Genomic DNA, 227,333 nt, shown 5'->3' on the forward strand with positions numbered 1-227,333 from the left:
GTCACCCCTGTTCCCCGGTCGATCGCGCGGCCGCTCGCCGAGTCGCTGCGGTACGAGGTCGTGTGCCAGGAACACGACATCGTGCGGTACGTGCCCGACGGGCCGGAACAGCCCTTCACGTTCGAGCGGGCCCTGCGCCTCGCCCTCCAGCGGGTGCGCGAGGCCCGGGTCACCACCCGGTGGTCCTCGGCGTCGGTGCCGGGAGTGCCGAGTGATCCACTTCCCACCGACCCCGACTGGGCCGGCGGCAGTCTGTACACGGATGTGCGGGAACTCGACGTCGACGCGTCGCCGGAGGCCCTGTGGAGGGTCATCGAGGGAATCGGCGGCGATCACGGCTGGTACTCGTTCCCGCTGGCCTGGGCCGTGCGCGGCTGGCTCGACCGGCTGGTGGGAGGGGTGGGTCTGCGCCGCGGGCGGCGGGACACCGACCGGCTCAGGGTGGGTGACTCCCTGGACTTCTGGCGGGTCGAGGAGATCGAGCCCGGTCGTCTGCTGAGGCTGCGCGCGGAGATGCGGCTGCCCGGTCCGGCGTGGCTGGAGATGTACGCGGAACGGGACGAGCGGGGCCGGGCGCACTACCGGCAGCGGGCCCTGTTCCATCCGCGCGGGCTGCTCGGCCACGCGTACTGGTGGAGCGTGTCGCCGTTCCACGCGATCGTGTTCGGCGGGATGGCCCGCAATATCGCACGGGCAGCGGCGCAGGTGCGGTCCGCACCGGGAGCGGAGGAACGCGGCGCGCTGTCCCGGTGAGCGCTGCATCCGCCGAGGGCCTCCGGACGGAACAGAGGTACGTCCACGCCCCCGACCGGGAGTTGCGCCATGACCGTAGCGGTCGTCCTCTTCACCGCCGATCTCCGTCTGCACGACCATCCGCCGTTGCGGGCCGCGCTCGCGTCCTCGGACGAGATCGTGCCCCTGTTCGTCCGCGACACGGGGATCGACGCGGCGGGGTTCGGCGCCCCCAACCGCCGCGCCTTCCTCGCCGACTGTCTGCGGGATCTCGACGCGGGGCTGCGTGAGCGGGGCGGCCGGCTGGTGATCCGCTCGGGCGATGTGGTCGCCGAGGTGTGCCGGGTCGTCGCCGAGACGGGTGCGGGCGACGTCCATCTGGCCGCGGGGGTCAGCGCCTACGCCCGTCGCCGCGAGGAACGGCTGCGGGCGGCGCTGGAGTCCGGCGGGGGACGGCTGCACGTCCACGACGGCGTGGTCACCGCGGTCGCGCCCGGCGCTGTGACCCCCGCCGGCTCGGACCACTTCGCCGTGTTCACCCCGTACTTCAGGCGCTGGTCCGGGGAGCGGGTGCGTGATCCCTTCGGTGCGCCGCGTGCGGTGCGGGTGCCGGACGCTCCGGGGTCCGAGGACGTGCCGGTCCGCGCCGCCGTGCGCGGCGTCTCGCCGGGGCTCGCCGACGGCGGTGAGCAGGAGGCCCGCAAGCGGTTCACGGCCTGGCGGCGCCACGGGCTCGGGGCGTACGAGGACCGCCACGACGATCTGCCAGGAGACGCCACGTCCCGGCTCTCGCCGCATCTGCACTTCGGCACCCTGTCCCCCGTGGAACTGATCCACCGGGCCCGCGCGGCGGGTGGTGCCGGCGCCGACGCGTTCGTCCGGCAGCTGTGCTGGCGCGAGTTCCATCACCAGGTCCTCGCGGCCAGGCCCGCGGCGGCCCGGCTGGACTACCGCACCCGGCACGATCACTGGCGGTCCGGGGCCGGGGCCGCCGAGGAGACCGAGGCGTGGCGGCAGGGGCGCACCGGATACCCCGTGGTCGACGCCGCCATGCGCCAGCTGCGCCACGAAGGCTGGATGCACAACCGCGGACGGCTGCTCACGGCGGGCTTCCTGACCAAGACCCTGTACGTGGACTGGCGTGTCGGCGCCCGGCACTTCCTGGATCTGCTGGTGGACGGCGACATCGCCAACAATCAGCTCAACTGGCAGTGGATGGCCGGGACGGGGACGGACAGCCGCCCCAACCGGGTGCTCAGTCCCGTGCTCCAGGCCAAGCGCTACGACCCGGACGGCGACTACGTACGACGGTGGGTCCCGGAGCTGGCGGCACTGGCCGGACCCGCCGTGCACGAGCCGTGGAAGCTGCCCGGTGCGGAGCGCGCCCGGTTGGGGTATCCGGCTCCGGTGGTGGAACTGGCCGACGGACTGGCGCGGTTCAGGCGGGCGCGCGGTCTGGAGTGAGTTCCGCGGACGCGGTCCCGCGCCGGACGGCGGGCGCGGCACGCCGCACCGGGGACAACACGCCCCGCCGGGCCGGACGCCAGCGAAGATGCGGCCATGCCGCCTTCCACCGCATCCACCGACCCGTCCGGCCGTGACACCGTGGACGAGCCGCGCGGCCATACGGCCCTGCTGCTCCTGTCGGCGGCGTCCGGGGCGGCGGACGCGTTCGTGTTCATCTGCGTCGGCCAGGTCTTCGCCGGGGTGATGACGGGGAACCTGGTCCTGCTGGGAGCCTCGGCCGCCGGGGCGGGTGAGCAGGGAGTGGCGCTGCGCGTGGTCACGGCGCTCGCCTCGTACGGCTGCGGGGTGGCCTGGGGCGCGGTGACGGGCGAGCGGATCTGGCGGCGGCTGCCGCTGATGCTGACGGTCGAGGTGGTGCTGCTCGCCGCGGGTGCGGTGCTGTGGGGCCTGGGTCTGATCACGTCGGACGCGGACCGGCTGGGCCTGTTGGCTCTCATGGGGCTCGCGATGGGAATCCAGGGCCGTATCCGCGCCACGCCGACGAACTACTTCACCGGAACGCTGACGTCACTCGTCGGCAGGCTGGCCGTGGGCTCGTGGCGGCGGGGTGACGGCTGGGTGGTCGGCCGGCTGGCCGCCGTGGTGGCGGGCGCTGCGGTGACCGCACTGGCCGTGCGCGGCCGGCCTGACACCGGGGCCGTGGCGGCGGCCGCGCTCGCGGCGGCGGCGCTGCTGGTGGAGGCCGCGCCACGGCGGCGGTGAGCCCGCGCGCGTGAGCCGGAACGGGGTGCGGGAACGGAGTGCGGGAACCGCGGGGGTCCCGCGTCCGGGCATAAGGAAGCCCCGGCCGGATCGGGGGAATCCAGCCGGGGCGGTTCTTGGTGTGGACGCCGAGCACGCCATCACATATAGGTGAACGATAAACCATCACCGTGTGTTCCCGGGAGTCAGGGCCCCGGACTGTGATCCGGGGCACGGACGCGCGGATCGGGCGATGCGCGTCACTTCTCGCCGGCGAACGCCTCGGTGCCGTAGCGACGGTCGAACCGCTCGATCCGGCCGCGAAGCCCCCTCCCCCTCGTACCGCGATCCCTCTCGAACCGCGAAACCGTGAACCGCTCGGCGGTCAGCGCTCCTCGCGGAAGAGGACGTGCTGCCCGGCAGCGGGGTCGTACTTGCGCAGGACCAGCCGGTCGGGGCTGTTGCGACGGCTCTTGCGCGTCACATAGCTCTGCCCCGTTCCCGCGGTCGAACGGAGCGTGACGACGGGACGGGCTTCACTTCGGGCCATGGGAACCTCCGTACTCGTGAACCGAATCCGCTCCTTGATGGGAACGGGATTCGTTTTCGTTCTGCTCGTGCAACGCCGGGTCGTCCGGCCGCATTCCCGTCAGGTCCGGGCCTGCGCACCGGGGCGGGCCGGCGCATCGCCGGTACTCTTCGGCGGCGCCGTCACGTGTGGCCGTCACGATCGTTGACCGCAGTGCCCGGCACAGCGAACGACTTCCTGAGGAACGTGACCCATGGCCCGACACCCCCCGGGCCGGATCCCTCGCCACCCGCAGGATCCCCGGCCCGCATATGCCCCGGCGCGTTCCGTTCACCCCGCGCGGCACCGGCGCGAACGGGCGCACCGAAGGCTTCCGCGCGCCGGATCACTTGCTTCAACGCCCGCCAAAAGCAAGGCTGTTCGAAAGATCACGGCGACACTCAGCCGCTGACATATGCCAGGTGCAAGAACGCATCGAGTGTTGCCAAACCGCTTACGGGCCCCAGCCGGCTGTGCAACAGTCGTATTCGGTCCATCCTCAGACCTGGTTGTACCGCGCCTGTATCGGAGTACGTCATGCCGTCCCATCTGTCCGCGGACCGCCCCGCCCCCCAGCCGCCCGAGCGCGATGCCGTCGACGCTTTGATCAACCGGACGCGCCGGCTGCGCGGTGATGTGGACGCGGTGCGGCGCGACGCCGTACTGGTCGACGAGGACGATCCGCAGATGCGCTGGCAGCGCGCGCTCTGTGATCTGGCGGTCCATCATCTGGATGATCTCGGCGCACACCTGGGACAGCTCAAGGAGGGTCTGCCGCCGGAGGCTGTTGAACAGCTCGCGGCCGAACTGTCGCTGGGAACGGTTCAGGGGGCCGCCGGCGAGGAGCGGGCGGATTCACTGATCGGCCGGGTGGGCAGCGCCGAGTGGAATCTGCTGACGGACGCGGTCAGCTGGTCCGACGAGTTACTCCAGATCTTCGGCCGGACCGCGGAGGCCGGACCGCTCTCGCTGGATGACCTTCCTTCCGTGCTGTTCCCCGAGGACCAGCCCGTACTCACCGCTCTGGTGACGGACTGCCTGGTCGACGGAAAGCCGATAGACGGCGAGTTCCGGATCCAGCGCGCCGACGGGGGGACACGGACGCTGCACATGATGGGCGAGCCCGTCCTCGACGCGGACGGCTGCACCGCTTCCATGTGGGCGGTCCTGCGCGACGTCAGCGAGCTGCGGCGCAACCAGCGGGTGGTGCGCCGCACCCATGACTCCCTCCGTCGCCAGCAGCACATCGACCGGACGGAACGCCGCATCGCGGTCGAGCTCCAGGAGGCCGTGCTCCCGCCGTGGCGGGGTTCACTGCGCCTCCCGGACCAGGGGCCCGGAGCGCTGGACATCGCGGCCCACTACCTGCCCTCCGAGTCCAGCGACCTGATCGGCGGCGGCTGGTACGACGCCATGGAGCTGCCGGACGGCAGGATGCTGCTCACGGTCGGCGATCTGACCGGTCACGGCATCCGGGCCACATCGGCCATGGCGATGATCCTCGGTGCGCTGCGCGGCATGGCGGTGGCCGGCATCGACCCCGGGGCCCTGATGGGGCATCTGAACCAGTTACTGGAGACATCGATCCAGCCCGCTCTGGGCAGCGCGGTGTGCTGCCGGTTCGACCCCGGGACCCGCACCCTGGACTGGGCGCAGGCCGGGCACCCCGCTCCGCTGCTCTTCCGCGACGGAACCGGGCGCCCGCTCCCGCAGCCCGACGGCGTCCTGCTCGGAGCGGCCTCCGGGGTCGCCTACGAGCAGGATGAGGCGCACCTGCTGCCCGGTGATGTGCTGGTGCTCCACACCGACGGACTGGCCCGGACCGGCGACGGACCGGGCGGCCTCCGTCCGGGCACCGAGGCGCTGCTCGCACTCGCGCCGCGCTTCGCCGAGGCCCGTACGGCGCAGGACTGTGTACGGACCGTCGCCGAGGAGTTCGGCGGCACCCGGCGACTGGACGACGCGTGTGTGCTGATCGCCCGCATCGGGACGTAGGGCACACCCACCGCGCGCAGAGGCAAGGGCACACGGAGAACACCCGGCTGCCCATGGTGCGGTGTCCGGGAGGTGTTGAGGAACGGCGCCTCTTCCTTGTGGCGCCCTGGGGTCAGACCTCGGAACTCCTCGTCCGCTGCTTGATGAGGGAGCTCTGCGGCAGCGAGCGCTCGATCTCCTCGCGCAGGTCCTCGATCTTCGCGTAGCCCGCGAACTGGTCCGTCAGCCGGTACATCTCGTGCAGCCGGTCCCAGGTTCGGTGCGAGGAGGTCTCCCCCATCGTCACCAGGGCGAGCCGGGCGTAGCGGTCGGCCTGCTCGGGGTCGTCGGCGATGAAGCACGCCGAGGCGAGCGAGATGTAGTCGAAGATCTTTGACCGCTGACGGCCGCTGACCCGCAGTTCGAGAGCCCGCTTCGCGTGGCGCTGGGCCATGACGGCCGCCGAGGGCTCGTGCTCGGCCAGGGTGCGGAACGCCAGTGCCTGCATCCCGTGCAGATCCGCCTCGTCGAACATCTGCATCCAACTGGGCGGTTCGACATTGCCCTTGTCCGAGACGAACAGCTCCTCGGCCCTGCCGAGGCTGCGTCGCATGGCCTGGCCCCGTCCCATCGAGGCCTGTGCCCAGGCCTCGATGGTGTGCAGCATCGCCTGGGTGCGCGGCAGGACCATGTCGCCCGAGCCGGACGTGGCGAGCTTCATGAGGTCGAGCGCGTCGTCGGGACGGCCCAGGTGGACCATCTGGCGGGCCGCCCTGGACAGGGCCTCCCCCGCGCGCGGCCGGTCGCCGCCCTCGCGCGCCGCGTGGGCCGCGATGACGAAGTACTTCTGGGCCGTTGGTTCGAGGCCGATGTCGTGGGACATCCAGCCCGCGAGTACGGCGAGGTTGGCAGCCACGCCCCAGAGGCGGCGCTGCAGATGGTCGGGGTGGCGGTAGGAGAGCATGCCTCCCACCTCGTTGAGCTGGCCCACCACCGCCTTGCGCTGGAGGCCGCCGCCCCGGGAGGCGTCCCAGGCGCGGAACACCTCCACGGAGTGCTCCAGCGCCTCGATCTCCTCCGAACCGATGGGCGCGGCCTCGTACCGGTCGAAACCGGCCGGGTCCGCGTGCACGGGGTCGTCGGTGCGTGGGGCGTCGGCCGCCAGTACGGGGTCGGTGTGCAGCCAGTCGTGCATGGGGCCGGCGATGGTGGAGCCGGCGGCGAGCGCGGCGCCCGCGCTCACCAAGCCGCGTCGGTTGAGCATGAGGTCCATTCCCGTGAATTCGGTGAGGACCGCTGCCGTCCGCTCGGGCGCCCAGGGGAGCTGGTCGGGATTGTTCTCCGTCCCGGTCTCTCGCCGTTTCCCCACACGCCCGCGCCGGCCGAACCCGAGGTCCTCGATGGTCACGACACGGCCGAGCCGCTCGGTGAACAGGGCTGCCAGCACTGTGGGCACGGGATCACGGGGGGACTCCCCCATGTCGATCCAGCGCCTCACCCGCGAGGTGTCGGTGGCGAGCTGGGGGTGGCCCATGGCCGCCGCCTGCCTGTTCACCATTCTCGCGAGTTCGCCCTTGGACCAGCCGGCAAGGCCGAACAGGTCCGACAGGCGGGTGTTGGGTTCTCCGGTCACGTCAAGCCCCCAGGTTCTCGGCTGTGTTGACAGTAACCCCCTGTCAGATGCCCTGCGACTATTCGCCAGGGTTCGCCAGGGTCCGCCACATGGTCTGCCACCCGCGATCCGGTGTCAGGTAGGAAAGCGCCACCCCGCCCGGCAGCCCTAGGTACTCCCCAGGGTGCCGAACGGCCGCCGGCCGGGGCGGCGCACGCAACTTGTCGGCGCACGAAGGGATCTGTCTCGCCCATGTACACAGCATCGTCCTCCGTGTCCGCCCCGCCCCGGCCGCTCCGTCCCCTCGGGGCGGGCGGCGGACCGTATCTCGCCCCCCGCGCCGCTGGACCCGCGCCCGGCATGGGTCGGGCCCGGCGCATGGCGGGGCCGGGCACTCAATCGCTCAGCGGGAGACTGGACCTGTCCGGTCCCCAGGGCGCGCAGCTGAGGATGGCCATCGCCTCGGTGCACCGGATCTGCCCGGAGTTCAACCCGGTCCAGGTGCTGCGGCGCAGTGGCCGTTCGGTACTGCTCGTCGGTTCCACCGGGCGTACGACCGCGGTCGCCAAGTGCTTACTTGACCACTCCCCGGCGTGGTCGGAGCGGTTCCGCCACGAAATAGCGGCATACCGGGCGTTCGTCCGGCACCGCCCGCCGGTACGGGTCCCCCGGCTCATCGCGGCGGACCCGGAGAACTGCACCCTGGTCATCGAACGGATGCCCGGCCGGGTGGCGGCGCTGACCAGGCATCCGTCGGAGGCGCCGCCGCGCGCGGATCTGCGGGCGGTGCTCGGTGCGGTCAGCCGGGTCAACGCCTGGCGGCCGCCGTCCGGTCTCTTCGACGCCCCGCTGGACTACGCGGCGCGCATCTCGCGCTACCACGAGCTGGGGCTGTTCACCGACCGCGATCTGGGTGATCTGCAGAAGCTCCTCCACGGTCTGGCCCACGCGGGCGGCCGCCAGGGAGCGGGGCAGTTCTGTCACGGTGACGCGCTGCTCTCCAACATCCTGCTGTCGCCCACCGGTCCGGTCCTGGTCGACTGGGAGCATGCCGGCTGGTACCTGCCGGGATACGACCTGGCGACACTGTGGGCGGTGCTGGGTGACGCGCCGGTGGCCCGGCGTCAGATCAGCCAGCTCGCCCAGGTCGCGGGTCCGGCGGCGAGGGACGCCTTCCTGGTCAATCTGATGCTCGTACTGACACGGGAGATCCGCACCTACGAGACGGCCGTGCAGCGGGCCATGCGGGACACCTCGGGCCCCAGGGCCGGTCACGACCGGCCGGGCGCGCTGTCGTCGGGCGAGGAGCAGCGTCTGCTGCTGCGCCGGCTGCACGACGACTGCGCGATGGCCAGGCGGGCCGTACGAGCCGCGGTCGGCACTCGCTGACCTTCCCCGCGGGGATGCGCGCTGCGGGTCCGGTGCCGACACACCGGGCCCGCAGCGCGCTTTGGTGTGCCCGCCGCCGGACGGGCGCACTCTCAGTGCGCGCGGACGATGTCCACGTCAGCGGCCTTCACGAAGGCGATGCGGTGGCCGATCTGGACGGTCACGTACTTCTCCTTGCCCCGGAAGAACGAGTGGTCCAGGGGGTAGGAGGCATCGATCGTCGGCGCGTAGAAGAAGCCGGTGGGGGCCTCGCCGCCGCCGGGGTAGGACTGCCCCGCCTTGATCGTGTACTGGAGCGGTGTGCCCACCCGCTGGTCCGCGAAGCCGGCGGGGTACTCGGACTTCTCCGGGTAGGCCACGCCGTACACCGGCACCTCGGCCCTGCCCGCCTTCGGCCTCACGACATAGCCCGTGGTGGGGGTGGTGGTGCGGGTGCGGGCCGGGGTCTCGAACCAGGCCTTCCGGCCGGACCACCAGATCGCCGTCCAGCCGGGCGCGTGGCCGGCGACGACGGCCTGCTGGGTGGCGCTGATCTTGCTGCCCCAGTCGGCGGCGCAGTTGGTGCCGGGCGAACCGTCCGTGTGCAGTCCGGGGTCGGAGAAGAGCGGTGCGTCGGCGGCCGGCTCCGTGTGGAGCGGGACGGCGCTGGAGCCCTGCACGGGCAGATCGACGCCCTTCTCGCAGTCGCGGAACGCCTGCTTGTTGTCCTTGAACCGCGGGCTGACGGTGATCAGTTCGCTGCTCTTGCGGGCCGTCGGCACGGTGGGCCTGCCGAGGAGCGCCATGAAACGGTTCCAGTCCCAGTAGGTGCCCGGGTCCCAGTGCATGCTCGCGGCGCCGGCGGCGCTGGTGGGCGGTACCCCGTCGTGGCCGATGATGTGCTGGCGGTCGAGCGGGATGTCGTACTTGGCGGCGAGGTAGCGCACCAGTGCGGCGGTCGAGCGGTACATCTCGGGGGTGTACCACTTGGCGCCGTCGACGGCGACGCCCTCCTGCTCGATGCCGATGGAGTTGGAGTTGAGGTACCAGTTCCCGGCCTGCCAGGCGACGTCCTTGTTCTTCACCATCTGGGTGACGTGGCCGTCGCCGGAGCGCACCACGTAGTGGGCCGAGGTCTGCTTCAGCGGGTTCCGGAAGATGTCCAGGGTGGTGTCGAAATCCTCCTCGGTGTCGTGGAGGACGATGAATTTGATCTTGTTGGTGTGCGGCCGGTCCGCGGTGTCGTAGTTGCCGTACGTCTCCTTGTCGGCCGGGTCGCCGGTCTGCTGGTAGGCCGCCGGGACCCAGTCGCACTCCAGGCCGCGCGGGCACTCCGGCCGCACCCCGTCCGCACCGGCCTGCGCCGCGGGACTGAGCAGCGCGAGACTCAGCGCGCCGACGGTGGTGAACGCGACCGCGAGTCCGGTCCTCTGCTTGGACGTCATGACAACCCTTCTTGGAGCTGTGCGTCTTCCGAGCTGTTCGTATCGAGAGGTGTTCGTGTTCCGATCTCTCTGTTCCGTTGTGCGCGCACACTCTGTGACCTGAGGTGAGAGCACGTCAAGAGCGCGGCGGGGGCCGCGGGTCGAGCCAGTGGACCAGACCAGTGGCAGGGCCGCTGACCTGCGAAGGGCAAATGGGCAACGCCTTTCTGACAGTGCCGCGTTACCTGAGTTCTACGGAGCGGCCGGCCTGCCCGCGAAACGGTGGATCGCCCCTCGAACGAGCGCACTTCTTGTGTGACTAATCGCCGTTGCGTGTGCCCCGAACGGCCGAAGGGTAGTGCTCGCGCGGACACGACCGAACCGCGTGACGCTCACGCGGAGGCTCTCCGAAAGGCCGGACGCACATGGCTCAGCCCTTCACCCTGCCGGACTTCTATGTTCCGTATCCGGCGCGGCTCAATCCTCATCTCGAGGAGGCCCGACAACACACCAAAGTGTGGGCGCGGGCCATAGGGATGCTGGAGGGATCGGGTATCTGGGACGAGAAGGACCTTGACTCCCACGACTACGCACTGCTGTGCGCGTACACCCACCCCGATTGCTCGGCCGAGGCGTTGTCGCTGGTGACCGACTGGTATGTGTGGGTCTTCTTCTTCGACGACCACTTCCTGGAGCTGTTCAAGCGCACCCCGGACCGGGAGGGCGGCAAGCGGTATCTGGACCGGCTGCCCGCCTTCATGCCGATGGAGCGCGGTGCTCCGACGCCCGAGCCGGCGAACCCGGTGGAAGCGGGGCTGGCCGACCTGTGGGCGCGGACCGTGCCCGGCATGTCCGACGCCTGGCGGGTGCGGTTCGCCGAGGCGACGAAGAACCTGCTCAACGAGTCGCTGTGGGAGCTCTCGAACATCAACGAGGGCCGTATCGCGAACCCCGTCGAGTACATCGAGATGCGCCGCAAAGTGGGCGGTGCCCCGTGGTCGGCGGGGCTGGTGGAGTACGCGGCCGGCGCCGAGGTGCCGGCCGCGGTGGCCGGTGAACGGGCGCTGCGCGTGCTGCGGGACGCCTTCTCCGACGGTGTCCATCTGCGCAACGACCTCTTCTCGTACCAGCGTGAGGTCGAGGACGAGGGCGAGAACAGCAACGGCGTGCTGGTCCTTGAGCACTTCCTGGGCTGCTCGACGCAGGAAGCCGCCGATGCGGTGAACGATCTGCTGACGTCGCGGCTTCAGCAGTTCGAGAACACCGCGCTCACCGAACTCGGTCCGCTCTGCGCCGAGAAGGGCCTTGACCCCGCGCAGACCGCTGCGGTCCTGGCCTATGTCAAGGGCCTCCAGGACTGGCAGTCCGGCGGCCACGAGTGGCACATGCGCTCCAGCCGCTACATGAACGGCGGAGGGGCCGAGCGGGCGACGCCGGGCTTCGGGATGGCGGCCGCGTCGATCCGGTTCACTCCCCGTTCGGAGGCGGCCAGGCTGCGGAGTCTCACCTATCTGCCCTACCAGCACGTCGGCCCGTCCCTGCTGCCCGACTTCGACCTGCCGTTCGGCACGACGCTCAGTCCGCATCTGGACGGGGCCCGGCTGCGGCTCGTCGACTGGTCGTCCCGGATGGGCATCCTGGAGGCGCAGCCGGGGGTGCCGGGCTCGCACATCTGGGACGAGGCACGGCTGCTGGCGATCGACCTTCCGCTGTGCGCGGCCGGGATCCACCCCGACGCCACCCCGGACGAGCTCGATCTGTCCTCGCAGTGGCTGGCCTGGGGGACCTACGGCGACGACTGGTTCCCGGTGGTGCACGGGCGGGCCCGTGACCTCACGGGGGCCAAGGTGGCCAACGCGCGTCTTTCGCAGTTCATGCCGCTGGACGGCACGGCGGCGCCCGAGCCGGTCAACGCGCTGGAACGCGGGCTGGCCGATCTGTGGGAGCGCACGGCGGCGCCCCTGGACGACAGCGGCCGGCGTGCCTTCCGTACCTGCATCGAGGACATGACGGCGAGCTGGGTGTGGGAGCTGGCGAACCAGGCGCAGAACCGGATCCCCGATCCGGTGGACTATGTCGAGATGCGGCGCATGACCTTCGGTTCGGATCTGACGATGAGTCTGTGCCGCCTCGGGCACGGCAGGAAGGTGCCTGCGGAGATCTACGACAGCGGCCCGCTGCGCTCCCTGGAGAACGCCGCGGCGGACTACGCCGCGCTGCTCAACGACCTGTTCTCGTACCAGAAGGAGATCGAGTACGAGGGTGAGGTGCACAACGGCGTTCTGGTGGTGCAGAACTTCTTCGGGGTGGACTACCCGACCGGGATGCGGCTCGTGTACGACCTGATGAAGTCGCGGCTGCGGCAGTTCCTGCATGTCGCCGAGCACGAACTCCCGGTGCTGTACGACGACTTCGACCTGGACGACGAGGCGCGGGAGATCCTCGCCGGCTATGTGCAGGAGCTGAAGCACTGGATCGCGGGCATCCTGATCTGGCACCGGGGCTGCCGGCGCTACCGCGAGGAGGATCTGCGGCGGGGCACGGCGGCCCCGTGGCACCTGAGTGGTCCCACGGGGCCCGGTACCTCTGCGGCTCGGGTGACCTCGTTCTTCGCTCAGCCCTCGGGGGTCAGTGTGTAGCTCTGTCCGGCACTCGCCCTGAAGGTCCTATCGCCGCTCGCGAACAGGGTGCTGCTGATGGTCACCTCGCGGGTGCGGCTCGCCGTGATCACCACACGGCGGGCCGTCCCCGCGGCCCATTCGATGTCGACGGTGAATCCGCCCCGGGCGCGCAGGCCGCGTACCGATCCGTCCGGCCAGCCGGCCGGGAGGGCGGGGAGGATCTCGACGGTGTCGTGCTGGCTCTGCAGCAGCATCTCCGCGACGCCTGACGCCGCACCGAAGTTCCCGTCGATCTGGAACGGCGGGTGGGTGTCCCAGAGGTTGGGCAGGGTGGAGTTCTTGAGCTGCTCCGCGAGCATCTTGTGGGCGTGGTCGCCGTCGCGCAGCCGCGCCCAGAAGTTGATCTTCCAGGCCTTGGACCAGCCGGTTCCGCCGTCACCGCGGGCGCCGAGGGAGACCTTGGCCGCTTCGGCCCAGCCGCTCCCGGCCTCGATCTGCCGGCCGGGGTGGAGACCGAAGAGGTGGGAGACGTGACGGTGGTCGTCGGCCGGGTCGTCCCGGTCGGCCTTCCACTCCTGGAGCTGGCCCCAGGAACCGGTCCGCAGACCGGGGTCGAGCTGGTCCAGGGCCGTCTCCAGCCTGCCGCGGAAGGCTGCCGCGTCACCGAGGGTGCGGGCGGCCTCCAGGGTGTTGGTGAGGAGGTCGTGGACGATCTGCTGGGACATCGCGGCGCCGGCGGTGAAGTCCCCGTGCTCGGGCGAGTAGCTCGGGGTGACGACGAGGAGCCCGTCACGCGGGTCGGTGCGCAGATTGGCCAGCCAGAACTCGGCGGCCTCCTTCATCGCCGGGTAGGCGGTGGAGCGCAGATAGGCGGTGGAGCCGCTGAACCGGTAGTGCTCGTACATCTGCTGGGTGAGCCAGGCGGCGGCCTCGGGGAACCAGAACGAGGTGGAGTAGTCGTGGACACCGGTGAAGCCGTACGGGTTGGTCTCGTTGTGCACGACCCAGCCGGCGGTCCCGAACATCTCCGTCGCCGTTCTGCGGCCCGGCTCGCGCATGGCCTCGATGTAGCGGTCGTAGGGAGCGGTGGTCTCGGCGAGGTTGGTGACCTCGGCGAGCCAGTAGTTCATCTGGAGGTTGATGTTGGTGTGGTAGTCGGCGGACCAGGGCGGGGTGGTGGAGTTGTTCCAGACGCCCTGGAGGTTGGCGGGCAGCGAGCCCTCGCGCGAGGAGGCGATCAGCAGGTAGCGCCCGTACTGGAAGAAGAGCGCCTCCAGGGCCCGGTCCGCGGGGCTGTCCCCTCCGGTGTACCCGCTGAGCAGCTGGTCGGTGGGCCGGTCGGGCAGTTGCTGGCCGATGTCGAGCGCCACCCGGTCGAAGAGGGTGCGGTGGTCGGCCACATGGGTGTCGCGGACGCTTTCGTACGAGGCTCCGGCCGCGGCGTCGACGGCGGCGGTGACCGCGTCGTGCGGATCGTCGCCCCGGTAGGCCGGATAGGTGTCCGCGTAGTCGGTGCCCGCGGCGAGGAAGAACCAGGCGCTGTCGGCGCCGGTGACGGTGAGGCTGCCGTCGGCGCCGGCAGTGACGGTGCCGCCCTCGGTGCGGACCCGGATCTGGGCCTCGAAGCGGAGCCCGTTGTCCTGGAGCGCTCCGCGTACGGTGAGCCGGTCGCCGGTGGCGGAGGCGGTGAAGTCGCCGCGCGGCGAGGTGTAGCGCAGGGTGAGGGTCACCTGCCCCGGCCGGTCCGCCGTGAACCGTCCGCCGATGACCCCGCCCGGGTGCGAGACGAAGTACTCCCTGCTGTGGGCGGTCCCCTCCCGGGTGTAGCCGACGGTCGCGAGGGCGGTGCGCAGGTCCAGGCCGCGGCGGTAGGAGGCGTCGGGGGTGGCCGGAGCGCCCGGCACGTCGATCAGCAGGTCCCCGAAGACCTGGTAGGCGCCGTAGCCCCGGCGCCCCTGGCCGAGTTCGGCGGTCACGGCGTCGGGGCCGAGGGCGCCCTCGGTGTCGAGACGCCGGCGGACGTCGGCGAGGGCGTCGGGCCTGGGGGCGGTCCAGTTCCCGAAGTCGTACCCCTCGGCCGAGCCGGGTCCGCCGGACCACAGGGTTTTCTCGTTGAAGGTGAGACGTTCGGTGGCGAGCGTGCCGTGGACGCTCGCGCCGAGGGCCCCGCCCCCGATGGGCAGGGATTCGCTCTCCCAGTCGGAGGCGGGTGCGAGGTAGTGGAGGACCGGGTTCGGCAGCTCCTCCGTGCCTCTCACCTTCGCGGATTCATCGGAGGTACCGACTGCCGCTGCCGTACCGGCGAGAGCCGGAACTCCGAGCGTCAGAGCTCCTGTTGCGCCGATCACTGTCTTCACTGTGGTGCGTCGCGTCATCCCGGATGTCATGCCGAACGACGCTAGAGGTCCGACGACTACCGGGACAAGACGCATGACAGAACAGCCTCTTGGACGGAGGCCGTGTGTACCTGGACGGAAGTGCCGTCAACGGACCGGACGGCGGGCCACGCGACGGGCCCGCGAGTGCCGGCTCAGCCCTGCTGGAAGAGTTCCGCGGGCAGCGGCTTCAGGAGGGTGTACAGATCGTCGGTGATCGGACGGTCCCAGCTGGCGATGGTGACGAGCACGCCGTCGCTGCGGTCGAACTGGACACAGGCGATCCGGCTCTCGGAGAGCCTGACGCGGCGGACGATCAGCAGGTTGTCTCCCTGCATCACGGGCATGTCCTCGGTCCCGGTGACCTCGACCGGCTCGTCGTTCTCCAGCGCGAGCAGCAGCTGGGCCACCTCGAAGGGGACCTGGCCCTCCTCGGTCTCGCGGGCGGGCGAGCCCTCCGGGAGATTACCGATGATCATCGCGGGGCCGCGGCCGCCGAACAGGTCGTAACGGAGGAAGACGCCCTGACAGCTCCCGTCGGGGGCGGGCAGCAGACCGGCGCCGAGGTTTCCGGGCCAGTCCCCCGGGTCCATGGCCAGGACGTCGAAGTCGGGGCCCGCGGGTGTGGCGGCGCTACGGCGGCGGAGGAAGGACATGCGGACATGTTACGTGGCCGGGCTCACGTCGCGGAGCCGGGCCCGGACGGCACCGGAGGCGCCCGCCCGCCCGGATGTCCCGCTGCCCAGGCAGGGTACGCGGGCGCTCCCGGGGACGCCGGCCCTGCGCATCCTGTCACCCCGCGTCCGACTCCGCGGCCAGTGCCCCCAGTACGGCGACGGCCTCGGCGGCCCGGCCGTGCGGGACGAAGAGGTGGTCGTGGTGGAATCCGGCCACCACATTGCAGCTGATCCCCGCGTCGGTGAGGGCGAGGGACACCGCGGCGGTCAGCCCCACGGCGTCCAGCGAGGAGTGCACACGGAGGGTGATCCAGCCCGCCGGGTAGGAGTGGTCAAGTCCGGCCGCCACGGCCTGCGCCTCGGGGAGCACCAGCGTGAGCCCCTCGGCCTCACCGACCGTGACGACGGGAACCGCTCCGGCGGGCACTACGCCGTCGGGCACGGTCGCGAAGACGTAGCGGCCGGGGTGCAGCTCCGGGCGCAGGTCGCTCAGCAGGGTTCGAAGATCACTCTCGGCGGTCACACCCACCACGCTACCTACGGCGTGCGGTGTCGCTCGTGATGGCGGGCGACACGGGCGCGGTTGTGCGGCGGCGCGCAGGGACCGTACGGCGGCGAGGTCCGCACCCGTCGGCCGTCCAGCCGGCGGGTGCCGGGACCTGGCCGAGCAGGGCTGGCCGGTCACGGACCCAGCGGGTCGGGCCGGCCGGGCTGGACGCCGCACACCGTGCGGCCGCGGAGCGTGGAGTTCAGGCAGGGAGATCCGCAGCGCGAGCACACCCGGCTCAGCTGCCGCTCCCGCGTGAGCTGCTGTGGCCGTGAACGGGTCGGCCGGCCGGGCCGACCCAGTCGTCGCCGGCGTCCCCTACCGGACAGGCCGCGGGACGCGGTGGCACGGCCTGTCCGGGAAGGGGCGGTCAGCGCGTGGGCGGTTCGGCCCCGACCAGCCACATCGAGAAGAACTGCGCCCCGCCGCCGTAGGCGTGGCCGAGCGCCCGGCGCGCGCCGTCCACCTGGTGCTCCCCCGCCTGTCCCCGTACCTGGAGTGCCGCCTCCGCGAAGCGGATCATTCCGGAGGCGCCGATGGGATTGGTGGAGAGCACCCCGCCCGAGGGGTTCACCGGCAGGTCGCCGTCGAGTTCGGTGACTCCGGCCTCGGTGAGCTTCCAGCCCTCGCCCTCGTCCGCGAAGCCGAGGTTCTCCAGCCACATCGGCTCGTACCAGGAGAACGGGACGTACATCTCGACGGCGTCGATCTCCCGGCGCGGGTCGCTGATCCCGGCCTGCCGGTAGACATCGGCCGCGCAGTCCTTGCCGGCCTGCGGCGACACGAAGTCCTTGCCGGCGAAGAGGGTCGGTTCGCTGCGCATCGCGCCCCCGTGCACCCAGGCGGGCGGGTGCGGTGAACGGTCCGCGCCGGTGCGGTCGGTGAGGATCATCGCGCAGGCCCCGTCGGAGGACGGGCAGGTCTCCGAGTAGCGGATGGGGTCCCAGAGCATCGGTGCGGACTGGACCTTCTCCAGGGTGATGTCCGGGTCGTGGATGTGCGCGTACGGGTTCTTCAGCGCGTTGCGCCGGTCCTTGTAGGCGACGAGGGAGCCGACGGTGTCGGGCGCCCCGGTACGCCGCATGTAGGCGCGCACGTGCGGGGCGAAGAATCCGCCCGCACCGGCCAGCAGGGGCTGCTGGAACGGGATGGGCAGCGAGAGGCCCCACATCGCGTTGGACTCCGACTGCTTCTCGAAGGCGAGGGTGAGGACGGTGCGGTGCACGCGTGCGGCCACGAGGTTCGCGGCGACGAGCGCCGTCGAGCCGCCGACCGATCCCGCGGTGTGGACCCGCAGCATCGGTTTGCCGACCGCGCCGAGGGCATCGGCGAGGTAGAGCTCCGGCATCATCACGCCCTCGAAGAAGTCGGGGGCCTTCCCGATGACCACGGCGTCGATGTCCGCCCAGGTCAGGCCGGCGTCCTGGAGGGCGGCCACGGCGGCCTCGCGGACGAGTCCGGCGAGGGAGACGTCGTGGCGGGCGGCGACGTGCTTGGTCTGGCCGATGCCGACGACGGCCACGGGCTCCTTAGGCATGGGTGCTCTCCCCTTCGAGGACGGCGACCAGGTTCTGCTGGAGGCAGGGGCCGGACGTGGCGTGGGCGAGCGCCCGGTCGGACTCGCCGCGGTGGATGCGGGCGGCGGCCTCGCCGAGGCGGATCAGCCCGGCGGCCATCAGCGGGTTGGCGGCGAGCGCGCCGCCCGACGGGTTCACCCGGACCCGGTCGTCGAGCCCGAGCGCCTTGCGCAGCACCACTTCCTGGGAGCTGAACGGAGCGTGCAGCTCCGCGGTGTCGACGGGCCGTTCGAAGACCCCGGCCCGTTCGGCGGCGAGCCGGGTCGACGGTGACTCGGTCAGCTCGCGCACCCCGAGACCGTGGGCCTCGATGCGGTGGTCGATGCCGCGGATCCAGGCGGGCCGCTCGCACAGCGCCCGCGCGGTGTCCCCGGCGGCCAGGATGACGGCGGCGGCGCCGTCGCCGATGGGCGGGCAGTCGCCGGTGCGCAGCGGCCGCACGAGGTAGTCGCCGGCCGGCACGGAGCCGCTGAGCTGGGCGTGCGGGTTGTCCGATGCGGCCTCGCGGCTGCGGGCGGCGATGGCCGCGAGCGCGGCCTCGTCGGTGTCGCCCGCGTCGATGAGGGCCTGGGCCTGGAGCGCGGCGAGCGCGACGGGGTCGGGCCACAGCGGTGCGGTGTAGTACGGGTCGAGCTGCCGGGTGAGTACGTCGCGCACCTGGCCGGGCGAGGACTTCCCGTACGCGTAGACGAGTGCGGTGTCCGCCTCGCCGGTCTGGATCTTCACCCAGGCCTCGTACAGGGCCCAGGCCCCGTCCATCTCCACATGGGACTCGGAGATCGGCGGGTGCGCGCCCACGCCGTCGAGCGCCATGGTGAAGGAGAAGGCGCGGCCCGCGAGGTAGTCGCTGGAGCCCGAGCAGGTGAAGCCGATGTCGCTGGTCCGCAGGCCGGTCGCGTCGAGGACCTGGTGCAGGACGGGCATCAGCATCTCGACTTCGGAGAGTTCGTCGGTGCGCCGCAGGTGGTCGGTCTGCGCGAAGGCGACGATCGCTACGTCCCGCATCTAGACCAGCTCCCTGTACGCGTCGTAGTCGGCGTCCGGTTCACCGGTCGGCCGGTAGTGGTCGGGATGGCGGCTGCCCTCGGTCCATACGGGCTCGACGCGCAGGCCCATCCGCACCTGGTCGTAGGGGATGCCGCCGATCCGTGCGTGCAGGGCGAGGTCGGCGCCGTCCAGGGCGATGTGCGCGTAGACGTAGGGAACCTCGATGTCGAGGTTCTTGGCCTTGATGTTGACGACGCAGTAGGTGGTGACCGTGCCGCGCGGTCCGACCTCGACCCGTTCGTCGGTGGCGACGCCGCAGGTGGGGCAGGCGCCGCGGGGCGGAACGTACACCTTGCGGCAGGACGGGCAGCGCTCGCCGACGACGCGCCGGCTCTCCAGCGCTTCGAGGTAGGCGCTCTGGGCGCGGCCCGGGGTGTAGGTGTAGTCGAGGCGGGCGGGGGTGACGATGCCGGTGACGGGTTCGGCGAACTCGCCGTTGTGCGGCGCGGGTTCGGCGGGTTCGCCGGCTTCGCTCCCGTACGGTTCGAAGCAGGCGATGTCCGTGATGGCGCCGGTGCGGTTCGCGGCCCAGCGGACGCGTACGCGCATGCCGGTGCGGACGGCTTCGGGTCCGGGTGCGTCCAGGACGTGCAGGAGTGCGGTGTCGGCTCCGTCGAACCGTACGAGCACCCAGGCGAAGGGGGTGTCCAGGGGCTGGCCGCGGCGGGGCCGCGGGTTCCAGGCCCAGGTGGTGACCGTGCCGGTGGCGGCGACCTCCACCAGGTCGTGGATCTCCTCCGCGGTGACGGGGTCGTACTCGACGGGCGGGACCAGGACCTTGCCGTCACCGGTCCGTACACCGAGCACGGTGCGTTCGCGCAGTCCGGTGAGGAAGGCGCTCTGGACCGGGCCGAGGGAGCGGGTGAAGGGGAATTCGACCACCAGCGGTGCGCTGAGGACGTCGGGCACGGTTGCCTCCTTGGTTCAGGCCCGCCGGTAGACGGGCGGGCGCTTCTCGGCGAAGGCGCGGGCGCCCTCCTTGGCGTCGGCGGTGGCGAAGACGGGCCAGCCGCGCTTCAGTTCGGCGGCGAGGCCCTCGGTCTCGGTCATCTCCGCGGTCTCGTACACCGATGCCTTGACCTCTTCGACGGCGAGCGGGCCGCAGGCGTTGATCTGTTCGGCCACGGCGAGGGCCGCTTCCAGTGCGGTGCCGTCGGGGACGACCCGGCCGATCAGCCCGATCCGGGCCGCTTCCGCGGCGTCGTACGGGCGGCCGGTGAGCAGCATTTCGAGTGCGTGGGTCCGGGCGATCTGGCGGGGCAGCCGTACGGTCGAGCCGCCGATGGGGAAGAGGCCGCGCCTGACCTCGAAGAGGCCGAAGGTGGCGCTCTCGCCGGCGATGCGGATGTCGGTGCCCTGGAGTATCTCGGTGCCGCCCGCCACGCAGTGGCCCTCGACGGCGGCGATGACCGGTTTGCGGGGGCGGTGGTGGCGCAGCATGGCCTTCCAGTGCAGGTCGGGGTCGGCCGTCATCCGGTCCCGGTACTGCTCGCCGTCCATGCCGTCCCCGGCGAGGGCCTTGAGGTCCATGCCGGCGCAGAAGCAGCCGCCGGCGCCGGTGAGGACGACGGAGCGGATCTCCTCGTCCGCGTCGGCGGCCAGCCAGCCGTCGTACAGGCCGACCAGCATCGGCAGCGAGAGCGCGTTCTTGCTCTGCGGCCTGTTCAAGGTGAGTACCAGTGTGGCGCCTTCGCGCTGCACGGTGAGGTGTTCCGTACCGCCCATGGTGTGTCTCCCGTCTCAAGGCTAGAACAGGTTGCAGTAGTTGGGGAGGCAGTTCAATAGTTTTCTGACAGGTAGTCAGTTTTCTTCACGGGCCCCCTTCCCACTTGTGGCGGTCGGCGCTCTAATGACGCCGAGCCACTCAGCAACCGCGGTCAGGAGGAACGGTGGAGTACAACCTTGCCGACCTGTTCGAATCGGTCGTCGACGCTGTCCCGGAACGCGAGGCGCTCGTCTACCTCGACCATCCCGGAACGGGCGCCGAGCGCAGGCTCACCTACGCGGAGCTCGACGCCGCCGCGAACCGCGTCGCCCATCACCTGACCGAGGCCGGGATCGGCCCCGGCGAGCACCTGGGCCTGCACCTGTACAACGGCGTCGAGTACCTCCAGACGGTCCTGGCCTGCCTGAAGGCGCGCATCGTCCCGGTCAACGTCAACTACCGGTACGTGGAGGAGGAGCTGGTCTACCTCTACCGGGACGCGGACCTGGCGGCGCTCGTCTTCGACGCCGAGTTCGACGAGCGCGTCGCGGCCGCCGCGCCGCAGGCGCCGAAGCTCCGCCATCTCGTCCGGGTGGGCGCGTCCGCGAAGGGGGTACCGGGCCCGGATGCCGTCGCGTTCGCGGCGGCCGAGGCCGCCGGGGATCCGGGGCGCGGCTTCGCCCCCCGCTCGCCCGACGACCAGTTCATCATCTACACGGGCGGCACCACGGGCATGCCCAAGGGTGTGATGTGGCGCCAGGAGGACCTCTTCTTCTCCGGCCTCGGCGGCGGCGCGCCGACCGGCGAGCCGGTGAAGACCCCGCAGGAGCTGGCCGAGCGGGTGGCCGCGGGCGGGGACGGCATCACCTTCTTCCCCACTCCCCCGCTGATGCACGGCACCTCGACGCTCACGGCGTTCATCGGCTTCAACTTCGGGCAGCGGGTCGTGGTGCACCGCAAGTTCGTGCCGCACGAGGTGCTTCGCACCATCGAGAAGGAGAAGGTCACCAGCGTGTCGCTGGTCGGCGACGCGATGCTGCGCCCGCTGATCGACGCGCTGAGGGGACCGCTGAAGGGCACCGACTGCTCGTCGATGTTCTCCGTCTCCAGCTCGGGCGCGGTGATGTCGGACTCGGTGCGGGCGGAGTTCCAGGCGCTGGTGCCCACGGTGATGCTGCTGAACAACTTCGGCTCCTCCGAGTCGGGTTTCAACGGCACCGCGACGGCCGACTCCGGGCCGCGGAACGGCTTCCGGCTGCGGATGAACTCCCGTACGGCGGTGGTCGACCCGGCGACGTACGAGCCGGTGGAGCCGGGCGTGCCGGGGCGGATCGCGCAGCGCGGCCATGTGCCGCTCGGCTACTACAACGACCCGCGCAAGACCGCGGAGACGTTCTTCCGCAAGGGCGAGGAGCGGTGGGTGCTGCTCGGCGACATGGCGACGGTCGACGCCGACGGCATCGTCACGGTGCTCGGCCGGGGTTCGCAGTGCATCAACACCGGGGGCGAGAAGGTGTACCCGGAGGAGGTCGAGCAGGCGCTCAAGGCCCATCCGGACGTGTACGACGCGCTGGTCGCCGGCGCGCCCGACGCACGCTGGGGCAGCCAGGTCGCCGCGGTGGTGCAGCTGCGCGAGGGCGCCGAGGCCCCCTCGCTCGACGACGTCCAGGCGCACTGCCGGTCGCGGCTGGCCGGCTACAAGATCCCGCGCCACCTGGTGATCGCCCCGCAGATCCGGCGCTCCCCCAGCGGCAAGGCCGACTACCGGTGGGCCCGCTCGGTCGTCGCGCCCACCCGTCCGGCCGACGCCTGACGGGGTGCGCGGGCCCGGCACCGAATCACCCGAGTGCGCGGCCCCGCGTCCACCGCGGACGCGGGGCACGGGCGGCGGCGTAAGCCATTCGGGCACGTCCCGTACCCAACCGCTCACCCTGCGTGGCATCGGGGGGTGATCGCCCATAGCTTCGGCTCATGAGGAAACGACACTTGACCTGTCTCGTGAGCATCGCAGCCGTCTCGGCCGCCGGACTGGGCACGGCCGTACCGTCCGCGTCGGCCGCTGCCGCCGGGGGCCATGTGGTGTATCCGGGCCAGTCGATCCAGGCAGCGGTGGACGCCGCACAGCCCGGTGACACCATCGTCGTCCGGCCCGGCACCTACCGCGAGAGCGTGCTGATCAGCACGCCCGGACTGACCCTGCGCGGCTCCGGGGACCGTACGGTCATCGTGCCGGGCACCAGCCGCGCGCAGCCGGACAACGCGTGCGTGAAAGCCGGCAACGGCATCTGCGTCCTGGGAACGGCCCAGCACACCGTGGACAACGTGTCCGTCCGGTCCCTGGCCGTCACGGGGTTCGCCGCGAACGGTGTCTGGGCCTCCTGGACCGACCGGCTGGACGTCCGGGAGGTGACCGCCGGGTCCAACGGCACCTGGGGCATCGCCCAGCAGCACTCCACCCGGTCCGACATCCGCGACAACACCGCCCGCTCCAACGGCGACGCGGGCATCTTCGTCGCCAACACCGTCGACGAGGAGGGCGGCGCCACCGACACCCTGGGCACTCAGGTCCGGGGCAACACGCTGACCGACAACCGGATCGGGTTCACCGCACGGCGCGTGCGGAATCTGACCGTCAGCGACAACACCATCACCGCCAACTGCAGCGGCGTGTTCGTCGTGGGCGACGAGGGAACGCCGAAGGCCGGCGCCATGACCATCCGGTCCAACCGGATCACCGGGAACAACAAGTTCTGTGCCGCCACCGACCGGCTGCCCGCGATCCAGGGCTCCGGAATCGTCCTCACCGGCACCGAGACCACCCAGGTGCGGTCCAACGTGATCCGCGACAACGTGGGCGCCACACCGCTCTCGGGCGGCGTCGTGCTGTTCAAGAGCTTCGTCGGAGCGAAGAACACCGACAACACCATCAGCGGCAACGTGGTCACGGGCAACCAGCCGGCCGACCTGGCCGACGAGGACACCGGCACGGGCAACGACTTCACCGGCAACGTCTGCACGACGTCCGCACCGGCCGGAATGTGCTGACCGTTGCACCCCCGTACGAGGAGAAGCGAGACGGCATGACCACCGTGAGTACCACCCCCACCCCCGCCGGCACTCCCGTCCGGCCCGTCGCCGGTCCACAGCCGGCGATGCGGCTGCGCGAGATCGTGTTCGGCGCCGCCTGCGCCGCGGCCGTGCGCGCCGCGGCCCGGCTCGGTGTCGCCGACGCGCTGGGCGAGACGCCCGCCACCGCCGCCGAGCTGGCCGCGGTGGTGAAGGCCGAACCCGAACCGCTGCGGCGGCTGCTGCGCGCACTGTCCTGCTACGGCGTCTTCACCGAGACCGCGGACGGCGCGTTCGCCCACACCGAGATGTCACGGCTGCTGCGCGAGGACGACCCGAACAGCCTCCGGTACATCTCGCTGTGGTGCACCGAACCCTGGACCTGGGACGTCTGGCCCCGGCTGGACGACGCGGTGCGCTCCGGCGGCAACGTCTTCGAGGACACCCACGGCAAGGAGTTCTTCGACTACCTCCACCAGGACGCGCACGAGTCGGCCCAGGTGTTCAACCGGGCCATGACGACGTCCAGCGTGCAGTCCGCGCTGGACGTCGCCGCGCTCCTCGACCTCACCGGAGTGTCCGCGGTCGCCGACATCGGCGGCGGTCAGGGGCACGTACTGGCGAGCCTGCTGGAGAAGCACCCGTCGGTGAGCGGCACCCTGATGGATCTGCCGGGTGTGGTGGCACGGGCCGACGAACGGCTGCGGGACGGCGGCCCGCTCGCCGGCCGGGCGGCCATCGTGTCCGGGGACTGCCGTGAGGGCATCCCGGTGGCGGCCGATCTCTACATCATCAAGAACATCCTGGAGTGGGACGACGACAGCACCCGCCGGGCGTTGCGGAGCGTCGTCGCGGCGGCGCGTCCCGGCGCCCGGGTCGTCGTCATCGAGAACCTCGTCGACGACACCCCCTCGATGCGGTTCACCACCGCCATGGACCTGCTGCTGCTCCTGAACGTCGGCGGCGCCAAGCACACCCGGCAGAGCCTGGTCGACCGGCTGTCGGAGGCCGGGCTGCTCATCGGCGAGATCCGGCCGGTCAACCCCTACCTCCACGCGTTCGAGTGCGTGGTCCCGGACTGACCTCCCCGGTCCGGGCGGCACGCTCCGGGCAGCACGCGATTCGCCCCGGGCCCGGCCTCACGGCCGGACCCGGGGCGATCGTCGTCCTCAGGCGGAAGTGTCGCGCTCCCAGCGGTAGAACTCCTGGGCCATCGCGTCCTTCGGCCCCCGCCAGGTCTGCGGGTCGTACGGGCTGATGAAGGCGGTGAGCCGGTCGCTGAGACCCCTGAACTCCGGGTGCTCGGTCACCTTGGCGATCTCCGGACCCGGCGGGCGCTCGGACTCGATCATGTGCAGGTAGACGTCGCCGAACTGGAACAGCTTGCGCCGGGTGACGCCGACCAGGTGCGGCAGCTCACTGCTGTCGGAGGCGGCGAACAGTTCGGCGATGTCCGGCGCCGACTCCGGCGCCATCCGGGCGACGATCAGGGCGTGGTGCATCGGGGGGTGCCTTTCTGGTACCCGGTCCGGCCACCCGGCCGGGGCCGGGTGGCCGGACCGTCGGCGAAGGGGACGTCAGCCGGCCGTGACGGACGCCGAACGGCGCTCACGGTCGCGCTGCTCGATCTTGTCCCGGATGAGCTCCATCTGGACGCGCGAGTTGCGGTTGATGTTGTCGGTCATCCAGGCGTCGTCGACCGGGGCGTCCGGGCGCATCGCGAAGTCCTGCGCCCAGTGCATGCGGGTGCCGCCGGGAACCTCGGAGTACTCCCAGTGGATGTCCATGTGCTGGAACGGGCCCGGCTCGACGCGACGGGCCCGCACGGTGCGGCCGGGCCGGTCCGTGGTGCGCTCCGAGACCCAGCTCCACACCTTGTCGTTGTCGTCGGGGTGCATGGTCAGGCGGAAGGTGGTCCGCTCGCCGTCGCGCTCGATGATCTCGACCGCGGCGTACTCGCTGAACAGGTCGGGCCAGTTCGCGAGGTCGTTGGTCATGTCCCAGACGAGGTCCAGGGGGGCGGCGATGACGATCTCGTTCTCGGTGTGTGCGGACACGTCAGGCTCCTGTCATGAGGCTGTTGTTGACGAGGTCGAGGAACTCGCGGGGCGTCCTGCACCGGTCGGCGTCGGCCGGCAGCGGCTGTCCGTGCCGGTTCTCCAGCACGCCGACGATGCCGAGGAGGCCCAGCGAGTCGAGGCCGAACTCGTCGAAGGCGGTGCCGGGGTGGTCCTCCATCTGCCGGGGGTCGACGGTCAGTCCGGCGCCCTTCTTCATCAGGACGGCGAGTTCGTCGTAGGTCAGTCGATCGGTCATGAGGGACTTCTCCTTCTCACGAGAGGTGTCGGTGGGGCGCTCACGCGCCGCGGCCGGCGGGGCGGCGCAGCACCATCGCCGCGTTCGAGCCCATGAGGCCGCGGCTGAGCACGAGCGCGGTGTGCAGTTCGGCGGTGCGGGCCCGTCCGGTGACGACATCGAGGTCGTGGCACACCTCGAAGACGTTGGGCGTGGGCGGGATCAGACCGTTCTCCATGGCGAGCACGGCGGCGGCCGCGTCCAGTACGGGCGCACCGCAGTACGCCCGCCCGATGCCCGTCTTGGGCGCGGTCACCGGTACCCGCCTGCCGTGCGGGCCGAGCGCGTCGGCCAGCGCCAGCGCCTCGGCCCGGTCCGCGGCGGGTACGCCGAGGGCGTCCGCGAAGACCACGTCGATCTCCTCGGGCGCGCAGCCGGCCTCCCGCAGCGCCCCCTCGATGGCGTGGGCGAGACCCTCGCGGGACTCCTCCCAGCGCATCGCGGTGGTGAAGGTGGCGGCGTGACCGGCTATCTCGGCCCGGACCCGGGCGCCGCGCTCCCGGGCCGCGTTCTCCTCCTCGACCACGAACATCGCGCCGCCCTCGGCGGGCACGAATCCGCAGGCGTCCGAGGTGAACGGACGGTAGGCACGCGTCGGGTCCTCGCCGGCGCTCAGGTCCCGGTAGCCGAGCTGGCAGACGACGGAGTAGGGCGCGAGCGGGGCCTCCGCCGCGCCGACCACCACCGCCTGGGTGCCGCGCCGGACGGACCGGGCGGCGTGGGCCAGTGCGTCCAGGCCGCCGGCCTCGTCGCTGGCCACCACCGCGCACGGCCCCTTGAAGCCGCCGCGGATGGAGATCTGGCCGGTGCTCGCGGCGTAGAACCAGGCGATCGACTGGTAGGGGCCGACGTACTTGGAACCCTGGCCCCACAGCCGTTGCAGCTCGCGCTGGCCGAACTCGCCGCCGCCGGAACCCGCGGCGGTCACCACGCCCACGCTGAACGGCGCGTCCTCGTAGTCCGCGCGGCCGAGGCGGGCGTCGTCCAGGGCCATGTCGGCCGCGGCCATCGCGAAGTGCGTGAACCGGTCGGTCTGGACGAGGTAGCGCTCCTCGATGAGGCTGACCGGGTCGAAGCCCCTGACCTCGCCCGCGACGTGCAGCGGCAGCTGCTCGCACCCTTCGCGGGTGACGCGGTCGAGCACGCTCATGCCCTCCTGCGTCCGCTTCCAGAAGGTCCCGGTGTTCGTTCCGTTGGGGGCGACGACGCCGATGCCGGTGACGACGGTGCGCCGGTCCTCTCGGGTGCTCATGGTGTCCTCCCACCGGTTCTGGTCAGGGCAACCGCGGACTGGAAGCCGCCGAAGCCGCTGCCGACGGACAGGACGCTGCGCAGCTTCAGCGGGCGTGCGGTGCGCGGCACGTAGTCGAGGTCGCACTCGGGGTCCGGGGACTCGTAGTTCGCCGTCGGCGGGACCGTCTGGTGGACCAGCGCGAGTACGCAGGCCGCGATCTCTATCGCCCCGATCGCCCCGAGCGAGTGGCCGACCATCGACTTGATGGAGCTCATCGGTACGTCGTGGGCGTGCGCGCCGAGGGCCCGCTTCACGGCGGCGGTCTCGTGCCGGTCGTTCTGTTTGGTGCCCGAGCCGTGCGCGTTGACGTAGTCGATGTCCGAGGCGGGGATCCCGGCGTGGCCGAGCGCCCGGTTGATGGCCTCGGCCATCTCCAGGCCCTCCGGGGTCAGCCCGGTCATGTGGTAGGCGTTGCCGAAGGTCGCGTAGCCGGCGATCTCGCAGTACACCGTCGCGCCGCGGGCGCGGGCGTGCTCGAGCTCCTCCAGGACGAGCACGGCGCCGCCCTCGCCCATCACGAAGCCGTCGCGGCGGGAGTCGAAGGGCCGGGAGGCGTGTTCCGGGTCGTCGTTGTTCGCCGAGGTCGCCTTGATCGCGTCGAAGCACGCCACGGTGATCGGGGTGATCGGGGAGTCCGACGCCCCGGCGATGCAGACGTCGACGCGCCCTTCCTCGATGGAGTGGAAGGCGTAGCCGATCGCGTCGAGGCCTGAGGTGCAGCCGGTCGAGACGGTCTGCACCGGACCGTGTGCCCCGACCTGCTCGGCGACGGCGGAGGCCAGCGAACTGGGTGAGAAGGCCCGCTCCAGATGCGGCCCGGCCGGGCGGTGGTCGACGTCCCAGCGTGCGCCGGTGGCGCTGACTGCGACGTAGTCGTGCTCCAGCCGGGTGGTTCCGCCGACCGCGGTGCCGAGCGAGACGCCCATCCGCCAGGGGTCGGTGCGCTCCTGGTCGAGGCCCGCGTCGGCGAGTGCCTCGCGGGCGGCCACCATCGCGAACTGGACGTACCGGTCCGCGCGGGCCACCTCCTCCTCGTCCAGTCCGTACGCGGCCGGGTCGAAGTCGCACTCGGCCGCGATCCGGGACCGGAAGCCCGCCGGGTCGAAGAGCGTGATGCCGCGTGTCGCCGTGCGGCCGTTGGCGAGGAGGTCCCAGAAGGCCGGTGTGCCGATCCCGCCCGGAGCGACGACCCCGACACCGGTGACCGCCACGCGCCGGGTCATGAAGCTGCCTCGGTTCGTTCTGGCGGCGCGCCCCGCTCGGCGGCGTCGGTGTGCTCGGTGTCGACGTGGCCGAGCTCCGGGCGGGGGGCGAGCGGCCCCAGGTGGAAGACCATGCGCGCCTCGATGTCGCCCACGTTGCGGAAACGGTGCCGGACGTTCGGGGGGATGAGCAGCCCCTGGTCGGGCCGCATCGCGTGCGGTTCACCGTCCAGGTCGACCTCCAGGAGCCCGTTCACGACGTACACGAACTCCTCCGAGTACGGGTGGTAGTGCTCGCCGATGCGGTCTCCGGGCTGAACAATGGCCAGTCCCATGAAGCCGCTGGTGGCTCCCACCGCCGTCGGGGTGAGCAGAGCGCGCAGGTCGCCTCCGCGCCTGCGGTTGGGCTGGGTCTCGCTGAGGTCCACGATGCGTGGCCGGTGCATGGTCATGACTGTTTTCCTCCTGGCGCGTTGCGCGTTGTGTCGACGGGTCGGGCGAGAAGCCCCCAGGGTGCTGATCCGCGGTTCAGGACTCCGCGGCCCGCCGGTCGGTGATCAGGTGCATCTCGGCGCGGGCGAGGAAGCGCGCGGCGTCCTGGTCGCTGGTCGGCACTGCGTTCGCCTCCCCGTCGAGGAGTCGGGCGAGCCTGGCCGACTTGCCGGGGCCGTGGATGCCGAGCGACCGGTCGGGCTGCGCGTCGAGCGGGCCGTCCACCTCCAGGAGGCGGACGACGACGTCGTCGCGCTGGAAGATCGTGCTGCTGTCGATGGGGCTGCCGGCGTCGTCGGCCTCCTCCTCGTCATGCTCCGCCAGAAGCCGGGCCAGGGCCATGCCGCAGCCCTCCTTGGCCTGGTAGAACAGCGCGTGGCGCTTGAGGTCCCGCTCGGCGTGGCGGCCCGTCGTCACGTGGTGGACGGTGGGCAGCGCCGCGCGGGTGAAGAACATCCGGGCGGAGTCGGGGTCGGACAGGTCGCGGTCCTGCTCCAGGTACGGGTTGATCGCCTCCTCGACGGCCCTGACCTCCGGCTGCCGGGAGACATGGCGCAGGGCCGCGAGGAGGTCGCCCTCGACCTCGACCGCGCGCACCACCCGGTTGCCGTGCATGAACAGCGAGGTGCGGCGCAGCCGGGTGTGCTCGTCGACCCGCGCCTTCGGGGAGTCGTACTCGGCGAGGAGCTTCGCGACGATCTCCTCGGTGCCCGGCCGGACCGTGAAGGTCAGCGCGTGGCGCACCACTCCGTCGCCGAGGCGGGGAGCGGACTGGAGGCCGCCCTTGAGGGGCTCGAAGCTCTCCTCGAAGGCGGCGCCGGTCTCCCGCAGGACGCTGAAGCGCAGCGACCGGGTGTCGCGCACGCAGCTGTGCAGGGGCTGGACGGTGGCGACGTGGTCCTCGCTGTTGACCCAGGCGAGGAAGGGCGGCGCGCTCTCCCACTCGCTCGTGATGAGCCACTGGGACGGGTTCTCGATGGACTGGCACAGCTGGTCGCTGATGTGGCCGGGGATGGAGGCCACCTGGTTGCGCATGTGCTCGTAGGCCTCCAGGAACTGCTTCTGGGCGCCGTCGTGCAGGTCAAGCAGCAGGATGACCCGCAGCCTTGATCCGTCGAAGGCGGACTGGGAGGTCCGTTCCGAGAGGGTGGTGGTCATCTTGCGAACTCCTTCGAGACGGTGGGGCGGCCCGGCCTTCCGGTTCGCTGGGTAACCGGCGGCTGTCGAGTGGAATCGGAGCGGGGAGTCTCCCGGCGGCTGCGCACGGTCCGCCCCGGACCGCGGGCGTCGTCTCCGTCACCGATCGTGAAACGCTGGTCCGCCTGACGCGAGATTTATGAACCGTTCAGGTGAGCGGGCGTCCGAACCGCTCCGACAAGGGCATGGACATTGCATCTGTACGGCGTCCGAGCTGGAGCAACTGATGAACGAGAACGTCGACCTCCATGTACCGGTCCTCATCGTGGGCGGCTCCCTGGTGGGCCTGTCCGCGTCCCTTTTCCTCGGTCGGCTCGGCGTCGAGCATCTGCTGGTCGAGAAGCACGCCGCCACCTCGACGCACCCACGCGGTCGCGGCAACAACGTGCGCACGATGGAGGTCTTCCGCCGGGCGGGGGTGGAGGAGCGGATCCGGGAGGCCGCGTCGGTGCTGGCGGAGAACCACGGCATTCTGCAGGCCGGATCGCTGACCGGTGACGACCAGGAGTGGCTGTTCAAGGAGATCGACCCGGGGGGCGCGCTCGCCCGCTTCAGCCCGACGGGCTGGTGCCTGTGCAGCCAGAACGACCTGGAGCCGGTGCTGCTGGACCGGGCCCGGGAGCAGGGCGGCGATCTGCGGTTCTCCACCGAGCTGCTCTCGTTCGACCAGGACGGCTCAGGGGTGGGGGCGGTCCTGAAGAACCGGGAGACCGGCGAGCACACCACGGTGCGGGCGGACTATCTCATCGCCGCCGACGGCCCGCGCAGCCCGGTCCGTGAGCAGCTGCGCATCGGCCGTTCGGGTGCCGGTGACCTGTTCCACAACGTGAGTATCACCTTCCGTTCCCGCCGGCTCGCCGATGTGCTCGGTGACCGGCGCTTCATCGTGTGCTACCTGACCGGTCCGGAGGCGGACGGCGCCCTGCTGCCGGTGGACAACACGGAGCAGTGGGTGTTCCACGCCCCGTGGCAGCCCGACCGGGGCGAGACGCTGGAGGACTTCACGGACGAGCGGTGCGCCGAGCACATCCGCAAGGCGGTCGGCGCCCCGGACATCGACGTGGAGATCACCGGCAAGGCGCCGTGGCACGCGGCGGAGCGGGTGGCCGACCGCTACTTCCGTGGCCGGGTGTTCCTCGCCGGTGACTCGGCGCACGAGATGTCGCCCACCGGGGCGTTCGGTTCCAACACCGGCATCCAGGACGCGCACAACCTGGCGTGGAAGCTCGCCGCCGTGCTGCGCGGTGAGGCGGGGCCCGGTCTGCTGGACACGTACGGGGCGGAGCGGCTGCCGGTGGCTCGGGCGACGAGCGAGCGGGCCTCGGAGCGTTCCGGCGAGCACAGCCACCCCGGGTATGCGCCGCCGCCGACCGTGGGCGGCGGCAAGCGCGGCGGGATGCTGAACGTGGCGCTGGGCTACCGCTATGTGGACGGCGCGGTGCTGGGCGTCGCCCCGGATCAGCCGGTGGTGCCCCAGGGGATGCGGCTGACGGGTGAACCGGGCAGCCGCGCACCGCACTTGTGGGTCCGGCGGGCGGGTGAGCGGATCTCCACGCTGGATCTCTACGAGCGGTCGTTCGTGCTGCTCGCCGATGGCGCGGACGTGGCGTGGCGGCGGGCGGCGGCGCGGGTCGGTGACCAACTGGCCGTACGTCTGGACGCGTTCGGCATCGGCTCCGGCCCCGGCGGCGATCTGGAGCCGGAGGCCGGTGCCGACTGGGCCGGGGCGCACGGAACGAGCACCGAGGGCGCTGTGCTGGTGCGCCCCGACGGGTTCGTCGCCTGGCGCTCGGAGACGGGAGTCGCGGACGCCGAGGCGACGCTGCTTGACGTCATGGTGTCGCTGCTGCGCCGGGACTGACGCGGCGGGTGGCCCTGTGACGCCCCGTCAGGCGAGTCCGAACGACCGGAGGGCCGCGAGGTACTCCTGTGGCCGTTCGGTGTGGACGAGATGGCCGGCGTCGATGGTGACGAGCCGGCAGTCGGGGATCCACCGGGCCATCCGGACGAGGTCCTCCTGGTCGATCTGGCTGCTCGGGCCGCCGCCGATGACCAGGGTGGGCGCGGTGATCCCGCCGAGGCGTTCGCGGCTCGCCGGATCGGGGTCGTTGAGCTGGGCGTTGATGGCCGGCACCACGGGCCAGTCGAAGTCGAGCTCCCCTTCGGGGCGTTCGGCGGGGCCGCGGGGCGGGTCGAGGGGGAAGGGCGGCGGGGCCTCCTCCAGGACGAGCCGGCCGATGAGTCCGGGCTGCCGCGCGGCGAGCAGACAGGCCGCGGCGCCGCCCATGGAGTGCCCGATGACCGTGGCGCCGGAGAGGTTGCGGGCCTCCAGGAACGCGTGCAGATCGTCGCGGAACAGCTCGAAGGAGTAGCGGCCGGGCCAGTCGCTGAGGCCGTGACCGCGGAAGTCGAGGGCGTACACGCGGTGTTGGGCTGCCAGCTCTCCGGCGACCCGAGTCCAGGTGCGGCTGTCGCCGCAGCGTCCGTGGGCCAGGACGACCGGCGGCGCGGACGGGTCTCCCCACACCCGGTAGGCGAGCCGTATCCCGCCGGCCTGCACGCTGTGGACGTCCGGGTCCAGGAAGGCGGTGACGGTGCGGGCGAAGGCCCCGGGGTCGTCGAGCCACGGGAAGTGTCCGGCGCCGCGCTGGACGGCGAATTCGGCGTTCGGGAAGAGTGCGGCCAGTTCGGCGGCGCGGTCGGGGGTCGTCACACCGTCCAGCTCTCCGGCGAGGACGAGTACCGGGGCGGGCAGTTCGCGCAGGGCGGCGACCGTCGTGGCTGGATCGAACGCGCCCTGCCCGTAATAGCCCTGGGCGGCAAGGGTGTTGATCTGCGCCGCGGACGACGCGGCGTGGTCCTGCGCGGCGGTGTCCCAGCGTCCGTAGAGGAACGGCCGTGCGGCGGCACGGAGTTCGTCCGTGAGGCGTCCCGCCCAGATCTCCTCCAGGGCCGGGAGCGCTTCCTCGTACCACGGTTCCGTGCGGCGCAGCCCGGCGGCCTCCCGGGCCTCGCGTTCGTCGAACCCGAATCCGGCGGCGCGTGTTCCGGGCGCGATGAGGAGCAGACTGCGCAGCGCCCGCGGATACCGCGCGGCGTAGAGCGCGGCGAGGTCCCCCGCCGCCGAGTGGGCGAGGAGATCGATGTGTTCCAGTCCCAGGTGTTCGCGCAGTGCCTCGACGTCGTCGACCAGCCGGTCGCAGCGGTAGGTGGCGGGGTCGTCCGGCAAGGCGGAGTCCCCGGTGCCCCGCAGATCGAGCAGCACCAGTTGCCGGTGGCCGTCGAGTCCGCCCAGGCGTCCGAGACAGGTACTGGCCCGCATGGGGCCGCCCGGCAGGCAGATCAGGGGGGTGCCCTGTCCTTCGAGGTGGTATGCGAGCTCGGTTCCGTCGTACGTGTGGAAAGTCGGCATGGAACCATCCAAACAGGGCCGGCCTGGTGATGCGGCTCTGTTCGGTACGAGCGTATCCGCGGTACGGGAACGGTCCCGCGTCGGGTGCGGTCGCACGACATGCGTCGCGTCCCACCTCTTGCCAGCGGGCGGAAGATCCTGAATTACTGCTCCCGGGAGGAACGACCGAATGATCGGTCGTCTGCACGGCGCACGGAAGAGGGAGATCCGCATGACGGCTCTGCTGGACGCGGCGGAACGGATGGACCGCGAGGAGCTGCGGGCGCTCCAGCTCGAACGGCTGCGGGCGACACTGCACCACGTCTACGCCCACGTCGGCCACTACAGAGCGGCGTTCGACCGGGCGGGGCTGCATCCTGACGACTGCCGCTCGCTCGCCGACCTCGCCCGGTTCCCGTTCACCACCAAGGCCGACCTGCGGGACAACTACCCGTTCGGGATGTTCGCGGTGCCCGAAGAGCAGGTGCGCAGGATCCACGCCTCCAGCGGCACGACGGGCCGCCCGACCGTCGTCGGCTACACCCAGGGCGATCTGGACACCTGGGCGGACGTGGTCGCCCGCTCCATCCGGGCGGCGGGCGGCCGCCCGGGGCAGAAGGTGCATGTCGCTTACGGATACGGGCTGTTCACCGGCGGGCTCGGCGCGCACTACGGGGCGGAGCGGCTCGGCTGCACGGTCATTCCCGCGTCCGGCGGGATGACGGCCCGGCAGGTCCAGCTGATCCAGGACTTCCGGCCCGACATCATCATGGTGACGCCGTCGTACATGCTGACGCTCCTGGACGAGTTCGAGCGGCAGGGCGTCGACCCGCGGGCGACCTCGCTGAGGACGGGGATCTTCGGCGCCGAGCCGTGGACACAGGAGATGCGGCGCGAGATCGAGGAGCGGTTCGCGATCGACGCGGTCGACATCTACGGGCTGTCCGAGGTGATGGGCCCGGGTGTCGCCCAGGAGTGCGTGGAGACGAAGGACGGCCTGCACATCTGGGAGGACCACTTCTATCCGGAGGTGGTCGACCCGTTCACCGGCGAGGTGCTGCCCGAGGGCGCGGAGGGCGAGCTGGTGTTCACCTCGCTCACCAAGGAGGCCATGCCGGTGATCCGTTACCGGACCCGGGATCTGACCCGGCTGCTGCCGGGGACGGCACGGGTCTTCCGGCGCATGGAGAAGGTCACCGGGCGGAGCGACGATCTGGTGATCCTGCGCGGGGTGAACCTCTACCCGACCCAGATCGAGGAGATCGTGCTCCGTACGCCGGCGGTGTCGCCGCACTTCCAGCTGCGGCTGACCCGCGAGGGCCGTCTCGACGTGCTGACGGTGCGGGCGGAGGCGCGGGCGGGGGCGACACCGGAGCAGCGCGCGGCCGCCGCCGCGTCGGTCGCCGCGGCCGTCAAGGACGGGATCGGGGTCTCGGTCGGGGTGGAGATCCTCGACCCGGAGACGCTGGAGAGGTCGGTCGGAAAGTTCAGGCGGATCGTCGACGAGCGGGACCGGCCGGGCAGTTGACCGGGGCGCCGGAAGGTCTGGTCCAACGTGCCATGGGCCCTGCGTGGTTGCTGTGGCAGTATGCGTCGATGTGGCGACGGCCCGCAGGGGGAATGCCTGGCCAGCGTCACCCCGTCCCGCCTGTTCGCGCACCCCGCGTACTCCTCACGCTCTGCGCACCGAAGCACTCTGGAGCTCTCCATGACGCCAGGTCCGGCCAACTCTCCGATCGTCGACACCAGCAGGCCGCACCCGGCGCGCGTCTACGACTACCTTCTTGGCGGCAAGGACAACTACCCCGTCGACCAGGAACTCGGTGAGCGGATGCCGCCCGTGGCGAAGGCCGGCGTCGCGCAGAACCGGGCGTTCATGCACCGGGCGGCCGGCTGGGCCGCGCGCACGGGCATCGACCAGTTCCTCGACATCGGTACGGGGATTCCCACCCAGCCGAACCTGCACCAGATAGTCCAGGAGATCAACCCGGCGGCCAGGATCGTCTACACGGACAACGACCCGATCGTCCTGCGTCACGCCGAGGCGCTGCTCGTCAGCACCCCAGAAGGCACCACCGACTACCTCGACGCCGATGTGCGCGAGCCCGGGAAGATCCTCGGTCACGCACGGGCCCTGCTGGACTTCGACCGGCCCATCGCGCTGTCCCTCATCGCCCTGATGCACTTCGTTCCCGACGAGGACGACCCCTACGGCATCACCCGTACCCTCCTGGACGCGCTGCCCTCCGGCAGTTGTCTGGTGCTTTCGCACTTCACCAATGACTTCCTCTCCGTCGAACAGGACAAGACCGAGGAGTACCGGTCGAGCGGGATCAGCCTGCGGCCCCGGACGCGCTCCGAGGTCGCGCGGTTCTTCGACGGACTCGACCTCGTCGATCCGGGTCTGGTCACGGCCCCCCGGTGGCACAAGGACACTCCGCTCCCGCAGGACAGCGGGGTCACCGACAGCTTCCATGTCGGAGTCGCCCGCGTCCTGCGGTAGGCCGTTTCAGGCGAAGCGGTCGCGCAGTTCCCGCTTGAGGATCTTTCCGCTGGCGTTGCGCGGGAGGCCGTCCACGAAAAGGATCCTCTTCGGGGCCTTGAAGTGGGCGAGCCTCTCGCGGGCGTGGCTGATCAGTTCGGCCTCCGTCGCCTCCCCGCGCAGCACGACGACGGCGGTGACGGCCTCGATCCAGCGTTCGTCGGGCAGTCCGACCACGGCTGCCTCGGCGACCGCGGGGTGGGTGTAGAGGGCGTCCTCGACCTGTCGGGAGGCGACGAGGACGCCGCCGGAGTTGATGACGTCCTTCACCCGGTCGACGACGGTGAAGTAGCCCTGCGGATCGCGTACGGCGAGGTCGCCGGAGTGGAACCAGCCGTCACGGAACGCCTCGGCGCTCTCCTGCGGCTTGTCCCAGTAGCCGTCGCACAGCTGGGGTGAGCGGTACACCACTTCGCCGGCCGTGCCGTCGGGGACGTCCTCGCCGTTCTCGTCGACCACCCTGGCCTCCACGAAGAGGACGGGCCGGCCGCAGGAGTCCATCCGGCCCTCGTGCTCGTCGGGTCCGAGGACGGTGGCGAGCGGGCCGATCTCGCTCTGCCCGAAGCAGTTGTAGAAGGCGAGTCCGGGCAGCCGGTCGCGCAGTCGTTCCAGCACGGGTACGGGCATGATCGACGCGCCGTAGTACGCCTTGCGCAGCCCGCCGAGGTCGCGTCGCGCGAAGTCCGGGTGGTTGGCGAGGCCGATCCAGACGGTGGGCGGGGCGAAGAGGCTGTCGGCCTGTCCGGATTCGACGAGGTCGAAGATCCGGCCCGCGTCCGGGGAGTCCAGGACGGTGTTCTCGGCCCCGACCGCGAGGTAGGGCAGCAGGAACACGTGCATCTGCGCGGAGTGGTAGAGCGGCAGGGCGTGGACGGGCCGGTCGCCGGCGCGCAGGTCGAGGGCGGTGACGGCGCTGACGTACTCATGGACGAGGGCGCCGTGCGTCATCATCGCGCCCTTGGGGAGCGCGGTGGTCCCCGAGGTGTACAGCAGTTGGGCCAGGTCGCCCGCGCCCGGTTCGCGGGCGGCCGTGAAGGCGCGCGGCGTGGCCAGTTCGTCCAGGAGGGAGTCCGGGGCGTCGCGCAGCGCCCGTACGGCGTAGCCGTCCGGGACGCGGCCGGCGAGGTCCGGGTCGGTGAGGACCAGGGAGCTGCCGGACTGGCTCAGGATGTACGCCAGGTCATCGCCCGTGAGGTTCTGGTTGACGGGGACATGGACGAGTCCGGCGCGGGCGCAGGCGAGGAAGCCGATCAGATACGCGTCGGAGTTGTGGGCGTAGGAGGCGACCCGGTCCCCCGGCCGCAGCCCGTGTCCGTCCATGAGGACGGCGGCCGCGGTACCGACCGCCTCGTCGAGCCCGCGATAGGACCAGGTCCGGTCGGCGTACCGCAGGGCGGTCCGCTCGGGGGTGCGCCGTGCGCTGCGGGTCACGACGCCGTCCACTGTGCTGCTTCGTACACCTGTCATGGCGTGATCCTGTGCGGGCGGGGCCGCGCGGTCAAGGGTCCGGTTACCGGCCGGGATGCCGGGGCAGGTGCGGGCGGGCCCGGCCGGGGGGTCAGGGGCTGATGGCGAGGAAGACGAACGCGGCGAAGATCGAGAGGTGGACGCCGCCCTGGAGGAGGGTGGCGCGTCCCGGTACGACGGTCAGCGCGCCCACCACCACCGTCAGTGCGAGCAGCACCATATGGGTGGCGCTCAGTCCGAGGTGGAGCGGTCCCGACAGCCAGATCGAGGCGAGTGCGATGGCCGGGATGGTCAGGCCGATGCTGGCCATCGCGGAGCCGAGTGCGAGGTTGAGGCTGGTCTGGACGCGCTCGCGGCGCGCGGCCCGGACGGCGGCGAGGGTCTCCGGGAGCAGGACCAAGAGAGCGATGATCACGCCGACGACGGCCTGCGGCATTCCGGCGGCCTCCACCCCGGACTCGACGGCCGGCGAGACCGCCTTCGCGTCGCCGACGACCGCGACCAGCGCCACCAGGAGCATGGTGAGGCTCAGCACGGTGGCGCCCCTGCCGGGCAGCGGCGCGCGGTGGTCGTCCTGCTTGAGCCTGCCGTCCTGGGTGAGCGGGAGGAAGTACTCACGGTGTCTGACGGTCTGTACGGCGACGAAGAGGCCGTACAGGAGGAGGGAGGCGACCGCGGCGAAGGCGAGCTGGGCGGTGGAGAACTCGGGGCCCTTCTTGCCGGTGGTGAAGGTGGGGAGCACCAGGCTGAGGGTGGCCAGCGTCGCGACGGTCGCCAGGGCCGCCCCGGAGCCCTCGGCGTTGAAGACGACCACGCGGGTGCGGACCGCCCCCACCAGCAGGGACAGTCCGACGATGCCGTTGCAGGTGATCATCACCGCGGCGAAGACGGTGTCGCGGGCGAGCGCGGACGTCTTGGGACCGCCGTCCACCATCAGGGTCACGATGAGCGCCACCTCGATCACGGTCACGGCGACGGCCAGGACGAGCGATCCGAACGGTTCACCGACCCGGTGGGCGATCACCTCCGCGTGGTGAACGGCGGCCAGGACGGCGCCCGCGAGGAAGAGCGCGATCACGGCGACGGCGAACGGCGAGGGCTCGCGCCCCCAGCTGAGGACCAGTGCGACGGCTGCGAGGAGCGGCACGACCACGGTCCACCGGGTCGCCAGTGACCGGATCGTGGCGCTCGTGTTCATGGGCCATACGCTGCCAGAGGTGGCCGGGGCCCGCGCGGTGGACGGACCCCGGAAGAGGCGTCAGGCGTGTCCCTCCCAGTAGGGCTCGCGCAGACGCCGTTTGTACAGCTTGCCGTTGGGGTCACGGGGCATCGTCGTGATGAAGCCGAGGGTCTTGGGGCGTTTGTACCCGGCGAGCTGCGCGTCGCAGTGGCCGAGTATCTCGGCGGCGAGCGCGTCACCCGCCTCGTGCCCCTCGGCGGCCTCGACGACCGCTCTGACCTCTTCGCCCCAGTCGGCGTGCGGAATGCCGAAGACGGCGGCGTCGGCGACGGCGGGGTGGGTGAGCAGCGCGCTCTCGATCTCGGCGGGGTAGATGTTGACCCCGCCCGAGATGATCATGTCGATCTTGCGGTCGCGGAGGAAGAGGTAGCCGTCCTCGTCGAGGATGCCGAGGTCGCCCACCGTGAAGAAGTCCCCGATGCGGTTCTTCCTCGTCTTGCCCTCGTCCTTGTGGTAGCTGAAACCGCCGGTGCTCATCTTCATGTAGACGGTGCCGAGCTCGCCGGGCGCGAGGCGGTTGCCCTCGTCGTCGAAGACCGCGAGTTCACTGATCGGCCAGGCCCGGCCGACGGTGCCCGGTTTGCGCAGCCAGTCCTCGGCGGTGGCGAAGGCGCCGCCGCCCTCGCTGGCCGCGTAGTACTCCTCGACGCACTGGCCCCACCAGTCGATCATCGCCCGTTTGACGTGGTCGGGGCAGGGGGCCGCCCCGTGGATGGCGTGGCGCATCGCCGTGACGTCGTAACCCCGCTTCACCTCCTCGGGGAGGGCGAGAAGGCGGTGGAACTGGGTGGGGACCATGTGCGTGTGGGTGCAGCGGTGGGTGTCCATCGCCCGCAGCATCTCCTCGGGCGACCACTTGTCCATCAGGACCAGCGGGTGGCCGATGTGCAGGGCGGCTCCCGCGAACTGGAGGACCGCCGTGTGGTACAGCGGTGAGCAGACCAGATGGACGTTGCCGTCGAACGGTTTGATGCCGAAGATGCCGAGGAAGCCGCCGAGGTAGGTCTCCTCGGGCAGCTTTCCGGGCAGCGGGCGCCGGATGCCGCGCGGCCGGCCGGTGGTGCCGGACGTGTAGTTCATGACCCAGCCGAGGGTGCGTCCCTCGGGGGGCGATACCGGCCGGTTCTCCAGCAGTTCGGCGTACGGGTGGAAGCCTTCGACGGTACCGACGCCGTAGCGGTGGCTCGCCGGCAGTTTCGCCTCGTCGGCGGCGGCGGTCGCGGCGGCCGTGAAGCGTTCGTGGGCGATGAGCACCTTGGCGCCCGAGTCGGAGACGATCCAGGCGATCTCGGGACCGATGAGGTGGTGGTTGACCGGGACGAGGTAGAACCCGGCCTGCGAGGCGGCGAGGTAGGCGGTGAGGAACTCGACCCCGTTGGGCAGGACGACGGCGAAGGCGTCGCCCTCCTCAAGGCCGGCCGCGCGCAGTCCGTGGACCATCCGGTTGGCATCGGCGTGCAGCCGTCCGGCCGTCCAGTTCTCGCCGTCGGGTGCGATCAGGACCGTACGGTCGGGGTCGGCGGTGGCCTGGGCCCAGAAGCCGTTGGGCGGCTGGTTCATGCGGTGCTCCGTCCGGCGATGCGGTTGATCCGGTCCACGGCGCGTTCGAAGCCGCGGGTCAGGTCGTCGAAGACGGCCTGCACGCTGCGTTCGGTGTTCATCCGGCCGACGATCTGGCCGACGGGGGTGCCGAGCAGGGCGCCCGTCTCGTACTTCTGGATACGGGAGACGGCCTCGGCGACCAGGAGCCCCTGGAGCGGCATGGGCAGCGGGCCGGGGCCCGACGGGTCGTCCCAGGCGTCGGTCCACTCGGTACGCAGCTGGCGCGCGGGTTTACCGGTGAGGGCGCGGGAGCGGACGGTGTCGCCGGAGCCCGCGGCGAGGAGTTTGGCGGTCAGGGCGCGGGAGTGCATGTCGGCCTCCTCTGTGGTGAGCCAGAGGGAGCCGAGCCAGACGCCCTGGGCGCCGAGGGCGAGCCCGGCGGCGACCTGTTCACCGCTGCCGATGCCGCCCGCGGCGAGGACGGGAAGCGGGCCGACCGCGTCGACGACGTCCGGGACCAGCACCATGGAGGCGATCTCCCCGGTGTGGCCGCCCGCTTCGTAGCCCTGGGCGACGACGACGTCGATGCCCGCGTCCGCGTGGTGCCGGGCGTGCCGGGCGCTGCCGGCGAGGGCGGCGACCAGTACGTCCTGGTCGTGGGCGCGGGCGATGACGTCGGCGGGCGGTGAGCCCAGCGCGTTGGCGAGCAGCTTGATGGGGTAGCCGAACGCGACGTCGAGCTGGTTGCGGGCGACCTCCTCCATCCAGCCGGTGATGCGCCAGCCGGAGGCCTCGCCCTCGGCGAGTTCGGGGACGCCGTGCTTGGTGAGGGTGTCCTGGACGAACTGCCGGTGTCCGGCCGGGATCATCGCCTCGACATCGGCCTCACTCACGCCCTCCACCTTCTTCGCGGGCATGACGACGTCGAGGCCGTAGGGCTTGCCGTCGGTGTGTTCCTGCATCCAGTCGAGGTCGCGTGCGAGGTCGTCGGGGGCGGTGTAGCGGACCGCACCGAGCACGCCGAATCCGCCGGCCCGGGTGATGGCCGCGGCCACCGCGGGGAACGGCGTGAAGCCGAAGATGGCGTGCTCGATCCCCAGTTTCTTGCTCAGCTCCGTCTCCATGGGCGGCAGGATGCCGCAGTCGGACAGCCGAAGGAAGAGATTTTCTGATGCAGTGTCAGATTCTTTGTGGCTCCAGGGGCCTCCGGGGCGGCGGAGAGTGACAGTACCCTCTGGTCCGGCAGGAAGTTTCAGTACCGGAAGAGATTTCGAAAGTTACTTTCAGGCAGTGGGAAGGGGTTCCGGATGACCGAGGACACGGCGGGCGGGGGCATCAGCCGGCGGAGGCTGGGCGGTGGGATGCTGGCCCTGGGCGGAGCACTCGCCCTGGCGCCGATTCCGTTCGCGGAGCGGGCGTCTGCCACAGAGTCGGGGGCGGGGGCGTCGGAGATGCGCGCAGGAACCGCGGCGGGGTCGCCGTCCGGGCAGAACCGGCCGACGCTGCGGCGTGGGTCCGCCGCCCGTGCCGGGCTGCTTCAGGAGCCGCTTGACCAGTTGGTCACGGAGGCCGAGAGATATCTCGCCGACTCCCCCGGGCACCCCTGGTACGCGGGTGCGGTGCTGCTCGCCGGGCGGGGCGGGACGGTCGCGCTGCAGCGGCCGATCGGCAAGGCACTGCGCTACGCGGCGTACGACGAGAAGACCGACACCGGCGTGGAGTTCCCGCCGGAGCAGCAGATCCCCATGGCCGAGGACACGGTCTTCGACCTGGCGTCGGTGTCGAAGCTGTTCACCTCGATCCTGGCCGTGCAGCAGATCGAGCGCGGCAGGCTGGAGCTGGAGGCGACCGTCGCCTCGTACCTCCCCGACTTCGCCGGGGGCGGCAAGCAGGACATCACGATCCGTCAGCTGCTCACGCACACCTCGGGCTTCCAAGCCTGGATTCCGCTCTACTCGGCGCCCACCCGGGAGGGGAAGCTCGCGCTGATCTGGGACGAGGTCCCGGCGAGCCCGCCCGGCACGGTGTACCTCTACTCCGACCTCAACCTGATCTCGCTCCAGCTGGTGCTGGAGAAGATCACCGGACGCACCGAGGATGTACTGCTCCGCGAGCAGATCACCGCTCCGCTCGGGATGCACCGCACCCGCTACAACCCGCCGGCCTCCTGGAAACCGAAGATCGCCGCGACCGAGGACGCGCGACCGCCGTGGTCCGGGCTGGACCGCGGGCTGGTCTGGGGCGAGGTGCACGACGAGAACGCGTACAGCCTCGACGGCGTCGCCGGTCACGCCGGTGTCTTCTCGTGCGCCTGGGACCTGGCGATCCTCGCCCGCACACTCCTCAACGGCGGGGTGTACGGGCGCGCGAGGATCCTCTCCGCCCACTCGGTGGACCTGCTGTTCACCGACTTCAACACGGCGTTCCCCGGTGACGCGCACGGCCTCGGCTTCGAGCTCTACCAGCACTGGTACATGGGGGCGATGGCCACCCCGCGCACCGCGGGCCACACCGGGTTCACCGGCACCAGCCTGGTCCTGGACCCGACGACCGACTCGTTCCTGATCGTGCTGGGCAACTCGGTCCACCCGGTGCGCGACTGGCGCTCCGGCAGTGCGCCGCGCGTCGCCACCGCCAACCTGATGGCGCGCGCCGTCGCGGTTCCGCCCGCCCGAGGGCGTACGGCATGGTTCTCCGGCCTCGCCAGTGCGTCATCGGCCACACTGGCACTGCCCCCGCTGGCTCTCGCGTCCTCGCGCGCCCGGCTGTGCTGCGCCCTGTGGTGGGACACCGAACCGGGCTCCGACTTCCTTCTCCTGGAGGGCTCGACGGACGCCGGGGCGAGCTGGCAGCCGGTGCCCTTCACCACCGTACCGACGCCGCAGGACCAGCGGCCGCGGCCCGAACCCCATCCGGACGGCTCCGTCTCCGGCTGGTCGGGCCGCGTCTGGCACCGGCTGGACGCGGACCTGTCGGCCTGGCACGGCACCGAGGTGCGGCTGCGCTGGCGGTACGCCACGGACCAGCTGTACGTCGGGCGTGGGGTCTACGTCGACGCGATCCGGGTCGAGGACGGCGGCCGCACGGTCTTCGACGAGGGCCGGCCGGGCGACGCCCGCCGCATCGACGCGAACGGATGGTCCCCCTCGGCGAACTGACGCGAACCGACTGGAACCGGCGCCTGTCCGGCCCGGAGACGGCCCGCGGACGGATCACCGGCGGACCACCGGCGGATCACCGGCGGGCCGGATCAGGCGGCGGAGCGCTCGTCGGGCAGGCGGCGGCGCAGTGCGGCCTGCCCGATGGCGGGCGGGTCGTAGGCCATGTCGAGCATCCCCACGTCGGTGCCGGGAGGCACGATGGCGTCGATCCGGTCGAACACCTCGTCGCTCAGCACGGCCCCCGCGCCCGCGAGGAGGTCATCGAGGTGCTCCATGGTGCGCGGGCCGATGATCGCCGAGGTGACGCCGGGATGGGCGATGGCGAAGGCCATCGCCAGGTGGGTCAGCGACATCCCGGCGTCCCGGGCCACGGGGATGAGCTGTTCGACCGTGTCGAGCCGGCGCTCGTCGGTCAGGTGCCGGTAGCCGCGGCCCGCCCGGAGGCTGTCGGTGGCCCGGCCCTTGCGGAAGCGGCCGGTGAGCAGACCCTGTGCGAGCGGGCTCCAGACCATGGCGCCCATGCCGTAGCGCTCGCAGACGGGCAGTACCTCGCGCTCGATCCCCCGGTTGAGGATCGAGTACGGCGGCTGCTCGGTACGGAACCGCTCCAGGCCGCGCCGCTCGGCGACCCACTGCGCCTCGACGATGTCCGAGGCCGGGAAAGTGGAGGCGCCGATGGCCCGGACCTTCCCCGCGCGCACCAGATCGGTGAGGGCGGAGAGGGTCTCCTCCACGTCGGTGTCGGGCGCGGGCCGGTGGACCTGGAACAGATCGACGTGGTCGGTCCCCAGCCTGCGCAGCGAGTCGTCCAGCGCACGGACCAGCCAACGCCGTGAATTCCCCTGCTGGTTGGGGTCGTCGCCCATCGGGAGGTGGGCCTTGGTGGCCAGCACCACCGAGTCCCGGCGGCCCTTGAGCGCCTTTCCGACGATCTCCTCGGACTCACCGCGCGAGTAGGCGTCGGCGGTGTCGACGAAGTTGATCCCCGCGTCCAGCGCCTTGTGGATGATCCGGACGGAGTCCTCGTGATCGGGGTTGCCCGCGGCGCCGAACATCATCGCGCCGAGGCAGTACGGGCTGACCTTGATGCCGGTTCGGCCCAGAGTGCGGTATTTCATGAGTCTCCTCGTGTCTTGGCCGGTGCCCTGCACAACGCGTCCAAGCGTTACGCTGGCACAAACGGAACAGCGTTCCGTCCAGACGATACGGAACAGTGTTCCGTTTAGCAAGGGGGCATCGTGCACGAGGACACGGACCGGGAGACCGGCGCCGGCACGGCCGGGGCGGCGCAGCCCCGCAAGAAGGTGCGCGCCGACGCGCAGCGCAGCACCGACGCCCTGCTCACGGCGGCCGCGGAGGTCTTCGCCGCCTCGGGGGTGGACGCACCCGTACGCCAGATCACCGCCAGGGCGGGCGTGGGCGCCGGCACCCTCTACCGGCACTTCCCACAACGCTCCGACCTCATCGCCGCGGTCTTCCGCAACGAAGTCGACGCCTGCGCCGACGCCGCGGCACCGCTCGCGGCGCGGTACGAGCCGGCCGAGGCGCTCGCCAGATGGCTTCAACGCTTCGCGGTCTTCATTGGCACGAAGCGCGGGCTCAGCGCCGCCCTCCATTCGGGTGACCGGGCCTACGACACCCTGCCCGGGTACTTCCAGCAGCGCTTCGTACCCGTCCTCGGCACACTCCTGGACGCCGCGGTGAAAGCCGGCGAGATCCGCTCCGACGCGGACCCGGACGACCTGTTGCGCGCCACGGGCAACCTGGCCATGCCCGCCCATGACGACGGGGAAGGCCACACGCAGCGGATGGTCGCACTACTCGTCGACGGGCTGCGCTACGGCGCCCGGCCCCGGGGAAACTGATCGTCAATTCCCCACCCGGCCGCCGCCAAGGGCCGGTACTTCGGCACCGCCGTCGGCGCCCGCACCGCCTCCTGACCCGCGCTTCCGGGGCGCGGCGGCCACTCGGCGCCCGCGCCCCGGAAAGCCCGCCCGGTCACCGCCGCGAGGGCGCACCCCCGTGGCGGCGCCCTCGCGCCTGCCGTACCCCGGTCACCCGCGTGCCCCCGTCGGGGCCGCCGGCTCACCGATGCGCGCACGGCTCGCCGGGACCGTCGCCCCGGCGGGTGCGGGCGCGGTCGACTCCCGTACGACGAGCCTCGGCCTGATCAGGAGCGAACGCCCCGCGACCGGGGCCGAGTCGATACGGGCGCGCAACTGCTGAAACGTCTCGGCGGCCATCTCCGGCAGCGGCTGGCGGACCGTGGTGAGCGGCGGCTCGAAGAGGTCGGCGAGCAGGATGTCGTCGAACCCGACCACGGAGACGTCCTGTCCGGCGCTGAGCCCTGCGTCCTTCGCGCCCCGGCAGATCCCGATCGCGCACATGTCGTTGATGGCGACGAACGCGGTGGGCGGGCGCGGGCGGCCGAGGAGTTCGCGGGCGGCGTTGCGCCCCAGCTCGGCCGCGTCCTTGTCGCCGAACTCGGCGGTGTCGGCGCCCGGCCAGACGATCGCGTCGGCCGGGTCGAGGCCGGCCGACTCCAGGGCGGCCCGGAAGCCGCGCAGCCGCTCGCGGCGGTTGACACTGTTGACCGAGCCCGAGACGAACGCCAGCCTGCGGTGTCCCAGCTCAAGCAGGTGACGGGTGGCGAGCTCGGCGCCCATCGCGTTGTCGACGCTGATGGAGGACAGTGAGGGCGGGTCACCCGCCTGGGCGGTGCGGTCGAAGGCGACCATCTTCAGCCCGCGGCCCAGCAGCGGCGCCACATGGTCGAGCGAGGGCAGCGAGGAGCAGAGCACCACTCCGCTCACCCCGTCGGCGAGCAGTTCCTCGCTGTACTTGAGCTCGCGGGCCGGGTCTCGCTCGCTGTTGCAGAGCAGTACGTGGTAGCCCTCGGTGAGCGCGATGGCCTCCAGCTCCCGGGCGAGCGCGCCCCAGAAGGGGTTGGCGACGGACGGCACGATCAGGCCGATGACCTTGATCCGGCCGGTGCGCAGCATCCTCGCCGCGCGGTTGGGCCGGTAGCTGAGCTGCTCGATCACCCGCTCCACGCGGGCCAGGGTGGCCGCCTGCATACGGTCCGTACGCCCGTTGAGGACGTTCGACACGGTGCTCGCGGATACTCCCGCGGCCTCCGCGACCTGATGGATCGTTACCCCGCTCATGCCACCTCCGGTTCGGAACGCGTTCAGCCAGACTAGTGTACCGATTTACTGAACTTGCTTCACCGGTATACCCGTTAACTTCCCTGAAAATTGTTGTGCATCAGCTGTTGACGCGCCTCTCGGAGCGTTCCTAGTCTCAGTGCATCGATTTACCAGCGCTTCTCAGCCATGGCCGAGTTGCCATCGCTGGATCGATCCACTGCCTCCACCTCAAAAGGGGTGCCCATGGAACTCAAACGACGGTCGCTGCTCGCCGCCATCGGCGCCGGTACCGCCGCGGCCGCACTCTCCGGCTGCGGCACCGGGTCCTCGGCGGCCGGCTCCGCCGACGGTCCCGCCGAGGGTGAGATCACGCTGCTCACCCCGATCTACGAAGGTGCCGACGGCAAGACGCTGTTGGAGAAGGAGATCCTCGGCGGCTTCCGGAAGAAGTATCCGGACGTCAAGGTGAACGTGGACTACACCACGTATGCCCAGCTCAACGAGAAGATCACCACGGGTCTCGCGGGCGGCCTGCTGCCCGACGTGCTGATGATGGGCGTCGGCTGGATCCCGCCGTTCGCGGCCAAGAAGGCGATCGCCCCACTCCCCGAGAAGTTCGCCACCGCGCACGACTACGAGAAGCGGGTGCTGGAACCCTCCCGCTACGACGGCAAGCTGTACGCGCTGCCGGTGGTCCTCGACACCCGCATCGTCGTCTACCGCAAGGACCACTTCGCCGACGCCGGAATCAAGAAGACACCGGCCAACTGGGCGGAGCTGCGGGCCGTGGCCAAGCAGCTGACGAAGGACGGCCGCATCGGTTTCGACCCGTTCTCCATTGATTTGCGGCAGTGTTGGGAGACCTTCCTCTTCGCCAACGGCGGTCAGCTGTTCAGCGAGGACGGCAAGAAGGTGTTGTTCACCGACAACCGGGGCGTCGAGGCGCTGCAGTTCTTCAAGGACCTGACGAAGGACGGCTCCGCCGACTACACGAAGAAGACGGACGCCGGCGCACCGTCGAACGTCCAGACCGGCAAGGCGTCGATGATGATGACGACCAGTGCCCTGTGGGAACAGGTCCGCAGCCAGTCGCCGGACCTGCTGAAGGACGACACCCTCGGCTGCTTCATCCTGGCCAACCGCCGGCCGGCGATGCTCCAGGGCGGCACGCTGGTCACCCAGTCGGCGAGCTCCAAGCACCCCGCGGCGGCGCGTGCGCTGGTCGAGTACCTCGCGACCCCGGAATCGATCCTGGGCGCCGCCAAGCAGCGCGGTTCCGTACCGGGGCTCAAGGACCTCAATGACAGCGGCTATGTGAAGGAGAACAAGTTCGTCGACCTCTCCCTCCAGAACATGAGCGCCGCGCGCTCGGAGGGCGGCACCGCCGCGTGGATGGAGATCCGCGAGAAGATCAAGCCGACGCTGGAACCCGCGATCGTGGGCAATCAGTCCGCGAAGGATGCCATCGCGGAACTCGGCCGGCTGGCCGAGGCCGCCATCGGCCGGATGTGAGGCGTCACTGTGACAGCGACATCCGTAGTGAAGGCACGGCCCGCGCGGCCGCCTTCCCCGACTGAGCCATACGCGTCCGGTAAACGGCGCACCGGCAGGACCCCGACAGGCCCTGGGCGCCGCAGGCGACGGGCCGGCATGCTGATGGTGGCGCCCGCCCTGCTGCACGCCTCCCTCTGGATCGGGCTGCCGGTCGTGGCCGCGGTGGCGCTGGCCTTCACGAAGTACGACGTGCTGACGGCGCCGCAGTTCGTGGGGCTCGACAACTTCCGGGACATGCTGGACGACGCGGTGTTCCGCAAGTCCATCGTGAACACCGTCATCTACACCTTCTTCACCGTGCCGTTCGGCATGATGCTGGGGCTGCTGGTGGCGCTGGCGCTGCACACGGGCCTGAAGGCGCGGGGCATCTTCCGCACCGCGATCTTCCTGCCCCAGGTCACCGCCACGGTCGCGATCGCCCTGGTCTGGCTGTGGATCTACAACCCGGGCAACGGGCTGCTCAACACCCTGCTCTCGTTCCTCGGAATCGACGGTCCGGCCTGGCTGTCGTCGACCTCGTGGGCGATGCCCTCGGTGATCCTGGTCGGCATCTGGCAGGGCATCGGCATGAAGATGCTCATCTACTTGGCCGCGTTGCAGTCCCTGCCGAAGGAACTGTACGAAGCGGCCTCGGTGGACGGCGCCTCGAAGGTGCGGCAGTTCTTCTCGATCACGCTGCCGCTGCTGAAGCCCGCGACGTTCTTCGTGCTCATCACCTCGATGATCAACGCGTTCCAGTCGTTCGACCAGATCTACATCCTCACCGACGGCGGGCCCGCGAACAGCACCACGATGATGACGTATGAGATCTACAAGTCCGCCTTCCGGGAGTTCCGCGTCGGCTACGCCTGCGCCCAGTCCCTGGTGCTGTTCGTCCTGCTGATGGGCTTCACCCTGGTCAACCGGCGGATCATGGGAGGCACCCGTGGCCACAGCTGAGCTCCACAAGCCCGGGGCCGTACGTCCGCCCCGGCCCGCCGCGAAGGGCAGGCGCCGCTCGACCGGCCGGATCGCGCTCCTCCTGACGCTCTGCGTCGTCTCGCTGTTGATGGTGGTGCCGTTCATCTGGATGGTGCTGACCTCGCTCAAGACGCCGGTGGAGATCGCGTCGCAGGACGCCGGACTCCTGCCGGAGCACTGGGAGTTCGGCAACTACGCCGAAGCGCTGAGGGCCGCGCCCTTCGCCACGTACGCCCGGAACAGCTTCATCATCGCGTTCAGCCACACCGCCATCAACGTCCTGGTGGCATCGATGGCCGGGTACGCACTGGCCCGGATCAGGTTCCGGGGCAGCGAGGTCATCTTCTACCTCTTCATCGCGGCGCTGATGATCCCGACGTACACCAAGGTGCTGCCGGAGTTCCTGATCGTCCGCTTCATGCCGCTGGCCGGCGGGAACGACCTCTTCGGCCAGGGCGGCAGCGGCTGGCTGGACTCCTGGTGGGCGCTCATCGTGCCCGGCGCGGTCACCCCGTTCGCGGTCTTCCTCTTCCGGCAGTTCTTCCTGGATCTGCCGGTGGAGCTGGAGGAGGCGGCCCGCCTCGACGGGCTCGGGGAGTTCCGGATCTACTCCAGGATCATGTCTCCGCAGGTCAAGCCGGCGTTCATCACGGTGGCGCTGCTGACCTTCGAGTCGTCGTGGAACAACTTCCTCTGGCCGCTGCTGGTGACCCATTCGGACAACCTCCGGGTGATCCAGGTCGGGCTCTCCGTCTTCAAGACCGAGAACGGCACCCAGTGGCACTTCCTGATGGCGGGCACCACGCTCGCCACCCTGCCCATGGTCGTTCTCTTCCTCATCGGCCAGCGCTATTTCGTGCAGGGCTTCGCAACCGCCGGTCTCAAGTGACCGGTCCCGGTCCTCAGCGACCGGTTATCGAAAGGTTTACCCCCCATGTCTGCTGATCTCCAAGGTTCCCGCGCGCTGGTGACCGGAGCGGGCCACGGCATCGGCCGTGCCATCGCCGTCGCCCTCGCCGAGGCCGGCGCCGATGTCGCCGTCCATTACCACTCCTCCGCCGACGAGGCCGCGAAGACGGTCTCCGAGATCGAGGCGCTGGGCCGGCGGGCCAAGGCGTTCCAGGCCGATGTGACGGTGACGGCCGAGGTGGACCGCTTCGTCGAGGAGGCGGCCGGATTCCTCGGCGGCCTGGACGTCCTGGTCTGCAACGCGGGCCACCTGATCGGCCGGGAGAAGATCGCCGAGATGTCGGACGACCACTTCGACCAGGTCATCTCGACCAATCTGACCTCGACGTTCCGCACCGTGCGGGCCGCTCTGCCGCATCTGGCCAAGTCGTCGGCCGGGCGCATCATCACCATGTCCTCGCTGGCCGCGCACAACGGCGGCGGCCCCGGCTCGGTCGCCTACGCGGCCGCCAAGGCGGGCATCCGGGGATTCACCAAGGGCCTCGCCAAGGAGCTGGGCGGCACCGGCATCACGGTGAACACCGTGGCCCCCGGCTTCATCAAGGGCACCGCCTTCCACGACACGTTCACCGCTCCGCAGGCCCAGCAGGCGATGGAGGCGGGCATCCCGGTGGGCCGGGCAGGCACTCCGCAGGACGTCGCCTCGGCCGTCGTCCACCTGGCGTCGCCCGCGTCCGGTTTCCTGACCGCCACCACGGTGGACATCGACGGTGGCGTGTGGCCGCGTTGAGGCGGATCGCCCGGGAGCGGGGCGGCTGGTGGCATGCGTACGTGTGCCCGGCGCACGGTGTGGAGCTGGATCACGGCGATGTGCTGGGCGGGGTGTTCCCCGAGGGCGGAGCGCGTTGTGCGTACGGCTGCCGGGTGGACAACGAGGCGGTGCGCGGCGCCTGGCTGGTGCTGTCGCACCAGGCGTGGGCGCGGCATCTGCGGGTGCTCGCCCATGGCGGCGAGCGCGCCGAGGCAGTGGCGCGGCTCGTCGAGTACGCGGGTCTGTACGAGGAACTCGCCACCGCGCGGCACGGCGAGGCGCAGGGCTGGATGCTGCGCGGCCGGCTCTTCCACCAGGCGCTGACCGACGCGATCTGGGCGGTGAACATCGGCCACGCCGTCATCACGCTCGCCGAGGACGGCACGGATGACCTGGCCGGCGTACTGCCGCTCCTCGACGCGCTGGAGCGGGCGGCCCTGGACGCCCGGGACGTGCTGACCGGGAAGGGGCAGCTCGCCTCGAACTACACCGCGTGGCTCAATGCCGCGGGGGTGGCCGCCGGCCGCGGCGCCGCCGCGGCGCGCGGGCGGCAGTGGGACGGCGGCAAGGAGTGGCTGGAGGGCGAGCACGGTCTGTACGCGCATCTGCGGGTCGCGGTCGCCGAGGACGGCTGGGAGTGGGAGGGCAGCACCTACTACCACGGGTTCGTCCTGCGGGCGGCGCTGCTGGCGCTGCGGGGCACCGATCCGGCGGCCGTTCCGGCCGACGTGGTGGGTGTGCTGGCCGGGATGACGGACGTGCTGGCGACGATCGCGACGCCGGGCGGCATTCTGCCCGCGCTGCACGACGGTCCGTATCTGCGCCGTCCGCTGGCTCTGGAGTGGCTCGAACTGGTCTCGCTGGCACAGCAGTTGGTGCCGTCCGCCGCACTGGAAGCGGTGGCCGGGCGGGCCCGTGCGGAGCTCGGTGACGCGGACGACGGTCTCGACCGGGAGCTGGGCGGCTGGTTCGCCGGCCCGGCGCTGCCGGCCCGTCCCGCGCCCGGTGCGCTGACGGTGTTCGGGGCCGCGGGCTACGCGGTGCTGCGCGTCGCGGGCATCCACGCGGTGCTGGACTTCGGTCCGCACGGCGGCTCGCACGGCCATCGGGACAAGTTGTCTCTTTATCTCTACGGAGATACCACCCCGTGGCAGCCCGACCCCGGACAGGTCCCCTACGCGCACGCCGAGTTCCGCGACCTGTACGCGTCGACCGAGGCGCATCCGGCGTTCCGGGTGGACGGCGCCGAGCAGGCTGAGTGCACGGGAACGCTGCTGGGCTCGGACGACCGCTCGGTGACCGCCGAGGTGACCACCGCGTACGAGGGAGTGCGCGCGGTCCGGCGGATCGTGGCGGGCGAGGGCTTCCTGGTGGATCTGCTGACCGTGACCGCCGGCGAGGACCGGCGCATCACCGCGCAGCTGCGTCCGGGCACCGCCCTGGACGTCCAGGTCCAGGCCACCGGTCCGGTACGCACCACCTGGTACGGCGACCAGACCCTGCACGGCTGGCACACGCACCGCGCCGCGGTCCCGGTGCGCCCGGTGAGCACTCCGGGTCCCGGCCCGGCCGACGACCCCCAGCGGGTGCGGACCCGCGTCGACTTCACCGCCGTCACCGACCGAGCCGTCTTCGCCTCGGTGTACCAGGCCGGGTCGGCCGGGCCCGCCGTCACGGACGTACGGCTGGCGGACGACGGGCTGACGGTCCGGCTGGCCGACGGCAGCACCGCACGGTTCCGATCGGAGGACTGACCCTTGTTGCTCTCGGCGACCCCGCCGCCAGGACCGCGCCCCGCGCAGGAGGTGCGGCTGTACGAGGAGGCCACCCGCCACCGCGGGCTGACCCCGCCGCGTACGCACCCCCTGGCCAGCATCACCTGGCTGGGCCCCGCGGCCTCCAACCCGGCGCTGGCCTACCGGGTCGGCGGCGATCCGGCCCAGCTGGCGGAGAGCCGGCGCTGGATCGAGGCCGCGGTGCGGCTGCCCCACTGGGGCAAGGCCCATATGCCGGACCACGATCTGGACGCCGGCTGGCTGCTGCACCATCTGGCCCTGGCCTACAAGTGGATCGGCGACGACCTGCCGGACGGGGTACGGGCGCTGCTGCGGTACAAGCTGCTGCTCCAGGGGCGGCGGATGTACGAGTTCGCGGTGGCGAGCGAGGGCCGCTGGTGGTCCTCGTCGTACTGGCAGAACCACAACTGGATCTGCTATGCGGGCCTGGCGACGGCCGGATACGTGCTGGGCAAGGAGGAGTGGACCGAGCGCTCCAAGGACAACCTCGGGACCGTCCTGGACCTGATGCCCGAGGACGGCTCGCACGCGGAGGGCGTCGTGTACTGGCGCTACGGCGTGCCCTTCCTCGCCATCCACCTGGACCTCCTCCAGGAGGCGGAGGGCATCGACTGGTGGGACCGGGGCGGATTCATGTCCCACACGTTCCGCTACCGGCTGCACCAGACGGCGCCCGGCTTCGCGTTCAACGTCGACCACGGCGACTGCCACGACCGGCGCAGCGGCCACAGCGCCGGTCTGTACTACCGCCTGGGCGCGCAGTACCGCATCCCGGAGGCCCAGTGGATGGGTGATCTGGCATCGGGCGAGCTGCTGTGGAAGGAGGCGGCCGAGAGCGGGGTACGGCCGGGAATCCTGCCGGAGGCCTACCTCGAATACCTCTGGTACGACCCTTCCGTGGAGGCCGCGAGGCCCACCGAGACCCGGGCGTTCTTCCCGGACCTCGGGCTGCTGGCCGCGCGTACCGGGTGGGACGACGACGCCACCCTGGTCTCGTTCAAGGCGAGCCCCGGCGGTGGCCACCGGGCCTGGGAGACGGCCGCGAAGCACCGGGCCGAGCTGGGCTGGGAGACGCTCAACCAGGGGCACCACCACCCCGATTCGGGCTCCTTCGTGCTGGTCTCGCAGGGGGCGTTCCTCGCGGTGGACGAGGGCTACAGCAACCGCAAGCGGGCCGCCCATCACAATCTGCTGCTGGTGGACGGGCAGGGGTACGCGGACGAGGACCGGTACCACGTGTACCGGGACATCCCGTTCGAGCGGCAGGCCAGGCAGCGCGATGTGCTGGTCTCCCCCGACTGCGGGTGGGCGCACGCCACGGCGGAGATCGCCGCGATGTACGACCCCGCGCTCGGGGTGCGGCGGCTGGACCGGACGCTGGTGTTCACCCCGTCGGGGCGGCTGGTGCTGCTGGACCTCGCAGAGGCGGAAGCGGCACGTGAGTGGACGTTCCTGCTCCAGACCGACGGGCCCACGGAGGCCCGGCCCGACGGCAGCCGGCTGATCCGGTCGGGGGAGGCCACCGCGCGGGTGCGGCAGTTCGCGCCCACCGACGGCCGGACCGTCAGCGAGGTCACCGAGGTGGTGGCCAATCCGACGTCCAGCACGCCGGAGCTGAGCCTCACCCGCACCCTGCACACGCTGCGTTCGACGACCGCCCGCTCCACGGATGGGCTGTTCCTCACGGCGATCGTTCCGGGAACGGAGACGGACTCCGAGCGGGTCCCGTGCGCGCAGGGTCAGGGAGTGACCTTCGGTACGGAGACCGTGCTGCTCTCCCCCGTCGCCCGCCGGATCCGTACCGAAGGCGTCAGCGCCGACGCCGCGGCCGTACTGCTCACCTCGGGCGGCGATCCGTACGTGGTGGCGGCGACCCGGCTCGAAATGGACGGCACGGTGCTCCTCGATGTGCCGGAACCGTACACAGGAAAGGTCGGCTGACCCATGCAGGCAACCCTCTCGTCCAACTGGCCGACGCTGCTGCGGCGGCTGGAGTTCGTGGCCTACCCGGCCGCCGCCGGGGCCGCGTTCGTCGTGCTGTCGCTGGGTGTGGTGACCTGGCTGCCCGCGCTCGCCGCGATGGCGCACGGGCTACAGCGGTGGCGGGCCGAGGGCGACAGCGGTTGCTTCACCAACACCTTCGCGTCCTTCCCGCGGTACTGGCGCTCCCTGTGGCGGCACGGGCTCGCCTCCACGGCGGCCGCGGCCGTCCTGACCGCCAACATCGTCTATCTGCTGGGCCGTTCCGAACCCTGGACGTATCTACTGCTCGCCGCCCAGGCGGGCATCGCGGCCGCCCTGGTCATCCACCATGTGGCGCTCGCGGCCGAGGCCGGCCGGGCACCCGGCGGCACCGTCCGGAGCTGGACCCGCGGCGCGCTGGCGCTCGGCTTCGGCTCGGCCGCCCGAGGCACCGCCCTGCTCGGTGCGGTGGTCTCCGCCGTACTGCTCTCTCTCGTCGTACCGCTGGGGCCACTGCTTCTCGGCCCGAGCATTCCCGTACTGCTCGCTCTGTCCTTCGCTGATCCCAGGAGGCACACCCCATGAGCCACGCACTGCGCACCACCCTCGTCGCCGCACTCGCGGTCGGTACCCCGCTCGCCCTCGCCCCGCCGTCGGTAGCTGCTACGACCGCCACCTCCTACTACGTGTCGCCGTCCGGCAGCGACAACAACTCCGGTACGTCGGCGGGGTCCCCGTTCGCCACGATCCAGAAGGCGGTCGATCTGGCGCCGGCGGGCGCGGTGGTGAACCTCGCCGCAGGCACGTACAAGCAGGATGTCGTCACCAAGCGCGCCGGGGTCACCGTCACGGGCCCGTCGAACGCCGTGGTGAAGGGCGCCGGAGACACCCGGATCATCCAGGTGCGGCACGACTCGACGACCCTGAGCGGATTCACCGTGGACGGGCTGCACGGCTCGTCCACCGATGTGTCGGGGTACCGCCTCAAGCTCATTTATGTCATGAGCACGACCCCCGGGAACGGTGTGGGCGGCCTGCGCATCACCGATATGACGCTCAAGAACGCGGCCGACGAATGCCTGCGGGTGCGCTACCTGGTGACCGGCGCCGAGATCTCCGGCAACACGATCACGGACTGCGGTGTCGCGGACTTCAAGTTCGGCGGCGGCGGCAAGAACGGCGAGGGCATCTACCTCGGCACGGCTCCCGAGCAGCAGGGCGCGAACGGCGCTCCGGACGCGGCCCCCGACATCAGCCGCGACAACCGCATCCACCACAACACGATCGCCACCCGGGGCAACGAGTGCGTCGATGTGAAGGAGAACTCGACCAACAACTACGTCGAGTACAACGACTGCGGCGAACAGCAGGATCCCAGCTCCGGCGGACTCGACGCACGCGGCAGCGGCAACATCTTCCGCTACAACACCATCCACGACAACGTCGGCGCGGGCATCCGGCTCGGCGGTGACACCGCCACCGACGGCACCGCGACCAGCGTCTACGGCAATACGATCACCGGGAACGCGGGCGGCGGCATCAAGTTCATGCGCACCCCGCAGGGCCCCGTCTGCACCAACACCATGAGCGGGAACACCGGCGGCGACGCGGTCGGCACCTACGGCAGCGAGTACGCCCCGACCGGCGCGTGCCCGCAGTGAGCGGGCGGGGGCCCGCGAGACGCGGGGTACTGACGGCCGCGGCCGGGCTGGCCGCCGTCGCGGTGGCGGCGCCCGGTGCTCGGGCCGCCGACGGACCGGCCGGCGGTGCGCGCCGCTCGCGCTGGACGACCTCCTGGGCGACCGCGCAGACCGCGCCGACCGACACCGACCCGGTGGCGAGCGCCGGGCTGACCGACGCGACGTTCACCGCGAACGTCCGGCTGTCGGCCGGCGGACAGCTCCGGCTGCGCTACGGGCACGCCTTCGGAACGGCGCCCGTGCTGATCGGCCCGGTGACCGCGGGCGGCAGGCCCGTGACGTTCGGCGGGCAACGGCAGGCATGGCTCGCCACGGGCGCCTCGCTGACCAGTGACGCGGTCGCCGGCCTGCGGGCCGCCGAGGCGTCCCTGCTCACGGTGCGGACCGGACTGCCGGGTCCGACCGGGCCGTTGTCCTTCCACCGCAACACCCATGCCTCGCACGATGTCGACGGGGAGCGCACCACGTCGGTGTACCTGCTGACGGGCGTCGAGGTGACGGGCGCGCACGGGCCGGTGGTCGCGGTGCTCGGCGACTCCATCGCGGAGGGCGTCGGCACACCCGACGACTCCGGGCTGCGCTGGCCCGACCGGCTGGCCGGGCGGCTGCCCGGTTCGGCGGTCGCCGATCTCGGGATCAGCGGCAACCGGGTGCTGCTGGACGACGCCCGGTTCGGTCCCGGCGGACAGGCCCGATTCGACCGCGACGTGCTGTCGCTCCCCGGGCTGCGGACCGTCCTGGTCCACCTCGGCGTCAACGACCTCCAGCAGCCGCCGAGCCAGACCGACCCCGCGCTCGTCCTGGCCGGTTACCGGCAGCTGGTGCTGCGCGCCCGTGACGCCGGGCTGCGGGCCGTCGGCGCGACCATCGCCCCGTTCGGGGGCTGGACCCGCTGGACGCCCGAGCTGGAGACGGTGCGGCTGCGGATCAACGCGGCGGTGCGGACCGGCCGGGTCTTCGACGCCGTGGCCGACTTCGACGCGGCCCTGCGCGACCCGGACCACCCGGAGCGGCTGCGGCCCGCGTACGACAGCGGCGACGGGCTCCACCCCAACCCTTCCGGCCACGCGGCGCTCGCCGCGGCCGTCGACCGCCGACACCTTCTGTGAGGGCAGCGCCATGAACCCAGGCACCACCCGGAGCACCAACGGCACCACCACCCGCCGCACCGTCCTCGCGGGTGCGGCGGCGCTCGGCGCGATCGCCGCCCTGCCGCTCGTCCTCCCGGCCGGCACCGCGCAGGCCGCCGCCGGGGACCCCGCCGTCGATGACGCCGCGTCCCTGCGCACCCGGTGGCACACCCTGCTCACCGGCGGTCCCGGACTCGATCTCACGGACCCGCAGATCGCCGCGGCCGTGGCCAGGGCCGGCAAGGCCGCGACGACCTCCGCCAAGGGCATGGACCCGTCACGTACCGACGGACTGTTCCCGGACCTGACCAGCACCACGCTCTCCAACCACGTCACGACGTCGTTCAAGCGGCTCGCCACGGTCGCGACCGCGTGGGCCGTACCCGGCACCCCGCAGTACGGCGACACCGCGCTGCGCGATCTGCTGCTTGCCGGCATCGACTGGATGCTGACCAACCGCTACGGCCCCGGCCACACCCGGTTCGACAACGACTGGGACTGGGAGATCGGCTCCGCGCTCGCGCTCAACGACGCGACGGTGCTGCTCCACGACGTGCTCGGCGCCGAGCGGCTCGCCCGGATCACCGAGGCCGTCCGGCACTACACGCCCGACCCGAACCTGTGGCGGGCCGACCGGCAGATCGCGACCGGCGCCAACCGGGTGTGGATCTCCACCGTCGTCGCCGTGAACGCCGTGCTCCGCGACGACGGGGACGATCTGGCCCGCGTCCGTGACGCTCTTTCGGACGTCGAGGGTTCGGGCGCCAACAGCGTCCTGGCCCACAACGACACGAGCGCGGCGGCCGAGGGCACCGGCGAGGGCTTCTACTCCGACGGCTCGTTCCTCCAGCACTACAAGCACCCGTACAACGGCGGCTACGGCAAGGAGCTGCTCAACAACCTCTCGCGGCTGCTGAACCTTCTCGCCGGTACGGCGTGGACGGTCACCGATCCCGACCTGGACAACGTCCGCGGCTGGGTCGACGAGGGCTTCGACCCGCTGCTGGCACGCGGCGACGTCATGGCGTCGGTGTGCGGGCGCGAGATCGCCCGCCCGAGCAAGCAGGGCCACGTCTCGGCGCAGACGGTCATCGAGGCGGTGGTCCGGCTGATCCCGGGCTTCCCCGGCGAGACCGCCGACCGGTTCACCGCGCTGGTCAAGCAGTGGATCGCCGAGGACACCTACCGGGACTTCCTCGCCGTCACCGACCTCGCCTCGCTCGTCGCCGCCCGGCAGGTCATCGCCTCGCCGGTGCCGGCGCGCGGTCCGCTGGTCGTCCACAAGCAGCACCCCAGGATGGACAAGGCGGCCCACCACCGGCCCTCGTTCGCCCTCGGCATCTCCGCGTACTCGTCCCGGATCTACAACTACGAGTCGATCCAGAACGAGAACCTGCACGCCTGGCACCTCTCCGACGGCATGGTGCTCCTCTACACCGACGACCTCGGCCACTACAGCGAGGACTACTGGCCGACGGTCGACCCGGAGCGGCTGCCCGGCACCACGGTCATCGCCGGCCGGCCCGACGACGCCGCGGGGCAGCGCACCACCAGCACCGCCGACTGGGCGGGGGGCGCCGCGCTGCCGGGGACGACGCTCGGCGCGTACGGCATGGAGCTGAGGGCGTTCGGCGGTTCGCTGCACGGTCTGAAGAGCTGGTTCTGCCTGGACGACGTCATCGCCTGTGTCGGTTCGGGCATCACCGCCGACGCCGGTACGGCCGAGACGGTCGTGGAGAACCGGAAGCTGCGGGACCCGCGGGCGGCGCTGCTCGTCAACGGCGAGGCCGCCCCGGCGGACACCGGCTGGTCGGCGCGGCTGGACGGGGTGCGGTGGCTGCATGTCGCCGGGACCGGCGGCTACGTCTTCCCGGAGCCCGTCACGCTGCACGGCCTGCGCGAGGACCGGACCGCGACCTGGCGCGAGATCAACCTCAAGTACGGCACGGACACCTCCGTCACCCGCCCCTATCTGACGCTGTGGCAGGACCACGGGAGCGCGCCGAGCGGGGCGGGCTACTTCTGGCTGCAGGCCCCGGCGGCATCGGCCGGGCGCACGGAGCAGTGGTCGTCCGCGCCGCCGGTGAAACCGGTCGCGGACTCCACCGCCGTGCACGCGGTACGCCGCTGCGCGGACGGACTGCTCGCCGCGAACTTCTGGACCGCGGGAACCGCTCAGGAACTCACCGCGGACGGTCCGGCCTCGGTCCTGGTGAGGCCCGGGGGAAAGACGGTGACCGTGTCGCTGTCGGACCCGACCCAGCTGCGGTCCTCCGTGGTGCTGGACCTGGCGCTGCGGGGGCTGACCGTCGTCTCCGCCGATCCGGGTGTGAGCGCCGCGCCGGCCGGCAGCGGCATCCGGATCACCGCCGACACCGCCGCACTCCACGGCGCAACCCTCAACCTCACCCTGAAGAGGAGCTAGACCCTTGCTGTTCGACATGCCACTGGACCGGCTGCGCGACTACCGGCCGGAGCCGGAGGAGCCGGCCGACTTCGACGCCTTCTGGGAGAAGACCCTCGCCGAGACGTCCCGTCACGGCCTGGACGCCGAGTTCGTCCCGTACGACGCCGGGTTCGCCACCGTCGACGTCTTCGACGTGACGTTCCGCGGCTGGGGCGGACAGCCGGTGAAGGCGTGGCTGATGCTGCCCCGGCTCCGCTCGGGTCCGCTGCCCGCCGTCGTGCAGTACATCGGGTACAACGGCGGCCGGGGCATCCCGTACTCCTGGCTCACCTGGAGCGCCCTGGGCTACGCGCACCTGATCATGGACAACCGCGGTCAGGGCGGCGGCGGCAAGAACACCGCCGACACGGTGGACATCGGCCCGGACGGAAACGGCTCCTCCTCCCCCGGCTTCCTGACCCGGGGCATCGAGGACCCCTACCGGCACTACTACCGCCGGCTGATCACGGACGCGGTGCGGGCCGTCGACGCCGTGAAGGCGCACGACGCGGTGGACGCCTCACGGGTGGCGGTGCTCGGCGGCAGCCAGGGCGGCGGCCTCGCGCTCGCCGTGGCGGGGCTGCGCGACGACGTCGCGGCGACCGTCGCCGATGTGCCGTTCCTCTGCCACTACCGGCGTGCCTCGCAGATCACGGACGCGGGGCCGTACGCGGAGATCGCCCGCTGGCTGTCCGGGCACCGGTTCCGGATCGACGAGGCGATGGAGACCCTGTCCTACTTCGACGGGGTGAACTTCGCGGCGCGGGCCACCGCTCCGGCCTGGTTCTCGGTGGGGCTGATGGACAAGATCTGCCCCTCGTCCACGGTGTTCGCCGCCTACCACCGCTATGCGGGTCCGGCGCGGATCGAGGTGTTCACGTACAACGGCCACGAGGGCGGCGCGGAGTACGACCTGCCGCGCAAGATCGCAGCCCTGCGCGGCGCGTTCGGGCGGTAGCGGTACCGGTCACCGGCCCAGCGCCGCCATCGCGGCGTTGTGGCCGGGGACCCCGCTGACGCCACCGCCGCGCACCGCGCCGGCCCCGCACAGCAGGATGTTGGGGTGTGCGGTCTCCACGCCCCAGCGGCCGGTCGTCGCGGTGGCGTACGGGAAGGCGAGGTCCCGGTGGAAGATGTGGCCGCCGGGGAGCCGCAGGTCGTGCTCCAGGTCGAGCGGTGTCTTCGCCTCGATGCAGGGCTCGCCGTTCCCGTCGAGGGCCAGGCAGTCCGCGACCGGCTCCTCCAGATGGGTGTCGAGCTCGGCGAGCGTGGCCTTGAGCAGGGCCGTGCGCGTCGCCGCGTTGTCCGCGGCGAAGAGCCGGGCCGGGGCGTGCAGGCCGAAGAGGGTGAGGGTCTGGTAGCCGCGGGCGGCGAGATCGGCGCCGAGGATCGAGGGGTCCGTCAGCGAGTGGCAGTAGATCTCGGACGGCGGGGCGGCGGGCAGCCGGCCCGCTTCCGCGTCCCGGTAGGCGTCGGCCAGCTGCCCGTAGCCCTCGGCGATGTGGAAGGTACCGGCGAACGCCTCGCGCGGGTCCACGGAGCGGTCGCGCAGCCGGGGCAGCCGGGTGAGCAGCATGTTCACCTTCAGCTGGGCCCCCTCGGCAGGGGCCGGCGGTTCGTCCCCGAGGAGGGCGGCGAGTGCCTGGGGCGAGGCGTTGACCAGGACGCGGCGCGCGCCGATGGTCCGCTCGGCGCCGTCCGCCCGTACCGTCACCTCGGCATGCGTCCCGTCGGTTTCGACGCGGATCGCCTCGTGCCCGGTGCGGATGTGCGCACCGGCCGCACGCGCCGCCCCGGCGAGGGCGTCGGTGAGCGCGCCCATCCCGCCGACCGGCACGTCCCAGTCGCCGGTGCCGCCGCCGATGACGTGGTAGAGGAAGCAGCGGTTCTGGAGCAGCGAGGGATCGTGCGCGTCGGCGAAGGTGCCGATCAGCGCGTCGGTGAGCACGACGCCGCGTACGAGGTCGTCGTCGAAGTTCTCCTCGACGGCTACGCCGATGGGCTCCTCGAAGAGCATCCGCCAGGCGTCCGCGTCACCGATCCGCTCGCGCAGCGCCTCGCGGCTGGGCAGGGGTTCGGTGAGGGTGGGGAAGACCCGCTCGGCGACCTGCCCGGTGCGGTGGTAGAAGCGCTGCCAGGCCTCGTACTCCCGGTCCGAGCCGGTGAGCGCGGCGAAGGAGTCGCGGGTGCCGTCGCCGCCGACGAGCAGCCCGGTGGCGCGTCCGTCGCGTACCGCCGGGGTGTACGAGGAGACGGTCCGTTTACGTACGGCGAAGTCGAGGCCGAGCTCCCGGACGATTCTGTGCGGCAGCAGGGACACCAGGTAGGAGTAGCGCGACAGCCGGGCGTCGACGCCCGCGAAGGGCCGGGTCGAGACGGCCGCTCCCCCGGTGGCGCCCAGGCGTTCCAGGACCAGGACGGACTGCCCGGCTCGGGCGAGGTAGGCGGCGGCGACGAGTCCGTTGTGGCCGCCGCCCACGATGACTGCGTCATAGCTGTCGGGTACGGGCATGGCTCTTGGTAACACGGACGGCGGCCCCTGGCCAGGGCCGGTGCCGTGGGTGCGCCGGTCAGGACGACGCGATGCCCCGCTGCTGTCGCAGCGCCGCGACCTGCCGGTACAGCTCGACCGCTTCCGTCCCCCGGCCGAGCTGTTCGAGGCAGTGCGCCTCGTCGTTGCGGCTCGCGAGTGCGTCGGGGTGGTCGGCGCCGAGCAGCCGGGTCCGCACCTCGGCGACCTGGCGGTAGACGGTGAGCGCCTCGGTCCAGCGGCCGAGCCAGCCGAGGCCGACGGCGACCTCGCGGCAGCTGACGAGGGTGTCGGCGTGGTCGGGACCCAGGACGCGTTCGCGGGTCGCGCACACCTCGCGCGATTCGGTCAGCGCCTCCTCCCAGCGGGCCAGCCGGCCCAGGTTGACGCCCAGTCCGTGGCGGGCGCGGAGGGTCTCGGGGTCGGCGGGGCCGCTGACCCGGGTCCGGTCGTCGACGAGCACCCGGTACAGCTCCAGCGCCTCGGTGCTGCGGCCCAGCCGGCCGAGACTGATGCCGACCTCGTAGCGGGCCGCGAGGGTGTCGGGGTGGTCGGCGCCCAGCACGTGCGACCGGACCTGGACGATCTCCCGGTAGGTCTGCAGTGCCTCCGCCCACCGGCCGAGCCGGCCGAGCGTGTAGCCGACCTCGTAGCGGGTGACCAGGGTGTCGGGGTGGGTGGCGCCGAGCAGCCGGGCGCGGGCCGCCGCCACGTCACGGGCCATGCGGTACGAGTCCTCCAGGCGCCCGAGCCGGCTGAGGTTGAACGCCAGGTTGTGGCGGCAGCGCAGGGTGTCGGGGTGATCGGGGCCCATCGAGCGTTCCCTGGAGGCGAGGACGGCGGCGTAGACCTGGTGGGCCTCGAAGTGGCGGCCGAGCTGGCCCAGTACGTACGCCACCTCCTGGCGGGCCGCGAGGGTCTCCGCGTGGTCGGGGCCCAGGGTCCGCTCGCGGCCCTCGGCGACCCGGCCGAACTCCCGCAGCGCGTCCGCCGCGCGCCCGGTGCGGCTGAGGGTGAACCCGACCTCGTAGCGGCTGGAGAGCGTGTCGGGGTGGTCGGGGCCAAGCGCGTGCTCGCGTTCGGCGGCGACCGCCCGGTGCACCTCACCCGCCTCGTCCCAGTGGCCGAGGCGGCTCAGGTTGAGGCCGGCGCTGTGGCGGCTGGCGAGTATCGCGAGGAGTTCCGGCGAGGGCGTGGGCCGCTCGGTCCCGGCCGGCGGCACGGGTCCGGTGCCGGCCCGCGGGTCGGTGCCGGTGGTCCACTGGCCGGTCAGGCCCGCCGAGTGGTCGGGCGGCACAAGTCCCGGCGCCGCGGCGCCCGTCGCCTTGATCCCGCTCGTCATGCCACGGGTCCAGTCGGGCAGCCGCGGTCCGGGGCCGGCGTGTCCGCCGGGGCGCTCGACCGGGACGGGCGGCGCGAGCAGCACCCGGCCGGTCGGCTCCAGGTGCGGCTGCGCGCCGGTGCGGCCGACGGCGATGCGGCGGCGCAGGTCACCCGCGTCGGCGGGGCGCTGCTCCGGGGTCTTGGCGAGCAGTTCCAGGACGACGCGGTCGAAGAATCCCGGGAGTTCGGCCCGGTGGGAGCGGAGTGGCTCCGGCTGGGTGTCACGGTGTCCGACGAGGACGCCCCAGGCGTCGTCGAGGTCGAACGGCGGCGCCCCGGTGGCGATCTCGTACAGCACGCAGCCCAGCGAGTAGAGGTCGCTGCGGTGGTCGATCTGGCCGCCGCTGATCTGCTCGGGCGACATGTAGTGCGGGGTGCCCATGGCGATGCCGACACCGGTGAGGCGTGAGGTGACGCTGATGTCGTGGCCGAGCCTGGCGATGCCGAAGTCGCAGATCTTCACCGTCCCGTCGGCCAGCCTCATGATGTTGGCGGGCTTGAGGTCGCGGTGGACGATGCCCTGCTGGTGGGTGTAGCCGAGGGCGTCGGCGACCTGTTCGGCGATGTCGACGACGTCGTCCACGGGCAGCGGATGCTGCTCGTTGTCCTCCAGGAGCTGGCTGAGATTGCGGCCGTCCAGCAGTTCCATCACCAGGTAGAGCACGCCCTCGTGCTCGCCGAAGTCGTGGACGACGGTGACGCCGCGGTGCTGGAGCGCGGCCGCGACCCGGGCCTCCCGGCGGAAGCGTTCGCGCAGGATGCGGGTGAAGTCCTGGTCGTGCTGAGGACCCATCGGCTTCAGGCATTTGACGGCGACCTGGCGGCCGAGTGATTCGTCGCGGGCGCGCCACACCTCGCCCATGCCGCCGCGCCCGATCAGATCGAGCAGCCGGTACCGGCTCTGGATCAGCCTGGTTTCCGCCATCCCTGCTGTCGCCCCCGTCATTGCGCCTACTGTTGCCGCGCCCTCCCCGGCCCGTCCAGTATGGCTGCCTGCCTCTTCAGTTTGTACGGGGTGGGGCGGCTGCCGGGACCCAGACGCGCCACCGCCTTCAGAATATGACCCGGCGGGAGCTGCCAGCGCAGCCGCGACGGGATACCCCGCAGGAGGGTTCCGGCGGTGCGCAGGCGGCGGTCGACGGTGGCCGCCGGCGGTGCGGGTCTGCCGTACAGCTCGTGGGCGTACGGGGGCAGCGACTGGTAGGCGAGCGTCGCGACGCGCCGCCACAGCAGGGCGCGGGCAGGCACCAGCAGGGGGTGGACCGGTGGCCGGCGCAGGAAGTCGTCGACGTCCAGCGCATCGGGTGAGGAGGCCAGTTGGGGCCGCACCCGCTCGAAGTAGGCGGCCAGCTGTGCGGTGGTGGCGGGTACGGCGGCCGGGTCGAGGCCGACGAGCCGGGCGCCGCGGCGGTGTTCGTCGATGTACCGGTCGGCCTGCGCGTCGGTGAGCGGGAAGCCGGAGCGCCGTTCGACCTGGAGGTAGGAGTCGGCCTCGGCGCAGTGGACCCACAGCAGCAGCGCGGGGTCGTCGACGCCGTACGTCTCGCCGGTGCGCGGGTCGGTGACCTTGAGGAGCCGGTGGATCCTGCGGACCCGGGCGCCCGCCTTCTCGGCGGCCTCGGTGGTGCCGTAGGTGATGGTTCCGACGAAGCCGGCCGTGCGCATCAGCCGGCCCCAGGCGTCCTTGCGGAAGTCGGAGTTCTGCATGACGCCGCGCACCGCGCGCGGGTGCAGCGCCTGGAGGTACAGGGCGCGCACCCCGGCCACCCACATCATCGGGTCGCCGTGTATCTGCCAGGTGACCGATTCGGGCCCGAAGAGCCCGGGGTCGGCTTCCGTCATCTCGTCCTGCCTCCCGCTCGACCCTTCGCCCCTCGCCGTCGGGTTCTACCCGGCGCCCGCCCCCGCTCGGCTCACGGTCCGCGCCAGACGTTGGCGAACGCCGCGTTCTCGATGGATCGCCGCTGGCGTACGGCTTCCAGCTCCATCACCGCGTCGTGGACGATGGCCACGACGGTCGTCACCGCGTCGTCGTCGAAGCCGGGCTCGGCGTCGGGGCCGGGCTCGGCGTCGAAGCCGGGCTCGGCGTCGGGGTGCTCGCCGTCGGGGTGCTCGCCGTCGATGCCCACGATGGAGGCGAGGGCGGTCAGGACGGGCTCCCGCCGCTCCCAGCGGTCGGCTGCCCGGCGGCGCGCGGGCGTATCAGCCGGTTCCACGCGCTCAGAGCCGAAGGACAGGCGACCGCCGCTCTTCGGTGTCAGCTCACCGGCCTCCTCCAGGGCGCGCTGGTACGCGGCCGAGAGGTCTCGGCCCCGGCGCCACAGCCAGTCCTCGATCCGCTCGTAGGGTGCCTGTCGAACGAGCGCTGCGGCGGCCTCACCCATGAGCTGGTCCTCCGGCCCCGGCGGCACACCCGGCACGATGCGGTCGCCGTCCACACCGACCGCCTCCGCCCCGATGAGATCGATCAGCTCGGCTCCCGCGAGCGCGAGCGAGAGGTCCCCCTGTCCCACGGAATTCTTCGACCCGGGGTCCGTGGCGATCGTGAACAGGTCCTTCGCCGTGGTCATGAACGGCTCCTCTCGGAGACATGGACGGTGGTGCGCCCCACCGGGCCGGCCCGCGTCCGGGGCCGGCCCGGCAGCGGGGCGACTGTCACGATCAGTATCGCTCCAGCCCTCGCGATCCGGAGCCCTTTCGCGGGGCGGTCTCAGATTCCGCCTCGACGCCGCGAGGTGCGGTGCCGGCCCCCGCGAGCCCAGCATGATCCAAACGAGAGGCCCTAGAACCAGTGCAGGCAGTGCGGGGCGCGTTCGGTGCGGAAAAGCGCGTCCGCGAGGGCGGCGGCGCCCGGACGGCAGGCCCGGATGTGTCCCGCGCGCACGAGCGTGCTCGGGGCGACGCCTCCCAGGTAGAGCGAGCTCAGATCGCGCACGTCCAGCGACAGGTCGGGGTGCCGGTCCGTGGGGACGCAGCCGGCCTTGCCGTCGCGGACGGTCAGCAGGTAGCGGCCGTGCTCGCCGAGGAACGGGTCGTCCACGTCGAGGACGAGCTCACCGTCCGTGAACCAGCCGCGTGCGGTCAGGGCGCGCGGGACATCGAGGAGCCGCACCCACAGCCAGTCGGCGGGTTCGCCGACATCGCCGGCGCGAATGTCGGCGAGTTGCCAGCGCAGCGGGTGCTCTGGCGGGACATGCCGGAACACGACCTGTGACACCAGATCGTGTCCGAGTACGAACCGGGCCAGGGCCATGAAGACCGCGTCGTCGGTGGCGATGGTCTCGTCGACCGTCAGGGTGCCGGGCTCGCCAATCGAGTAGCTGGCGTACCCGTCCGCCGTTCCGGCGGCGTCCCGGTGGACGGCGACGTAGCGCGGTGCCGAGGAGACCGGCGACTGCCCCGCTCCCAGGGCCCACCAGCGGTGCGGCCGGGACAGCGCGCCGGGCTGGGCGCGGCGGTAGCCGTCGTAAACCTCTTCGAGGATCTCGCCGCACTCGGCACGCCGCAGCACCTCGACCGTTCCGCTGTCCGCTCCGGTCGCCGGTGCGTCGCCCGTCGCACGGGCCCGGGGAACCGCGAGGGCGGCTCGGTGGCGCGGCACCGTCAGCCGGGTGGTGAAGGTCGCCGGTCCGTAACCGAACCTGCCGTAGATCGGAGCCTCGGAAGCCAGCAGCACCGAGAGGAACTCACCCCGGGACCGCACCTCGGAGAGCTGCCGTCGCATCATCTCGCTGAGCACACCGCGCCGCCGGTGCGAGGGCAGGACGCCGACCGCGCTCACCCCGGCGACCGGAGCGAGGGTCCGGCCGGGCAGGGTGAGTTCGAAGGAGTACGCGGCGGCGGTGCCCACGGGCCGGCCGTCCGCTGTCAGGGCGAGCAGGCCGCGGTCCATTTCGAGCGCGGACCACCAGCGTCCGCCACCCGCGATCGGGGTTTCCGGAAAGTGCCCGAATGCGGTGTGGACCGTGTCGACGAAGACGTCCAGGTCCTCATCGGTCGTGGGTCGAATCTCCATCGCTGTCGCTTCCTTCTCGAAGTACCGGCACGGTGAGTCATGGTGTTCGTTCACGAGGATGGCGCCGCGTCCCGCCCTTGCGGACGGCCGATGGTCACCGCTCCGCGGAAGCCCTCCGGCGAGATGACCGACATCGTGTCGAGCGACGAGTCGGAGACCGGCAGGAGGTGGGCGTCGACCCAGGTGTCCCCCGTTGTCGCGTTGGTCCAGGGATCTTCGATCACGATGGCGCCGGGTACGGCGCCGTGGCAGAGCACCCAGTGCGGCACGTCGAATCCCTGCATCCCGGCGAGCGAGAGCAGGAGCAGCACGTGTTCGTGCCGGCCGATCGCGTCCCGGATCGCGGTCAGGGCCAGGCGGCTCGGGTCAATGGGGACACCGGTGCGCTCCGCCTCCGTCCGGGAGGCCCGCTGGAGCAGGGCACGCCACTCCTGCTCGTTCTCCGGGAGGTGGTCGAGCAACACCGGCCGGTCGTTGTCCAGATGGATCGTGACCGGGGACGAGGGCCAGGCTCGGCGCAGGGCGACGCCCAGCCCGACGGGTTCGCACGCGAGGAAGTTGGTGGCGTCGCGCCACAGCGTCAGCTCCCTCTGCCGGTCGAGTGCCCCCCATTCCAGCGTGCCCGCGTGCGCCTGCGCGACCAGAGCGGTGACGGCACCGCAGGTGAAGTGCGTGGTCTGTCCGTAGTACGCGGGTGTGCTCGTTACGCCGTCGCGCAGCCAGCGGACGTAGCCTGCGGCCGGCCCGGCCGCGCCCTGCGGCTGCGTGAGCGGAGGCCTCAAGGCGGCGAAGCCGGTGGCAGCGACGTCGTCGGGACGCGCCGTCCACCCTTCCCACTTGACCTGCGCGAGCTCTCGGCGGCCCGCGTGGGCGACGACGGCCCTTACGGCCGCGCGCACGTCGCCGACGGCATCGACGATTTTCAGATAGGCCGTGTTCGGACGTGCTGTCACGAGCGCCGCGGCGGTCCAGCCCTCGCCGTCATCTGTGGGAACGGCCACGAGGTGAGGGGCGTGGGCGGAGCGGTCGACCGCGCGCCAGCGCTCCGACACCTCGTGGTCGACGAGGCGCGCCAGCTGAGCCGGCGGGGTGTCGGGCTCATAGGGGACGACGATGCTTTTCGCGGGCCGCACGGGCTCAGCGAGCGGCGCGGGCGTTTCCTGACGGGGCAGCATTGCGGTGCTCCTGGCGGGACGGGGAGGACGAGGGGAAGGGAGAGGGGCTGGAGCCTGACGCTGTATGGGCGCGGACCCCATCACCTCCCCGGGGTCATGCGCGGGACTTCCGGAGCACCCACACGAAGTACGGTGCGCCGACCAGCGCGATCATGAGGCCCGCCGGCACCTGGGCGGGGGCGACGAGCGTGCGGCCCAGCGCGTCCGCCACGCACACCAGCAGTCCGCCGAGCACCATCGAGACCGGGATCGCGCGGCCGTGCCGGGCGCCCACCAGGGAACGGGCGAGGTGCGGGGCGACGAGCCCCACGAAACCGACGACGCCGACGGCGATCACGCTGAGGGCCGCGAGCACCGCTGCGATCGACAGGGCGGTGAAGCGGGTGCGTTCCACCCTGACACCGACGATGCGCGGGGTGTCCTCGTCGACGGCGAGCAGGTCGAGCCGGCCGCGCATGAACAGCAGCAGGGGAAGGGCGAGAGCCAGGGCCACCGCGACCGGGACGACGTCGGGGAACGTGCGGCCGTAGGTCGTGCCGGAGAGCCAGGTGAAGATCCGGGGCGTGTTGTACGGGTCCGCGCGCAGCAGGAGGAAGGTGGTGACGGCGCTGAGGCCGTACCCCATGCCGATGCCGATCAGTACGAACCGGTCGGGCAGGAAGCCGCCGCGCCGGGCCAGCAGGGCGATCACCGCGAACGTCGCCAGCCCCGCCGTGACCGCTACCGCGATGAGTACCGGCCGGCCACCGGGCAGGCCCGAGGTGGCGACGCTCGCCGCACCGAGGCCGGCGCCCGCCGTGATGCCGAGCACTCCGGGCTCCGCCAGCGGGTTGCGCACCGAGCTCTGTACGGCGCATCCGGCCAGTCCGAGCGCCGCGCCGGCGAGGATCGCGGCGGTCACGCGCGGGACCCGGTCGTCGAGTGCCTGGCCTATCAGGTCCGGGGCGGCGCCTTGGAGCCACAACACGATGTCCCCGGTCCGCAGCCAGAGGCTTCCCGCCAGGATCGCCGTGAGGGCCGCTCCAACCAGCAGGGCCACCGCGCCGGACGTGACGAGGAGGAAGGCGCGGCGTGAGCGTACGGCGACCCGGGCGCGCGGTGGCTGCCGGATACCGCCCGTGTCACGCAGCCGCAGTGCGAGGACCACGATCACGACGGAGCCGAGCAGCGCGGTCGGCACGCCGGTGGGGATGGCGGCGGCCCCGTCCGCCCCCTGCACCGCGCGCAGGGACGCGTCCGCGAGCAGGACGAGCAGCGCGCCGAGCAGTCCGGCCGCGGGGATCAGGAGCAGGTGCCGGCGGAGCGCGGGAACCCGCCCCGCGATCAGGCGGGCCACGACGGGCGCGCCGAGACCGACGAAGCCGATCGGGCCGGCGAGGGTCACCGCCGTGCTGGTCAGCAGCACCGCGCAGAGCACGGCGGCCACGCGGGTGGTCCGGATCGGCACACCAAGGGTGGACGCGGCATCGTCGCCGAGGTTCATCACGTCCAGCCGCCGGGACAGCGCCAGAGCGACGCACAGCAGCACGACGACGAGGGGGGCGGCACGTACCGACGCGTCGATGTTCAGCTGCGCCAGCGAGCCGCTCCCCCAGGCGAAGAGACCGGTCGTGTTCTGGTTGAACAGGATGAGGAGCATGCCGGTCGCCGCGTCCAGGGCCATCGCCGTCGCCGCTCCGGCGAGGATGAGACGGGTGCCCGCAGTGCCCGCGGCGCGGCCCGCGAGGAGCAGCACGAGTGCCGCCGCGACGAGGCCGCCGGCGAAGGCGACGGCGCCCGACGCCCACAGCGGGACTGTGAGGCCGAAGGCGGCGACGAGCGTGAGGGTGAAGTAGGCCCCGGCCGTGACCGCGAGGGTGTCCGGCGAGGCGAGCGTGTTGTGGGTGACCGACTGGAGCAGTGCGCCGGCGCAGCCGAGGGCGAAGCCCACCGCGACGCCCGCGAACAGGCGCGGCAGGCGCGAGCCGGTGAGGATCTCGCCGACGGGCGCCCCGCGGGCGTTCTCGCGTTCCCCGGCGAGATGGCGCACCAGATCGCCGACGCCGACGCCCGACGTCCCCTGCGTCAGGTGCCACATGCCGACCAGGACGGTGGCGACGAGGAGGAGCGCCAGGACGGCCGCCCCGGCGGGGCCGCTGCCGCGCCCCGCGCCCGGCAGCGGCCCCGCCTCAGGTGCCGCTGTGCGTACAGTGCTCACTTCTTGTCGAGTACGTCGACGTACGCGTCGATCGCCTGTGCGCAGGAGCGCGGACCGCCGGCGCCCCAGACCTGCGCCGGGAACGCGTGGGCGCGGCCTTCCTTCACGGCCGGGAGCTTCTTCCAGATCGGGTTCTTGTTCAGCGCCGCGACGTACCCGCCGGCGCCGTCGTCGTTCGCGTAGAAGAGGTTGGCGTTGCCCACAGCGGTGAGTCCCTCGACGTCGGTCTGCGCGAGGCCGTAGGCGGCGTCCACGCCTCCGTCACCGTGCTTCTTGTTGACGTCGTTGGTCCACGCCGGGGTCATGCCGAGTTCCTTGCCTATCTCGGTGAACAGGGCGCCGTTCGCGTAGGGGCGTACGGTCAGGTTGCCCCCCTCGAGCCAGCCGTCGAAGAACACGAAGTCCTTCGTCGGCAGGCCTGCGTCGGTGACCTGCTGTTTCGCCGTCGCGAGGTGCTGGTCGAACTCCTTGAGCACCTGGTCCGCCCGGTCGGTGCGTCCCGTCGCCTCGCCGATCATGCTGAACACCTTCCGCATGTTCCCGATCGGGTCCTTCGGGTCCGCCCCACGCGTGGCCATCACGGGGACGCCCCTCTTCTCCAGCTTCTTGATCATCTCGTCCTTGGCGTCGAAGGCCTCCACGACGATGAGATCGGGCTTGGCCGCGTAGAGGGTGTCGAGGTCGGGCTCCTCGCGGGTGCCGATGTCCGTCACGCCGCTGGGCAGCTTCTCCGCGCTGGTCCAGGTGCGGTATCCCTTGGCGTCGGAGACGGCGGTGGGGGTGACGCACAGCGTCAGCGCGTCTTCGACCTGCTGCCATTCGAGGACCGCGATCCGCTGGGCGGGCTTGTCGAGCTTCACCTGCCGGCCGACGCCGTCCTTGAAGGAGACGGCCCCCGTCGAGGGGGTCGTGGTGTCCTGGGCGCAGTCCTTCGACGCGGGGGACGCGCCGGCGCTGCTGCCGGCCGTTGCCTTGTCGACGTCGGTCGTTCCGCAGGCCGTTGCGGCGAGCAGAGCGAGCCCGGTCGAGGCTGACGCCGCCAGGCGACGGGCACGGTTCATGAAGGTTCCTCTTTCACAAGTGATGTGTGAGCGACGCGGGGACGGTGCGTCGGCGTTTTCGAGTCGGCGCATCACCGACGGAACGGCCCATGTGGCGCTCCGGGAGATGTGCCGCCGTGTTCAGGAGAGGTGGCGCCCGAGTGGATCGATGCGGAGCCGCCCCGTTCGAGGGTCGATGCCCACCTCGACGCGAATGTCGTAGACCTCACCGATGTTCTCGGCGGTGAGGACATCGGCGGGTGCGCCGGCCGCGTACACCCGGCCCGCGCGCATGAGGACGAGCGTGTCCGCGACACGGGAGGCCTGGTCGAGGTCGTGCAGCACGATCCCGACCGCGATGCCGTGTTCCTCGACGAGATCCCGTACCAGGTCGAGCGTCTCGAACTGGTAACGCAGGTCGAGGTGGTTGGTCGGCTCGTCCAGCAGCACGACGCCGGTGTCCTGGGCAAGGCAGGCCGCGAGCCAGACACGCTGCATCTCCCCGCCGGAGAGTTCTCCGACCTGCCGCCCGGCCATGTCGCGTACTCCGGTGACCCCCATGGCGTGGTCGACGGCGGTCTGGTCCTGCGCGGTCGGTCCGGCGAAGCCACGCCGGTAGGGATGGCGCCCGAACGCGACGACCTCCGCGACCGTCAGCCCCTGGGGAGCGGGCCTCGACTGGGAGAACAGCGTGACCTCGCGCGCGAACCGACGGGAGCTGAGCAGGGCCGCGTCACGTTCGGGCTCTCCATCGGGGGCGCCGAGCGTCACCCGGCCGCCGTCCAGCCGGTGCAGTCGGGAGAGCGCGCGCAGCAGCGTGGACTTCCCGCTGCCGTTCGGCCCCACCAGGGCGGTCGCACGGCCGGGTTCCAGGGCTACCGAGACACCGTGGACGACAGGCTTGCCGCTGTAGCGCAGCACCAGGTCGTGCCCGATGAGCGCGGCCACCGGGGCGGCGGCGGCAGGGGCGGCCGTGGGTTCTCCGGCAGACCGGAAAGGGCGTGTGAACATAAAGATGTCCGGACGATCGCAGGGGCGGGGGACCGCGGTAACCTCCGTCCGGTTCGACCGGCCAGGGCGTGCGCTCGCCCACGCACGGACAGTGTCGTGCGCGGCGAGCAACAACTAAGGGTTACCTAACTCCGTGAAGGTAGCATTCCGCTTGCCGCGTGGACAATCAGGAGTTCTGGTCACGCGATACGGAATTCCGGACATCGCCCGACGGGCCGGCCGCCGCATCGAAGAACGCACCCGGCGTGATCCCCGTGACCCGCCGGAAGGCGACGATGAAGGAACTGGGCTGCGCGTAGCCGAGCACCTCGGAGACCGTGGTCACCTCGAAGCCTTCGGCGAGGAGCATCAGCGCCCGGTGCACGCGCAGCATCCGGCGCCACTGCGCGAAAGAAAGACCCGTCGCCTGACGGAAGGCGCGTGTGATCGTGCGGTCGCTGGTCCCCAGCCGCCGCGCCCAGTCCTCCAGCGAGCGGCCGTCGGAGGGATCGTCCAGCAAGGCTTCGGCGATGGCGTCGATCCGCGGATCGCCCGGCAACTGCAACGCGAACTGACGCTCCGAGGGCTGGACCACATCGAAGACGACCGATTCCGCCCGCGCCCTGGCCTCCGCGTCAAGGTCGGCGGAGGACAGATGGGTCAGCAGCGACTCCAGCAACGGCGTCATCGCGATCGCCATGGGTTCCGCGAACGCGAACGGTGTGCGATCGGGGGCGAAGAAGGCGTCGAAGAACTCCGCACCCGCCGTCGCGCGGCCCCCGTGGACCATTCCCGCGGGCATCCAGAGCCCGTGCCCCTCGACCACGGTCAGAACGCGGTCCCCCACGCGGGACGTCAGCGTTCCCCCGCGCACCCAGACGAGTTCGTGCAGGGGATGCGAGTGCGGCGACCACTCCGTGGGGCCGGGAACGATCCGGAACCCGGCAAGGATGGCTCCCGCCGCCGGCTCCGGGAGCGGCTCGGCCGGCCGCACCACAGTGCCCACCTCGCGCCGCCACATCCCGGGGGTCACCGCACCACGGGACACTCGAACCATGGCGAGGAGTCTATCGGTGCCGGCCCGCCCCGGATCCGGGGCCATGGCCCAAAGATCGTTTGTGAGAGGCGCACGGCTCGCCGCCGCTACCGGTAAGACCTGCCCCGTGGATCTTGCCAACTCATCCCTGCGACTTGGGTGCGACGTCCAGGGCCTGCCCGCCTACTTGTGGTCACGGAGGAAGGCCGGGATGTCGGCTCGGGTCGGGTAGTCGGGCAGCGGTGCGGGCTTGTCTTGGAGGAATGCGGTGATGACGGCTGCTGCTCGTTGGTCGTTGCCACCCAGGCCGTTCCACATGTGGTGTCCGACACCTGGCATGTACTGGGTGCGCTGGATGGCGGGGTTGTCCGCGAGGACGGTTGTCTGCCACTGCCGGACCTGGGAGGAGCACTCGGCGATCATCAGCATCGCGGGTGTCCGGGAGCGCCTCAGCTGGGGGACGATGGAGGGGGAGTCCTTGATCGTTTGCTGGATGCGGAGGCTGGCGGCGGCGCTGAAGGAGAAGTTCCGCTCCGTGTCCTCGACCGGGATGCGGTGCGCGTCCCGCGCGCAGTAAGCGGACGCGGTGTCGCTGCCGAGATCGGCGGCAGTGAAGGCGTTGTCGCCTTCCGCCTGTCCTACCAGCCCGTTGTCCGGGCTGAGCAGTCCGAGCCGCATGAGGCCGAAGGTGACCGCGTACCGCGGGACGCGTGTGGAGCGTGGTCCGGTCATGGCCGGCGCGATGTCGCGGGCCGATGGCCGACCCTTCTGCTCGGACATCCGGGTGGTGGGGCCGTCCATCGGGCCCGGCTCGGCGATGACCGCCCGGCGCAGATGGCCGGCGATGGCCGGGTCGGCCAGCGCGCGGGTGAGCACGACCGCGCCCGAGGAGAAACCCAGTACGTCGGCGCGGCCCTTGCCGAGTTCGCTGATGAAGGCGCCGAGGTCATGGACGGACCGGGTGATCGAGTACTGGTTCATGGGCAGCAGGTCGCTGCGTCCACCGCCGGCCTGTTCGTAGGCGTACACGTCGTAGCCCTGTCCCGCGAGCCGCTGCAGGAAGCGGTGGTCGAGCACTGAGATGCCGCGCACCGGGCCGCCGTTGAGGTAGACGAGCGGGACGCGTTGCCGGGGGCTGTTGCCGGTGGGCGGGTAGTGGTAGACCGCGACCTGGCTGCCGGTGGACAGACGCCAGTGCTCGGTGGCCACGAACGCCAGGGCAGGCGGGTAACGGCGCGTCGTGGGGACGGTGGGGACGCACACCGACAGCGTCAGCGCGGCCGCGACGACCACCGGCAGGAATGGCACCAGCCGCCCCCGCCAGGAGCGGCGGCGGCCCCGCCACAGCGCCGCGATGACCCCGGCCCCGACAGCCGCGGACCATGCGGGTAACCCCGATCCCGCGCCGTCGGTGGCGACGATCAGTGCCAGGAAGACGGTGACCAGCCCCACCACCGCGGCGGCGGCCGCCAGCAGGCGGCCGGCAAGGCGCAAGGGACGTATGACGGACGGTGCCATGATGAGCTCCCCAGGGTTTTGGAACGCTGTTTTGAAACGATGTTATCAGCATGGGTAAACTGCTTTCCATGGGAAGGCCGAGAACGAACGACACCGCCGTCAGAGAGCGGCTCGTCGCATGCGCGACCGAAATGCTCGCCACCCGCCCCCAGGAGTCGGTCACAGTCCGTGCGCTGGCCGCCGCCGCCGGAACGTCGACGGCGGCGGTGTACACGTTGTTCCAGGGGAAGGACGGAGTGATCCGCGAGGTGCGCGACCAGGCGGTCGCCGGCCTGTTCCAGAACCTGACGGCCGTTCCCGGCTCGGATTCCGCCCTGGAGGATCTGTATGCGCTGGCCGTGGCGTATCGCCATTGGGGACGCGAACACCGCCACCTGTACGCGGTGTTGTTCGGTGGCGCACAGTCCTTCGTACCGTCGACCCGGGTCGGCGACCGAGACCCGGTGCGACCGCTCGTCGCGGCGATCGACCGTGCCGTGGCGGACCAGATCCTCGCGGGCGACACCACGCTGATCGCCGTCTCGTTGTGGGTCGCCCTGCACGGACTCGTGACCCTCGAACTCGCCGGCGGCCTCGACGGCACCGCAGCCGAGACCGCGTTCCGGTCAACGATTGATGCCGTACTGCGCGGCTGGGCAACCCCCGCCGCCTTCCCTGACCTTCGACGCCCGGACCCTGCGCCGTGAAGCGGTTACTCCGTAGCCGCACGAACACGGCCGGCAGAGGACGGCGCCGACGAACTGGTTGCCGAACTGACCGCTCTCGGCGCGCACGTCCAGGTCGTGGGGTGCGACGTCACCGAACGCGCTGCCGTTCAGACCCTGCTGGCCGGTATCGGCACCGACACCGGCACCCCGCTGACCGCTGTCATCCACACGGCGGGCGTTCTGGACGACGGCACGTTCGACACCCTCACCACCGCGCAGCCGACGCGGGTGCCGGCAGCGAAGGTCGATGCGGTAATGCACCTGCACGAGCTGACCCGCGACCTGGATCTGTCGGCGTTCGTGCTGTTCTCGTCCGCGGCGCCGGTGCTCGGCGGACAAGGGCAGGGCAACTACGCCGCCGCGAACAGCGCGCCGGACGCGCTGGCGCGTGCGGCGGCACCCTGCCCGCGACGCCGCGCGGCATGATCCGGGTTCCCCCGGCCGCCGCGAGTACCGATGTCAGCCGGGCGCACGACCACAGCTTGCTCTCCATGGGCGGCTACGTGCGGATCTACCCCGAGCGCGAGGCCGAGCGGGTCGCCGCTCCGACACTGAATCTGCGGGCCACCGTGACGCTGAGCGGTTTCGGCGACTTCGACCCCGTCCCTATCCCCGTCCCCGTCCCCGTCCCCGACGGACAACACCGTGGACCGGCTGAGTACATCGAGGCAGATCACTTCTCGATCATCTCTCGATGATCGAGGATCAGGCGGCAGAGACCGCCGCGCGCCTCCGGCACTGACTCGATTCACTCGAGGGCCATTCAATCCAGCATTCCGATATACGGAGCAGCCAAATGCGTGACACGTAAATGTGGTCAGCCGCCATGGACCCAGCCATAGGGGCATAGCCCCAACAAGCAAGTCAAGACTTACCTTTGGGGAGCTTCGTCCGTATGGTGTGACTCGAATCGAAGGAGCTTCTTGTTGTCGAAAAGGAATGGTTCTGCTGTGCGCGCGGTTGAATTGGAGCAGGATTATGTGTCCTCGTTGTACGAGTTGGTCACCGAGCGGCTTTCCGAGGCACGAGCACACAGAGCGAGTGTGCTGAAGGCCCCGGCCGAAAGCGCCGGTGAGACATACGAGAGGGAAATCGCCGCCGACCGTCTGGCCAAGGAAATCAGCCGGCTGGAGGGTGCCGAAAAGGGGCTGGTCTTCGGACGCATCGACTGGACGGACGGCACCGCCCTGCGCATCGGACGGATCGGACTGCACACGGAGGAGGACGACCTGCCGCTGCTCGTGGACTGGCGCGCGAACGCGGCGCGGCCCTTCTACGAGGCGACACCGGTCCACCCGATGAACCTGCGGCGCCGCAGGCATCTGCGCATCGAGGACCGCACCGTCATCTCGGTGAGCGACGAACTGCTGGACGGGACCGCCCCGACCCACGAGGACATCGTGGGGGACGGCCCGCTGACCGAGGCCCTGTCGGCCAGGCGCACGGGCAAGATGCACGCTGCCGCCGCGACGCTGCAGGCCGAGCAGGACGAGATCGTCCGCTCCCCCCACCGAGGGGTGACCGTGGTGCAGGGCGGGCCCGGCACCGGCAAGACGGTCGTCGCCCTGCACCGGGCGGCCTACGTCCTGTACGCCTTTCCGCGCGCCGCGGAAGAGGGAGTCCTGGTGGTGGGCCCGAACGCCCGGTTCCTCGACTACATCTCCCAGGTCCTTCCCTCACTGGGAGAGAACGACGTGGTTCTGGCGACATGCCAGGAACTGGCCGGAGTGTTCACGGAGGCGGCGGACCCCTTCGACGCGGCACGTCTCAAGGGCAGCTCCGGCCTCGCCGACGCCCTGGCCGGCCTGCTGCGCGTCCACCAAGCCCCCGCCGGTGACTTCACCGTGCGGGTCGGTCAGGAAGTGGTCCACCTGTCCGAGAAGGAAGTGGCCACGGCACGCGACGCCGCCGTGGCAGCCGCACCTGGGCACAACCCTGCGCGGCAGGTGTTCAAGGAGCTCCTGGCCGATGCCGTCACCGATGCGATGCAGCGGGATATGGGCGACATCCTGGAGCGGATCGACGCCGATGCCGAGAAGATGACGGGCCTGAACCTCGACCGGTTCACGGGAGCCGCCCAGCGCCGTGCCGAAGGGGCGGCCGACCCGGATCCGGCCCACGAGCTGGACCTGGACGCCATCCGGGCGGACCTCCTCGAGGACGCCGGCGTTGACCGGGCGGTCGAGGCGCTGTGGCCGCGGCTCCTGCCGGGCGGCCTCGTCAAAGAGCTCGTGACGAATGCAGGCGCTCTCGCCGAGCACCTGCCTGGTCTGACCGCGCAGGAGCGGTCCCTGTTGCTGCGGGGTCCGGACGACCCGTGGACCGATGCCGATGTCCCGCTGCTGGACGAGGCGGCAAGCCTGGTCGAGGGTCCCCCCGGGCGGACGTACGGGCACGTCGTCGTCGACGAGGCGCAGGAACTGACCGCCATGCAGTGGCGGATGATCGTCCGCCGTTGCCCGGCAAGAGCGATGACGCTGGTGGGCGACTTCGCCCAGGCAGGCCCGGTCGCGACAGCACGCGACTGGAGGGAAGCGCTGAGCCCCCACGTCGGACCGCGGTTCAGACTGCACAACCTGACCGTCAGTTACCGCACCACGCAGGAGATCCTGGAGAGCGTCCGGGACCTGCTCACGCGGATCGCTCCGGACCAGAAGCCCACGCGGTCACTGCGAAGCGGTGAGAGCCCTCGCTCCGTGACCACACCTCAGGACGGGTCGGTCACGGCCGTCGTCCAGGAACTCCGTACGCAGAGCACCGCGCATCCGGACGAGCTTTTGGCGGTGATCTGCGCGGACACCAGGGTGAGCGAGCTGGCGGCCCGGGGTATCGGGCACCACGCACGCATCGTGCCGGCGTCCGAAGCACGCGGCCTGGAATTCGACGGGGTCGTCGTCATGAACCCCGAGGAAATCATCACGGCCCGCCCCGGTGGGGAGAGGGACTTGTACGTGGCCCTGACCCGGGCCACCAAACGCCTCTGTTCCATTACCGTCCAGCCCGCCTGACTACTCCGCGCCCGCGTTGCCACCGAGGGCGCGTCCGGCGGTCACAGCAGCCGGTCGACGAGCCCGTCGACGTAGTCCGGGGTGAGTTCCATGCCGAACAGGACGCGGATGTACATCGGGGCGAGAATGTGGTCCAGCACGTCGAGCGCGGCGGGGGCCCTCTCGCCGCGCTCGCCGGCGCGGTCGAGCATGGACTGCAGTTGCCGGGTGCGTTCGTCGCGGAGGCTGTCACGTGCCTGCCGGCCCAGTTGGCCTTGCTGGCCGGTGCCGGTGAGGGCGACGGCGAGGCGCACGAGTGCCAGGCCGTCGGGTCCGGTGATCTCGCGGGCCACGTTGGCCGCGTAGGCGTGCAGGTCGCCGGCGAGGCTTCCGGTGTCGGGCATGGGTGACTGCGCGTTGAGGCGGGTGAGCGCCACCTCGGAGAGCAGGTCCTCCAGGCTGCCCCACCGGCGGTAGATGCTGCTGTCGGCCACACCTGCGCGGGCTGCGACCTCTCCTACGGTGAAGTGGCCGTAGCCCCGCTCACTGATCAGAGCGGTCACCGCCTGATGCACCTGTGCGCCGACGCGGGCGCTGCGCCCGCCGGGCCGTCGGGCTCGCTGTCGTTCGTTCATGCCTCCACCTTAACGCAGTCAAGACTTGCGTTTACGAGTGACCCCCCGTTATGGTCCACTAACGCAGCTACTAACTGTTTTAAAGCGTTCAGAGGCTGACCACGCCGGTCGTGGCCGGGCGCAATCGACGATTGAGGGGAATCCCATGGCTGCATCGCCTGCGACAGTAGGCAGCCGACCGAACCGGGCCGTGCTGCTCGCGGTGACCTGCCTGGGCCAGTTCATGGTCCTGCTCGACAACACGGTCGTCGGAGCAGCGCTGCCCGACATGCAGCACCGGCTCCACACGGAACTGACCGGCCTGCAGTGGATCGTCGACGCCTACGTACTCCTGGTGGCCATGCTGCTCCTGTCCGGTGGCGTCTTCGCCGACCGGTTCGGCCGCAAGCGGGTGTACCTGACCGGCGTGGCGGTGTTCACCGCCGCATCACTGGTCTGTGCCCTCGCGCCCTCGGTCAGCTGGCTGATCACCGGCCGGGTACTGCAGGGCATCGGAGCCGCGGCACTCGCCCCCGCCTCGCTCGCCCTCCTCGCCGCCGCCTACCCCCTGCCGCAAGAACGCATCAAGGCGATCGGGCTGTGGGCCGGACTCAGCGGAATCGGCCTCGCCGCGGGCCCCGTGGCCGGCGGCGTGCTGACCCAGGCCTTCGGCTGGCCCGCCATCTTCCTCGTCAACCTGCCCCTCGGCGTGGGCCTTCTGCTGGTCGGCCTGCGCCACCTCGACGAGTCCCGTAACCCGAACGCTCCCGCGATCGACATCCCCGGGACGGCACTGTCCGTCCTGACCGTGGGCGTGCTGACCTACGGCCTGATCGAGGGCGGTGCCCGCGGCTGGACATCACCGGAGATCCTGGGCTGCTTCGCCGCCGCAGTGATCCTCCTCGCCGCCTTCATCGCCGTCGAAGCCCGCCGCGCCGCGCCCATGCTGTCCCTGCCGCTGTTCAAGCAGCGCCTGTTCACCGTGTCGAACACCGCCATGGTCGTGGTCGGGTTCGCCCTCATGGGCTCCTCGTTCTTCTTCTCCCAGTTCTTCGTCTACGTCCAAGGCGGCTCGATCCTGCGTGCCGGCCTGCAGACCCTGCCGCTGTCCCTCGCCATGGTCATCGTCAGCCCGTACGCGGGACGACTCGCCGCCCGATACGGCTTCCGCATCGTGGTCACCACCGGCCTCGCCCTGGCCGGCCTGGGACTGATGGCACTCGGCACCGTCCACGCCGACACCGGATACGGGAACGTGTGGTGGCGGCTGGCAGTCGCCGGCACCGGATTCGCCCTGGCCATGTCCCCACTTACGGGAGCCGCCATCCAAGCAGTCAGCCCGCAGGAAGGCGGCCTGGCTTCCGGCGTCAGCAGCACCACCCGGCAGATCGGTGCCGTCTTCGGTGTCGCAGTACTCGGAGCCATCGTCCGCGCCCGGCAATCCAGCGGCGCCACCTTCGAGGCCGGCCTCAACAGCGCCTTCCTCGCTGCCGGCATCGTCACTTTGGCCACCGCCGTGTTCACCGGACTGTGGCTGGCAAAGCCCAAGCTTGCGGAAGGCTCCGCAACACCGCAACGTTCCACTGATCCAGATGCGGTCACCACTCTGAACGACGCACCTGCGGGCAGCCGTTGACGGTGACACCGGCCATGGCCGGGGGGGTCCGTGGGGCCGTGGGTCCGTCAACCGTGCGGCTCTGTTCCGCAGTCGGTGGTGACGGCAGGTGACGGGCGTCGTTGACGTTATGTGCGAGATGTCAACTCGCTCGGGGAAGGTGCACGGGTATCACGTCCGAACGGTCGGCAGGTCGTGGCCCGCCTTCGGGTGCGGCGACAGCTTCACCTTCAACGGCACGATCATCGAGACCGGTACCGATTCCTACCGTCTGGCCGGTACCCGCGCACGAGCCGGACAGCCCGCCAAGGCCGGCTGAGCTCAGGGCGACCACACATACGGCGTCGTCGTGGTCACCGCGTGCAGTCCAAGGCGGGTGAGGATCGGGGCGCTGTCGGCTGAGGCGTCGACGTAGACGTAGGGGACATCGCGAGAGGCAGCGAGTTGGGCTCGGTGGGCGACCATGGCCCGATAGATGCCCTGTCCGCGCCATTCCTTGAGTGTTGAGCCGCCCCAGAGACCGCCGAAGTCGATGCCGTCCTTGAACACCAGCCAGGCGGCGCAGACGACTTGGGTGCGCGCTTCGGCGACGAGGATAATGGTGTTCTCTGGGGCGTTCTCGATCCGGGCGGTCAGGTCGTCGGCGAGCCAGCTCCAGTCCTCGCCCCAGACGGTGCTCTCCATAGCGGCGACGCGCTGGAGGTCTGATCGGGAGGTGGCACGGCGGAGGGTCACGCCGTCGGGCAGGACGGGGTCTGCGGCAAGGTCTGCGGACCGCCCGACGAGCACGGTCTCGCTGTCCTCGGCGACGAAGCCGGCCGCCGTGAGCCGGTCGGTGAGGTCGGCGGGGAAATCATGGGCGCGAGTCTTCCATTCGACCCCCTCACCACGGGCAGCGTAGAAGTCACGCTGCCGCGCTATGAGTGTGTCGAGTTCTGCCCCGTACACGCCGAGGTCGCGTGGGCCCGTGACGAAGCCACGGTGCCAACCGACGACACGGGTCAATGGGCCGTCCTTTTCGATGCGCGCGCTGCCGCCGGGCGGGGTCACACCACGGAGTTGGGCGTCATACGCGATGCGGAGTTCGTTGATCAGAGTGTCATTCACTCGAACAGCGTATGGACCGGGTCAAGTGATTGAACACCGGAGACCCACATACCGATACTTCTGCCCCCGCGTCTCCACGCACACCAACCTAGTGGCTCACACAGCAGGGACCTGGGGAATTACGGGCTCTGGTAAATACCGCGATCGTTGACAGGGCGAGGCCTTGGCGTCAGCCATCAAGACTCGGTGCCAACAAATCAAGGCCAGGTTCCAACTACCGTGTCCCGGCTCATTCGCCTGGTGCCTCCGTGAATGTGTTCGGCGCCGACTAAGGGCTGTCCCGTTTTGTGACAACTAAAATCTGTAGTCACACCCGCTCAGCGCCGTACGCGCGGCATTCCGAGGCCGATCCACGAGATGATCTCCCGCTGGATCTCGTTGTTCCCGCCGCCGAACGTGAAGATGACGGCGGACCGGTATCCGCGTTCGAGTTCGCCGTGCAGTACGGCGCCGGCCGAGCCTTCCTTGAGCGGTCCGGCCGAGCCGACGACCTCCATCAGCCAGGCGTAGGCGTCGCGGCGCGCCTCGGAGCCGTAGACCTTGACGGCGGAGGCGTCCTGCGGGGTGAGGGTGTTGTGCTGGACGGCGGACACCATCTGCCAGTTGAGGAGTTTCATGGCGTCGAGCCGGGTGTGGGTGCGGGCGAGTCGGGCGCGGACCCAGCCGAGGTCGATGACGCGGCGGCCGTCGGCGAGCCTGGTGTCGGCGGCCCAGCGGCGGACGTTGCGCAGGGCGCGGATGGCCATGGTGCCGTGGGCGGCGAGGGTGACGCGTTCGTGGTTGAGCTGGTTGGTGATGAGCCGCCAGCCCTTGTTCTCCTCGCCGACCCGGCGGGAGACGGGGACGCGGATGTCCTCGTAGTAGCTGGCGGCGGTGTCGTGCGAGGCGAGGGTGTTGATCAGGGTGCAGGAGTAGCCGGGGTCGGAGGTCGGGACCAGGAGCATCGTGATGCCCTTGTGCGGCGGGGCGTCCGGGTCGGTACGGGCGGCGAGCCAGACCCAGTCGGCGGTGTCGCCGTTGGTCGTCCAGATCTTCTGTCCGTTGACGACGTACGTGTCGCCGTCGCGCACCGCCCGGGTCTTCAGGGCGGCGAGGTCGGTGCCCGCGTCGGGCTCGCTGTAGCCGATCGCGAAGTCGATCTCCCCGGCGAGGACCTTGGGCAGGAAGTAGGCCTTCTGTTCGTCGGTGCCGAACTGCATGATCGTCGGACCGACGGTGTTGAGGGCCATCAGCGGCAGCGGTACGCCGGCCTGCGCGGCCTCGTCGAAGAAGATGAACTGCTCCATCGGCGACAGGCCGCGTCCGCCGTACTCCGTGGGCCAGCCGACGCCGAGCCAGCCGTCGGCACCCAGGCGCCGGACGGTCTCCCGGTAGAAGCGCTTCTGCGCCGCGGGGTCGGCGTAGCGCGCGTAGGCGTTGTCGGGGACCAGGGCGGCGAAGTAGGTGCGCAGTTCGGCGCGCAACTGCTGCTGCTCAGGCGTGTATTCGAGGTGCACGGCCCCTCCAGGAGTCTCGCGGTCGCGTCGCCCGTGTGCGGCGGCGCACACAGTAGAACGTGTTGCAAGAATCTGGAAGGGGCATGGAGAAGCGCGGAGCCCCGGTGGCCGGGTGGCCGGGGGCCGGGTCAGCGTTTGACGGCGCGCAGCACCACGAACTTGGGGTCGCCCGCCACCGTGGTGCAGTTGCCGAACGTCCGGCGCAGCTGGGTGTGGTAGCCGAGATGCCGGTTGCCCACGACCCACAGCTCGCCGCCCTGGCGCAGTGCGGCACGCGCGGCGTGGAACATGTTCCGGGCGGTCGCGTCGGTGGTGGCCTGGTGCGAGTGGAACGGCGGATTGTTCAGGACCAGGTCGACGCTTGCCGGCGCGGTGCCGGCCATGCCGTCGCCGACCACGAAGCGGGCCTCGGCACCGGTGTCGGCGTTGGCGCGGAAGGTCTCCTCGGCCGAGGCGACCGCCTGGTACGACTCGTCGATGAAGGTGACCTCGGCCTCGGGGTTGGCGAGTGCGGCGGACAGCCCGAGGGCCCCGTTCCCGCAGCCGAGGTCGACGACCCGCTCGGGGCCGCTGCGGGCCGGCAGGTGCTTCAGGAAGAAGCGGGTGCCGATGTCGAGCCGCTCCGCGCAGAAGATCCCGGCGTGGTTGGTGACGGTCCGCCCCGCGACGGCCCCGACGTCGTCGGGCAGCTCGTAGCGGTGGGGCCAGGGGCTGGGGGTGCGGGCCGGGGCCGGGTCCGGCGTGCAGTGGATGAGCCGGGCCTTCTTGACCGCGAGCGAGGTGCGGGTCGGACCGATGATCCGCTCGAAGAGTTTGAGGGTGGAGGTGTGGATCTCCTTCACCATCCCGGTGCCGATGACGACGGTGCCGGGGTGGACGGCGGGCGCGAGCCGGTACAGCTGGTCCTCCAGGAGCGCGAGGCTCTTGGGTACCCGTACGAGCAGGACGTCGACGCGTTCCGGCGGGGTGTCGCGCACGGAGAGCAGGCGTACGGCGTCCGCGTCGGCCCCGTTGCGTTCCAGATTCGCCGCCGTCGCCCGCTGCGCGAGGTAGGAGTCGGTGATCTGCACGGGGCGGTGGCCGGCCAGTACCGTGCTCAGCGCGCCCCAGCGGTCGCCGACCACGACGACACTGCCGGACAGGTCGACCGGTTTCGCTCCGTCGATCCCCTCCAGATGCCGCAGCAGGTATTCGTCGGCCGCGTCCCAGGCTCGGAACGGGTCGCGGGGGTCCTCGGGGAATCGGGCGAGGTCGTAACCGGCCCCTGACGTCGTCAAACGGTTCATTGTGCGTTCAGGCTAACCGAGCAGCGGGAGACACCCGAACACTTCCGGCCGCGGCGATGGCGAGGAGCGGCCGCACTCCCCCGCGTGCGGCGCCCGACGGCGGCTACGGCAGTCGCTTGTCGATGGCCGCCCGGCCCTCCCTGGCCAGCGTGCGCCGCGCCCACTCGAGGGTCTGCGGCGTCAGGTCCCGCCCGGAGGCGAGCACCAGGTCCTCGGGCGACGGATCGTCGCTCGCGCCGGTGTGCAAGAGGCTGTCGGGGGTCACTCCCCGCGATGCGGATACGGATTCTTCGCTCATGCCGCCTCCTCGTCCTTGTGGCAATTCTCGCCCCGCGCCGACGGGGGCGCATCCGATGTCCGAAAGCATCGTCCGCCGGCCTCGGGCCGACCCCTCACTTGACCTGCACATGATAGGTACGCAGCGTTCACACGTGGGTCACGGTGCGTGTGGAAAGCTCCGCTGACCACTTGTCACACGACCACCGCGGCGCCGCCCCCACCCTGTGCCGGCGCCGCGGTGCCCGTTTTTCCGGAGAGGACACCCCACATGTCCCGTCGTCACCTTCCCTACCGGCGCCCATTGCTGGCCACTCTCGCCGCCTTCGCCGTGCTCACCGGCACCGCGGCCGCCGCACCGGCCGACACCCCGCGGGCCGCGGTGGCCGCCGCCACCCCGCTCGGCGCGCTGGACGACACGTACTACCAGGACGCGCTCGGCAAGACCGGCACCACACTCAAGGGCGCCCTGCACACGATCATCAGCGACCAGTCCACACTCACCTACAGCCAGGTCTGGGACGCGCTCAAGGACACGGACGAGGACCCGGCGAACTCCTCGAACGTGATCCTTCTCTACTCCGGCCGCTCGGAGCCCAAGAGCGACAACGGCGGCGGCGCCGACCAGTGGAACCGGGAGCACGTCTGGGCCAAGTCCCATGGCAACTTCGGTACGGCCACCGGGCCGGGCACCGACATCCACCACCTGCGCCCGGCGGACGTGTCGGTGAACTCCGTCCGCGGCAACAAGGACTTCGACGACGGCGGCAGCGAGGTCAGCGGGGCGCCCGGCAACTACACCGACAGCGACTCCTTCGAACCGCGCGACGCCGTCAAGGGCGACGTCGCCCGCATGATCCTCTACATGGCGGTGCGGTACGAGGGCGACGACTCCTTCGCCGATCTCGAACCCAACGACCAGGTGTCGAACGGCTCCGCCCCGAACATCGGCCGGCTCTCCGTACTGAAGGCGTGGAGCCAGGAGGACCCGCCGGACACCTTCGAGAAGCGGCGCAACGACGTCATATTCGACCAGTACCAGCACAACCGGAATCCGTTCGTCGACCACCCCGAATGGGTGGACGCCATCTGGTAGACGGACCGGGCGCGGGCCGGTGCGACCTTCCGGCCCGCGCGGCACGCCTCAGCCGGCCCGCCCCGTCGCGCACCAGTCCACGGCTTCGTCGCAGGAGGCGAAGTTCCGGGGAGCGCCGGCGGCGGCGCTCTGCTCGGTGAGGCGGCCCGCCGGGTCGGCCACGGCGGCGCGCCGGCCGCCGCCCGTGAGCCGGGCCAGCCCTCTGATCAGCATCGCTCGGGCCGCCCTGTCGATGTCCGTGACCCGGCCCAGGTCCAGCACCACGGCGACCGTCTCCCTCGCGCCCGCCTCGTCCAGGGCGTACAGCACCCGCTCGGCCGCGGTGAAGTCCAGCGCGCCCTGGGCGGCGACCACCGCCACCCGCTCACGGCGGGCGCGCTCCCGCTCCCCCGTCGGCGCGGAGGGCAGATCGTCGGCCGTGGTGACCAGGGTGACGGTGGAGCCCGCCAGGGCCGGGTTGTGCATGAGGTGCAGCCCGAACCGTTCCGACAGCGCGCCGAGCGCGAGGCGTCCCCGCACCGAGGTCCCGGCCGGGTCGAGGAGCGGGCTGTACGTCGCCAGCCCGAACCGGGCGGGTCCCGCGGCGATCAGTCCGCCGGACACCCCGCTCTTGGCCGGCAGCCCCACCCGGAGCAGCCAGTCCCCCGAGGCGTCGTACATGCCGCAGGTCGCCATCACGGCGAGGACGTGGGCGGCAACGGGTTCCGGCACCACCGCGTCCCCGGTGACCGGGTTGACCCCGCCGTTGGCCAGGGTCGCCGCCATCGCGGCGAGGTCCAGCGCCGTGACCCGTACCGAGCACTGGCGGAAGTACGTCTCCACGGCCGCCACCGGGTCCACGGGCAGCGGCCCCGCGCTGCGGATCAGATACGCCAGGGCGCGGTTGCGGTCGCCGGTGAGCGCCTCGGAGGCGTACACCTGCTCGTCGACGTCGAGCCGCCGGCCGGCGAAGCGGCTCAGGAAGTCGAGGATCCGGTCGAACCTCGGGGCGTCCCGGGTGTCGGGGACCAGGGCGGTGGTGACGATGGCGCCGGCGTTGACCATGGCGTTGGCGGGACGTCCGGTGCCGGGTTCCAGGCTGATGGCGTTGAACGCCTCGCCGCTGGGCTCGGCGCCGACCCAGCGGCCCACCTCGTCGAGACCGAGGACCGACAGGGACAGGGCGTAGACGAACGGTTTCGACACGGACTGGACGGTGAACGGCACCTCGGCGTCACCGGTGCTGTAACGGTGACCGTCCATGCTGATCAGGGCCAGCCCGAACGCGTCGGGATCGGCCAGGGCCAGCTGCGGGATGTAGTCCGCGAGCCGGCCGTCGCGCCGGCCGGCGAACCGGGTGTGCAGCTCGCGCAGGGCGTCCGTGACCGCGTCGGCGGCGTTCAACGGCCGGCCGTCAGCCGCGCTCGGCCTGGGCGATCCGCGGGAACGTCTTGACACCCGCGGCCTTGCGGCTGTTGGCGTGCCGGCTGACCGTGCGGCCGGGCGGGGCGTCGGTGAAGCTGAGGACCACGGAGTCCAGGACCTTCCCGGAGGAGTCCACGAACTCCACCTCGACCGCGTAGAAGGCCGCCTCGCCGGTGGGGTTGGTCACCCGCACCAGGGCACTGCGGAACTGTTCGGAGGGCTCGACCGCGAGGCCGTTGACGGAGACGTCCTTGACCGCGTCACCCTTCCCCTTCACACCCTTGAGCGTGGTGACGGCCTTCTGCCGGCTGCGCTCCGCCTCGGCGGAGACCGAGGCCTCGAATTCCTGCTGGGTCCGCGGGCTCTCCGTGACCTTCGGGGACGCGGCCGGTTCCGCGGACACCGTACGGGTGCTGCTTGCCGTGCCCCGCGAGGAGGTGCCGGAGCTGTCGCAGGCGGCGGTACCGGCGACGATCACCGCGGCCAGGACGGCGGGGGGCAGGCTGCGGGCCGCGCGGCCGCCGGTGGCACGCCGCACGGGGCTGGTCTGGTTCACGGACGCTCCGTCTGCTCGGTCGTACGAAGGAATACGCAGGAAAGGAAGGCGGCAGGAAAGCGAAGGGGAGGGGGCGGGCAGGGCACATGCCTCCTGGAGCCGGGAGCACCAACTCGCCCATATTAGGATCAAAAGGTATGAATTGACTCGTCGAATCACCCGCTTCGCGCGGCAGCACGCCAAGTCCCCGGGAGGGAACAGATGGACACGGATGCCCTGACCGCCGGCCTCTTGCAGGAGCTCCGGGCGGCCAAGCCCTATCCCGCCCTGTCCCTGACCATGCCGACCCACCGCCGCGCACCCGACAACGCGCAGGACGCCGTCCGGCTGCGCAACCTCGTCGCCGCGGCGGGCAACCGGCTCGATGCCGACCCCAGGGTCGACCGCGAGACCCGGACCGCCATCAAGCAGCAGCTCGACCGGGCGGTCGCCGAGATCGATCCGCGCCGGGCCCTGGACTCCCTGGTCGTCCTCGCGACGGCGGACGAGTACCAGATCTGGCAGCTCCCCCGCACCGCACCCGAACGAGTGGTGCTCAGCGACACCTACCTCACCCGCAACCTGGTCGCCGCGAAGGCCCAGGCCCGGCCGTTCTGGGCGCTCACCGTCTCCGCCGACCACGCGTCGCTGTTCAGCGGCACGGCGGACACCACGCACGAGGAGCACATCGGCGGCTTCCCGCTGACGGCTCCGCACGAGGCGCCCAACCCGCAGCGCGAGGAGCGGATCGGCGACACCCCGAGCACCTTCAGCGACGAGGAGACCCGTCACTTCCTGCGCACGGTCGACGAGAAGCTGCGCGCGGTCCTGGCCACGGATCCGCGCCCGCTGTACCTGGTCGGCCTCGCCCCCGCGCTGGCGCTGCTGGACGAGGTCGGCGAGAGCACGGACGCGGCCGTCGGACGGGTCACCAAGGGCGCGCCCGCCGACACGACGCCCGGCGATCTGCTCACGGAGCTGCGGCCCGCGCTGGAGGCCCGCCAGAAGCGGTTCGCCGCCGAGATCGAGGGCAAGCTGGACGAAGCGCGCGGCCGTCACGCCTTCGCCGGGGGTCTCGACGAGGTGTGGGCCGCCGTGCGGGAGGCGCGCGCCGGTCTGGTGGCGGTGGAGGAGCACTACCAGCAGACGGTCCGGGTCGCCCAGGAGCACCTTGAGCCGGTGAGCGGGGACGCCGCGGACCCGGCGGACGAGAAGGTCCGCGAGGACATCGTCGACGAGCTGGTCGAGGCGGCGCTGGACAGCGGCGCCGACGTGGTGTTCGTCGCGGACGACTCGCTCAAGGAGCACGGGCGGATCGCGGCGGCGCTGCGCTACTGATACGGACCGCACTCACGGAGTCCGGGGCGGACGGAGCCCCCTGCGAGAGGAGAGCACACCATGCCACGCGGATCGAGTCCCAAGCGGGAACGGCAGTACGAGCACATCAAGGAGTCCGCCCAGGAGCGCGGGGTCGGTGAGGACCGGGCCGAGGAGATCGCGGCCCGGACCGTCAACAAGGAGCGCGCCCGTTCCGGCGAGTCCAGGACCGCGAGCCGTACGTCGACCGAGGACATCTCGTCCTCCCGGCGCGGCGGTCTGCGGTCGCACAGCGGCGCGCAGGGCCCCACCCGCGACCAGCTCTACGAAGAGGCGCGGCACAAGAACGTCAAGGGGCGTTCGTCGATGACGAAGGCCCAGCTGGCACGGGCCGTCGGCCGCTGACCCATGCACACGGCAGGGTCCGGACGGTGCGGCCGTCCGGACCCTGCCGTGTGCGGTGCGGGCCTCAGCCCTCCCAGGTCCAGTCGGCGACCTCGGGCAGATCGGTGCCGTGCTCGCGGATCCAGGCGTGGTGGCGGGTACGGGTGTCGGACATCGCCTGGCGCACCGCCACGGCACGGACGCCGAGGCCCGGAACCCGGTCGATGACGTCCATGACCAGCCGGTAGCGGTCGAGGTCGTTGCGGACCACCATGTCGAAGGGCGTGGTGGTCGTGCCCTCCTCCTTGTAGCCCCGCACGTGCAGCTCGGCGTGACCGGTGCGGCGGTAGGCCAGCCGGTGGATCAGCCAGGGGTAGCCGTGGTACGCGAAGATCACCGGCTTGTCGCGGGTGAAGAGGGCGTCGTACTCGGAGTCCGGCATCCCGTGCGGATGCTCGCCGTGCGGCATCAGCCGGGCCATGTCGACGACGTTCACCACCCGCACCGCCAGCTCGGGCAGGTGGCGCCGGAGCAGACCGGCCGCGGCCAGGATCTCCAGGGTGGGTACGTCCCCGGCGCAGGCGAGCACCACATCGGGCTCGCGGCTGCCGTCCTCGGTGCCCGCCCACTCCCAGACCCCGGCGCCCCGCGCGCAGTGCGCACGGGCCTGGTCGAGGGTGAGCCAGTCGAAGCTCGGCTGCTTGCCGGCCACGATCACGTTGACATAGTCGCGGCTGCGCAGCGCGTGGTCGGCCACGGACAGCAGGGTGTTCGTGTCCGGCGGCAGGTAGACGCGGACGACCTCGGGGCTCTTGTTGAGGATGTGGTCGACGAAGCCCGGGTCCTGGTGCGAGAAGCCGTTGTGGTCCTGGCGCCAGACGTGCGAGGTGAGGAGGTAGTTGAGCGAGGCGATGGGGCGGCGCCACGGCAGCCGGCGCGAGGTCCGCAGCCATTTGATGTGCTGGTTGACCATCGAGTCGACGATGTGCGCGAACGCCTCGTAGCAGGAGAAGAGTCCGTGCCGGCCGGTGAGCAGATAGCCCTCCAGCCAGCCCTGGCACAGGTGCTCGGAGAGGACCTCCATGACCCGGCCGTCGCGGGCGAGGTGCTCGTCGGTGGGCAGTGTCCCGGCCTGCCACGCCTTTCCGGTGGCCTCGTAGAGGGCGTCGAGCCGGTTCGAGGCCGTCTCGTCGGGGCCGACGACCCGGAAGTCCCTGCGGTCCGCGGTGGCCGCCATGACGGCCTCCAGCAGTCCGCCCAGCACGCGGGTCGGTTCGTGCAGGACGGTGCCGGGCCGGTCCACCCGGACCCCGTGCCCGTCGAGCGGCGGAACGGGCAGGTCGCGCAGGAGCAGCCCGCCGTTGGCGTACGGCGAGGAGCCGAGCCGGTCCGTGCCCCCGGGCACACAGGCCAGGACCTGGGCGGATGGGCGTCCTTCGGCGTCGAAGAGTTCCTCGGGCCGGTAGGAGCGCAGCCACTCCTCCAGCTGACGCAGGTGGGCTGGGTTGTCGCGGACCCCGGGCAGCGGGACCTGGTGGGCGCGCCAGGTGCCTTCCACGGGCACCCCGTCGACCTCGGCGGGGCCGGTCCACCCCTTCGGGGTGCGCAGCACGATCATGGGCCAGCGCGGGCGTGCGGTGTCGCCGCCGGTCCGGGCTGCCGTCTGGAGCTCCCCGATGCGGTCGACGGCCCGGTCCATCGCGGCGGCCATCGCCCGGTGCACGGTGAGGGGGTCGTCGCCCTCCACGTACAGGGGTTCGTGTCCGTAGCCGCGCAGCAGGGCGTCGAGCTCGTCCTCGGGGAGGCGCGCGAGCACCGTCGGGTTGGCGATCTTGTAGCCGTTGAGGTGGAGGACCGGCAGGACGGCTCCGTCGTGGACCGGATCGAGGAACTTGTTGGCGTGCCAGGAGCCGGCGAGCGGTCCGGTCTCCGCCTCTCCGTCGCCGATGACGCAGGTGACGAGCAGATCAGGGTGGTCGAGGGCGGCGCCGTAGGCGTGGGCGAGGGAGTAGCCGAGTTCGCCGCCCTCGTGGATGGAGCCGGGGGTCTCGGGCGCGACGTGGCTGGGCACGCCGCCGGGGAAGGAGAACTGCCTGAACAGCACCCCCATGCCTGCCGCGTCCCTGCTGACGTCGGGGTACGTCTCCGAGTAGCTCCCCTCCAGCCAGGAGTTGGCGAGCACCGCCGGACCGCCGTGACCGGGGCCCCAGACGCACAGGGCGGGGATACCGCGTGCGGAGATGACGCGGTTGAGGTGCGTGTACACGAGGTTGAGCCCCGGCGAGGTGCCCCAGTGGCCGAGCAGTCTGGGCTTGATGTGCTCGGGGGCGAGCGGCCGGGTCAGCAGCGGGTTGGCCATCAGGTAGATCTGGCCGACGGCCAGGTAGTTGGCCGCCCGCCAGTGGGCGTCGAGCGCGGAGATCTCTTCGTCGGACGGACCGGCCGTCGGGAAGGCGGGTGGGGCGTCGCTCATGGTCACCTCTCAGCGTGCGGAACAGTGCCGGGGGCCCGGGGTGCGGTCACTGCGGCTCGGGCCCGTACCAGACGGTCGTGGCGTTGCAGAACTCGCGGATGCCGTGCCCGGCGAGCTCGCGCCCGTATCCGGAGCGCTTCACCCCGCCGAACGGCAGCGCGGGGTGCGAGGCCGTCATCCCGTTGAAGAAGACCCCGCCCGCCTCCAGGTCGCGGACGCAGCGCCGGCTCTCCTCGGCGTCGCGGGTCCATACGTTGGAGCTGAGCCCGAAGGGGGTGTCGTTGGCGAGCTCCACCGCCTCGTCGAGGCTGTTCACCCGGTAGAGCGAGGCGACGGGGCCGAAGGTCTCCTCTTGGTGGATCCGCATCGCGGGTGTGATGCCGGTGAGGACGGTCGGGGCGTAGAACCAGCCGTGCTCCAGGCCCCCGCCCAGCCCCTCCGGCCGGCCGCCGCCGCACAGCGCGCCCGCGCCCCGCCGTACGGCGTCGTCGACGAGTTCCTCCAGGTCGGTGCGGCCCTGCTCGCTGGCGAGCGGGCCGACGTCGGTGGACTCCTCCAGCGGGTCGCCGACGGTCAGGTCGCGCATGCCCACGGTGAAGCGCTCGGCGAACTCCTCGTAGACCTCGGTGTGCACGATGAACCGCTTGGCCGCGATGCAGGACTGCCCGTTGTTCTGGACCCGGGCGGTGACGGCGATGCGGGCGGCCCTGGCGACGTCGGCCGAGGGCAGGACGAGATACGGGTCGCTGCCGCCCAACTCCAGGACGGTCCGCTTCACCTCGTCGCCCGCGACGGCCGCGACCGCGCGGCCGGCCGGTTCGCTGCCGGTCAGGGTGGCCGCGGACACCCTGCGGTCACGCAGGATCGCCTCGACCGCCGCGGAGCCCACCAACAGGGTCTGGAAGCAGCCTTCCGGGAATCCGGCCCTGCGGAACAGATCGCCCAGGTAGAGCGCGGTCTGGGGCACGTTGGACGCGTGCTTCAGCAGCCCTGTGTTGCCCGCCATCAGGGCGGGGGCGGCGAACCGTACGACCTGCCAGAGCGGGAAGTTCCACGGCATCACGGCGAGCACGGTGCCCAGCGGGCGGTAGTGGACGTAGGCGCGGGAGGCGCCGGAGTCCTCGACGTCGGTGGGCGCGGGGTGCTCGTCGGCGAGGAGTCCTTCGGCGTGGGAGGCGTACCAGCGCATGGCCTTCGCGCATTTCGCGGCCTCCGCACGGGCCGCCTTGACCGGCTTGCCCATCTCCAGGGTCATGGTGCGGGCGATGTCCCGCTGGTCCTCGTCGAGGAGGTCGGCGGCCCGGTTCATCAGCCGGGACCGTTCGCCGAACCCTGTGGTGCGGTACGCCCGGAAGGCGGTGTCCGCCGCGGCGAGCCGCCGCTCGATCTCGTCCGCTCCCAGGGCGTCGAACGTCCTGAGGGTCTCGCCGTTCGCGGGGTTGACCGTCGCGATGGGCATGACTGTGGCCTCCTTGCCTCGGTGTTCCGACCGTGCCGCGCCGCGCGCGGTGGCGCAACGCGGGCCCCGGCACACGCATACCCGGCAGGCGCGGACCATGCGTGCGGAACGCATGCGATCCACGCCGGCCGGGAGGGCCGCGGGGCACTGGGGTACGGGGTTGCGGCGTGCGGGGCAGCAGCTGGACGGCTGCACGGCGCCGCTCCGTGCAGCGCGTCTCAGACGAGGGCGGGGGCGGGGGCGTCGGTCCGGACAGGCTCGGCCATGGGGAAGTCCGTGACCAGGGCGGGCGGACGGCGGAACTCGCGGACTCCGGGCAGCGGCGGCAGCGGCACCAGCGCGATGTGCTGCGGCTCCTGCGCGTAACGGGTGAACCAGACGACCTTGCCCTCGGCGGTCCGGCAGGTGCCCCAGCTGTCGCTGAGGGCCATCACCCTGCTGAGGCCGCCGCCCTCGTGGAGCAGCCGCGGCATTTCGGCACCGTTGTCGGAGACGGAGACCGTGAGGTGCCGTCCTGACCAGCGGAGTTCTAGGACACAGGTGTTGTCGTCACCGACGTGCCGCTGGACATTGGTCAGCAGCTCCTCCACAGCACGGCACACGGGCCGGATGTGAAGTTCGAGACTCCAGTGGCGCAGATGCGCGGCGATGATCCGCCGCAGCTGGGACACACGCTCTGCCGAAACCTGGAGTTCGACCAGATAGTGCCGGTCGAGTGGAACGGTCATCGTCGAGGCTCCTCACATCGAGGCCCACATGCTTCGCCCCGTTGAACGAACGACCCCCGAATGCAAAGAGTGAGCGGATGTCACTTCTGGGTCACTCCATAGAGTGACCCGGTAGAGCCGGTTGCGCAACACATCCGGCCCCGCACCCCCGGTGACCGGCGCATTAGCCGTCGGCGGGGAGGCCGGGCGACGCCCCGCCCTCAGGGCAGGTGCGGCAGCAGCCGGTCCGGCGTGAGCGGCAGGGTGCGCAGCCGGGCACCTGTGGCGTGCCGGACGGCGTTGCCGATCGCCGCCGCCGCGCCGACGATGCCGATCTCACCGATGCCCTTGCTGCCCATCGGGTTGAGGTGGGGGTCCTCCTCGTCGATCCAGTGCGCCTCGATGCCGACCGCGTCCGCGCAGGCCGGCACGTGGTAGGAGGCGAGGTCACTTTCGGTGAAGTCCCCGAAGACGGGGTCCATGGTGCTGCCCTCGGTCAGCGCCATGCCGAGCCCCATGGTCATCCCGCCGATGAACTGGGAGCGTGCGGTACGGGAGTTGAGGATGTGTCCGGCGGCGAAGACCCCGAGCATCCGGCGTACCCGGACCTCGCCGGTGCGGCTGTCGACGGCGACCTCGGCGAACTGCGCCCCGAAGGCGTGCCGGGCGTACGGGGACTCGGCGGCCGTCTCGCTCCCGGTGTCGGCGGTGACCGTCACGCCCTCGTCGGGCAGCGGTCCGGTGCGCTCGCCGAGCTGCCGCAGGAGCCCGGTCGCCGCCTTGTGCACCGACCAGCCCCAGGAGGCCGTGCCGGAGGAGCCGCCGGCCAGCGGGGCGTCCGGCAGTTCGCTGTTGCCGATGTCGACCGTCACGTTCTCCACCGGGGTCGCCAGCACGCTCGCGGCGATCTGGGCGAGGACGGTACGGGCGCCGGTACCGATGTCGGTGGCGTTGACCGCGATGCGGTAGGAGCCGTCGGCGGCGGCGTGGGCCGAGGCGTTGGAGGCGCTGATGTAGACGGGGTACGTGGCGGCGGCGACGCCCGTACCGAGCAGCAGCGCCCCCTCCCGGCGGCTCGCGGGGCGGGGATCGCGGTCGTGCCAGCCGAAGCGGGCGGCACCCTCCCGCAGACAGGCGGCCAGACCGCGGCTGCTGAAGGGTTTCCCGGAGTCGGGCTCGTCGGCCGGGTCGTTGCGCAGGCGCAGTTCGACGGGGTCGATGCCGAGGGCCGAGGCGAGTTCGTCGAGGGCCGATTCGAGCGCGTACATGCCGGGGGCCTCGCCCGGGGCCCGCATCCACGACGGGCTCGGGACGTCGAGGGCGGTGACCCGGTGGACGGTGCGGCTGTGCGCGGAGCCGTACATCACCCGGGCCGGTACGGCGGCCTGCTCCACGAACTCCTTGACGGTGGAGGTGTGGGAGATGATCTCGTGGGCGACCGAGGTGAGGGTCCCGTCGGCCTCGGCGCCGAGCCGGACGCGCTGGACGGTGGGCGCGCGGTGACCGACGACCGCGGCCATGTGGCGCCGGGGCATGGCGAGTTCGACGGGGTGGCCGGTGTGGAGGGCGGCCATTGCGGCGAGCACGGCCTGGGGGCGCGGGGTGCCCTTGCTGCCGAAGCCGCCGCCCACGTGTTCCGAGACGACGGTGACCTGGTCCGGCCGCAGCCCGAACACGGTGGCGAGACTGTCGCGCACCTTGGTGGCGCCCTGGCCGGAGTCGTACACGGTGAGATGCCCGTCCGGCGACCAGTGGGCGGTCGATGCGTGCGGCTCCATGGGGTGGTTGTGCAGGGCGCCGAGGGTGTACGTGGCGTCGATCCGTACGGGCGCGGCGGCGAAGGCCCGGTCGAAGTCGCCGCGTTCGCGTACGGCCGGATAGCCGCCGTTGGCGGTCTGCGGGGTGTACAGACCGGGGTGGTCCTCGGTCAGGAGGACGTCGTGCGGGGCGGTCTCGTAGGTGATGCGCAGCGCCTCGGCACCCGCCCGCGCGCCTTCGAGGGTGTCGGCCACGACGAGGGCGATCTGCCAGCCGCGGTGCGGCACGCGGTCGTCCTGGAGGACGGCGAGGATCGGGTCGTCCGGTTCCCCGGTCCGCGGCGCGTTCTCGTGGGTGAGGACGGCGCGGACGCCTGGGAGCGCCATCGCACCCGCGGTGCTGATCGCGGTGACCCGGCCGCGCGGGACGGTGGCGGGCACGGGCCAGGCGTACAGGCAGCCGGGCAGGTCGCGTTCGGCGGAGTACCGCGCGGCGCCGGTCACCTTGTCCCGGCCCTCGCGGCGGACGACGGGAGCGCCCAGGGGCTGGGGGGTGTGGCTCATGGTGGGAGTCCTCGGCTCTTCAGGGGCGGGCGGCGAGTTCGGCCAGAGTGTCGACGGCCAGCCGGCGGGCCAGGGTGACCTTGAACGCGTTGTCGCGCAGGGGGCGGGCCGCGGCGAGTTCGGCGTCCACCGCCGCTTCGTACGTCTCGTCGGTGGCGGGTGCGCCGCGGAGGATCTCCTCGGCGGCGCGGGCCCGCCAGGGGCGGTGGGCGAGGCCGCCGAACGCGAGGGCCGCGTGCTCGATCCGGCCGCCGCGGACGCGCAGGACCGCGGCGGCGGAGGCCAGCGCGAAGGCGAACGACGCGCGGTCGCGGGCCTTGCGGTAGAGGGAGACCGTGCCGTCGGGGAGCGGCGGCAGGAGCACCTCGGTGATGAGTTCGTCCGGCCGGATCACGGTGTCGGCGTCCGGACTGTCCCCGGGCAGCCGGTGGAAGCCGGTGAGGGGCACGGCGCGTTCGCCGTCCGGTCCGTGCAGCAGGACCGTGGCGTCGAGGGCGGCCAGGGCGACCGCCATGTCCGAGGGGTGGGTGGCGACGCATTCGGCGGAGTGGCCGAGGACGGCGAGATCGCGGTGGGCGCCCTCGCGGGCTGGGCAGCCGCTGCCGGGCTCGCGTTTGTTGCAGGGCTTGGAGGTGTCCTGGAAGTACGGGCAGCGGGTGCGCTGGAGGAGGTTGCCGCCGGTGGTGGCGGTGTTGCGCAGTTGCCCGGAGGCACCGGCCAGCAGCGCCTGGGAGAGGGCGGGATAGCGGGTGCGTACGGCTTGATGGGCCGCCAGGTCGCTGTTGCGTACCGTCGCGCCGATGCGCAGTCCGCCGTCGTCGGTGTCCGTCACCCGGTCCAGCGGGAGCCGGCTGACGTCGATGAGCAGGCCGGGGGTCGCCACCCCCAGCTTCATCAGGTCGACGAGGTTGGTGCCGCCGCCGAGGAACCGGGCTCCGGGGTGGGCCACGCTCTCCCGGACCGCTTCGGCGACGGATCCGGCGCGCAGATAGCCGAAGGGTTTCACGGCGCCACGTCCCCGATCGCCTCGACGATGCGGGGGTACGCGCCGCAGCGGCACAGATTGCCGCTCATCCGCTCGCGGATCTCGGCGGCGTCCAGGGGTGCCGGGGCGGTGACGGGTGCGGTGTGCCCGGTGGCGTGGGAGGGGAAGCCGTCGGCAGCCTCGCCCAGCACCCCGACGGCTGAACAGATCTGGCCCGGCGTGCAGTAGCCGCACTGGAGCGCGTCACGGTCCAGGAAGGCCTCCTGGAGGGGGTGCAGCCGGTCGCCGTCGGCCAGGCCCTCGATCGTGGTGATGCGGGAGCCGTCGTACGCGACGGCCAGGAGCAGGCAGCTGTTCGCCCGCCGGCCGTCGACCAGAACGGTGCAGGCACCGCACTGGCCGTGGTCGCAGCCCTTCTTCGCACCGGTCAGGGCCAGGTGCTGACGCAGCGTGTCCAGGACCGTGGTGCGGTGGTCGAGCGTCAGTGTCCGCTCGGTTCCGTTGATGTTCAGGGTCAGGGTGGAACGGCCGGCGGTCGCCCGTGGGTCTCCCCCGCCGTCCTCCTGCTGGGTGGTGGGATCCACGTGCCGGGGCCTTTCACTCAGGGTCACTTCACTCTGGGGCTCTTTGTCTGTTTTCTACCAGATATGCGCCAGAGGTTCCGTGCCCTCGCCCTGGACGGACGCGGCGCGTCGGGGGCGGCCTACTTGCTCGCCAGCCTCAGCCGCACTTCCTCCTCCTGGTCCCCGGACACGGTGCCCACGACCCGTACCGCGAAGGCTCCCGCCAGGCTGTGCCTGAGCCGTTCGACCGCCCAGTAGCCGCCCTGGGCATCGACCGTGACGGGCGCGCCGAGTTCCACTGACCCCGACACCACCCGCTCCTCGGCCACGTCGACGGTCGCGACCCAGGCGGTGGGCCGCTTGCCCGTGACGTCCTGCGGCACATCGACCGAGGCCCGGTCGGTGGCGAACGCGGCCCGCAGCACGTCGAAAACCGTGCCCGCGTCGCCCTTCGCGCACCCGCTGAGAACGACCGACACCTCCCCGCCCTGCTTGTTCTCCTCCGCCTGCGTTTCCCGTGTGCTGTTCACCGCGGTTCCTTCCTGAGGGTTACCTCCAGGCTCTCCCCGCGGCCGGGTGTCTGCGACATGAGCGGTCCCGCCGCCGCGCGAATGCGGGCCGCGGCCGGTCCCGTACCGATCGAAACGCTTTTTACTCGCCTGTCAACTTAAAACATGAATTCGACCTCGCTACCGAGTGACGGCCGGGTCCCGGGGTATCCCGCATGCATGGACGTATCGCATGGAGCCCTGAATTCCCTGGCCCTCACCCTCGCGGACGGACGGGGCGCGGCCGGGGTGGTTCTGGGCGTTGTCGGAGTGATCCTGGTGGCTCTGCTGATCGGTGCCGTGTGGCTGGGCAAGCGACGGCGCGCCCAGGACCCGCCCCCGCCCCGGCCCGAGGAACAGCCGGTGGTGCCGGACCACCGCGCCCACGTCGAGGAGCGGGACGTCCACGCCGACGACAGCTTCCCGGCCGACGGCCGCGGGCTCTCCCCCTACGAGCTCGGTGAGCACGCGGACGAGACCGCCCGCCCCGAGAACGACGAGAAGCGCGACTGAGCGGTGCGGGGCGGGACCGGGGCCGCGAGGTTCCGGGGGTCCGGGCCGGCCGGATTCCGGGCTGTCCGGGGCCGTGCGGGGAGCGGGTGCGCGGCGGGCGGCGGCGCCGCGTGTTGCGGGAGCGGCCGCCCCCGGTGAGGCTGGTGGGGGCCCGCCGGCCACCGGCGCACATCCGCCGCACACCCCATGAAGGCAGTAGGACCATGACCGCAAGCACCTCTGGTTCGGCATCCGCGACCGCGCCTCTGACCGGGCCCGCGGCGCCCTGCTGGGTCAATCTCATGACCCGGGACCTGGAGTCGGCACAGGAGTTCTACGGCCCGGTGATGGGCTGGACCTTCCGGCCGGGCAAGCTCGGCCAGGAGTTCTCGGTCGCCCGCCGGGGCGATGTACCCGTCGCGGGTATCGGTGCGGTGGCGACCACGTTCCGGGTCGCGGTGGCGTGGACGCCCTACTTCGCCGTCCAGGACGCCGACGTGACCGCCTCCCGGATTCGTGAGCGCAGCGGCACGGTGGCGGTCGGACCGCTGGCCCTGGGCAAGGGGCGCGGCGCGCTGGCCGCCGACCGCGAGGGCGCGGGGTTCGGCATCTGGGAGCGGACCGAACCCGCGACCTCGCCGCCCGCGCCCGACGGCCATTCGCACGCCTGGCTGCGGCTGCACACCAGGGACGCCTTCGACTCCGCGATCTTCTACGGCGAGGTGCTGGACTGGGCGAGCGGGCGGCCCGGCTCCTGCGAGGTGACGTACGCGAAGGACGAGGTGATCGTCACCTACGGCGGCCGTCAGCTGGCCCGGATCAGCTCGGGCGCGGTCGAGGCTGCCCCCGATCCGCTGGTCCGGCCACACTGGCAGGTCAACTTCCCCGTTCCCGATGTGGCCGCCGCCGTCGCAGCGGCGCGGAAGCACGGCGGTTCGCTCGTCGAGGAGGTGTCGCAGCGCGGCGCACGGGAGGCGACGCTGCTCGACCCGGACGGCGGGCTCTTCACCCTCACGGACGTCCACAACCCCACCACGACCGCCCCGGCCTGACGGACGGGGCCGTCGTGCTCCGTCGCGCTCCCGGACGCGACCACAGCCGCTGGGCGTCACCGGAGGACCTCGACGATCCGGGAGGCGTGCGCCTAGGATCCTCGGTACGGCATCGCGCGCCGGTCACCGGCCGGGTGAGGCGTGGAGGTGCCCGTGAGATGCCCGTTGGAGGCATTCCACAGTGTCAGTCGAGTTGAATCACACCATCGTTCACGCCCGGGACAACCGGGAATCCGCAGAGTTCCTGGCCGGCATCCTGGGGCTGGAGACGGGCGCGGAGTCGGGCCCGTTCATCCCGGTCACCACGGCCAACGGGGTCACCCTGGATTTCGCGGCCATCCCCGCCGAATCCATCACACTCCAGCACTACGCCTTCCTCGTCTCGGAGGCGGAGTTCGATACGGCGTACGCCCGCATCAAGGAGCTCGGGGCCACGTACTACGCCGATCCGCACCGTAAGCACCCGGGCGAGATCAACCACAACGACGGCGGCCGGGGCGTCTACTTCATCGACCCCGCCGGTCACGCGATGGAGATCATCACGCGTCCGTACGGGGGCTACGAGTCCTGACGGCGGGCGCCGGTCCAGGGGCCCGGCCGGATCCGCCGCACGCGGGCCCGGCCGGGCCCCGCCCCGTCCTCAGCCGACCGGGAGCACCGGGAGCAGCAGTTCGGGCCGGTCCCACATCACCGCGGGCGGAGCGGCTCGCTCGGTCCCGGTCCGCACGGCTCCCACGCTCAGGTAGAAGCCCTCGGCCGGCGGGTGCGAGATGATGCGCACGCCCGCGAGCCCGGCATGCCGCGCCTCGTCCAGCAGGTGTCCGACGAGCAGCCGCCCGATGCCGGCGCCCTGCGCGTCGTCGGCGACGAACATCAGGTCGAGCTCGGGCGGATCCAGGACGAGGGAGTAGAAGCCGAGCAGCCTCCCGGTGGCCTCCTCCACGGCCGCGAAGACCCGGTGCGTCTCGACGTAGTCGGGGCCCACCCGGTATCCGGCGACCATCGGGGCGTACGGGCCCCGGTAGGCCCGCGAGGCCTGGACCAGCCGGGTCAGCCGCTTCGCGTCCCGGGCGGCGGCCCGCCTGATCCGTACGCCTTCGCCGGGCGCCGGGCGCCCCGGCCGCGTAACGCTCGATCTCATGCGTCGAGTATTACGCATCCGGGGGCCCGGGACGGCTGGGCGGTCCGCCGGCGGAAGGCTCAGGAGGAGTCGCGCGCCGCGCGCCACTCCCCGGTCAGGGCGTCGACGTCGAACGGCTTGAGTTTCAGGAGCGGTCCCGGTGGCGGCCGCCTGACGGCCTCGGCGATCTTCTCGTTCACCTCGGTCAGCATGCGCCGCACCTCGGCCTCCGTCCGGACCTCGGGCAGGGCCGCGACGATGTCCTCCGCCTCCTTGCGCAGGGCGAGTGCCGGCGGGAGTATCGACACCCCCTCGCGCTGCATCTTCGCCTTGATCCACCACGTCTCGTCGTACGGGCGGTCGAGGCCGTCGAGCGGCTTGCCGAACCCCGGCAGCTGGGAGAAGTCACCACGCTGTTCGGATTCGCGGATCTGTCTGTCGACCCAGGTCTCGAAGCTGATGCCCGCGGGTTTGCGTTCGGTCACCGTGACGCCCCTCTCGGAGAACTCGTGATTCGCCCCCTTCACGATACCGAGGCCCGGCGGGCGGGTCCGCTCCAGGAGGCGCCGATGACACAGGTGGGTGTCTCTCGTCCGGCGACTCGGCCCGCTCGGGCATGAATCCGTGCGGCGGGGTACACGAGCGGCACGTCCGGACGGGCCCTCGTCCGGACACGGACCGAAAGGGATGGTGAGCGTGGAACACAGCAAGAAGCGAACCGAGAACCGACAGGAGTGGTGAGCGTGACCACCGTCGTGATCATTGTCGTGGTCGTCCTGGTGGTGGCCGCCGGACTCTTCTTCGCCTTCGGCCGGCAGCCGGGCGGGCCCGGTCTGCAGCGGCGCTTCGGACCCGAGTACGACCGGACGGTCGCCCGTCACGACGGCGACGCCAAGGCCGCCCGACACGAGCTGAGCGAGCGGTTGAAGCGTCACCGTTCCCTCGATGAGCGTCCGCTGTCGCCCGAGGACCGTGCGCGGTACACCGAGCGCTGGACCCAGACGCAGGGCAGGTTCGTCGATACGCCGCAGCAGGCCGTCACGGAGGCCGACGCCCTCCTCGCCGAGCTGGCCCGCGAGAGGGGATTCCCCGACGGCAGCGACTTCGAAGAGCAGACCGCCGCCCTCTCCGTCCACCATGCCGAGCACATCAACGGCTACCGCCGGGTGCACTCCGTGAAGCGGGGCGACAGCGGCACGGAGGAGATGCGGGAGGCCATGATCGAGGCCCGCGGCCTCTTCGACGTCCTGGTCTCCAACGGTTCACAGAGCCCGGTCCGCCGGGACCGGCACCACGCGGAAGGAAGTGGTACGTCATGACGTACGACACCGAACTCACACCCCCGGCCCCCGCCGAATCACCGGTTACCGCCGAGCAGGCGCCCGCAACCGCTGGCCGGGCGGCCGAGCAGCCACCGGTATCCCCTGAACGGGCCGCCGGAGCCGCCCCCGCGGCGAACCGGCCGCTCTTCCCGGAGGGCGATCAGGAGCAGCTGGCCCTGCGGCTCCGGGATGCGGTGACCGAATTCGTCGAGAGCCCGCTGCGAGCGGTCGGGGAAGCCGAAAGCGCCTTCGACGCAGCCGTCGACGGCCTGGTGAGCGCCCTCAGGGAACGTCGGAGCGAAATGAACGCGCAGCGGCAGGGCGAGGAGTCCGAGACCCGGACCGAGGAGCTGCGGATCACCGTGCAGCAGTACCGCGATCTCACCGAACGGCTGCTGAACGTCTGAGACCCGGACGCGCCCCCTAGGGGTATCAAGTCAACCCGGAGGCGGACGGGAAACGGAGAGCGGGGGGGGCGGAAGGCGGCGGCAGCGGGACCGCAGCTAGGGCCTCTCGTTTGGATCAGGCTGGATCAGGGAGCGGGGGCCACGAGTTCGGTGCGCAGCCGCCGCAGGGCCGCTTCGGGGATGCGCAGCCCGTCGCGCACATAGCCGTCGAGCCCTCCCCACCGCTCGTCCATGGCGTCCAGCGCCGTGTCGAGGTAGCGGGGGCGGACCTCGATGATCGCGGACGCGATCTCCGGGTCGCCGCCGGCGTCGAGAAAGTTCTGTACGTACGGCCGGAAGGCGACCCGCACCACCGGGTTCACCGCGAGGTACTCGATCCTCACCACGTCCCGCGAGGCGCCCAGCAGAAGCAGCAGCAGGGCCGCCGCCCAGCCCGTGCGGTCCTTGCCCGCGGTGCAGTGGAAGAGCACCGGGCACGCCGCCCCGTCGGCGACCGTGTCGACGAAGGCCCGGTACGCGGCCCCGGCGCGCGGCGAGAGCACCATCTGCCGGTACGTCTCCGCGAACATCTCCTCGGCCTTTCCGTCGCCGAGGAGCCGCTCCGCCTCGACCGTGTCGGAGAGCAGGGCCCGGAGCCGGGCGGGCGCCACGCCCGGGTTGTCCCCGAGCACATCGGCGACGAACAGCCGGGCCCCGGGCGGCAGCCGGTCGGGGGCCGACGCGCGCTCCTCCGCGGTCCGCAGATCGACGACCGTGCGGATTCCGAGCGCAGCCACCGCGGCGTCGTCCGCCGGCTCCAGCCCGCTGAGCTGGCCGGAGCGCATCACCCGGCCGGGCCGGACCTGACGGCCGCGTTCCAGGGCGATGCCGCCCAGGTCACGCAGATTGAGTACGGAGACTGCCGGGACGGCCCTGACGGTTTGCACGATGAACTTCCTCTTTTCCCGACACGTATCCGAATTGATTTCGGCCTGGCCGGATCAAAAGTCGCATGAGGTCGGGATATCGACGAAGGAAAACGCCGGGGATGATCGATCAGGCACGCCGGTACACAGGGAGGAGAAGGTGGGGCGCCACCGTTGCCTCGCCGTCCTGCGCTCGGTGAGGCTGCACGGGGACGGAAAAGGGGCTGGAGCCGAATCGCGGCAGGGTCCGCATTCCGCACGCATGTCATATCCGGCGCCCCGGCCGGTCGAATACACACACCGGGACCGGCCTTCGGTCACTCCGACGCACACGTCCGTGACCGGCGGTCGGGGAATGTGTGCACCGGTTCCGCCGGGGCGGCCGCCCTCATTCCGCCAGAAGTCTGTTCTTCTGCGCCGCGAACTCGGCGTCCGTGAGGATGCCCTGCTTCTTCAGCGCGCCCAGTCGCTCCAGCTGACTGATCAGATCATCCGGAGCCGGCTCGGCGGCCTGCTCCGCGTCCCGCTCGTCGGACTTCGCCTGTCGGCGCTGCTGGACCCGGCCGCTGACCGCCGAGGCGGTGCCCGCGACGACGGCCGTGCGCGCCGCCACGCCGAGCAGGCCGGGCCCGCGGCGGTTCATTCCGGCTCCTCGAAAAATCGGCATGTCGTACGCCCTTCCGGTGCGGGTGCGGCTTCAGCGGACGGAACCGGCGGCGGACACGGCCGCCTCCGCCACCTCGGCGGGGACCCGCTCATGCGCGACGAGCTGTCCGCCCGACGCGCGGACGGCCTCGGTGAGTGGTACCGCCCAGAGGTCCTCCCACACGATCAGCGCCGCGGAGCTCCCCGGTGGCACGCTCTCGCCCAGCTGCCGGATGTCGTCCTCGTTCAGCATCCCGGTGACCTCACCCTCGACCGGCTCGAACGAGACGAGGTCGTCGGGGTCGAGGTCGTCCAGCTCGACGGTCTCGATCGTGCCGTCGTCGGCCCGGTACACAAAGGTCAGGTCGATGATGCGCACCGCCTTCGACGCGACCGCGTCGGCCAGCGCCGGGGCGATCGCACCGGTGAACCGGCTGCCGGGGAAGGCGACGACGAGGTACTCCACAGGTCCCACTGCCACGGGGTGTCCTCTCCGGAAGGATGGATTGCCAGCAGCATAACTTCGGTCATTTGGTGGCGCACTGTGGCAAATCGCCCGTCGACACCTGCGATCGAGGCGCCGGGCGAATCACCCTCCAGGGGATTACTCGACAGTACGTAAAGGATCAAGCGCGTGGGGAGAGGGCAAGGTCACAGCCGGCGCCTCTGCTGCCTGTCTGAGACCTGCCCTAGCATCTGGGCATGACGGTCCTGCCTGCTGACGGGCTTTCGTTGGCCGCCGAATTCCCTGACCCCGCCCATGAGCAGTGGCAGAGCCTCGTCGAGGGTGTGCTGCGCAAGTCGGGCAAGGACGTTTCGGGTTCGGCCGCCGAGGAAGCGCTGTCCACCACGGTGGAGGACGGGCTCATCACCCGCCCCCTCTACACCTCGCGCGACGACGCGCCCGAAACCGGCCTCCCGGGCTTCGCCCCCTTCACCCGCGGCAGCAAGCCCGAGGGAAGCACGGCGGGCGGCTGGGGCGTTCGGCAGCGTCACGGCACACCGGATCCCGCCCGGCTCAACGAGGCCGTGCTCGCGGATCTGGAGAACGGTGTCACCTCGTTGTGGCTGACCGTGGGGGACTCCGGCGGTGGTGTGCCGGTCTCCGGTCTCGCACGGGCGCTGGACGGTGTCCATCTCGACCTGGCTCCGGTCGTGCTCGACGCGGGGGACGAACTCGACGCCGCGGCGACGGAGTTGCTGCGCCTGTACGCGGAGCGGGGCCTGTCACCGCAGTCGGCGCGCGGCAGCCTCGGCGCGGACCCGCTGGGGCAGGCGGCCCGCAGCGGCGCCGCACCGGACCTGACGGCCGCGGTCCACTGGGCGCGGCGCTGCGCCCGTGAGTATCCCGGGCTGCGGGCACTGACCGTGGACGCCATGCCGTACCACGAGGCCGGCGGCTCGGCCGCCCAGGAGCTGGGCAGTTCGCTGGCCACCGGGGTCGCCTACCTGCGGGCGCTGACCGAGGCGGGGCTCGGTGTCGAGGAGGCCTGCGCGCAGCTGGAGTTCCGGTACGCGGCCACCGCCGACCAGTTCCTGACGATCGCCAAACTGCGGGCAGCGCGCCGGCTGTGGGCGCGGGTCGCCGAGGTCTGCGGCGCCGCGGAGGCGGGGGCGCAGCGTCAGCACGCCGTGACGTCGCCGGTGATGATGACGCGGCGCGATCCGTGGGTGAACATGCTCCGGACCACGCTGGCCTGTCTGGGCGCGGGCGTCGGCGGGGCCGATGCGGTGACCGTGCTGCCGTTCGATCACGCGCTGGGCCTGCCGGACGCGTTCGCGCGGCGCATCGCCCGTAACACGTCGACGATCCTGGTGGAGGAGTCGCATCTGGCCCGGGTCATCGATCCGGCCGGCGGCTCCTGGTACGTGGAGCGGCTCACCGACGAACTCGCGGACGCCGCTTGGGCGTTCTTCCAGGAGATCGAGCGGGCGGGAGGCCAGGCGGCCGCGCTGGACTCCGGAATGCTCGCGGAGCGGCTGGCGGCCACCTGGGCGGCGCGGAAGAAGAACCTGGCGCGGCGCAAGGAGCCGATCACCGGTGTGAGCGAGTTCCCGCAGCTCGCCGAGCGGGTGGTGGAGCGTGAGGCCGTGCCGTCGGCCGTGGCGCCGGGCGGTCTGCCGGTGGTCCGCCGCGACGAGGCGTTCGAGGAGCTGCGTGCCCGCTCGGACGCCCATCTGGCGGCGACCGGCCGCCGGCCGCGGGTGTTCCTGGCCGCGCTCGGCCCCGCCGCCGCGCACACCGTCCGGGCCTCGTTCGCCGCGAACCTCTTCCAGGCGGGCGGTATCGAGCCGGTCCACGAACCGGTGGAGGTGGACGCCTCGTCGGCGGGCGCGGCGTTCGCGGCCGCCGGGACGGACGTGGCGTGTCTGTGCTCCAGTGACGCGCTCTACGCGGAGCAGGCCGGCGAGGTGGCCGGGGCGCTCGTGTCTGCGGGTGCGCGGCGGGTGTACCTGGCAGGGCGTCCGGGCGATTACGCCGGTGTCGACGAGTACGTCTTCGCCGGCTGCGATGTGGTGGCCGTGCTCTCCTCCGTTCTCGACCGTATGGGTGTGGCGTAATGCGGATCCCCGACTTCTCCGACATCGAGCTCGGTCCTGGCGGCGGCGCCGAGGTGACCGAGGACCAGTGGCGTGCGGCGGTGAAGGAGTCCTCCGGGAGCTCCGCCGGCGACCTGCTGTGGGAGACCCCGGAAGGCATCGCGGTCAAGCCGCTGTACAGCGGGCAGGACCTGGAGGGTCTCGACTTCCTCGGTACGTACCCGGGCATCGCACCGTATCTGCGCGGCCCCTACCCGACGATGTACGTCAACCAGCCCTGGACGATCCGGCAGTACGCGGGGTTCTCCACCGCCGAGGAGTCCAACGCCTTCTACCGCCGCAACCTCGCGGCCGGGCAGAAGGGGCTGTCCGTCGCCTTCGACCTGCCGACCCACCGGGGCTACGACAGCGACCACCCGCGGGTGACCGGCGACGTCGGCATGGCGGGGGTGGCGATCGACTCGATCTACGACATGCGTCAGCTGTTCGAGGGCATCCCGCTGGACAGGATGTCGGTGTCGATGACGATGAACGGCGCGGTGCTCCCCGTGCTCGCGCTGTACATCGTGGCCGCCGAGGAGCAGGGCGTGCCGCCGGAGAAGCTGGCCGGGACCATTCAGAACGACATTCTGAAGGAGTTCATGGTCCGTAACACCTACATCTATCCGCCGAAGCCCTCGATGCGGATCATCTCCGACATCTTCGCGTTCACCTCGCAGCGGATGCCGCGCTACAACTCGATCTCCATCTCCGGCTATCACATCCAGGAGGCCGGGGCCACGGCCGATCTGGAGCTCGCGTACACCCTGGCCGACGGGGTCGAGTACCTGCGGGCCGGGCGGGACACCGGGCTGGATGTGGACGCGTTCGCGCCTCGGCTGTCGTTCTTCTGGGCGATCGGCATGAACTTCTTCATGGAGATCGCGAAGTTGCGGGCGGCCCGGCTGCTGTGGGCCAAGCTGGTCCGGGAGTTCGAGCCGAAGAATCCCAAATCCCTTTCGCTGCGCACCCATTCGCAGACCTCGGGCTGGTCGCTGACCGCGCAGGACGTCTTCAACAACGTCACCAGGACCTGCGTGGAGGCGATGGCCGCCACCCAGGGGCACACCCAGTCGCTGCACACGAACGCGCTCGACGAGGCACTCGCCCTGCCCACCGACTTCTCCGCGCGCATCGCCCGTAACACCCAGCTGCTGCTCCAGCAGGAGTCCGGCACCGGCCGGGTCATCGACCCGTGGGGCGGCAGCGCGTACGTGGAGAAGCTGACGTACGACCTGGCGCGGCGGGCCTGGCAGCACATCGAGGAGGTCGAGGCGGCGGGCGGCATGGCCAAGGCCATCGACGCCGGCATCCCCAAGCTGCGCATCGAGGAGGCCGCGGCCCGCACCCAGGCGCGGATCGACTCCGGGCGCCAGCCGGTCATCGGCGTCAACAAGTACCGGGTCGAGACCGACGAGAAGATCGATGTGCTCAAGGTCGACAACTCCTCGGTGCGCACCCAGCAGATCGAGAAGCTGCGGCGGCTGCGCGAGGAGCGCGACGAGCGGGCCTGCCAGGACGCTCTGCGCGCGCTGACCGACGCGGCGGGCCGGGAGCCGGGCCCCGGGCTCGAGGGCAATCTGCTGGCGCTGGCCGTCGACGCCGCGCGGGCGATGGCCACCGTGGGCGAGATCTCGGACGCGCTGGAGAAGGTGTACGGCCGGCACTCGGGCCAGATCCGTACGATCTCCGGTGTGTACCGCAACGAGGCAGGGGAATCGCCGTCCGTGGACCGCACCCGCGCGCTGGTCGACGCGTTCGAGGAGGCGGAGGGGCGGCGCCCGCGCATCCTGGTCGCCAAGATGGGCCAGGACGGGCACGACCGCGGGCAGAAGGTGATCGCGACCGCCTTCGCCGACCTGGGCTTCGACGTGGATGTCGGCCCGCTGTTCCAGACGCCGGGCGAGGTCGCCCGGCAGGCGGTCGAGGCGGACGTGCACATCGTGGGCGTCTCGTCACTGGCCGCCGGCCATCTCACCCTGGTACCGGCGCTCCGCGAGGAGCTGGCGGCCGAGGGCCGGGAGGACATCATGATCGTGGTGGGCGGGGTGATTCCGCCGCAGGACATCGAGGCCCTGCACGAGGCGGGCGCGGCGGCGGTGTTCCCGCCAGGGACGGTGATCCCGGACGCGGCCCACGACCTGGTGACGCGGCTCGGTGCCTCACTCGGTCACGAGCTGTGAGCCGCTGAACCCATGGCCCCGAAGATCGATCTCAACAGCTATGCGAAGGGGGTACTCGACGGGAGGCGGGCGCACATCGCGCGCGCCATCACGCTCGTCGAGTCCACCCGGCCCGACCACCGGGCCCTGGCCCAGCAGCTGCTGCGCGAGCTCCTGCCGCACTCCGGCAGCGCCCGCCGCATCGGCATCAGCGGGGTGCCCGGGGTCGGCAAGTCGACGTTCATCGACGCCCTCGGCACGATGCTCACCGGGCTCGGGCACCGGGTCGCGGTGCTGGCCGTCGACCCGTCCTCCAGCCGTACCGGCGGCTCCATCCTGGGCGACAAGACCCGGATGGAGCGGCTCGCGGTGGACCCGGCGGCGTTCGTACGCCCCTCCCCCACCGCCGGCACGCTGGGCGGGGTGGCGAAGGCGACCCGGGAGTCCATCGTGGTGATGGAGGCGGCGGGGTACGACGTGGTGCTGGTGGAGACGGTCGGGGTCGGCCAGTCGGAGACGGCGGTCGCCAATATGGTCGACACGTTTCTGCTGCTGACGCTGGCCCGCACCGGCGACCAGTTGCAGGGCATCAAGAAGGGCGTGCTGGAGCTCGCCGACGCCATCGCGGTCAACAAGGCCGACGGACCGCACGAACGCGACGCCCGCTCCGCCGCGCGCGAACTGGCGGGCGCGCTGCGGCTGATGCACGCGGCGGACGCGGCCTGGACCCCACCGGTGCTGACGTGCAGTGCGCGCGAGGGGAGCGGCCTCGACACCCTGTGGGAGCGGCTGGAACAGCACCGGACACTGCTCGAATCGACCGGCCGGCTGGCGGCCAAACGACGCGATCAGCAGGTCGACTGGACCTGGACGATGGTGCGCGAGGAGCTGCTGGAGAGCCTGCGCAGCCATCCCGGGGTGCGTGCGCTCGCTCCGGAACTCGAACTGCGGGTACGGGAGGGCACCCTGCCGGCCACGCTGGCCGCCGAGCAGATCCTTAAGACGTTCCGGGGCCCGGGGCCGACGGTCTGACCACGCCTCCGGGGCCGGGGCCCCGGAGCGCGCGACCGCCTCCCGCTCCCCCACGCCGACGGGGTGATCCACTACCACGGCTGCCGTCCGTGCCCGGCAGCCGTGGTACATTGCCATTGGTACTTGTGTACGCCCAGAGATTCGGGCGCCGGTACCGGTTCATTTTTCATCACGCTGATGCGCCCGTTCATTGCGACCGGCGATCCAGCTTCACCGCATTGTTTTCCTCAGTCCGGTACGGGCTCTCCCACCGGGCTTTCCTGCCCGTCGTCCGGGGCGTGAGATCTCCGCCCCCGTATCTGCCGGGCCCCTTCATTCGCATGTCCGCGAAAGGACCACCCCCGCATGACCACCACACTCGAACACCCCGTCACCACCAAGCCCGCCGCCTCCACGGCCGCGGCCGGCGTCCTCGACATCACCCACCAGGGGCACGGCGCCCTGCGCCCCGCCGACGGGCACGCCACCCCCCGCGACGTCCAGGTCCCCGCCGCGCTCATCCGCCGGCACGGCCTGCGCAAGGGCGATTCGGTCGAGGGGACCTGCGACCGGCCCCGCGCGCTGAGCACCGTCGAGCGCGTCAACGGCCTTCCCCCGGCGGCCCTTCGGGCCCGTCCGCACTTCCGTGACCTCACCCCGCTCCACCCCCGGCAGCGGCTGCGCCTGGAAACACCCTCGGGCAGCCCCTCGACGCGTGTCGTCGATCTCGTCGCCCCGATCGGCAAGGGACAGCGCGGGCTCATCGTGGCCCCGCCCAGGACCGGCAAGACGGTCCTGCTCCAGCAGATCGCGGCCTCGGTCGCCGAGAACCACCCCGAGTGCCACCTGATGGTGGTGCTGCTCGACGAGCGTCCCGAGGAGGTCACCGACATGCTGCGCTCGGTACGGGGCGAGGTCTACGCCTCGACCTTCGACCGCCCCGCCAAGGAGCACATCGCGCTGGCGGAGCTCGCGCTCGAACGCGCCAAGCGGCTGGTCGAGCAGGGCCGGGACGTCGTCATCCTGCTGGACTCCCTCACCCGGCTGTGCCGGGCCCACAACAACGCGGCCGCGGCCGGCGGCCGCACCCTCAGCGGCGGTGTCGACGCCGCGGCCCTGCTCGGACCCAAGCGCCTCTTCGGGGCCGCGCGGCTCACCGAGGAGGGCGGCTCCCTGACCATTCTGGCCACGGCGCTCGTGGACACCGGCTCCCGAGCCGACGAGTACTTCTTCGAGGAGCTGAAGGGCACCGGCAACATGGAACTGCGGCTCGACCGCACCCTGGCCGAGAAGCGGATCCACCCGGCCGTGAACATCTCGGCCTCCGGAACCCGCCGCGACGAACTCCTCGTACCGGCCGAAGAACTGACCGCCGTACGCGGCCTGCGGCGCGCCCTGCACTCCAGGGACGCGCAGACCTCGCTCGAAACGCTGCTGGACCGGATCCGGCACACCCCGGACAACGCGGCCTTCCTCAAGCTGATCCGCAGTACCGTTCCGGCCGCCTGAGCGCCGGCCGGACGTCGTGCGAGCCGGCACAGGCGGCGGGGCGTCACATCCGGGTGTTCAGCGAGGCGGTGTGCTCGCGGACCTGCTCGGGCGTGAGATAGCTGTCGGTGTATTCGAAGTCGCGCAGGGTGGCGGGCTTGCGGGACTGGAATCCGGTGCGGACGAAGTCGTCGCCCGCGGCCGCGTTGATCAGCCAGTTGGCCATGACCCTCGCCTTGGCCACGTTGGTCCGCAGTGCCGTCCAGTGGTAGCCGCGGGCCACGGCCTGGGCGCCGATGCCGTGCATCTCGATGCCGAGCGGCTTGGAGACGGCGTCCTTGCCACCGAGGTCCACGACGAGCCCGAGGTCCCTGTGGACGTACGGCTGGAGGGGCTGGTTGCGGAGGGTCGCCAGGAGGTTGTCGGCGGCCTTGCGGCCCTGGCGCATGGCGTGCTGCGCGGTGGGCGGGCAGACCGCGCCGTCGCCCTTGACCAGATCGGGTACGGCCGCCGCGTCACCGAGGGCGAACATGCCGTCGTGGCCGGGCAGGCTCATCTCGGGGGTGACCGCCAGCCGGCCGCGTACCGTCTCCGCGTCGAAGGTGGCGACCAGCGGGCTGGCGGTGACGCCCGCCGTCCAGATCAGGGTCCGGCAGGGCAGCACCCGGCCGTCCGTGAAGGTCACCTTGTCGGGGCCCGCCTCGGCGATCGAGACACCCAGGGACACCTCGATCCCGCGGTCGCGCAGCACCTTCAGCGCGCTCTGCCCGAGCTTGTCGCCCAGTTCGGGCATGAGCTTCGGAGCGATGTCGATCAGGTGCCACTTGATCAGCTTCGGGTCGAGCCGGGGGTAGTGCCGCAGCGCGTTGGTGGTGAGCCGCTGCAGACAGGCCGCGGTCTCGGTGCCCGCGTACCCGCCGCCGACCACCACGAACTGCAGCCGCGAGGCCCGCTCCTGCTCGTCGTGGCTGGCGTCCGCGAGATCGAGCTGCGCGATGACGTGATCGCGTACGAAGGCTGCCTCCGCCAGGGTCTTCATGCCCCGGGCGTTGTCGAGCAGCCCGGGGATGTCGAAGGTGCGGGTGACGCTGCCCGGACTGAGCACGACGTAGTCGTACGGCTCGTTGACGACCTCGTCGGTGATCTTGCGGATGACACAGATCTTCGCCATCGGGTCCACTCCGATGGCCCCGCCGGGAATGATCCTGGTGCGGTGCCGGCTGCTGCGGCGCAGGGACACCGCGACCGACTGCGGGGTGAGGACACCCGAGGCCACTTGAGGCAGCAGGGGCAGGTAGAGCTGGTACGAGAACGGCGCCACGAGCGCGATGTCCGCCTCACCCGGACGGAGCCGGCGCTCCAGACGGCGTACGCACTCGACCCCGGCAAAACCGGCTCCGACAACGAGAATCCTGGGTCGTGCCACAGTGTTCGTCCCTTCTCGGGGTCTGCACGGTCGTCCGTTCGCCTGCCCCGTCACACGCGCCCGTCACCTCTCATCTTCACGAGACGGGGGCGACTTCGCCTGCTGGGGCGGCAGAACGGACGACCGGTGATCACCTGACGAGGTACGTCACCACGGTGCAGGCGCCGCCGGCCGTGCCCAGGCAGACCACGGCGACGGCGACGCAGCGCGCCCTGAGCGTGCGGTACCGCCGGCTGTACTCGCCGCGCAGTTCGGTGGCGCGGGCGCAGACGCGGACCAGCATCACCCGCGAGGCCTCGGCGCGGTCAGCCACGTAGATCCGTTCCACGTCCTCGCGCTGGGCGGTGGTGAGCCAGGGCAGCTCGTCGGTGAAGCGGCGGGCGAACCGTCTCGCCTCCTCGATCTCGGCGTTCCACAGCAGATAGCCCTCCATCTGGGCCAGCCCGCGGGCGCTGTCCTTGTCGGGGTCGTGGCCCATCCGGTCCTCCTCTCCTCCGGCCGCTCCGCTCACGCCCGCCTGTCCCCGTGGGCCGTCACCGAGCGGCCGCCGTGGTTGGCGGCCTCGTCGAGCTCACGCACGGACGGGTGGTGGAGGTCGAACGCCGGGGACTCGGAACGGATCCGCGGCAGCGTGACGAAGTTGTGCCGAGGCGGCGGGCAGGACGTGGCCCACTCCAGCGAGCGTCCGTAGCCCCACGGGTCGTCGACCCCGACGTTCTCGCCGTACTTGGCCGTCTTCCAGACGTTGTACAGGAACGGCAGCATCGACAGGCCGAGCAGGAACGAGGAGATCGACGAGATCGTGTTCAGCGCGGTGAAGCCGTCCGCCGCGAGGTAGTCCGCGTAGCGGCGCGGCATGCCCTCGGCGCCCAGCCAGTGCTGCACCAGGAACGTGCCGTGGAAGCCCACGAACAGCGTCCAGAAGGTGATCTTGCCGAGCCGCTCGTCCAGCATCTTGCCGGTGAACTTCGGCCACCAGAAGTGGAACCCGGCGAACATCGCGAAGACCACGGTGCCGAAGACCACGTAGTGGAAGTGCGCCACGACGAAGTACGAGTCCGAGACGTGGAAGTCCATCGGCGGCGACGCGAGGAGCACCCCGGTCAGTCCGCCGAAGAGGAACGTCACGAGAAAGCCGATGGACCAGAGCATCGGTGTCTCGAAGGACAGCGAGCCCTTCCACATCGTGCCGATCCAGTTGAAGAACTTCACCCCGGTCGGCACCGCGATGAGGAACGACATGAACGAGAAGAACGGCAGCAGTACACCGCCGGTGACGAACATGTGGTGGGCCCACACGGTCACGGACAGACCCGCGATGGCGATCGTCGCGCCGACCAGACCGATGTAGCCGAAGACCGGCTTCCGGCTGAAGACCGGAATGATCTCGGTGACGATCCCGAAGAACGGGAGCGCGATGATGTAGACCTCCGGATGGCCGAAGAACCAGAAGAGGTGCTGCCAGAGCAGCGCGCCGCCGTTGGCCGCGTCGAAGACGTGCGCGCCCAACTTGCGGTCCGCCTCCAGCGCCAGGAGCGCACCGGCGAGGACCGGGAAGGCCATCAGGACCAGGACAGCGGTCAGCAGGACGTTCCAGACGAAGATCGGCATGCGGAACATCGTCATGCCGGGTGCGCGCATGCAGACGATCGTGGTGATGAAGTTGACCGAACCGAGGATCGTGCCGAATCCGGAGAGGGCCAGACCCATGATCCACATGTCGGGGCCGATGCCCGGCGAGTGGACCGCGTTCGTCAGCGGGGAGTAGGCGAACCAGCCGAAGTCGGCCGCTCCGTCAGGGGTGAGGAAGGCGCCCACCGCGATGACCGAGCCGAAGAGGTAGAGCCAGTACGCGAACATGTTCAGCCGCGGGAACGCCACGTCGGGTGCGCCGATCTGCAGCGGCATGATCCAGTTGGTGAACCCGGCGAACAGCGGTGTCGCGAACATCAGCAGCATGATCGTGCCGTGCATCGTGAACGCCTGGTTGAACTGCTCGTGCGACATGATCTGCGTGCCCGGACGGGCCAGCTCGGCGCGCATGAAGAGCGCGAGCAGACCGCCGATGAGGAAGAACGCGAACGAGGTGACCAGGTACATCGTGCCGATCGTCTTGTGGTCAGTGGTGGTCATCCACTTGATGACGATGTTTCCCGGCTCTCTGCTGTGTACCGGAAGCTCGTTGGCGTACGCCTCGTCGTCCTCCGCCGTCCCTGTTGTGCCCGTCGTCGTCACTGGGACGCTCCTTCGGTTGTCTTCCGCGGGTGGACTGCACACCCGGCGTGGCGCCGCCTCCACCGGGGTCGGCCGAACGGCCCTCCCCGCACGTCGCGCGAGTTTCCGGTTGCAGCAAACCAGCCGGGTGGCCGCCTGGGGTGGCCCTGCGCCCGCCGTGGCGCGACATTCACTCGTCAGGGCGTCCCCGGACGAGCGCCTCCGCCTCCCCCGTCCGCTCCTGGAAACAGCTCCGCCCCGGCTCGACGGTGTGTCGGCCGGGGCGGAGCGGTGAAGAGGCGGTAGGGGTGGGGGAAGGGGCGTGCCCCCTCCCCCGTCCACCGGTCGGATCAGGCGAGGCTCGCGATCGCCTGGTTGAACGTCGCCGACGGGCGCATGACGGCCGAGGCCTTGGCCGGGTCGGGCTGGTAGTAGCCGCCGATGTCCACCGGCTTGCCCTGGACCGCGACCAGCTCACCGACGATGGTCTGCTCCTGCTCGGCCAGCGTCTTGGCGAGCGGCGCGAAGGCCTCGGCGAGCTTGGCGTCGGCGGTCTGCCGGGCCAGCTCCTGGGCCCAGTACAGCGCCAGGTAGAAGTGGCTGCCGCGGTTGTCGATGCCGCCGAGCCTGCGGCTGGGCGACTTGTCCTCGTTCAGGAACGTGGCGGTCGCACGGTCCAGGGTGTCCGCGAGGACCTGGGCGCCGGCGTTGTCCGTGGTCTGCGCGAGGTGCTCGAAGCTGACGGCGAGGGCGAGGAACTCGCCCAGGCTGTCCCAGCGCAGGTAGTTCTCCTTGACGAGCTGCTGCACGTGCTTGGGCGCGGAGCCGCCGGCGCCCGTCTCGAACAGACCGCCGCCGTTCATCAGCGGGACGACGGAGAGCATCTTCGCGCTGGTGCCCAGCTCAAGGATGGGGAACAGGTCGGTCAGGTAGTCACGCAGCACGTTGCCGGTGACCGAGATGGTGTCCTCGCCGCGGCGGATGCGCTCCAGGGAGAACGCGGTGGCCTTCACCGGGGACATGATCTCGATCCGGAGACCGTCGGTGTCGTGCTCGGCCAGGTAGGTCTTGACCTTCTCGATGAGCTTGGCGTCGTGCGCCCGGTCCTCGTCGAGCCAGAACACGGCCGGGTCGCCGGTCGCGCGGGCGCGGGTGACGGCGAGCTTCACCCAGTCCTGGATGGGCAGGTCCTTGGCCTGGCACATGCGGAAGATGTCACCGGCGCCGACGACCTGCTCCAGGACGGCGTCGCCGTTGCCGTCGACGACCCGCACCGTGCCGGTGGCGGGGACCTCGAAGGTCTTGTCGTGGCTGCCGTACTCCTCGGCCTTCTGCGCCATCAGACCGACGTTGGACACCGAGCCCATCGTGGCCGGGTCGTAGGCGCCGTTGGCGCGGCAGTCGTCGATGACGACCTGGTAGACGCCCGAGTAGCTGCTGTCGGGCAGCACGGCGAGGGTGTCGGCCTCCTCGCCGTCCGGGCCCCACATGTGACCGGAGGTGCGGATCATGGCCGGCATCGACGCGTCCACGATGACGTCGCTGGGCACGTGCAGGTTGGTGATGCCCTTGTCGGAGTCGACCATCGCCAGGGCGGGGCCCTCGGCGAGCTCGGCCTCGAACGAGGCCTTGATCTCGGCACCGATGTGAGGCACCGAGTCCAGGCCCTTGAGGATCCCGCCGAGGCCGTCGTTCGGGGTCAGGCCGGCGGCGATGAGCGCCTCGCCGTACTTGGCGAACGTGTTCGGGAAGAAGGCACGGACCACGTGGCCGAAGATGATCGGGTCGGAGACCTTCATCATGGTGGCCTTGAGGTGCACCGAGAACAGCACGTCCTCGGCCTTGGCCCGCGCGACCTGCTCGGTGAAGAACTCGCGCAGCGCGGCGACGCGCATGACGGCGGCGTCCACGACCTCGCCCGCGAGCACCGGTACGGACTCACGGAGCACGGTGGTGGTGCCGTCGTCGCCCACCAGCTCGATGCGCAGCGAACCCGCGTCCGCGATCACCACGGACTTCTCGGTGGAGCGGAAGTCGTCGGCGTCCATGGTCGCGACGTTCGTCTTCGAGTCGGCCGTCCAGGCGCCCATGCGGTGCGGGTGCGCCTTGGCGTAGTTCTTGACCGACGCGGGGGCGCGGCGGTCGGAGTTGCCCTCGCGCAGGACGGGGTTGACCGCACTGCCCTTGATCTTGTCGTAACGCGCGCGGGCGTCCTTGTCCTCGTCGGACTTCGGGTCGTCCGGGTAGTCCGGCAGCGCGTAGCCCTGCGCCTGGAGCTCGGCGATCGCGGTCTTCAGCTGCGGGATCGAGGCCGAGACGTTCGGCAGCTTGATGATGTTGGCCCCGGGAGTCGTGGCCAGCTCGCCGAGCTCGGCGAGCGCGTCCTCGACGCGCTGGTTCTCCTGGAGGCGGTCGGGGAAACTGGCGATGATCCGGCCCGCCAGGGAGATGTCACGGCTCTCCACGGTGACCCCGGCCTTCGAGGCGTAGGCCTCGACCACCGGCAGGAACGAATACGTCGCCAGGGCCGGGGCCTCGTCGGTGTGTGTATAGATGATGGTCGAGTCAGTCACCCTGTGCTCCGCTCCACGTCTGCAACATTGCTTGACATCAAGATATCTCGTGACCGCCGCTGCCTCGACAGGGCCCTGCCCCGCACGGGCCGGAACCCGCCCACCGCACCGCGGTCCGGTGGGCGGACGAGCCGGCCGCCGCGCTTTGCCATTGATTTGCCGTACGGCCGCGGTCCTGGCAGCGTGCGGCGCTATGAGCGCGGAATTCGAACACGACGAGCCGCAGGCGCGGGCGGTACGGCTGCGCGAGCGGAAGGACCCGCAGGCGCACCAGCAGCTGCTGGCCCTGGCGGCGAGGTATCCGCAGGACGCGGCGATCGCCTATCAGACCGCCTGGTCGCACGATTCCCTCGGCCTGGAGGCACAGGCCGTGCCGTTCTACGAGCGTGCGCTGGCGGGTCCGGGGCTCGCGGCCGAGGACCGCCACGGGGCTTTCCTCGGCCTCGGCAGCACGCTGCGGGTGCTGGGCCGTTACGAGGCGGCGCGCGGGGTGCTCCGCCGCGGTCTGGAGGAGTTCGCGCACGACGCCTCGTTGCTGACCTTCCTGGCGATGACTCTGTACAACCTCGGCGACTCCCGCGAAGCCGTGCGGACGCTTCTCGGGGTCACGGCGGCCACCAGTGCGGACGACCGGGTCCAGGCGTACCGCCCCGCGATCGAGTACTACGCCGACCGTCTGGACGAGACGGAGTAGAGCCCCTCAGGGCCGCCCCTGCGCCGGGACCTCCTCGCCCGCCGGCACCGGTCCCGGCGGGGTGCCGTCACCGAAGGGCCGGCCGCCCAGCTGCTCCCGGTGGTGCGGGGTCAGCCAGCCCGACAGGTCGGGGCCGGCGGGCACGATGCCGGTGGGGTTGATGCCCGTGTGGACGCGGTAGTAGTGCTGTTTGATGTGGTGGAAGTCGACCGTGTCACCGAAGCCGGGGGTCTGGTAGAGGTCCCTGCTGTAGCCCCACAGGACCGGGTCCTCGGCCAGCTTCGAGCGGTTGCACTTGAAGTGCCCGTGGTAGACGGCGTCGAAGCGCACCAGTGTGGTGAAGAGCCGGATGTCGGCCTCGGTGATCGTGTCTCCGACGAGGTAGCGCCGGTCCGCGAGGCGCTCCGACACCAGGTCCAGGCGGCGGAACAGATCCCCGTACGCGGCCTCGTACTCGTCCTGCCCGGTCGCGAACCCGGCCCGGTACACGCCGTTGTTGACGTCGCGGTAGATGCCCTCCATGACCTCGTCGATCTCCTCGCGCAGCGGCTCGGGGTAGAGGTCGGGCGCCCCCGGCCGGTGCAGCGCGGTCCATTCGGTCGCGAGGTCCAGGGTGATCCGCTGGTAGTCGTTGGTGACGAGCTTGCCGCTGGGGACGTCGACGACGGCGGGGACGCTGACCCCGCCGGGGTACCCGCGTTCCCGCGCGTCGTACGCCTCGCCGAGGTACTTGATGCCGAGCACCGGGTCGCGGTCGCCCTCGTCCAGCGTGAAGCGCCAGCTGCGGTCGTCCTGCAGCGGATCGGTGACGGCGAGCGAGAGGGCGCTCTCCAGGCCGAGCAGCCGGCGGGAGACCAGGGCGCGGCTCGCCCATGGGCAGGCGCGGCTGACGACCAGGCGGTAGCGGCCGGCCTCGACGGGCCAGCCGTCGCGGCCGTCGGCGGTGATCCGGTCGGCGAAATGGCTCCTGGACCGCTTGAAGGGTTTGTGGCCGTACTCCGTGTTGCCGTCCGGTTCGGTGCGGGCGGGGTCGTTCATCGCGTTTCTCCCTACGACGGGGCCTCAAGGCGGGCGGACTGCTGTGTACGGCTTCTGCCCCGACGTGCGCCGCCCACGTCGGCCAGCGCCACGATCAGTCCGGCCACCACGAAGGCGACGGAGACGACCAGCCCGCGGTCGTAGGCGCTGGACCAGCCGGCGGAGCCCATCTGGGCGAAGAAGACCGAGCCGACGGCGGCGATCCCGATCGCGGAACCGACGCGCTGCCCGGTCTGGAGGGTGCCGCCGGCGCTCCCCGCGGTGGCCACCGGCACCTGGGACAGGGTCAGGGTCTGGTTGGGCGCGATGACCAGGCCGCTGCCCAGTCCGGCCAGCAGCAGCGGGGCCGCCATCGCCCAGCCGGCACCCCTGCCGGGCACCAGATGGACGGCGAGCGCGGTGGCCCCGAGTCCGACCGCCACGGTCGTCATGCCGATGACGACGAGGGGGCGCCCGTACCGGCCGACCAGCCTGCCGCCGGGGCCGGCCGCGGCGGCGGACCCGAGGGCGAAGGGCGTGATCGCGAGACCTGCCATCAGGGCGGTGTAGTGCAGCCCGCTCTGCAGGTAGAGCGTGGTGATGAAGAAGATCGAGGTGAATCCGGCGAAGTACAGCAGGATCAGCAGACAGCCCAGCCAGTAGGAGCGGACGCGGAACAGCGAGAGGTTCACCACCGGCTGGGTGCCGCGGCGGCCGCACCGGGACTCCCAGGCAACGAAGGCGGTGAGCAGCGCCGCGGCCGCTAGCAGGAGCAGCCATTTCCCGTCGCCCCGCCACTGCTGCGCCTGGACGAAGGGCAGCAGCAGCGCCAGCACCCCCGCGCCCAGCAGCACGATCCCGAGGGGATCGAGGTCCCGCAGCCGCACGGGGCCCGCGGACGGGGTGTCCGGCAGCAGCCTGCGGGCCAGCAGAAGGCAGACGGCTCCGAGCGGCAGGTTGACGTAGAACACCCAGCGCCAGCCCTCCTCGGCGCCGGCCGCCTGGATCAGCAGGCCCCCCAGCAGCGGGCCGACGGCGGTGGAGGTGCCGACCACCGTGCCGAACATGCCGAAGGCCCGGCCCCGTTCGCGCCCCGAGAACATCTGCTGGATGAGCGCGGAGATCTGGGGCGACACCAGCCCGCCGGCCAGGCCCTGGATCAGTCGGGCGATCACCAGCCAGAGGCTGGACTGGGCGGCTCCGCAGGCCGCGGACGCCAGTGTGAAGAGCACCAGCCCGGCCATGAAGACCTCGCGGCGCCCGCGCGCGTCACCGAGCCGCCCGGCGGGAATCAGGAACAGCCCGAAGGCGAGGGCGTACCCGGACAGCACCCACTGCAGGTCGGACTCCGGGGTGTGCAGGCCCTCCCGGATGGACGGCAGCGCGACGTTGACGATCGACACGTCCAACAGCGTCATGAAGCCCGCGACCAGGCATACCGCGAGTGCCCGCCACCGCCGGGGGTCGGGTGCGTCCGGCCCGGCGGCGGACTCCGCACCCCGCCCCGCGGAACCCCGGTACGCCGCACTCTCTGCCATGGCTCGCACACTAGGTCGCACGCCCCGATTCCTCATCCCGGCAGGGCCACCCGGCCGTGCGCCGCGCGCTACATTGGCGCGGGTCGCCGGTATGCGGACGGTGTTACGGGCAGGATGCGGACCGGGGCGGCCGACCGCAGTACGCGGACAGCGGCGAGGGCGGCCGCCGGATGTTCATGTCCACCAAGAAATGCACAGAAAAAGCTTGCACATGCAAGCCACGCGACCCTAAGGTGCGGCATATGCAGTCCTACACCATTGGGCAGGCCGCCCGCCTGCTGGGCGTCAGCCCGGACACCGCACGCCGCTGGGCGGACGCCGGCCGGGTGGCGACCCACCGCGAGGACGGCGGGCGCCGGCTCATCGACGGCCGCGATCTGGCGGCGTTCTCCGTCGAGGTCGCCCAGGGCGGCGCCGTCGAGGACGACGCGTCGTACACCTCGGCCCGCAACGCCTTTCCCGGCATCGTCACCGCCGTCAAGCTCGGGGACGTGGCGGCGCAGGTGGAGATCCAGGCCGGTCCGCACCGGCTCGTGTCGCTGCTGACCCGGGAGGCCGTCGAGGAACTCGGCCTTGAGGTAGGCATGCAGGCCACCGCCCGGGTGAAGTCGACCAGCGTGCACATCGACCGCACCTGACCCGGACCCGGAACAGGGAGCGCCCACCACCTCTCGCAGACGGTCACCATCCCGCCGGGCAACGACGGCACGCCCAGTGCCCGCACCCAGCTGTCCGCCTGCCCGGGGGACAGACCCTGGTACCTGCCGCAGCGGCAGCGGTACGAACGACCGGATCATCGGCGAGGCCGACGCGTCGAACCAGTTCCGGTCCGGTACAAACCGGTCGAGGCGAGCCGCCGGGCGCACCTCACCCCGGCGATGACAGGCCGTCAGTACACTGGCGGCGAGTCGCCACCGGCCGTACCGGCCCCGATCCCCCAAGGCCGTCCACTGCCGGACTCGACGACTCGCCAAGCGGCCCCTGAGCTGCTAAAACCTGATCAGGGCGCCACCCGATGGCTCTACTGGGAGGTCACCGTTGAAAATGCTGATCAACGTCCCCGAAACCGTGGTCGCGGATGCTCTGCGCGGGATGGCCGCCGCCCATCCGGATCTGACCGTGGATGTCGAGAACCGTGTCGTCGTACGGCGTGACGCGCCTGTGGCCGGAAAGACCGCCCTGGTCTCCGGCGGCGGGTCCGGGCACGAGCCGCTGCATGCCGGGTTCGTCGGGCCCGGAATGCTGTCGGCCGCGTGTGCCGGCGAGGTGTTCACGTCCCCGGTGCCGGATCAGATGGTGCGGGCCGCTCTCGCCGTGGACAGCGGTGCGGGTGTGCTCTTCGTCGTCAAGAACTACACCGGTGACGTGCTCAACTTCGAGATGGCCGCCGAGCTCGCCGACGAGGAAGGGGTACGGGTCGCCCAGGTGCTCGTCAACGACGATGTCGCGGTCACCGACAGCCTCTTCACGGCGGGGCGACGGGGCACGGGTGCGACGCTGTTCGTCGAGAAGATCGCCGGGGCGGCGGCCGAGGAGGGCGCTCCGCTGGACCGGGTGGCGGCGATCGCGCGCCAGGTGAACGAGTCGTCACGCAGCTTCGGGGTGGCGCTGAGCTCCGTGACCACACCCGCCAAGGGCTCCCCCACCTTCGACCTCCCCGCGGGCGAGCTCGAACTCGGGGTGGGGATCCACGGCGAGCCGGGGCGCGCGCGGCGTCCGATGATGACGTCGCGGGAGATCGCCGACTTCACGGTGGACGCCGTACTGGAGGACCTGCGCCCGCACGGGCCGGTGATCGCGCTGGTCAACGGGATGGGCGCGACCCCACTGCTGGAGCTGTACGGGTTCAATGCCGAGGTGCAGCGGGTGCTGTCCGAGCGGGGCGTGGCCGTGGCTCGTACGCTCGTGGGGAACTACGTGACGTCGCTCGACATGGCGGGCTGCTCGGTGACGCTCTGCCAGGTGGACGAGGAGCTGCTACGGCTCTGGGACGCGCCGGTGGAGACGCCTGCCCTGCGCTGGGGCCGTTGAACCTCCGTGTCCCTCGTTGCAGCGTACGCCGTCACACTCGATGGACCCAAGGAGATCAAGTGCTCGACGTCGACTTCTTCCGCCGCTGGATGACCACGACCGCCGCCGCCGTGGACCGCGAGGCGGCGCACCTGACCGAACTCGACTCGGCGATCGGGGACGCCGATCACGGCAGCAATCTGCAGCGCGGGTTCACCGCGGTGGTGGCCGCCCTGGAAGAGGAACCGCCGCAGACGCCGGGGGCCGTACTGACGCTTGCCGGGAGACAGCTGATCTCGACCGTCGGCGGGGCGTCCGGTCCGCTGTACGGGACGCTGCTGCGGCGCACGGGCAAGGCGCTGGGTGACGCGCCCACCGTGACCCTCGGGGAACTGGCGCAGGCGCTCGGCACGGGCGTGGCGGCGGTGGCCCAGCTGGGCGGGGCCCAGGCCGGGGACAAGACGATGCTCGATGCCCTGCTGCCGGCGGCCGAGGCGCTGGGGACGTCGTTCGAGGCGGCGCGGGACGCGGCGCGGGCGGGCGCGGTGGCGACCGTGCCGTTGCAGGCGCGCAAGGGCCGGGCCAGCTATCTGGGCGAACGGAGCATCGGACATCAGGATCCGGGGGCCACGTCCTCCGCGTTGCTGATCGCCGCGCTCGCGGCGACCGACGGTGCGGACGGGGGTGACGCGTGAACGGGGACAAGCAGGTCGGGATCGTGCTGGTCTCGCACAGCGGGCCGGTGGCCGAGGCGGTTGCCGCGCTGGCCAGGGGGCTCGCGGCCGGTGGCGCGACAGCGCCGGTGGCCGCCGCCGGCGGTACGCCCGCGGGCGGCCTCGGGACGAGTGCGGAGCTCATCGCGGAGGCCGCCCGGTCGGTGGACGGCGGCGCGGGTGTCGCCCTACTGGTCGATCTGGGCAGTGCGGTGCTCACCGTCAAGGCCATGCTGGCCGAGGGCGACGAACTCCCGGACGGGGCACAGCTGGTGGATGCCCCGTTCGTGGAGGGCGCGGTGGCCGCGGTGGTCACCGCGTCGGCGGGCGGCGATCTCTCGGCCGTGGCGGCCGCCGCGTCGGAGGCGTACGACTACCGCAAGGTGTAGGGCGGGCCGCCGTGTCGGCGGACGCGGCTCCCGAGCCGTTCACTCACACTTGACGGCATGTCACCGAACGAACGGCGCAGCGCCGGGCTTCTCCTGTTCCGTACCACCGGGGAATCCGGTCTGGAAGTCCTCATCGGCCATATGGGCGGGCCGTTCTGGGCGGGCCGGGAGAGCGCGGCGTGGTCGGTTCCGAAGGGAGAGTACGGCCCCGAGGAGGAAGCGGCGGCCGCGGCCCGGCGGGAGTTCGAGGAGGAGTTCGGCCACCCGGTCCCGGACGGTGCGTGGGTGGCGCTGGGCGAGTCCCGTCAGTCCGGCGGCAAGATCGTGACCGTGTGGGCGCTGGAGGCCGGACTCGATCCGGCGACCGCCGTTCCGGGGACGTTCACGATGGAGTGGCCACGGGGGTCCGGCGTGCGGCGGGAGTTCCCGGAGATCGACCGGTTCGCCTGGTGCACGCCGGAGGTTGCCGCCCGGCGTCTCGTCAAGGGTCAGCGGGTCTTCGTGGACCGGCTGCGCGACGTGGTGACGGGCGGACGGGAACCGTCCGCGCACGACGGGTCCTGAGGTTCTGCGGCTCCGGAGCGGCTGCGCCGCGGTGCGGCCGGTCCGGAGCCGCTGGGCCGCGGTGCGGCCGGCGGGTCAGGGAGCGCCGGCCGGTGCGCCCTCGTGGAGTTCGAGCCGGTCGCCGGTGAAGCGGCCGCGGAAGCTGCGGTCGTGCGAGACGACCACGACGGCTCCCGCGTACGCGGCCAGCGCCGCCTCCAGTTCCTCCACCAGGCCGAGGGCGATGTGGTTCGTCGGCTCGTCGAGCACCAGCAGATCGGCCGGCCGGGTGACCAGCCGGGCCAGCGCCAGCCTCCGCTGCTGCCCGACGGAGAGGTCGGCGACCGGAACGCTCAGGTCCTCGGGGCGGAACAGGCCGAGCGCGAGAAGCGTGTCGGTGTACTCGTCGGCGTGACCGGGCCGTCCGGCCGCGAAGGTCGCCAGGAGCGTGCGGCGGGTGGGCCGGGAGGGGAGTTCCTGCGGGAGATACCCGATCCGGGCCCGCCGGCGCACGGTGCCGGTCCCGGGGGCGAGGTCTCCTGCCAGGACCCGCAGAAGGGTCGACTTGCCGGCGCCGTTGGGTCCGGTGACCAGCAGGCGCTGTCCGGCCGCCACCCGCAGTCCGGACATCCGCAGCCGGTCACCGACCGTGACGGAGTCGAGCTCCACCAGTGGGCCCGCCGGCGGTTCGCCGGCGGCGGAGAGTTCCAGGGCGGCGGTGAACCGCAGCGGCCGCGGCGGGGCGGGAACCGGCGCCCTGTGCAGCGCCTCCAGTCGGCTTCTGGCGGCTCTGACCTGCCCGGACAACTTGGCCTCGTGCGAACGGCGGTGCTTGCCGAAGCCCTCCCCCGGGTCCTTCCCGGCCCCGGCGAGCCGCCGGCCCGCGGCGCTCACGAGCTCTTCGGTACGGGCCAGTTCGTCCAGCCACTCCTGGTGGTCCTGCGCCCAGCGGCGCCGGGCGGCCGCCTTCGCCGTGCGGTAGCCGTCCCAGCCGTCCCCGTACGTGAGGACGCTGCGCAGATCGCGGTCCACCTCCACGATGACGGTGGTGGTCCGCTCCAGGAACGCCCGGTCATGGGTGATCACTACGGCGGTGCCGCGGTGGGCGCGCAGGTGGTCCTCCAGCCAGGTGGTGGCCCTGAGGTCGAGGTGGTTGGTCGGCTCGTCGAGCAGCAGCAGTTCGGGACCGGCTGCCAGCACACAGGCGAGCGCGAGCCTGGACCGCTCTCCGCCGGAGAGCGTGCCGAGCGGGCGATCCCTGGTGAGGTGCCCGAGGCCGAGGCCGTGCAGCGCGGCATCGACCCGCGCATCGGCCAGGTAGCCGCCGCGCTCCTCGTACTCCGTCAGCAGATCTCCGTACGCGGCGAGTCGGGTGTCGTCCGGGCCTGCGGGCACGGCGAGTGCGGCTTCGGCGGTACGGATGCGCTGCTCCAGCGCGCGGAGTCCGGCCAGGGCGGTGTCGACGGCGTCCTGAACCGTGTGGTCGGGGACCAGTGCGAGTGTCTGGGAGAGGTAGCCGGTGCCGCCGGGGAAGCGGACGGTGACCTCACCGCTGTCCGGCGTCTCGGCACCGGACAGCAGCCGCAGGAGAGTGGACTTGCCGGAGCCGTTCTCGCCGATCACTCCGACGCGGTCGCCGGGACGGACGGTGAGCGACACCTGGTCGAGGACGGTGCGGACTCCGTACGCCTTGGAGACGTCCTTCATGGCCAGCTGGGCGCGGTCGTGCTTGGGGGACATGGGTCGCTCTTCCCTCGGGATGACATGCCTCGGCGGCCCATGACGGGCGCGGCGCACGAGGACGCTGAACGGGCGGAGGGGACACCGCACGGGGTGCCCCTGAGGGGCACCCGGCGACGCCCGGTGTCGCACCCGGTGTCGCTCTGTGGTGTCCCTGCCGGAATCAGCGGAAGAAGTAGTACGAACCCATGGGGCCAGTCTAAGCACGGGGGCACGTGGGCTGTCAGGCCATTTTCCCCGATCGGGAGGAAGCCGAACGGGTACGCGGAAGCCGGGCGGGTACTACGGGTTCTCGCCCTGGGCGACCTCGATGCTGCTGTGCAGGTCGTGCGTCGCGTCGAGAGCGGCCGCTCCAGAGACGGCCAGGCAGGCGATCAGGGTCGCGGCGGCGGCGAGGCCGATGCGCGGGCGCCCGGCGGTCCGGCCCAGCAGGGCGGCGACCCGGCGCGGGACGGGGCCGGCCACCGCGCCGAGCGCCGGGGCGGGGTGGGGCGCGGAGCCGCCGCCGGCCGTCCGGGCGGCCAGCGCGGCGCGCCCGATCGCGCGGGCGGCGACCCTGCGGTCTCCGACGGCGTGCGCGGCGGCCTCGTCCGCGCAGCGCTCCAGCGCGTATCCCATGGGGGCGCGCAGGGCACGCAGCGCCGGGTGGCAGCGGGCGGACAGCTCGGCGACGGCGAGGTACAGGTGGTGGCGCCCGGTGAGATGCGCGCGCTCGTGGGCCAGGAGCGCGTCCCGTTCGGCGGGGTCCAGGGCGTGCAGCATGCCGGTGGTGACGACGATCCGGCCGGGGCTGCCGGGCCGTCCGGGCAGCGCGTAGGCGTCGGGGCGGGTGTCACGCAGCACGGCGAGCTCGCTCCCGTCGCGCCGCCCCGGGCCCGAGGCCCGGTGGAGCTGTAGCCAGTGGCTGCGCGCCGCCCCGGTCACGGCCGCGGCGCAGCCCAGGAGCAGCGCCAGCGCGGCGGCCGCGAGCGGTACGGCGACGGCCGGTTCGGCGGCGGCGAGCGGGCGTACGAACTCTCCGGCGGCGGCGACGGCGGACAGCCGGCCGGCTCCGGGCACCACCAGCAGCGCCAGTGCGCACACGGTACAGAGTGCCAGGCCGGCGCCCGTCGCGGCGAGCAGCCGCACGGCCCGCACGGGCGACAGGGCGTCCGCGAGCCGACGGGCCGCGGGAACCACCAGGAACGGCACGAGCAGCGGAATCCATACGGCGTAGATCATCGCGCGTCCCCGTCGAGCAGATCGCGCAGGAGCCGCTCGTCCTCGTCGCTGAGCTGCGACACGAACCGCGCGAGCACGGTGCCGCGGTCCTCGTCCTTGCGCAGTTCGCTGTGCATCCGGCGGGCGGTCAGTCCGGCCGCGTCCTCGGTGGGCGTGTACGCGAATCCGCGTCCCGACCTGGTGCGGGCGACCGTGCCCTTCTCGTGGAGGCGCGACAGGATGGTGGTGACGGTCGTCCGCGCGAGCTCCGGCCCGATCGCGCCCTGCACCTGACCGGCGGTGAGCGGGGTACCGGCCGCCCAGAGGGCCGCCAGGATCGTGGACTCCAGCTCTCCCGAGGGGCGCCGCTCCGCCGGGACGGGACCGGTCGCGGCGGTTCGTGGGGCGGGCTCCTGCCCGGCCGGGCGGGTCTGCCCGGTGTCCGGTCCGTCGTACGGCCGGGGGGCGGATTCTCCGCCGGATATCCCGTTCACCTGTGGCATGGGAACTCTCCTCCCCCTTCGGGCGTCTACAGTGGTGTCGACCGACTACATCACTGTAGTCAGTCCGGGTGTTCCACAGGGGCACCCGCTCACCATTATGGGAGACCCTCCACCGTGTCCGTACTCTCGGCGACCATGCCACAAGCGGTGAACCTGCTGGACGCCGGTTCGCTGCTCGGAACGTTCGGCGCGCTCGGCGTCGCCGTCGTGCTCTTCGCCGAGACGGGGCTGCTCGTCGGCTTCTTCCTCCCCGGCGATTCGCTGCTGTTCACGGCGGGCCTGCTCAGCGTCTCCGGTACCCATGGTCCGGTCGAGCTGTCGTTGCCGCAGGTGCTGATCGCCGCGGTGGCCGGAGCGCTGCTCGGTGCGCAGACGGGCTACTGGCTCGGCCGCCGGGGCGGACAGGCGCTGCTCGCCCGCAGCCGCTCCAAGCGACTGCACGAGGGCGCCGGCCGCGCGGCGGAGCTGCTCGCCAGATACGGCTACGCCCGCGCGATCGTGCTGGCCCGCTTCGTCCCTGTCGTGCGCACGGTGCTCAACCCGCTGGCCGGGGTGCTCGACGTCCCGGCCAGGGTGTTCGCCCTGTGGCAGGTCGTCGGTGGCGTGGTCTGGACGGCCGGTCTGGTCCTCGCCGGATACGCGCTGGGGTCCTCGGTGCCGAATGTCGACCGCTATCTGCTGCCGATCGTCGCCGTCGTGGTCCTGGTCTCCCTCATCCCTCTCGCCGCCGAACTGCTCCGCTCCCGCAGCCGGCGCACCGCCGAAGGAGACAACAACTGATGCGGCTCGCCTCCGCGGCCACCTCGATCGACGGTGGGCTGTACACCTGGGTCACCGAGCTGGCCCAGCGCTCCCCCGCCGTCCTGGATTCCGCCGTCCGCGTGTGGTCGGACTACGGGCTCGCCCTGTTCGCGGTGCTCATGCTCGCGTCCTGGTGGCGCTCCCGTTCCGCGGATCCCGCGCGTACCGCCATGGCGCTCTGTGCCCCGCTCGTCGTGGTCGCCGCCTATCTCGTCAACGGCGTGGTGAAGTCCGCCTTTCACGAACAACGCCCCTGCCGGACGCTGCATGTCGTGACGGTGGAGGCGTGCCCGGCGCTCGGCGACTGGTCCTTCCCCAGCAATCACGCCGCCATCGCGGCGGCCGCGGCCATGGTGATCTGGCTGACCGACCGGCGGCTCGGGGCGGTCGCGGTGCCGGCCGCGCTGCTGATGGCGGCGTCCCGGGTGTGGATCGGGGCGCACTACCCGCACGATGTGCTCGTCGGGCTGCTGATCGGCGCGCTCGTCGCCTGGCCCTTGGCGGTCGCGGCGCGGCGCTGTGCCCCTGCGGTGGTCCGGCTGCGCGACAGCCGGCTGCGTCCGCTGGTGGCGGTGCGGTGAGCGGGGGCGGGGGCGTGCGCGGGGGCGTGCGCGGGGGCGTGCCGCAACTGATTCCCGTGCCCGCAGAGATCCGTGTGCCCCGGCCGGATGACGGACGCCCTCACACCCGACCGTCTCGGGTTGGTGTGCGGGGCCGGCGGAACCGGGTAACGTCTTTGGCATGTTCTTCCAGACGCCGATTTACGAGTGAGAGCGTGATGGGCCTCTGCTGACGTCCTTCGACGTCGCCGCCCATCCCCCACCGATGAATCCGTAGATCACTTCACATCATTACCGGGAGAACCCATGACCGTGAGCAAGAACATCAACAACCCCGTGGGCATGGGCGGCGGCCAGCGCAAGAGGCAGTCCCGCGCCGAGCGGCAGAACAACGGCCCGCACCGCAACCTCGACCGCCAGGGTGCGGCCGACCAGAAGGCGGAGCTGGTGCGCAAGATGCGCGAGAAGGCAGGCGCGGCCGAGGGCTCCGGGCAGTCGGGCGACGACACCGCACAGAGCTGACGCACCGCCGCCGCAGCGCGGCACCGCACGGGGCAGGGCCCGGACCGCGACGCGCGGTCCGGGCCCTGCTGCCGTACGGAGGCCCTGTTGCCGCACGAAGGCCCAGCTGCCATACGGAGGCCCTGCTGCCGTACCGGGTACGGCCGGTCCCACTCAGCTCTCGGCCGATCACTCGCGTCTCGGTCGGCCATCCGGGGCAGCCGCAGAATCATCGGCCCCGTCACCGCCACCACCCTCGCGGCCGGGCATGCGGATGACGGCGAGGCCGCCGTCGAGGTCCACGGTGGAGCGGTGGGGCGGGGCGCCGTCCTCCTCGTCGTCGCGCAGCAGCAGGGCGCTCTGCCGCTCCTTGAGCTCGCTCTGCTTGCCGGGCGAGAAGGTCGCGTGCAACTGCTCGAAACCGGTCGCCGACACCTGGCCCTGCCGGGCGCTGTTGCGCCACGGCAGCAGACCCGCCCGGCCCGCACGGAGCATCAGCTGATCGAGGAAGGCGACCGCGGTCAGGCAGATCACCAGTCCGGGCAGCGTCATCATCGCGGCGAATTCCATGCGGGCAGTATCCACCGGGTGCGGCGAGACGTGCCCGGGTCGTGGATACGACGATGCGGGCCGGCGCACAGTGCGACGGCCCGCAGGCCTGAGGAAGGGGATCGGGCGGTCAGCCGTTGGGGAGGATGACGGCCCGGCCGTTGATCTTGCCGTCGTGCAGCCGTTCGTACGCCAGCGGAGCCTCGTCCAGCGAGTACGTCTCCACGTGCACCTCGACCGAACCGGCATGGGCGAGATCGAGCACCTCGGTCAGCTCGGAGCGCGATCCCCAGTACGGCGCGCTCACCGTCGTGTTGAACGGCAGGGAGCCGAAGCCCACCGGCAGCGCCCCGCCGCCGATGCCCACGATCGTGACGTCGGAGTCGATGGCGGCCGCGGCGCCCGCCGTGGTCACGGTGGGCGGTGCTCCGACGAAGTCAAGGACGACCTGCGCGCCGATGCCGCCGGTCAGCTCACGGATCCTCGCGGCGGCGTGCTCGTCGGACAGCACGGCCTCGTGCGCCCCGACGGTGCGGGCGAGAGCGAGCTTGTCCTCCGTGACGTCCAGGGCGATGACCCGGACGGCCGTCATGGCGCGCAGCAGCTGGATGGCGACGTGGCCGAGTCCACCGGTGCCGATGACGACGGCGGTCGCGCCGGGCACCAGCTTCGGCAGGGAGCGCTTGATCGCGTGGTACGGCGTGAGGCCGGCGTCGGTGAGCGGCACGGCCTGGACCGGGTCGAGGTCTCCCAGCGGCACCAGGTGACGCGGGTCGTCGACGATCATGTACTCGGCCATGGCGCCGGGCGAGCCGAGACCGGGCGGGTTGATGCCGAGCTCCTTGGCGCGCAGGCAGTAATTCTCCTTGCCCTCGGCACACTTGACGCATGTGCCGCAGCCCCAGGGGCCGTAGACCGCTACGGACTCGCCCACCGTGAGACCGCCGACCCCGTCGCCGAGTGCGGCTACGGTGCCCACGCCCTCGTGGCCGAGGGTGAGCGGAAGATCGTAGGGGAACTGGTCCGCGGGCCAGCTCATCACCTCGATGTCGGAGTGGCAGACACCGGCGGCGGTGACCTTCAGCAGCACCTGTCCTGGGCCGGGTTCCGGGTCGGGCACGGTGACGACCTCGGGTGCGGCGCCGACGGTGCGGTACTGGACGGCTTTCATGGGGTCCTCCTTGACCTCTGCTGTTCTATTTCTCGCCCCCGAAGCCCCCGTACGCCACTCAGGAGGCGGAGTAGCCGCCGTCCACCAGGTGGTAGCTGCCGTGGATGAACGAGGCGCGGTCGGAGAGCAGGAAGGCGGCGAGTTCCGCCACCTCCTGCGCCGTGCCGAGGCGTCCGGCCGGGTGGAGCGAGATGAGGTGGTCGCGGGCGGGGCCGTCGGTGTTGCGCAGCAGCGGGGTGTCGATGAAGCCCGGACCCACGGCGTTGACGCGGACGTTCTGTGCCGCGTACTCAAGTGCCGCCGTCTTGGTGAGGCCGACGACGCCGTGCTTGGCGGCGACGTAGGCGGGCGATCCGGCGAAGCCGTTGGTGCCGAGGATCGACGACATGTTGACGACGGCACCACCGCCCGCGGCGACGATCGCGGGAAGCTCGTAGCGCATCGAGTAGAAGACGCCGCTGAGGTTGGTGGCGACGACCCGGTTCCAGTCCTCGACGGCGTACTCGCCGGTCGGGCTGCTCGGGCCGCCGATGCCCGCGTTGTTCACCGCGAGGTGCAGGGCTCCGAAGGTGTCGACGGCGAACCGCACGCCCGCCTCGACGGAGGCGGGGTCGGTGACGTCCATGGCGACCGCCGCGGCCTTGGCTCCGGTGCTCTCCAGCGCGGCGACCGCCTTGCGGGCGCTCTCCTCGTCGTAGTCGGCCACGACCACGGACGCGCCGGCGGCGGCCAGCCGGTGGGCGAGGGCCAGTCCGATGCCGGAGGCCCCTCCGGTGATGAGGGCCGTGCGTCCGGCGAATTCCTGGTCGGTGGTGGTGGGGGTGGTGCTCATGGTGTTCCGTTTCCTTCCGTGGTGCTGTGTGACGCCGGTCCGGCGGGGAGCCGTGCGAACAGCTCCCCCGAAAGGGCGTCGAATGCCTGCTCGACGAGCCGGGGCAGCTCCTCGGGGCAGCCTCCGCGCACCCAGGCGGCCTGGGCGGCGAGGAGCGCTCCCGCTCCGGCGGCGACCGTGACGGCGGGACGGATGTCCTGCCGCGGGTCGGTTCCCAGCCGCTGCGCGACGATGGCGACGGAGTCCTCCTGGGCGTCCACCCGGATGTGGTGGAACGCCGCGTAGAGCGTCGGTTCCCGCTCGGCGAGAACCAGCAGCTCGAAGAGCCTCGGGCGGCGGTGCCAGGCCTCCGCCTCCGGGTCCGCCAGCCAGTCCAGGACGGCTCTGCGGTACGCGGTGAGCGGTGGTTCGTCGGCGGGACGGGCCCGCAGGGCGTCGTTGATCCGGTCGCCGTCACCCCGGACCGAGTCCAGGACGGCGGCTTCCTTGCTGGTGAAGTACCGGCTGAAGGTGCGGCGGTCGACATCCGCGTGCTCCGCGATCTCCTCGACCGTCACCTCCCTCAGGCCCCGGTCGAGCACCAGCTCGAACGCGGCCTGGGCCAGCGTGTCCCGGGTCCGGCGGGCCTTGCGGCTCCGCCTCTCCGGGGTCTTCCGTTCCCGGTTCATAACCACACCGTACACGCAATAATGTCCCGATGCGACATATGCCGCATCGGGACACCTGGCAGGGATGTGTGCGCCTCGCGGCTCCCGGCCCTGCGGCTCCGGAGCCGGGCCTACCGCCCGCTGAACGCCTCCGCGGCCCGCCGTGCGTCGGCGCCGGCCGTCGCGGGGCGGTGGCGGCTGCCGTACGACGAGCCGCGCAGCGTGAGCACCGCGATGTCGTCGCGCCGCACGCCACCGGTGAACGCCTCCAGGTCCGCGTGGAGCGTGTCCAGCAGCTCGCGGGGGGCGAGCCGGGTCCAGCCGCTCAGGCGTGCGTCCAGCGGATAGAAGGCTCCCGAGGCGTCACGGGCCTCGGTCACTCCGTCGGTGAACATCAGGAGCGTCGCGCCGGGCGGGAAGTCCAGCCATTCGGCGGCCCGCGCCTCGTTGCTGAGCTCCGCCATGCCCAGCGGCACCGACGTACGGCGCAGCGGAACGGCGGCTGCCACCCCCTCGTGCAGCAGCCGGGGCGGCAGGTGGCCGCAGTTGACGGCCTGCACCCGGCCCTCCCCGTCGAGGCTGAGCACCAGTGCGGTGACGAAGCGCTCGGTCTCGCCGGTCTGGGCGGAGAAGGCGTTGTGCCGGGCGACCGCGTCCTCGACCGCGTCCACCACACCGGTCAGGGCGGGCTCACGGATGGCCGCCTCCCGGAAGGCGCCGAGCGCGGCGAAGCCGACCCCTATGGCGGCAAGGCCCTTGCCCTGTACGTCACCGATGATGACGCGGGTGCCGTACGGCGACTGGACGACCTCGTAGATGTCGCCGCCGACCAGCCGGTCCTCCTCGATCGGCGCGTAGATGCCGTCCACCAGGACCTGGTCGGTCAGTACGGGCAACGGGCGCAGGATCTGCCGCTGGAGGGCGACGGCGGCCGACCTCAGCCTGGCGATCTCGGTGACGTGCCGGATTCTCAGTGAACAGGCCCCGACGCCCACCGCGCAGGCCAGCACGGTGAAGCCGACACCACTCGCGATGTCCCAGAACGTGCCGCCGGACACCAGCCGGGAGATGACGACGATGGGCATGATCCAGAGGGCGGCGGCGACGGTCTGCCGGACAGTGCAGAAGACCGAGACGAGCGCGGGCACCACGACCAGCAGCGGGATGAGCCGCAGATCGTCACCGGTGAGGACATCGAGCCCCGCCACGCTCAGGGACAGCAGGAGGAGGCCGCCCAGCAGGGCCGGGGTGCCGATCCGGGAGCGGACGGCCGCCCGCTCCCCCGCGTCGATCGCCGGCTCCGCACCGCGTGTCGTCAACGGACGCTGTACCCCGATCGTCACGGCCATCTCCTCCCGCAGTCACCGGGCGTGTCCCGGCACTCCTCTCCAGTCCACCCTGACCGGCTCAACGGCGCACGGGGCTTTCGGCCTCAGGCAGCTGGCCGAAGGTCCCCGGCCGGGGTGGAACAGTGCGTTCCGGGCCGGAAGTCCCGGACGGACGTCCCGCTGCCCGCCCGGCGGCTCCGGCTCTCAGCTCCGGGCCGCGGCGCCGGCCGCCTCCCCTTGCGCCGGGTGCGCCCCCGTGCCGTCCGGTGCGAGCGCCGCCAGGAACGACGTCCGGCGGCGGAGCGCGAATCCGAGGGATTCGTAGAGCCGCACCGCGTGGACGTTGGCCGCCGCGGCATGCAGGAACGGCGTCTCGCCGCGTTCCCTGATCTCGTGGGAGACGGCGAGGAGCAGCCGGGTGGCGAGCCCCTGGCCCCGCACGGACTCGTCGGTGCAGACGCCGCTGATCTCGCTCCAGCCGGGCGGGTGCAGCCGTTCCCCGGCCATCGCCACCAGTACCCCATCGCGCCGGATCCCGAGATAGGTGCCCAGCTCGACCGTCCGGGGCAGGAACGGTCCCGGCTGGGTGCGTGCGACCAGGTCGAGCATCTCGGGCACATCGGCGGGTCCGAGCCGGACGGCCTCCGGGTCCGGGGCGGCCGCGACACCCGTGTCGACGAGCTGGACGCCCTCGGCGTGGAAGGTCACCTCCCAGTCGGCCGGCGGCGGCTCGCGGAAAGCGGTGAGGGTGATGGATCCCCCGGGGCCGGCGAGCGCCGCGGCATCGGCCCAGTCCGCGGCCTGCGGCCGGTCCGGGACGGCGGCCCAGGGGGTGACATCGGCCGGGTAGCGCAGGATGCGGCCGCGGCGTTCGGCGAAACGGGCGTGCGGGCCGGTCAGCGAGGTGCCGACCGGGTCGTCCAGCGGATGCGTGACGGCGGAGGAGGAATGCTGCGCGCTCATGCGCCGACCTCGATCACGATCTTCCCTCGGGCATGGCCGCTCTCGACGGCGCGCAGCGCCTCGCCCGCCCCGGTCAGCGGGTAGGTCCGGGTGACATGGGTCCGCAGGACCCCGGTGACGACGAGGTCAGCCACTTCGTCGAGCACCGCCGCCGTGCGGGCGCGGGCGACGGCCGCACCGCCGAGCTCGACCGCCAGCGGCTTGCCCGCGGCGCTGATGAGTGCGGCGGGATCGGCGAGCAGCGTGGCCACTTCCCTCAGGGTGTCGCCGCCGACCAGGTCGAAGATCGCGTCGATGCCGTCGGGTGCCACCGCCCGTACCCGGTCGGCCAGTCCGGCGCCGGATTCGACGTGCACCGCGCCGAGCGATTCGACGAAGTCCTTCTTGGCCGCGCTCGCCGCCCCGATGACCCGGACGCCGGCGTGGTGCGCGAGCTGGACCGCCGCGTTCCCGACGCCGCCTCCGGCCCCGGTGACCAGCAGCGTCGACCCGGGGGCGGGGGCGAGCTGGCGGACCCCGTCGTACGCGGTGGCCGCCGCGACCGGCAGGGCCGCCGCGTCGGTGAACGACAGCCCGGCCGGCTTGTGCGCGGTGACCGCGACGGGCAGCAGGGTGTACTCGGCGTACCCGCCGGTCACCGGAGTGCCGAAGACCTCGTCGCCGACCGCGAATCCCTCGGCGTCCGGGCCGGCCGCCCGGACGACCCCGGCGGCCTCGCTGCCGAGGACGGTGGGGAACGGCTGCGGTTCACTGCCGGGTCTGGTGTACCCGGTGCGCAGCTTCCAGTCGACCGGGTTGACCCCCGCCGCCCGTACGGCGACGAGCAGCTCCCCGGGGCCCGGCACCGGGGCGTCCTGCTCGACGAGGGCCTCCACCTCCGGTCCGCCGTTGCGGGTGAACACGTACGCCTTCGGCATGAGCTCCACTCTCCTGTCTCCCGGCACCCGGCCGCCCGGGTCCCCACAGCAGCAGGAAGGCCCTTCCGCGTGCGCGTATTCCCGCAGGGGCGCCGGATTCACGAGGCCGCAACGAAAGCGGTCCGGTGCCTCTGCGCCCGGCACGGGGGGCATGCCCGGAACCCAGTACGCCGAGTGGGCCCCCGAGCTGATCCGGCGGATCGTCACCCGGAGAGCGGTTGGCGCCGAGAGCGAGGAGGAACCGTGTCCGAGCCGCCCGCCACCGCCGGCCGGCCCGCGCCGCCGCCTCCCCCGCGGTCACACACACGATCGTCGGATACCCGCGCGACCGACACCGTCCCGCGCATGGGCCGCCGGTCGGGGCACCGTCGATTTCAACTCAACTACCGCTGGATATGCGCCGGTCGGCGCCCATCGCACCCGAGCCTGTGGCACTCTGGTGACGACCGCCCCACCGGGCTCCCCCGTACCGGTGGGGCGGTTCTGCTGCCGGGAGCACGGCCTTGCGCAGACATGACGAAGGATCACGTCGACTCTCGGCCATCGCCACGTTGTGACCTGATCAACTCTCACTTCCCCGCATGAGCACACTGCCTGCGGGCATACGCCTATACCTCATGGCCTACGACCAGGGGAGCGTGACGAGATGACGGCGCACACTGCGCAGACCGCCGATGCGGAACGAGCGGAGAGTGCACGGTCGACGGCGACAGGGAAGCCGGCCGCAGCAAACGTGGCGTTCATGGTGGACAGCACGGAGATGAGGGGTGTGACCGGCAGGACGACGGCCGGGGACGCTCCGGGAGCCACGGACGGACTGCCGTGGATCGAGGACGCCGGGAAGATCGCGCCCAAGGACGCGCGGGCACTGTCGAAGCTGTTCTTCGACCGGCTCCAGGTACTGGAGGAGGGCACCTCCGACCACCAGTACGCGCGCAACACGCTGATCGAGATGAACCTTTCGCTGGTCCGGTTCGCCGCGGGCCGGTTCCGCAACCGCGGCAGCGGCGACATGGAGGACATCGTCCAGGTCGGCACGATCGGGCTGATCAAGGCGATCGACCGGTTCGACCTGTCCCGCGAGGTCGAGTTCACCTCCTTCGCGGTTCCGTACATCGTCGGTGAGATCAAGCGGTTCTTCCGCGACACCACCTGGGCGGTCCACGTGCCGCGCCGGCTCCAGGAGCTGCGCGTCGACATCGCCAAGGCGAAGGAGTACCTGGCCACCGAGCTCGACCGCGATCCCACGGTCCAGGAGCTGGCCGGGCACCTCGGGATCACCGAGGACGAGGTGACCGAGGGCATCGTCGCGGCCAACGGATACACGGCAGGGTCCCTGGACATGCCGACCGACGCGACGGACACCGGCCGCAACGGCACTCCGGGACGCACCTTCGCCGACGCGCTCGGCGAGTCGGACCCCGCCATGGAGACGGTGGAGAACCTGCAGACACTGGCACCACTGCTCGGCGATCTGGACGCGCGTGAGCACCGCATCCTGGAGATGCGTTTCGGCCAGGAGCTGACGCAGTCGCAGATCGGCGTGGAGCTCGGCATCTCACAGATGCATGTGTCCCGTCTGATCAGCCGGATCCTCGGAAAGCTCCGAAACGGGATGCTTGTCGACGAATGAACTGACTGACACATCAGTCAGTACCTCAATGCGCACCCCAGCACCACATTGCTCGCATCTGATGTTGAGATCCTCTCAACATGTGGGTACGGTGGCTGACCATGCAGCACGATGAGGTGGCCGAACGGGTCCGCAAGGTGATCCGGGATGCCGGAGTGAGTCAGCGCGAGTTCGCGCGGCGGATGGTCATCGATCCGTCGAAGCTCTCGCGCTCACTCGGCGGCACCCGTCGCTTCACCACGGCCGAACTGGCCCGGGTCGCCGATATCGCGGGGGTCGACGCAGGCTGGCTGCTCGGGGCGCACGCGGAGCACGGCGCGGCGCCCTCGCAGCAGGCCGAGACCCCGCCGTCGGCCGCCCGCCCCCGGCGCGGCCGTAACGCCGCTGCCGCGCGGCCGGCGGCCGACAGCGGCAGACCGCTCCAGATCGTCCGGCAGACCGTCCGGCTGATCGCGGAGCACGGGTTCCACTCCGTGCGGGTCTCGGACATCGCCGAGGCCTGCGGGACCAGCACCGCCGCCATCCACTACCACTTCCCCGGACGGGACGAGCTGCTGGAGGCGGCGGCCCGCTGGTGCATGGACGAGGACACCGCCAGACGCGCGGCCGGGACCGCCGACACCGACCACGCCGGCGACGAACTCCGCCTGCTGATCGAGCTCCAGACGCCCTACACCACGCAGCAGCGCCGCCAGTGGAGCGTCTGGCTCGATCTCTGGGCCGAGGCGGCGCGCTCCACCGCGGTCGGTGAACTCCACGTCGAGTACTACCGGCAGTGGCGGGCCACGGTCGCCGAGGTGATACGCCGCGGCGTCGCGCAGGAGGTCTTCCGGCCGGTCGATCCGGAGGCGGCCGCGCTGAGTCTCACCGCCCTCATCGACGGGCTGGCCTCCCAGGTGCTCGCGACGACGCCCGGGGAACCGGGCACCAGCGCCGAGGACATGCACGGTGCGCTGCTCCGCTACGTGGACGCGACCCTGACCGCCGCCTGACCCCCGCCTTCCTCTCCCCACCCCCTTCCGTCTGTTTCTTTCCCCTTCGATTCATCGATTCATCGATCCCGTCAGATCACGTCAGATCCCATTCGATTCAGGAGCCGCTTCCGCATGCCCGTGAACCAGGACGTCATCATCACGTGTGCCCTCACCGGGGCCGGTGACACGGTCCGCAAGAGCCCCCATGTGCCCGTCACCCCCGAGCAGATCGCCCGCTCCGCCGTCGAGGCGGCCGGGGCCGGGGCCGCTGTCGTGCACATCCATGTCCGTGAGCCGGAGACCGGTGCCCCGTCCCGCGACCCCCGCCTGTACCGGGAGGTCGTCGAGCGGATCAAGGAGACCGGGACCGACGTCGTCATCAATCTGACCGCCGGGATGGGCGGCGATCTGGTGATCGACCCCGACGCCCCGCTGCGGCAGCTGCCGGGCACCGACCTGGTCGGCGGGCTCGAACGCCTCCCCCACGTCGAGGACCTGCTGCCGGACATCTGCACGCTGGACTGCGGCTCCCTGAACTTCGGCGACGGCAGCAATCTGTACGTCTCCACCCCCGACATGCTCCGGGCCGGGGCCCGCCGCATCCAGGAGCTGGGCGTACGGCCGGAGCTGGAGATCTTCGACACCGGGCAGCTGTGGTTCGCCAAGCAGCTCCTCGCCGAGGGGCTGCTCGACGCCCCGACCGTCTTCCAGCTCTGCATGGGTGTCCCGTGGGGGGCGCCCGCCGACCCCGGCGTGCTCCAGTCGATGGTGAACATGCTGCCCGAGGGCGCCCAGTGGGCGAGCTTCGCGCTGGGCCGGATGCAGATGCCGTGGGTGGCTCAGTCGATCCTCCTCGGTGGCCATGTCCGGGTCGGTCTTGAGGACAACCTGTATCTCGGCAAGGGCGTCAAGGCCACCAACGCCCAGTTGGTGGAGCGCGCCGTGCAGATCACCGAGTCGCTGGGCTCCCGGGTCGCCACCCCGGACGAGGCCCGGCAGCGGCTCGGGCTCAAGCCCCGCGGCTGACCGGCTCGCGCCTCACCCCGTCCCACTCCCCCACCCGTTCTGGAGAGACGCACGATGAACGCCGCACAGCCAGCCCAGCCCACGCCATCCGCACAGTCCGTTCAGCCCGCACCGGTCGCACCGGCCCCCTGCGCCCCGGAGGACGTACGCCGGGTGGCGTGCGTGGGCGCCGGAGTGATCGGTGGTGGCTGGGTCGCGCACTTCCTGGCCCGTGGTTACGACGTCACCGCCTGGGACCCGGCCCCCGACGCCGAGCAGAAGCTGCGCCGGCTGGTGACCGCCGCCTGGCCGGCACTGGAGCAGCTCGGCCTCGCCGAAGGGGCTTCGCCGGACCGGCTCACGGTCATGGCCACGCTCGAAGAGGCGGTGTCCGACGCCCAGTTCGTCCAGGAGAGCGCTCCGGAGAAGCTGGAGCTCAAGCGCGATCTGCTGGCCCGCCTCGACGCGGCCGCACCCGAGGGGGTCGTGATCGCGTCCTCGACGTCCGGCTACCCCATGAGCGATATGCAGACCCGGACCGCCGGCGCGGGACGGCTGGTCGTGGGGCACCCGTTCAACCCGCCGTATCTGATCCCGCTGGTCGAGGTGGTGGGCGGCGAGCTGACCGCACCGTCCGCGGTCGGCTGGGCGTCCCGTTTCTACGAGGTCGCCGGCAAGTCGGTCATCACGATGGAACGCGAGGTCCCCGGCTTCATCGCGAACCGCCTCCAGGAGGCGCTGTGGCGGGAGGCACTGCACATGGTCGCCAACGGCGAGGCGACCGTGGCGGAGATCGACGCGTCCATCACCGAGGGCCCGGGGCTGCGCTGGGCGTGCATGGGGCCGATGCTCACCTTCGCGCTCGCGGGCGGAGAGGGCGGCATGGCACACATGCTGGACCACTTCGGCCCCTCCCTGAAGGCTCCGTGGACGCGCCTGGAAGCCCCCGAACTGGACCGGGAGCTGTACGACGCGGTGGTACGCGGCTGCGACGAGGCGGCGGGCGGCCGCAGCATCGCCGACCTCGTCGCCGAACGCGACCGCGGCGTCATCGACGTCCTGCGCGCGACCGGCCGGCTCGCCGACCGGCGCACCGAGGGAGCGGCCGAGTGAGCGCGCTGCCGCTGCACCGGGAGACCGTGCGCCCGGAGTGGATCGACTACAACGGGCATATGAGCGAGGCGTTCTACGTACTCGTCTTCGGTTTCGCGACCGACCGGATGATGATCGAGACCGGTCTGCACTCCGAGTACCGCGAGCGCACGGGCTGTTCGCTGTACACGGTCGAGTCCCACATCCGGTATCTGCGCGACGTCTCGGAGGGCGACCGGCTCGCCGTCCGTACCCGGGTGCTGGGCGCCGACGCGAAGAAGACCCGGTTCGCCCATGAGCTGTACGTGCTCGGGCCGGACGCGCAGGAGGACGCCGAACCGGGCCCGGACGCCGAGCCCGTGGCCACCACCGAGCTGCTCGCCCTCCACGTGGACCAGCAGGCGGGACGCACCGCGCCCTTCCCCGACCAGGTACGTGAGCACCTCGTCGCGCTCACCGAGGCGGCCCCGTCCTGGGCGGGCCGCTCGATCGTCGAGGTCCCGGCGGCACGCTGAACGACGGCCGCGGGCCGCTGTTGTTGCGGCCGGATGAAATCCGGCCACGCCCCTGCCCGGACCACCGGTTCCCCCCGGTGGTCCGGGCAGTCGGCTGTTCCGTGGGCGTCCGTACAGGTCAGGCATGGTGCGGGAGCAGTGCGCCACCGGCCCGTGCCCCCTGCCCCGTACGCCTCGAACAGCCCCTGCGGACGGCTCGGCGGCGGCACCGGGCGGTTGACGCGCACCGGGCCCGCTGACACGCTCGCCGCATGCCCGCGACCGTGACACTCGTCTCGCGGCGCCACGTCGATCTGGGTCGTCTCGCATCCTCGGCGTGTAGCCGCCGCGTCCGCCGCGCCGCGCTCCGTTGAGCGGCCGAGCCGCACGGACGCCACCGCAGCGTTGACCCCCACCTCAGGCACCGCCGTGCCTCCGGCGTGCCCGCGGCCGGCCGCGCCGCCCGCAGCCCGGTCCTGACCTGCCCCGGCGGGACCGCGGCACCGGTGCCTGACCACCGCCCGCACCGAGATCCACAGAGGAACACCATGAGCCAGCCCGTAGACTCCGTCACCGCAGGGCACACCCCCGAGGGCCAGGACCGTCAGGACCCCGGTGCCGCCTGGTCGTTCGAGACCAAGCAGATTCACTCCGGGGCCGTCCCCGACCCGACGACCGGCGCCCGTGCCGTGCCGATCTACCAGACGACGTCGTTCGTCTTCCGGGACACCCAGCACGCCGCGGACCTGTTCTCGCTCGCCGAGCCCGGCAACATCTACACCCGGATCCACAACCCCACCCAGGACGTCCTGGAGCAGCGGATCGCCGCGCTGGAAGGCGGAGTCGCCGCGGTGGCCCTCGCTTCCGGCCAGGCCGCCGAGACCCTCGCCCTGCTGACGGTGGCCGGTGCCGGGGACCACATCGTGTCGTCGGCCTCGCTGTACGGAGGCACGTACAACCTGCTGCGGCACACGCTCCCCCGGTTCGGCATCGAGGTGTCGTTCGTCGACGACCCCGACGACATCGAGGCGTGGTCGGCGGCGATCCGGCCGAACACCAAGGCGCTGTTCGCGGAGACGCTGGGCAATCCGCGCGGTGACGTCCTGGACATCCGGGCGGTCGCCGACGCCGCGCACGCGGCCGGGGTGCCGCTGATCGTCGACAACACCGTGCCCACGCCGTTCCTGCTGCGTCCGATCGAGCACGGCGCGGACGTCGTCATCCACTCGGCGACCAAGTTCCTCGGCGGGCACGGCACCACCATCGGCGGTGTGGTGGTGGACGGCGGTACGTTCGACTTCGGGGCGCACGCCGAGCGGTTCCCGGACTTCAGCTCCCCCGACCCGAGCTACCACGGTCTGCGCTACTGGCCGGACCTCGGCCCCAGCGCCTTCGCGGTCAAGCTCCGGGTGCAGCTGCTGCGCGACCTCGGCCCCGCGCTCTCCCCGCACTCCGCCTTCCTGCTGCTGCAGGGTGTGGAGACGCTGAGTCTCCGCGTGGAGCGGCACACCGCGAACGCCCTGGCGCTGGCCGAATGGCTGGAGCGCCGCGACGAGGTGTCGGCCGTCCACTACGCCGGGCTCGAATCGAGCAAGTGGTACGGGGCGGGGCGCCGTTATCTGCCCCGTGGCGCCGGTGCCGTGCTCGCCTTCGAGCTGCGGGACGGGGTGGAGGCGGGAAAGCGGTTCGTGGACGCGGTCGAACTGTTCAGCCACCTCGCCAACATCGGTGACGTACGGAGTCTGATCATCCATCCGGCGTCGACCACGCACAGCCAGCTGACCGAGGAGCAGCTCGCCGCCACCGGGGCGACCGCCGGGCTGGTCCGCCTCTCCGTCGGGCTGGAGAACGTGGACGACCTCAAGGCCGATCTGGAGACGGGATTCCGGGCCGCGAAGGCGGCGTCCTGAACCGGACGGCCCCCTCGACCGCGCTCCCCCTCCCGCCGGCCACCGGAGGCCGGCGGGAGGGGGATCCGCCGGGCCGTCGCTCCTGGGTGCGCCTGGAGCGGGCGCTGCCGCTGGAGTCGGGCGTTGAGCTGCCCGGTGTGCAACTGGCGTACGAGACATGGGGGCGCCGGGCGGCCGACGGTTCCAACGCGGTCCTGGTGCTGCACGCCCTGACCGGGGACAGCCATGTGGCCGGGCCCGCGGAGCCCGGCCATCCGTCGGACGGGTGGTGGGACGCGCTGGTCGGTCCCGGCAAGGCGCTGGACACCGAGCGCTGGTTCGTCGTCGCGCCGAATGTGCTCGGTGGCTGCCAGGGCAGCACCGGTCCGTCGTCCGGGCGCCCGGACGGGGCGCGCTGGGGCGGCGGCTTCCCCCGTCTGACGGTCCGCGACCAGGTGACGGCCGAGGCGGCGCTGGCCGACGCGCTGGGCATCGGCCGGTGGGCGGCGGTGATCGGCGGGTCGATGGGCGGGATGCGGGCGCTCGAATGGGCCGTCGGCCGGCCGGAGCGCACCGGATCACTGCTGGTGCTCGCGGCGCCGGCCGCGGCCTCGGCGGAGCAGATCGCCTGGGGCTCCGTACAGATCTCCGCGATCCGCTCCGACCCCGCGTGGCGCGGCGGCCACTACCACGACGCGGCACCCGGCGAGGGCCCGCACCGGGGCCTCGGCCTCGCCCGCAGGATCGCCCACGTCACCTACCGCAGCGAGCCGGAGCTCGGCTCCCGCTTCGGTGGCGAGGCACAGCCGGGTGAGGATCCCCGCCAGGGCGGGCGGTACCGCGTCGAGTCGTATCTCGACCATCACGCGGCCAAACTGGTGCACCGTTTCGACGCGGGGAGTTACGTCACGCTGACCGAGGCGATGAACGGGCACGACGTCGGGCGCGGACGGGGCGGCACCGCGCAGGCGCTGCGCCGTGCGCGGATGCCCGCGCTGGTCGCGGGCATCGACTCCGACCGGCTCTATCCGCCCAGCCAGCAGGCGGAGCTGGCCGCGCTGCTGCCCGGCGCGGACCGGGCCCGAATCGTGGAGTCGCGGCACGGCCACGACGGGTTCCTGATCGAGACGGACCAGGTGGGTGCTCTGGTGCGCGAGTTGCTGCCGGACCGAACCGGTCCGGGCCGCTGATCCCGCCGCCCCGCGCCCACGGCGCCCGAGCGGGCCGGGGCTGTCCGGCCGGCTCAGCCGCCGTCCTGCTCCGTGGCCCGGCCCGCGTAGTAAGTAGCGATCATGTCCTCGCCGCCGTGCCCGGCCGCCTCGGCGCGCTCGAAGCGGGCGGCCGAGGCCGCGGTCAGATCCAGCCGTACGCCGGTCCGCTCGGCGGCGTCGAGGATGAGGCGGGTGTCCTTGAGTGCCGTGCTCAGGGCGAAGCTCGGGGTGAGGTCACCGGACAGCACCGCGGCGGACTTGCCGTGCAGGTAGCCGGAGTCGAGCGGGCCGCCCTTCACTGCGTCGAGGAACAGCTGCGGGTCCACGCCCAGCCCCTCGGCGAGGTTGAGGGACTCCGCCACGCCGCCCACCATGTTGATCACCCAGGTGTTGACCACGAGCTTCAGCCTGGAGGCGGCCCCCGGTTCCTCGGCGACCCAGACCGTGCGCTGTCCGATCGCGTCGAGCACGGGTCCGGCCACCTCGCGGGCGGCGGACGGTCCGGAGACGAAGACGGTCAGCGCGCCCTGTTCCGCTGGCTGCCTGGTCCCGGAGACCGGGGCGTCGAGGTAGACGAGGCCCAGGTCCGCGGCGCGTTGGGCAAGCTCGACCGAGGCGTCCGGTCCGACGGTGGAGCTCTGCAGCAGGACCTGGCCGCGGTGGACCCCGTCGGACGCGGCGGTGAGCGCGGCGGCGACGGAGGTCTTGTCGTTGAGCATGGTGAGGATGGCGTCGGCGCCGCGTACGGCCTGCGCCGCCGTGTCGGTGACGGTGGCGCCGGCCGCGGCGAGGGGCTCCGCCCTGGACCGCGTACGGTTCCAGACGCGGACCTCCAGCCCGGCCCTGAGCAGGCTCCGAGCCATTCCCGACCCCATGATTCCGGTACCGAGGACGGCGACGACCGGCCGCTGCGCGGTGGCGTCGGCTGTTGCTGCGCTCATGAGGACGATTCCCTTCGTCGGCCGCGCCCGGGTCGGCTCGCGGCGGTTCGGATGCTCAGGATTGCGGCAGCGCGCCTTCGAGTACCGCAGCGTGCACGGCTCTGGCGAGTCGCGCGCCCCAGCGCGAGCGCGGCCCGGCGAACGGTTCGCCGGGTCCGGCGTCCGGTGCGGGGGCGGCGACGCAGACGGAGTCGGTGGGGGTGCCGGAGCAGTCGAGTCCGGCATCGAGGAGGGCCTGGACCTTGGCCTCGGTGGCGGTGGCGACGGCGTTGACGAGTGCGGCGTCGGAGAGCGGCACGGGCAGGACGACGACGATGTTGACCGTGCCGGGACGCGGTGGTGCGCCGGTGTCCTCGGCCGGGGCCGCCGCCCAGCCGCGTACGCCGAGGCCGCAGGTGGCGGTCGCCGTCACGCCCTCGTCCGCGGCGACCGTGTAGGCGGTGACGTCGGCGGCGGTCATCAGTCCGGCGCCGGGCCCGGTCAGGTGCTCGGCCTCGGCGATCTCGGCGAGGTGGCGGTCGGGGTCCAGCCGCGGATAGCCGCCGGGCACCTGGGCGTTGAGGATCCAGTCGCGCGGGCCGATGCCGCCGCCGAGCACGGCGCTGCTGCACACCCGCCACCCGGGCCCCAGCCGCCACACCAGATGGTGCAGGTCCACGCCGTCCTCGTGCCGGGCCAGCAGTTCACCGCGCTGTTCGGGCAGCCGGATGCGTACGGAACGGATGAGGCACCCCTCGGTGGCGCGGCAGGCCGGCGGTCGGCCTGTGGTCCCGTCATCATATGTGCCGGGGGCGGGGCGCCCTTGAGCGGCGCCCCGCCCCCGGTGTCCGGTTCAGGCCTCGCCGCGGCCCATGGCGATCAGCCGGTCCAGCACGGCGGCGTCGGCCCTGACCCCGTCGTGGGCGTAGGCGTCGGTGACCCAGGTGCGCAGGCCGCGTACGGCGTCGGCGGTGGCCAGGGCGTGCTCGCGGTCGACGAACATGTCGTCGTGGTAGACGGCGGCGACGACGGGGACCTCGTTGGCGGCGAGCCGGTCCAGGTCGTAGAGGGCCGGCCAGTCGGTACGGGCGGCGAGCGCCTCGGCGGCGCCGCGCAGCGGGACGAGGGCGGGGTCCTCCTCGAACTGCCAGGGGTAGACCATCTCGCCGGTGAACCGGAGCGGGCCCCCGGCGGTGGCGTCGAAGGCGGGGAACTCCTGGCGGACGCGGTGCGCGGACCAGTCGGTGGCGCGGCCGCCCTGGGCGTAGATCGGCTCGTGGAGTGCGGCGTACAGCGGGCGTTCGGCGAAGGACACGGCGGCGTCCACACCGCGCAGGAAGGTGTCGGTCAGCTCCGGCCCGTCGGCGCCGTCGGTGAAGGCGGTCTCCAGGAGGTAGTGGAGCGATTCCGACTTGGACGCGGTGCCGAACGTGATGCCGAGGGTCTGGAAGCGGCGCACGGTGAGGCGTTCACCGGTCGGCATCCGGACGTCGTGGGTGTCCAGGTGTGCGGCGACGGCGTCGGCCAGGGCCTGGTCGCCCGGGTAGCGGGCGAAGTAGCGCTCGTTCTGCGTGAGGGTGCGGGCGTAGGCGGCGCGGTACACGTCGTCGGCGTGGCCGGTGAGGGCCGGCAGTCCGCCGGTGATGTAGGCCCGGGTGAGCCCTTCGGGGGCGAGGCCGAGATAGGTGAGCGTGGTGAAGCCGCCGAAGCTCTGGCCGAGCACGCTCCACGGCTGTTCGCCCTGGAGGCGGCGGCGCAGCAGTTCGGCGTCGCGGACGATCGAGTCGGCGCGGAAGTGCGCGAGGTACCCGGCGGCGGCCTCGGAGTCCGTACCGAAGCGGGCCAGGGTGCGCCGGTCGGCGGGGGTCGAGCGGCCGGTGCCGCGCTGGTCGAGCAGGACGACGCGGTACTCGCTCAGCGCGCGGCGCAGCCAGGCGCCCGCGGCGTTGGGGCGTTCGGCGCGGCCGCCGGGGCCGCCCTGGAGCCACAGGAGACGGGGCAGGTCCTCGTGCTCACGGCCCTCGGCGACGACCTCGCGGGCGAAGAGCGCGAGGGCGGGGCCCTCGGGGGTGCGGTGGTCCAGCGGCACATCGAGGGTGTGGTCGGTGCAGACCAGGCCGCCGTGGCGGTAGGTGACGGGGGCTGGGGTGGGCATGGCGCTCCTCTCACGTCGCGGAACTCGCGTCGCGGAACGGTTTCACGGGTGACGGGCGGGCCCGCACCCGGGGGTGCGGGCCCGCCCGGGAGGTCAGTAGCCTGCGACGCCCAGGTCGCGGCAGATGGCGACGAGGTCCGGGTGCACGTAGCGCCCGTTCTCCTCGATCGCGACGCCGTCGAGGTAGATGGACGGGCCGAGGACGCTGCCGTCGGTGTGGGCGGCGGAGACCCACGGTTCGCCGCCGATCCAGGCGCCCTTGGTGCCGATGCCGAGTTCGACGCAGCCGAAGACGCGCTCGTCCTCGACGATGCGGCCGGTCGGGGCGAGCACGCCGGGGTTGAAGCCGAGCGACCAGTGCGCGACGCGGAACATGTTCGGGTCGTCGAAGGACTCCATCCAGCGGCGGAAGGTGTCCGCGTCGGCGTCGCCCTCGATCTTGGTGACGACGCCCTTCTCGACGGTGCAGCGGACCGGGGAGCGCAGCAGGCCGATCTCGTCCGGCGGCCACAGGGCTCCGTCGAAGACGAGCACGCCTTCCTGGGTCTCTTCGAGGGGGTTCCAGGAGATCTGGCCGGACAGCATGACCGTCTCGCCGGGCTTCTCGGCGGGCTTGCCGCGCAGGTTGACCGGCCGGTCGCCGTTGCGGCCCACCAGGTCGGTGCCGTTGGCGGAGGTGATCCGGACCTCGTCGGCGGTCTCCAGGAGGGCGACGAGGGCCTTGCCGAGGCGTATGACGCCCTGGAAGTCGGGGCGGCCGACGGTGGCGACGAGCATCTGGACGTCCATCGCGGTGAGGTTGGTGTAGCGGCAGCCGTTCGCCATGGCGGTGCGGAACGCGTCGGAGTGCATCAGGTACGAGACGGCGAACTCGATCCACACGTCGGCGTCGGCGATGGCTCCGGCGACGGGCCGGGGCGGTTCCATGGAGGCGCCGGGCAGCGTCTCGTACCAGACGACGACGGGGTGCGCGCCGGCTGCGGCGACGGCCTGCGCGGTGGCCTCGATGACCCGGCGGTCGCTGCTCGTGTCGCCGGTGAGGACGACGTGCTCGCCGCGCTTGACGAGCATGACCTCCTCGACGAGCTTGCGGGCGGCCAGGGCGAGTTCGAAGCTGAGGTACTCGGGACGCGGTTCGAGCCTGCTGTACATGTCCATGGGGGTCTCCTTGCCGTGCGGGTGGTGCTGAGTGGTGCGGTGGTACGGGAAGTGGTTCAGGGGGCGGCGGGGCGTCAGGTCTTGAGGATCTGGGCCGAGTCGCCGAGCGAGCTGCCGGCGATCAGTCCGGCGCCCACCAGGTTGAGTTCCTCGTCGGCGGCCGGGCCGCGCAGCTTGCGGTAGCCGACCCTGACGACGAGGGCGCCGAGGACCAGCCAGCAGGCCTGCGGGGTGAGGATGAGGAGGCCGGTGGCGAGCATGACGCCCATCTGCCGGCGGGTGCCGCCGATCAGCTGGATGGCGGCGCCCGGGATGGCCCAGAGGAGCATGGTGCGGACCGCGTCCGGATCGCTGAGCCCGCTCTTGATGGTGTCGGCGTACACCTTGGCGACGGGCGGGATGAGCCCCTGCCCGAAGTACGAGCGCCAGGCGAGGGCGACGACGGCGAGGGCGACCGCGAAACCGATGAGGGCGGCCAGGAACTGCTGGCGGCGGCCCTCGCGCTCGAAGGGGTCCCAGGGGCGGTGCTCGCGCCGCAGCAGCCAGCCGGCCTTGAGGTCGTACCCCATGTCGGCGAAGGCCGGGCCGGTGGCGGAGACGTACCCCACCAGCAGTGCGAGCGGCACCGACGGGATACCTATGGCGAGGCCGAGGATGAGGAAGATCAGTGTGACGGCGAAGGACGGGAACCAGCCGGACTGCATGGCGGCGAGGCCGACGATCAGTTCGTGGACGAGTGCGGCGAAGGCGGCGAACAGCACCCAGCCGACGAGGCCGAGCGGGCTCATGTCGCCGATCAGCCCGCCGAGCACGGCGAGGATCACGGCGCCCCCGGTGAAGAGCGCGTAGCCGCGGATCAGGGAGAGCCGCAGTGCGCGTTCGTCGACGGTGTACGCGGTGCTCGGGTCCGCCTCCTCGACGGGCACGGCGCTCGGGGTCTCCTCGGCGGCCGCGGTTTGTTTGCGCTCGCGACGGCTGAGCAGCAGGTGCACGGCCTGGCCGAGTGCCACGATGCCGGCGCCGACCATGACGCCGTGCGGGATGTATCCGGCGCCCAGATCGGTGTGGAAGAGGTCCGGGCCGTACTGGCGCAGCATCAGTCCGATGCCGAACATCATCAGCGCCCAGACGTTGCCCAGGAAGGCGACCCCGGCGGCGGAGAGCGGCAGGCTGAAGAGTGTTCCGGCGAGGCCGACCGCGGTGCCGCCCGCGAGGATCAGGGCCCGGCGTCCTCCCCGGTCGCCGGCCTTGATGGTCTCTGCGGCCGCGGTGCCGGGCGGCCAGGCCGCGTCGGCGGGCAGCAGCCGGGAGCCGAAGGCGCGGTAGAGCACCCAGGCGTCCACGACGAGGCCGATGAACGCGCCCGCGAGCATCGGCCAGACCAGGTCCGTGCGCCCGAAGACGTACGGCACGGCGACGGATGTCAGCAGGGCGTTCGCGGAGGCGAAGGTGGCGGCGGAGATCGCGCTCTGGGCGAGGTTCTGCCGGTGCACGGACCGCATCCGGCGCAGGAAGCCCAGGGGGATGCGGCCGATGAGCATGGCGACGAGTGCGCCGACGACCGAGGTGTTGGCGGAGATGCCCAGCTTGGAGACCAGGTCGATGCCGATGACGGCTCCCACGGCGGAGAGCACCACCAGGATCACCAGCAGCACGGGTTCCATGACCCTGGGGTGCGACCGGGGCTCGTCGGGGGCGGACGGCGGCGGGGCAGGGTGCGGCGCGGAGACGTGGTGCGCCATGGGGCACCCCCTTCGGTTTGCAGGGCTGGGAGGCATGTTCGGGCTCTCCGCGGCAGGGCGGAGCCGGGGCGCGCGGCATTACGGGAGGCCGCGGGCGGGACGGTGGCGGGGCTGGTTCAGCCGCCGAGGGCGGCGGTGATCTCCGCCGCTCCGGCGCGTACCAGCGTCACGAGGGTGTCGGCGGCCCGGTCCACGCGGTGGGACGGGCCGATGACGGTGAGCGAGGCGGGGACGCCGTCGCCCTGGAAGACGGGGGCGGAGACCGCGGTGACGGCCTCGTCGTACTCGCCGTGGCTGATGCAGTACCCGTCGGTACGGACCTGTGCGTAGCAGGTGAGCAGGGCGTCCAGGTCGGTGATGGTGCGGTCGTTGAAGCGCGTCAGTCCGGTGGCGCCGAACATCTGCCGGATCTCGCGTTCGGGGTGGTACGCGAAGAGGGTGTGCCCGGACGCTCCGGCGTGACCGGGCATGACGGCGCCGATGATCGCCGTGTAGCGGACGGGTCCGGTGCCGTCGACGGCGGCTTCGCAGCGGTAGCTGCCGCCGTGCGGGACGTTGAGGACGATGCTCTCGCCGGTCTCGCGGAGCAGCCGGGCGAGTATCGGCCGGGTGATCGAGGACAGCACTCCGCTGTGCTCGCTGACCCTGGCCAGCCGGGACAGTGCCGGGCCGGGGCGGTAGCGGCGGCTGTTGTCGTCGCAGAGCAGGAAGCCGCGCGCGCTCAGGGTGGTGAGCAGGCGCTGGACGACCGCCTTGTCCCAGCCGTGGTGGCGGGCCAGTTCGCTGACGCCCCACTCGGGCCGCTGTTCGGTGAACGTGAGCAGGACGAGCAGGGCCCGGTCGACGGTCTGCAGCACTCCGGGGGCCTGCTGTCCGTCGCGGGCCGGGGTGGTGGTGTCCGTGCCGCGCTCAGCCATGGGCCGGGCCTCCTTCGTCCACTTCGTCCATCTGTCGGTGCGGAAATCGCAACGGCGTTGCGATTTCTGGCGAAAGGATGCTGCCACGCCCAACGGGTGTCAAGGGTTTGCCGGAAATTCACCTCGCGGCGGGAACGGCCTGCTCAGAGGCGGTCACAAAAGACCGTGCGACGGTGGCACGCCGGGCGGGCCGCGGCCGCCCGTCCCTCACTCGATTGGCCTAACCCGGCTTTACGGTCCACAGCCGCATCGCACGGGGCCTGCGCCCACGGGCCGGGTGTGCGGCACCCCGCCCCCACCGGCCGGGAAGTTGCAGCGTCCATCCGGGTGAGGCGCGATGGAATCCGGACGCGCCTTACCTGCTGGACCCACCTACAGGACGCGCCCGGGGTAGGAGGAATCGGTCATGGGAGCCGCTGACGGTTTCACGGATTCCGGAGAGCTCGACGGCCTGACGGTGTACGACACCGCGGGCGAGAAGATCGGCAACGTGGGGCGGGTGTATGTCGACGACAACACCGGCCGACCGGACTGGATCACGGTGAAGACCGGCCTGTTCGGTATGAAGGAGAGTTTCGTGCCTCTCGCCGGAGCCCGTCGCGTGGGCTCCGACCTGCACATCTCCCATCCGAAGGACCGCGTCAAGGAAGCCCCCCGGGTGGACGCGGACGCGCATCTCTCCGTCTCCGAGGAGGAGGAGCTCTACCGGCACTACGGACTGACCAGGAACACCGGCGGCAAGCTCGGCGACCGTGCCGCCGGCACCGGTACCCCGACCACGTCCGGGACCGGAACCATGGGCGCGGCCGGAGCGGGTGCGGCCGCCGGGGCAGGAGCCGGGACCATGGGCGCCAACGCCGCCGCCGAGCGCAAGGCGACGGCCGGCACCGCAGGCACGGGCAAGCACCGGGACGCCGAGACCTCCGGTACGGCCCGTCCGCTGGCCGGAGCCGGGACGGGCGCCGAACGGTCCGCCTCCGCCGACCTGAGCGGCAAGGAGGAACTCATCCGCTCCGAGGAGCAGCTGAACATCGGCACCGAGGAGTACGAGAGCGGCAAGGCCCGGCTGCACAAGTACGTCGTCACCGAGAACGTCACCCGCACCGTGCCCGTGACGCACGAAGAGGTACGCGTGGTGCGCGAGCCGCTCCAGCCCGGCGACAAGGCTGCCCGCTCGGGCATCAACGAGCAGGATGTGGAGGTCACCCTGCACGCCGAACGCGCCACGATGCGCAAGGAGACCGTGCCGGTCGAACGGGTGCGGATGGAAACGAAGAAGGTGACCGAGCAGAAGGAAGTCTCCGCGGAACTGCGCAAGGAGCAGATCGACTACGCGGACGGCATGACCAAGGACGGCAAGGACATCGGCGGCAAGGACATGGGCGGCGAGTTCGGTCAGGGACGGCGCCGCTGACCCCCGCGCACCGCGCCGTCCCAGGCGTACCGGACAGGAGCGAGGGGCGGACCCGCACCACGGGGTCCGCCCTCTCGTGTGCCGCGGGCCCCTCGGCTCAGGGCCGCCCCGGACGGAAGCGCACCGGAGCGGGCGTGGCCGGCTATGGGCCGCTCCACCGGCCCGGATTAGTTAGGGCCGCTGGAGCGCGACCACGGCGTTGTGTCCACCGAATCCGAAGGAGTGACTGACGGCGCGCCGGACCGGCAGCACCAGCGGCTGCTTGGTGACGCAGTCGATGTCGAACCCGGGCGCGGGTGCGTCCAGGTTGGCGACCGGCGGGATGATTCCGCGCTGGAGGGTGAGGATGGTCAGCCCCGCCTCGATCGCTCCGGCCGCACCCATGCAGTGGCCCAGTACGCCCTTGGGCGCGGTGACGGGCGGCCGGTGCGGGAAGACCCGGCCGATGAGGGCGGCTTCGGCCGCGTCGTTGCGCGGTGTGGCCGTGCCGTGCGCGTTGATGTGCTCGACGTCCGCGGCCTGCCAGCCCGCGTCGCGCAGCGCGGCCTCGACGGCGGCCTGGGCGAGGCGGCCGTCGGGGTGCGGGCTGGTGGGGTGGTGGGCGTCGGTGGTGGCGCCGGTGCCCGCGAGCAGCGCGCGCGGCTCGGCGCCCCGGGCCTCGGCGTCGGCCGCGCGCTCCAGCACCATGACGGCGGCGCCCTCCCCCATGACAAGCCCGGCCCGGTCGGCCGCGAAGGGCCGGCTGAGCCGGGACAGGTCCCCGTCCGCGTGGGCGGCCGCGCCGGATCTGGCGAATCCGGTCATGGCGATCGGGAAGAGGGTCGATTCGGTGGCGCCCGCGATCGCCAGATCGCACTGCCCGGTGGCGAGCAGGTCCCTGGCCACGGACAGTGCGGTGATCCCGGACGAACAGGCGGTGCAGGGCGCCAGGCTCGGGCCCGTGGCGCCCATCTCGATCGCGATCTCGGCGGCCGGCATGTTCGGGATGGTGAGCAGGATCCCGACGGGCGAGGTCGCCTCGGGTCCACGCCGTTCCAGCACCAGCGCCTGGTCGGTGAGGCCGGCGGAGCCGCCGCTGCTGGTGCCGACGACGACCGCGACCCGGCTGCCGTCCCAGCCGCCCGGGTCGAGTCCCGCGTCGGCGACCGCCTCCCGCGCGGCGAGTACGGCGAATTTGGCGTACCTGCCCATGCGGAAGGCCGTACGGCGACCGATCGCGGCGTCCAGGTCTATGCCGTCGACCGTGCAGGCGAAGTCGATCGCGCACCCTGCGAGTGCGGGGACGGTGCGGGCCGGGCTGACCCCGGCGCACACGCCGTCCCAGGTGGACTCGGTGTCGTTGCCGGCCGGGGTGATCATTCCCAGACCGGTGACGGCGATGGCGGGCGTCTTCATCGGGCGGTGCTCACCGGTGCCTCGCCGCCGGCCGACGCCCGGAGGAACTCCGTGAGCCCGGCGAGGCTGGTGTCCCTGTGCAGGCTGCTCGGGTCCAGCTCGACGCCGAGGGCCTCCCTCATGACGACGGCGAACTCGGCGACTGCCAGGGAGTCCATGTCCAGGCTGTCCATCGTGGATTCCGGGAGAATCTCGGCCACAGGCACCCTGAAGGTACGGCTGAGTACCTCGGTGATCGTGGGGTGAATCGCGCTCATGGTCTTCCTCTCCATCATGCCCGTCCGGCGGGGGTGTCCGGGGCGGTGCCTCTCACCGCCCCGACGCCGGAGTAACTGAGCAGCGTCCGTCCAGTTACGCCTTGCGGCGAACCGATTCGCCTCCGTGGCCCCCCGCCCCCGGGCACCACCGCGACAACACGGCCGCGGTGCCCCAGAAGGCCAGGAGCACGACACCGACGCCGAGCCCCTGTGCCGCCTCGGCCGCACGGCGCAGCGGCGCGGGCGCTGCCCGCTCCGGCCCGGCTCTCACCACTCGCCCCCGGCGGATGCCGGCTGCCCGCCCGTGTGCCAGGACGCCCCCGGGTCGTCGTACGCCTCGGCGTAGCGGGCTCCCGCGATGGGCCAGTCGGCGAGCAGTTCCTCCGGCAGCCCGAAGGAGGCGGCGAGGTCCGGCAGGTGGGCGGCGACGGCGGCGACGAGTTGCTCGGTGGTCTCCGTCAGCCCGTCGACCTGGCCGGCCGTGAGGTGGCCGGCGACGAGCAGGTCCCCGCTGTTGCGTTCGATCCAGCGCAGCGCGAACAGCCGGGCCAGATCGGTCAGCCGCTCGCGGGCGGGGCCCTCGGGCAGGCCCTCGACGGCCTCCGCGTAGGCGTCGGCCGCCTGCCGGTAGGCGTGCGCCTCGACACCTCGCAGCGCGGGCGCGGACCCCGCGTTCCACCGCTTCAGCGGGCCGCCGTGCGGGGCCCGTGCCATGCGTGCGCGGGAGCGGGCGAACTGGATCCGCTCCACCTGGGCCAGGAGCCGGCCGAGGTAGCGCAGATCGTCCAGGCCGCCGTCCTGCGGGCCGTCCGGGGCGCCCCCCGCCTCCAGTGGCTCCGGCACCGCGGAGATGACCATCTCGGATGCCGCCTTGACGTGGATGGCCAGGTTGTCGCCCTCGGCGGTGATGGCACCCTCCACCCCGGTGATGAGCTCGGTCATCCCGTTGTTCTCCAGCAGGCCCTGGGCGCCGCACCGTTCGCGGCATTCGACGATCACGGACCTGGCCTGCCAGGTGATCCATCCCTTGGCGACGTCGACCAGCTGCGCGGCGGCCTCGCGCTCCGGCGCCGGGCCGTGTACCGCCGCCTCCCATCGGTCCAGGGCCCGCCGGTGCAGCAGGCTCATCGCGAAGACGGTGGCCATGGCCCCGGCGAGCGGGCCGTGGTGGCTGCGGTGGGCGATCACCGCCAGCGGCGGCAACGTGCGGCCCCCGGAGACATAGCGGTGGCCGGAGTAGCGGACCGCGATGGCGAGGCTGGTCCGGGCACCGCCGACCGCACTCGCGCTCATGCAGATGCGGCCTGTGGTCACGCGGGCGATGGAGGCGAGGAATCGGCGTCGGCGGCCGGCGGTGCCGCTGCGGAACACCCCGTCCTCGCCGACCCGGCCCTGTGCGCCGCCGAGCAGCGCCTCGCGTCCCACGAATACCTGGTCGAAGGAGGTCAGGCAGTGGTCGACGGGGCTGCCCATGCGTGCCGGAAGCCTGCGGATCCGTACCCCGGGCAGGGCCCGGAGCGAGTCGGTGAGCGGCACCAGCAGCAGGAAGACCCCGCGGTCGGCTCCCCCGACGAGCAGCCGGGCGGCGACGAGCCCCGTCTTGGGGCCGCCGGCCTGGCTGGTGTTGGGCATGAACTTCTGCGCGCCCAGGTGCGGCGTGTGCAGCACGAATCCGTCCCGGGCGCGGTTGTAGGTGGCCGTCGTCTCGACCGCGGCGGCGTCGTTGCCGTGCGCCACCTCCGTACAGAGGAAGGTCCCGATGCGTCGCATCGCGAGGAAGTCCGACAGGTCGCGGGTCCGGCCGGTGTCGTGGTCCAGCAGACTGCCGAGGAAGAGGTTGTAGTGGATTCCCGCGACGGTGGCGAGTGACGGGTCCATCGGGGCGAGCCATTCGTGCAGCGCGGCCAGGGCCCGGGGGTCGGCTGCCAGCCTGGCGCCGCTGTCCAGCGCGTTGTTGAGCGCGCGCAGCCGGGCGTGGGCGAGCGCGAGCCGTTCGTCGGGGGTGGGGCCGGGCGGGGGGAATTCCGGCCTGCGGAACATGTCGGTGGCGATGATCCGCTGCCAGAAGCCGTGCTCCCGGCGGGCGTCCGCGCCGAGGAGCACCGCGGTGAGCCGGTCCGCGACCCGTTCCGTGCCGAGTTCGGTCACAGCGGTGCTGTCGATCGTTGTGGTCATACGACAGGAACGATCAGGAATCAGCCAGGACACCCGAATTTCAGCATTGGAAGCCCATTTCTTCCTGTTCAGTGTGGTGCCGGGGCCCGTTGGAAGGCGAGGGCGACATTGTGGCCCCCGAATCCGAAGGAGTGGCTGAGGGCCCGCTCGACACGCTGCCTGCGGGGTTCCTTGGTCACACAGTCGAGGCCGGACTCCGCCGGCGGCGCGTCGAGGTTGGCGATCGGCGGGACGAGGCCGTGTTCCAGGGTCAGTACGGTGGCCACCGCCTCGATCGCACCGCCCGCCGCGAGGGTGTGCCCGATGACGCCCTTCGGCGCGGTCACCGAGGGCCGGTGCGGGAAGAGCCGGGCGATCAGCGCGCTCTCCATGGCGTCGTTCAGCGGGGTGGAGGTGCCGTGTGCGTTGATGTGGTCCACGTCGGAGGCGGCCCAGCCCGCCCGGTCCAGTGCCGCCTCGACCGCCCGCTGGGCGCCCCGGCCGCCCGGGTCGGGTGCGGTGGGGTGGTGGGCATCCGTGGCGGCGCCCGTACCGGCCAGCACCGCCCGCGCCCGCCCGCCACGGGCCCGGACGTCCCCGGCCCGTTCCAGTACGAGCACGGCGGCGCCCTCGCCGAGGACGAATCCGTCGCGGTCCGCGGCGAACGGCCTCGACGCGGCCGCCGGATCACCGGTACGCACCGAGAGCGCCCCCATCCCCGCGAACGCGGTCACCACCAGCGGAGTCACCACGGACTCCGCGCCGCCCGCCACCACCACATCGCACTGCCCGCTCGTCAGCAGGTCGCGGGCGAGGCCGATCGCGGTGGCGCCCGACGCGCAGGCGGTGGCCGGGGCCAGACTCGGCCCGTGGGCGCGCAGGTCGATGGCGACCTCCCCGGCGGCCGCGTTCGGCATCATCATCGGCACGAGGAGCGGGGAGACCGCGAGCGGCCCGTCCGCGTCCAGCCTGCGGACGTTGTCGACGAGTACGGAGACACCGCCCACGCCGACGCCCAGTACGACGCCCACCCGGCCGCCGTCCCAGCGGTCCGGGCGGAGCCCGGCGTCCGCCACGGCACGGCGGGCGGCGACGAGGGCCATCTTCACGAACCGCGCCATCCGGAACACGGCGCGTCCGCCCACCGCCTCGTCCAGGTCCGGTCCGTCGGCCCGGCAGGCGAAGTCGACCGGCAGGCCGGCCAGTTCCCCGCAGTGCCGGGCCACGCCGGCCCCGGCGCACAGCCCCGCCCAGAAGGCGTGCTCATCGGCGCCCACCGGGGTCACGAGCCCCAGGCCCGTCACCACCGTCGCCGCCCCGTCCCGCACCATGCCGCGGCCCTCCCGCCCTCGTTCACACCCGCACCCGGTCGAACGGCCGGGCCCCGGTCAAGGATGCGCCCACTGGGCCGAACGGGTCACTTCCCCGTGCGGGCGCGTGCGGTCATGACGGACGGAGTCCCCGGCCCGGTGGAGCGGGGCCGGGGACTCGGGACCTGTACGGGTCAGGAGGCGTCCGCGCCTCCGTCCTCGCCGTACCTGCGCTCGAACTTGGCGACCTGGCCCTCGGAGTCGACCACCCGGGCCTTCCCGGTGTAGAAGGGGTGGCTCTCGGCGGAGATCTCCACGTCGATGACGGGGTAGCTGTTTCCGTCGTCCCAGTCGATGGTCTGCTCGCTCGATGCGGTGGACCGGGTCAGAAAGGCGTAGCCCGCCGAACGGTCACGGAAGACGACGGGACGGTAGGAAGGGTGCTTGTCCTGCTGCATGGCCTGCTCCTGGGGACGTGCGGGTACCGGCACGGGACACTCCCGGCCAGCCTCGCGAACCGCGGCGTCCCGCGCGATCGCACACGTCCGTACGGGCGCATCGGCGCACGTCTGCCGCGGTGGCGCCGTGCACCCGCTCCCTGATCCGTCCCGATCCGTCCTGATCCATCCTGATCCGGACAAAAGCCCCTACGCCTCCAGCGCGTCGGCCACCAGGGCCAGGAACCGGGCGTGGGCCCGCGCGCTGCACACCGGCTCCGGGTTCCAGGGCACCACCCGTGCGGTGCGTTCGATCGCCGCCCACGCCTCGTTCGTCCGGAGCTCGTCCAGGGGGGTGGCGTTGACCCGGATGTCGGCGAGCACGACGGCGGGGCGCAGCGCCCCGGCCTGCGCCCAGCCGACCGTGGACCAGTTCGCGCCGGGGCCCTCGGCCGGTTCCACCAGGTCGATGCCGAGCTCTGTCAGCACCCGCAGTTCGGGCCACATGCGGGGGCGGGCCAGGTGTGCCTGCTGCTGTCCGGCCGGGGACAGGGCGAGGACCCTGGTGCGGTCCGGTCCCGCGGCGAAGGTGCGCAGCCGGTCCCGGGCGGCGTCCAGTTCCCGCGCGGCCGCCGGGGGCTCCTCGGCGCCCAGCGAGCGGGCCAGCCGGGCGAAGCGGTCGCCGGTCTCCGCGAGGGTGCGTGCCTGGCCCACGTCGATGACGACGACCGGGACGTGCTCCTCCAGGTGCTTGGCCGTCTCCGGGGCGAGGCCGTAGACCTGGCCGCCGCCGTAGCTGACGGCCACCACGAGGTCGGGCTCGCCGCTCAGCAGTGTCTCGACGTCCAGCGTGGCGCCCGCGCCGGCGTAGGCGACCTCGGCCAGGGGCAGCGATCCGGTCTTCGCGGAGTCGGGCACGGCCGGGTCGTCATGACCGGAGCCGAATATCGCGGTCGGCCGTATCCCGTGGTCCCATAACGTCGCTCCGGCCTGGACGTACGCGAGCACCCGCGTCGGGCGCCGCTCGGCGGACGACAACTGTCCACGGTCGTCGGAGAACTGCCATACGGTCTGCTCGCTCACGTCACACGCCTCTCGCCACCGGCCGCTTCGCCCCGTTTCGGGGTCGTACACCTGTACCTGCCCAGCGATCCGGCGTGGCACCCCCGGCATGGCGTCGTTCTACAGGTCCGCATCGGTGCCGCGTGTCCGCCGTCCCGAGGATGTATCCGACCGCCCCGCCCGAGCCGTCGTCGATCACGAAGGCCTGCCGATCTGGGAGCGCTCCCGAAGGGCTCGGGAGAGAAAATCGTCGAACACGGCCGTGTTCCGTGTCGATCCGGACGGCAGCCGTTCGTATAGAGGGTGAGAGGCCGGTACGTCACCGGCGTCTCACCCGAGGAGGCACACCATGAAGCACTACCTGCTCAGCGTCGTCACACCGACCGACGGCGTGCCGCCCGCGCCCGCGGAGATGGAACGGATCATGCGGAACGTCGAGGGGTTCCACCGGGAGCTCCGGCAGGCCGGGGCCTGGGTCTTCGACGGCGGTCTGAGTGCGCCGGGCACGGCCACCGTCGTGCGGGCGAAGGACGGCGACACGGTGCTCACCGACGGACCGTACATCGAGGGGAAGGAGTATCTCGGCGGGCTCAGCATCATCAAGGCCCCCGATCTGGACGCCGGGCTCGACTGGGGCCGCAAGGCCGCGCTGGCGATCGGGCTCCCCATCGAGGTCCGCCCGTTCGAGGGTGAAGTGGAGGCCTGATGCCGGGCTCGCCGGGGCGGTCCGCCCCGAGCGGCGGACCGGACGAGCCGGCCCCGCCCGTCCGGGAGATCGCACGGCGAGTTCGGGCGACCGGCTGGTGCGCGAGGATCTCTGTGCGGAGGCGATTCGCCTGGGCCGGCTGCTGACTGCGGTCAACGGCTGACCGGGGCTGTCAGTCGTTGACCGCTGTCAGCAGCACCACGGCGTCCTCCAGCGCGAGCAGTCCGTGCCGCTCCTGCGGGATGGGGTGCAGCCGTCCGGGTGCCAGTTCCACATCGCCGGAGGCGGCCGTGAGCCGGACCGTGCCGCGCAGCACCTGGAGAGAGGCGGCGGGCGGGGCGTTGTGCTCGTCGAGCGCGGAGCCCGAGGTCAGCGCGATGACGGTCTGCCGCAGCGGATCCTCGTGGAGCAGGAGGTGGGCGCTGCGGCCGTGCGGGGAAGTGCGGGCTGCGGCCAGGTGCTCGTCGGCGAGGGCATTCAGATCATTCGGAGCGTCCATATGCCCTACTGTGCCGCAGCCCTCGTTCCCCCGCGATCCTGCCCATGGGCCCCGCCGGGCCCATGGGCAGGTGCGTCCGGTGTCCGGAGGTCAGGCCCGCAGCCACACCGCGGTGTCCTGCGGGAGCCTGCCCGCCCCGTCGAGCGGGCCGCTGGCCAGCAGCACCGCGGTGTGGCGGGGCAGCTCGGCCGCCTCGGCGGCCAGGTTGACCACGCAGACGAGCCCGTCGGTCCGGGCGAAGGAGAGCACTCCGGGCGCCGCGTCCAGCCAGGTCAGCCGGCGGATCCCGGGCTCTCCCGCCGTCCCGAACCCCGGTTCGCCGCGGCGCAGCCGCAGCGCCTCGCGGTACAGGGTGAGCATCGACTCCGGATCGTCGCTCTGCAGGTCGGCGGCGTAGGAGGACCAGTCGGCCGGCTGCGGGAGCCAGGGTTCGGCGGTGGCGCCGAATCCGGCGTACGGTCCCTGCGCCGACCAGGGCAGTGGTACCCGGCAGCCGTCGCGTCCGGGGTCGGTGCCGCCCTTGCGGAAGTGCATCGGGTCCTGGATGCGGTCCAGCGGGATGTCCACCTCCGGGAGGCCGAGTTCCTCGCCCTGGTAGAGGTAGGCCGCGCCCGGCAGGGCCAGCGAGAGCAGGGCGGCGGCGCGGGCACGGCGGGTGCCGAGGGCCAGGTCCGTGGGCGTGCCGAAGGTCTTCGCGTCGAAGTCGAAGCCGGTCTCGGCGCGGCCGTAGCGGGTGACGGTGCGGGTGACGTCGTGGTTGCACAGGACCCAGGTGGCGGGGGCGCCGACGGAGGCGTGCTCGGCGAGCGTGTCCTCGATGGCGGTCCGCAGCAGTCCGGCGTCCCAGGGGCAGGCCAGGAAGTTGAAGTTGAAAGCGGTGTGCAGTTCGTCGGGGCGCAGGTAGCGGGCGAACCGTTCGGTGTCGGGGAGCCAGACCTCGCCGACGAAGACGCCGCCGTACTCGTCGGCGATGGCGCGCCAGGAGCGGTAGACGGCGTGCAGTTCGTCGCGGTCGACGAAGGGGTGCGGGTCGCTGCCGGCGACGAAGTCGGGCAGTGCGGGGTCCTTGGCGAGCAGGGCCGCGGAGTCGATCCGTACGCCCGAGACGCCGCGTTCGAACCAGAAGCGCAGCACCTCCTCGTGTTCCTGGCGGACCGCCGGGTGCGCCCAGTTGAGGTCGGGCTGCTGGGTGGCGAAGAGGTGGAGGTACCACTCGCCGTCGTCCAGCCGGGTCCAGGGGGTGCCGCCGAATTCGGAGACCCAGTCGTTGGGCGGTGTCGCACCGTCCGGGCCGCGCCCCTTGCGGAAGTGGAAGAGGTCGCGTTCGGGGCTGCCGGAACCGGCTTCGAGGGCTGCCCGGAACCAGGCGTGCTGGTCGGAGACGTGGTTGGGCACGATGTCGATGATGGTGCGGATGCCGAGTTCGCGGGCTTCGGCGATCAGTTTCTCCGCCTCGGCCAGGGTCCCGAACGCGGGGTCGATGGTGCGGTAGTCGGCCACGTCGTAGCCGCCGTCGGCGAGCGGCGAAAGGTACCAGGGCGTGAACCAGAGTGCGTCCACGCCGAGTTCAACGAGGTAGGGCAGCCTGGCCCGTACCCCCGCGAGGTCGCCGGTGCCGTCACCGTCGCCATCGGCGAAGCTGCGTACATAGATCTGGTAGATGGCGGCGTCGCGCCACCAGTTCGCGGTGGCCTCGGACGGACGGTTGGCTGCCACGTGACGTTCCTTTCGGGCAGGTGGTACTCCGCCGCCGGCCCGCGTGCGGGGCAGGACGGTCGAGCCGGCGGCGGAGTGCTGAGGGGAGGGCGGCTGTGCGGGGTGTCCCCGGGCGGGGGCGGGCTCGGTCCTGAGGACCGCTCAGCCCTTGAGGCCACCCGCGGTCAGACCGCTCATGATGTTGCGCTGGAAGATCAGGAAGATGAGCAGCGTCGGGATGGACGCGATGGTGAGCGCGGCGATGAGTACGTTCTCCGGAACTCCGTTGGCCAGCGAGTAGATGCCCACGTTCAGGGTCTGCTTGCTCGGGTCGGGCAGGGTGAGCATGGGCCAGAGGAAGTCCTTCCACACCCCGACGACGGCGAAGATGGAGACGACGCCGAGGATCGGCCGGGAGATCGGCAGGACCACCGAGCGCAGGGTGCGCAGGGGGGATGCTCCGTCGATGGCGGCGGCGTCCAGGAGTTCTCTCGGGATGGAGTCGAAGAACCGCTTCAGCAGGAAGATGTTGAAGGCGTTGGTGACGGACGGGAGCCAGATCACCCACGGCGAGTTCAGCAGGTTGCGCTGGAAGATCGGCACGTCCAGGACGGTCAGGTACTGGGGTACGACCAGGACGGTGGCCGGGATCATCAGGGTGGCCAGCATCATGCCGAGGATGACCTTGCCGAACACCGGCCGCAGCTTGGACAGCGAGTAGGCGGCGGCGACGTCGAAGATCAGCTGGAAGGCGAGCGCGCCGAAGGCGTAGTACAGGGTGTTGAAGAGCAGCTTGGACAGGTCCATCACGGACCAGGCCCGGCTGTAGTTCTCCGTGTGGATCGAGCTGGGGAACGCCGTGGGCGGGCTCTGCACCACTTCCTGCGTGGTCTTGAGGCCGCCGGTGACCATCCAGTACAGCGGTCCGAGGAAGACCATCGTGAACAGGAGGATCACCGCGGCGAAGATGATCCAGTAGACGGCCTTGCCGCGTCCCCTGCCGAGCTGGGCCGGCGAGATCAGGGTGCGCTGGCGCGCGACGTCGGCGGGGCGCCGGTCCTTGCGCCGTGCGGCCTTGCGTACATCGCTCCCGCGCCGGGAGACAAGCGTGTTCGATGCCATGGTCGTGCTCCCGTCCTAGTCTTCGCTGCTGCGGCTCAGTCGTACGTACACCGCGGAGACTCCCGCGAGGACGACGAGCAGGACGAGGCCGAGTGCCGCCGCGCTGCCGTAGTTGTTGAAGTTGAAGGCGTATTGGTAGATGAGGTAGACGACGGTGGTGGTGGAGCCCTCGGGGCCGGCGCCGTTGGTGAGCAGGAAGGGCTCGGTGAAGACCTGCATCGTCGCGATGATCTGCATCAGCAGGAGCAGCGAGAGGATGAGCCGGGTCTGCGGGATGGTGACGTGCCAGACCTTGCGCAGCAGTCCGGCGCCGTCCAGTTCCGCCGCCTCGTACAGCTCACCGGGAATCCCCTGGAGTGCGGCCAGGTAGATCAGCGTCGCGCCGCCCATGTTCATCCAGGTCGCCGCGATGACAACCGAGAGCATGGCGGTGTCGGTGTCCTGGAGCCATTGCTGTGCGGGCAGATGGAAGATTTCCAGGATGCGGTTGAAGAGTCCGTAGCCGGGGTCGTAGAAGTACTTGAAGAGCAGTACGGAGGCGACCGGCGGCAGCATCACCGGGAGATAGACCAGCAGTCTCAGATATCCCTGTCCGTGCCGGAACTCGTTGAGCACGACGGCGACGACGAACGGGACGGCGAAGCCGAACACCAGCGCGAGCACCGTGAACAGCAGGGTGTTGCGCCAGGCCTGCCAGAACGCCGGGTCGTTGACGACGTAGGACAGGTTGGACCAGCCGGCCCAGGTGGTCTTGCCGTTCTCGGTCTTCTGGAAGGCCAGGATGAATTCCCGGACCATCGGATACCAGGAGAAGAACGAGAAGCAGAGCACCGCTCCGATCAGGAAGCCGTGCGCTGAGATATTGCGGCGCAGGACACGCAGGAACTCGTCGCGGGCGGAGTTCGGGCGGGTGGGTCCTGCGGGTCCGCGGTGTGGCCTGGTCGCCTTGCCGCTGGACAGAGTAGGGGCCGACATGGTGTCTCCTCGGTGCCGGTGAACTGAAGCGCAGTCGGACGGGTCCGGATGCGGGGCCGGGTCCGCGTGACCCGGCCCCGCGCGTCCGTTACTGGTTCGCCAGGACCTGGTTGACCTGCTGCTCGGCGGTGGAGAGCAGCTTGCCGATGTCGGCGCCCTTGTTGGTCAGGACACCGGACATGGCGTTGTCGAGGATCTTGTAGATCTCCTGCGCCTTCGGCGGCTCGGCCTTGCCCTGGACGGGGTTGTCCATGAATGCCTTGAAGTTCTCGATGGGCATCGACGCGTTGGTGGTGCGTGACGCGTCGTCCTTGGCCTTGCTGTCACCCAGGAAGAAGTTCGGCTGCGGCAGCCCGACGGGCAGCTTGTCGGCCTTGGTGCGGGCCCAGTCGAACTGGCCCTTGCCCGGGGTGAGGTTCTTGAAGTTCAGCCAGGCGACAGCGGCCTTGATCTGGTCGGGCGAGCTGCCCTTCTTGATCATGTAGTTGTTGCCGCCGAAGAGGGTGCCCTTGGCGCCGGGGATCGGGCCCAGGCCGAAGGTCTCGTACTCGGCGCCGAGCTGCTGCACCATGTACGCGATGTCGTCGGGGGCGGCGAGGAACATGCCGAGCTTGTCGGTGGATATCTGCTTCTGCAGATCGCCCCACTTCAGCAGCTGGGTCTTGCCCATGCTGTCGTCCTCCCAGCGCATGTCGTGCAGCTGCTGGAGGACCTGCTTGCCGGAGGCGTCGTTGAAGGCCGCCTTCTTGCCGGAGGCGTCCACGACGTCCCCGCCGAGGCCGTACTGGGTGGCGGCGAAGTGCCAGCCGCCGTTGTTGCCGGCGCTGTACTCGCCGAAGCCGGCGATGCCCTTGCCCAGAGCCGCGATCTTCTTCGCCGCGGTGCGGACCTCGTCCCAGGTGGCGGGCGGGGTGTTCGGGTCGAGACCGGCCTGCGTGAACAGCTTCCGGTTGATCATCAGGCCCATGGTGTAGTTGCTGGTCGGCAGTGCGTAGAGCTTGCCGTCCTTGCGGGCCACATCGATGACCTGGGGCTGGATCTCCTTGAGCGCGGGCACCGACTTGTCGTTGACGTAGGCGGAGATGTCCGTGGCCCCGTCGTTGTCCAGCACCTGCTGAAGGTCGGTGAAGTACGCGTAGAAGACGTCCGGCTGCGACTTCCCCTTCAGCATGGCCGTGAAGCGGGGAGGCTCCAGGCACTGCCCGGGGGTGGACTTTCCGTTGATCGTGACGTTCGGGTACGTCTTGTTGAACGTCTTGATGTCCTCGTTCCACTCACGCAGCTCCGCGGCCTTGGCCGCCGGCGGCATGCAGTCGATCGAGATCGTCACCTTCGCCTTCGGATCGAGCGGGGCCGACGGGTCGGACGAACCCTTGGATCCACTGTCCTTGTCACCGTTGTCGCTGCTGCTGCTCGTGCCGCAGGAGGCGAGAGCGGTCAAGGCGAGTGCGGTGACGAGGGCGGCCGCTGATGCACGGCTTGTACGGCGTGTGCGGCTGAACCCAGCACTTCTCATCGATGGTCCCCTTCGGGCATGAGCATGGAAGGCCCTCGGCCGGCTCTCTGCCGGGGCGAGGCACACTCAACCAGCGCCAACATGTGAACGCAATATCTCGCGCAGTTTTCGTAAAAGTTTGACAGTGCGTTGCATGCCCTGTGTGATGCACGACAGAGGCGTGCCACCCGGCTCCAGAGAGCCGAGACAGCACGCCAGGGGTGGTTCCGCATGGTTCGTGACCGGTCGACAGTTCCGTTCCTGCAAACTTCGCACGTGCGGACGCAAGGAATTTGCGCACCCCGGAACGCCGTCCGGCGGACCGGACGGCGTCCCTGTGCGCAAGGGCCGCTACGGGTTGATGTTGATCTTCATGGTGGAGGTCGTGTTCTTCACGTCCTGCGCGTTGCCGCTGAGCTTGAGGCCGTTGAAGGTGACCTCACCGACGGCGGGCCCCTGGCCGGCCTCCGGCATCTCGTTGGCCCACAGCCCGAAGCCGGACTTGGCGTCGAAGGCGTCCCCGCTCTTGCGGGCGCCGGAGATCGAGATGTCGGTCAGTACGGTGTCCTTGATCGGGAACTGCGGCTGTCCTCCCACGTAGTTGGTCTGGAACATGATGCCGCTGTACGTCGGGTCGACGATGTCGACGTTGTTGATCCGGATGCCCTGGAACACCTTGGAGGCGGAGAACAGCCAGATCCCGGGGAAGGTCTGCGTCCCCCAGAAGTGGCCGCCCGAGCGGATGACCGACACGTTCTCGATCGTCGTCGGTTCGGTCCCGAATCCGTTCATCGGGTAGCCGAAGTCCAGCGAGCTCACCGTGATGCCCGAGTAGACCAGGGTGTCCGCGATCAGGATGTTGCGGAAGGTGTTGTCGTAGCCGCCGTAGACGGCGACACCCGCCGCGCGCCACGTCAGGATCGAGGTGAGGTTCTCGTACACGTTGTTCTTCATGTCCGAGCCGCCGGAGTCGATCGCCGAGAACAGGGCGAAGCTGTCGTCACCCGTGGCACGGGACTCGTTGTTGACGACGTGGTTGTCCGTCGAGCCGTTGGTCATGTTGATGCCGTCGGCGAACGTGTCACGGATGCGGGAGTTCTTGATGGTGACGTTGTCGGTGTTCGCTCCCCAGTAGAGGCACACCGTGTGCTCGTTCCAGACGTTGTCGATGGTGATGTCCGAGACGTTGGAGAAGTCGAACACCTTGCCGGGTCCGTCGATGCGTGAGGTGTAGTTCCCGAAGTACGCGAAGTTCGCGAACGACGATCCGTTCGCACTGGCCTCGGCACGGAATCCGTTGTCGGTGTTCTCCTGGGACGCGGGTGCGTGGAACCTGGTGTACCAGGGACCGGCGCCGACGACCTTCACGGCCTTTCCGTAGACCTGGAACTTGCTCGCGGTGTCGTAGTCACCGGCCGGCAGGTAGACGCCGACCAGCTTGCCCGTGGTGTCCATCCGCACCTTGTCCAGGGCGTTCTGGACGTCCTGGTGGGTGAATCCGGCGGGCACGGTGTAGGCGGCCGGGTCCGGGTTGGCGATCTGGGACGCCTGCTCCAGGCTGACGAAGTCGATCGCGTAGGTGGAGGTGTTCGCGGTGTCCTTCTGCAGCCGGATCTTGCTGCCCGCCGGGACGGTCTTGCCCAGCATCACGTTCGCCTCGTCGTAGATGTGCCGCGGCGAACCCGAGCCCGGGGAGTTTCCGGGTCCGGTCTCGGCGCCGTACAGCCAGGCGTACTTCGAGGTGAGGTCGACCGCCTTGAGGAAGGTGCCGTCCACGTAGAGGTTCAGCGTGGAGTCGATGCCTCCGCCGCCCGCGGAGTCGGGGATGGAGAACCGGGTCACCAGGGTGTTGGTGCTCGCCCTGGTGGTGAACTCCACGTAGTTGCCGGTGCTGTTGAGGGTCACGGCCTTGCGGCCGGAAGCCTCGCCCGCGATGTCGCCGACGGTCCGGTTCGGGCCGACGACCTGGGCGCCGCCGCCGGTGACGCCGTCCTCGGCCTCGTACATGTCGTACGGCATGTCGGCGCCGCGGCCGACGAAGAGCGAGCTGGTGGAGGTGTTGTTCTCGCGCTTCACCGGGAGTTCGTTGGCGTCGTCCGCGATCACCGTCTTCACGGTGTACGAGCCGTTGGCCGCCGTCCAGCTGCCCAGGTTCACCGGGGCGCTGGTGGCGCCCGCGGCGATGGCCCCGGTGTAGGTGCCGGTGAGGGTCTTCACCGTGGCGCCCTTGGAGTCGAGCAGGTTCAGCGTGATGGCGTGGCCGCCCGCAGCGGACGCCACCGTGCCCTGGTTCTTGATGGCGACGGAGAAGGTGACGTTCTGCCCGTTGGACGGGGCGGACGGGGAGGTGCTGACCCCGGTCGCCACCAGGTCCGAGCTGGCGACCGGCTTGACGACCAGGGCGGTGGTGCTGGTGTAGGTGTTGTCGGTCTCGTTCTGCTCGATGACCTCGTTCGCCGGGTCGGCGACGGCACTGAGTTCGTAGCTGCCCGCGTCACGCGGTCCGATCTCCGCACTGACCTGGGTGGAGGCCCCGGCGGCCAGCGCGCCCACGGACGCGGTGGCGACCTTGGAACCGCCGAGCCGGAATTCGAGCTTGCTCGCCGGCGCCGCGACCGAACCGCTGTTGCGCACCGTCGCGGTCAGCGTGATCGGGTCCGACTCGACGGGCGCGGCGGGAGCCGCGGTCACCGAGCTGACCTGGAGGTTCGGGTTGGGTGCCGGAGCGCCCAGGACCTGGAACTCCGCGACCTGACCGGCGCTGGAGCCGGTGTTGGAGTTGAACTTGAGCTGGACGTCGGCGACCCGGCCGCTGACCGGAATGGTCACCGCGTTGCCGCCGGCCGGGCTGAACGCGTAGTCCTTGGCCGCGACCAGACTGGTGAAGGCCGAGGCGCTCTGCTCACGTCCGAGCACCTGGATGTTCTGGGTCCTGGCCCCCCAGCTGCTGTCCGGGTTGAGCTTGACGACGACGCTGTCGGTCTCGGCGTTGGCGCCCAGCTTGACCGTCAGGGTGTTCGGGTAGCTGCCCCCGGCACCCTCCCAGTAGGTGGTCAGGCTGTTGTCGTTGGCGTTCTCCGCGACGAACGTGTGGACCACGGACGAGGCGGTGATGGGCTTGCCGATCGCGAGGTTGGAGGCCGCGCTCGTGCTGCCGTTGCGGGTGACGGTGTTGCTGTCGCCCGACACATTGCCCGCCGCGTCCTTGGCGCGGACGGTGTAGGAGACCGTGGTGGCGGCGGACTGGGTGTCGGTGTAGGTGGTGACATCGCCCGCGACGCTCTTGCGCAGCACGTTGTTGGCGTAGATGTCGTACCCGGTGACGCCCTTGTTGTCGGTGGAGGCCTGCCAGACCAGCTTGATCTGCCCGGCGGACGGCTCGGTGAAGCTCAGGTTGCCCGGTGCGGTAGGCGCCTGGGTGTCACCCGAATCCCCGGTACGGGTCACGGTGTTGCTGTTCGCCGAGACGTTGCCCGCCGCGTCCTTGGCGCGCACGTAGTACGACACGGTGGCGCCGGCCGGACGGGTGTCGGTGAACGTGGTGACGTTGCCGGCCACGCTGGTGAGCAGCGTGTTGTCGGCGTAGATGTCGTAGCCGGTGACGGCGGTGTCGTCCGTCGACGCCTTCCAGGTCAGCTTGATCTGCCCGGTGGCCGGTTCGGTGTACGCCAGTTGTGCCGGCGCGGTCGGCGCCTGGGTGTCACCGGACTCGGGGCCGTAGATCTCCAGCTCGGAGACCTGGGCGCCCGGCTGGACGGAGTTGGCGGAGACGAGGACGCGTACGTAGCGCGTGGTCGTGGCGTCGAAGGTGATCGTCGCCGACTCGCCGGCCGTCGGGCTGAAGGTGTACGCCTTGGACTGCGTCAGGTCGGTGAAGTCCGAGCCGTTGGCGCTGCCCTGGATCTTCAGCGTCTGGCTGCGGGACTCCCAGCCGTCCGGCAGGCGCAGCACCACCCGGTCCACCCGTACCGATGACCCGAGATCCGCCTGGAGCCACTGCGGCAGGTCGCCGTTGCGGCTCTCCCAGTAGCTGGCCGGGTTGCCGTCGTTGGCCTGGGCGGCGGTGTACGTCTGGGTGTAGCTGCTGGCCGTCAGCGTACGGCCGGCGGCCAGGTTCACCGACGACTCGGCCGCCGCGCGGACCTCCAGCTCGGCGAGCTGGCCGTTCTTCGCGACGGTGTTCGCGGTGATGCTCGCCCGTACGAACCGGGCCTGGGTGGCCGGGAAACCGATGGTCACCTTGTTGGAGCTGCCCGGTGCGAACGTGTAGGCGGCCGAGGTCTTCAGCGTCGAGAAGCTGGTGCCGTCGGCGCTGCCCTGAAGTGACAGGGTCTGCCGGCGGCTCTTCCAGTCGGCGGGAAGCTTCAGGGTGACCTGGTCGATGCGGGTGACCTTGCCCAGGTCGCTCTGCACCCACTGGGGCAGGGCGCTGCTCGCCCCCTCCCAGTACGTCGACTGGTCACCGTCGGCGATGTTCCCCGCGGCTTTCCCGCTGCCGGCGCTGCTCGCGGCCGTCTTCTGGTCGGCGGCGATGTTCGGGCCGCCGGCCGCCGAGGCGTTGAGTGCCGGCCAGCCGATCATCAGCAGGCTGGTGGTGACAGTGGCGGAAAGGACCCGCCATCTCCAGCGTTGCGGTCTCATATGTCCCCGATCTTCGGCCTCGGCGCAGGGCGCGTCGAAGGCGCGGCTCTTTCTGCGTACCTGCTGGGGCATGATTTCCTGCACCCACAGGATGGACTTTTGCGTATTGCAGTCAGAGAGTTGCAGAGAATTGACGGGGAGTCCACTGTCCCGGCAGAACCTGAAACGTAAACGGACTCCCCCGCACCGCCTCAACTGCCGTGACAAATAAGGCAATAGATGGCGCATCGACGAGATCGCAAACGGCCTGCAATTTACGCAAAAGATTTGCGTAAAAGTGAAAGGCGCTGAAAGGTGCCAGCTCGGACGGGGAGAAGGGGCCGGGAGGAGCGGCTCAATCTATACAGGTGAAACTGTACAACTCAGGCTGTGCGTTCTACGGTGGAGCGCATGAACGAGAGCCCGCGCACGTCACCCTCAGCGGTTCAGGCCTCGCGAGAGGTCCGTACGGTCATCGGCCGACTGCGCCGCCGCATCCTGAACGCCGCCGAAGCCGAGGACATCACCTTCGGGCAGGAGTCCGTGCTGACGCGTCTGTCCGGCAAGCCCGGCGTCACGGCCAGTCAGCTCGCCTCGGCCGAGGGCGTGCGCCACCAGTCGATGACGGCGACGGTCGCATCGCTGACCGCCCTGGGGCTCGTGGAACGACGGCCGGACCCCGCTGACGGGCGCCGTCTGCTGATCGCGCTGACAGAGGAGGGGCGCCGGCGGGTGGCGGAGGGACGGCAGGCCCGGCAGGAATGGCTCGCCGGTGAGTTCCAGGAGAAGTGCACGGAGGAGGAACGGCGGGCCGTGATCGCCGCCATGGCCGTACTGGAGCGCCTCACTCATGACTGACCGCACAACAGCGAGTCGGGGCGGGACGGCGACGGCGGGCTTCGACCGGCGGCTGCTGCCGCCGATGGTGCTGGGCTCGGTCCTGAACCCGATCAACTCGACGATCATCGCCGTCACACTCATACCCATCGGCGACGCGCTGGGCGCGCCGCCCTCCCGGACCGCGTGGCTGGTCTCGGCCCTCTACCTGGCCACCGCGCTAGGGCAGCCCGTCATGGGCCGGCTCATCGACATCTTCGGGCCGCGCAGGCTCTTCCTCGTCAGCACGAGCCTGGTCGGGGTCGCCGGTGTCGTCGGCACCCTGGCGCCGAACCTGGGGGTGCTGATCGCCTCTCGCGTCCTGCTCGGGTTCGGCACCTGCGCCGGGTATCCCGCCGCGATGGCGCTGGTGCGCAGCGAGGCCGAGCGCACCGGGCAGGACAGCCCCGGTGGGGTGCTGACCGCCCTGGCCGTCGCCAACCAGACCATCGCGGTGCTCGGCCCGCTGCTGGGCGGTCTGCTGATCGGGCTGGGCGGCTGGCGCAGCACCTTCGCGCTGAACGTGCCGCTCGCCGCCGTGGCCGTGCTGCTCGGGCTGCTCCGGCTCCCCAAGGAGGCCGGCACCGGGGAGTCCCCGCAGCGTGGGCGCCTCGCCGCCCAGCTCGACCTGCCCGGGATGGCACTGTTCGCCGCGATGCTCGTCTCCCTGCTGCTGTTCCTGATGAACCTGCATCTGCGCGACTGGTACCTGCTGGTGATCACCGCCGCCGCGAGCGCCGCTTTCGCGGCGCGGGAGCTACGGGCCCCCACCCCGTTCATCAACCTGCGGGTGCTGGGCGGCAACACGCCGCTGCTGGCCACCTACGGGCGCGCGCTGGTCGCCTACATCGTCTCCTACGCCTTCCTCTACGGGTTCACCCAGTGGACGGAGGAGGGCTTCGGGCTCTCGCCCTTCCACGCCGGGCTGGTGCAGATCCCCATGTTCCTGGTGGCCATCGGTGTCTCGATCGTCACGGGGCGGCGCAAGGGTGTGCGCGGCAAACTGATCGTCGGCGGGCTCGGCCAGATCGCCGCCTGTGCGGTGATGCTGACGCTCACCGGGGACAGCCCCGTGTGGACGCTGGTCCTCGTCGCCCTGATATTCGGCATCCCGCAGGGGCTGAACAGCCTGGCCCTGCAGAACTCGGTCTACTTCCAGGCCGATCCCGAGCGCACCGCGTCCTCGGCCGGGCTGCTGCGCACCTTCGCCTACGTCGGCTCGATGGTCGCCTCCTCCAGCGCGGCCGCCTCCTTCGGTCAGCGCGCGGACACCGGCGGCATGCACCACCTCGTCTGGTTCATGCTCGGCGCGGGCGTGCTCTACCTGCTGCTGACCGTCTTCGACCGCACGCTCGGCCGCGCGACGGAACGGGACGCCTCGGCCGATGCGCCGCAAGCCGCGTAGCCCACCCGGGACTTCGCCCGGCGAGCACGCCCGACGCCCGACGCCCGACGCCCGCTCCGGCTCGCTGCCGCCCCACCTCTTCACCGCCGACGACCCTGGCGCCGCCATCCACCCCGACGCCGCCCCGGCGGAGGGCGAGATCGTCGTCCACAAGAACCGCGTCAGCGCCTTCGCCGGGAACAGCCTCCAGCAGATCCTGGCCGCCCAGGACATCGGTCATCTCGTCCTGGCCGGCATCTCCACGGGCGGCATCGCCCTGTCGACCGCGCTTCAGGCGGCCGACCTCGACTACCGGGTCACCGTCCTGTCCGACGCCTGCGCCGACCCCAGCCCCGCGCTGCACCACACGCTCGTGAACGACCTCCTCGCCCGCCGCTGCGAGGTCGCCACCGCCGCGGAATGGGCCCTCACCCTCGACACCGCCTCATAGGCGTTCGCGACACCTCACCCGGACGGGGCCCAGCGGTATCTGACGTCCGGCTCCCCCTCCTCGTTGCGGCTGCCGTCGTTGAACCCGACCGCGGTGAAGCCGTGCCGCTCGTAGAAGGCGCGGGCACCGGCATTGCGCTGGAAGGCATAGAGGGCGAGCCCCCCGGGACTGTGCTCCCTGGCCTTCGCCAGCAGCAGGGTCCCGATGCCCCGGCGTTGTGCACCGGGGCTGAGATAGAGCTGTTCGAGCTCCTCGCCGTCGACCGAGACGAAGCCGACGATCTCAGCCCCGCCTCCCTCCTCGTGGAGTTCGGCCACCCAGACATCCGTGTCGGGCAGCACGACGTGGGTCATCCAGCCGAGCGTGGCCTCGTCGCTGTGCACTCTGGGCAGGTACGGCATGGCGGCGGCCCGGGAGGCGAGGAGGAGCCGGGTGAGGGGGCCCGCATCGTCGGCGCGGGCGTCCCGCAGCCGTACGGTGCCGAGTTGCGGGCGGTTGTCCGAAGCCATCCGGTGTCTCCTGTTCGAAGGACGGTGGCCGAAAAGCCCGCCGCACCTCATGCGCCACGGTGACCTGTCCACCTGTGATCGAACGTACGTCTCCACCGGCCCGGATCTCCATAGAATATGAGCGACCGCTCCGCCGTTGACGACCGCTCACGGCAACCGCTCCGGCCGAGGGAAGACGTAACGGTGTACCAGCCCGACGAGTTCGCACTCACCGAGACCGGCTACCGGGGCCCACCGCCCTCCTGGGCCCCCGGCAGCCCCGCGCTGTGGATCGTGGACGCGCAGCGGGAGGGCGAGCGGGCGCAGCGGCTCGCCCCGGGGATCCTCGACGCGGAGGAGCTCGGGCGGGCCGGGAGTCTGGTCGTCGAGGCCGACCGCCTCTGCTTCGTCGCCTCGCACGTGGCGCTGCGGATGCTGCTGGGGGCCCGGCTGGGCATCGCCCCCGGCGCCGTGCGCCTGACGCGGGAACCGTGCCCGTCCTGCGGCAAGCCGCACGGCCGTCCCGCGACCGGTGGCGGTGTGCACTTCTCCCTCTCGCACACCCGGGGCGTCGCGCTGCTGGCGTTCGCGGACGAGCCGGTGGGGGTGGACGTGGAGCGCACCCCCAAGGCCAGGACCGTGTCGGAGATCGGGGACCAGCTGCATCCGGCGGAGCGCCGGGAACTGGCGGAGCTGCCCGAGGTACAGCGGCCGGCCGCGTTCCTGCGGGCCTGGACCCGCAAGGAGGCGTACCTGAAGGGCAAGGGGATCGGCCTGGCCGGCGGCCTCGCGCACGACCACATGGGCACCGGCCCCCGTCCGCAGCCGGGCCCGCCGGGCTGGACCGTCACCGATGTCGCGGTCCCCGCCGGATACGCGGCGGCGGTCGCCGTCCGCACGGCGGGGCGGCCGCCCGCCCACGACGGCGACCGGTGAAAATGACCCGGCGGGCAGATCGCAACGACCGACCGATACGGAGGAGTGGCAGATGCCGCACACACGAGCCGGACAGCAGGCGCGCCCCGAGGACCTGACCGATGTGGCACGGCTGGTGACGGCGTACTACACGCTGCACCCCGATCCGGCCGAGGCCGGGCAGCGCGTGGCGTTCGGCACCTCGGGGCACCGGGGGTCATCCACGGCCACCGCGTTCAACGAGGACCACATCGCCGCGACGAGCCAGGCCATCAGCGAGTACCGGGCCCGGCAGGGCACGGACGGGCCGCTCTTCCTCGGGGCCGACACCCACGCGCTGTCGGAGCCCGCGCGGGTCACCGCCCTCGAAGTGTTCGCGGCGAACGACGTGGCCGTGCTCATCGACTCGGCCGACGGCTACACCCCGACGCCCGCGGTCTCGCACGCCGTCCTCACGTACAACCGCGGCCGTACGTCGCATCTCGCCGACGGTGTGGTGGTCACCCCGTCCCACAACCCGCCCGGCGACGGCGGGTTCAAGTACAACCCGCCGAACGGCGGTCCGGCCGGGTCCGGGGCGACCGGCTGGATCCAGGACCGGGCCAACGAGATCATCGCGGGCGGTCTCAAGGACGTGCGCCGGATGACCCGCGTCCGCGCGCTGGCGGCGGCGTCGACCGGAACGTACGACTTCCTGGGCAGCTACGTGGCGGACCTTCCCTCCGTGCTCGACCTCGACGCCGTGCGAGAGGCCGGCGTACGGATCGGCGCCGACCCGCTGGGCGGGGCGTCGGTCGCGTACTGGGGCCGCATCGCCGAACAGCACCGGCTCGACCTGACCGTGGTCAATCCGCTCACCGACCCCACCTGGCGGTTCATGACGCTGGACTGGGACGGCAAGATCCGGATGGACTGCTCGTCGCCGTACGCGATGGCCTCACTGATCGGCCGTCGCGACCGCTACGACATCGCCACCGGCAACGACGCCGACGCGGACCGGCACGGCATCGTCACCCCCGACGCGGGCCTGATGAACCCGAACCACTACCTCGCCGTCGCCATCGACTACCTGTACACGCACCGGGACCGGTGGCCCACCGGGGCGGGCGTCGGCAAGACGCTGGTGTCGTCCGGAATGATCGACCGGGTCGCCGCCGATATCGGCCGGGAACTGGTCGAGGTTCCGGTCGGGTTCAAGTGGTTCGTGGACGGCCTGGCCGACGGGTCGCTCGGGTTCGGCGGCGAGGAGTCGGCCGGGGCCTCCTTCCTGCGCCGGGACGGATCGGTCTGGACGACGGACAAGGACGGCATCCTTCTCGCGCTGCTCGCCTCCGAGATCCTCGCGGTGACGGGCGATTCGCCGTCCGAGCGCTACGCCGCGCTGACCTCGCGGTTCGGTGAGCCGGCGTACGCCAGGATCGACGCCCCGGCGGACCGCGAGCAGAAGGCGGTGCTGGCGCGGCTCTCCCCCGAGCAGGTCAGCGCCGACACCCTCGCCGGTGAACCGGTCACGGCCGTGCTCACCTCGGCGCCGGGCAACGGGGAGGCGATCGGCGGTATCAAGGTGACGACGGAGAACGCCTGGTTCGCCGCCCGGCCCTCGGGCACCGAGGACGTCTACAAGATCTACGCCGAGTCCTTCCTCGGCGCCGACCACCTGGGCCGGGTCCAGGAGGAGGCCAAGGCCGTCGTCTCGGCGGCCCTGGACGCCTGACGCGGTACGAGCGGAAGGGCCGCGTCCCCGGCGGACCGACGCCGGGGACGGGGCCCTTCCGCCCTGTCAGGGAGTCGACACCTTCGGCCGCTCACGTGCGGCACAGGCGTCGTCGCGGTCACCGGCCGAACGGTGGCCTGGTCGCCATGGAGATCTGCGACACGGTCGGGGATCTTGAACATGATCGATCCGTTCGTCTGGCCCCGCTCCGCTTGCAGAACAGGCGTGTTGGGCTGATGACGCCCCACCCTGCCGCCGACGGACACCACTACTCCCCCACCCTTTGATTACAACTCCATCACCACCGGAACATCATGCCCTCCTGCCGCATATCGCACCGCTACGGTCATGCCTCCACGAACCACCCTTGGGGGACAACTTGAACACCCGCGCACTTGCCGCCGCCCTCGGCTGTCTGGCCACCGTCACTCTGGTTGGCTGCGACCCGGACACTACGAGTCAGCCCGCCACTCCGGCGTCGACCGCTGCCGCTTCCACCCCTACGCCTGCGGCCGAGGATGACAAGCCCGTCGAACGCAAGACGGTCGCGAACTTCATCGGCATGGGCCTCCAGTCCGCGCAGGACAAGGCGCAGGCCGACGGGTTCTACCTCCTGAAGTCTCACGACAGTGCCGGCCGGGATCGGATGCAGGCGTTCGACCGTAACTGGAAGGTGTGCTCGCAGAACTACGCGGCCGGTAAGACGATCCCCGCGGACACGAAGCTCGACTTCGGGGCTGTGAAGCTCGATGAGAGCTGCCCGGCGAAGGACCAGAAGAAGCCGGAGGTCGAGGGCGGCAAGATGCCGAACCTGTCGGGCAAATCCGTGAAGGCTGCCCGTGGCGCACTCGACTCAGGTACGTCGATCACCGTGACCGATGCCGGCCAGGACCGCATGGTGCTGCTGGAGAGCAACTGGCAGGTGTGTACCCAGTCCCCGAGCCCGGGGACTTCCCTCAACGGCCGGCCGGTCGAGCTGACTGCGGTGAAGTACGAGGAGACCTGTCCGTAGGACGCCGAGGCCCCGCCGCCCGCCCGCTCGGGCTGCGGGGCTCAGATGACCGGCGCCATCGCGAAAGCGTCTAGGGAGTCGACACCTTCGGCCGCGGCGCCGTCGCCATCCCGGCGCCGATGTGGAAGCTCGGGTGCGGCGGCTGGTTGTACGCGGTGTTCTGCCAGGCCAGAGCCGTGCGGTAGGTGGTGTCGTGGAGCAGTGCGGTGATCTTCGTGCCGGTCTCGTACGGCGTGGAGTAGATCCGTAGCGCGGTGTTGTCGGTGGTCGGCCAGACCACTTCCTCGCGCCAGTCACCGAACAGGTCGCCCGAGATCGCGGGGGTGGCCTTGGTGCCGTTGTCGAAGGTCCAGCGCCGGGTGAAGGTGACCTCACCCGTTCGGCGCTGCTCGGTGGCGGGCGGGGCGGCGCGTACGCAGGCTGTCCCGAAAGCTGCCGATTCGCTGGGGTGGCGGAGCCCGATGGGGGTGCGACGTGTCGGACGCCGGTGGAGCGGTCCCAGGGACGACCACGGGCGATGTCATGGCGACGGCGCTCCTGGACGCCCTGTTCCACCAGTCCGCGGTGGGCCTGCACGTCCTGGACACGGAGCTGCGGGTCGAGCGCGTCAACACCCTGTCCGACGCGGTCGACGCCGAGCAGCTCGTGGGACTGCACTTCACCGAGGCGTACCGGCTCGATGACCCGGACGAGGCGGAACGGCTGCTGCACCAGGTGCTGGAGAGCGGCATGCCCGTGCTCGACCGGGTCATCCGGGGGCGGCTCGCCCAGGCGCCCGGTCCCAGCCACAGCCTGCGGGTCACCCTCCACCGGCTGGACGACCCCGGGGGGCGGCCCCTCGGGGTGCTGGCGGCGGTCATCGACGTCAACGAACGGGAGAAGGCGCGCGCACGGGAGGACTGCCTGACGGCCGTGCGCAGGGAGGTCGGCCACTCCCTCGATGTGGCGGCGACCTGCGAGGGCCTGGTCGCGGCGCTGGTGCCGCGGTTCGCCGGCTTCGCCGTGGTCGAGGTGGTGGACGAGGTCCTGCGTGGTTCGTCCCCTCCGCTCAGTCCGCTGGGACCCGATGTGCCGGTGCGCCGCGCGGCGCACCGGGGGCCCGGCGGCGACGGCATGGCCGGGGACATGCGGCGGCTGCCCGGCCGTACGCCGTTCGCGCTCGCCGTCACGGATCTGCGCCCCCGGCTGTCCGCGCTCGGCCCGGACACCCCGTGGCTGGCCGCGGATCCGGACAGCGCGCGGCTGGTCGAGGTGTCCGGGGCCCACTCCCTGATCGTGGTCCCGATGAAGCTTCACGGCGCCGTGCTCGGACTGGTGAGTCTCTACCGGTTCCGTGGTGTCGAGCCGTACGACGAGAACGACCTCGCCCTCGCCCTGACGGCGGCCGCCCATGCCGCGCTGAGCATCGAGAACGCGTGGCGCTACGAGCGCGACCACGTGATCGCGTCGACCGTCCAGCGCCGGCTGCTCCCCCAGCGCGAAGGGGCCCGGATCGCCGTCGAGACCGCGCATGTGCTGCTTCCGGGGCGCAACAGCGGCTGCTGGTTCGACACCATCGGGCTGTCCGGTGCGCGTACCGCGCTGATCATCGGCGATGTCGAGGGGCACGGGCTGCAGACGGCCATCACCATGGGGCAGCTGCGCACGGTCATCCATGCGCTGGCCGGCCTCGATCTGGAGCCGGACGAGCTGCTGTCCCGGCTCAACACGACGGCCGACCGGCTGGCGGAGGAGCGCAGGTCGCTGCCGCCCGGCGACTCGCTGCACAGTCAGCCCCTGACGGCGACCTGCATGTACGCGGTCTACGACCCGTTCACCGGGACCTGCACCGTGGCTCGGGCGGGGCATCCGGCGCCGGTCGTCGTCGCGCCCGACGGCAGCCCGGTCGTCCTCGACGTACCGAAGGGCCCGCCGCTCTTCTCCGGGGACAGCGCCCCCTTCGCCACGGCGACGATCGAGCTCGACGAAGGCAGTGTGCTGGCCTTCCTCACCGGTTCGCTGCTGCCGGACGCCGGGTCCGTGGCCAGGGTGCGGGACGCGCTCGCCCATCCGGACCGCCGCCTGCGGCAGCTGTGCGACGCCATCGTCTACAGCCTGCCCCCCGATGCCCGTCCCGACGGCGCCGCGCTGCTCCTCGCCAGGACCGGTGTGGTTCCGCCCGAACGGGTCGCGACCTGGGAACTGGCCCATGACCGGACCACGCCGGCCATCGCCCGTACGCTCGTCCGGGACCGGCTCGAAGGGTGGAACCTCGACGAGGAGACGATCGAGGCGACCGAGCTGATCGTGAGCGAGCTGATCACCAACGCGGTCCGCTACGGAACCCCGCCGCTGCACCTGCGCCTCCTGCTGGACCGCACCCTCACCTGCGAGGTCCACGACACCAGCCCGCTGGCGCCCCACCTGCGCCACGCGCGCACCGTGGACGAGGGCGGCCGCGGCCTGTTCATCGTGTCGCAGCTCGCCACGCACTGGGGCACCCGGTACCGCGCCGACGGCAAGGCCCTGTGGACCGAACAGGAGATCCCGGCCCCCGACGGCTGATCCTGACGGGCCCGGAAGCCGTCAAGTACACCGGTCCGGAGGGTTGTTGACACGGGTGCGGCGCACCGCGGCCGGGTGGGCCGTGGTGCGCCGCGGTCAGGAAGCCGGCAGCGGCCCCGGGTTCGGGGGGCGGCCGTCAGCGGTCAGCGGCGGCCCCCGTGGTGGCGGCCCCAGGACTTCGAGTCGACCTTGTGGCCTCGTGCGTCCTTGAGGGTCGCCGTGTCGCTGTTGTCCCAGACGTAGCGGCGGAGGTCCTGGTAGACATCGTGGCTGTTGTCGCGGCCGGCACCGGTGTGCACGCGCACCGAGGAGCGGCCGGCCAGACGGAGATCGAAGCGGTAGGTGCGGTGGCTCTCGTCACTCAGGGTCCAGCCGCGCAGGTTGACCGGTCCGCGGCCGGTGTTGGTGACGGTGACCCATTCACCGTTCAGGCTCCGGTTCGAGCCGTCGTCGCGGCCGGGGCTGTCGTACTGGATCTTGCCCAGGACGACGGCCGAGCGCGGGGCCGGCTTGCTGTGGCCCCGGCCGTGGTCGTGGCCGCGGCCGTCCGCGGTCGCCGGAAGAGCGGCGGCGGCCAGGAGTGCGCCGGAAGCGAGAACGGTGGCGGTGATCCGCCGTGCGGAACGGGACATGAAGACCCCTCGGATGCGGGCCCGGACTGTGCGGTCCGGGCGTTGTTCGGCCCCGGCGTGCTGCCGGGAAGGCACACTGTGGCCCCGTTGCCCGTTCCGTGGACACCGCCCTGATACGTGTTACGAAGTGCGGACATTTCCGTCACACACGGCTGTGGGCGCCATCCACCGAACCCTCCGGGTACCTGCCGATCCCTGTCCGCCGCATCCAGCCGTACGGCGCCGGGTTGACGGGGTCGGCGCCCCGGTGCCCCCGCCGGCGCGGGCCCGCGCGGACCCCTCGGATCCGGGCCCGGAGTCTGTAACAGCCGCCGCACCGCCGGACCTGAACACCCGTTCCGTTACCCCGGGAAAGGACGTACGGAGGTTCACTCGAACACCGGGCGAAGCGAGTGGCCGAGTGGCGGGGCGAGCAGTGGATCAAGGTTCGGGCCGTTGCGGGGGCCCCAGGCGCGGACGTGTCCCCCGCCCTTCATGGCGCGGCCGGTGCGGCCGCATCGGCGGGGCGCCTCCCGGACCAGCCGAGCAGGACCACCGAGCACACGGCGGCGAACGCGCACCAGGTCGAGACGAACTCCAGCCGCCACAGGGCGGCGCAGACCGCGGCCCCGGTCGCGGCCAGCGCCCCGAGACCCCGCAGCCACCGGTCGCCGGAGAGCAGCAGCGATCCGACGGTGGCCAGGAGGTAGCCCGCGACGACCAGCCCCGGACGCGGCAGGTCGAGCACATAGCCGAGGGTGTGCCCCCTGATGTGCGCGGTCACGGGCCGGACGGCCAGGCCGTAACCGAGAGCGGCGGACGTCGCGGCTCCGGCCGCCAGCGGCACCAGCAGCCGACGCCGGGCGTTCGGCGGCGCCGCGCACAGGACGCCCACCGGCACCCACAGCGCCAGCAGGGGCAGCGCGATGACGGCCCAGGCCACGGTCGCCGGGCCGGTGCCGCCGTCGGCGCGCCACACCGCGGACTCGATGATCTGGTGGGCGCCCAGCAGCAGCGGGAGCGCGGCGAGCGGCAGGTCCCGGGCCCGGCGCGTCCTGAGGACACAGGCCGCGCCGATCACCGCGACGGCGGTGCCGGCGACCAGATCGGCGTTCGCGCTCCAGCACATGACGCCACCCGGGGGTCTCTCGTTCGCGTGAACCGGTCTCCTCCCGGTCACGCTACGGCCCCTCCGGCGGGCACGAGCCGTGACACGGCTGGCGTGCGACGGCCCCTCCGGCGGGCACGGGCCATGACACGGCTGCCGTGCGGCAGGCTCAGGCCGTCGCGTCCGACCAGGCGTACGGCGGCGGCAGCGGCCCGTCCGCGGGCCCCGCGCCGGCCTCTCCGAGTTCGCGGTCGGCCACGCTCATCAGCTGGGCCGCCACATCGCGCATCGCGCGGCTCGCCGCGAGTTCGTCACCGATGGTGGGAACGTCCGGGTCCCGCGGACTACAGCGGGCGACCCCGTGACCGGTGAGTTTCGCCGTGCCGGTGTCGAGCACCGCCTCCGCCTTCGTCGCGCCGTCCTGCGCGGACAGATCGACGTGGACCGTCCACTCCAAGGTCCGGTTCATCGCACACCTCCCGGCCCGCGCCGGCCGCCATGCGACGCCGCCACACGGGCTCACTCCCAGCATCCACCCAACCGGGACGCTCCGCGCGTTCCGGCCGCCGGGGACGGCTCGGACTGCGCGGATCACCGCACCGAAATAGGATGAGGGAAGCCGCGTCCGGAGCAGCCGGCATGCGGCACGTACCGGATCGGAAGCTTTGACCTCCCGGATCGTCCCGCCACGACCGACCCTGTGGTGCGGCTCGCCACCACACGCACTGGGGAGCGGCCCATGAACCGGCGTCGTCCTCCCCGATCGGCCAGTGCCGAGGAACTGCTGACCACGCTCCAGCACCTCACCTCCCGGGCACGCCGCGAGGTGGAGCTGCATCAGGCGCGGGTGGAGCTCGCCGAGGCCCTTCAGCGGGAGATGCTCCCCTCGTCCCTGCCCGACCTGCCTGGTCTGCAGACCGCCGCCCGTTACACGCCCGCGCGCAGCGGTCTGGACATCGGGGGCGACTGGTACGACGGTTTCCGGCTCCCGGACGGTTCACTCGCCTTCGCCATCGGGGACGTACAGGGACACGACGTCGAGGCGGCCGCCTTCATGGGCCAGATCCGGATCGCGATGCGCGCCCTGGCCGTCACCGCGTCCGATCCGGGCGAAGTGGTGCGGCGGACCAATGACCTGCTGCTGTCCGTGGACTCCGGTCTGCTCGCCACCTGCACCTTCGTCCGGATGGACCCGCTCACCCGGGAGCTCCAGAGTGCCCGAGCGGGTCATGTCGCCGCGGTGTGGGCCACGGCGGACGGACAGTCGGGCACCACCGAGGACGAGGGCGGTCTGCCGCTCGGCATCCAGACCGGCGAGGAGTACCCGGTCACCACCCGGCGCCTCACGACGGCCGGGGCCTTCGTACTGCTCACCGACGGAGTGATCGAGGGGCCGTCCTACTCCATCGACGAGGGGCTGGACTCGGTGGTCCGCCTGGTGCGCTCCCGGGTCTGCGACGACGCGGACGAGCTGGCCGACGCGATCCTGGGAGCGGCTGAGCGTACCGGGCACGAGGACGACGCCGCGGTGCTCGTCCTGCGTCACGACGCGTTTCCCGCCGCCCCTGGATGACACCGCGATCCGGACCGGTGCGTGTCACGCAGCCACCTCCAGCCGGGGCCGGTGTCTGATGAGAACCGTGATCCGCAGCGAGGAGTACCGGCGCAGGGCGGTGGCACTCCTGCGCATCCTGGCAGTCGCCGCCGCCTACTACCTGGCCGGAGGCCTGGGGCTTCTGAGGCAGGTGACCGTGCACGGCGCGGTGGTCACACCGCTCTGGCCGCCGACCGGGATCGCCCTGGGGTGCCTGCTGATCCTGGGCCTGCGCATCTGGCCCGGGATCGCCATCGGCTCGCTGCTCGTCATCGCCACGCTCAGCGGCGAGGTGACGCCGTCGACGGCCGCCCTGGTGGCGGGCAACACGCTCGCACCCGTCTGCGCCTGCCTGATACTGCGCATGGCCGGCTTCCGCGCGGAGCTGGACCGGCTGCGCGACGGTGTCATGCTCGTCTTCCTGGGCGCGCTGGCCGGGATGGCCGTCAGCGCGACCGTCGGCAGCGCCATGCTGGCGGTGGACGGCAAACTGCCCGCGAGCGGTTTCGGGACGGTCTGGGTGGCGTGGTGGGCCGGGGACGCCATGGGAGTACTCGTGGTCACTCCGCTGGTGCTCGTCGTGCTGCGCAAGTTGCGGATGCCCCGGTTGAACGACCGGTGGATCGAGGCCAGTGCGCTGCTGATCGTCGCGGTGGCGGGTTCGCTGCTGGCCACCCGGGGTCCGCTGTCGATGCTCTATCTGGTGTTCCCGATCCTCATCTGGGCGGCGCTGCGGTTCCAGCTGGCGGGCAGCGCGCCGTGCGCCCTGCTGGTGTCGGTCCTCGCGGTGGTCGCGGGGACGGAGCAGGTGGGTCCGTTCGCCGGCCACGGCATGGTCGAGGTGATGATCAACCTCACGGTCCTCAACGGGGCCGTGGCACTGACCTCGCTGCTGCTGGCCGCCGTCGTCGCGGAGCAGCAGAACGTGCGCCGCCGGATCGAGCGCGCCTGCGAGGAACTGGCCGATGTGGTGGACCACCTCGCGCCGGGCAGGTCGGCTGCCGCCTGGCCGTCCAGGGCGAGGGACGAGCGCGAGGGCCGCTGACCCCGGCCGGGGATCACCCCGGGAAGTGCCGGTCCAGGAAGGCGTTGCGGAAGGTGCCGGCCGGGTCGTGGCGGGCCATCAGCTTCTCGAAGTCCGCGTACTCCCCGTACAGCGTGCGCAGGACGTCGGGAGTGGTGGTGAACACCTTGCCCCAGTGCGGCCGCGCGCCGAACGGCGCCAGCGCCTCCTCGATCTCCCGCAGGACCGGCGCCACCGCCGCGGTGTCCGGTATCCAGGTGAAGTGGAAGGCCACCGAGTCCCTGCCGGAGGCCGGGCTCAGCCACAGGTCGTCACCGGCGACGGTACGGATCTCGGAGATCTGCAGCAGCGGGGCGATCCGGTCCCGGAGCCTGCCCACCGCCTCGTAGGCAGCCGCGGCGTCCTGCCGTGCCACGAAGTACTCCGACTGCAGCTCGTCCCCGTTGCTGGGGGTGAACTCCAGCCGGAAGTGCGGCAGCCTCCGGTGCCAGGCTCCGGCGGCGCCCTGCTGCCGGGTGCAGTTACCGGCCGGCACACCTGCGATCGGATGGCGCGGACCGTCGGCGAGCCGTGCGCCCAGCCACTCGCCGGGAGCCTGCCGGACGCCCTCGCTCCCCACCCGCTGCTTGAGCCAGACCTGGCCGACCGGTCCGGGGCGCCAGTCGGTGAAGACGCTGACGCTGTACGCGGCCGACAGCACCTCGTCGAAACCGCCGGTCAGCCGGGACTCGGGAAGGTCCTCGTAGACCCACTGCTGGATGTCGAAGGCGGGGACCACGTCGAGCGTCAGCCGGGTCACCACACCCAGCGCGCCCATGGAGACGACCGCTCCGGGGAAGTCCGCGTCGCCGCGCCGCAGCGAGACGGTCCCGCCGTCCGCCGTGACCATGTCCAGTGCCCGGACGGCTCCCGCGAGCGACCGGTTCCCGACACCCGAACCATGGGTTCCGGTCGCGCAGGCGCCGGCCACCGAGATGTGCGGGAGCGAACCCAGGTTGTGCAGGGCGAAGCCGCCCTCGTTCAGCTCGCCGGCGAACTCGCCGAAGCGCAGCCCCGCGCTCACCGTCACCGCACCCGCCGCCGGGTCGATCTCGACCACGCGGGGCAGGCCGGCCACCGACACGAGGTCCCCCGCGGTGTCGGCGACGGCGTTGAAGGAGTGCCGGGTACCCAGGGCGCGCACCGCGCCGGAGGCTGCCACCGTCTCGCGCAGCTCGGCCTCCGAGCGGGGTACGCACAGTCGCCTCGCCCCGAACGTGACATTGCCGGCCCAGTTCTTCTCCGCGGGAGTCACCGTGCGTCCTCTTTCACTCGTGGCCGGGTGCAGTCTCCCGGCAGCGCATTCTCCCAGACGGCCCCGCGGAGCCGTCCGGCGAGCAGACAGCGCAGACCAACCGATCGACCACGTAAGGTAGTTGGCGGAACCGAGGTACATATCCGCACACCGGCCGATTCCGCTGCCGGCCAAATAGCGACACCCACGCACAGAACCTGTGATCCAGTACGGAACGGGACGAGTTCCGGCTCACACCGCATGTCTGAACTTCACTGGAACTCCAGCGAAATGGCACGTGTGTGGATATCGTGCACCGAGCGAGGGCGCATCCGTCAGTCCCACAGGATCGGCGGATGCGCCCCGTTCGTGGAGATGCAACTGTGACTGGGGGGTTCATGGGGCATGTCGAGCTACCCGAATCCGATAGATCAGGACCCGTGGGACTGGCGGGGTCGCCTCGCCCACGGACCGCTTCGAACCGGCCCCGCAGCCAGGAGTTCGACCGGCTGCCGCAGGGCCCGACCGTACAGCGCGAGCGTTCCACCCGGTCCGGCCGCAAGAGCGGTCCCGGCCGGTACTTACCGTTCGTCATCTGCTTCGACCTGCTCGGGCTGGGGCTTCCCGGCTGGTTCGTCCTGCGCACCGACGGCGAGCCCGGGGCCCTGGCCTGCGCGGCCGCGGCCGCCCTGGTGTGGTCCGCCGTGCGGGCGGCGCGCGGCCGGTACTCGCTCCGGGCGCCGGGCCGCCCGGCCGGGGCGCTGACCGCGTCCGGGGACTGGTTACTGCTCATCGGCGTGCTGGCGGTGCTCTGGACCGTGTCCGACGGGTCCGTCGATCCGGCGGCGGCGGTCGTGGCCCTGATCCCGGGCCTGCTGGCGACCACGGCCGTGTCCGGGGTCCGTCAGCTGCCGCGGTGGGGGAAGCGGCGGGCGGTCCGCCGGGTGCTGGTGGTCGGCGAGGCCGCGGGGGTGGACCGGGCGGTGCGGCTGCTCGGTTCCCGTTCGGACCACGGGTACCGCGTGGTGGCCGCCGTACCCGTGGGAACGGCGGCGCTGAGCTGCGACGCCCCCGTCCCCGGGCGGCTCGCGCCCGCACCCGCCGACGACGACGCCTCGACGGTGCTGGGCTCGGCCTTCGCGCACGACGCCGACCTGGCCCTGGTAGTGCCGGGGCAGGGGCTCACCGAGGAGCGATTACGGCGGCTGTCCTGGGGGCTTCACGACGGCGGGCTCGAACTGTCCGTGCTGTCGCACCTCTCGGAGATCGCGGCGGGCCGGGTCCGCCCGACGTCGGCGGCCGGACTGACCCTGCTGCACATCGTGCCGCCGCTGCGAAGGGGACCGCAGCCCGCGCTCAAGGCCGCGGTGGACCGGACCGGCGCCGCCCTCGGCCTGCTCGCGCTGGCTCCCCTGATGCTGCTGGTCGCGGCGATGGTCCGGCTCACTTCCTGCGGACCGGTCTTCCACCGGCAGATCCGCCACGGGCAGCACAGCCGGCCGTTCACCATGTGGAAGTTCCGCACGATGATCGCGGACGCCGAACAGCACCGGGCGCGACTCGCCCCGTCCAACGAGACCGACGGCCCGATGTTCAAGATGCGCCGCGACCCCCGGGTCACCCGCGTCGGCCGGCTGCTGCGCCGCTCGTCCCTCGACGAGCTGCCCCAGCTCTTCAACGTCCTGCGGGGTGACATGTCCCTGGTCGGACCGCGTCCGCCGCTGCCGGACGAGGTGTCCCGTTACGACGACCGCGAGCTGAGACGGCTCGCGGTCAAACCGGGGCTGACCGGCCTGTGGCAGGTCAGCGGGCGCTCCGACCTGTCCTGGCAGGAGACCGTGTCGCTCGACCTCTGGTACGTGGACAACTGGTCGGTGGCCACGGACATGGGACTCATGGCCCGTACGCTGCGCGCCGTCACCGACGGCCGCGGGGCGTACTGAGAGCGGCGGCAGCGGATGCGAGGAGCGGGAGGGGGCCGGGTGGGCGGCGGCGCGACGGCGTCCGCCCACCCGGCCGGGAAGGCCGTCCCCGGCCGCCGGTCAGACCTGGGCGCCCTGCCGCTGGAGCCACCACGCGTAGGTGCCGGCGATTCCCTCACGCAGCCCGATCCGCGGGGCGAAGCCGAGGGAGGCCAGCCGGGACACGTCCAGCAGCTTGCGCGGGGTGCCGTCCGGCTTGGTCGCGTCCCATTCGACAATTCCCTGATAGGACGTCACATCAGCTACTGTCGACGCGAGTTCACGGATCGTCAGATCCTCGCCGGAGCCGACGTTGACGGGCGCGTCGCCGTCGTAGCGCTCCAGCAGCAGCACGCAGGCGGCGGCCAGATCGTCGACGTGCAGGAATTCACGCCGGGGGCTTCCGGAGCCCCAGAGCGTGACGGCCGGCGCCCCGCTCCGCTGCGCCACGTGGAAGCGGCGGATCAGCGCGGGCAGGACGTGCGAGGTCTCCAGGTCGAAGTTGTCACCCGGTCCGTAGAGATTGGTGGGCATGGCGCTGATGTACGAGGCACCGTACTGGCGGCGGTAGGACTGGGTCTGTACGATCCCGGCGATCTTCGCGAGCGCGTACGCCTCATTGGTCGGCTCCAGCGGGCCGGTCAGCAGGGCGCTCTCGGGGATGGGCTGCGGGGCGCGCTTGGGGTAGATGCAGGACGAGCCGAGAAAGAGCAGCCGCTCGACACCCGCCGCGTGCGCCCCGGCGATCACGCTCAGCTGTATCCGCAGATTCTCCTCCAGGAACTGCACCGGGTACGTGCTGTTGGCCATGATCCCGCCGACCTTGGCGGCGGCCAGCACCACGGCGTCCGGCCGCGCGTCCCGCAGAAAGGCCGCGGTCCGCTCGGCGTCGCACAGGTCCAGGCGGTCACGGCCGCGCGTGATCGCCTCGTGGCCTTCGGCGGTGAGACGGCGTACCAGCGCCGAGCCCACCAGACCGCGGTGGCCGGCGACGAACACACGGGCGCCGGGTCGTAGCAGGGACGGGACGGATTCCTGGGGAGGGCCGGGGAGATCAGTCGTCATGGTTCGGATTGTGCCAGCAGCTCCATGGCGCGGTGACGTTTTACCGCAGATCGCTCAAACTCTGAAATTTCGGCGACCAACAGCCTCTCGGGCGACCACAGAAGGGGGAGACGTGGCGAAGACCGCGCTCATCACCGGCGTGACCGGACAGGACGGTTCGTACCTGTCCGAGCTGCTCCTGCAGAAGGGGTACACGGTCCATGGACTCATCCGCCGTTCGTCGAGCTTCAACACCGAGCGGATCGACCACATCTACCAGGGCCCGGAGGAGGAGGACCGCTCCTTCGTCCTGCATCACGCCGATCTCGCCGACGGTGTCGCCCTGGTGAACCTGCTGCGCGATATCCGGCCCGACGAGGTCTACAACCTCGGCGCGCAGTCGCATGTCCGGGTCTCCTTCGACGCCCCGCTGTACACGGGGGACATCACCGGGCTCGGCACGATCCGCCTCCTGGAGGCCGTGCGCGCCAGCGGCATCGACACCCGCCTCTACCAGGCGTCGTCCTCGGAGATGTTCGGCGCCAACCCGCCGCCGCAGAACGAGCGGACCCCGTTCCATCCGCGCAGCCCGTACAGCGTCGCGAAGGTCTACTCGTACTGGTCGACGGTCAACTACCGTGAGGCATATGGGATGTTCGCGGTCAACGGAATCCTGTTCAACCACGAGTCCCCGCGCCGGGGCGAGACCTTCGTGACCCGGAAGATCACTCGCGGGGTGGCGCGGATCAAGGCGGGCCTGCAGACGCGGCTGCATCTGGGCAACCTGGACGCGGTACGCGACTGGGGTTACGCCCCCGAGTACGTCGACGCGATGTGGCGGATGCTCCAGTGCGACGCCCCGGACGACTACGTGGTGGCCACCGGTGAGGGGGTCAGCGTCCGGCAGTTCCTGGAGTACGCCTTCGAGCACGCCGGTCTGGACTGGCGCGAGCACGTCCGCCACGACGCGAAGTACGAGCGCCCCAGCGAGGTCGACGCGCTGATCGGGGACGCGTCCAAGGCGGCGGAACTGCTCGGCTGGAAACCTGCCGTGAAGTCGCGGGAGCTGGCCCGGATCATGGTCGACGCGGATGTCCGGCAGCTGGCCGACCAGCTCACCGGGGCCGCGGTGCGGGTGGACCGGTGAACCGCCCCGGACGTCTGGGACGGGCGCGCGGCGGGGTGTTGGGCGCCGTCCTCGCGCTCACGGCCGGGGCGCTCACCGCGTCCGCGGCCACCGCTCCCCCGGCCGCCGCGCTGACGCCGCCCGTCGGCTTCACCGCCGACGACCTCGCCACCTACCAGACGAACGGCATCGTCTGGTCGCTCGCCGAGGCGAACGGCATCGTCTACGCGGGCGGCACGTTCACCGGCGTGCGCCCGGCCGGCTCCCCGGCGGGCAGCGACACCACCCCGGCCGTCAACTTCGCCGCGTTCGACGCCGCCACCGGCGCACCCGTCGGCTGCCCGCTCTCCTTCACCCGGAGCAGCGGCACGGCGACCGTGCGGGCGCTCGCCGTCTCGCCCGACAAGTCCACGCTGTACGTGGGCGGTTACTTCAACGGGGTCAACGGCACGGGCGCCAACGGCCTGGTGGCCGTCAACACCGCCGACTGCACACTGCGTCCGGGCTTCGCGCCGAACTTCGGGGCTACCGTGCGGGCGCTGGACGTGGCGGGGGACGGAACCGTCTACGCCGGCGGCGACTTCCAGAGCCTCAACAGCCAGACCCGCCGCTTCTTCGGCGCGGTCACGGCCGCGGGTGCGGTGACCTCCTGGAACCCGGACGCCGACGATCCGGGCAGGACCCTGAAGGTCACCCCGGACGGGCGGAACGTGCTGATCGGCGGCGACTTCTTCACCGTGGGCGGCGCGAACTCGCACGCCCTCGCGGTGGTCAGCGCCGCTTCCGGCGCGCTGACCCGTGCCTACACCGGCAACTTCATCCCGTCGTCCGCCGTGATCAAGGACATCATCACCGATACCGCGTCCAACGGCTGGTACGCGGGGGGCGAGGGTGCCGGCGGTAACTCCTTCGACGGCCGTCTGGCCATGGGGCTCGACACCTTCGACCAGCGCTGGCGGGACACCTGTCAGGGCGCCACTCAGGCCCTGCGGGTCTACCGGGGGGTGCTCTACGCGGGCAGCCACGTCCACGACTGCTCGACCATGGGCGAGTTCCCCGACCAGGTCCGCAAGCACCTCACCGCCCAGTCGGTCGACGATCCGGCCATGCTGGGCTGGCTCCCGGACACCAATGACGGCATCGGTGAACCGGTGGGGCCGCGCGCCCTGACCGTCTCGTCGCGGGGCGGCCGCGACTTCCTCTGGGTGGGCGGCGAGTTCACCACGGTCAACGGGGTGGCGCAGCAGGCGCTGACCCGGTTCGCCACCACGCCGGACACCGGGGCGCCCTCCGTACCCGTGGTGAGCCTCTCGGCGCCGCGGGCCGGTGAGGTGCGGGTCAGCTGGCGCTCCAGCCTGGACCTGGACGACAGCCTTCTGACCTACCGGGTGTACCGCAACGGCGGCGCGACGCCCGTCCACACCACGACCGGTTCCTCGCTCTTCTTCAGCAGGCCCCAGCTCACCTTCACCGACACCGATGTCGTGGCGGGCCGGAGCTACTCCTACCGGATCACGGCGAGCGACGGCACCAACACCAGTGCGCTCTCCGCCAACGCCTCGGTCACGGCGGCCGCTTCGTCGAGCCCGTACGCGCGGCGGGTGCTCGCCGACGGGGCGGATCTGTACTGGCGCTACGACGAGGCGGGCGGGGCGTTCGCCGCCGACGCCTCGGACAACGAGGACGGCGGCGTGTACGTGAACGCCCCCTCGTACCGCTCGACACCGTCCGCCGTGGCCGGTTCCGCCGCGCTCGCGCTCAACGGCACCGACGAGTTCGTCCACAGCGACCGGCTGCACCACTACACGTCACCGACGCCGTACTCCATCGAGACCTGGTTCCGTACGGGCACGAACCGGGGCGGCCGGATCGTCGGCTTCGGCAACAACATCGGAAGCACGCCGGGGCACACCAGCGGGATCTCCGACAAGCTGCTCTACCTCACCGACAACGGGCGCCTCGCCTTCGGCGTCCAGGTCGGCAGCACCAGCAGCCGCCCGACCATCACCTCGGCCGCCTCGTACAACGACAACGCCTGGCACCACGCGGTGGCCACCCAGGGACCGTCCGGTATGAGGCTGTACGTGGACGGCGTGTCCGCCGGCTCCAACACCACGGCCGGCAACCGCTCGTACAACGGGTACTGGCGGGTCGGCGGGGACGCCATGACCAACGGCTGGCCGAACCGCCCCACCAGCACCTATTTCGCGGGGCAGGTCGACGAGACGGCGATCTATCCGTCGGCGCTGACCGCGGCACAGGTGGCCGCGCACCACGATCTGGCGGACACCCCGCAGGGCCCCGGGGACACCACGGTCACGCTGACGCCGGCCGAGGACGCGTACGTCAACAGCGTCGCCGCGAACACCACGTACAACGACAACCAGCTCGCCTCGCGGGGCACCACGGCCTATCTGAGCTACCTCAGGTACGCGCTGCCCGCCGCCCCGGCGGGGCTGGAACTCAAGAGCGCCCGGCTCACCTTCCGTACCTCGTCGGACCCCACGGCGGGCTCGGCCGAGAGCCACACCCTCGTGCCGGTGACCGGCGCGTGGACCGAGTCGTCGGTCACCTACAACTCCCGGCCGTCGCTCGCCCCGACGGTGCTGGGGACCATCTCCGGCGCGACCGACGTCTCCACCGACTACTCGGTGGAGCTGGACGCGCCGGCGCTGGGCGGGGCCCTGGGCTCCGCCTACTCGCTCGCCCTCACCAGCGGCGGAACGGACTCGCTCCGCATCTGGTCGGGCGACGTGGCAACCGCGGCCTACCGGCCGCAGCTCGTTCTCACCTTCGGAGCTGAATGATGAACGAAAGTACGGGGCGCAGATCCCGTGGCCGCGGCCGGGTACGGGCCTCGGCCGCCGCGCTCTGCCTGCTCGCCGGGGCCCTGAGCGCCGCCGCCGGGGGCTCCCCGGCCACGGCGCTCACCGCGCCGGTCTCGCTCACCGCCGACGACCTCTCCACCTGGCAGACCAACGGCATCGTCTGGTCGATGGCCGCGTCGGACGACGGGGTCGTCTACGCGGGCGGCACGTTCTCCACCGTACGGCCGCCGGGCGCACCTTCCGGGACATCCGAACAGCCCGCGGTGAACTTCGCCGCGTTCGACGCCGCGACCGGTGCGCCGACCGGCTGCAGCCTGTCGTTCACGCTCTCCTCGGGCACCGCGACCGTGCGGGCGCTCACCCTCTCCCCCGACGGCGAAACCCTTTACGCGGGTGGCCAGTTCGGTTCGGTGAACGGGGTCGGCGTGAGCAACATCGCGGCCATCGACACGGCGACCTGCACCCCGCGCACGAACTTCAAGGTCGCCGTCTCCGCCACCGTCCGGGCCATCGCCGTCACCGGCGACACGGTCTATCTCGGCGGTGACTTCAACAGTGTCGCGGGGCAGACCCGGAAGAAGTTCGCCGCGGTCACCGCGGCTGCGGCGCTGAAGCCGTGGACCGCCAACACGGACGAGGTCGGCCGGGCCGTCGAGGTCACTCCCGATGGGCAGCACGTCGTGATCGGCGGCGACTTCTTCACCGTCAACGGCACCACGTCACACGCGCTCGCGGTGGTGAACGCGACGACGGGCGCCCTGGACAAGAGCTACCCGGGCTTCATCCCGAACACCTCGACGGTGCAGGACCTCACCTCGGACGCCACCAAGTTCTACACCGCCAACGAGGGCACCGGGGGCGGTGTCTTCGACGGCCGGATCGCACTGGACCTGGGCACCTTCCAGCAGGTGTGGCGGGACACCTGCCTCGGTGCCACGCAGGCCATCCTGGTGCACAAGGGGGTGCTCTACAGCGGCAGTCACGCCCATGACTGCGCCTCCATGGGTGAGTTCCCCGACCAGCCGCGCAAGCATCTGCTGGCCCAGTCCGTGGACGACCCCAAGCTGCTGCCGTGGTTCCCGGACACCAATGACGGGATCGGGGAGCCGGTCGGTCCGCGCACGATGGCGCAGACCGACAAGGGCGGGCATCACTACCTGTGGGTGGGCGGCGAGTTCACCACCGTCAACAGCAAACCGCAGCAGGCCCTGACCCGCTTCGCCGACGGCCCGGACACCGGGGCGCCCTGGGTGCCCAACGTCAGCGTCTCCACGGTCGCCCCGAACAAGGTGGACGTGAACTGGCAGACGAGCTTCGACACGGACGACGGCGAGCTCACCTACCGGATCTACAAGGACGGCGCGAGCACGCCCGTGCACACGACGACGGGCTACTCGGTGTTCTGGGACCGTCCGCAGCTGCGGTGGACCGACACGGATGTGGCACCGGGCCAGACGCACACGTACCGGATCACCGCGAGCGACGGCATCAACACCAGCGCCAAGTCCCCCGCCGTGAGTGCGACCGTAGCTGCGAAGGCCGAGAGCTACCCGGCCAGGGTGCTGTCCGACGGAGCGAGCCTGTACTGGCGCTACGACGAGGGCACGTCCACCTTCGCCGCCGACACGAGCGCGGGTCTGGACAACGGCTTCCTGCGCAACGCGCCCTCCTACCGGCAGACCCCGGCGGCCGTGTCCGGGCCCTCGACCGCCATCGGGTTCAACGGGACCAATCAGTACGCCTACAGCAACCGGAGCCACGCCCAGGCCACGAAGTTCTCCGTGGAGACCTGGATCAAGACGACGACGACCCGGGGCGGGAAGATCATCGGCTTCGGCACCAACACCATGGAAGCCAGCGGCAAGTACGACAAGCATGTGTACATGCTCAACAACGGGCACCTCACCTTCGGCACCCACAACGGCGGCGGCCGGACCGTCAGCACACCCGGGGCCTACAACAACGGCGCCTGGCACCATGTCGTCGCCACCCAGGGTTCCGGCGGCATGGCCCTGTATGTGGACGGACAGCTGCGCGCCTCGAACGCGCAGTACACCACGAACGAGAGCTACACCGGCTACTGGCGGGTGGGCGGGGACAACCTGGCGACCTGGCCGAACCGTCCGACGAGCGACTTCTTCGCCGGACAGATCGACGAGACCGCCGTGTACCCGACCGCGCTGAGCGCCGCCCAGGTCAGTGCCCACTACGCCCTGAGGACGGGTGGATGAGATCTCCGTTCCTGGCCGGCGCCGTCGTCGTACTCACGACGGCGGCGCTGGCCGCCTGCGGCTCGTCGTCCGACAACGGCGCCGAGAAGGCGGCGGCCACCGGTCCCGCGGCCACGGCGGGGCCGGTGGCCGGCGCGCCCGCGGAGCCGGACGGCTCCGCTTCCAAGGGCCCTCGGGCATCACGGTCCAGCGAGCCGCCGAAGACCCCGACCGACCAACTCACCCCGGCCACCGGCACGTTCACCAAGAAGCAGAAGAAGTACCTGGTCGACCGGGTTCCCAAGGGCATGGACCCGGCGGCGGTCCTCCAGACCGGCCAGGAGACCTGCGACCGGCTGACGTACCTGGTCAAGGTCGACCGCGACACCGCCGTCGGCGCCGTGGCCACCGGCGAGATCGCCGACGCGGAGCCCGCCGTCACGCATCTGTGCACCCAGCACAAGGAGATCGTGGAACAGGCTTCGCGGGCGTACCCCGACGGCACGTACAAGGGCGCGCACCTCCGGCCGGGCCGCTACCGCGATGTCGCACCCACGAAGAACTGCGGCTGGGAGATCACCGGGGCGAACGGCAAGAACCTGGCGTCGGGATCCACGGACGACGGGAAGCGGACCCGCATCACGATCCCAAAGACGGCCCGCGCCTTCACCTCCACAGGCTGCTACGCCTGGCTGCCCGAAGGAGACAACGGATGAACAAGCTGCCGATCGCCGTGGCGATCCCCACGAAGAACGAGGGGCTCAACATCGCCGAGGCGGTGAAGTCGGTCCTCGGCCACTTCGAGGCGGTCGTGGTGGTCGACTCGCACAGTACGGACGACACGGCGAAGATCGCCGCGGAGTGCGGGGCCGAGGTCGTCATGTACACCTGGGACGGCGGGCATCCCCGGAAGAAGCAGTGGTGCCTGGACCATGTCCGCACGGACCTGGACTGGATCCTGCTGCTCGACGGGGACGAGCGGCTGAGCCCCGGCCTGCTGGCCGAGCTGCGGCAGGTCTTCGCCGATCCGGACGCGCAGAAGCCCGCCGCGTACGACATTCCGCTCGGGTACTGGTTCTCCGGGAAGCGGCTGCGGCACGGCTACACCATCCGCAAGCGGTCGCTGACCGACCGCACCCGCAGCCGGTACCCGGAGGTGGGGGATCTCGACGCGCCCGGCATCGGCGAGGTCGAGGGCCACTACCAGCCGGTCGCGGAGAGCGCCGGGTCCCTGCGCGGTCCGATCGAGCACCAGGATCTCGACCCGGTGACCGCCTGGTTCGAGCGGCACAATCGGTACTCGGACTGGGAGGCGTGGCTGGAGCACCATCCCGAGGTCAAGGAGCAGGTGCGCCGGGTCAAGTCCCGCCAGGGGCAGCTGTTCCACAAGGCGCCGTTCAAGCCGCTGGTGTCCTTCGCGTACATGTACGTGTACCGGCGGGGCTTCCTGGACGGGCGGGCGGGCCTCGACTTCGCCCTGGCGATGAGCTTCTACCGGTGGCAGATCGCCCTGAAGTCGCGCGAGGTGCCCGCTCCTTGAGTCACCGGCGCTTCCGGCGGACCACGCTCTCGTAGGTCCGCCGGAGCGTCCGGGTCACGACGTCGATGGTGAAGTGCTCACCGACCAGCTCCCAGGCGGCCTGCCCCGCCTCGGCGTTGGCCTTGGGCTCCAGCAGTTCCAGGACCGCCCGCGCGACCTTCCGCGCGTTGGCCGCGTCCTCGCCGGGCCGGCTGTCGATCACCCGGCCCGCACCGGCCCGCGCCACGTCGGGCCCGAGGCCGCAGGTGCGGGTGATGACCACGGGGGTGCCGACGGACATCGCTTCGAGGACCGAGACGCCGAGGGGCTCCTCGATCGACGGAAGGACGTACACATCGGCCTGCCGCCCGGCCGCCAGCACCTCTTCGTGGCCGAGCGGTCCGACGTGGTCGAGCGAGTCCAGCACGCCCAGCTCACGGGCCAGCCGCAGCGTGCCGGCCAGCGCCCCGGTGTCAGGGCCCGCCAGCACGAACCTGGCGTCCGGGTGCTCGGCCAGGACGGCGGGCATCGCGGCGACGAAGTCCTCGGGGCGCTTGCGCTCCTGTATCCGGGCGAGGAAGAGCACCGTCGGCGGCCGCGCGGGGTCCCGGACCGGCTTGCGCTCCTGCGGCCGTACGCCGTTGACCAGGCGCACCGTCCGGGTGAGCGGTACCGGGGCTGCGACGGCGTTCACATCGATCCGCTCGGTCTCGGTGAGGTGCAGCACCGCGTCCGCGCCGCGCAGGACCCTGCGTACGCCCAGCAGATCGGTCAGCTGTGCCACCCGCTTCTCGGTCGGGTCGACCATGCCGTGCGTCTGGATGACCAGCGGGGTGCCGGAGGCCAGCGCCAGCAGCCCGGCGGGCAGCGTCACCAGATCGCGCATCAGATGGACGTGGACGACGTCGGCGCCGCGCATCATCCGGCGCGCGGCCAGCAGCAGCGGCCCTGAGGTGATGCCGCTGACCTCGAACCTCGGCAGCAGATGGCGGGCCTGGTAGAGGTGGGCGGGCACCCCCTCCACCCGGGTCGGCAGCGGGCCGTCGAAGCCGTCGCCCAGGGCCATGATCCGGGCGTCGTCCCCCTCGGCGCGCTGGACCTTGGAGAGGTTCAGGGCCACCCTGGTCGGACCGCCGAAGGCGTGGTCCGGGGTGTGCAGTGTGACGACGTGCAGGATCTTCACCAGGGTTCCCCTCGACCTCGGCAGCTGTTCCCAGACTAGTCATCAGATCCCCCCAAGTGGGTTGATTCGTTAGAGTGTTCACAGGCTCACGGAACGGGGAACAGATGACGTCCGTGCACGGGGTGACGCCGTCGGCTCCCGGCCTTGAGAGCGGGCCACGGCGTCCGGTCGAGCCGCCCGCCAAGCCGATGTCCTGGGCGATGCTGTCGCGGGCGATGGCCGTGCCGCTCATCCTCGGTCTGGTCTGCTTCCTGCCGGCGCTGATCGCCGCGCAGCCCGGGAGCGGGGTCCGGGACACCGCGTACTGGCTGCAGTTGGTGCTGACGTGCTATTCGGGTGCGCGGCTGGCGACCATGGTCCTGTCCACCCGGCGCCGGCTGCTGCAGGGCGTCTTCTGGATGTTCGTGTACATCGCGATGGGGGTGGCTCCGTTCGCCCAGGTGGTCATCGGCCAGACCCCGACGCCGATGGTCGGGCCGCGCTCCGACCTGGTGACGGCGATCGCGCTCGTCCTGGTGGGATGCGCCGCGTTCGACCTCGGGGCGCTGCTGGCGTCCCGGCGTCCGCTGCGCAGGCGTACCACCGCGCGCGGGAGCGGTGGTCCGGCCACCGCGCACCCGGTCCGGCTGCGGCTGCTGGTGCTGCTGGCGTTCGCGGCGAGCGCGTACTACGTGCTGAAGCTCGGCGGGCCCGCGGTCTTCTTCTCCAGCAGGCAGGAGATCAGCGCCTCGGTCGCGGAGAGCGGGGTGGTGTCCGGCGGGTCGAATGTGGGGTCGGCGTTCCTCAAGGGGTTCGGCACGGTTCCGGTCCTGCTCGCGCTGCTCTTCTACACCCGGCGGCTGGTCACCTCGCGCCGGGCCCGGCGCTCGCCGTCCTCCGTGCTGGTCTGGTTCGCGCTGCTGGTCGTGAACCTGGTCGTGAACAACCCGGTCTCCAATGCCCGTTACTGGTTCCTGACGGTGCTGGTCTCGCTGCTGTTCACCGCGTTCCCGGCCAGTGCGGCGATGTACCGCTCGGTGCTGGCGATGGGCGTGATCGGGGCCCTGGTGCTGTTCCCGTACGCCGACCGGTTCCGCTACGACGACTCCGGGTACCGGCCGGTGCAGTCGTCCTCGGTCTTCGAGCCGCTGGCCACCAAGGACTACGACCAGACGGTCATGTTCGCCAACACCATCTCCTGGGTCGACACCCGGGGCCACACCTACGGCCGCCAACTGGCGGGCTCCGCCTTCTTCTTCGTGCCACGGGCGGCGTGGAGCGGGAAGCCGGAGGACACCGGGGTGCGGGTCGGGCAGTGGATGGGGATGAACATGACCAACCTCTCGGCGCCGCTGTGGACCGAACTGTGGGTCGACTTCGGCGCCCCGGGCATGATCGGCGGCTTCGCCGTGATCGGGTACGCGGCCGCGCGCACCGACCGCCGGTACGCGCGGGCGGTCTCCCGGGACGGTCCGGGGCCCGGCAGCGTCCTTGCCATCGCGGCTCCGCTGATCGCCGGGTACACCTTCATCCTGCTGCGCGGCCCGCTGTTGCAGGCGGCCGGGAAGCTGGCCATCGCCGCGCTGTGTCTGGCGCTGGTCACGAGTCTCAGGGACCGGAACGGACAGCGGTCGCACTGACCGGGGCCCGTCCCGCGGCGCCCCGCCGGGTCAGCCGCGCCACCCGGGTCCAGGTGGCGACCGCCTTGCAGACGGAGCCCAGGCAGAGGCCCCAGGCGGCGCCCGGTACCCCGCCGAGCACGTATCCCCCGGTCAGGAAGGCCACCGCGGCGAGCGAGAAGACCACCTGGATGGAGAGCGTGGTGCGCGGGTCGAGCAGTCTCAGCGCCAGCAGCCCGCAGGTGCCGACGGCCATCGCCGCGTACTGGCTGCCGGTCGCGGGGAGCAGCGCCGCCGCCGTGGGCCAGGTGTCGCCGAGCAGATGGCGGCCCGCCGATGCGGGCAGCAGGGCGAGGACGGTGGCCCAGCCCGCGGCGGTCGCCGCCAGTACGGCGGCCAGGGCCGCGGTGGCCCGCACCCTGAGCCGGTCGGTGGCGAGCCGCCCGAGCAGTGGCGGGCCGAAGCCGGTGGCGGAGGTGAACAGTACGTTCAGCGGGCCGAAGAGGGTGGTCGCGCCGCGCAGCGCGCCGACGACGAGGGGGTTGCCGACGACGCCCAGGCCGAGGACGGAGAGCTGGCTGGTGGCGTTGCCCACCCCGAACTCGACGACGAACCGCCGGCCCAGGTGCCCGCGCCGCAGCAGGGGCGTCAGCAGCAGGGACGTTCCGGCGGTCCGGCGGTGCAGCACGGTGACGGACAGCAGGAGCGCGGGCAGTGCGGACAGGCCCCAGACGGTGACGAGCCGGGCGGCCGAGGTGCCGTGCGGCTGTACGGTCAGGGCGCCGAGCACGCAGACCAGCCGGAGCGTGTCCGCGGCGAGGGCCAGGTGCTGTGCCTGGAGCGTGGCGAAGGCGTAGCGGGCCGTGTCCTGTCCGAGGACGACGGGCAGCACGAGTCCCAGCATCATCAGGGCCCGTGCCGTGTCCCCCGCGAGTGCCGCGCAGACCGCTGCGAGCAGCCCGCCGAGGACGGCCGAGACGATCAGGGTGAAACCGACCGCCGAGCGGCAGGCGCCGCGTGTCTCCTCGCCCGCGCCGCGGCGCAGCACCAGCGGCTGTCCGGTGTAGGCGCCGAAGACGCCGAGCAGCACGGTGAAGACCAGGTAGACGCCGGAGAACCGGGCGAAGTCGGCGACGGTGGAGAGCCGGGCCGCCACCACCAGGACCAGGATGTTGGTGAGTGCCGCCACCCCCTGGTCCGCGACCGAGCAGGCGATCGCGGTGCGTGCCCTCATCTGCGTCCCGCGGTGCTGCTGTGGTCGCTGCCGCCGTTGTGGCCGCTGCCCGGCCGGGTGCCGCCCTCCAGGGTGCGCAGGCCGAGCGTCTCGGTGGGGTCGCCCGCACGTCCGCCGTCGGTCCGGTCGGGTCCGTCCGGATGTCCGCGGCCGTCCTGCCCGTCGCGCCCCGGTCCGGGGGTCTGCCGGCCGCGGGCTCGGCGTTTGGCCGCCTTCCGGTGCGCCCGGCGCTCCAGCCGTCCGCGGCCGGGGTGCAGCAGGGTGCCGAGCACGGACCCGCCGGCGGCGCCGATGATCTCGCGGATCCGCTCCAGGTCGCTGCGGTGCACCTCGCGCGGGTCGCAGACCACCACGACGCCCTCCACCCGGTCGATGAGCGCGACGGCGTCGGCGTACGAGAGGACGGGCGGGGTCAGCACGATGACGACGGCTCCGGGCCGGCCGCCCTCCGCGACGATCCGGCCGACGGGCGCGGAGGTCAGGGCGCGGGGCACGTTGTCGGTCCGGCGGCCCGCGATCAGGGTGAAGGCCCCCGATCCGGGCACGTCCACGTTGGTGCGGCTGTCCGACGGCCAGCCCCGCCCGTCGCGCTCCGCGGCCCAGCGCGGCCGGCCGCCCTGGACGGCGGGGCCGAGGTCCCTGGCCAGTGACGGGGTGCGCAGATCGGCTTCGACCAGCAGGACGTCGCGCCCCATCTCGGCGAAGGCCGCCGCCAGGTTGACCGCGGCGGCGGCGGCCATGTCGTTGTCCCCGCGCGGGGCCGTGACCAGGAACCGCCGGCGCTCGGCGAACGAGGGGTCGTACGCGAGGCGGAAGGCCACCGCCCGGTACTCCTCCGCCAGCCGGCTGCCGGCGCGTCCGATGGCGAGCAGCTGGCCCGCCGAGGCGCGTTCCCTGGGCAGGGTGCCGAGCAGCGGGGCACCGAGCGAGCGGACGAGTTCCCTGGTGGAGCGGACGGCCGGGTCGAAGACGAGCCGTACCCAGGAGAGCAGCAGGCCGAGCGCGAGCCCGACGACGCCGCCGAGTCCGAGGAGCAGGGGCAGCCCCGCGCCGGTGGGCCGCTGCGGGGCGACCGGCTTCTTGTTCAGATAGCCGGGTGTGGTGTCCAGGGCGCGCAGCTCCGAGATCTTCTGGCTGAGTCCGGAGATGGCGACGATCAGGTTGGCGCGGGCGCTGGTGACGTCGCTGCCGGCGGTGCCGGTCTCCTGCTCGGCCAGCCGGTCGCGCTGTTCGGTGAGCGGCTTGAGCTGGGCCCGGTAGCCGTCGACCATGTTGTCGATGCTGTTCTCGGTGCGCTCCCTGCGGATCTCCAGGTAGGCGTCGGCGAGTGCCTGGGCCCGCGCCCTGGCCTGTTCGGGGTCGCGGTCGGTGTAGGAGAACCTGAGCACCAGGGTGTTGGGCGGGTTGGTGACCTGGAGGCCGGTCAGCAGCTTTCCGACCTCCACCCGGTCGCCGTGCTTGACCAGCGAGCCGACGGCCACGGTGCCCACGGCGTCGCTGACCGCGGTCTGGCGTTCGGAGCCGATGTTGATGCCCTTGTCGGCCGACGCTCCCGCGGCGAACGGGTCCGAGGTGGCCGAGCGCACCGACACCTCACCGGTGGAGGTGTAGGTGTCCTCGCCGCTCAGGGCGAGCCAGCCGCCGCCGAGCAGTCCGACGACCACGCCGCACGCGAGCAGCGCGCGGTAGCGCAGGAGCTGCCGGAACTGGTCCCTCAGCAGCGCGGGTTCGTCCTGGTCCTCCAGGGCGCGGATCTGCTGGGTCATCTGCGTGGTCTCCCTTGGGCGTCCTGAAGGACCTCGGTGAGCAGTGCGTCGAAGCGGGCGAGACCGGCTTCCCGGCCGAGGTGACGTGCCACGTAGCGGGGTCCGTTGGCGCCGAGCTCGTCGGCGGCGGCGGGCTGCTCGACGAGCTTGCGGACGGCCGCGAGCACGGCGGCCGGGTCCTCGGGGGCGACGAGGAGCCCGGCGCCGGAGCGCTGCACCTCCTGGGCGGTGCCCCCCTCGTCCGCCACGGAGGCGACGACGGGGCGGCCCGAGACGAAGTACGAGGTCAGCTTGGAGGGCACGCTCATGTCGAGGACGGATGCGCGCTGGGTCACCGCGAGGACGTCGGCGGCGGCCAGGACGTCGGTGAACTCGTCCGCCCCCGCCGCCGGCAGGAAGTCGAGGTTGGGCAGCCCTGCCGCGCGGGCCAGCAGCGCTTCGCGCTGGTTGCCGTCGCCCATCAGCACGATGCGTATCCCGGGGGCGAGCCGGGCCGCGTCGACGAGGACCTCAAGGCCTTGCTTGAGTCCCATGTTGCCGGAGTGCAGCACCACCGGGGTGCCCTCGCGCCAGCCCAGGCGCGCCCTGGTCGCGGCCCGGTCGGCCGAAGGCGCTTGTACGTGACTCCAGTTGGGGACCAGCCGGATGCGCCCGGGGTCGACTCCGTAGGCGGTGACCCGGGGCACGAAGCTCTCGTGGATGACGCCGACGAGCGAGGCGGCGCGCAGCGCGTACCGCTCGGCCCGGGACGCCACCGCCGCCGCCCTGCCGCCGCCGCGGATGCCGCTCTGCGCGGCGGCGGCGCCCATCAGGTCCTGTACGACGGGTATGTACGGGACCCGGTGGCGGCGGGCCAGCCGGGCGCCCAGGATGCCGCCCGCGAGGCTCGGCATCTGGGAGATCACCGCGTCCGGCCGGACCGCGGGCGGTGCGACCAGCCCGTGTGCGAGGACCGACGCCTCGAACGCGGCTCGTTTCAGGGCGCTCTGACGGGGCGGCACATAGTGTCTTCGCCGGTGGACCGTCACCCCCGAGCGCTCCTCGTCGGCCCGCCACACACCCCGGTACTCCGGCTCGGTCCGCCAGGACGGGTAGTGCGGCATACCGGTCAGCACATGGGTCTCGGCCCCGGACGCGGCCCAGTGTTCCGCGAGTTGCGCGGCGTACGGTCCGATCCCGGTCAGCTCCGGTGCGTAGTTCGTCGAGACCACCAGCAGACGGCGGTGCTGAAACAGCCTGTGCTGATCCGTGTCCGGCATCGGACGGTCGCCTCCCCCTCGGAGCCACCTGTGTTCCCCCCAAGGAACAGCCCCAAAAGTGAGCTTATCCGTTCACGAGATGCGCAAGTGGTCTTCACAGTAAGGTCGTTGCACGATCAACACCGATACCGATATCCCACCGGACCGGATGCGATGTCCGGAAACCGGCCGGCGGGACACGGACATCACGTTCACCGTGGGGGGAGAGAACGGATGGTGCACAGGGTCGGCTACGCGCCGGGTGTCTACGACCTGTTCCACGTAGGTCACCTCAACATTCTGCGGCATGCCCGCAGCCAGTGCGACTACCTGGTCGCGGGGGTCGTCTCGGACGAGATGGCCGCGCTCGCGAAGGGCCACAGACCGGTCATTCCGCTGCCGGAGCGGCTGGAGATCGTACGGAGCGTCCGGTACGTGGACGCCGCGTTCGTCGAGACCGTCCCCGACAAGGTGGAGACCTGGCAGCAGGTCAGGTTCGACGTCATCTTCAAGGGGGACGACTGGCGGGACACGGAGAAGGGCAAACGGCTCGAACGCGACTTCGCCGAGGTCGGCGTGGAGGTCGTCTACTTCCCGTACACCGTGCACACGTCCAGCACCCAGCTGCGCCGGGCGCTGGACTCGCTGGTCAGCCTGCCCGGAGCGCTTTCAGCTCCCTGAACCACTTGACGAGGAACGCCACCAGGAACAGCGCGTGCACGGCGGCGAGCACGGCATAGCCGATACGGAACGCCGTCTCGTCGCCGAGCAGCAGGAACACCAGGCAGAACACCCCGTAGTCGGCCGGCAGCAGCGCCACGGCCCGCAGTCTCGAGACCGCCGGCACGGGCCCGGCGCCACCGGCCGGCCCGGGGCGGGCGGCGGCCCTGCCGAGCTGTTCACGCAGCAGCCCCGCGCAGAAGGTCAGCACGGCCACGAACAGGAAGCCGAGCGGCAGGAGCAGCCAGCCGTCGGCCGGCAGGGCGAAGTAGCGGTGGAACGAGATCAGTACGACGGTGTGGACGAGGATCATCTTGGCGCAGTCGACGACGTGGTCGAGCCATTCGCCGTCGGGGCCTCCCCGGCCGGTGAGCCGGGCGAGCTGACCGTCGGCCGAGTCCAGGGCGAAACCCACGGCCAGCCCCAGGTAGACCAGGACGGCCAGTGGCCACGTGGGCTTGGACAGGGCCACGGACGCGAGCGCGGCGAAGGTGAACACCGCACTGACCGCTGTGACTTGATTGGGCGTCATGCCCAGCCGGAAGGCGACGGCCGCGAAGATCCGGCCGGCCGGCCGGTTCACGTACCGCGAGTAGAGCGAGACCCCCTTGGCCGACTTCTGCGCCCCGCGCAGTTCACGCAGCACCGTACCCGTGCTTTCCATACGCCCCCCAGCGTGTCGCCGTTTCCCACAGCTCCGGCGGCGCATCGACCTCTCCGCCGGAGCCGCATCATGGCACGCGGAACCCGTCGCGGGGGCCGGATCGCCCCGGCCCGGCCGACGGATCGGAGCCCGCCGGCAGATCCGGGCCGGGGGCGGCAGGGGGTCGTCCGGCGGCCGCGTGGGTCAGGCGGAGGCCGTGCGGCACTCCGGATGGCCCCAGCCCTGGTCGTTCTTGGCGATCGTGTCCTTGGCCGCGTACGGCTTCCCACAGTGGCACCGCCCGGCGAACCTGGCGCGGATGGTGGCACCGGAGCGGGCCGTTCTGCCCGTGCTTCCCGCCGTGGCGCCGGTGCTCTTGGCCGCACCGGCGGTCCGCCGCCCTTCGGAGGCGCGGGCGGCCACGGGCACCGGCAGGTCCGCGGACCCCTGGGAGGTACCGGCCGCGCGCTGGGCCACGGCCACCTCACTGGCCGCCTGGTCGGCGAGCGCGTTCAGCGGGTCGCCGTCCACCTGGTGGGCGGGCACGTAGACGAAGTCCACGGTCCGGCCGGTCAGCAGGGCGTCGATGCGGGCCACCAGATCGCGGTTGGCCACGGGTTTGCCGGCCGAGGTCTTCCAGCCGTTGCGCTTCCAGCCCCGCAGCCACTTGGTGACGGCGTTCATCGCGTACTGCGAGTCCATCCGGACCTCAAGCGGCACACCGGCGTCGACGGACTCCAGCAGCTCCTGCAGCGCGGTGAGCTCGGCGACGTTGTTGGTGGCGGTGCCCAGCGGTCCCGCCTCCCACCGAAACGGCCTGCCCGCGGCGTCGGCCACCACGTATGCCCAGGCCGCAGGCCCCGGATTACCCTTCGACGCCCCGTCACACGCGGCGATCATGCGCTCGTTCATACCCCTGATCATGCCAGCGTCGGGGGGCCACGATTCCCGCCGGTGCGGGAGCCGGCGCCCGCACCGCCGCACCAGCCCGTTCCCGGCACCCGCCCCACCTGCCACCTTCACGGTACGTAGCGGTTCGGAGTGCGACGGTCCCGGAGCGCTGGTTCTCTGAGGGAGCCCGCTCTTCCCTACCGTTCAAGGAGCGACGATGAGCGTTGCAGGAGAAACCGGCCGAGCCGGTCAGATGCGCGAGAAGGCCAGGCACATGACCGAGGCCGCGGAGCGCACCAACGACCCGGAGCAGCGCCGACGGCTCCAGGAGAAGGCCCGGAAGCTGCACGAGCAGAGCGAGCAGCAGGCCGGCCGGGGCGGCAGCGACCTCCCCCTGTAGCCACCGCGTCGCACGGGCGACCGATGACCGCCACTCTTCCATGAGTGGGTGGCGGCCATCGGTCGCTCACCGCTTTCGGCCCGCCGCGTCAGGCCGTCCTCGTGCCCCGCCGCCGCCCGGACCTGCCCGGGAGGAGTTCGATCTTCACTCCCTACGATGGTCACTCCGCCGGGGACATCGGGTCCTCGAACCCGAGTCAGGGGCATTCATGAGCCGTCATCCGGTCACCGTGGTCACCGGCGGCAGTCGCGGGATCGGCGCGGCCGTCTGTGTACGTCTGGCGAACGACGGTCACGACATCGCGCTGGGCTACCGCTCCGACGCCGCGGCGGCCGAGGCCGTCGCCGCCAGCGTGCGCGGGACGGGCCGCCGCTGCGCCGTGGTTCAGCTGGACACGACCGACGAGGCAGGTGTCGACCGGCTCTTCGAGTCCGCGGCCGCCGAGCTCGGCCCGGTCACCGGGCTGGTCAACAACGCGGGCGTCGGCGGGCCGACGGGACCGCTCGCGGACGCGGACGCGGCCGGGCTGCGACGCGCCCTGGACGTCAACGTCGTGGGGTACCTGCTCTGCGCGCGGCGGGCCGTGCGCGACATGAGCCGGACCGGTGGCGGGGCCATCGTGAACATGTCCTCGGCCGCCGCCACGCTCGGCGGCCCCGGTGAGTACGTCCACTACGCCGCCGCCAAGGCCGCCGTGGACACGATGACCATCGGTCTGTCGAAGGAGGTCGCGGCGGACGGCATCCGGGTCAACGCGGTGTCGCCGGGCGTCATCCGCACCGAATTCCACGAGGACCCCGAGCGCCCCGACAAGCTCGCCGCCGGCATCCCGCTGGGCCGGCCGGGACAGCCCGAAGAGATCGCCGGAGCCGTCGCCTGGCTGCTCTCGGACGACGCCTCGTACGCCACCGGGGCGATTCTGCGCGTGGCGGGCGGACGCTGACGTGCCGTTGCGCCGCGCCCCGCTCCGGCGGGCACCGGCGGATTCGGCGTTCGTCCGGGTCGGGGTACGGCACCCCGAAGGGCACATGGCGGCGCTCAGCAACCCGGTCTTCCTGATCTGATCAGCCGGCGCGGCGGGCGGGCAGTACGGGCAGGCGGTACGGCCGGCGCCGATTTCCGGCTGCTCGACGCGTGGCTGCGTACGGTGTGAGGCCACCGGCCCGGCCCGCCGCCCGGTTCACACCGGCGCCGCGCCGCGCACCAGCAGCAGGGCCACATCGGCCGCCGCCACGACCACGGCGGCGGCGAGCGCGGCCTTGCGCCAGTACCGGCCGAGCAGGAGCCCGGCCAGTGCCGTGGGCGCCGCCACCGCCAGGGTCAGCATCCCCCACCAGCCCGGCGGTCCGGCCGGGCCGAGCGCCAGCACCGCCGAGGCCGCCACCAGGGGCACCGGCAGCAGCAGTCCGGTGCCGGTGACACCCAGCCGGTGCGGCAGCCCGTACACCCCGTTGCGCAGGTCGTCCTCGATGTCGGGGAGCACATCGCCCAGATGGGCCGCCAGGCCCAGCAGCGCACCGGCCGTCACGGCCCACCATGCGGGGCCCGGACTTCCGGGCAGGGTCAGGGCGGCCACCGCGGGCAGGGCGGCGAACCCGATCACGTACGGGAGCCAGGACAGCGCTGTCGCCTTCAGCCTCAGGTTGTACGCCCAGGCCGCCGCCACCGCGGCCAGGTGCACCGTACCGGCGAGCAGTCCGCAGGCCAGGGAGAGCGGAACGCACAGCAGCGCGGCGGTGAACGCCGCCGTCCACACCACCTGACGGCTCACGGACCCGTCGGCCACCGGTTTGCCGTGACGGCCGGCCGCGGCGTCCCGCCGGGCGTCGAAGGCGTCATTGCACCAGCCCACCGAGAGCTGGCCGCTCAGCACGGCGGCGACCAGGAGGGCGCAGCGGATCCCGTCGAGGCCGACGCCGACGCCCAGCGCCCCGGCCAGCGCGCTCACCGCGACCACCGGCCCCGGATGGCAGGAGCGGGCCAGCGCGGCGGCGAGGCGAGGCGGACACACGGTCGTGGCGTGGACGCGCGGCGGGTCGGGGGTGCCCATCACGTGATCGTAGGTACTGCGTGCCGGACGGGCGTGACAGCCGCACGGGTTGTTTACGGTGTTCTATCCATCATGCGGGGCAGGGATGGGCCATGATGCCTCCGAATCAGGACCCGGGATGACCCGGATCGCCGCCGTTCACGGCACCCCGGCTCCGTACCGCCACACGCAGCGCGAGGTCACCGACATGGTGGCCCGCACCTGTCTGCCGCCGGGGGCCGACCGGCGGGTGCTGGACCGGCTGCACGAGAACGCCCGGGTACGCACCCGGAACATGGTGCTGCCCCTGGAGCGCTACGCGGAACTGGACGGGTTCGGCGACGCCAACGACGTGTTCATCGGCGCGGCCGTGGACATGGGCGCCGAGGCGCTGCGCGGGGCGCTGCGGACCGCGGGGCTGCGGCCCGCCGATGTGGACCTCCTGATGTTCACGTCCGTCACCGGGGTGGCCGCTCCCTCGGTCGACGCCCGGCTGGTGGGGCGGCTCGGTCTGCGCCCCGATGTGAAGCGGCTGCCGGTCTTCGGGCTCGGCTGCGTGGCCGGGGCCGCCGGGGTGGCCCGGCTGCACGACTATCTGCTCGGCCGTCCCGACGACGTGGCGGTGCTGCTCTCGGTGGAGCTCTGTTCCCTCACGTTCCAGCGCCACGACGCCTCGACCGCCAACCTGGTGGCGACCGCGCTGTTCGGTGACGGGGCGGCCGCCGTGGTGGCGCTCGGCGAGGGCCGGGCGTCCGGGGCGGGACCCGAGGTGGTGGCGACCCGCAGTCGCATGTACCCGGACACCGAGCACGTGATGGGCTGGGACATTCGCAGTACCGGCTTCAAGGTGCTCCTCGATCCGGCCGTCCCCGACGTCGTGCGCCGGTATCTCGCCGACGACGTGAGCGGCTTCCTCGCGGAGCACGGGCTCAAGCCGAAGGACGTGGCCCACTGGGTGTGCCACCCGGGCGGCCCCAAGGTCCTGGAGGCCGTCTCCGAGGTCCTCTCGCTTCCCGACGGCGCTCTCGACGTCACCTGGCGCTCGCTGGCCGAGGTGGGCAACCTGTCCTCCTCCTCGGTGCTCCACGTGCTGCGGGACACGCTGGAGCAGCGGCGGCCCGAGCCGGGGTCGCCTGGGCTGCTGATGGCGATGGGGCCCGGATTCTGCTGCGAACTGGTGCTGCTGCGCTGGTAGGTCGGAGGACACATGATCTGGTACACGGCACTGGTGCTGGCCGTGGCGGGCGAACGGCTCGCCGAACTCGTCGTCGCGCTCCGCAACAGCCGCTGGGCGCTGGCCAGGGGCGGCGTCGAGACCGGCCGCGCCCACTACCCGGCGATGGTCGCCCTGCACACGGCTCTGCTGCTGGGCTGCCTCGTGGAGGTCCGGCTCGCGGACCGGCCGTTCATGCCGCTGTTCGGCTGGGCGATGGTGGCCGTCGTCGCGGCCGCGCAGGGCCTGCGCTGGTGGTGCATCCGTACGCTCGGGCACCGGTGGAACACCCGTGTCATCGTCGTGCCGGGGCTGCCTCTGGTGACCGGCGGACCGTACCGCCTGTTCCGTCACCCGAACTACGTCGCCGTCGCCGCCGAGGGACTCGCGCTGCCGCTCGTCCACGGCGCGTGGGTGACCGCGGTGCTCTTCACCGTTCTCAACGCGGCGCTGATGACCGTACGTGTCCGGTGCGAGGAGGCGGCCCTCAGCGCCGCTTCGGCCGCGGACGTTCCGGCGTGATCGACCTCCTGGTGGCGGGCGGCGGTCCGGCCGGGCTGGCGGCGGCGATCCGGGCGGCCCGGCTGGGCCTGGAGACGGTCGTCGTGGAGCCCCGCGCCTCGCCCGTCGACAAGGCCTGCGGCGAGGGCATCATGCCCAGCGGGGTCGCCGCGCTGCGCGCCCTGGGCGTCGAGGTGTCCGGGCACCGGCTGCGCGGCATCCGGTACGTCGAGGGCGCGCGCAGCGCCGAAGCGGCGTTCCGGGGGCGGACGGGGCTCGGCGTGCGGCGGACCGAGCTGCATACCGCCCTGCACGGCCGGGCGTTGGAGCTCGGCGTCCGGATCGTGCCGGGCAAGCTCGCGGACGTGACGCAGAGCGACGACCGGGTCAGTGCGGGCGGGCTCACGGCACGTTGGATGGTCGCGGCCGACGGGCTGCACTCGCCGCTCCGGCGCGAGCTGGGACTGGACGGTCCGGGCGCTACGGTGCGCCGGTACGGGCAGCGCCGCCACTACCGGATCGCCCCGTGGACGGAGTTCGTGGAGGTGCACTGGTCCCGGCGCGGCGAGGCGTACGTGACGCCGCTCGGGGACGGCCTGGTGGGTGTGGCCGTACTCAGCCGGGAACGCCGCTCCTACGAGGAGCACCTGACGGCGTTCCCCCGGCTGGCCGCCTCACTCGCCGGCCGGGAAGCGGGTCCCGTGCGCGGCGCCGGCCCGCTGCGCCGGCGGGCGCTGGACCGGCGGGCCGGCCGCGTCCTGCTGGTCGGTGACGCCGCGGGGTACGTGGACGCGCTGACCGGTGAGGGGGTGGCCCTGGCGCTGGCGACGGCCGCCGCGGCGGTGGACGCGCTGGCCGCCGGCCGGCCGCAGGACTACCCGGCCCGGTGGAGGAAGCTGACCAGACGTCACCGATTGCTCACCGAGGGGTTGTTGGCGGTGGCTCGCCATCCGTCGACCGCCCGCCTGATCGTCCCCGCCGCATACCGAGTACCGGCCGTCTTCGGCGCGGCCGTGCACGCGTTGCAGTAGTCCGCGACGGTCGCGAATACTGTGGTGGCGGGGGCCTGGGACACTGGCCCGAGAAGGAGTGGATTCCCGATGGACTCAGGTCAACAGCCCACTGCCGCGACGGTGTTCGATGCCATCGGCGCCGAGTACGAGCGGGCCTTCGCCGGATCGGCCGCACACCACGCCTCGTTGGAACTGCTGCTGGAGCAGCTCGCCCCGCACAGCCGGGTACTGGATGTCGGCAGCGGCACCGGGCGGCCGACCGCGCAGACCCTGGCCGACGCCGGTCATGAGGTACTCGGTGTCGATGTCTCTGCGGTCATGGTGGACATCGCGTCCCGGCAGGTGCCCCGCGCCGCGTTCCGTTGTGCGGACATCCGTGAACTGCCCCTGGAAGAGGGGAGTTTCGACGCCGCCTGTGTGTACTTCTCGCTCCTGCAGATGTCGCGCGCCGACCAGTCGCAGGTGCTGCGCCTGCTCGCACGGTCGCTGCGGCCCGGCGGCCACTTGGCCGTCGCGACGGTGCCGTTGGACCTGGAGGGCGTGAGCGGTGAGTTCATGGGACGGCCGGTGCGGGTGACCAGCTTCGGGCCCGCGGAATTCACCGCGTTGGTGGCCGGGGCCGGATTCTCGGTCCTGTCGGAACGGAGCAGCGTGTTCACACCGGCCCATCCGGCGGCAGCGCCCGAACCGCACCTGTTCCTGCTCGCCCGGCGGACCTGAGGAAGCCGGCGACGGCGACGCGGACCGGGTGAGGCACGTCCGGGACGCGCCGGCCCCGCACGCCGGATGAGAACTTCTTCTCCGAATGTGTCACGTTCGCTCGTCGAGGCGTGTCAGTGCAATGCCGGAGCGAAACCGCACCGGCATCCGCCTGATGAGGAGTCCTCACGATGTCCATCGCTCACGTTGTCGTCACTCTCGTGGCCGCCGCCATGGCCGGCTACTCGGCCGGCGCCCTTCTCCTGCGCGCCCAGTGGGTCGTCCAGGCCCTGACCGACTACCGCGTTCCCCGCGCCTGGTGGACCTGGCTCGGCGCGGCCAAGGCCGCCGGGGCCGCGGGTCTGCTGGCCGGTCTGTTCGTGCCGGTCATCGGCGTCGCGGCCGGGATCGGTCTGGTGCTGTACTTCGCCGGTGCGGTCGTCACGGTGATCCGGGCACACCAGCACTCGCACATCCCGTTCCCCCTGGTGTACGCGGCGCCGGTGGTCGGGGCCCTGGTGCTGGGAGTCGCCGCCTGAAAGCCGGTCCGTCGCGGGTCCGGCCCGTCCGGTCCCCGTTCGCGGGAGGGTCCTCCGGTGGCTGCCGCTCAGCCGCCGGAGCCGCCGTCCGGGCCGTCCCACTCGGCGTACTCGCACAGCCCCGGGAGCTTTCCGGCCGTCTCGTCGTCGGACGGCAGGCACGAGACCAGTGTGAGGCCGGGGGTGTCCACGGGCGCCAGCTTCACGTAGTCGAAGGTCAGCCGGCCCAGTCCGGGGTGGTCGAACGCTCTGCGGGCCGGCCGGAACTCCGCGACATCGTGGGTGTCCCACCAGCTCCGGAACTCCGCACTCTCCCGGCGCAGGTCAGCCGTCAGCCCCTCGAACGACTCATCGCCGGTGTTGCGGTCCGCGCCGGCCCGGTACTGCTCCAGCAGGGCCCGCGCCTGCCCCGGCCAGTCCACCAGGAGCGTGCGGATCCTGGGCAGGGTGAACACCATCCTGATGAGGTTGGGCCCGACCCCGTCCCCGGCGTCCGAGGGCCCCACCAGACCGGCCTCGGACCGGTTGCGGGCCAGCAGGTCCCAGTTGGGGGCGAGCAGATACGCCGGATTCGGGTCGAGTGCGTCCACCAGGCGCCGCAACGCCGGGGTACCGCCCCGCGCGGCGGCCTCCGGAGGCGACACCTGGCCGGCCAGCGCGAACAGGTGCCGGGTCTCGGCCGGAGAGAGCCGCAGCACCCGCGCCAGGCTGAGCAGCACCTGACGGCTCACGCTGATGTCCCTGGCCTGTTCGAGCCATGTGTACCAGGTGACGCTGACCCCCGAAAGGAGGGCGAGTTCCTCGCGGCGCAGTCCGGGGGTACGCCTGCGGAGCCCGGCCTCGATGCCGACGTCGCCCGGCTGGACGCGCCCCCTGCGGGTGCGGAGGAACTCCGCCAGGACCCTGCGCCGCTCACCGTCACTCATCGAAACCCCCGATCCACCACGCACCGTGCGCCCCGGACCATACCGTCCGGGGCCGCCTCCTCCGGCAGGGCGCCGTCCGCTACCGGCGAGCGGTGATTCCGGTGAGGATCAGGTCGACGCCGGCGAGGAACTCCGCCCGGTCGTCGTGCTCGCGCAGCTGTCCGGCGACGGTCCGGGTGAACGCGTAATCGTCGGGGTCCAGCTCCGCCCAGGTGGCCGCCGCGGCGTCGAGGAACGCGGTCCGGTCCGCGCCCGGCTGGAGCGTCCGGGTGTTGGCGGCGTTCTGGCCGGCCACTCCGAGGATGTAACTCATCAGCGCGGACACCGCGGTGAACTGGGCGGCCCTGGGCACTTGGAGCGCCTGGACCTGTCGTCCGACGCGTTCGAACACGCGCAGCATCGGCGGCTGCCACGAGGTACGGGCGAGCTGCGCGCCGACCCATGGGTGGGCGTCGATCGCGTCGAACACACCGAGCGCGAGGGCCCGGATCGCGTCCTGCGGCGTGGCGTCGGTGTCGTCGCCGGCGACGGTGGTGGCCACGACAGCGTCGGTGGCGGCGGCCAGCAGTTCGGTCTTGCCGGTGACATGCCAGTAGATCGCCCCGGGACCGGTCGCGAGGTGCTCGGCCAGCGCGCGGAACGTGAGCCCGCTCTCGCCCACCGTGTCGAGGAGCTCGACGGCGGCGCTGACGATGCGCTGCGCGGAGAGCGGTTCCTGCCGTCGTTCCGGACGGCCCATCCTGGTTGCCATGCCCCCATCCTAGACACCTTGGAACGTCGTTCCAGCTTGACAACCCATGGAACAGCGTTCCACCCTGGATCTGCTGGAACAGCGTTCCAGGCGTGATCGCCGGGCATCCCCAGCGGTCCGCGATCAGGAAGGAGCCACCATGACCACTCCAGTCACGATCATCGGCGCAGGACTCGGAGGGCTGACGCTGGCCCGCGTCCTCCATGTCCACGGCATCCCGGCGACGGTCTACGAAGCGGAGACGTCACCGGCCGCCCGCACCCAGGGCGGCATGCTCGACATCCACGACCACAACGGGCAGCCCGCCCTCAGGGCCGCCGGTTTGTTCGACCGGTTCCTCGACCTCGTTCACGAGGGCGGTGAGGCGATACGGGTGCTCGACAGGCATGGATCCGTGCTGTTCGACCGGCCCGACGACGGCGGAGGCAAGCGGCCCGAGGTGCTCCGCGGCCGGCTGCGGCAGATCCTGCTCGACTCGCTGCCCGCCGGGACGATCGAATGGGGACGGAAGGTCACCGCGGCCCGCCCGCTCGGCGCCGGCCGGCACGAGCTCACCTTCGCCGACGGCCCGACCGTGACGACCGGCCTCCTGGTCGGCGCGGACGGTGCGTGGTCACGTGTCCGTCCCCTGTTGTCCGGGGCGAAGCCCGAGTACGTCGGCACGGTGTTCATCGAGACGTACCTGTTCGACAGTGACGAGCGCCACCCCGCGAGCGCGAAGGCGGTCGGCGGAGGATCCATGTTCGCGCTCGCGCCCGGAAAGGGGATCGTCGCCCACCGGGAACCGGGCGGGGTCCTGCACACCTACGTCCAGCTCAACAAGGCCAGGGAGTGGAGCGACGGCATCGACTTCACCGACGCCGGCAGGGCCACGGCCCGCGTCGCCGAGGAGTTCGACGGCTGGGCGCCGGAGCTCACGGCGCTCATCACCGACGGTGAGACCGCGCCGGTCCTGCGGACGCTCCACGCCCTGCCGGCCGCACACCGGTGGGACCGTGTCCCGGGCGTCACCATGCTCGGCGACGCCGCCCATCTGACGCTGCCCTCCGGCGAAGGCGCCAACCTCGCGATGTTCGACGGCGCGGAGCTCGGCGAAGCCATCGCCGCTCATCCCGACGACGTCGAGGCCGCGCTCACCGCATACGAGAACTCCCTGTTCCCCCGCAGTGCCGAAGCTGCCGCCGAGGCCGCGGACCTTCTCCCGCTCTACCTCAACGACGAAGCCCCGCAGAGCCTCGTCGACATGTTCACCGGCTCGGATCCGGGTGACGACCGACCGCGCCGATGAACGGGCGGGACGGGTGAACCACCGCCGCTCCGGCACGGCCCGTCGATCGGTGCCGGACGTGCGCCCGTCGAGGGGCTCCCGCCCGGCAGCGCGGCCCGGCTCATCAGGTTCTGAGCCTTCGGCCACCGTGCACGCCCAGGGTGGTACTGCCGCCACCAGCATGTTCTCTCCCTGTTGAACCGTCCGGGCCCGCACCAGAGTCATGCCCATGAATCGCACCCGGCAGCCCGCCGATCCCCCACGCTCCGCCCCCGCCACCGGTGCTGCCGTGCGGACCCGCCCGCCCGCCTCGCCCCGGCGCGTGCTCGCCGTCATCCACCTCGGCGTCTTCATGGCGGTCCTCGACACCTTCATCGTGGTCATCGCGGCTCCGGCCATCCAGGACGACCTGGGGGCGTCCGACTCCGATGTCCAGCTGGTCCTGGCGGGCTACCAGCTCACCTACGCCGTCGCGTTGATCACCGGCGCCCGGCTGGGTGACCGGTTCGGCCGCCGGCGGTGCTTCCTCATCGGCGTGAGCGTATTCACGCTGGCATCGGCGGCCTGTGCCCTCGCGCCGGGACCCGGCTCCCTGATCGCGGCCAGGCTCGTCCAGGGGCTCGGCGCCGCCGTGATGTTCCCGCAGGTGTTCGCCATGATCCAGACCCTGCTGCCGCCCGCACAGCGGCCGCGCGCCTTCGGCACGCTGGGCGCCGTCATCGGTGCCGCGGGGGTCTGCGGCCAGATTCTCGGCGGCCTGCTGCTCTCCGTCGACCTCTTCGGGGCGTCCTGGCGCCCGGTCTTCTGGGTCAACGTTCCCATCGGCCTGATCACGCTGGCGCTGGCGGCGGCTCTGGTGCCCGAGTCGCGGCATCCCGGCGACCGTCGGCCGGACTTCGCCGGGATGGCCGTGCTGAGCCTCGCGCTCGCCCTACTCATCGTCCCCGTCATCGTGGGCCGAGAGGCCGGCTGGCCCATGTGGGCCCGGATCAGCCCGGTCGCCGGAGCGCTCGCGCTGATCGGCTTCGCCGCCGTGGAGCGCCGGGTCGAGGCGCGAGGCGGTTCCCCGTTGCTGCGGCTGGGCCTGTTGCGCAACCGCGCTTTCGCCGTCGGCATGCTTCTGGTCCTCCTCGCCTATTCCGGCATCAATTCCTTCTTCCTGGTGCTGTCCGTGACCTTGCAGGACGGCCTCGGACTGGACCCGCTGAGGGCCGGGGTGAGCTACGTGCCGTTCGCCGTCGCCCTCTTCGCGGGAAGTCTCGTCGCCGGGCGCTCGGCGCGGTACGGGCGGCGGCTGCTGCATGCGGGAGCGTTGATCCTCGCCCTCGGCCACGCGGCCGCTCTCGCCGTCGTGGCCTGCGCCGGGGACTCACTGACAGCGTGGTTCCTGGCCGGGCCGCTGCTCGTGGTCGGGGCGGGCAACGGCGTACTGGTCACCCCGCTGCTCAACGCCGTACTCTCGCGCGTCCGTCCGGCGGAGACTGGCATGGCATCGGGCGTGCTCTCCACGGGCCAGCAGATCGGCGGTTCGGGCGGGGTGGCCGTCGTGGGCGTCATCTTCTACGGCAGCCTGGGCCGTGGCGGTCACGGGGACGTTGCCGCGTACGGACACGCCCTGACGGCCTCCCTGGTCCTCAGCCTGGCGCTGGCCGTCGCCGTCTCGGCCCTCGTGTCCCTGCTGCCGCCCACCGGCCAGGAATCGCGCGTGCCACCGGGACCCTGACGGAGCGCGGTGCCGGGCCCGAGCCGTTCATCCCCGGGCCTTGCTCCAGGCCTCGCTGTTGAGGAAGTAGGTGTCGTACAGCTCCTGGACCTCCAGCAGGCTCTCCGGCGGCACCTTGCCGTAGGCGATGCGCTCCAGATGGCGGAAGTACTCGAAGCGTTCGACGCCCGGGGTGATGACGATGAGGATGTCGGCGTCCTCTCCGGGAGCGGCGGCGAAGGCGTGCGCGAGGCCGGGCGGGACGATGACGAGGTCGCCCCGTTCGGCGGTCACGAGCTGCTCACCGGAGAGCAGTTGGGCCGTGCCGCCCAGTACGTAGAACAGCTCGGCCGATCGCGAGTGGTGGTGCGGCTTGGCGCCGTCCGCCCCGTTGGTCAGGCTGACCCGCTGGGTGGACAGCGCGCCGCCGGTCGAGCTGCTGTCGGCCAGCAGCCTGATGGTGGTGGGCGCCCGGCCGATCACTTCGGCGTCGGCGGAGCGGACGAGAACGGACTCGTCGAAGTCCGGCACGATCAGCGACATCTGTGACTCCTTGTCTGGAGAAAATCCGTCTCGTTGCGGGAACGGGCCCCGGTGTCAGACGGCGAAGAGGAGAGCGGCGTTGATGAGCATGACCACGGCCGTGGCGAAGTGGATGCCGAAGGCGACCGCCCTGGTGCCCCCGTTACGCAGAACGACAAGGGTGTCGCCGAGCGGGAGGATGCTGACGATCAGCATGAACAACCCGGCGGCATGAGCACCCGAGAAGGCCAGCAGGGCGAGGCCGAGTATGCCGTAGGTGAGGTCGCGCAGACCCTTGATGGACAGGTAGGCCGCGTCCCCGTCCTCCTTGGCCGGGACACCGTAGCCGGCGGCGGAGACGCGCGGCACCACGAGGAACCGCACTCCGATGAAGATGACCATGGCGTTGAGCAGGATGGCGAGCCCGTAGGCGAGGGGCATGAGCATGATCCGTCTCCTTTTCTAGCACCGCTAGGAATTGGATCGACACTAACATGTCGATGACCCATTTCCTAGCGACGCTAGACTTTGGAGCGTGGGGGACGCCAACGCCTCCATGGGGACGTCGAGATGGCGTCCGATCACTTCGGCGACGGCCCGGATCGGGACCCCCTCGTCGGCGACCGCGTGCAGCGCGGATCCCGCGGGGGCCTGCTCCAGCGCCAGCCGGAAGAGACGCGCGGCATCGAACCGGGCGACGGCGGGCCAGCGGTTGGAGCCGTCCTCGACATAGCCGGAGACGCCCTCGTCGCGGGCGATGCCGACCAGGGCCGCCATGAAGCCGTTGTCCCCTTGGCTCATGTTCGCGCTCCGGGAGGTGCTGATGCGGAAGGCAGGCCGCACTCGGCTCCGGGCGCTCCGCGGCGCCGCCCTGAGAGCAGTCAGCGCGTCGGCCCGTGCCGCACCGGCCGGCCTGCTCGTCGCCGCTCTCCTGTGCGCGGCGCTGCCGTCCCCGTCGTACGCCGAGTCACCGTCGACCGGCTCGAACCAGCTGTACCGGTACGGCTACTCGCTGGGCTTCCACCCGTTCACCCGACCGCACGACGTACGCAGGCAGCTCACCGACAACTTCTGGCTGTTCCCGGTCAGCGGCGGCTGCCCGACCGTGATCCGTCCGGCGGACGAATGCGATCTGCTGGGCGCAAACCCGGTCCGGGTGGAGGCGATCGGGTACAACAGCCTTCAGATCGCGACGCTCCCCGGCCATGACCTGGGCGACGGCATGCACATCCGTTTCACGTTCGCGCGCAGTCTCGGCCTCCACTGTCTGGTGGTCAGCGCCTGGCAGGACAGACCGACCCGGTGCACGGAGAGGACGCTGTGCCGTGCGGCGAGCCGTGCCGGTGCCTGGGCTCTGTGGCGCGTCCTCTCCGAGACCCTGACGGTGTCCGCCCACACGGCCTGACCGGGCCGGACAGGGCTCAGTGTCCGTGTACGAGGGTGAGGTGATGCGTGCCGTGGGTGAGGCCGGTGACCGTCACACGCCGGGGGTCGCCGTGCACGCCGGAGCCGTACGCCCGGCCGTCCTTCCACAGGGTCCGACGCCCGGAGCGCACCGTGACGCGCCGGCCGTCCGTGGGCAGGGCCACCGAGCCGCGCGTACCGCGCGGGACCCGCACGGTCAGGGAGAAGGCCGCACCGTCCCGGTTCCACTCCACGCCGAGCGGCCCGTGCGGCGTGGGGAGCCGGCCCTGTGCCCAGCGGACCTCACCGGGGTTCGGCCGCACCTCCCAGGTGGCGTAGCCGGGCGACGTCGGCTTCGCGCCGAGCAGTTGGTGGGTGAGTGCGGGCAGCACGCCCGTCGACCAGCCGTGCGCCATGCTCGTGTAACCCTGTTCGTACAGCGAGCCGTTGGGGCCTATGCCCTCCCACTGGGTGATGCCGGGGTCGTGACTGTCCATCCAGCCGTAGGTCCGTCTGATCTGGTCGATCGCCGAGTCCGGCCGGCCGGACTCGAAGCGCGCCACCAGCTCCGGATAGGACGTGAAGGCGTACACCCGCTGGGAGGCGCCGCCGAACAGTGTGTCGTTGTCCATGAAGGCGTTGCCGTACCTGAGCTTCGTCGTCGCGTCGAGGTGGGCCAGCGCCGAGGCCGCCCGCTCCGCGTCGGCGACGCCCGCGGTGATGGCGATGGCGTTGCCGTCCTGGGCGTGCCTGACGGGGCCGGTGGCGGAGTCCAGGTAGGCGCCTGCCGCCGGGTCCCACAGGTGGTCGTTGATGGCCCCGGCCACCTTGTCCGCCCGCTGTGACCAGCGCTGTGCGTCCGTGTCGTGGCCCAGGAGCCCGGCGATACGTGCCGCGTCGCGCAGCGCCTGCACGTAGTTGGCGTTGTAGTAGGTGACGCGGCCGGTGCGGCCGAGGAACGCGTAGTCGCCGTAGCCGGACGTACCGTTCAGCCCCTTGCTGAGCAGCCCCGCCCCGTCCGTCACGCTCGGGTACCAGGTGTCGAGCACCTTCACCAACTGCGGGTAGTAGCGCGCGGCGTAGTCCTGGTCGCCGGTGTACAGCACGTAGTCCCAGCTGCACGTCACCCACCAGAGCGGGTAGTCGAACAGCGGGAGGGTGTAGTCGTTGATGGACGCCGGTGGGATCCACCCGTCGTCGCGCTGGTGGTCGGCGAGGTCGGCCAGCACGTTGCGGGCGGCCTCGGCCGCGTCGTCATGGGTGAGGTAGAGGGTCCGCCCCGCCACCGCCACGTCCCCCACGTAGGGGTCCCGGTCCCGCTTGGGGCCGTCGTGCAGCACCAGCTTTCCGTCCAGTGACGGGCTGAAGGCGTTGCGCGGGTCCACATCGTCGCGGCGGAAGGTGTCGACGACGAGTTCGTTGGTGTACGAGGCGCCGTACCAGTAGCGGTTCAGTTCCTCGTCCGAGCAGAGGAACCAGCCCCGGTAGGAATCCGGCGTGCCGAGGTAGGCGGTGAAGTCCAACGACACGGCGTCGATGGCGACTTCGCCCCATGGCTGGGCGGCCGGCGCGTCGGACGGCAGCGCGTCCAGCGTGATCTTCAGATAGCGGAAGCCGTGCAGCCCGTCGGCGTACAGCTTGTCGCCGCCCGAGCCGAAGCCCTTGGCGTCCTTCCACCTGGCACCGCCGGCCGGTACGGCGTACTGGTCGGTGCCCCGGCCCGCACCGCCCGCCTGGTCGCTACGGGTGAAGTCGGAGCGTTCGGTGAGGTACTGGAGCGTCTCGGAGAACGCCAGGCGCACCCCGGGGCTGTTGTCCGAGGCCCGGGTGAAGTCCACCTCCGGGTAGCCCACGACGACCTTGCCGAAGTCGATGGTCACGCTGGGAGGGGTGACCGGGGCCACCGCGTCCGGCCAGACCTCGTTGACACGGGTGAACACCCCCTGCCCGGCGTCCTGATCGGCCGTGACGGCGATGCGTACCCGGTCCGTCGCGACCGGCGGGTCGAAGCGCACGGCGCGCTGTACGTCGGTGTTTCCGGTGACCGTGCCGACGGTCCGCCAGGCGGCGTCCGCCCAGACCTCGACGGTGAAGTCGGCGGGTACGCCGTCGGCGTTGGACAGCACCGTCACACCGGGCAGCCGCTGTTCCCCGGGCAGGGTGATGGTCAGCGTGTCGGGGAAGGTGCCCTCGGTGTCGTCGTTCCAGAAGGTGTCGGGGTCGCCGTCGATGGCGTTGTCCGCGGCGTAGGTGCGCGGGCGGCCGTCGCTCCCGTTGTTGCCCGCGTGCGTGGACGACGCCTCGGCCGTGGTGCCCTGCGGCCAGCGGGGCGCGGCGGGTGGCTGGGCGCGCCGCAGTACGGTGGCCCCGCCTCCGGGTGCGAGCAGCGCCTCGGGTCCGGTCACGTCCCCCGCCGTCCGGACGATCCCCACCGGCCGCACGGTCCGGTGCGACGGCCCCTGGACGTAGCGGTGCCACGAGTCCCCGGGCTCCGGCGCGGCCCCGGCGGCGGCCGCCGTACCGCCTGCGACGAGCGGCAGTCCGACCGCGAGCGACGCCGCGCCGCCGACGCCCGCTTCGAGTACGGTGCGCCGCTTCGGCCCCGGCTTCCTCTTGCCCACACTCGTCACGTTTCGACGTCCTTCCGTAGACGCGCCTCACTGAGGGACGAGCGCATGAATCGTTTCAATGCCAAACGTCACGGCGACGCTATACGAGGCGGGTGACCCCGTACAGGGGTGTGAGGAAGCTGTTGTGTCAGCCGTGGAAGCCGTTGCACACGACGGAGGTGTACTTCGTGGGCCCGCCCTCTACGTGGTAGATCACCACGGTCCAGTCGCCCCGGTCGTCCCCCACCGGGATCGCGTCGAGGGTCTTCTTGCCGAAGTGGGCCCGGAAGTCGTCGGGGTACTTGAGCTTGACGGCTCCGCCGGAGGACCAGCGGGAGTAGATGTCGACGGGCCTGCTGGTGAAACCGATGCCCTTGGACTCGGACCGGAGCGGCCGTCCGGTGGCGCGGTCGGTCTCGTGCGGGGGCCGCACCCCCACGGAGACGTAGTAGGGGGCGGGCCTCTTCCCCTCCCCCGCGTGCTCGAACCGCATCGACACCCCGGCGGTGCCGGAGCCGGTGGTGTGCGAGACGGAGGAGATCAGCCCCGACGGCGGAAACGACTCGGGAATGCTGTCCGGATCGCAGCCGCCGCTGCCCAGAGCGGCCTGCTCCGGATCGTCCGACAGGGTCCAGCGGTCCTGCGAGACGCGGTCGTTCACGATGTGGTCCGGCGGGCGGTCCGCGGAGTCCGCGGTCGCCGAACGGCTCGCGGCCGGACGGCCGGACGCGGTGGCCCCGGACCCGGGCGCCGCGTCGGTGCTGCCCTTGCCGTCCTTCTCCGGGAGCAGCCAGACGGTCAACGGCACTGCCAGCGCCACCGCGCACACGGCGAGCCAGGTCCTTCCCCGCCGTGGGCGCCGCGGCTGGTCCCGGCCGGCGTACGGGGTGGCCCCTGGCGGCTGCGCGGGGGAGGCCGTCGCGGGCCTCTCCACCGGCTGATCGGCCGGCTCGGACTCCGCCCGCCTGGTCGCGGCGGCGGTCTGCGGGGCCGGCACCGTTTCCGGCTCCGGGTGTGCACCGGACGGCGCGGGGGGCGGGTTCAAGTCCCCTGGTACGAGGCCGGAGCCGGCGGCGCGTACCAGCGCGTGGTAGTGGGCGTCCGACGCCAGCGGCGAGTCCACCCCGCACAGCGCGATCACGGCGGCCGGCTTGGGCCGCTCCGCCGGATCCTTGTCGACGCACATCCGGATGAGCGCGGCCAGGTCCGTCCGCACTCCCGCCAGGTCGATCTCCTCGTACACGGTCCGGTAACCGACCGACGACGCGTCGCCCGTGCCGTACGGAGGCCGGCCCGTCGCCGTGTACGCGAGCGTCGCGCCCAGAGCGAAGACGTCCGCCGCCGGGCCCGCCTCGTTGCGCAGCAGGACCTCGGGGGCCGTGTAGCCGGGCGTCCCCGACGCCATCCCGTCGCGGGTGAGGACCGACTGTTCGAGCCCTCGCGCGATCCCGAAGTCGATCAGCTGCGGTCCCTGCGGCGAGAGGATGACGTTGTGCGGTTTCAGGTCCCGGTGCGTGACTCCGTGCACGTGGACCGCGGCCAGTCCCTCGGCGAGCGCGGCCAGCAGCCGCAGGGCGCTGTCCGGCGGGAAGGGGCCGCTCGCGCCGACGGCGCCGCGCAGCGTGGGCCCCGCCACGTACTCGGTGGCCAGCCAGTAGGGGGACGTGTCGAGCGACGCCTCGATCAACTGGGCGGTGTACGCGCTGCGCACGGTCTCCACAGTCGCGGCCTCGCGCCGGAACCGGGCCAGGGCGTCCGGGTGGTCACTGATCTCGTCGCGGATGACCTTGACGGCCACCAGCCGTCCACCGGGCGAGCGGCCCAGGTACACCTGCCCCATCCCGCCCGCGCCGAGACGGGCGAGCAGCTGGTAGGCGCCTATGCGCGCGGGGTCCTGGGGCCTCAGTCCGTCCACGGCCCGACTGTGCCACATCCGTACACTCCGGACCACAACTCCCGCCCGGACAACCGGGGTCCACGCGCTGAGCGGCAACCCCGCTGATCCGGCCGGGGTTCCGGACCGGGGCGCAGGCCGCTCGCGGCCCCGCCCGCCCGGTCCGTCATGTTCAGCGCGAGTCGGTGGCCTCGAACCAGGTGGGTCCGTCCGTCATCGACTGCTTGATGCGCAGGAGCGCGAACTCCTCCAGCGGCGGCAGCGCGTCGACTCCGAACCAGCCCACCTCCAGCGACTCGTCGTCGTTGACCCGGGCCTCGCCGCCGGTGGCCCGGCAGCGGAAGGTGACGTCCAGGTACTGGCACCGGTCGCCGTTCTCGTACTGTACGGGCGGCAGTGCCTGGGTCAGCACCACGCGTTCCGCCACGCAGTGCACCGCCGTCTCCTCGTACACCTCGCGCTCCGCTGTCGCAGCCGGCTGCTCGCCCGGCTCGGAAATGCCCCCGATGACCGCCCATTTACCGGTGTCCGCACGCCGTCCGAGCAGCACTCTGCCCTCGTCGTCGAAGACGATGGCGGTGACGCCGGGCAGCAGGAGCAGCTGTTGACCCGCCGTGGCGCGGATCTCGCGGATGAAGTCAGGAATTGCCATGGGCCCGACCCTACGTGGCGTGCGGAGCCGCTCAGCGGCCGCGTCGCACCCGCACCGCCCGAGTGACCACCCAGCCCAGGCCGACGACCGCGAGCAGGGACAGTACCCCTTCGGGCAGCGGTCCCATCCGGGTCGCGGGGGTCAGCGAGGACCGCAGCGGCACCTCGTCCACCAGCGCGTCCGGGGTGAACATCTTCGTCTTCTGGACGACGGTGCCGTCCGGGCGGATGACGGCGCTGACACCGCTGGTGACCGGGACGACGACGGACCGGCTGTGCTCCACCGCGCGCACCCGGGACATGGCCAGCTGCTGGTAGGTCATCTCGCTGCGGCCGAAGGTGGCGTTGTTGCTGGGGACGGCGATCAGCTGGGCCCCGTGCTCGACCGTGTCGCGCACGGCGTCGTCGAACGCGGCCTCGTAGCAGGTGACGAGCCCGACGTAGGTGCCGGAGAGGTCGAAGACACCGACCTTCTTGCCCGGTCCGAAGTCGCGCTGCACCCGGTCCACGTCCGAGCTGAACAGGCGCACGAAGGAACGCATCGGCATGTACTCGCCGAACGGCTGGATATGGCGCTTGTCGTACGTGGCCACCGGGCCCTTGTCCGGGTCCCACTGGATGAGGGTGTTGCGCAGGTCGCCGGTGTCGGGCTCGACGACCGCGCCGACGACGGTCGGCACTCCGATCGCCTTCACCGCGTCGTCGATCACGATCCTCGCGTCGGCGTTGCGGTAGGGGTCGAGGTCGGAGGAGTTCTCCGGCCACAGGACGAAGTCGGGCTGCGGCACCTTGCCCGCCTTCACGTCCCTGGCGAGCTGCTGCGTACGGTTCGCGTGGTTGTCCAGGACGGCCCGGCGCTGGGAGTTGAAGTCGAGGCCGAGCCGCGGCACGTTGCCCTGGACCGCGGCGACGGTCGCGGTGCCGTCCTCGGCGGAGTCGTCCACCAGCGGCAGCGACGCGAGGGCCGCGACGACCGGTACCAGTACGGCCGCCGCGGTCACCGCGGCGGCCAGCCGGGGCAGCTCGCCCGTGGAGCGGCGGACACGGAACCGGCGGACCGCCTCGAAGAGCCCGAAGCCGCACAGCACCACGGCGAAGGAGAGCAGCGGTGTGCCGCCGAGCGCCGCGAGCGGCAGGAACACGCTGTCCGCCTGGCCGAAGGCGATCCGGCCCCAGGGGAAGCCGCCGAACGGCACCCTGGCCCGTACCGCCTCGTCCAGGGCCCAGACCGCGGCCGCCCAGAACGGCCAGCCGGCGAGCCGGGACACGGCGGAGATGCCGATGCAGCCCACCGCGACGAACAGTGCCTCGGCGGCGGCCAGGGCCAGCCACGGCACCGGGCCGACCTCTTCTCCGGTCCAGTGCAGCAACGGCAGCATGAAGCCGAGACCGGCGAGCAGACCGAGCCCGAACGCGGCACGGAACCTGCGCTCGAAAAGCACCCAGCCGAGCAGCGCGAAACCGGGCAGAACCAGCCACCACAGGGGCCGGGGCGGGAAGCTCGCGTACAGCATCAGCCCGGAGAGCACGGCTGCGCAGGGGCGGACGAGCCGAGGCAGCAGGCGCCTGGCTCGGGGCAGGGAGACGGGCTGCTGCGGGTCGCCGACCGGGGCGATGGTGGTGCTCACCAGGCGGAGTCTACGGTGATCGGCTGTGCGCCCGGCAGCACCGCCCGGGTGGTGGAATCCGTACCGCCGGATCGTTTCTTCGCATCTTCTGCACATATGCCCGCCGGGGCCGTTAATCTGTGCGCCAGTCCCCCGCTGACCAGCCGGATCCGGCCGGTCGCGCACGGGACCGTCACAGGCCGGGGGGCGGACGTGATGACTTCATCCGCGGAACGAGGGCCGGCGGGCGGCGACGCTGCCGGAGCGGTGATTCTCGCCGCCTGCGCGATCTGGTCCCTGATCAGCGCGGCCGGCCGGGAGACCCGGCCGGAGGGGGTGCTGCTGGCTCTCCTCGCCGTGGCGGCGGGCTTCACCTGCGGGCGCATCTGCGGAACGCTGCTGCCGGTGGCCACCGCGACGGCCGCCGCACTGGCCGCTCTCGTCATGGCACTCGTCTGGCGCGACGGGATGCCCGGAGCCACGGCCGCGATGGACACCGCGCCCGGTTACACCGGGGCGGCCGCCGGGCTGCTGGTACTCGCGGCCGGAGCCGCCTGCTGCGCGGCGGCCGCGGCCCGCCGGGAGTCCCTGCGGTTCACCCTGCGGCTGCTGGCCCTGGGGGCGGCCTGCGCCTCCCTCGGGCTCGGCTCGGTGGCGGGGTGCGCGGCTGCGCTCGGGGTGCTGCTCTGCTCACTGGCCTCGGCCAGGATGCGCCGCCGGCTGCCCGCTCTCGCCGGTCTCG

197 protein-coding genes and 4 pseudogenes (2 of these 201 only partly in view) are annotated in these 227,333 nt (G+C 71.6%); 90 read left to right on the plus strand and 111 right to left on the minus strand.

All coding sequences use genetic code 11. The features are described 5' to 3' along the window. From ACZ6S6_RS23015 to ACZ6S6_RS23025, 3 genes and pseudogenes are all read left to right on the plus strand, one after another. On the plus strand, window positions 1–753 hold the 3' portion of the coding sequence (locus ACZ6S6_RS23015; RefSeq protein ID WP_469706782.1) for an SDR family oxidoreductase. The gene continues 783 nt to the left of window position 1, outside the view; 753 of the gene's 1,536 nt are visible here — the last part of the coding sequence; the start codon falls outside the window, past its left edge; it ends in the stop codon at window positions 751–753. A 69-nt stretch (window positions 754–822) separates the two neighbouring features. Continuing rightward, window positions 823–2,196, plus strand: coding sequence for a cryptochrome/photolyase family protein (locus tag ACZ6S6_RS23020; RefSeq protein ID WP_469706783.1), 1,374 nt, complete (start codon window positions 823–825; stop codon window positions 2,194–2,196). A 171-nt stretch (window positions 2,197–2,367) separates the two neighbouring features. Beyond that, window positions 2,368–3,115: pseudogene (locus ACZ6S6_RS23025) on the plus strand (YoaK family protein). A 210-nt stretch (window positions 3,116–3,325) separates the two neighbouring features. Here the strand turns inward: ACZ6S6_RS23025 and rpmG are convergent. Next, window positions 3,326–3,490, minus strand: coding sequence for a 50S ribosomal protein L33 (gene rpmG, locus ACZ6S6_RS23030; protein WP_362959235.1), 165 nt, complete (start codon window positions 3,488–3,490; stop codon window positions 3,326–3,328). A gap of 555 nt (window positions 3,491–4,045) precedes the next feature. Here rpmG and ACZ6S6_RS23035 point away from each other — a divergent pair. After that, on the plus strand, window positions 4,046–5,503 hold the full coding sequence (locus tag ACZ6S6_RS23035) for a PP2C family protein-serine/threonine phosphatase (RefSeq protein WP_469706784.1): 1,458 nt from the start codon (window positions 4,046–4,048) through the stop codon (window positions 5,501–5,503). Window positions 5,504–5,615: 112 nt separating this feature from the next. Here the strand turns inward: ACZ6S6_RS23035 and ACZ6S6_RS23040 are convergent, their stop codons facing one another. Beyond that, a complete protein-coding gene (locus ACZ6S6_RS23040) occupies window positions 5,616–7,115 on the minus strand; it encodes a DNA-binding protein NsdB (protein WP_469706785.1) in 1,500 nt (499 codons plus the stop codon). Window positions 7,116–7,346: 231 nt separating this feature from the next. On the opposite strand from ACZ6S6_RS23040, the gene ACZ6S6_RS23045 reads away from it, so the two are divergent. After that, window positions 7,347–8,483 carry an aminoglycoside phosphotransferase family protein gene (locus ACZ6S6_RS23045; protein WP_362959244.1) on the plus strand — a complete coding sequence of 379 codons (1,137 nt, stop codon included), beginning with the start codon at window positions 7,347–7,349 and terminating at the stop codon, window positions 8,481–8,483. 92 nt (window positions 8,484–8,575) lie between these two features. On the opposite strand, the gene ACZ6S6_RS23050 is transcribed toward ACZ6S6_RS23045, so the two are convergent. Then, on the minus strand, window positions 8,576–9,907 hold the full coding sequence (locus tag ACZ6S6_RS23050) for an N-acetylmuramoyl-L-alanine amidase (protein WP_362959246.1): 1,332 nt from the start codon (window positions 9,905–9,907) through the stop codon (window positions 8,576–8,578). 404 nt (window positions 9,908–10,311) lie between these two features. Here ACZ6S6_RS23050 and ACZ6S6_RS23055 point away from each other — a divergent pair, with 404 nt between their 5' ends. Next, window positions 10,312–12,525 carry a terpene synthase family protein gene (locus ACZ6S6_RS23055; protein WP_362959249.1) on the plus strand — a complete coding sequence of 738 codons (2,214 nt, stop codon included), beginning with the start codon at window positions 10,312–10,314 and terminating at the stop codon, window positions 12,523–12,525. On the opposite strand, the gene ACZ6S6_RS23060 is transcribed toward ACZ6S6_RS23055, so the two are convergent. The 7 genes from ACZ6S6_RS23060 to ACZ6S6_RS23090 form a co-directional block, all read right to left on the minus strand. Beyond that, window positions 12,501–14,894, minus strand: coding sequence for a glycoside hydrolase family 95 protein (locus tag ACZ6S6_RS23060; RefSeq protein ID WP_469706786.1), 2,394 nt, complete (start codon window positions 14,892–14,894; stop codon window positions 12,501–12,503). The genes ACZ6S6_RS23055 and ACZ6S6_RS23060 overlap by 25 nt on opposite strands. Window positions 14,895–15,037: 143 nt before the next feature. Then, window positions 15,038–15,538 (minus strand): hypothetical protein, encoded by a 501-nt coding sequence (locus ACZ6S6_RS23065; RefSeq protein WP_024489433.1) that lies wholly within the window; start codon window positions 15,536–15,538, stop codon window positions 15,038–15,040. A gap of 136 nt (window positions 15,539–15,674) precedes the next feature. Then, a complete protein-coding gene (locus ACZ6S6_RS23070) occupies window positions 15,675–16,082 on the minus strand; it encodes an ACT domain-containing protein (protein WP_469706787.1) in 408 nt (135 codons plus the stop codon). 394 nt (window positions 16,083–16,476) lie between these two features. Further along, window positions 16,477–17,643, minus strand: coding sequence for a thiolase domain-containing protein (locus tag ACZ6S6_RS23075; RefSeq protein WP_362959259.1), 1,167 nt, complete (start codon window positions 17,641–17,643; stop codon window positions 16,477–16,479). Beyond that, the gene (locus tag ACZ6S6_RS23080; RefSeq protein ID WP_362959262.1) at window positions 17,636–18,688 is read right to left on the minus strand and encodes a thiolase domain-containing protein; all 1,053 of its coding nucleotides are present in this window, start codon (window positions 18,686–18,688) and stop codon (window positions 17,636–17,638) included. The genes ACZ6S6_RS23075 and ACZ6S6_RS23080 overlap by 8 nt, the downstream gene beginning before the upstream one ends. Further along, window positions 18,689–19,639: a Zn-ribbon domain-containing OB-fold protein gene (locus ACZ6S6_RS23085; protein ID WP_362959265.1), complete on the minus strand. Its 951-nt coding sequence runs from the start codon at window positions 19,637–19,639 to the stop codon at window positions 18,689–18,691. Window positions 19,640–19,654: 15 nt separating this feature from the next. After that, window positions 19,655–20,455, minus strand: coding sequence for a crotonase/enoyl-CoA hydratase family protein (locus tag ACZ6S6_RS23090; protein ID WP_362959268.1), 801 nt, complete (start codon window positions 20,453–20,455; stop codon window positions 19,655–19,657). 164 nt (window positions 20,456–20,619) lie between these two features. Here ACZ6S6_RS23090 and ACZ6S6_RS23095 point away from each other — a divergent pair, with 164 nt between their 5' ends. The 3 genes from ACZ6S6_RS23095 (at window position 20,620) to ACZ6S6_RS23105 (ending at window position 24,583) form a co-directional block, all read left to right on the plus strand. After that, window positions 20,620–22,248: an acyl-CoA synthetase gene (locus tag ACZ6S6_RS23095; RefSeq protein WP_362959271.1), complete on the plus strand. Its 1,629-nt coding sequence runs from the start codon at window positions 20,620–20,622 to the stop codon at window positions 22,246–22,248. Between the two features lie 158 nt (window positions 22,249–22,406). Beyond that, window positions 22,407–23,480: a right-handed parallel beta-helix repeat-containing protein gene (locus tag ACZ6S6_RS23100; protein WP_469706788.1), complete on the plus strand. Its 1,074-nt coding sequence runs from the start codon at window positions 22,407–22,409 to the stop codon at window positions 23,478–23,480. A gap of 35 nt (window positions 23,481–23,515) precedes the next feature. Then, window positions 23,516–24,583: a methyltransferase gene (locus tag ACZ6S6_RS23105; RefSeq protein WP_469706789.1), complete on the plus strand. Its 1,068-nt coding sequence runs from the start codon at window positions 23,516–23,518 to the stop codon at window positions 24,581–24,583. Window positions 24,584–24,670: 87 nt separating this feature from the next. Here the strand turns inward: ACZ6S6_RS23105 and ACZ6S6_RS23110 are convergent, their stop codons facing one another. The 7 genes from ACZ6S6_RS23110 to ACZ6S6_RS23140 all read right to left on the minus strand — a co-directional run bounded on the left by ACZ6S6_RS23110 (window position 24,671) and on the right by ACZ6S6_RS23140 (window position 30,002). After that, window positions 24,671–25,003, minus strand: a complete 333-nt coding sequence (locus ACZ6S6_RS23110; protein WP_362959280.1) for a TcmI family type II polyketide cyclase — start codon at window positions 25,001–25,003, stop codon at window positions 24,671–24,673. A 75-nt stretch (window positions 25,004–25,078) separates the two neighbouring features. Next, the gene (locus ACZ6S6_RS23115) at window positions 25,079–25,558 is read right to left on the minus strand and encodes an SRPBCC family protein (protein WP_362959283.1); all 480 of its coding nucleotides are present in this window, start codon (window positions 25,556–25,558) and stop codon (window positions 25,079–25,081) included. A gap of 1 nt (window position 25,559) precedes the next feature. Next, complete coding sequence (locus ACZ6S6_RS23120; protein ID WP_362959286.1) at window positions 25,560–25,817, minus strand: acyl carrier protein; 258 nt, start codon at window positions 25,815–25,817, stop codon at window positions 25,560–25,562. 40 nt (window positions 25,818–25,857) lie between these two features. Beyond that, window positions 25,858–27,108, minus strand: coding sequence for a beta-ketoacyl synthase N-terminal-like domain-containing protein (locus ACZ6S6_RS23125; protein WP_469706790.1), 1,251 nt, complete (start codon window positions 27,106–27,108; stop codon window positions 25,858–25,860). Next, entirely contained in the window at window positions 27,105–28,373 is a 1,269-nt protein-coding gene (locus ACZ6S6_RS23130; RefSeq protein WP_469706791.1) for a beta-ketoacyl-[acyl-carrier-protein] synthase family protein, read from the minus strand. The genes ACZ6S6_RS23125 and ACZ6S6_RS23130 overlap by 4 nt, the downstream gene beginning before the upstream one ends. Continuing rightward, window positions 28,370–28,804, minus strand: a complete 435-nt coding sequence (locus ACZ6S6_RS23135; protein ID WP_362959295.1) for a cupin domain-containing protein — start codon at window positions 28,802–28,804, stop codon at window positions 28,370–28,372. The genes ACZ6S6_RS23130 and ACZ6S6_RS23135 overlap by 4 nt, the downstream gene beginning before the upstream one ends. Before the next feature lie 76 nt (window positions 28,805–28,880). Beyond that, complete coding sequence (locus ACZ6S6_RS23140; RefSeq protein WP_362959298.1) at window positions 28,881–30,002, minus strand: SchA/CurD-like domain-containing protein; 1,122 nt, start codon at window positions 30,000–30,002, stop codon at window positions 28,881–28,883. A 265-nt stretch (window positions 30,003–30,267) separates the two neighbouring features. On the opposite strand from ACZ6S6_RS23140, the gene ACZ6S6_RS23145 reads away from it, so the two are divergent. Beyond that, on the plus strand, window positions 30,268–31,902 hold the full coding sequence (locus tag ACZ6S6_RS23145) for an FAD-dependent oxidoreductase (RefSeq protein ID WP_469706792.1): 1,635 nt from the start codon (window positions 30,268–30,270) through the stop codon (window positions 31,900–31,902). A 27-nt stretch (window positions 31,903–31,929) separates the two neighbouring features. Here ACZ6S6_RS23145 and ACZ6S6_RS23150 read toward each other — a convergent pair whose 3' ends face one another. Continuing rightward, a complete protein-coding gene (locus tag ACZ6S6_RS23150; RefSeq protein ID WP_469706793.1) occupies window positions 31,930–33,453 on the minus strand; it encodes an alpha/beta fold hydrolase in 1,524 nt (507 codons plus the stop codon). 211 nt (window positions 33,454–33,664) lie between these two features. Between ACZ6S6_RS23150 and paaK the strand changes: the two genes are divergently transcribed. After that, on the plus strand, window positions 33,665–34,960 hold the full coding sequence (gene paaK, locus ACZ6S6_RS23155) for a phenylacetate--CoA ligase PaaK (protein WP_469706794.1): 1,296 nt from the start codon (window positions 33,665–33,667) through the stop codon (window positions 34,958–34,960). Between the two features lie 180 nt (window positions 34,961–35,140). After that, the gene (locus tag ACZ6S6_RS23160; RefSeq protein WP_362959310.1) at window positions 35,141–35,935 is read left to right on the plus strand and encodes an SAM-dependent methyltransferase; all 795 of its coding nucleotides are present in this window, start codon (window positions 35,141–35,143) and stop codon (window positions 35,933–35,935) included. Window positions 35,936–35,941: 6 nt separating this feature from the next. Here ACZ6S6_RS23160 and ACZ6S6_RS23165 read toward each other — a convergent pair whose 3' ends face one another. The 4 genes from ACZ6S6_RS23165 to ACZ6S6_RS23180 form a co-directional block, all read right to left on the minus strand. Beyond that, a complete protein-coding gene (locus tag ACZ6S6_RS23165; RefSeq protein ID WP_469706795.1) occupies window positions 35,942–37,441 on the minus strand; it encodes an acyl-CoA synthetase in 1,500 nt (499 codons plus the stop codon). A 91-nt stretch (window positions 37,442–37,532) separates the two neighbouring features. Continuing rightward, window positions 37,533–38,639 (minus strand): calcium:cation antiporter, encoded by a 1,107-nt coding sequence (locus ACZ6S6_RS23170; protein ID WP_469706796.1) that lies wholly within the window; start codon window positions 38,637–38,639, stop codon window positions 37,533–37,535. Window positions 38,640–38,699: 60 nt separating this feature from the next. After that, entirely contained in the window at window positions 38,700–40,241 is a 1,542-nt protein-coding gene (locus ACZ6S6_RS23175; protein WP_362959319.1) for an acyl-CoA synthetase, read from the minus strand. Continuing rightward, the gene (locus ACZ6S6_RS23180; protein ID WP_362959322.1) at window positions 40,238–41,347 is read right to left on the minus strand and encodes an NAD(P)H-dependent flavin oxidoreductase; all 1,110 of its coding nucleotides are present in this window, start codon (window positions 41,345–41,347) and stop codon (window positions 40,238–40,240) included. Before ACZ6S6_RS23180 ends, ACZ6S6_RS23175 begins: the two co-directional genes overlap by 4 nt. Window positions 41,348–41,530: 183 nt before the next feature. Here ACZ6S6_RS23180 and ACZ6S6_RS23185 point away from each other — a divergent pair, with 183 nt between their 5' ends. Beyond that, window positions 41,531–43,381, plus strand: coding sequence for a serine hydrolase domain-containing protein (locus ACZ6S6_RS23185; protein WP_469706797.1), 1,851 nt, complete (start codon window positions 41,531–41,533; stop codon window positions 43,379–43,381). Window positions 43,382–43,473: 92 nt separating this feature from the next. Here the strand turns inward: ACZ6S6_RS23185 and ACZ6S6_RS23190 are convergent, their stop codons facing one another. Next, complete coding sequence (locus ACZ6S6_RS23190; protein WP_469706798.1) at window positions 43,474–44,502, minus strand: aldo/keto reductase; 1,029 nt, start codon at window positions 44,500–44,502, stop codon at window positions 43,474–43,476. A 120-nt stretch (window positions 44,503–44,622) separates the two neighbouring features. On the opposite strand from ACZ6S6_RS23190, the gene ACZ6S6_RS23195 reads away from it, so the two are divergent. After that, on the plus strand, window positions 44,623–45,249 hold the full coding sequence (locus tag ACZ6S6_RS23195) for a TetR/AcrR family transcriptional regulator (protein WP_469706799.1): 627 nt from the start codon (window positions 44,623–44,625) through the stop codon (window positions 45,247–45,249). A 189-nt stretch (window positions 45,250–45,438) separates the two neighbouring features. Here ACZ6S6_RS23195 and ACZ6S6_RS23200 read toward each other — a convergent pair whose 3' ends face one another. Continuing rightward, the gene (locus tag ACZ6S6_RS23200; protein WP_362959334.1) at window positions 45,439–46,551 is read right to left on the minus strand and encodes a LacI family DNA-binding transcriptional regulator; all 1,113 of its coding nucleotides are present in this window, start codon (window positions 46,549–46,551) and stop codon (window positions 45,439–45,441) included. Window positions 46,552–46,776: 225 nt separating this feature from the next. Here ACZ6S6_RS23200 and ACZ6S6_RS23205 point away from each other — a divergent pair, with 225 nt between their 5' ends. The 11 genes from ACZ6S6_RS23205 (at window position 46,777) to ACZ6S6_RS23255 (ending at window position 60,759) form a co-directional block, all read left to right on the plus strand. Beyond that, window positions 46,777–48,045: an ABC transporter substrate-binding protein gene (locus ACZ6S6_RS23205; RefSeq protein WP_469706800.1), complete on the plus strand. Its 1,269-nt coding sequence runs from the start codon at window positions 46,777–46,779 to the stop codon at window positions 48,043–48,045. 138 nt (window positions 48,046–48,183) lie between these two features. Next, entirely contained in the window at window positions 48,184–49,026 is an 843-nt protein-coding gene (locus ACZ6S6_RS23210; protein ID WP_362959339.1) for a carbohydrate ABC transporter permease, read from the plus strand. After that, complete coding sequence (locus ACZ6S6_RS23215) at window positions 49,013–49,936, plus strand: carbohydrate ABC transporter permease (protein WP_362959342.1); 924 nt, start codon at window positions 49,013–49,015, stop codon at window positions 49,934–49,936. The genes ACZ6S6_RS23210 and ACZ6S6_RS23215 overlap by 14 nt, the downstream gene beginning before the upstream one ends. A 45-nt stretch (window positions 49,937–49,981) precedes the next feature. Further along, window positions 49,982–50,746 (plus strand): SDR family NAD(P)-dependent oxidoreductase, encoded by a 765-nt coding sequence (locus ACZ6S6_RS23220; protein ID WP_469706801.1) that lies wholly within the window; start codon window positions 49,982–49,984, stop codon window positions 50,744–50,746. Further along, window positions 50,734–52,521 carry a heparinase II/III domain-containing protein gene (locus tag ACZ6S6_RS23225; RefSeq protein WP_362959348.1) on the plus strand — a complete coding sequence of 596 codons (1,788 nt, stop codon included), beginning with the start codon at window positions 50,734–50,736 and terminating at the stop codon, window positions 52,519–52,521. Before ACZ6S6_RS23220 ends, ACZ6S6_RS23225 begins: the two co-directional genes overlap by 13 nt. 3 nt (window positions 52,522–52,524) lie before the next feature. Beyond that, a complete protein-coding gene (locus tag ACZ6S6_RS23230; RefSeq protein ID WP_469706802.1) occupies window positions 52,525–54,504 on the plus strand; it encodes a heparinase II/III family protein in 1,980 nt (659 codons plus the stop codon). Between the two features lie 3 nt (window positions 54,505–54,507). Beyond that, the gene (locus ACZ6S6_RS23235; protein WP_362959354.1) at window positions 54,508–55,110 is read left to right on the plus strand and encodes a hypothetical protein; all 603 of its coding nucleotides are present in this window, start codon (window positions 54,508–54,510) and stop codon (window positions 55,108–55,110) included. Then, entirely contained in the window at window positions 55,107–56,186 is a 1,080-nt protein-coding gene (locus ACZ6S6_RS23240) for a DUF1565 domain-containing protein (protein ID WP_469706803.1), read from the plus strand. The genes ACZ6S6_RS23235 and ACZ6S6_RS23240 overlap by 4 nt, the downstream gene beginning before the upstream one ends. Continuing rightward, on the plus strand, window positions 56,174–57,334 hold the full coding sequence (locus ACZ6S6_RS23245) for an SGNH/GDSL hydrolase family protein (protein WP_469706804.1): 1,161 nt from the start codon (window positions 56,174–56,176) through the stop codon (window positions 57,332–57,334). Before ACZ6S6_RS23240 ends, ACZ6S6_RS23245 begins: the two co-directional genes overlap by 13 nt. Before the next feature lie 10 nt (window positions 57,335–57,344). Continuing rightward, complete coding sequence (locus tag ACZ6S6_RS23250; protein WP_469706805.1) at window positions 57,345–59,780, plus strand: polysaccharide lyase 8 family protein; 2,436 nt, start codon at window positions 57,345–57,347, stop codon at window positions 59,778–59,780. Window positions 59,781–59,784: 4 nt separating this feature from the next. Beyond that, window positions 59,785–60,759 (plus strand): acetylxylan esterase, encoded by a 975-nt coding sequence (locus tag ACZ6S6_RS23255; RefSeq protein ID WP_362959365.1) that lies wholly within the window; start codon window positions 59,785–59,787, stop codon window positions 60,757–60,759. Between the two features lie 9 nt (window positions 60,760–60,768). On the opposite strand, the gene ACZ6S6_RS23260 is transcribed toward ACZ6S6_RS23255, so the two are convergent. The 11 genes from ACZ6S6_RS23260 to ACZ6S6_RS23310 all read right to left on the minus strand — a co-directional run bounded on the left by ACZ6S6_RS23260 (window position 60,769) and on the right by ACZ6S6_RS23310 (window position 75,685). After that, complete coding sequence (locus ACZ6S6_RS23260) at window positions 60,769–62,313, minus strand: phytoene desaturase family protein (protein WP_469706806.1); 1,545 nt, start codon at window positions 62,311–62,313, stop codon at window positions 60,769–60,771. A 58-nt stretch (window positions 62,314–62,371) separates the two neighbouring features. Beyond that, complete coding sequence (locus ACZ6S6_RS23265) at window positions 62,372–64,639, minus strand: serine/threonine-protein kinase (protein WP_469706903.1); 2,268 nt, start codon at window positions 64,637–64,639, stop codon at window positions 62,372–62,374. 26 nt (window positions 64,640–64,665) lie between these two features. Further along, window positions 64,666–65,556, minus strand: a complete 891-nt coding sequence (locus tag ACZ6S6_RS23270) for an oxygenase MpaB family protein (RefSeq protein WP_362959371.1) — start codon at window positions 65,554–65,556, stop codon at window positions 64,666–64,668. Between the two features lie 71 nt (window positions 65,557–65,627). After that, on the minus strand, window positions 65,628–66,284 hold the full coding sequence (locus tag ACZ6S6_RS23275) for a GOLPH3/VPS74 family protein (protein WP_469706807.1): 657 nt from the start codon (window positions 66,282–66,284) through the stop codon (window positions 65,628–65,630). A 212-nt stretch (window positions 66,285–66,496) separates the two neighbouring features. Continuing rightward, complete coding sequence (locus ACZ6S6_RS23280) at window positions 66,497–67,729, minus strand: GNAT family N-acetyltransferase (RefSeq protein WP_362959376.1); 1,233 nt, start codon at window positions 67,727–67,729, stop codon at window positions 66,497–66,499. A 50-nt stretch (window positions 67,730–67,779) separates the two neighbouring features. After that, complete coding sequence (locus ACZ6S6_RS23285) at window positions 67,780–68,904, minus strand: peptidase C39 family protein (protein ID WP_469706808.1); 1,125 nt, start codon at window positions 68,902–68,904, stop codon at window positions 67,780–67,782. 94 nt (window positions 68,905–68,998) lie between these two features. Then, the gene (locus tag ACZ6S6_RS23290) at window positions 68,999–71,101 is read right to left on the minus strand and encodes an iron ABC transporter permease (protein WP_469706809.1); all 2,103 of its coding nucleotides are present in this window, start codon (window positions 71,099–71,101) and stop codon (window positions 68,999–69,001) included. Further along, window positions 71,098–72,162 (minus strand): iron-siderophore ABC transporter substrate-binding protein, encoded by a 1,065-nt coding sequence (locus tag ACZ6S6_RS23295; RefSeq protein ID WP_362959385.1) that lies wholly within the window; start codon window positions 72,160–72,162, stop codon window positions 71,098–71,100. Before ACZ6S6_RS23295 ends, ACZ6S6_RS23290 begins: the two co-directional genes overlap by 4 nt. 120 nt (window positions 72,163–72,282) lie before the next feature. Then, window positions 72,283–73,152 (minus strand): ABC transporter ATP-binding protein, encoded by an 870-nt coding sequence (locus tag ACZ6S6_RS23300; protein ID WP_362959387.1) that lies wholly within the window; start codon window positions 73,150–73,152, stop codon window positions 72,283–72,285. A 166-nt stretch (window positions 73,153–73,318) separates the two neighbouring features. Further along, window positions 73,319–74,188 (minus strand): helix-turn-helix domain-containing protein, encoded by an 870-nt coding sequence (locus ACZ6S6_RS23305; RefSeq protein WP_469706810.1) that lies wholly within the window; start codon window positions 74,186–74,188, stop codon window positions 73,319–73,321. Between the two features lie 162 nt (window positions 74,189–74,350). Next, complete coding sequence (locus tag ACZ6S6_RS23310; RefSeq protein ID WP_362959393.1) at window positions 74,351–75,685, minus strand: alpha/beta fold hydrolase; 1,335 nt, start codon at window positions 75,683–75,685, stop codon at window positions 74,351–74,353. A gap of 68 nt (window positions 75,686–75,753) precedes the next feature. Here ACZ6S6_RS23310 and ACZ6S6_RS23315 point away from each other — a divergent pair, with 68 nt between their 5' ends. The 4 genes and pseudogenes from ACZ6S6_RS23315 (at window position 75,754) to ACZ6S6_RS23330 (ending at window position 79,400) form a co-directional block, all read left to right on the plus strand. Beyond that, complete coding sequence (locus ACZ6S6_RS23315; RefSeq protein ID WP_362959396.1) at window positions 75,754–76,371, plus strand: TetR/AcrR family transcriptional regulator; 618 nt, start codon at window positions 75,754–75,756, stop codon at window positions 76,369–76,371. A gap of 15 nt (window positions 76,372–76,386) precedes the next feature. Further along, a pseudogene (locus ACZ6S6_RS23320) lies at window positions 76,387–76,818 on the plus strand (ketoreductase domain-containing protein); the annotation flags it as partial. Continuing rightward, window positions 76,815–77,090 (plus strand): hypothetical protein, encoded by a 276-nt coding sequence (locus ACZ6S6_RS23325; protein WP_362959399.1) that lies wholly within the window; start codon window positions 76,815–76,817, stop codon window positions 77,088–77,090. The pseudogene ACZ6S6_RS23320 and the gene ACZ6S6_RS23325, both read left to right, overlap by 4 nt. A 282-nt stretch (window positions 77,091–77,372) precedes the next feature. Further along, entirely contained in the window at window positions 77,373–79,400 is a 2,028-nt protein-coding gene (locus ACZ6S6_RS23330) for a HelD family protein (protein ID WP_469706904.1), read from the plus strand. Between the two features lie 41 nt (window positions 79,401–79,441). Here ACZ6S6_RS23330 and ACZ6S6_RS23335 read toward each other — a convergent pair whose 3' ends face one another. Continuing rightward, window positions 79,442–80,014 (minus strand): TetR/AcrR family transcriptional regulator, encoded by a 573-nt coding sequence (locus ACZ6S6_RS23335; protein ID WP_469706811.1) that lies wholly within the window; start codon window positions 80,012–80,014, stop codon window positions 79,442–79,444. 145 nt (window positions 80,015–80,159) lie between these two features. Here ACZ6S6_RS23335 and ACZ6S6_RS23340 point away from each other — a divergent pair, with 145 nt between their 5' ends. Beyond that, complete coding sequence (locus ACZ6S6_RS23340) at window positions 80,160–81,629, plus strand: MFS transporter (RefSeq protein ID WP_469706812.1); 1,470 nt, start codon at window positions 80,160–80,162, stop codon at window positions 81,627–81,629. Between the two features lie 196 nt (window positions 81,630–81,825). Further along, window positions 81,826–81,927: pseudogene (locus tag ACZ6S6_RS23345) on the plus strand (ATPase); the annotation flags it as partial. Window positions 81,928–81,929: 2 nt separating this feature from the next. On the opposite strand, the gene ACZ6S6_RS23350 reads toward ACZ6S6_RS23345, so the two are convergent. The 4 genes from ACZ6S6_RS23350 to ACZ6S6_RS23365 form a co-directional block, all read right to left on the minus strand. After that, entirely contained in the window at window positions 81,930–82,715 is a 786-nt protein-coding gene (locus ACZ6S6_RS23350; protein ID WP_469706813.1) for a GNAT family N-acetyltransferase, read from the minus strand. A 317-nt stretch (window positions 82,716–83,032) separates the two neighbouring features. Beyond that, window positions 83,033–84,211, minus strand: coding sequence for an acyl-CoA dehydrogenase family protein (locus tag ACZ6S6_RS23355; protein ID WP_362959410.1), 1,179 nt, complete (start codon window positions 84,209–84,211; stop codon window positions 83,033–83,035). 128 nt (window positions 84,212–84,339) lie between these two features. Continuing rightward, window positions 84,340–85,497: a methyltransferase gene (locus ACZ6S6_RS23360; RefSeq protein WP_362959413.1), complete on the minus strand. Its 1,158-nt coding sequence runs from the start codon at window positions 85,495–85,497 to the stop codon at window positions 84,340–84,342. Between the two features lie 103 nt (window positions 85,498–85,600). Then, window positions 85,601–85,795, minus strand: a complete 195-nt coding sequence (locus ACZ6S6_RS23365) for a hypothetical protein (RefSeq protein WP_362959416.1) — start codon at window positions 85,793–85,795, stop codon at window positions 85,601–85,603. A 249-nt stretch (window positions 85,796–86,044) separates the two neighbouring features. Here ACZ6S6_RS23365 and ACZ6S6_RS23370 point away from each other — a divergent pair, with 249 nt between their 5' ends. Beyond that, window positions 86,045–86,869, plus strand: a complete 825-nt coding sequence (locus ACZ6S6_RS23370) for an endonuclease I family protein (protein ID WP_469706814.1) — start codon at window positions 86,045–86,047, stop codon at window positions 86,867–86,869. A gap of 48 nt (window positions 86,870–86,917) precedes the next feature. On the opposite strand, the gene glsA is transcribed toward ACZ6S6_RS23370, so the two are convergent. Both glsA and ACZ6S6_RS23380 read right to left on the minus strand, forming a co-directional pair. After that, window positions 86,918–88,252: a glutaminase A gene (glsA, locus tag ACZ6S6_RS23375; protein ID WP_362959421.1), complete on the minus strand. Its 1,335-nt coding sequence runs from the start codon at window positions 88,250–88,252 to the stop codon at window positions 86,918–86,920. A gap of 10 nt (window positions 88,253–88,262) precedes the next feature. After that, window positions 88,263–88,829: a hypothetical protein gene (locus tag ACZ6S6_RS23380; RefSeq protein ID WP_469706815.1), complete on the minus strand. Its 567-nt coding sequence runs from the start codon at window positions 88,827–88,829 to the stop codon at window positions 88,263–88,265. A 201-nt stretch (window positions 88,830–89,030) separates the two neighbouring features. Between ACZ6S6_RS23380 and ACZ6S6_RS23385 the strand changes: the two genes are divergently transcribed. Continuing rightward, window positions 89,031–90,146 (plus strand): baeRF3 domain-containing protein, encoded by a 1,116-nt coding sequence (locus ACZ6S6_RS23385; RefSeq protein ID WP_469706816.1) that lies wholly within the window; start codon window positions 89,031–89,033, stop codon window positions 90,144–90,146. A gap of 60 nt (window positions 90,147–90,206) precedes the next feature. Further along, on the plus strand, window positions 90,207–90,530 hold the full coding sequence (locus ACZ6S6_RS23390) for a plasmid stabilization protein (RefSeq protein WP_362959429.1): 324 nt from the start codon (window positions 90,207–90,209) through the stop codon (window positions 90,528–90,530). A 64-nt stretch (window positions 90,531–90,594) separates the two neighbouring features. On the opposite strand, the gene ACZ6S6_RS23395 is transcribed toward ACZ6S6_RS23390, so the two are convergent. The 7 genes from ACZ6S6_RS23395 to ACZ6S6_RS23425 form a co-directional block, all read right to left on the minus strand. After that, the gene (locus tag ACZ6S6_RS23395; RefSeq protein ID WP_469706817.1) at window positions 90,595–92,982 is read right to left on the minus strand and encodes a phosphoketolase family protein; all 2,388 of its coding nucleotides are present in this window, start codon (window positions 92,980–92,982) and stop codon (window positions 90,595–90,597) included. A gap of 46 nt (window positions 92,983–93,028) precedes the next feature. Next, window positions 93,029–94,441 (minus strand): NADP-dependent succinic semialdehyde dehydrogenase, encoded by a 1,413-nt coding sequence (locus ACZ6S6_RS23400; protein ID WP_469706818.1) that lies wholly within the window; start codon window positions 94,439–94,441, stop codon window positions 93,029–93,031. A gap of 218 nt (window positions 94,442–94,659) precedes the next feature. Continuing rightward, entirely contained in the window at window positions 94,660–95,169 is a 510-nt protein-coding gene (locus ACZ6S6_RS23405) for an ATP-binding protein (protein WP_469706819.1), read from the minus strand. A gap of 200 nt (window positions 95,170–95,369) precedes the next feature. Further along, window positions 95,370–97,469, minus strand: coding sequence for a xanthine dehydrogenase family protein molybdopterin-binding subunit (locus ACZ6S6_RS23410; RefSeq protein WP_469706820.1), 2,100 nt, complete (start codon window positions 97,467–97,469; stop codon window positions 95,370–95,372). A 19-nt stretch (window positions 97,470–97,488) separates the two neighbouring features. Then, window positions 97,489–98,475, minus strand: coding sequence for an FAD binding domain-containing protein (locus ACZ6S6_RS23415; RefSeq protein WP_469706821.1), 987 nt, complete (start codon window positions 98,473–98,475; stop codon window positions 97,489–97,491). After that, on the minus strand, window positions 98,472–99,038 hold the full coding sequence (locus ACZ6S6_RS23420) for a 2Fe-2S iron-sulfur cluster-binding protein (RefSeq protein WP_362959446.1): 567 nt from the start codon (window positions 99,036–99,038) through the stop codon (window positions 98,472–98,474). The genes ACZ6S6_RS23415 and ACZ6S6_RS23420 overlap by 4 nt, the downstream gene beginning before the upstream one ends. A gap of 119 nt (window positions 99,039–99,157) precedes the next feature. Then, complete coding sequence (locus tag ACZ6S6_RS23425) at window positions 99,158–99,547, minus strand: hypothetical protein (RefSeq protein WP_362959449.1); 390 nt, start codon at window positions 99,545–99,547, stop codon at window positions 99,158–99,160. Between the two features lie 198 nt (window positions 99,548–99,745). Here ACZ6S6_RS23425 and ACZ6S6_RS23430 point away from each other — a divergent pair, with 198 nt between their 5' ends. The 3 genes from ACZ6S6_RS23430 (at window position 99,746) to ACZ6S6_RS23440 (ending at window position 101,680) form a co-directional block, all read left to right on the plus strand. Beyond that, complete coding sequence (locus ACZ6S6_RS23430) at window positions 99,746–100,078, plus strand: DUF6479 family protein (RefSeq protein ID WP_362959452.1); 333 nt, start codon at window positions 99,746–99,748, stop codon at window positions 100,076–100,078. 203 nt (window positions 100,079–100,281) lie between these two features. After that, the gene (locus ACZ6S6_RS23435; RefSeq protein ID WP_469706822.1) at window positions 100,282–101,109 is read left to right on the plus strand and encodes a VOC family protein; all 828 of its coding nucleotides are present in this window, start codon (window positions 100,282–100,284) and stop codon (window positions 101,107–101,109) included. 181 nt (window positions 101,110–101,290) lie between these two features. After that, window positions 101,291–101,680, plus strand: coding sequence for a VOC family protein (locus ACZ6S6_RS23440; RefSeq protein ID WP_362959457.1), 390 nt, complete (start codon window positions 101,291–101,293; stop codon window positions 101,678–101,680). Window positions 101,681–101,749: 69 nt separating this feature from the next. Here ACZ6S6_RS23440 and ACZ6S6_RS23445 read toward each other — a convergent pair whose 3' ends face one another. Together ACZ6S6_RS23445 and ACZ6S6_RS23450 are read right to left on the minus strand one after the other, a co-directional pair. Continuing rightward, window positions 101,750–102,250 (minus strand): GNAT family N-acetyltransferase, encoded by a 501-nt coding sequence (locus ACZ6S6_RS23445; RefSeq protein ID WP_469706823.1) that lies wholly within the window; start codon window positions 102,248–102,250, stop codon window positions 101,750–101,752. A 59-nt stretch (window positions 102,251–102,309) separates the two neighbouring features. Further along, a complete protein-coding gene (locus ACZ6S6_RS23450) occupies window positions 102,310–102,714 on the minus strand; it encodes a DnaJ family domain-containing protein (RefSeq protein ID WP_469706824.1) in 405 nt (134 codons plus the stop codon). Window positions 102,715–102,963: 249 nt separating this feature from the next. Between ACZ6S6_RS23450 and ACZ6S6_RS23455 the strand changes: the two genes are divergently transcribed. Further along, on the plus strand, window positions 102,964–103,548 hold the full coding sequence (locus ACZ6S6_RS23455; RefSeq protein WP_362959466.1) for a hypothetical protein: 585 nt from the start codon (window positions 102,964–102,966) through the stop codon (window positions 103,546–103,548). Continuing rightward, a complete protein-coding gene (locus ACZ6S6_RS23460) occupies window positions 103,545–103,958 on the plus strand; it encodes a hypothetical protein (RefSeq protein ID WP_469706825.1) in 414 nt (137 codons plus the stop codon). The genes ACZ6S6_RS23455 and ACZ6S6_RS23460 overlap by 4 nt, the downstream gene beginning before the upstream one ends. Before the next feature lie 125 nt (window positions 103,959–104,083). On the opposite strand, the gene ACZ6S6_RS23465 is transcribed toward ACZ6S6_RS23460, so the two are convergent. The 3 genes from ACZ6S6_RS23465 to ACZ6S6_RS23475 all read right to left on the minus strand — a co-directional run bounded on the left by ACZ6S6_RS23465 (window position 104,084) and on the right by ACZ6S6_RS23475 (window position 105,989). Continuing rightward, on the minus strand, window positions 104,084–104,884 hold the full coding sequence (locus ACZ6S6_RS23465) for a tyrosine-protein phosphatase (RefSeq protein ID WP_469706826.1): 801 nt from the start codon (window positions 104,882–104,884) through the stop codon (window positions 104,084–104,086). 367 nt (window positions 104,885–105,251) lie between these two features. Next, window positions 105,252–105,506, minus strand: a complete 255-nt coding sequence (locus ACZ6S6_RS23470) for an SHOCT domain-containing protein (RefSeq protein WP_362959129.1) — start codon at window positions 105,504–105,506, stop codon at window positions 105,252–105,254. 54 nt (window positions 105,507–105,560) lie between these two features. Further along, on the minus strand, window positions 105,561–105,989 hold the full coding sequence (locus ACZ6S6_RS23475) for a DUF6325 family protein (RefSeq protein ID WP_469706827.1): 429 nt from the start codon (window positions 105,987–105,989) through the stop codon (window positions 105,561–105,563). Window positions 105,990–106,210: 221 nt separating this feature from the next. Here ACZ6S6_RS23475 and mutA point away from each other — a divergent pair, with 221 nt between their 5' ends. The 4 genes from mutA to rho all read left to right on the plus strand — a co-directional run bounded on the left by mutA (window position 106,211) and on the right by rho (window position 112,770). Further along, entirely contained in the window at window positions 106,211–108,070 is a 1,860-nt protein-coding gene (gene mutA / locus ACZ6S6_RS23480; protein ID WP_362959126.1) for a methylmalonyl-CoA mutase small subunit, read from the plus strand. Further along, window positions 108,070–110,271 carry a methylmalonyl-CoA mutase gene (scpA, locus tag ACZ6S6_RS23485; protein ID WP_469706828.1) on the plus strand — a complete coding sequence of 734 codons (2,202 nt, stop codon included), beginning with the start codon at window positions 108,070–108,072 and terminating at the stop codon, window positions 110,269–110,271. Before mutA ends, scpA begins: the two co-directional genes overlap by 1 nt. Before the next feature lie 12 nt (window positions 110,272–110,283). Then, on the plus strand, window positions 110,284–111,282 hold the full coding sequence (gene meaB, locus ACZ6S6_RS23490; protein ID WP_362959121.1) for a methylmalonyl Co-A mutase-associated GTPase MeaB: 999 nt from the start codon (window positions 110,284–110,286) through the stop codon (window positions 111,280–111,282). Window positions 111,283–111,627: 345 nt separating this feature from the next. Beyond that, window positions 111,628–112,770: a transcription termination factor Rho gene (gene rho, locus ACZ6S6_RS23495; RefSeq protein WP_469706829.1), complete on the plus strand. Its 1,143-nt coding sequence runs from the start codon at window positions 111,628–111,630 to the stop codon at window positions 112,768–112,770. Window positions 112,771–112,813: 43 nt separating this feature from the next. On the opposite strand, the gene ACZ6S6_RS23500 is transcribed toward rho, so the two are convergent. From ACZ6S6_RS23500 to ACZ6S6_RS23515, 4 genes are all read right to left on the minus strand, one after another. Further along, a complete protein-coding gene (locus ACZ6S6_RS23500; protein ID WP_362959115.1) occupies window positions 112,814–114,175 on the minus strand; it encodes an NAD(P)/FAD-dependent oxidoreductase in 1,362 nt (453 codons plus the stop codon). Between the two features lie 130 nt (window positions 114,176–114,305). Continuing rightward, on the minus strand, window positions 114,306–114,653 hold the full coding sequence (locus ACZ6S6_RS23505) for a hypothetical protein (RefSeq protein ID WP_469706830.1): 348 nt from the start codon (window positions 114,651–114,653) through the stop codon (window positions 114,306–114,308). Between the two features lie 29 nt (window positions 114,654–114,682). Beyond that, entirely contained in the window at window positions 114,683–116,410 is a 1,728-nt protein-coding gene (ctaD, locus tag ACZ6S6_RS23510) for an aa3-type cytochrome oxidase subunit I (protein ID WP_362959112.1), read from the minus strand. A 329-nt stretch (window positions 116,411–116,739) separates the two neighbouring features. Further along, window positions 116,740–118,962, minus strand: a complete 2,223-nt coding sequence (locus ACZ6S6_RS23515) for an NADP-dependent isocitrate dehydrogenase (RefSeq protein ID WP_469706831.1) — start codon at window positions 118,960–118,962, stop codon at window positions 116,740–116,742. 193 nt (window positions 118,963–119,155) lie between these two features. Here ACZ6S6_RS23515 and ACZ6S6_RS23520 point away from each other — a divergent pair, with 193 nt between their 5' ends. Continuing rightward, window positions 119,156–119,656 (plus strand): tetratricopeptide repeat protein, encoded by a 501-nt coding sequence (locus ACZ6S6_RS23520; protein ID WP_362959107.1) that lies wholly within the window; start codon window positions 119,156–119,158, stop codon window positions 119,654–119,656. A 6-nt stretch (window positions 119,657–119,662) separates the two neighbouring features. Here the strand turns inward: ACZ6S6_RS23520 and ACZ6S6_RS23525 are convergent, their stop codons facing one another. Both ACZ6S6_RS23525 and ACZ6S6_RS23530 read right to left on the minus strand, forming a co-directional pair. Next, on the minus strand, window positions 119,663–120,694 hold the full coding sequence (locus ACZ6S6_RS23525) for a glutathione S-transferase family protein (RefSeq protein ID WP_469706832.1): 1,032 nt from the start codon (window positions 120,692–120,694) through the stop codon (window positions 119,663–119,665). A gap of 11 nt (window positions 120,695–120,705) precedes the next feature. After that, window positions 120,706–122,211 (minus strand): MFS transporter, encoded by a 1,506-nt coding sequence (locus ACZ6S6_RS23530; RefSeq protein ID WP_469706833.1) that lies wholly within the window; start codon window positions 122,209–122,211, stop codon window positions 120,706–120,708. A gap of 242 nt (window positions 122,212–122,453) precedes the next feature. Here ACZ6S6_RS23530 and ACZ6S6_RS23535 point away from each other — a divergent pair, with 242 nt between their 5' ends. The 5 genes from ACZ6S6_RS23535 (at window position 122,454) to ACZ6S6_RS23555 (ending at window position 125,887) form a co-directional block, all read left to right on the plus strand. Then, window positions 122,454–122,849, plus strand: coding sequence for a TOBE domain-containing protein (locus tag ACZ6S6_RS23535; RefSeq protein WP_362959098.1), 396 nt, complete (start codon window positions 122,454–122,456; stop codon window positions 122,847–122,849). Window positions 122,850–123,255: 406 nt separating this feature from the next. After that, the gene (dhaK, locus tag ACZ6S6_RS23540) at window positions 123,256–124,242 is read left to right on the plus strand and encodes a dihydroxyacetone kinase subunit DhaK (RefSeq protein ID WP_469706834.1); all 987 of its coding nucleotides are present in this window, start codon (window positions 123,256–123,258) and stop codon (window positions 124,240–124,242) included. Between the two features lie 59 nt (window positions 124,243–124,301). After that, window positions 124,302–124,916: a dihydroxyacetone kinase subunit DhaL gene (dhaL, locus tag ACZ6S6_RS23545; protein WP_362959092.1), complete on the plus strand. Its 615-nt coding sequence runs from the start codon at window positions 124,302–124,304 to the stop codon at window positions 124,914–124,916. Beyond that, entirely contained in the window at window positions 124,913–125,323 is a 411-nt protein-coding gene (locus tag ACZ6S6_RS23550; RefSeq protein ID WP_362959089.1) for a PTS sugar transporter subunit IIA domain-containing protein, read from the plus strand. Before dhaL ends, ACZ6S6_RS23550 begins: the two co-directional genes overlap by 4 nt. A 57-nt stretch (window positions 125,324–125,380) precedes the next feature. After that, window positions 125,381–125,887 (plus strand): NUDIX hydrolase, encoded by a 507-nt coding sequence (locus tag ACZ6S6_RS23555; RefSeq protein WP_469706835.1) that lies wholly within the window; start codon window positions 125,381–125,383, stop codon window positions 125,885–125,887. A 75-nt stretch (window positions 125,888–125,962) separates the two neighbouring features. On the opposite strand, the gene abc-f is transcribed toward ACZ6S6_RS23555, so the two are convergent. The 3 genes from abc-f to ACZ6S6_RS23570 form a co-directional block, all read right to left on the minus strand. Continuing rightward, window positions 125,963–127,606 (minus strand): ribosomal protection-like ABC-F family protein, encoded by a 1,644-nt coding sequence (gene abc-f, locus ACZ6S6_RS23560; RefSeq protein ID WP_469706836.1) that lies wholly within the window; start codon window positions 127,604–127,606, stop codon window positions 125,963–125,965. 282 nt (window positions 127,607–127,888) lie between these two features. Beyond that, on the minus strand, window positions 127,889–128,827 hold the full coding sequence (locus ACZ6S6_RS23565; protein ID WP_469706837.1) for a M56 family metallopeptidase: 939 nt from the start codon (window positions 128,825–128,827) through the stop codon (window positions 127,889–127,891). Then, window positions 128,824–129,156: a BlaI/MecI/CopY family transcriptional regulator gene (locus tag ACZ6S6_RS23570; RefSeq protein ID WP_362959157.1), complete on the minus strand. Its 333-nt coding sequence runs from the start codon at window positions 129,154–129,156 to the stop codon at window positions 128,824–128,826. Before ACZ6S6_RS23570 ends, ACZ6S6_RS23565 begins: the two co-directional genes overlap by 4 nt. Window positions 129,157–129,444: 288 nt before the next feature. Between ACZ6S6_RS23570 and ACZ6S6_RS23575 the strand changes: the two genes are divergently transcribed. From ACZ6S6_RS23575 to ACZ6S6_RS23585, 3 genes are all read left to right on the plus strand, one after another. Next, on the plus strand, window positions 129,445–130,089 hold the full coding sequence (locus tag ACZ6S6_RS23575) for a DedA family protein (RefSeq protein WP_362959077.1): 645 nt from the start codon (window positions 129,445–129,447) through the stop codon (window positions 130,087–130,089). After that, window positions 130,089–130,691 carry a phosphatase PAP2 family protein gene (locus ACZ6S6_RS23580; protein WP_469706838.1) on the plus strand — a complete coding sequence of 201 codons (603 nt, stop codon included), beginning with the start codon at window positions 130,089–130,091 and terminating at the stop codon, window positions 130,689–130,691. Before ACZ6S6_RS23575 ends, ACZ6S6_RS23580 begins: the two co-directional genes overlap by 1 nt. Window positions 130,692–130,976: 285 nt before the next feature. Next, window positions 130,977–131,192 carry a DUF6243 family protein gene (locus ACZ6S6_RS23585; protein ID WP_362959071.1) on the plus strand — a complete coding sequence of 72 codons (216 nt, stop codon included), beginning with the start codon at window positions 130,977–130,979 and terminating at the stop codon, window positions 131,190–131,192. Window positions 131,193–131,360: 168 nt separating this feature from the next. On the opposite strand, the gene ACZ6S6_RS23590 is transcribed toward ACZ6S6_RS23585, so the two are convergent. The 7 genes from ACZ6S6_RS23590 to ACZ6S6_RS23620 all read right to left on the minus strand — a co-directional run bounded on the left by ACZ6S6_RS23590 (window position 131,361) and on the right by ACZ6S6_RS23620 (window position 137,578). Then, window positions 131,361–131,741 (minus strand): DUF6191 domain-containing protein, encoded by a 381-nt coding sequence (locus tag ACZ6S6_RS23590; protein WP_362959068.1) that lies wholly within the window; start codon window positions 131,739–131,741, stop codon window positions 131,361–131,363. A gap of 109 nt (window positions 131,742–131,850) precedes the next feature. Beyond that, the gene (locus ACZ6S6_RS23595; protein WP_469706839.1) at window positions 131,851–132,891 is read right to left on the minus strand and encodes an NAD(P)-dependent alcohol dehydrogenase; all 1,041 of its coding nucleotides are present in this window, start codon (window positions 132,889–132,891) and stop codon (window positions 131,851–131,853) included. A 58-nt stretch (window positions 132,892–132,949) separates the two neighbouring features. Beyond that, window positions 132,950–133,723 carry an SDR family NAD(P)-dependent oxidoreductase gene (locus ACZ6S6_RS23600; protein WP_469706840.1) on the minus strand — a complete coding sequence of 258 codons (774 nt, stop codon included), beginning with the start codon at window positions 133,721–133,723 and terminating at the stop codon, window positions 132,950–132,952. Next, window positions 133,720–134,391 carry a TetR family transcriptional regulator gene (locus ACZ6S6_RS23605; protein WP_362959058.1) on the minus strand — a complete coding sequence of 224 codons (672 nt, stop codon included), beginning with the start codon at window positions 134,389–134,391 and terminating at the stop codon, window positions 133,720–133,722. Before ACZ6S6_RS23605 ends, ACZ6S6_RS23600 begins: the two co-directional genes overlap by 4 nt. 110 nt (window positions 134,392–134,501) lie before the next feature. After that, on the minus strand, window positions 134,502–135,713 hold the full coding sequence (locus ACZ6S6_RS23610; protein WP_469706841.1) for a PP2C family protein-serine/threonine phosphatase: 1,212 nt from the start codon (window positions 135,711–135,713) through the stop codon (window positions 134,502–134,504). A gap of 189 nt (window positions 135,714–135,902) precedes the next feature. After that, the gene (locus tag ACZ6S6_RS23615; RefSeq protein WP_362959055.1) at window positions 135,903–136,661 is read right to left on the minus strand and encodes a GNAT family N-acetyltransferase; all 759 of its coding nucleotides are present in this window, start codon (window positions 136,659–136,661) and stop codon (window positions 135,903–135,905) included. Beyond that, window positions 136,658–137,578 carry an NADP-dependent oxidoreductase gene (locus tag ACZ6S6_RS23620; protein WP_362959052.1) on the minus strand — a complete coding sequence of 307 codons (921 nt, stop codon included), beginning with the start codon at window positions 137,576–137,578 and terminating at the stop codon, window positions 136,658–136,660. The genes ACZ6S6_RS23615 and ACZ6S6_RS23620 overlap by 4 nt, the downstream gene beginning before the upstream one ends. Before the next feature lie 760 nt (window positions 137,579–138,338). Between ACZ6S6_RS23620 and ACZ6S6_RS23625 the strand changes: the two genes are divergently transcribed. From ACZ6S6_RS23625 to metX, 8 genes are all read left to right on the plus strand, one after another. Continuing rightward, window positions 138,339–139,211, plus strand: a complete 873-nt coding sequence (locus ACZ6S6_RS23625; RefSeq protein ID WP_362959151.1) for an RNA polymerase sigma factor SigF — start codon at window positions 138,339–138,341, stop codon at window positions 139,209–139,211. Between the two features lie 101 nt (window positions 139,212–139,312). Next, on the plus strand, window positions 139,313–140,203 hold the full coding sequence (locus ACZ6S6_RS23630; protein ID WP_362959049.1) for a TetR/AcrR family transcriptional regulator: 891 nt from the start codon (window positions 139,313–139,315) through the stop codon (window positions 140,201–140,203). Between the two features lie 114 nt (window positions 140,204–140,317). Beyond that, the gene (locus ACZ6S6_RS23635) at window positions 140,318–141,211 is read left to right on the plus strand and encodes a beta-keto acid cleavage family enzyme (RefSeq protein ID WP_024490438.1); all 894 of its coding nucleotides are present in this window, start codon (window positions 140,318–140,320) and stop codon (window positions 141,209–141,211) included. A 54-nt stretch (window positions 141,212–141,265) separates the two neighbouring features. Beyond that, window positions 141,266–142,303: a 3-hydroxyacyl-CoA dehydrogenase NAD-binding domain-containing protein gene (locus tag ACZ6S6_RS23640; RefSeq protein WP_362959044.1), complete on the plus strand. Its 1,038-nt coding sequence runs from the start codon at window positions 141,266–141,268 to the stop codon at window positions 142,301–142,303. After that, window positions 142,300–142,797: a thioesterase family protein gene (locus ACZ6S6_RS23645; protein WP_469706842.1), complete on the plus strand. Its 498-nt coding sequence runs from the start codon at window positions 142,300–142,302 to the stop codon at window positions 142,795–142,797. The genes ACZ6S6_RS23640 and ACZ6S6_RS23645 overlap by 4 nt, the downstream gene beginning before the upstream one ends. A gap of 251 nt (window positions 142,798–143,048) precedes the next feature. Next, window positions 143,049–143,150 (plus strand): putative leader peptide, encoded by a 102-nt coding sequence (locus ACZ6S6_RS23650; RefSeq protein ID WP_362959038.1) that lies wholly within the window; start codon window positions 143,049–143,051, stop codon window positions 143,148–143,150. Between the two features lie 174 nt (window positions 143,151–143,324). Then, complete coding sequence (locus tag ACZ6S6_RS23655; RefSeq protein WP_362959035.1) at window positions 143,325–144,686, plus strand: bifunctional o-acetylhomoserine/o-acetylserine sulfhydrylase; 1,362 nt, start codon at window positions 143,325–143,327, stop codon at window positions 144,684–144,686. Next, window positions 144,683–145,855: a homoserine O-acetyltransferase MetX gene (metX, locus tag ACZ6S6_RS23660; RefSeq protein ID WP_469706905.1), complete on the plus strand. Its 1,173-nt coding sequence runs from the start codon at window positions 144,683–144,685 to the stop codon at window positions 145,853–145,855. Before ACZ6S6_RS23655 ends, metX begins: the two co-directional genes overlap by 4 nt. A gap of 53 nt (window positions 145,856–145,908) precedes the next feature. Here the strand turns inward: metX and ACZ6S6_RS23665 are convergent, their stop codons facing one another. The 6 genes from ACZ6S6_RS23665 to ACZ6S6_RS23690 all read right to left on the minus strand — a co-directional run bounded on the left by ACZ6S6_RS23665 (window position 145,909) and on the right by ACZ6S6_RS23690 (window position 152,768). Further along, a complete protein-coding gene (locus tag ACZ6S6_RS23665) occupies window positions 145,909–146,817 on the minus strand; it encodes an NAD(P)-dependent oxidoreductase (protein ID WP_469706843.1) in 909 nt (302 codons plus the stop codon). 55 nt (window positions 146,818–146,872) lie between these two features. Then, window positions 146,873–147,541: an adenosylcobinamide amidohydrolase gene (locus tag ACZ6S6_RS23670; protein ID WP_469706906.1), complete on the minus strand. Its 669-nt coding sequence runs from the start codon at window positions 147,539–147,541 to the stop codon at window positions 146,873–146,875. A gap of 108 nt (window positions 147,542–147,649) precedes the next feature. Further along, window positions 147,650–148,951 carry an alpha/beta fold hydrolase gene (locus ACZ6S6_RS23675; protein ID WP_469706844.1) on the minus strand — a complete coding sequence of 434 codons (1,302 nt, stop codon included), beginning with the start codon at window positions 148,949–148,951 and terminating at the stop codon, window positions 147,650–147,652. Between the two features lie 93 nt (window positions 148,952–149,044). Continuing rightward, the gene (locus ACZ6S6_RS23680; RefSeq protein WP_362959024.1) at window positions 149,045–150,109 is read right to left on the minus strand and encodes a 2,5-dihydroxypyridine 5,6-dioxygenase NicX family protein; all 1,065 of its coding nucleotides are present in this window, start codon (window positions 150,107–150,109) and stop codon (window positions 149,045–149,047) included. A gap of 74 nt (window positions 150,110–150,183) precedes the next feature. Continuing rightward, window positions 150,184–151,851 (minus strand): OPT/YSL family transporter, encoded by a 1,668-nt coding sequence (locus ACZ6S6_RS23685; protein WP_469706845.1) that lies wholly within the window; start codon window positions 151,849–151,851, stop codon window positions 150,184–150,186. Between the two features lie 116 nt (window positions 151,852–151,967). After that, window positions 151,968–152,768: an IclR family transcriptional regulator gene (locus tag ACZ6S6_RS23690; RefSeq protein WP_469706846.1), complete on the minus strand. Its 801-nt coding sequence runs from the start codon at window positions 152,766–152,768 to the stop codon at window positions 151,968–151,970. 406 nt (window positions 152,769–153,174) lie between these two features. On the opposite strand from ACZ6S6_RS23690, the gene ACZ6S6_RS23695 reads away from it, so the two are divergent. Further along, window positions 153,175–154,182, plus strand: coding sequence for a PRC and DUF2382 domain-containing protein (locus tag ACZ6S6_RS23695; protein ID WP_469706847.1), 1,008 nt, complete (start codon window positions 153,175–153,177; stop codon window positions 154,180–154,182). 171 nt (window positions 154,183–154,353) lie between these two features. Here ACZ6S6_RS23695 and ACZ6S6_RS23700 read toward each other — a convergent pair whose 3' ends face one another. From ACZ6S6_RS23700 to ACZ6S6_RS23725, 6 genes are all read right to left on the minus strand, one after another. After that, window positions 154,354–155,577: a beta-ketoacyl-[acyl-carrier-protein] synthase family protein gene (locus ACZ6S6_RS23700; protein ID WP_362959013.1), complete on the minus strand. Its 1,224-nt coding sequence runs from the start codon at window positions 155,575–155,577 to the stop codon at window positions 154,354–154,356. Next, a complete protein-coding gene (locus tag ACZ6S6_RS23705; protein WP_362959011.1) occupies window positions 155,574–155,834 on the minus strand; it encodes an acyl carrier protein in 261 nt (86 codons plus the stop codon). Before ACZ6S6_RS23705 ends, ACZ6S6_RS23700 begins: the two co-directional genes overlap by 4 nt. A 267-nt stretch (window positions 155,835–156,101) precedes the next feature. Then, on the minus strand, window positions 156,102–158,009 hold the full coding sequence (locus ACZ6S6_RS23710) for an acyl-CoA dehydrogenase family protein (RefSeq protein WP_469706848.1): 1,908 nt from the start codon (window positions 158,007–158,009) through the stop codon (window positions 156,102–156,104). 68 nt (window positions 158,010–158,077) lie between these two features. Next, on the minus strand, window positions 158,078–159,319 hold the full coding sequence (locus tag ACZ6S6_RS23715; RefSeq protein ID WP_362959006.1) for a beta-ketoacyl-[acyl-carrier-protein] synthase family protein: 1,242 nt from the start codon (window positions 159,317–159,319) through the stop codon (window positions 158,078–158,080). Window positions 159,320–159,492: 173 nt separating this feature from the next. Next, entirely contained in the window at window positions 159,493–159,756 is a 264-nt protein-coding gene (locus ACZ6S6_RS23720) for a type B 50S ribosomal protein L31 (RefSeq protein ID WP_362959003.1), read from the minus strand. A gap of 189 nt (window positions 159,757–159,945) precedes the next feature. Next, entirely contained in the window at window positions 159,946–160,818 is an 873-nt protein-coding gene (locus ACZ6S6_RS23725) for an ABC transporter substrate-binding protein (RefSeq protein WP_362959000.1), read from the minus strand. Between the two features lie 328 nt (window positions 160,819–161,146). On the opposite strand from ACZ6S6_RS23725, the gene ACZ6S6_RS23730 reads away from it, so the two are divergent. After that, a complete protein-coding gene (locus ACZ6S6_RS23730; protein ID WP_362958997.1) occupies window positions 161,147–161,503 on the plus strand; it encodes a YciI family protein in 357 nt (118 codons plus the stop codon). Window positions 161,504–161,675: 172 nt separating this feature from the next. Here ACZ6S6_RS23730 and ACZ6S6_RS23735 read toward each other — a convergent pair whose 3' ends face one another. The 6 genes from ACZ6S6_RS23735 to ACZ6S6_RS23760 form a co-directional block, all read right to left on the minus strand. Further along, a complete protein-coding gene (locus ACZ6S6_RS23735) occupies window positions 161,676–162,002 on the minus strand; it encodes a cupin domain-containing protein (protein ID WP_362958995.1) in 327 nt (108 codons plus the stop codon). A 90-nt stretch (window positions 162,003–162,092) separates the two neighbouring features. Continuing rightward, window positions 162,093–163,718, minus strand: a complete 1,626-nt coding sequence (locus ACZ6S6_RS23740) for a glycoside hydrolase family 13 protein (RefSeq protein ID WP_362958992.1) — start codon at window positions 163,716–163,718, stop codon at window positions 162,093–162,095. 141 nt (window positions 163,719–163,859) lie between these two features. Then, window positions 163,860–164,819 (minus strand): carbohydrate ABC transporter permease, encoded by a 960-nt coding sequence (locus ACZ6S6_RS23745; protein WP_362958989.1) that lies wholly within the window; start codon window positions 164,817–164,819, stop codon window positions 163,860–163,862. Between the two features lie 15 nt (window positions 164,820–164,834). Then, entirely contained in the window at window positions 164,835–165,794 is a 960-nt protein-coding gene (locus ACZ6S6_RS23750; RefSeq protein ID WP_362958986.1) for a carbohydrate ABC transporter permease, read from the minus strand. A gap of 88 nt (window positions 165,795–165,882) precedes the next feature. Then, window positions 165,883–167,310: an extracellular solute-binding protein gene (locus ACZ6S6_RS23755; RefSeq protein WP_362958983.1), complete on the minus strand. Its 1,428-nt coding sequence runs from the start codon at window positions 167,308–167,310 to the stop codon at window positions 165,883–165,885. Window positions 167,311–167,640: 330 nt separating this feature from the next. Then, window positions 167,641–171,930 carry a discoidin domain-containing protein gene (locus ACZ6S6_RS23760; protein WP_469706849.1) on the minus strand — a complete coding sequence of 1,430 codons (4,290 nt, stop codon included), beginning with the start codon at window positions 171,928–171,930 and terminating at the stop codon, window positions 167,641–167,643. A 390-nt stretch (window positions 171,931–172,320) separates the two neighbouring features. Here ACZ6S6_RS23760 and ACZ6S6_RS23765 point away from each other — a divergent pair, with 390 nt between their 5' ends. From ACZ6S6_RS23765 to ACZ6S6_RS23775, 3 genes are read left to right on the plus strand one after another with little or no spacing between them, the layout of a single operon-like run. Further along, complete coding sequence (locus ACZ6S6_RS23765; protein WP_362958980.1) at window positions 172,321–172,767, plus strand: MarR family winged helix-turn-helix transcriptional regulator; 447 nt, start codon at window positions 172,321–172,323, stop codon at window positions 172,765–172,767. Further along, window positions 172,760–174,190: an MFS transporter gene (locus tag ACZ6S6_RS23770; protein ID WP_362958976.1), complete on the plus strand. Its 1,431-nt coding sequence runs from the start codon at window positions 172,760–172,762 to the stop codon at window positions 174,188–174,190. The genes ACZ6S6_RS23765 and ACZ6S6_RS23770 overlap by 8 nt, the downstream gene beginning before the upstream one ends. Further along, window positions 174,171–174,620 (plus strand): cysteine hydrolase family protein, encoded by a 450-nt coding sequence (locus ACZ6S6_RS23775; RefSeq protein ID WP_469706850.1) that lies wholly within the window; start codon window positions 174,171–174,173, stop codon window positions 174,618–174,620. The genes ACZ6S6_RS23770 and ACZ6S6_RS23775 overlap by 20 nt, the downstream gene beginning before the upstream one ends. A 14-nt stretch (window positions 174,621–174,634) precedes the next feature. Here ACZ6S6_RS23775 and ACZ6S6_RS23780 read toward each other — a convergent pair whose 3' ends face one another. After that, window positions 174,635–175,129 carry a GNAT family N-acetyltransferase gene (locus ACZ6S6_RS23780; RefSeq protein ID WP_469706851.1) on the minus strand — a complete coding sequence of 165 codons (495 nt, stop codon included), beginning with the start codon at window positions 175,127–175,129 and terminating at the stop codon, window positions 174,635–174,637. Window positions 175,130–175,312: 183 nt separating this feature from the next. Between ACZ6S6_RS23780 and ACZ6S6_RS23785 the strand changes: the two genes are divergently transcribed. From ACZ6S6_RS23785 to ACZ6S6_RS23795, 3 genes are all read left to right on the plus strand, one after another. Beyond that, the gene (locus ACZ6S6_RS23785) at window positions 175,313–176,044 is read left to right on the plus strand and encodes a 4'-phosphopantetheinyl transferase family protein (protein ID WP_362958970.1); all 732 of its coding nucleotides are present in this window, start codon (window positions 175,313–175,315) and stop codon (window positions 176,042–176,044) included. 52 nt (window positions 176,045–176,096) lie between these two features. After that, entirely contained in the window at window positions 176,097–177,737 is a 1,641-nt protein-coding gene (pgm, locus tag ACZ6S6_RS23790) for a phosphoglucomutase (alpha-D-glucose-1,6-bisphosphate-dependent) (protein ID WP_362958967.1), read from the plus strand. 367 nt (window positions 177,738–178,104) lie between these two features. Continuing rightward, complete coding sequence (locus ACZ6S6_RS23795; RefSeq protein WP_362958964.1) at window positions 178,105–178,749, plus strand: PASTA domain-containing protein; 645 nt, start codon at window positions 178,105–178,107, stop codon at window positions 178,747–178,749. Window positions 178,750–178,819: 70 nt separating this feature from the next. On the opposite strand, the pseudogene ACZ6S6_RS23800 reads toward ACZ6S6_RS23795, so the two are convergent. Further along, window positions 178,820–179,164 (minus strand): annotated as a pseudogene (locus ACZ6S6_RS23800) (rhamnogalacturonan lyase family protein); the annotation flags it as partial. A gap of 107 nt (window positions 179,165–179,271) precedes the next feature. Between ACZ6S6_RS23800 and ACZ6S6_RS23805 the strand changes: the two are divergent. Beyond that, a complete protein-coding gene (locus ACZ6S6_RS23805) occupies window positions 179,272–181,293 on the plus strand; it encodes a SpoIIE family protein phosphatase (protein WP_469706852.1) in 2,022 nt (673 codons plus the stop codon). 143 nt (window positions 181,294–181,436) lie between these two features. Here ACZ6S6_RS23805 and ACZ6S6_RS23810 read toward each other — a convergent pair whose 3' ends face one another. From ACZ6S6_RS23810 to ACZ6S6_RS23820, 3 genes are all read right to left on the minus strand, one after another. After that, a complete protein-coding gene (locus ACZ6S6_RS23810) occupies window positions 181,437–181,925 on the minus strand; it encodes a lamin tail domain-containing protein (protein ID WP_469706853.1) in 489 nt (162 codons plus the stop codon). Between the two features lie 472 nt (window positions 181,926–182,397). After that, window positions 182,398–183,033, minus strand: a complete 636-nt coding sequence (locus ACZ6S6_RS23815) for a DUF6629 family protein (RefSeq protein WP_469706854.1) — start codon at window positions 183,031–183,033, stop codon at window positions 182,398–182,400. Window positions 183,034–183,181: 148 nt separating this feature from the next. Continuing rightward, window positions 183,182–183,481 carry a DUF1876 domain-containing protein gene (locus ACZ6S6_RS23820; RefSeq protein ID WP_362958950.1) on the minus strand — a complete coding sequence of 100 codons (300 nt, stop codon included), beginning with the start codon at window positions 183,479–183,481 and terminating at the stop codon, window positions 183,182–183,184. Window positions 183,482–183,751: 270 nt separating this feature from the next. Here ACZ6S6_RS23820 and ACZ6S6_RS23825 point away from each other — a divergent pair, with 270 nt between their 5' ends. Both ACZ6S6_RS23825 and ACZ6S6_RS23830 read left to right on the plus strand, forming a co-directional pair. Further along, a complete protein-coding gene (locus ACZ6S6_RS23825; protein ID WP_362958947.1) occupies window positions 183,752–184,585 on the plus strand; it encodes a PP2C family protein-serine/threonine phosphatase in 834 nt (277 codons plus the stop codon). A 67-nt stretch (window positions 184,586–184,652) separates the two neighbouring features. Further along, entirely contained in the window at window positions 184,653–185,651 is a 999-nt protein-coding gene (locus ACZ6S6_RS23830) for an MASE1 domain-containing protein (RefSeq protein ID WP_362959140.1), read from the plus strand. 13 nt (window positions 185,652–185,664) lie between these two features. On the opposite strand, the gene ACZ6S6_RS23835 is transcribed toward ACZ6S6_RS23830, so the two are convergent. Next, window positions 185,665–186,924: an FAD-binding protein gene (locus tag ACZ6S6_RS23835; protein ID WP_469706855.1), complete on the minus strand. Its 1,260-nt coding sequence runs from the start codon at window positions 186,922–186,924 to the stop codon at window positions 185,665–185,667. Window positions 186,925–187,343: 419 nt separating this feature from the next. Between ACZ6S6_RS23835 and ACZ6S6_RS23840 the strand changes: the two genes are divergently transcribed. Then, the gene (locus tag ACZ6S6_RS23840; protein WP_469706856.1) at window positions 187,344–188,846 is read left to right on the plus strand and encodes an exopolysaccharide biosynthesis polyprenyl glycosylphosphotransferase; all 1,503 of its coding nucleotides are present in this window, start codon (window positions 187,344–187,346) and stop codon (window positions 188,844–188,846) included. Window positions 188,847–188,945: 99 nt separating this feature from the next. Here the strand turns inward: ACZ6S6_RS23840 and ACZ6S6_RS23845 are convergent, their stop codons facing one another. Next, a complete protein-coding gene (locus tag ACZ6S6_RS23845) occupies window positions 188,946–189,929 on the minus strand; it encodes a GDP-L-fucose synthase family protein (RefSeq protein WP_362958939.1) in 984 nt (327 codons plus the stop codon). A 112-nt stretch (window positions 189,930–190,041) separates the two neighbouring features. Between ACZ6S6_RS23845 and gmd the strand changes: the two genes are divergently transcribed. Genes gmd through ACZ6S6_RS23870 form a run of 5 tightly spaced genes read left to right on the plus strand, consistent with a single transcriptional unit; the run spans window position 190,042 to window position 197,612 of the window. Next, entirely contained in the window at window positions 190,042–191,055 is a 1,014-nt protein-coding gene (gene gmd, locus ACZ6S6_RS23850; protein WP_362958936.1) for a GDP-mannose 4,6-dehydratase, read from the plus strand. Next, window positions 191,052–193,841, plus strand: coding sequence for a LamG-like jellyroll fold domain-containing protein (locus ACZ6S6_RS23855; protein ID WP_469706857.1), 2,790 nt, complete (start codon window positions 191,052–191,054; stop codon window positions 193,839–193,841). The genes gmd and ACZ6S6_RS23855 overlap by 4 nt, the downstream gene beginning before the upstream one ends. Continuing rightward, on the plus strand, window positions 193,841–196,093 hold the full coding sequence (locus ACZ6S6_RS23860) for a LamG-like jellyroll fold domain-containing protein (RefSeq protein WP_469706858.1): 2,253 nt from the start codon (window positions 193,841–193,843) through the stop codon (window positions 196,091–196,093). Before ACZ6S6_RS23855 ends, ACZ6S6_RS23860 begins: the two co-directional genes overlap by 1 nt. Next, window positions 196,090–196,788 carry a hypothetical protein gene (locus tag ACZ6S6_RS23865; RefSeq protein ID WP_469706859.1) on the plus strand — a complete coding sequence of 233 codons (699 nt, stop codon included), beginning with the start codon at window positions 196,090–196,092 and terminating at the stop codon, window positions 196,786–196,788. Before ACZ6S6_RS23860 ends, ACZ6S6_RS23865 begins: the two co-directional genes overlap by 4 nt. Beyond that, window positions 196,785–197,612 (plus strand): glycosyltransferase family 2 protein, encoded by an 828-nt coding sequence (locus ACZ6S6_RS23870; RefSeq protein ID WP_362958925.1) that lies wholly within the window; start codon window positions 196,785–196,787, stop codon window positions 197,610–197,612. Before ACZ6S6_RS23865 ends, ACZ6S6_RS23870 begins: the two co-directional genes overlap by 4 nt. 1 nt (window position 197,613) lies before the next feature. Here the strand turns inward: ACZ6S6_RS23870 and ACZ6S6_RS23875 are convergent, their stop codons facing one another. After that, a complete protein-coding gene (locus tag ACZ6S6_RS23875) occupies window positions 197,614–198,774 on the minus strand; it encodes a glycosyltransferase (protein ID WP_362958922.1) in 1,161 nt (386 codons plus the stop codon). Between the two features lie 104 nt (window positions 198,775–198,878). On the opposite strand from ACZ6S6_RS23875, the gene ACZ6S6_RS23880 reads away from it, so the two are divergent. Then, window positions 198,879–200,393, plus strand: a complete 1,515-nt coding sequence (locus tag ACZ6S6_RS23880) for a hypothetical protein (RefSeq protein ID WP_469706860.1) — start codon at window positions 198,879–198,881, stop codon at window positions 200,391–200,393. On the opposite strand, the gene ACZ6S6_RS23885 is transcribed toward ACZ6S6_RS23880, so the two are convergent. From ACZ6S6_RS23885 to ACZ6S6_RS23895, 3 genes are read right to left on the minus strand one after another with little or no spacing between them, the layout of a single operon-like run. Continuing rightward, window positions 200,362–201,606 (minus strand): MATE family efflux transporter, encoded by a 1,245-nt coding sequence (locus ACZ6S6_RS23885; protein ID WP_469706861.1) that lies wholly within the window; start codon window positions 201,604–201,606, stop codon window positions 200,362–200,364. The genes ACZ6S6_RS23880 and ACZ6S6_RS23885 overlap by 32 nt on opposite strands. Next, window positions 201,603–203,372 (minus strand): P-loop NTPase family protein, encoded by a 1,770-nt coding sequence (locus ACZ6S6_RS23890; RefSeq protein WP_469706862.1) that lies wholly within the window; start codon window positions 203,370–203,372, stop codon window positions 201,603–201,605. The genes ACZ6S6_RS23885 and ACZ6S6_RS23890 overlap by 4 nt, the downstream gene beginning before the upstream one ends. Continuing rightward, window positions 203,369–204,631: a glycosyltransferase gene (locus ACZ6S6_RS23895; RefSeq protein WP_362958913.1), complete on the minus strand. Its 1,263-nt coding sequence runs from the start codon at window positions 204,629–204,631 to the stop codon at window positions 203,369–203,371. The genes ACZ6S6_RS23890 and ACZ6S6_RS23895 overlap by 4 nt, the downstream gene beginning before the upstream one ends. A gap of 213 nt (window positions 204,632–204,844) precedes the next feature. Here ACZ6S6_RS23895 and ACZ6S6_RS23900 point away from each other — a divergent pair, with 213 nt between their 5' ends. Continuing rightward, a complete protein-coding gene (locus tag ACZ6S6_RS23900) occupies window positions 204,845–205,291 on the plus strand; it encodes an FAD synthase family protein (protein ID WP_362958911.1) in 447 nt (148 codons plus the stop codon). Here the strand turns inward: ACZ6S6_RS23900 and ACZ6S6_RS23905 are convergent. Both ACZ6S6_RS23905 and ACZ6S6_RS23910 read right to left on the minus strand, forming a co-directional pair. Beyond that, window positions 205,260–205,994, minus strand: a complete 735-nt coding sequence (locus tag ACZ6S6_RS23905) for a CDP-alcohol phosphatidyltransferase family protein (RefSeq protein ID WP_362958909.1) — start codon at window positions 205,992–205,994, stop codon at window positions 205,260–205,262. The genes ACZ6S6_RS23900 and ACZ6S6_RS23905 overlap by 32 nt on opposite strands. 183 nt (window positions 205,995–206,177) lie before the next feature. Then, a complete protein-coding gene (locus ACZ6S6_RS23910) occupies window positions 206,178–206,885 on the minus strand; it encodes a ribonuclease H family protein (RefSeq protein WP_362958906.1) in 708 nt (235 codons plus the stop codon). A 196-nt stretch (window positions 206,886–207,081) separates the two neighbouring features. Between ACZ6S6_RS23910 and ACZ6S6_RS23915 the strand changes: the two genes are divergently transcribed. Together ACZ6S6_RS23915 and ACZ6S6_RS23920 are read left to right on the plus strand one after the other, a co-directional pair. After that, on the plus strand, window positions 207,082–207,264 hold the full coding sequence (locus tag ACZ6S6_RS23915) for a DUF6381 family protein (protein ID WP_362958904.1): 183 nt from the start codon (window positions 207,082–207,084) through the stop codon (window positions 207,262–207,264). Between the two features lie 208 nt (window positions 207,265–207,472). Then, the gene (locus ACZ6S6_RS23920) at window positions 207,473–208,207 is read left to right on the plus strand and encodes an SDR family oxidoreductase (protein ID WP_362958901.1); all 735 of its coding nucleotides are present in this window, start codon (window positions 207,473–207,475) and stop codon (window positions 208,205–208,207) included. Between the two features lie 237 nt (window positions 208,208–208,444). On the opposite strand, the gene ACZ6S6_RS23925 is transcribed toward ACZ6S6_RS23920, so the two are convergent. Further along, window positions 208,445–209,314, minus strand: a complete 870-nt coding sequence (locus ACZ6S6_RS23925) for a UbiA family prenyltransferase (RefSeq protein WP_469706863.1) — start codon at window positions 209,312–209,314, stop codon at window positions 208,445–208,447. Window positions 209,315–209,432: 118 nt separating this feature from the next. On the opposite strand from ACZ6S6_RS23925, the gene ACZ6S6_RS23930 reads away from it, so the two are divergent. The 5 genes from ACZ6S6_RS23930 (at window position 209,433) to ACZ6S6_RS23950 (ending at window position 213,258) form a co-directional block, all read left to right on the plus strand. Further along, window positions 209,433–210,488, plus strand: a complete 1,056-nt coding sequence (locus tag ACZ6S6_RS23930; protein ID WP_469706864.1) for a type III polyketide synthase — start codon at window positions 209,433–209,435, stop codon at window positions 210,486–210,488. Between the two features lie 12 nt (window positions 210,489–210,500). Next, window positions 210,501–211,028: an isoprenylcysteine carboxyl methyltransferase family protein gene (locus tag ACZ6S6_RS23935; RefSeq protein WP_469706865.1), complete on the plus strand. Its 528-nt coding sequence runs from the start codon at window positions 210,501–210,503 to the stop codon at window positions 211,026–211,028. After that, the gene (locus ACZ6S6_RS23940) at window positions 211,025–212,038 is read left to right on the plus strand and encodes an NAD(P)/FAD-dependent oxidoreductase (RefSeq protein ID WP_469706866.1); all 1,014 of its coding nucleotides are present in this window, start codon (window positions 211,025–211,027) and stop codon (window positions 212,036–212,038) included. Before ACZ6S6_RS23935 ends, ACZ6S6_RS23940 begins: the two co-directional genes overlap by 4 nt. 69 nt (window positions 212,039–212,107) lie before the next feature. Beyond that, the gene (locus tag ACZ6S6_RS23945; RefSeq protein ID WP_362958887.1) at window positions 212,108–212,740 is read left to right on the plus strand and encodes a class I SAM-dependent methyltransferase; all 633 of its coding nucleotides are present in this window, start codon (window positions 212,108–212,110) and stop codon (window positions 212,738–212,740) included. A gap of 170 nt (window positions 212,741–212,910) precedes the next feature. Then, window positions 212,911–213,258: a DoxX family protein gene (locus ACZ6S6_RS23950; protein WP_362958884.1), complete on the plus strand. Its 348-nt coding sequence runs from the start codon at window positions 212,911–212,913 to the stop codon at window positions 213,256–213,258. A gap of 68 nt (window positions 213,259–213,326) precedes the next feature. Here the strand turns inward: ACZ6S6_RS23950 and ACZ6S6_RS23955 are convergent, their stop codons facing one another. Both ACZ6S6_RS23955 and ACZ6S6_RS23960 read right to left on the minus strand, forming a co-directional pair. Beyond that, entirely contained in the window at window positions 213,327–214,184 is an 858-nt protein-coding gene (locus ACZ6S6_RS23955; RefSeq protein ID WP_362958881.1) for a helix-turn-helix transcriptional regulator, read from the minus strand. A gap of 79 nt (window positions 214,185–214,263) precedes the next feature. Further along, complete coding sequence (locus ACZ6S6_RS23960) at window positions 214,264–214,935, minus strand: TetR/AcrR family transcriptional regulator (RefSeq protein ID WP_469706867.1); 672 nt, start codon at window positions 214,933–214,935, stop codon at window positions 214,264–214,266. A gap of 139 nt (window positions 214,936–215,074) precedes the next feature. Between ACZ6S6_RS23960 and ACZ6S6_RS23965 the strand changes: the two genes are divergently transcribed. After that, window positions 215,075–216,223 (plus strand): FAD-dependent oxidoreductase, encoded by a 1,149-nt coding sequence (locus tag ACZ6S6_RS23965; protein ID WP_469706868.1) that lies wholly within the window; start codon window positions 215,075–215,077, stop codon window positions 216,221–216,223. 208 nt (window positions 216,224–216,431) lie between these two features. Beyond that, a complete protein-coding gene (locus tag ACZ6S6_RS23970) occupies window positions 216,432–217,925 on the plus strand; it encodes an MFS transporter (RefSeq protein ID WP_469706869.1) in 1,494 nt (497 codons plus the stop codon). Window positions 217,926–217,952: 27 nt separating this feature from the next. Here the strand turns inward: ACZ6S6_RS23970 and ACZ6S6_RS23975 are convergent, their stop codons facing one another. Genes ACZ6S6_RS23975 through ACZ6S6_RS23985 form a run of 3 tightly spaced genes read right to left on the minus strand, consistent with a single transcriptional unit; the run spans window position 217,953 to window position 219,227 of the window. Further along, window positions 217,953–218,447 (minus strand): cupin domain-containing protein, encoded by a 495-nt coding sequence (locus ACZ6S6_RS23975; protein WP_469706870.1) that lies wholly within the window; start codon window positions 218,445–218,447, stop codon window positions 217,953–217,955. Window positions 218,448–218,501: 54 nt separating this feature from the next. Further along, window positions 218,502–218,873 carry a DUF4267 domain-containing protein gene (locus ACZ6S6_RS23980; protein ID WP_469706871.1) on the minus strand — a complete coding sequence of 124 codons (372 nt, stop codon included), beginning with the start codon at window positions 218,871–218,873 and terminating at the stop codon, window positions 218,502–218,504. Between the two features lie 42 nt (window positions 218,874–218,915). Next, entirely contained in the window at window positions 218,916–219,227 is a 312-nt protein-coding gene (locus tag ACZ6S6_RS23985) for a hypothetical protein (protein WP_469706872.1), read from the minus strand. Here ACZ6S6_RS23985 and ACZ6S6_RS23990 point away from each other — a divergent pair. After that, window positions 219,226–219,831, plus strand: coding sequence for a hypothetical protein (locus tag ACZ6S6_RS23990; protein ID WP_469706873.1), 606 nt, complete (start codon window positions 219,226–219,228; stop codon window positions 219,829–219,831). The genes ACZ6S6_RS23985 and ACZ6S6_RS23990 overlap by 2 nt on opposite strands. A gap of 16 nt (window positions 219,832–219,847) precedes the next feature. Here the strand turns inward: ACZ6S6_RS23990 and ACZ6S6_RS23995 are convergent, their stop codons facing one another. The 4 genes from ACZ6S6_RS23995 to lnt form a co-directional block, all read right to left on the minus strand. Next, window positions 219,848–222,460 (minus strand): alpha-L-rhamnosidase-related protein, encoded by a 2,613-nt coding sequence (locus ACZ6S6_RS23995; protein WP_469706874.1) that lies wholly within the window; start codon window positions 222,458–222,460, stop codon window positions 219,848–219,850. 127 nt (window positions 222,461–222,587) lie between these two features. Next, window positions 222,588–224,354, minus strand: coding sequence for a serine/threonine protein kinase (locus ACZ6S6_RS24000; protein WP_469706875.1), 1,767 nt, complete (start codon window positions 224,352–224,354; stop codon window positions 222,588–222,590). Between the two features lie 151 nt (window positions 224,355–224,505). Next, complete coding sequence (locus ACZ6S6_RS24005) at window positions 224,506–224,985, minus strand: NUDIX hydrolase (RefSeq protein WP_362958858.1); 480 nt, start codon at window positions 224,983–224,985, stop codon at window positions 224,506–224,508. 31 nt (window positions 224,986–225,016) lie between these two features. Further along, window positions 225,017–226,612, minus strand: a complete 1,596-nt coding sequence (lnt, locus tag ACZ6S6_RS24010; RefSeq protein WP_469706876.1) for an apolipoprotein N-acyltransferase — start codon at window positions 226,610–226,612, stop codon at window positions 225,017–225,019. Window positions 226,613–226,807: 195 nt separating this feature from the next. On the opposite strand from lnt, the gene ACZ6S6_RS24015 reads away from it, so the two are divergent. Beyond that, window positions 226,808–227,333: the beginning of an O-antigen ligase family protein gene (locus ACZ6S6_RS24015; protein ID WP_469706877.1), read on the plus strand. The gene runs 539 nt beyond the window's last position; only the first 526 of its 1,065 coding nucleotides appear in the window; its start codon is at window positions 226,808–226,810; its stop codon lies beyond the right edge, outside the window.

It is taken from the genome of Streptomyces sp. NPDC048671, from assembly GCF_055587045.1.

Bases quoted from the DNA above. Each gene is read 5' to 3' on its own strand.
- ACZ6S6_RS23020 (WP_469706783.1), top strand. From the start codon at position 823: ATGACCGTAGCGGTCGTCCTCTTCACCGCCGATCTCCGTCTGCACGAC.
- rpmG (WP_362959235.1), bottom strand. From the start codon at position 3,490: ATGGCCCGAAGTGAAGCCCGTCCCGTCGTCACGCTCCGTTCGACCGCG.
- ACZ6S6_RS23035 (WP_469706784.1), top strand. From the start codon at position 4,046: ATGCCGTCCCATCTGTCCGCGGACCGCCCCGCCCCCCAGCCGCCCGAG.
- ACZ6S6_RS23045 (WP_362959244.1), top strand. From the start codon at position 7,347: ATGTACACAGCATCGTCCTCCGTGTCCGCCCCGCCCCGGCCGCTCCGT.
- ACZ6S6_RS23050 (WP_362959246.1), bottom strand. From the start codon at position 9,907: ATGACGTCCAAGCAGAGGACCGGACTCGCGGTCGCGTTCACCACCGTC.
- ACZ6S6_RS23055 (WP_362959249.1), top strand. From the start codon at position 10,312: ATGGCTCAGCCCTTCACCCTGCCGGACTTCTATGTTCCGTATCCGGCG.
- ACZ6S6_RS23060 (WP_469706786.1), bottom strand. From the start codon at position 14,894: ATGACATCCGGGATGACGCGACGCACCACAGTGAAGACAGTGATCGGC.
- ACZ6S6_RS23065 (WP_024489433.1), bottom strand. From the start codon at position 15,538: ATGTCCTTCCTCCGCCGCCGTAGCGCCGCCACACCCGCGGGCCCCGAC.
- ACZ6S6_RS23075 (WP_362959259.1), bottom strand. From the start codon at position 17,643: ATGCCTAAGGAGCCCGTGGCCGTCGTCGGCATCGGCCAGACCAAGCAC.
- ACZ6S6_RS23080 (WP_362959262.1), bottom strand. From the start codon at position 18,688: ATGCGGGACGTAGCGATCGTCGCCTTCGCGCAGACCGACCACCTGCGG.
- ACZ6S6_RS23090 (WP_362959268.1), bottom strand. From the start codon at position 20,455: ATGGGCGGTACGGAACACCTCACCGTGCAGCGCGAAGGCGCCACACTG.
- ACZ6S6_RS23100 (WP_469706788.1), top strand. From the start codon at position 22,407: ATGAGGAAACGACACTTGACCTGTCTCGTGAGCATCGCAGCCGTCTCG.
- ACZ6S6_RS23105 (WP_469706789.1), top strand. From the start codon at position 23,516: ATGACCACCGTGAGTACCACCCCCACCCCCGCCGGCACTCCCGTCCGG.
- ACZ6S6_RS23110 (WP_362959280.1), bottom strand. From the start codon at position 25,003: ATGCACCACGCCCTGATCGTCGCCCGGATGGCGCCGGAGTCGGCGCCG.
- ACZ6S6_RS23120 (WP_362959286.1), bottom strand. From the start codon at position 25,817: ATGACCGATCGACTGACCTACGACGAACTCGCCGTCCTGATGAAGAAG.
- ACZ6S6_RS23125 (WP_469706790.1), bottom strand. From the start codon at position 27,108: ATGAGCACCCGAGAGGACCGGCGCACCGTCGTCACCGGCATCGGCGTC.
- ACZ6S6_RS23130 (WP_469706791.1), bottom strand. From the start codon at position 28,373: ATGACCCGGCGCGTGGCGGTCACCGGTGTCGGGGTCGTCGCTCCGGGC.
- ACZ6S6_RS23135 (WP_362959295.1), bottom strand. From the start codon at position 28,804: ATGACCATGCACCGGCCACGCATCGTGGACCTCAGCGAGACCCAGCCC.
- ACZ6S6_RS23140 (WP_362959298.1), bottom strand. From the start codon at position 30,002: ATGACCACCACCCTCTCGGAACGGACCTCCCAGTCCGCCTTCGACGGA.
- ACZ6S6_RS23145 (WP_469706792.1), top strand. From the start codon at position 30,268: ATGAACGAGAACGTCGACCTCCATGTACCGGTCCTCATCGTGGGCGGC.
- ACZ6S6_RS23150 (WP_469706793.1), bottom strand. From the start codon at position 33,453: ATGCCGACTTTCCACACGTACGACGGAACCGAGCTCGCATACCACCTC.
- paaK (WP_469706794.1), top strand. From the start codon at position 33,665: ATGACGGCTCTGCTGGACGCGGCGGAACGGATGGACCGCGAGGAGCTG.
- ACZ6S6_RS23160 (WP_362959310.1), top strand. From the start codon at position 35,141: ATGACGCCAGGTCCGGCCAACTCTCCGATCGTCGACACCAGCAGGCCG.
- ACZ6S6_RS23165 (WP_469706795.1), bottom strand. From the start codon at position 37,441: ATGACAGGTGTACGAAGCAGCACAGTGGACGGCGTCGTGACCCGCAGC.
- ACZ6S6_RS23170 (WP_469706796.1), bottom strand. From the start codon at position 38,639: ATGAACACGAGCGCCACGATCCGGTCACTGGCGACCCGGTGGACCGTG.
- ACZ6S6_RS23175 (WP_362959319.1), bottom strand. From the start codon at position 40,241: ATGAACCAGCCGCCCAACGGCTTCTGGGCCCAGGCCACCGCCGACCCC.
- ACZ6S6_RS23180 (WP_362959322.1), bottom strand. From the start codon at position 41,347: ATGGAGACGGAGCTGAGCAAGAAACTGGGGATCGAGCACGCCATCTTC.
- ACZ6S6_RS23185 (WP_469706797.1), top strand. From the start codon at position 41,531: ATGACCGAGGACACGGCGGGCGGGGGCATCAGCCGGCGGAGGCTGGGC.
- ACZ6S6_RS23190 (WP_469706798.1), bottom strand. From the start codon at position 44,502: ATGAAATACCGCACTCTGGGCCGAACCGGCATCAAGGTCAGCCCGTAC.
- ACZ6S6_RS23200 (WP_362959334.1), bottom strand. From the start codon at position 46,551: ATGAGCGGGGTAACGATCCATCAGGTCGCGGAGGCCGCGGGAGTATCC.
- ACZ6S6_RS23205 (WP_469706800.1), top strand. From the start codon at position 46,777: ATGGAACTCAAACGACGGTCGCTGCTCGCCGCCATCGGCGCCGGTACC.
- ACZ6S6_RS23210 (WP_362959339.1), top strand. From the start codon at position 48,184: ATGCTGATGGTGGCGCCCGCCCTGCTGCACGCCTCCCTCTGGATCGGG.
- ACZ6S6_RS23220 (WP_469706801.1), top strand. From the start codon at position 49,982: ATGTCTGCTGATCTCCAAGGTTCCCGCGCGCTGGTGACCGGAGCGGGC.
- ACZ6S6_RS23235 (WP_362959354.1), top strand. From the start codon at position 54,508: ATGCAGGCAACCCTCTCGTCCAACTGGCCGACGCTGCTGCGGCGGCTG.
- ACZ6S6_RS23240 (WP_469706803.1), top strand. From the start codon at position 55,107: ATGAGCCACGCACTGCGCACCACCCTCGTCGCCGCACTCGCGGTCGGT.
- ACZ6S6_RS23250 (WP_469706805.1), top strand. From the start codon at position 57,345: ATGAACCCAGGCACCACCCGGAGCACCAACGGCACCACCACCCGCCGC.
- ACZ6S6_RS23260 (WP_469706806.1), bottom strand. From the start codon at position 62,313: ATGCCCGTACCCGACAGCTATGACGCAGTCATCGTGGGCGGCGGCCAC.
- ACZ6S6_RS23265 (WP_469706903.1), bottom strand. From the start codon at position 64,639: ATGGCGGAAACCAGGCTGATCCAGAGCCGGTACCGGCTGCTCGATCTG.
- ACZ6S6_RS23270 (WP_362959371.1), bottom strand. From the start codon at position 65,556: ATGACGGAAGCCGACCCCGGGCTCTTCGGGCCCGAATCGGTCACCTGG.
- ACZ6S6_RS23275 (WP_469706807.1), bottom strand. From the start codon at position 66,284: ATGACCACGGCGAAGGACCTGTTCACGATCGCCACGGACCCCGGGTCG.
- ACZ6S6_RS23280 (WP_362959376.1), bottom strand. From the start codon at position 67,729: ATGGAGATTCGACCCACGACCGATGAGGACCTGGACGTCTTCGTCGAC.
- ACZ6S6_RS23285 (WP_469706808.1), bottom strand. From the start codon at position 68,904: ATGCTGCCCCGTCAGGAAACGCCCGCGCCGCTCGCTGAGCCCGTGCGG.
- ACZ6S6_RS23295 (WP_362959385.1), bottom strand. From the start codon at position 72,162: ATGAACCGTGCCCGTCGCCTGGCGGCGTCAGCCTCGACCGGGCTCGCT.
- ACZ6S6_RS23300 (WP_362959387.1), bottom strand. From the start codon at position 73,152: ATGTTCACACGCCCTTTCCGGTCTGCCGGAGAACCCACGGCCGCCCCT.
- ACZ6S6_RS23305 (WP_469706810.1), bottom strand. From the start codon at position 74,188: ATGGTTCGAGTGTCCCGTGGTGCGGTGACCCCCGGGATGTGGCGGCGC.
- ACZ6S6_RS23310 (WP_362959393.1), bottom strand. From the start codon at position 75,685: ATGGCACCGTCCGTCATACGTCCCTTGCGCCTTGCCGGCCGCCTGCTG.
- ACZ6S6_RS23315 (WP_362959396.1), top strand. From the start codon at position 75,754: ATGGGAAGGCCGAGAACGAACGACACCGCCGTCAGAGAGCGGCTCGTC.
- ACZ6S6_RS23325 (WP_362959399.1), top strand. From the start codon at position 76,815: ATGATCCGGGTTCCCCCGGCCGCCGCGAGTACCGATGTCAGCCGGGCG.
- ACZ6S6_RS23335 (WP_469706811.1), bottom strand. From the start codon at position 80,014: ATGAACGAACGACAGCGAGCCCGACGGCCCGGCGGGCGCAGCGCCCGC.
- ACZ6S6_RS23340 (WP_469706812.1), top strand. From the start codon at position 80,160: ATGGCTGCATCGCCTGCGACAGTAGGCAGCCGACCGAACCGGGCCGTG.
- ACZ6S6_RS23360 (WP_362959413.1), bottom strand. From the start codon at position 85,497: ATGAACCGTTTGACGACGTCAGGGGCCGGTTACGACCTCGCCCGATTC.
- ACZ6S6_RS23365 (WP_362959416.1), bottom strand. From the start codon at position 85,795: ATGAGCGAAGAATCCGTATCCGCATCGCGGGGAGTGACCCCCGACAGC.
- ACZ6S6_RS23370 (WP_469706814.1), top strand. From the start codon at position 86,045: ATGTCCCGTCGTCACCTTCCCTACCGGCGCCCATTGCTGGCCACTCTC.
- ACZ6S6_RS23385 (WP_469706816.1), top strand. From the start codon at position 89,031: ATGGACACGGATGCCCTGACCGCCGGCCTCTTGCAGGAGCTCCGGGCG.
- ACZ6S6_RS23390 (WP_362959429.1), top strand. From the start codon at position 90,207: ATGCCACGCGGATCGAGTCCCAAGCGGGAACGGCAGTACGAGCACATC.
- ACZ6S6_RS23395 (WP_469706817.1), bottom strand. From the start codon at position 92,982: ATGAGCGACGCCCCACCCGCCTTCCCGACGGCCGGTCCGTCCGACGAA.
- ACZ6S6_RS23400 (WP_469706818.1), bottom strand. From the start codon at position 94,441: ATGCCCATCGCGACGGTCAACCCCGCGAACGGCGAGACCCTCAGGACG.
- ACZ6S6_RS23405 (WP_469706819.1), bottom strand. From the start codon at position 95,169: ATGACCGTTCCACTCGACCGGCACTATCTGGTCGAACTCCAGGTTTCG.
- ACZ6S6_RS23410 (WP_469706820.1), bottom strand. From the start codon at position 97,469: ATGAGCCACACCCCCCAGCCCCTGGGCGCTCCCGTCGTCCGCCGCGAG.
- ACZ6S6_RS23430 (WP_362959452.1), top strand. From the start codon at position 99,746: ATGGACGTATCGCATGGAGCCCTGAATTCCCTGGCCCTCACCCTCGCG.
- ACZ6S6_RS23435 (WP_469706822.1), top strand. From the start codon at position 100,282: ATGACCGCAAGCACCTCTGGTTCGGCATCCGCGACCGCGCCTCTGACC.
- ACZ6S6_RS23445 (WP_469706823.1), bottom strand. From the start codon at position 102,250: ATGAGATCGAGCGTTACGCGGCCGGGGCGCCCGGCGCCCGGCGAAGGC.
- ACZ6S6_RS23460 (WP_469706825.1), top strand. From the start codon at position 103,545: ATGACGTACGACACCGAACTCACACCCCCGGCCCCCGCCGAATCACCG.
- ACZ6S6_RS23470 (WP_362959129.1), bottom strand. From the start codon at position 105,506: ATGAACCGCCGCGGGCCCGGCCTGCTCGGCGTGGCGGCGCGCACGGCC.
- mutA (WP_362959126.1), top strand. From the start codon at position 106,211: ATGACGGTCCTGCCTGCTGACGGGCTTTCGTTGGCCGCCGAATTCCCT.
- scpA (WP_469706828.1), top strand. From the start codon at position 108,070: ATGCGGATCCCCGACTTCTCCGACATCGAGCTCGGTCCTGGCGGCGGC.
- meaB (WP_362959121.1), top strand. From the start codon at position 110,284: ATGGCCCCGAAGATCGATCTCAACAGCTATGCGAAGGGGGTACTCGAC.
- rho (WP_469706829.1), top strand. From the start codon at position 111,628: ATGACCACCACACTCGAACACCCCGTCACCACCAAGCCCGCCGCCTCC.
- ACZ6S6_RS23505 (WP_469706830.1), bottom strand. From the start codon at position 114,653: ATGGGCCACGACCCCGACAAGGACAGCGCCCGCGGGCTGGCCCAGATG.
- ACZ6S6_RS23520 (WP_362959107.1), top strand. From the start codon at position 119,156: ATGAGCGCGGAATTCGAACACGACGAGCCGCAGGCGCGGGCGGTACGG.
- ACZ6S6_RS23525 (WP_469706832.1), bottom strand. From the start codon at position 120,694: ATGAACGACCCCGCCCGCACCGAACCGGACGGCAACACGGAGTACGGC.
- ACZ6S6_RS23530 (WP_469706833.1), bottom strand. From the start codon at position 122,211: ATGGCAGAGAGTGCGGCGTACCGGGGTTCCGCGGGGCGGGGTGCGGAG.
- ACZ6S6_RS23535 (WP_362959098.1), top strand. From the start codon at position 122,454: ATGCAGTCCTACACCATTGGGCAGGCCGCCCGCCTGCTGGGCGTCAGC.
- dhaK (WP_469706834.1), top strand. From the start codon at position 123,256: ATGCTGATCAACGTCCCCGAAACCGTGGTCGCGGATGCTCTGCGCGGG.
- ACZ6S6_RS23555 (WP_469706835.1), top strand. From the start codon at position 125,381: ATGTCACCGAACGAACGGCGCAGCGCCGGGCTTCTCCTGTTCCGTACC.
- abc-f (WP_469706836.1), bottom strand. From the start codon at position 127,606: ATGTCCCCCAAGCACGACCGCGCCCAGCTGGCCATGAAGGACGTCTCC.
- ACZ6S6_RS23565 (WP_469706837.1), bottom strand. From the start codon at position 128,827: ATGATCTACGCCGTATGGATTCCGCTGCTCGTGCCGTTCCTGGTGGTT.
- ACZ6S6_RS23575 (WP_362959077.1), top strand. From the start codon at position 129,445: ATGCCACAAGCGGTGAACCTGCTGGACGCCGGTTCGCTGCTCGGAACG.
- ACZ6S6_RS23580 (WP_469706838.1), top strand. From the start codon at position 130,089: ATGCGGCTCGCCTCCGCGGCCACCTCGATCGACGGTGGGCTGTACACC.
- ACZ6S6_RS23585 (WP_362959071.1), top strand. From the start codon at position 130,977: ATGACCGTGAGCAAGAACATCAACAACCCCGTGGGCATGGGCGGCGGC.
- ACZ6S6_RS23590 (WP_362959068.1), bottom strand. From the start codon at position 131,741: ATGGAATTCGCCGCGATGATGACGCTGCCCGGACTGGTGATCTGCCTG.
- ACZ6S6_RS23595 (WP_469706839.1), bottom strand. From the start codon at position 132,891: ATGAAAGCCGTCCAGTACCGCACCGTCGGCGCCGCACCCGAGGTCGTC.
- ACZ6S6_RS23600 (WP_469706840.1), bottom strand. From the start codon at position 133,723: ATGAGCACCACCCCCACCACCACCGACCAGGAATTCGCCGGACGCACG.
- ACZ6S6_RS23605 (WP_362959058.1), bottom strand. From the start codon at position 134,391: ATGAACCGGGAACGGAAGACCCCGGAGAGGCGGAGCCGCAAGGCCCGC.
- ACZ6S6_RS23615 (WP_362959055.1), bottom strand. From the start codon at position 136,661: ATGAGCGCGCAGCATTCCTCCTCCGCCGTCACGCATCCGCTGGACGAC.
- ACZ6S6_RS23620 (WP_362959052.1), bottom strand. From the start codon at position 137,578: ATGCCGAAGGCGTACGTGTTCACCCGCAACGGCGGACCGGAGGTGGAG.
- ACZ6S6_RS23625 (WP_362959151.1), top strand. From the start codon at position 138,339: ATGAGGGGTGTGACCGGCAGGACGACGGCCGGGGACGCTCCGGGAGCC.
- ACZ6S6_RS23630 (WP_362959049.1), top strand. From the start codon at position 139,313: ATGCAGCACGATGAGGTGGCCGAACGGGTCCGCAAGGTGATCCGGGAT.
- ACZ6S6_RS23635 (WP_024490438.1), top strand. From the start codon at position 140,318: ATGCCCGTGAACCAGGACGTCATCATCACGTGTGCCCTCACCGGGGCC.
- ACZ6S6_RS23640 (WP_362959044.1), top strand. From the start codon at position 141,266: ATGAACGCCGCACAGCCAGCCCAGCCCACGCCATCCGCACAGTCCGTT.
- ACZ6S6_RS23650 (WP_362959038.1), top strand. From the start codon at position 143,049: ATGCCCGCGACCGTGACACTCGTCTCGCGGCGCCACGTCGATCTGGGT.
- ACZ6S6_RS23655 (WP_362959035.1), top strand. From the start codon at position 143,325: ATGAGCCAGCCCGTAGACTCCGTCACCGCAGGGCACACCCCCGAGGGC.
- ACZ6S6_RS23665 (WP_469706843.1), bottom strand. From the start codon at position 146,817: ATGAGCGCAGCAACAGCCGACGCCACCGCGCAGCGGCCGGTCGTCGCC.
- ACZ6S6_RS23675 (WP_469706844.1), bottom strand. From the start codon at position 148,951: ATGCCCACCCCAGCCCCCGTCACCTACCGCCACGGCGGCCTGGTCTGC.
- ACZ6S6_RS23680 (WP_362959024.1), bottom strand. From the start codon at position 150,109: ATGGACATGTACAGCAGGCTCGAACCGCGTCCCGAGTACCTCAGCTTC.
- ACZ6S6_RS23685 (WP_469706845.1), bottom strand. From the start codon at position 151,851: ATGGCGCACCACGTCTCCGCGCCGCACCCTGCCCCGCCGCCGTCCGCC.
- ACZ6S6_RS23690 (WP_469706846.1), bottom strand. From the start codon at position 152,768: ATGGCTGAGCGCGGCACGGACACCACCACCCCGGCCCGCGACGGACAG.
- ACZ6S6_RS23695 (WP_469706847.1), top strand. From the start codon at position 153,175: ATGGGAGCCGCTGACGGTTTCACGGATTCCGGAGAGCTCGACGGCCTG.
- ACZ6S6_RS23700 (WP_362959013.1), bottom strand. From the start codon at position 155,577: ATGAAGACGCCCGCCATCGCCGTCACCGGTCTGGGAATGATCACCCCG.
- ACZ6S6_RS23705 (WP_362959011.1), bottom strand. From the start codon at position 155,834: ATGAGCGCGATTCACCCCACGATCACCGAGGTACTCAGCCGTACCTTC.
- ACZ6S6_RS23710 (WP_469706848.1), bottom strand. From the start codon at position 158,009: ATGACCACAACGATCGACAGCACCGCTGTGACCGAACTCGGCACGGAA.
- ACZ6S6_RS23715 (WP_362959006.1), bottom strand. From the start codon at position 159,319: ATGGTGCGGGACGGGGCGGCGACGGTGGTGACGGGCCTGGGGCTCGTG.
- ACZ6S6_RS23720 (WP_362959003.1), bottom strand. From the start codon at position 159,756: ATGCAGCAGGACAAGCACCCTTCCTACCGTCCCGTCGTCTTCCGTGAC.
- ACZ6S6_RS23730 (WP_362958997.1), top strand. From the start codon at position 161,147: ATGAAGCACTACCTGCTCAGCGTCGTCACACCGACCGACGGCGTGCCG.
- ACZ6S6_RS23735 (WP_362958995.1), bottom strand. From the start codon at position 162,002: ATGGACGCTCCGAATGATCTGAATGCCCTCGCCGACGAGCACCTGGCC.
- ACZ6S6_RS23745 (WP_362958989.1), bottom strand. From the start codon at position 164,819: ATGGCATCGAACACGCTTGTCTCCCGGCGCGGGAGCGATGTACGCAAG.
- ACZ6S6_RS23750 (WP_362958986.1), bottom strand. From the start codon at position 165,794: ATGTCGGCCCCTACTCTGTCCAGCGGCAAGGCGACCAGGCCACACCGC.
- ACZ6S6_RS23755 (WP_362958983.1), bottom strand. From the start codon at position 167,310: ATGAGAAGTGCTGGGTTCAGCCGCACACGCCGTACAAGCCGTGCATCA.
- ACZ6S6_RS23760 (WP_469706849.1), bottom strand. From the start codon at position 171,930: ATGAGACCGCAACGCTGGAGATGGCGGGTCCTTTCCGCCACTGTCACC.
- ACZ6S6_RS23765 (WP_362958980.1), top strand. From the start codon at position 172,321: ATGAACGAGAGCCCGCGCACGTCACCCTCAGCGGTTCAGGCCTCGCGA.
- ACZ6S6_RS23770 (WP_362958976.1), top strand. From the start codon at position 172,760: ATGACTGACCGCACAACAGCGAGTCGGGGCGGGACGGCGACGGCGGGC.
- ACZ6S6_RS23775 (WP_469706850.1), top strand. From the start codon at position 174,171: ATGCGCCGCAAGCCGCGTAGCCCACCCGGGACTTCGCCCGGCGAGCAC.
- ACZ6S6_RS23780 (WP_469706851.1), bottom strand. From the start codon at position 175,129: ATGGCTTCGGACAACCGCCCGCAACTCGGCACCGTACGGCTGCGGGAC.
- pgm (WP_362958967.1), top strand. From the start codon at position 176,097: ATGCCGCACACACGAGCCGGACAGCAGGCGCGCCCCGAGGACCTGACC.
- ACZ6S6_RS23805 (WP_469706852.1), top strand. From the start codon at position 179,272: ATGGCGACGGCGCTCCTGGACGCCCTGTTCCACCAGTCCGCGGTGGGC.
- ACZ6S6_RS23810 (WP_469706853.1), bottom strand. From the start codon at position 181,925: ATGTCCCGTTCCGCACGGCGGATCACCGCCACCGTTCTCGCTTCCGGC.
- ACZ6S6_RS23815 (WP_469706854.1), bottom strand. From the start codon at position 183,033: ATGTGCTGGAGCGCGAACGCCGATCTGGTCGCCGGCACCGCCGTCGCG.
- ACZ6S6_RS23820 (WP_362958950.1), bottom strand. From the start codon at position 183,481: ATGAACCGGACCTTGGAGTGGACGGTCCACGTCGATCTGTCCGCGCAG.
- ACZ6S6_RS23825 (WP_362958947.1), top strand. From the start codon at position 183,752: ATGAACCGGCGTCGTCCTCCCCGATCGGCCAGTGCCGAGGAACTGCTG.
- ACZ6S6_RS23845 (WP_362958939.1), bottom strand. From the start codon at position 189,929: ATGACGACTGATCTCCCCGGCCCTCCCCAGGAATCCGTCCCGTCCCTG.
- ACZ6S6_RS23860 (WP_469706858.1), top strand. From the start codon at position 193,841: ATGAACGAAAGTACGGGGCGCAGATCCCGTGGCCGCGGCCGGGTACGG.
- ACZ6S6_RS23865 (WP_469706859.1), top strand. From the start codon at position 196,090: ATGAGATCTCCGTTCCTGGCCGGCGCCGTCGTCGTACTCACGACGGCG.
- ACZ6S6_RS23870 (WP_362958925.1), top strand. From the start codon at position 196,785: ATGAACAAGCTGCCGATCGCCGTGGCGATCCCCACGAAGAACGAGGGG.
- ACZ6S6_RS23880 (WP_469706860.1), top strand. From the start codon at position 198,879: ATGACGTCCGTGCACGGGGTGACGCCGTCGGCTCCCGGCCTTGAGAGC.
- ACZ6S6_RS23885 (WP_469706861.1), bottom strand. From the start codon at position 201,606: ATGAGGGCACGCACCGCGATCGCCTGCTCGGTCGCGGACCAGGGGGTG.
- ACZ6S6_RS23890 (WP_469706862.1), bottom strand. From the start codon at position 203,372: ATGACCCAGCAGATCCGCGCCCTGGAGGACCAGGACGAACCCGCGCTG.
- ACZ6S6_RS23895 (WP_362958913.1), bottom strand. From the start codon at position 204,631: ATGCCGGACACGGATCAGCACAGGCTGTTTCAGCACCGCCGTCTGCTG.
- ACZ6S6_RS23900 (WP_362958911.1), top strand. From the start codon at position 204,845: ATGGTGCACAGGGTCGGCTACGCGCCGGGTGTCTACGACCTGTTCCAC.
- ACZ6S6_RS23905 (WP_362958909.1), bottom strand. From the start codon at position 205,994: ATGGAAAGCACGGGTACGGTGCTGCGTGAACTGCGCGGGGCGCAGAAG.
- ACZ6S6_RS23910 (WP_362958906.1), bottom strand. From the start codon at position 206,885: ATGAACGAGCGCATGATCGCCGCGTGTGACGGGGCGTCGAAGGGTAAT.
- ACZ6S6_RS23915 (WP_362958904.1), top strand. From the start codon at position 207,082: ATGAGCGTTGCAGGAGAAACCGGCCGAGCCGGTCAGATGCGCGAGAAG.
- ACZ6S6_RS23920 (WP_362958901.1), top strand. From the start codon at position 207,473: ATGAGCCGTCATCCGGTCACCGTGGTCACCGGCGGCAGTCGCGGGATC.
- ACZ6S6_RS23925 (WP_469706863.1), bottom strand. From the start codon at position 209,314: ATGGGCACCCCCGACCCGCCGCGCGTCCACGCCACGACCGTGTGTCCG.
- ACZ6S6_RS23930 (WP_469706864.1), top strand. From the start codon at position 209,433: ATGACCCGGATCGCCGCCGTTCACGGCACCCCGGCTCCGTACCGCCAC.
- ACZ6S6_RS23935 (WP_469706865.1), top strand. From the start codon at position 210,501: ATGATCTGGTACACGGCACTGGTGCTGGCCGTGGCGGGCGAACGGCTC.
- ACZ6S6_RS23945 (WP_362958887.1), top strand. From the start codon at position 212,108: ATGGACTCAGGTCAACAGCCCACTGCCGCGACGGTGTTCGATGCCATC.
- ACZ6S6_RS23950 (WP_362958884.1), top strand. From the start codon at position 212,911: ATGTCCATCGCTCACGTTGTCGTCACTCTCGTGGCCGCCGCCATGGCC.
- ACZ6S6_RS23955 (WP_362958881.1), bottom strand. From the start codon at position 214,184: ATGAGTGACGGTGAGCGGCGCAGGGTCCTGGCGGAGTTCCTCCGCACC.
- ACZ6S6_RS23960 (WP_469706867.1), bottom strand. From the start codon at position 214,935: ATGGCAACCAGGATGGGCCGTCCGGAACGACGGCAGGAACCGCTCTCC.
- ACZ6S6_RS23965 (WP_469706868.1), top strand. From the start codon at position 215,075: ATGACCACTCCAGTCACGATCATCGGCGCAGGACTCGGAGGGCTGACG.
- ACZ6S6_RS23970 (WP_469706869.1), top strand. From the start codon at position 216,432: ATGAATCGCACCCGGCAGCCCGCCGATCCCCCACGCTCCGCCCCCGCC.
- ACZ6S6_RS23975 (WP_469706870.1), bottom strand. From the start codon at position 218,447: ATGTCGCTGATCGTGCCGGACTTCGACGAGTCCGTTCTCGTCCGCTCC.
- ACZ6S6_RS23980 (WP_469706871.1), bottom strand. From the start codon at position 218,873: ATGCTCATGCCCCTCGCCTACGGGCTCGCCATCCTGCTCAACGCCATG.
- ACZ6S6_RS23990 (WP_469706873.1), top strand. From the start codon at position 219,226: ATGTTCGCGCTCCGGGAGGTGCTGATGCGGAAGGCAGGCCGCACTCGG.
- ACZ6S6_RS23985 (WP_469706872.1), bottom strand. From the start codon at position 219,227: ATGAGCCAAGGGGACAACGGCTTCATGGCGGCCCTGGTCGGCATCGCC.
- ACZ6S6_RS24005 (WP_362958858.1), bottom strand. From the start codon at position 224,985: ATGGCAATTCCTGACTTCATCCGCGAGATCCGCGCCACGGCGGGTCAA.